The sequence below is a fragment of the Actinacidiphila acididurans genome (assembly GCF_016918855.1).
Lineage (GTDB): Bacteria > Actinomycetota > Actinomycetes > Streptomycetales > Streptomycetaceae > Actinacidiphila > Actinacidiphila acididurans.
In genome coordinates this window covers 285,823-468,043 of record NZ_JADKYB010000006.1, presented here as the reverse complement: position 1 = coordinate 468,043, position 182,221 = coordinate 285,823, and the positions used below count along the sequence as shown (strand labels likewise).

The window sequence follows — 182,221 nt, the reverse complement described above, 5'->3', positions numbered from 1 at the left end:
CGCGATTACCGCGCCGGACGGGGTATCAACATATCTGGCGTTGACTTTTGGCACGCTGTTGAGTTCTCAAAGAACGGAAGCTGCCTTCGGTTGCTGTCCCCAGCACCCCTCCGGGCTTTCCCTTCGTGTTTCCCACTCTACCGGACTCCCTCACCGATTCATAATCGGCGGTTCATCTTCGGCTTGAATTGAATTCCGGCGTGCCGAAAGACAACCCGGTGTCCGGGAAGCCGTTGGTGAGTGGGTTGCCGCTCGCTCGCGGGGGCCTGGTGTGAACCCTGCGCCCCGTTTCAGCGGCTCGATCTACGTTACGCAGGGGCGGCGACCGAGTCAAGTTCGGCCGCCGCCCAAACGTGGATATCCAGCCGTCTCAGGCGAGTTCGACCGCGCCGAGGTTCCGCTTGCCGCGGCGCAGCACCAGCCAGCGGCCGTGGATCAGGTCGTTTGCCGCCGGGACCGCGTCCTCGGTCTCCACCTTGGCGTTGTTCAGGTACGCGCCGCCCTCCTTGATGGTGCGGCGGGCGGCGGACTTGCTGGGCACCAGATCGACCAGGGCGAACAGGTCCGCGACCGGGGCGAGCTCGGTGACCTGGGCCTTCGGCAGTTCGCTGAGGGCGGCGGCCAAGGTGCGCTCGTCGAGGCCGGCGAGATCGCCCTGGCCGAACAACGCCCTTGATGCGGCGACAACCGCGGCGCACTGGTCGGCGCCGTGGACAAGGGTGGTGAGCTCCTCGGCGAGGGCGCGCTGGGCCTCGCGGGCCTGGGGCCGCTCGGCGGTGGCGCGTTCCAGCTCCTCGATCTCCTCCCGCGACCTGAAGCTGAAGATGCGCAGGAAGGAGGAGACGTCCCGGTCGTCGGCGTTCAGCCAGAACTGGTAGAAGGCGTAAGGCGTGGTCATCTCCGGGTCGAGCCAGACCGCGCCGCCCTCGGTCTTGCCGAACTTGGTGCCGTCCGCCTTGGTGATCAGCGGGGTGGCCAGCGCGTGCACAGCGGTCCCCTCGACCCGGTGGATCAGGTCGATGCCGGCCGTCAGGTTGCCCCACTGGTCGCTGCCGCCGGTCTGCACCGTGCAGCCGTACCGGCGGTACAGCTCCAGGAAGTCCATGCCCTGGAGGATCTGGTAGCTGAACTCCGTGTAGCTGATGCCCTGCTCGGAGTTGAGCCGGCGGGAGACGGCCTCCTTGGTGATCATCTTGTTCACCCGGAAGTGCTTGCCGACGTCGCGCAGGAACTCGATCGCGGACAGGCCCGCGGTCCAGTCGAGGTTGTTGACCATGACGGCGGCGTTGGGGCCCTCGAAGGAGAGGAAGGGCTCGATCTGGCCGCGTACCCGGTCCACCCAGGCGGCGACGACCTCGGGATCGTTGAGGGTCCGCTCCGCGGTGGGCTTGGGGTCGCCGATCAGTCCGGTGGCACCGCCGACCAGGCCGAGCGGCCGGTGGCCGGCGTGCTGGAGCCGGCGAATGGTGAGGATCTGGACCAGGTTGCCGACGTGCAGGCTGGGCGCGGTCGGGTCGAAGCCGCAATAGACCGTGACCGGGCCGTCCGCGAACGCCTTGCGCAGTGCGTCCTCGTCAGTGGATACGGCGATCAGTCCGCGCCACTGCAGCTCGTCGACGATGTCCGTCACGGTTGCGTGTCTCCTCTGGGGATCCGGTGGTTCTCGGTCCGACGGTTCGGTGAAGCAGCCGGACGGTTCACGAGCCTACGCGGTCCCGGGTACCGCCCGCGCGGGTGATTGCCGTGGCCGGGGCCACCGGGGCGCGGCCGGCCGGCGGCCGCGGCACCGTATCCCTCCGGAGAGGGCCCGGAGCCGGTCAGCCGCGCTTGCGCGGGACGTGGGCCTTGTAGGGGCTGACCGTGGGGTCGCCGTCGATCCAGTAGCGCCATGGGTGGGCGGCGCCCTCACCGCCGACGCCGGTGCGCGGTCCGGTGCGGACGCGGTCGGCAGCCGGCGGGGTGCCGGTCAGGATGCGGAACGGGCCGCCGTCGTCGGCGCAGGCGTCGCAGCCGTTGAGGGTGCGGTCGACGGACAGGGCGGTGGCGAGCCGGGCGGGGCCCTGGGCGAGGTCGCTGTCCTTGCGCGAGGCGGGCCGGTGGGCGCGGGCGAGGTCGGCGCCGGTGACGATCTCGCCGGCCCGCAGCAGGACTCCGGCGGCCCGTCCCTCAGGGCCGCACACCAGGTTGAGGCAGTGCCACATGCCGTAGGTGAAGTAGACGTAGGTGAAGCCGGGCGGGCCGAACATCACGGCGTTGCGGTCGGTGCGTCCGCGGTAGGCGTGCGAGCCGGGGTCGTTCGGGCCGTCGTACGCCTCGACCTCGGTCAGGCGCAGTTCGATGGGGCCCTTGTCGGTGGTGCGGACCAGGGTGCGGCCGAGCAGATCGGGGGCGATCTCCAGGACCGGCCGGTCGAAGAAGGAACGGCTCAGCGGGGTCCGCGCGGGTGCGGTGATCACCCGGTCGAGCGTAGTGGAACCGTGCGGGGCGCCCCGGCGTTCGTAAAGATCGCAAAGTCCGGGTCAAACGGGAAGGCGGATCGATGGGGTTCAGGAAGCTGCTGGCGAGCCTGGGGGCCGGCGGGGCGTCGGTGGAGACGGTGCTGACCGACGCGGACGTCGTGCCGGGCGGGGTGGTGCACGGCCAGGTGCGGATCACCGGCGGCTCGGTGGAGCAGCGGATCGAGGGGCTGTCGGTGGGGCTGCAGGCCCGGGTGGAGGTCGAGGGGGAGGACTCGCAGGGCAACGACACGGAGTACCACCAGAACATCGAGTTCCACCGGGAGCAGTTGGGCGGGGCGTTCGAGCTGCGGCCGGAGGCGGTCTTCGAGGTGCCGTTCGCGCTGGAGGTGCCGTGGGAGACGCCGGTGACGACGGTGCTGGGCCGGCATCTGACGGGGATGCAGATCGGGGTGACCACGGAGCTGTCGATCGACCGGGCGCTGGACGCCGGGGACGTCGATCCGGTGAACGTGCACCCGCTGCCGGCCCAGCAGGCGCTGCTGGACGCCTTCGGGCAGCTCGGGTTCGCCTTCAAGTCCGCGGACCTGGAGAAGGGGGTGATCCGGCACACCCGGCAGCGGCTGCCGTTCTACCAGGAGATCGAGTTCCGCGCGCCGTCGCAGTACCGGGGGCTGAACCAGGTGGAGCTGACCTTCGTGGCGGACGGCACGGAGATGGACGTGGTGCTGGAGATGGACAAGAAGCCGGGACTGTTCAGCGAGGGCAGCGACACGTACCGGTCGTTCACGATGAGCCTGCACGAGTTCGACCGGACGGACTGGGCGGGGTACCTCCATCAGTGGCTGGAGGAGGTCGGCGGCAGGCGCAATTGGTTCTAGGGCCATAGGCTCGGGGCGAGTGCTCCCAGCGACCCGGAGGTATTGAGGTGACCGAGCAAGCGCGGCGGCCGCTCCCCCACGACTTCCATCCGCCGGTGCCGGAGTTCACGGTGGTGAGCGAGGACGTGGTGCCGGGTGCGACCCTGCCGGACGGTCAGGTGTACGCGAAGGGCAACGTCTCGCCGCATCTGCGGTGGGAGGGGTTCCCGGCGGGGACCCGGAGCTTCGCCGTGACCTGTTACGACCCGGACGCGCCCACGGGCAGCGGGTTCTGGCACTGGGTGCTGTTCGACATCCCGGCGTCGGTCACCGAGCTGCCGCGGGGCGCGGGCACGGGGTCCTTCCCCGGGCTGCCGGCCGGGGCGGTGCACGCGCGGAACGACTACGGCTCGCAGGACTTCGGGGGCGCGGCGCCGCCGCCCGGGGACGGGCCGCACCGTTACGTGTTCACGGTGTACGCCGTGGACGCCGCGAAGCTGGGGCCGGACGCGACCGCCTCGCCCGCGGTGGTGGGCTTCAACCTGCGGTTCCACACGCTCGGGCGGGCGCAGTTGATCGCCGAGTACGAGGTGCCGGCCGCGGGCTGAGCAGCCGGCTGAGCAGCGGGCCGGCCGGCGGGCGGGGCTGCCGCGGGGTGCCCCTTTCGGGTGATGTCGGGGCCCGGGCGGAAAATGCGTTGCCCGCCCGGGCCGGCGTGGCGCACAGTGGGCTCCTGCCCGGCGACTCGGCGGCTCCCGGTCATGCGCCCGGAGGCCCCTTGTCCCGGGGTGGCCGGCACCGCGATGGCGGAGGCGGCGGGGTGGCGCGCCCGGCGGTCGTTCGCCGCGTGTGCCCGGCCGTCTGTCGGAACCCGCTTCACCACCGGGTGTCCGCGCCGGCCGGGCGCTCCGGATGAGCGGTCTCACGGGGGACGCCATCCGGAGCGCGGACGTCCGTCCCGTTCCGTCCAGTCCTTCGCGGGGGTCCGTCGCGTCGGCCGGTTTCCGCCGGGCTGGGCGAATGCGCTGCCCATGGGTTCACTCCTGGTGGATTCACTCCCGCTTTCCGCAAGCTTTTCCGGTTTTCCCACCCCCGGTCACGCGCCGTCCTTTCGCGGGAAATTGCGTTGTCCACCGACAGGCCCGCAGGCACAGTGGAGCCACTTCGCCGCGGGGCGGAGCCGGTGTGCGGGGAGGTGGGCGACGTGCGGGACACCCTGGTGCTGAACGCGAGCTTCGAGCCGTTGTCGACGGTGTCGCTGCGGCGGGCGGTCGTGCTGGTGATGCAGGACAAGGCGGTCGTGGAACAGGCGCACCCCGGGCTGCGGATCCGCGCGGCGGAGGTGGAGATGCCGGTGCCGCAGGTGATCCGGCTCTGCCGGTACGTACGGGTGCCGTTCCGACAACGGGCCCCGTGGTCGCGGCGAGGGGTGCTGGTCCGGGACCGGCACCGGTGCGCGTACTGCGGGCGTCGGGCGACGACCGTGGACCACGTGGTGCCGCGTTCGCACGGCGGCGGGGACACCTGGCTGAACACCGTGGCGGCGTGCGCGGAGGACAACCAGCGCAAGGCGGACCGTACTCCGGAGCAGGCGGGGATGACGCTGCTGGTGCGGCCGTTCGAGCCGACCCCGGCGGACGCGCTGCTGCTGGCGCTGGGGGTCAGGGACCGGGGGGCGCTGCCGGAGTGGCTGGCGCTGCCGGCCTGAGCGGACCGGGAGCGTAAGGCCGTACGGCGGCAGCGGTCGGCCGTACGGTCCCGGCAGCGGTCAGAGCAGCAGGCGGACCATGGCGACGACGCCGACCACGACGATGAGGGCGCGCAGGGCGACGGGCGGCAGGCGGCGGCCGACCCGGGCGCCCAGCACGCCGCCGATGGTGGCGCCGACCGCGACCAGGCCGACCGCGGCCCAGTCCATGTGGGCGACGACGAGGAAGAAGACGGCGGCGATGCCGTTGACTATCGCGGCCAGGACGTTCTTCAGGCCGTTGATCCGCTGGAGGGGCTCGTCGAGCAGCAGGCCCATGAGGGAGAGGTAGAGGACGCCCTGGGCGGCGCCGAAGTAGCCGCCGTACATGCTGGCCAGGAGCAGTCCGGCGATGAGGGCGGGGCCGCCGTGGACGGGGACGGCGGCTCCGTCCCGGTCGCGGCGGGCCTGCACGTAGCGGGCCAGCCTGGGCTGGACGACGACCAGGACGAGGGCGGCGCCGATCAGGCCGGGCACGATCGCGTCGAACGCCTTGGACGGCAGGGTGACCAGCAGGACGGCCCCGGCCGCGCCGCCGAGCAGGCAGACGGCGCCCAGCCGCAGCAGCCGGTCGCGCTGTCCGGCGAGTTCCGCCCGGTAACCGAGGGCACCGGCGATCGAGCCGGGGACCAGGCCGAGGGCGTTGGACACATTGGCGGTGACCGGGCCGAGGCCGACCGCGAGCAGGACGGGGAAGGTGATGAGGGTGCCGGAGCCGACGATGGTGTTGATGGTGCCCGCGCCGATTCCGGCCGCCAGGACGGCCAGGGCTTCCGCTGGTGACATAGACCCTCTCCATGATCTCGCGCGCCGCCTCGCCGGCCGGGGCCGTGAGCCGATGACCGCGGTGACCGGAAGGCGCGGTGTGATCATGTCATGCCTCGCGGGGGTACCCCCACGCGGAGCTGTGGGGGAACAGCAGTACGGCCGGCCCCCGCTCGGGACCGGCCGTAGCGGCTGCCGCCGGGCGGCGGTCAGTTCTTGTCGAAGGGCGGGTTCTCGCGGCGCGGCGCCGGGGCGGTCGTGGTGCCGTTGGCACCGCCGGTCCCGCCGCCACCGCCGCCGCCGGGCATGCCGGGGATGTTGACTATCCCGCCCAGGCCCTTGAGCGCGTCGTTGAGTTCGCTGGGGATGATCCACAGCTTGTTGGCGTCGCCCTCGGCGATCTTCGGCAGCATCTGCAGGTACTGGTAGGCCAGCAGCTTCTGGTCCGGGTCGCCGGCGTGGATGGACTCGAAGACGGTGCGGATGGCCTGGGCCTCGCCCTCGGCGCGCAGGGCGGCGGCCTTGGCCTCGCCCTCGGCCCGCAGGATCTGCGACTGCTTCTCGCCCTCGGCGGTGAGGATCTGGGACTGGCGGACGCCCTCGGCGGTGAGGATCGCGGCGCGCTTGTCCCGGTCGGCGCGCATCTGCTTCTCCATCGAGTCCTGGATGGAGGTGGGCGGCTCGATCGCCTTGAGCTCCACGCGGTTGACGCGGATGCCCCACTTGCCGGTGGCCTCGTCGAGGACGCCGCGCAGGGCCGCGTTGATCTCCTCACGGGAGGTCAGGGTCCGCTCCAGGTCCATGCCGCCGATGATGTTGCGCAGGGTGGTGACGGTGAGCTGCTCGATCGCCTGGATGTAGCTGGCCACTTCGTACGTGGCGGCGCGGGCGTCGGTCACCTGGTAGTAGATGACCGTGTCGATGTTCACCACCAGGTTGTCCTGGGTGATGACCGGCTGCGGCGGGAAGGGCACCACCTGCTCGCGCAGATCGATCCGGTTGCGGATGGTGTCGATGAAGGGGACGACGATGTTCAGTCCGGCACTGAGGGTGCGTGTGTAGCGGCCGAAGCGCTCCACGATGGCCGCCTGGGCCTGGGGGATCACCTGCACCGTCTTGATGAGCGCGATGAAGACGAGCACCACCAGGATGATGAGGACGATGATGATGGGCTGCATGGTCCGACTCCCGCGCCGCTTGGCCGTTTGCTGATCGATCTTGGCAGACCATCGGTGTGCCGTGGGCCGGGTTCGGCGAATTCCCGGTCCGTGGCGGGCGGATGGCCTGGTGCACGCCTGTTGGATGAATGCCCGCTGGGCGACCGCCGCAAGACTGCCCGCGGGCGGCTTGCCGGTCGTGGTGCCGATTCGGCTGGATTGTTCGGCTTGATTCCATCTGGTTCCCGGCCGGTTCGGGCCGGCCGACGGCCGCGTGACGGCTGTGTGGGTACATGGATGGGCACATGGGTGGCTACATGGCTACATGACCACCGCGGTCGCTCCGTCGATCTCGACCACGTCCACCTGCTGTCCGGGGTCGAAGACCCGGCCGTCCTCCAGGGCCCGGGCGGACCAGATCTCGCCGGCCAGTTTGATGCGGCCGCCCTCGCCGCCGTCCACCCGTTCCAGGACCACGGCCTGCTTGCCCTTGAGGGCGTCGACGCCGCTGCGCAGTTCGGGCCGTTGACGCTGGTGCCGGTAGGCGATCGGCCGGACGACGGCGATGAGGGCGACCGAGACGATGACGAAGACCAGGACCTGGGCGACCACGCCGGCCCCGAGGCCGGCGACAACGGCGCCGGCCAGCGCGCCGACGGCGAACATGCCGAATTCCGGCATCGCCGTGACCACCAGCGGGATGCCGAGCCCTGCCGCTGCCACCAGCCACCACAACCACGCGTCCACGTCACCCATCGTAGGCGGGCGGAACCCGGTACGGCAGTCCCGAAAAGGGCCGAACCGGGCGCAGTTGGGGGGATGTTGTGCGGGAGGCGGTACGAGAGGGCAGGTACGGGGGGGGTCGTCAGGACAGCGGGAGGCCGGCGGCGGTCCAGCGGTCGCCGCGGCGCTCGACGACGAGCGGGAGGCCGAAGCAGACGGACAGGTTGCGGGAGCTCAGTTCGAGCTCGATCGGGCCGGCGGTGACGACCTTGCCCTGACGGATCATCAGGACGTGGGTGAAGCCGGGGGCGATCTCCTCCACGTGGTGGGTGACCATGATCATGGAGGGGGCGATCGGGTCGCGGGCCAGCCGGCCCAGGCGGCGGACCAGGTCCTCGCGGCCGCCGAGGTCCAGGCCGGCGGCGGGCTCGTCGAGGAGCAGCAGTTCGGGGTCGGACATCATGGCGCGGGCGATCAGGGTGCGCTTGCGCTCGCCCTCGGAGAGGGTGCCGAACTTGCGGTCCAGGAAGTCGTTCATGCCGAGCCGGTCCAGGAAGGCGCGGGCGCGGTCCTCGTCGACCTGCTCGTACCCCTCGTGCCAGGTGGCGGTCATGCCGTACGCGGCGGTGAGCACGGTCTCCAGGACGGTCTGCCGGCGGGGCATTTTGTCCGCCATGGCGGCGCCGGCCATGCCGATGCGGGGACGCAGTTCGAAGACGTCGACGCCGCCCAGCTTCTCGCCCAGGATCGAGACGGTGCCGCTGGTCGGGAAGAGGTAGCTGGACGCCACATTGAGCAGGGTCGTCTTGCCCGCTCCGTTGGGGCCCAGGATGACCCAGCGCTCGCCCTCGGACACCGACCACGCGACCTGGTCCACCAGAGCCCGTCCTTCGCGGACCACGGATACGTCCACCAGCTCCAGCACATCGCTCATGAGCGCGTTGTCTCCCATTGCAGTCTCGGCAGTCCGGTGTGCCGGGCACGGCACGAGCCAGAAGAACTCCCCGGGGAAAACTTACGCCACCGCATGAGCGGTCCAGTCCATAGGCTGGGGGGCATGCTTGATGAACCTCGCTCAGGGCGGCTGGTCGCCTGGGGAAATGCCCTGCTTGCCGGACTTGTGTCCCCGGACGACGTGGCCACGCGGATCACCGGGAACGACGCGGTGCACCGGGTGGCCGGGCTGCCCGGGGAGGACCACGGACCGGTGGGGCTGACGCTGGCGCTCGGCCGACTGCGGGCCCTGGGGGTGACCGGGCTGCGGCTCGCGCTGCCGGTCGCGGGGCATCCGCTGGGCCTGTCGGGACCCCCCGAGTTCAACGACCGGGCGCTCACGGCCGGGCAGGCCGCGGTCGCCGTGGGCGGCGTGGCGCTGGGCCTGGTGCCGGACGTACGGGAGGCGGGTCCGGCGGGCGACGTGCACGTGGAGGTGGAGTGGCAGTGCCTGCCGGTACGGGACGCGCCGCCGGCCGACGTCCCGTCGCTGGGCGAGGCCGAGCGGGAGCTCGCGGAGGCCCTGCGGGACGCCACGGACGCGCTGGCGCAGCTCGACGTGGCCGGCGCGGGCCCGGCCGCCCAGGCGGCGCTCGAGGCGTACCGCGCCCGTGCGGCGCGCGGACGGGAAGTCCTCGCGCCCGGCTACCCGCCCCGGGCCGTGCGGGTCCTGGAGCTGGCCCAGCGGGTGGCCGCCCTGGTCGAGATCGCCGGTGACGGTCACGGGGCGGCGATCACCGCCTCGCAGATCGCCGCGAGGTCCGCGCTGCTCAGGCCCGTCGAGAGGACTGCCCGGCGGGCGCAGGTGGCCGCGTACAACGCGTACGTCGAGGAGGCGGAGCGCCGAAGGGGTTGAGTCGGGGTTCGCCGGGAGTACATAGGGGCGCGGGGAACTGCGCGAGCAACCGGCCACCGGCCGGTGGTCCGGACACGACAGCAACTGCCCCTTCGGGCCGGTGACGACCCGCGCCACGGAATAGGGCTGGTCGCGCAGTTCCTCGCGCCCCTGGGTTTTCCGGGCGAACCCGCCCGGAGGGCTCAGCTGTGGATACCCGTGCGTACCGCCCAGAGGGCGGCCTGGGTGCGGTCGGAGAGGTCGAGCTTCATCAGGATGTTGGAGACGTGCGTCTTGACCGTCTTCTCGGAGAGGACGAGCGCGCGGGCGATTTCGCGGTTGGAGCGGCCGTCGGCGATGAGGGCGAGGACTTCGCGTTCGCGGTCGGTGAGGGTGGAGCCACGGCCGTGGGCGGGGGCGGGGTTGTCCTCGGTGAGGAGCGCTTCGGCGACCTCGGGCTGGAGGAGGACGTGGCCGGCGTGGACGGAGCGGATGGCGTCGGCGAGGGCGACGGGGTCGACGTCCTTGTAGACGTATCCGGCGGCGCCGGCGCGCAGGGCGGGGACGACGGTGCGCTGCTCGGTGAAACTGGTCACGATGAGGACGCGCGCGGGGTTGCCGGCCGCGCGCAGCATCCGCAGCGCCTCGATGCCGTCGGTGCCGGGCATCTTGACGTCCATCAGGATGACGTCGGGCCGCAGCTCCTCGGCGCGGGCCACGCCCTCGTCGCCGTCGCCGGCCTCGCCGACGACCTCGATGTCGCCCTGCACCTCCAGAAAGGTGCGCAGGCCGCGGCGGACCACCTGGTGGTCGTCGACGAGCAGGACGCGGATGGCCCGCTCCGGGTCGTCGGCCGCTCTGCTTCCGTTACGGTCCGCACCGCGCGTGGCGTCAGCCACCGGGCACCTCCATCTCCACGACGGTGCCCTTGCCGGGCGCCGACTGCACGGTCAGGCTGCCGCCGACGCCGCCGGCCCGGTCCCGCATGGAGACCAGGCCCAGGTGGCGGCCGGCCCGGCGGACGGCGGTGGGGTCGAAGCCGCGGCCGTCGTCGCTGACCCGCAGGCGCGCGCCCTTGCCGCGGCCCTCCAGGGTGACGCCGACGGTGCCCGCCTCCGCGTGCCGCAGCGCGTTGTGCATGGCCTCCTGGGCGACCCGCAGCAGCGCCTCCTCCTGGGCGGAGGGCAGCGCCCGTACCTGGCTGGCGCGGAAGGTCACGCTCGCGGAGTGCACCCGGTCGAGCACGTTCGCCTGGGTGCGCAGGGTGGCGACCAGCCCGTCCTCGTCCAGGGCGGCCGGCCGCAGCTCGACGACCACGGCCCGCAGTTCGTCGGCGGCCTCGGCGGCCAGCGCGGCGACCTGCCGGATCTCGTCCTTGGCGCGGGCGGGGTCGGTGTCGACCAGGGCGGCCGCGGCCCGGGCGGTCAGCCGCAGTGAGAACAGCTTCTGCGAGACGGCGTCGTGCAGCTCGTGCGCGATGCGGGCCCGCTCTCCGGCCAGCGTGAGCTCGCGGCTGCGCTCATAGAGCCGGGCGTTGGTCAGGGCTATCGCGGCGTGGTCGGCGAGCAGCCCGAGCAGGTCCTCGTCCTCCTGGCTGAAGCCGCAGACGCCGGGGTCCTTCACGCACTGCTTGTTGGCCAGGAACAGGGCGCCGAGGATCTCCTCGTCGTCCGTGATCGGCATGCCGATGAAGTCGGTCATCACCGGGTGGGCGCGCGGCCAGCCGGCGAAGCTGTCGAAGGTGCGCACGTCGGCCAGGCGCTGCGGGGTGCCCTCGTGGAGCATGGCGGCGAGCACGCCGTGCTGCCGGGGCAGCGGCCCGATGGCCCGCCACTGCTCGTCGCTGACCCCGTCCACCACGAACTGGGCGAAGCCGCCGTGGTCGTCGGGCACGCCCAGCGCGGCGTACTCGGCGCCCAGCAGCTCGCGGGCGGAGGCGACGATGGTCTGCAGGACCTCGCGCACCTCCAGCTGGCGGCTCATCGCCAGGACCGCGGCGCTGACCGCTTCGATTCCGCCCCGGGGCGGCCTGCTGGACATGTTTCCCACCGTACCGGCGGCGGGTGACGTTCCGTATGCGCCGCTGGTACGGGCCGTCCTGGGACCTGCGCCCTAGTCCGAAGTGCCCCGGTGCGGTGCGGCGGGCGGCCGAGGCGGGGCGCGCGGGGCCGTTCCTACGGTGGGGCCGGTGATCCGGTGACGGACCGGATCGGTTGCGCGAAGGAGCGGGATCATGCCGGTGGCGATCGTGACGGGGGCGTCGCGGGGACTGGGCCGGGCGCTGGCCGCGGGCCTGGCCGGGCGCGGCTGGGACCTGGTGCTGGACGGACGGGACGCGCGGGCGCTGGCGGCGGCGGTGGCGCGGATCGAGGCCGACACCGGGGACGCCGCGGGCCCGGGGCGCGTACCGCGTACGCGGGGCATCCCGGGCGACGTGACGGACGCCGGGCACCGGGCGGAGCTGGTGGCCGCCGCAATGGCGCTCGGCGGGGTGGACCTGCTGGTGAACAACGCCAGCGCCCTGGGCGCCGAGCCGCTGGTGCCGCTGGCGCAGCTCCCGCCGGCCGGGCTGCGGCTGGCGCTGGAGACCAATGTGACGGCCCCGCTGGCGCTGGTCCAGGAGGCCCTGCCGGCGCTGCGGTCCGCGCACGGCGCGGTGCTCAACGTCAGCTCGGACGCGGCGGTGGCGGCGTACCCCACGTGGGGAGGGTACGGCGCCGGCAAGGCCGCGCTGGAGCTGCTGTCGGCGGTGCTCGCCGAGGAGGAGCCTTCCGTGCGGGTGTGGTGGGTGGACCCCGGTGACCTGCGTACCGAGCTGTACGCGGCGGCGGTGCCGGACGATCCGGACTTCGCCGACCGATTGCCGCCGGAGTCGGTGGTGCCCGGCTTCCTGCGGCTGCTGGACGAGCGGGCGGCCTCCGGGCGCTACCTGGCGGCAGAGCTGCTGGGGACGGGGGCGCGATGACCGCGGTGCGTGCGGACCGGATACGGAAGGAGGGCCGTGCCGCGGGCCCGGAGCCGCCGGCGGACGAGGGGCTGGGTACGCAGGAGGCGGACCGGGCGCGGGACACGCGCCGGGCGACGGGCACGGAATCGCCGGCCGACGACGAGCGGGATACGGCGGAGGCGGTCCGCACGGACCGAGCGCCGGGCACGCGCCGGGCGACGGGCACCGAGCCACCGGCCGACGAGGAGCAGGGTACGCAGGAGGCGGTGCACGCGGACCGGGCGACCGCGACGCACCGGGCGACGGCCACCGAGCCACCGGCCGACGACGAGCAGGGTACGCAGGAGGCGGTCCGCACGGACCGAGCGCCGGGAACGCACCGGGCGACGGGCACCAAGCCGCCGACCGACGAGGAACGGGATACGGACGAGGCGGTGCACGTGGACCGAGCGCCGGGCACGCGCCGGGCGACGGGCACCGAGCCACCGGCCGACGACGAGCGGGATACGGCGGAGGCGGTCCGCGCGCTCGCGGAGGTGCGGGTGCCGGCGGAGCTGCTGGCCCGGGTGCCGGCGGCGCGGCGGGACGCGGTGCGGCTGCTGGTCGGCCATCGGGCCACCGGCGGGACCGGGCACCACCGCTTCCGCGAGCTGCCCCGGCTGCTGCGGCCCGGTGACGTGCTGGTGGTGAACACCTCCCCCACGCTGCCGGCCGCGGTGGACGCCCGGGCGGCGGGCGAGGCGGTGGTGGTGCACTTCTCCACCTGCCACGACGACGGCCGCTGGGTGGTGGAGGTGCGTACGCCGGACGGGCACGGCACCACGGTCCGGCGGCCGGGCGGCCCGGCGGGCGCCGTACTGGAGCTGGCCGGGGGTGCCCGGCTGGTGCTGGAGGAGCCGCTGGACCCGCGCGGCGACCGGCTGTGGGTGGCCAGGCCGTCGGTGGCCGACGTGGTGGCGCACCTGGCGCGGTACGGGCGGCCGATCCGGTACGCGTACACCGAGCGCGACCAGCCGCTCACCGCGTACCGCACGGTGTTCGCCCGGCCCGCGGCCGACGGGCTGGGGTCGGCGGAGATGCCGAGCGCGGGCCGGCCGTTCACCGCGGCGCTGGTGACGGAGCTGGTCTGCCGCGGGGTGCAGGTCGCGCCGATCCTGCTGCACACCGGGGTGGCCTCGGCGGAGGCACACGAGCCGCCGTACGCGGAGCGCTTCGAGGTGCCGGCCGGGACGGCCTGGCAGGTGAACGCGGCCCGCGCGGCCGGCGGCCGGGTGGTGGCGGTGGGCACCACTGCGGTACGTGCCCTGGAGTCGGCGGCCGACCCGCACGGGGTGGTGCGCCCGGCGCGCGGCTGGACGGAGCTGGTGGTGACCCCGGAGCGCGGCGTGCGGGTGGTGGACGGCCTGCTCACCGGGCTGCACGAGCCGGAGGCCTCGCACCTGCTGATGCTGCGGGCGATCGGCGGCGACCGGCTGGTGGCCCGGGTGTACGACCAGGCATTGCGGCACGGATACCGCTGGCACGAATTCGGCGACGTGAATCTGCTGCTGCCGTGACGGGCGTCACGGTATTCCGGCCGGTGTCACCGGCCTGATCCGGGGCAGTGTTCCCCAGCGGTGTTCCCGGGAGTTCCCGGCCGGGTTCACCCGGGATTTCGCCCCCGAAATCGCGTCACATGAAGCACCCCCTCGATCACCTTCCGCGATCGAGGGGGTGCCCCCTTGTGAGGTCACCGACAGGACGTGCGTCACATACTAATCAACCTAGTCGGACCGTACCCGCCACAAACGGCCCGTGACGCACCGGAAGGCCTCATTCATTACCCACCCTCCTACGAATTCGACTCGTAGAGGCATTGATTGACCCCCGTTTTCGGACCCTTTAACAATTCACGAGTCCGCAAACGGAAGGTGTTCAATCCATGCAGCTCCCCACGATCCCGAAGATCGGCCAACTGTCCAAGAAGCGCAAGATCACGGCGGCTGGAGCCGCCGCCGCGGCCGGAGTGGTTCTGACGGTCACCGGTCTCCAGGCGACCAGTGGGACAGCGGTCGCCGCGAGCGACCCCACTGGGCACACGGTCTCCACGGCGAGCACGGCGGCGCAGCAGGCGCCCGCCGCCGCCCCGAAGGCCGACGCGAACAAGCAGGCCGAGGCCGCGAGCGCGACCTCCGTCCCGCAGTCCGCGCTCGTCGCGCAGCCGGCGGCCGCCAAGACGTACACGAACAACCTGGACGGCTGGATCAAGCAGTCGCTGGACATCCTGCACGCCCACCACATTCCGGCGAGCTACAACGGCATTTACCGGAACATCATCCGGGAGTCGAGCGGCAACCCGCAGGCGATCAACCTGTGGGACATCAACGCCAAGAACGGTGTCCCCTCCAAGGGTCTGCTCCAGGTGATCGACCCGACCTTCCGCGCCTACCACGTCGCGGGCACCTCGTGGAACATCTACGACCCGGTCGCCAACATCACCGCCGCGTGCAACTACGCCGCCGCGAAGTACGGCTCGATGGACAACGTCTACTCGGCCTACTGATCGGCCGGCCCGATCGGGGACCGTATCGGGCACCGTATCGAGCAGTGGTGCATCTCGTGACGCGAAAGGGCGGTGGGACTTCGGTCCCACCGCCCTTTTCGTGTTCCGTCAACTGTTTACCGGCTTTACTTGCGCATGACCTCCGGCTCGTGCCGGCGCAGCAGCCGGGCGACGACGAAGCCGCACAGCACGCCGAGCAGCAGCAGGACGACCATGTCGGTGGTCCAGGCGGCCGCGGTGTGCTTCCACAGCGGGTCGCCGCTGCTCTTGGGGTCCCAGGGCAGCAGCACGTTCAGGTCGGCCGTGGCGCCGAGGGCGGCCACCGCCCAGCGCGAGGGCATCAGCCAGGCGACCTGCTCGATGCCGGGCTTGGCGAAGAGCTGGAACAGCACCCCGGTGAAGACGATCTGCACGATGGCGAACATCACCAGCAGCGGCATGGTCTTCTCCGCGGTCTTCACCAGTGCGGAGATGATCAGGCCGAACATCATGGCGGTGAAGCCGAGCGCCATGATCACCAGCGCCATCTCCACAGCGGGGTGCTGGTGCAGGATCACGCCCTCGGTGGGGAGCTTGCGCGGGGCGAAGCCGATGGCGCTGATGATGGCGCCCTGCAGGGCGGTGATCAGGCCGAGCACGATGACCTTCGACATCAGGTACGCCGAGCGGGACAGGCCGACCGCGCGCTCGCGTTCGTAGATCACCCGTTCCTTGATCAGCTCGCGTACCGAGTTGGCCGCGCCGGCGAAGCACGCGCCCACCGCGAGGATGAGCAGGATCGTGCCGGCGTCCTTGTTCTGCAGGTGGAACTTGACCGGGCCGTAGCCGACGCCGCTGGGGGCCGGGACGAGCGTGCTGACCGTGCCGAGGACGGCCGGCAGGATCAGCATCAGGCCGATGAAGCCGCGGTCGGAGATGATCACCGACAGGTAGCGGCGGATCAGCGTGAACAGCTGGGCGCCCCAGCCCTGCGGCTTGGGCGGGCGGGCCGCCTGCTGCGGGATCCAGTGGGCCTGCTGCGGGGCGGCGGCGTCGAGTTCGGCGGCGTACATCTGGTAGTGCTGCGAGCCGCGCCAGCGCCCCGACCAGTCGTAGTCGCGGTAGTTCTCGAAGGCGGAGAAGACGTCGGCCCAGGACTCGTAGCCGAAGAAGGCCAGCGCCTCGTCGGGCGGGCCGAAGTAGGCCACCGACCCGCCGGGCGCCATGACCAGCAGTTTGTCGCACAGCGCGAGTTCGGCGACGGAATGGGTGACGACCAGGACGGTGCGCCCGTCGTCGGCCAGGCCGCGCAGCAGCTTCATCACGTCGCGGTCCATGCCCGGGTCGAGGCCGGAGGTGGGCTCGTCCAGGAAGATCAGCGACGGCTTGGTGAGCAGTTCCAGGGCGACCGAGACGCGCTTGCGCTGGCCGCCGGACAGGGAGGTGATCCGCTTGTCGGCGTGGATGTCGAGCTTGAGCTCGCGCAGCACCTCGTTGATCCGCGCCTCGCGCTCGGCGGCCGCGGTGTCGCCCGGGAAGCGGAGCTTGGCCGCGTACCGCAGCGCGGTCCTGACGTGGAGCTCCTTGTGCAGGATGTCGTCCTGCGGGACCAGGCCGATGCGCTGGCGCAGCTCGGCGAACTGCTTGTAGAGGTTGCGGTTGTCGTACAGCACCTCGCCCTGGTCGGCGGGCCGGTAGCCGGTCAGCGCGCGCAGCAGGGTGGACTTGCCGGAACCGGAGGGGCCGATCACGCCGATCAGTGATTTCTCCGGCACCCCGAAGGAGACGTCCTTCAGGATCGTCTTGGTGGTCTTGCCGTGCGGGACCGTGACCGAAAGGCGGCGCGCGGAGAAGGACACGTCGCCGGTGTCGACGAATTCCTCCAGCCGGTCGCCGACCAGCCGGAAGGTGGAGTGGCCGACGCCGACGATGTCGCCCGCGCCCAGCAAGTGGCGCTGAATCGGCTGGCCGTTGACGTAGGTGCCGTTGTGGCTGCCCAGGTCGACGATTTCGTACCGGCCGTCGGGGAGCGCGTGGAATTCCGCGTGGTAACGGGAGACCTGGAGGTCGGAGACGACCAGTTCGTTCTCCAGCGCGCGGCCGATGCGCATCACCCGGCCGAGGGCGATCTGGTGGAAGGTCGTCGGGTTGCGGTCGGCGCCGCGGGGCTGCTGGCCGGCCGGCGTGCTCTGCGCGGCGGGCGGCTGCTGCGACTGACCGGCACCGCCCTGCGGCGGCTGCGCGTACGGCTGGGCCTGCGGCATCTGCTGGTACGGGGCCTGCTGCTGCGGCGGCGCGGCCGGGGCGCCCCAGCCCTGCGGTTGGGCGACGGGCTGCGCGGGCGCGGCGGCGGCCTGGGCGACGGGCTGCGCGGCCGGGGCCGCGTACATCGGCGGCTGGGATATGTGCTGCGGCGGCGCCTGGGCCGGCTGCTGCTGGGGGGGCTGGAACTGCGGCTGCGCCGGCTGGTGGTACTGCTGGGGCTGTGCCTGGGCTTGTACCTGGGCCTGCGCGGGCGCCGCGGCACTGTGGACGGCGCCGGCGGCCGCGGGCTGCCCGCCGCCGAAGGTCAGCCGGGGGCCGTCCGTGGCGTTGCCCAGGTGTACGACGGCGCCGGGGCCGAGTTCGGTCTGCTGGACTCTGTGGCCCTGTACATAGGTGCCGTTGGTGCTGCCGAGATCCTCCAGGACCCAAGTGCGTTCGCCACGGCGGACGGTGGCGTGCCGCCAGGACACCCTGGCGTCGTCGAGAACCACGTCCGCCTGCGGGTCGCGCCCCAGGCTGTAGGACCTGGACGCGTCCAACGCCCAGGTACGACCGTTCAATTCGAGTACGAGTTCAGGCACCCCATGCCCCAATGGTTGTTCCCCCGGTTAGTCCCCCTTGAGGGGAGTCTAGGGATTGCGAACATCGGGAGGAACTATTGCAGGCCCCGGACTCGTAACAGAAAACCGTCCTCTGACACGGCTTTGTACGGGTCCCGTCCCGGGCGTCGCAATGGACGCGGATGTGTCCCCGCGCAATGGGTGCGGGTGTGCCCGGGCACCATGGACGCGGGTACATGCGGACGCCATGGGTGCGCCCAGCGCCGGCGAGGATCACCCGCCGGGGTGAGCAATCGGGTGCCGGGCGTTGTGCTGACCTACGGGCCGGCGCCTACGGTGACGGGCGGCGAGGCTGTCCGCAGAGCGGGACGGAGGAGCGGGCGCGTCCGCGGCCGGATAGCGTGGAAGCACCATGGACGCTGAAAACGCTGCAGCCGCTCCGCAGCACGGGACCCGGCCGGCCGTACCCGCTCCCCCGGACCCCGCGGAGGACGCGCCCACCCTTCTGGTCAAGATCTTCGGCAAGGACAGACCCGGGATCACCGCCGGACTCTTCGAGACGCTCGCCGCCTACGACGTGGACGTGGTGGACATCGAGCAGGTGGTCACGCGGGGCCGGATGGTGCTGTGCGCCCTGGTCACGATGCCTGCGACGCGCGGCGCCGAGGGCGAGCTGCGGGCGACGGTGCACACCTGGGCCGAGGCGTCGCGGATGGAGGCCGAGATCATCTCCGGCCGGGGCGACAACCGGCGGCGCGGCGAGGGCCGCTCCCACGTGACGGTGCTGGGCAGCCCGCTGACCGCGGAGTCGACGGCGGCCATAACGGCGCTGATCACCCGGGCGGGTGGCAACATCGACCGGATCTTCCGGCTGGCGAAGTATCCGGTGACGGCGGTGGAGTTCGCGGTGTCCGGCGCCGAGCCGTCGGTGCTGCGCTCGGCGCTCGCCGTGGCCGCGGGCGCGCACGGGGTGGACATCGCGGTGATGCCGGCCGGGCTGCAGCGCCGGGCGCAGCGGCTGGTCGTGATGGACGTCGACTCCACCATGATCCAGGACGAGGTGATCGAGCTCTTCGCGGCCCACGCGGGGTGCGAGGACGAGGTCGCAGCGATCACGGCCGCCGCCATGCGCGGCGAGCTGGACTTCGAGCAGTCGCTGCGGGCCCGGGTGGCGCTGCTGGCGGGCCTGGACGCGTCCGTGACCGACAAGGTACGGGCGGAGGTGCGGCTGACCCCGGGGGCGCGGACCCTGATCCGTACCCTCAAGCGGCTCGGCTACCAGGTGGGGATCGTCTCCGGCGGCTTCACCCAGGTCACCGACGACCTCCAGGAACGGCTCGGGCTGGACTTCGCCGCGGCCAACACCCTGGAGGTGGCCGACGGGAAGTTCACCGGGAAGGTCACCGGGCCGGTGGTGGACCGGGCGGGCAAGGCCCGCCACCTGCGGCGGTTCGCCGAGCAGGCCGGGGTGCCGCTGAGCCAGACGGTGGCCATCGGCGACGGCGCCAACGACCTGGACATGCTCAACGCCGCCGGCCTCGGCGTCGCCTTCAACGCCAAGCCGGTGGTCCGCCAGGCGGCCGACACCGCCGTCAACGTGCCCTTCCTCGACACGGTGCTGTACCTGCTGGGCATCACCCGCGAGGAGATCGAGGCGGCCGACGCGCTCGACGGGACCCCCGTGACGGACTAGCCCCGGCGTCGGCACGTACGACAAGCACACATACGACACCATGGGCGCGGGCCGGGACGGCCCGCGCCCATTGCGGCTACTTCTCGTGCGGCACCCAGAACGACGCCAGCCGGCCCACGCCGTGCTCCGCGCGCTTCCAGGAGCCGGAAAAGGTCAGCACCGCGAAGGCCGCGGTGGGGAAGCCCCGGTTCATCCGGGTCATGGTGTCGCCGTCCGCGGTGCCGGCCATGGCGTCGGCCAGCGCGTGGATGCCGGGGTTGTGGCCGACCAGCAGCAGCGAGCCGACCTCGTCGGAGGTCTCGCCGACGAGCGCCAGCAGGTCACCGAGCGTGGCGTCGTACAGCCGCTCCTCGTACACCGTCCGGGGCCGGTGCGGCAGTTCGTGGACGGCGAGCTTCCAGGTCTCTCGGGTGCGGGTGGCGGTGGAGCACAGGACGAGGTCCGCGGTGACCCCGTCCTGGACGAGGCGGCGGCCGACGGCGGCGGCGTCCTGTCGCCCGCGGTCGGCCAGCGGCCGTTCGTGGTCGGGGACTTCGGGCCAGTCGGCCTTGGCGTGCCGGAGCAGGACGAGGGTGCGGGGTGCATCGGCAGTCATGCCCCTCAGCTTTCCAGAAAACCTGCGGTCAGGCGCGGGATGGCCGCTGCCGGGCGGTCCGGGGGCATGACGCGGGTCACACCGGGAAGCGGTCGCTGACCGCGGGTCGGGGGGCGCTCACCGCCCGTGGCGGCGCCCGGTCGGCCGGGGCGGGAGAGCCGATCGCGTCCGGTCGTACGGACGGCTGAGGGAGCGCGGCGGGGCGTGACCCGCGGGACCGCTGTCATGGGCGCGGGACGGCCGGCAGGGGCCGCCGTAGCGCCGGGGCCGGCGGTCGGGGCGCCCTGGCCGTCACAGTACGTGATGGAGCATGCCGGACAGCAGCATGGCTGCGTGGCTCAGCCAGTCGCCGGAGGAGGCCGCTGTCGAGGCGTCGGCGCCGCCGCCGGTGAAGAGGGCGAGCAGGACGGCGAAGGCGAGCGCGGGCAGCGCCAGGGCCCACCAGGGCAGCCGGGTCTGCGCTCCCGGCCCGCCGCCGGGGCCCGCTGACGCTCCGGCCCCGCCGCCGGTCCGCTCGGGTCCGGCGCCGCGCAGGGCCGGGGACGCGGCGGAGCGGGCCCGCCGGGCGTACAGGTGCGGGACTTGCGTGGTCACGGTGACCGCCTCCGGGAAGAACCGTCGAAGTGCCCCTCGGACCTGGTGGCCGAGTGCACTTCGACGCTACGGGGGCGGGGCGGGCGGTCCCATCCGGCCGTCCACCCATCCGACCCTGACCCTGACCCCCTAGGGATGGTGGGGTTGTCCCCACCCCCGGGCTCGGGGTCGGGATCGTCGGGTGCGGCGACGGTGGGTTCGGACGGGCGACCGGCGGGTGGCCGTTCGGGTACGGGCGGCCGGTCAGCCCATCCGGGCGGCAATAATGGCGACGACCGCGACGATCGCGGGCACCCCCATCATCAGGCCGAAGACGATCAGCAGCCGCCGGTGCGGCTGCGGGGGGTTCGGTTCGAGTACGGGCATGGCGCCCAGTGTGGCACCGGGCCGCGGACGGCCCGGCACAGGGGTCCCGTTTCGTCCCGGTCCGCCCGGACGGCGGACCGCGGGCTCACGCCCCGATGGCGTGCAGACCGCCGTCGACGTGGACGATCTCGCCGGTGGTCTTGGGGAACCAGTCGGACAGCAGCGCCACGACGCCGCGGCCGGCCGGCTCGGGGTCGGCGACGTCCCACTCCAGCGGGGAACGGCTGTCCCAGACCTTGGCCAGCTCGGTGAAGCCGGGAATGGACTTGGCGGCCATGGAGCCGATCGGGCCGGCCGAGATCAGGTTGCAGCGCACGTTCTGCTTGCCCAGGTCGCGGGCGAGGTAGCGGGAGGTGGCCTCCAGCGCGGCCTTGGCCGGGCCCATCCAGTCGTACTGCGGCCAGGCGTACTGCGCGTCGAAGGTGAGGCCGACGACCGAGCCGCCCTGGTCCATCAGCGGCAGGCACGCCATGGTGAGCGCCTTCAGGGAGTACGCGGAGACGTGCATGGCGGTCGCCACGGACTCGAAGGGGGTGTTGAGGAAGTTGCCGCCCAGGGCGTCCTGGGGGGCGAAGCCGATGGAGTGGACCACGCCGTCCAGGCCGCCGAGCTCCTCGCGGACGACGTCCGCCAGGCCGGCCAGGTGCTCGGCGTTGGTGACGTCGAGCTCGACCACCTTGGCCGGCTTCGGGAGCTTCTTGGCGATCCGCTCGGTCAGGGTCGGTCGCGGGAAGGCGGTCAGGATGATCTGCGCGCCCTGTTCCTGGGCGAGCCGGGCGGTGTGGTAGGCGATCGAGGACTCCATCAGCACGCCGGTGATCAGGACGCGCTTGCCTTCGAGGATTCCGCTCATGGTGATCAGTGACCCATGCCCAATCCGCCGTCAACGGGGATGACGGCTCCGGTGATGTACGAGGCGTCGTCGGAGGCGAGGAAGCGGACCGCCGCGGCGATCTCCTCCGGCTGAGCGAGCCGGGCCAGCGGCACGTTGGTGACGATGGCCGTCCGCTGCTCGTCGCTGAGCTGCCGGGCCATGTCGGTGTCGACCAGGCCCGGCGCGACGACGTTGAACGTGATGTTGCGGGAGCCCAGCTCACGGGCGAGCGAGCGGGCGAAGCCGACCAGGCCGGCCTTGGAGGCGGCGTAGTTGGCCTGGCCGGGCGCGCCCAGCAGGCCCACGGCCGAGGAAATGAGCACGACCCGGCCCTTCTTGGCCCGCAGCATGCCGCGGTTGGCACGCTTGACCACGCGGAAGGTACCGGTGAGGTTGGTGTCGAGGACGACCGAGAAGTCCTCCTCGGTCATCCGCATCAGGAGCTGGTCGCGGGTGATCCCGGCGTTGGCGATGAGGACCTCGACATTGCCGTGCGTCGACTCGATCTCCTTGTACGCCTGCTCCACCTGCTCCGGGTCGGTGATGTCGCAGCGCACGGCCAGGACCCCCTGGGCCACCAGCTCCTTCGGCGGTTCACCGGACCGGTAGGTGATGGCGACCTTGTCGCCGGCGTCGGCGAAAGCCTGGGCGATGGCGAGGCCGATGCCCCGGTTTCCTCCGGTGACGAGAACCGAGCGGCTCAACGGATCACCCTTTCGCTAGGTGGGTCTCTCGTTGAGAACTTATCGGTCCAGGCACATTTCCGGGGAATCGGCCCCGACAGGCTGTTCCCGAAGGTGCTGTGGGATTCCTACAGTCGAATGGCTCAGCCCTTGCTGCGGACGGCGGCCCGGCGGCGGCTCCAGAAGAGCAGCCCGACCGCGCCGGTGGCCAGGACGGCGCTGCCGGACAGCGCCGTCTCCAGGGTGCCGCTCGCCGGGCGGGCGGCGGCCACGGGGCCGGCGTCCAGGGTGCGGCCGGTGGCGGTGACCGCGGTGTCGCCGCCGTGGCCGTGGTGGCTGACCGTGGATTTCGCCTCACCCGCGGCGATCTGGGCGTCGGTGGCCGCCTTGGGGGCTGCGGCCTTGGCGGCGGCGCCGCTGACGCCGTAGACCACGTCGGCGCAGCCGTAGAACGCCTCGGGGCTGTCGGTGCGCTGCCAGACCTGGTAGATGAGCTGGCGGCCGGTGCGGGCGGGCAGGGTGGCGGTGAAGTTGTAGTAACCGCTGGATGCCGAGGCGGCGGTGGTGTAGGTGGCGATGGGGGTGTCGGCCAGGTCGGACCACTTCAGCGGCTTGGTCGGGTCGTAGCCGTCCTTGGTGATGTAGAGGGTCATGACGCCCTTGTGCGGGGCGGTGACCCGGAAGGAGACGTTGAACTGGCCCGCGGCGACCGGGGTGGCGGGCCAGTCGGTGCGGGCCCAGTCCAGCGCGCGGTACTTGTCGCGGTCCGCCGAGCACAGGTGGCCGTCGGGGATGATCGTGCGGCTCTGGCCGTTGGCGTTGGCGATGTTGACCTCGTTCCAGTCGTAGAGCGGCTGGGTGCCGCTGTCGGCGACGAGGTCCTTGCAGACCTGGGAGACCGGGTGTTCCGGGCCCTCGGCGTAGCAGCCCATGATCCGGCTGACCGGGGAGCTGAGGGCGCCGTGGGCGCTGGCGGTGACCGGGGTCAGGGCGCCGATGGTGACGGCTGCTGCCGTCACCGCGCCGGCCGCTACGGCCTTGGTGCGCAGTGACATGCGGTGGGCTCCTTGTCGTGCGTGGGGTGGCGCGCCGTGGGCGGCGCGTCGCGGACAAGAGGGCGGCCCCTCGAATATAGAGATTGGTCTGGACCAGGCCAAGAGGTCGCGCGCGGACTGGTGTCGGGCAGGTGCTCGGGCCGTGCGGCGGCCGGTCGCAGAGCGGTCCCCTCGGTTGTCCACAGGCACGGGCGAATGTCCCGGCAGGGGTGTGGCGGGACGTGATTCACTGCCGACACAGACAGCGAAGGGAAGTTCGTCGTGCCTCAAGAGGTCGATCAGTCATTCCTGGCGTTGCCCCTGCGGGCGCTCGCCGACGCGGCGCTGGCCCGTGCCCGTGCGCTGGGCGCGGAGCACGCCGACTTCCGCCTGGAGCGGGTGCGCAGTGCCGCCTGGCGGCTGCGCGACGCGCGCCCGGCGGGCAGTTCGGACACCACGGACCTGGGTTTCGCGGTCCGGGTGGTGCACGGCGGGGCCTGGGGATTCGCCTCCGGGGTGGATCTGACGATGGACGCGGCGGCGCGGGTCGCGGCCCAGGCGGTGGAGATGGCCAAGCTGTCCGCGCGGGTGGTGGCGGCCGCCGACGGGGGTGCCGGCGACGACGGCCGGAGCAGGGTGGAGCTGGCGCCGGAGCCGGTGCACGCCGACCAGGTGTGGGTGTCGGCGTACGAGGTCAATCCCTTCGACGTGCCGGACGCCGACAAGACCGCGCTGCTCGCGGAGTGGAGCAACCGGCTGCTGGCTGCCGACGGCGTCTCGCACGCGGACGCCTTCCTGCTCACCGTGCAGGAGAACAAGTTCTACGCGGACACCGCCGGCACGGTCACCACCCAGCAGCGGGTGCGGCTGCATCCGCAGCTCACCGCGGTGACCGTGGACCCGGAGACCGGCGGCTTCGAGTCGATGCGCACCCTGGCACCGCCGGTGGGCCGCGGCTTCGAGTACCTGACCGGCACCGGCTGGGACTGGGACGCGGAGCTGGCCGCGATGCCGGAGCTGCTCGCCGAGAAGCTGCGCGCCCCCTCGGTCGAGGCGGGGCGGTACGACCTGGTGGTGGACCCGTCGAACCTGTGGCTGACCATCCACGAGTCGATCGGCCACGCCACCGAACTGGACCGCGCGCTGGGGTACGAGGCGGCGTACGCGGGCACCTCCTTCGCCACCTTCGACAAGCTGGGCACCCTGAAGTACGGCTCGCCGCTGATGAACGTCACCGGTGACCGCACCGCCGAACACGGCCTGTCCACCGTCGGCTTCGACGACGAGGGCGTGGCGGGCCAGTCCTGGGACCTGGTCAAGGACGGCGTGCTGGTCGGCTACCAACTCGACCGCCGCATCGCGAAGCTGACCGGCTTCGAGCGCTCCAACGGCTGCGCCTATGCCGACTCCCCGGGGAACGTGCCGGTCCAGCGCATGGCCAACGTCTCCCTCCGGCCCGCCCCGGACGGCCCCTCCACCGAGGAGCTGATCGCCGGCGTGGAGCACGGCATCTACGTGGTCGGCGACCGCTCCTGGTCGATCGACATGCAGCGGTACAACTTCCAGTTCACCGCGCAGCGCTTCTTCCGGATCGAGAACGGGCGGCTGGCCGGGCAGCTCAAGGACGTGGCGTACCAGGCCACGACCACCGACTTCTGGGGGTCGATGGAGGCGGTGGGCGGGCCGCAGACCTACGTGCTGGGCGGCGCGTTCAACTGCGGCAAGGCGCAGCCCGGGCAGGTCGCGGCGGTCAGTCACGGCTGCCCGTCCGCGCTCTTCCGGGGCGTCAGCATTCTCAACACCACGCAGGAGGCCGGACGATGACCACCACCAAGCCGCACGAGATCGTCGAACGGGCCCTGGAGCTGTCCCGGGCGGACGGCTGTGTGGTGATCGCGGACGAGCGGTCCAGCGCCAACCTGCGCTGGGCGGGCAACGCGCTGACCACCAACGGCGTCACCCGCGGCCGTACGCTCACGGTGATCGCCACGGTGGACGGCGCCCAGGGCACCGCCTCCGGCGTGGTCTCGCGGTCGGCGGTGACCGCGGACGAACTGGAGCCGCTGGTGCGGGCCGCGGAGGCCGCGGCCCGCGAGTCCGGGCCGGCCGAGGACGCCCAGCCGCTGGTGGCCGGGGACAAGGCGGCGGCCGGTTTCACCGAGCCGCCGGCCGAGACCGGCCCGCAGGTGTTCGGGCGGTTCGCGCCCGCGCTCGGCGAGGCGTTCGGCGCCGCCCGGGCCGGCGGCCGGGAGCTGTACGGGTTCGCCTTCCACTCGGTGACCTCCACCTACCTCGGCACCTCGACCGGGGTGCGGCTGCGGCACGACCAGCCGACCGGCACCCTGGAGGTCAACGCCAAGTCCCCGGACCACGCGAAGTCGGCGTGGGCGGGCGCGGCCACCCGGGACTTCACCGACGTGGACCCGTTGGCGATGGACGCGGACCTGGCCCAGCGGCTGGCCTGGGCCGAGCGCCGGGTGGACCTGCCCGCGGGGCGGTACGAGACGCTGCTGCCGCCGACCGCGGTCGCCGACCTGCTGATCTACCAGGTGTGGTCCTCCGGCGCCCGGGACGCGGCCGAGGGCCGGACCGTCTTCGCCAAGCAGGGCGGCGGCACCCGGGTGGGCGAGAAGCTCTCCGCGCTCCCGCTGACGCTGCGCAGCGACCCGGGGGCGCCGGGCCTGGAGGCGGCGCCGTTCGTGATCGCGCACGCCTCGGGCGACGACTCCTCGGTGTTCGACAACGGGCTGCCGGTGGAGCCGGTGGAGTGGATCCGCGAGGGCACCCTGAACCGGCTGGTCACCACCCGGCACAGCGCGAAGCTGACCGGGCTGCCGGTGGCGCCGGCCGGCGACAACCTGATCCTGGACGGCGGCTCGGACCGCTCGCTGGCGGACATGGTGGCCGGCACCGAGCGCGGGCTGCTGCTGACCTGCCTGTGGTACATCCGCGAGGTGGATCCGGCCACGCTGCTGCTGACCGGCCTGACCCGCGACGGGGTGTATCTGGTGGAGGGCGGCGAGGTGACCGGTGTGGTGAACAACTTCCGGTTCAACGAGTCGCCGGTGGACCTGCTGGGCCGGGCCACCGAGGCCGGCCGTACCGAGCGGACGCTGCCGCGCGAGTGGAGCGACTGGTTCACCCGCGCCGCCGCCCCGGCGCTGCGGATCCCGGACTTCAACATGAGTTCGGTGAGCCAGGGCGTCTGAGCGGGGGCGTCCCGCCGGGTGTCCGGGAGGGCCGGTTCCCCGCCTGCCGGCCGCCGCCCGGCTCCGCCGGGCCGGCCACAGGCGAGGACCGCCCGGGCCATGCCGGTCGAGGTGGTCCAACAGGTCCGGGCCGGCCGGACGCGCGCTCGGTGCGGGCCGTCGCCCGGTTCAGGCGGATGCCGCTCTGCGCCGTACGCCGCAGACGGGCGTCCGCCGTACGGCGCAGCGGTCCCGCACACGCCCGGGGGCACCGGGCAGATTGGCGCGCCCCCGCTCTGCTCGGCGGGTGCCACGCGGCGTAACGTGGTGACTGTGCCGGAACGGGACGCTGTGACCTGTGATCAGCACGTCCGGCCAGTCGAAGCGGACGGTGGAACGGTATGCGGAAGCAGAGCGACCCGGGGGTCTTCAGGATCACCGGTGCGCGGACCGGCCTCACCGAGGACGTCCGCGGCCGACAGCGGCGGTACATGATCTCGATGTCGATCCGCACCGTCTCGGTGATCCTCACTGTGGTGCTGTGGAACGTGGAGCGCCCGCTCGCGTGGGTGACGCTCGCGCTGGGGATGGTGATCCCCTATCTCGCGGTGGTCATCGCCAACGCCGGCCGGGAGAGCCCGCCCACGCCTCCCGCGCCTTATCACCCGCCGGCCGGGCCGGAGCTGGAGGCGGGCGAAGCGGAGTCCGCGGCGGAACCGGCCGCCGGACCGTCGGCCGAGGAGGAGCTGCGACCGCCGGTGAACAGCGGCGAACCGGGCTGACCGCGGCCCGTCCCGTACACTGGTCTGGACCAGTGAAAGCACGCCGCGGGAACCTCAAGAAAAGCTCAGATCAATACGGGGTATCCACTCCACGGCGGGCAGGGCACGTGACATACTTCGTAGGCGCTCCGCATCCCCCGTCGGAGCGATGAACCGACGCCGGGCGGCTCCCCCCGTGGCTGCCCGGCGTCGCCATGTTTACTGGGCTTGTGAGCGACACGACCAACGCAGTGAACGAAGCCCCGGTGTGCTCGGCCAAGGGCTGCCGGACCCCCGCGGTGTGGGTCCTGGCCTGGAACAATCCCACGCTGCACACTCCCGAGCGGCGCAAGACCTGGCTGGCGTGCGAGGAGCACCGCGAGCACCTGTCGCAGTTCCTCGCGGTGCGCGGCTTCCTCAAGGACGTGGTGACGCTGGAGCAGTGGGAGCGGTCGGCCGCGGAAGGGTGAGCGACCCGGGGTGAGCGACCCGCTCAGCCGCCGATGGCCGACATCGGCCGCTGGGGCTGGAGGAAGGTCGGGTCGTCCAGACCGGAACCGGCCTTCTTTCCCCACATCGCCGCCCGCCACAGCTCGGCGATCCGCGCGTCGGAGGCGCCGGAGCGCAACGCGCCGCGCAGGTCCGACTCCTCGCGGGCGAACAGGCAGTTGCGCACCTGGCCGTCGGCGGTCAGCCGGGTGCGGTCGCAGGCCCGGCAGAACGGCCGGGTCACCGAGGCGATCACCCCGACCCGGGCCGGGCCGCCGTCCACCAGCCAGCGTTCGGCGGGCGCCGAGCCGCGGGCGCCGTCGGCCTCGGGGGTCAGGTCGAACCGGGTGCGCAGGCCGGCCAGGATCTCCTCGGCGGTGACCATGCCCTCGCGCTGCCAGCCGTGCTGGGCGTCCAGCGGCATCTGCTCGATGAACCGCAGTTCGTAGTCGTGCTCCAGCGCCCAGCCGAGCAGGTCGGGCGCCTCGTCGTCGTTGACGCCGCGCATCAGCACGGCGTTGACCTTGACCGGGGCGAGCCCGGCGGCGCGGGCGGCGGCCAGTCCGTCGAGGACGTCGTGGTGCCGATCGCGGCGGGTCAGGGTGCGGAAGACGTCGGGCCGCAGGGTGTCCAGGGAGACGTTGACCCGGTCCAGGCCGGCCTCCCGCAGGGCGTCGGCGGTACGGCGCAGGCCGATGCCGTTGGTGGTGAGCGACAGCTTCGGGCGCGGCTCCAGTTCGGCGCAGCGCGCGAGGATGCCGGCCAGGCCGGGCCGCAGCAGCGGTTCGCCGCCGGTGAAGCGGACGTCCCTGACGCCGAGGTCGGTGACCGCGATCCGTACCATCCGCACGATCTCGTCGTCGGTGAGCAGGTCGGGCCGCGCCAGCCACTGCAGTCCCTCCTCGGGCATGCAGTAGGAGCAGCGCAGATTGCACCGGTCGGTCAGGGAGACCCGCAGGTCGGTGGCGACCCGGCCGTAGGTGTCGACGAGCGCGGACGTCATGCCGCGGCCTCCCTCGGGGCAACCGGGAGCGCCTTGTGCGACTCCCGCCGTCCCTCAACGGTAAGACCCCGCACGGACACCGCCCGCAGCGCGGCGGATCTCGACGCGCCGCCGCAGCGTACGCGAGGGATCCGCCGCGCCGACAAACCGGGTGGAACCGACCGGGCGGCGCGAGACGCCTCAGTGCGCCCCCGCCCCGGTGAGCGCCCGCACCTCCAGTTCCTGGTACTTGGCGGCGTCCGGCTGCTCGCGGGAGAGCATCGTGCCCAGCCAGCCGAGGGCGAAGGCCAGCGGGATGGAGACGATGCCCGGGTTGGTGAGCGGGAACCAGTGGAAGTCGCTGCCGGAGAACAGCGCGTCGTCCGCCCCGGAGACCACCGGCGAGAAGATCACCAGCACCACCGAGGAGACCAGCCCGCCGTAGATCGACCAGACCGCGCCGGCCGTGGTGAAACGTTTCCAGTACAGGCTGAACAGGATCGTCGGCAGGTTCGCCGAGGCGGCCACGGCGAAGGCCAGAGCCACCAGGGCCGCGGCGTTGAGCTTGGTTGCGTACATGCCCAGCACGATGGCGACCGCGCCGATCACCACGGCGGCGATCTTCGCGGTGGCCACCTCGTTCTTCTCGGTCACCTTGCCGCGCCGGATGACGTTGGCCCACAGGTCGTGCGCGAAGGACGCCGACGAGGCCAGGGTCAGGCCGGCGACCACGGCGAGGATGGTGGCGAAGGCGACCGCCGAGATGACCGCGAGCAGGATGGCCCCGCCGGTGGTGCCCGCGCCGCCGCCGACGTTCTCGGCGAGCAGCGGCGCCGCCGTGTTGCCCGCCTTGTCGCTGGCCACGATGGCGTCGTGGCCGACCAGCGCCGCCGCGCCGAAGCCGAGGGCGAGGGTCATCAGGTAGAAGGCGCCGATGATGCCGATCGCCCAGTTCACCGACTTCCGGGCGACCTTGGCGGTGGGCACGGTGTAGAAGCGGACCAGGACGTGCGGCAGTCCGGCGGTGCCGAACACCAGCGCCAGGGCCAGCGAAATGAAGTTGATCTTGGATGTGGTGTCCACCCCGTATTTCAGCCCGGGCTCCAGGAAGGCCGAGCCCTTGCCGCTGCGGTCGGCGGCGGCGCCCAGCAGGCTGGAGGGGTTCCAGTGGAACTTGTCCATCACCAGGATCGTGATCAGCAGGGTGCCCAGGATCAGCAGCACCGCCTTGACGATCTGCACCCAGGTCGTGCCCTTCATGCCGCCGATGGTCACGTAGAGCACCATCACGACGCCGACCAGGGCGACGATCAGCCGCTTGGGGCCGTCGCCGTGCACCCCGAGCAGCAGGGACACCAGGGCGCCGGCGCCGACCATCTGGGCCAGCAGGTAGAAGATCGACACCACGATGGTGGAGGTGCCCGCCGCGGTGCGCACCGGGCGCTGCCGCAGCCGGTACGCCAGCATGTCCGCCATGGTGAACCGGCCGGAGTTGCGCAGCGGTTCGGCCACCAGCAGCAGCGCGACCAACCAGGCGACCAGGAAGCCGATCGAGTACAGGAAGCCGTCGTAGCCGGCCAGCGCGATGGAGCCGGCGATGCCCAGGAACGACGCGGCGGACATGTAGTCGCCGGAGATGGCCAGGCCGTTCTGCAACCCGGTGAAGGAGCGGCCGCCGGCGTAGAAGTCGGTGGCGTCCTTGGTGCGGCGCCCGGCCCACACCGTGATGCCGAGCGTCACGGCCACGAACACCGAGAAGAGGGTGATGATCAGCGGGCGGTGGTCGCTCGCGCCCGCGGCCAGGGTGAGGGCCTGCGCGCTCATACGGTCTCCTCGGGCGTGGCGTCGGTGGCGGTGGTCGGGGCGGCGGCCGGACCGGGAACGGCCGCCGGACGGCCGCCGTTCTCGACGACGGCCTTGAGGCGTTCGGCGCGCGGGTCCAGCCGGGCACCGGCGAACCGGGCGTACCACCAGGCGATCAGGAAGGTGGTGACGAACTGGGCGATGCCGAGGAAGAACGCCACGTTGAGGTGGCCGACGGCCTTGGTGGACATCAGGCCGTCCGCGAAGCTGGACAGCAGGACGTACAGCAGGTACCAGGCGAGGAAGGCGACGGCGACCGGGAAGGCGAACATCCGGTAGGAGCGCCGCAGTTCGCGGAACTCCTCGCTCGACTCCACCTCGGAGTAGACGGCCGGATCGGGCTGCCGGCCCGGCGTGACCGGTGGTTCCACGGGACCTCCTGTGGGGGGCTGCCACGCGTGGGGCGTGGTGAGGGGCGCCTCGCTGCGGCGAGCGCAGCGGTGACGGGAACTCTGCGGGTCAACGTGATGTGCGTCACATCGACCTGATCCCGCATGGTAAAGGGCTGGCAAGAGGTGCACCAGTGCGCGGTGGTCGAAAAGTGACACCCCGTCACGGGTGGTTGACGCCATGGCCGTTCGCCGAGTCCGGGCGACACCGCGCGCCGCGGTTGCCGGTCCGGTGGCCGAACCGCCGCCTTGCCGCGGGCATTTCCGGGCGAGGTTGCCCGAACTCCTGCTGCGTGCCCGGCTTCCGGGCTAGGTTCCGTCGTCATGCACCCGTCCAGCGGCGCAGCGTGCCGCCGGGCGGGCCCCCACCGGACGAACGGAGACCCCATGGTTCGGCTCCCGCGCCCGCCCGGCAGGCGCGCCCTGGCCGCCACCGCCGGCCTGACCCTCGCGGCCGTGCTGGCCGCCCTGCCCAGTACCGCCTCGGCCCGTACGACGCAGGCCGCCGCGCCGCGCGCCGACGGGCCGTTGCTGTCGTACGTCGTCAACACCGCGAGCGGCGCCGGCACGCTGCGGCACGTCGAGCAGGCGATAGCCGGCGCCGGCGGCCAGGTGGTGATCGCCTACGACCGGATCGGCGTGATCGTGGTGCACTCGGCGAACCCGGACTTCGCCGCCACGCTCCGGCGGGTGCCCGGCGTGCAGAGCGCGGGCGCCACCCGGACCGCCGCGCTGTCGGCGACGGCCACCGACGAGGTGGGCGCGCCGGAGAAGCTGACCGCGGCCCAGGTCGCCAAGTTGACGGCGACGGCCGCGCCCGGCCAGGAGCCGCTGGAGGCCGACCAGTGGGACCTGCGGGCGATCCGCGCCGACAAGGCCGCCGCGGTGAACCCCGGCAGCCGCTCGGTGACGGTCGGCATCATCGACACCGGCGTGGACGACACCCACCCGGACCTGGCCGCGAACTTCTCCGCCGGCCAGTCGGCGGACTGCGTCGGCGGCGTGCCGGACACCTCACCGGGCGCCTGGCGGCCCTGGGACCCGGCGGTGGACTACCACGGCACCCACGTGGCCGGTGAGATAGCCGCCGCGCGCAACGGCGTCGGCGTGGCCGGGGTGGCGCCGGGCGTGCGGATCGCCGCGATCAAGGTGAGCGAGCCGGGCACCGCGCTGTTCTACCCCGAAAGCGTGGTGTGCGCCTTTGTGTTCGCCGCCGACCACGGCATCGCGGTGACCAACAACAGCTATTACATCGACCCCTGGTTCTACAACTGCCTGGACGACCCCGACCAGCGGGCGATCGTGGACGCGGTGCAGCGCGCGGCGGCGTACTCCGAGCGCAAGGGCGTGCTCAATGTCGCGGCGGCGGGCAACGCCGGTGACGACCTGGCCGCGCACGCGCTGACCGACGCCTCCAGCCCGGACGACTCCACCGCGGTCACCCGGACCGTGGACCCGCACACCTGCCTGGACATCCCGGCGCAGTTGCCGGGCGTGGTCACGGTCGCCGCGACCGGTGTGCAGGACCTGAAGTCGTACTACTCCAGCTACGGGCTCGGCGTGATCGACGTGGCGGCGCCCGGCGGCGACAAGTACCAGATCCCGAACACCCCGTCCGCGAACGGCCGGATCCTGTCCACGCTGCCCGGCGGGCAGTACGGCTTCCTCCAGGGCACCTCGATGGCGACCCCGCACGTGGTGGCGGTGGCCGCGCTGATCAAGAGCCGCCACCCGCACGCCTCGCCGGCCGCGATCCAGGCACTGCTCAAGGCCGAGGCGCACAACCCGGGCTGCCCGACCGGGCTGTACGACCCGGACGGCAACGGGGTGCAGGACGCCACCTGCACCGGCCCGCAGCGCTGGAACAGCTTCTACGGGGCCGGCATCGTGGACGCGCTGAACGCGGTCACCCGCTGAGCACCGTGGCCGATGTGCTGAGCGCGGCCCTCACCCGCTGAGCACCGCCGGCGGGCGCTCCCCCTCGGGGCCGGTCACGGCTTCGGGGGCGGGGCGCCAGCCGGGGCCCAGCACGAGGTGGCGCACCCGGTCCGGCCAGGAGCGGGCGGCGGCCAGGTCGCGGGCGATCGCGGCGTACTCGTGGGTGGCCACCCGCAGCGGGTTGAAGGTGCCGATGTTCTTGGTCAGCCCGTAGACCGGCCGCCTGGTCTCCGGGGTGAAGCTGCCGAACGCCCGGTCCCAGAGGATGAGGATGCCGCCGAAATTGCGGTCCAGGTAGCCGCCCTGGGAGGCGTGGTGGACCCGGTGGTGGGAGGGGGTGTTGAGGACGAACTCCACCGGCCGGGGCAGGGTGCCGATCCGCTCGGTGTGGATCCAGAACTGGTAGACGAGGTTCACCGAGGAGCAGAAGGCCAGCGCCGCCGGGTGGACGCCGAGCGCCACCATCGGCAGGAAGAACGGCCAGGAGGTCAGGCTGGTCCAGGGCTGCCGCAGCGCCGTGGAGAGATTGAAGTTGCGGCTGGAGTGGTGCACCACGTGGCAGGCCCACAGGATCCGGATCACGTGATGGCCGCGGTGCGACCAGTAGTACAGGAAGTCCTGGGCGAGCAGCATCAGCGCCACCGTCCACCAGTGCACCGGCACCCGCAGCGGAGTGACCGCGTACAGCGCGGAGTAGACGGCCACCACCGGGATCTTCCACAGCGCGTCGGTGAACAGGCTGCCGAATCCCATGGACAGGCTCGTCGCGGTGTCCTTGCCGGTGTACCCGGCGGCGTCCTCGTCGGGATGGATCCGGTAGCTCACCATCTCCACGACGGTGAGCAGCACGAAGGCCGGTATCGACCACAGCACGGCATTGGGCAGGTGTGGCATGTCCGCACCATAGGAGCGGTACGGCGGGGTGGCCAGGGCTTGTTACCGGTCGGTACGGGATTGGCGTGAATACGCCGCCCCGCAGGGGCCGGGTTCCGGGCCCGGCTCCCGGCAGGAACGGTTCGCCGGGCGGTAGGAACTCCGGGCCGGCGCACGGCTGTCGGCGAGGACCCCTATATTCGGTGACCATGCCGGACAACCTGACCGCGAACCCGCTGGGGGCCGCCCCGCCGACTCCGTGGCCCGTGGGCTACCCCGAGGGCTACGCGGTGGTCGACGTGGAGACCACCGGCCTCGGCAGGGACGACAGAATCGTGTCCGCCGCGGTCTACCGGCTCGATGCCCGCGGGGAGGTCCAGGACCACTGGTACTCGCCGGTCAACCCGCAGCGCGACCCCGGCCCGGTGTGGATCCACGGCCTGACCGGGACGATGCTCGCCGACGCCCCGCTCTTCCCGGAGATCGCCGCCGAACTGGCCGACCGCCTGGCCGGCCGCGTCCTGGTGGCGCACAACGCGGTCTTCGACTGGTCCATGCTGGCCCGCGAGTTCGCCCGGGCCGGCACCACGGCCGCGGTGCAGCACCGGCTGTGCACCATCGTGCTGACCAAGGCCCTCGGCCTGCCGCTGGCCAACCACAAGCTGGAGACGCTGGCCGCGCACTACGGGGTGGTGCAGCGCCGGGCCCACCACGCGCTGGACGACGCCCGGGTGCTCGCCGAGAGCTTCCGGCCCAGCCTGCACCTGGCGGCGGAAGCCGAACTGCCGTTGCCGCTGCACCCCTGCCTTCCGGTCACCGAGTGGTCCGACGCCCCGGCCGCGCGCCCGGGCCGGCTGTACGGTCCCGGGCCGCGCTCCGGCTGGCGGCCCGCCCGCCGCCGCCCGCCGTGCCCGTACCCCAACCCGGGCCGGCTCGCCCCGGGCGGGCCGCTGGTCCAGGGCATGCGGGTGGCGTTCACCGGGGACACCGGCATCGACCGCGAGCTGCTGGAGGACCGGGCCACCGAGGCGGGCCTGCACGTCGCCACCTCCGTCAGCCGGCTCACCTCGCTGCTGGTCACCAACGACCCCGGCGGCCCGACCACCAAGGCGGTCCGGGCCCGGCAGGTCGGCACCCCGGTCATCGACGAGCGGGCGTTCACCGAGCTCCTCAAGGCCGTCGTCCCGGCGCAGGGCGTGCACGGCTGAGGCACGCGACCGTACGACGGGGCCGGACGCGGGCGGTACGCCCGTACGCCCTGGCCGGGCGCGAACCCGTGCGCGGACCCGTACGCGGACGCCGCGGCCGGGGCGGTGCGGCCGATCAGGTGGCGTGCGGGCGACGCGCCCGGCCCCGGGTTGCCGGGAGCGGGCCGGGACCGCAGCCTGGCGGCATGGCCAGATGCGAAGTGTGCGGGAACAACTACGACATGAGCTTCGAGGTGCACACGCAGGGCGTGGTGCACGTCTTCGACTGCTTCGAGTGCGCGGTCCACCGCCTGGCGCCGATCTGCGAGCACTGCCGGGTGCAGATCATCGGCCACGGGGTGGAGGTGGACGGCCGCTGGTACTGCGGCGGCCACTGCGCGCGTGCCGAGGGCGGCACCGGCATCGTGGACCACACCGGGTCCCCCACCTCGGTCTGAGGTCCGGCCCGCGGACCCCGCGGACCCGTCGAACCCCGCGGGTCGCCCTGGTCACCCGTGTCCCGGGCCCCTGCCCGCGGGCGCCGCGGGACCGAGATGTACCGTCGTGGGGTGTACCGCTTCCTGTTGTCCCGCCAGTGGGTGATCCTCACCCTGCTCGGCCTGGTGATGATCCCTGTGATGATCAGGCTGGGCTTCTGGCAGCTGCACCGCCATGAGCACAGGGTGGCGAACAACAAGATCATCGCCGCGGCCCTGAAGGCTCCCCCGGTCCCCGTGGAGACCGTGACCCACCCCGGCTACAGCGTGCCGCACAAGGACCTGTACAAGGCGGTGAGCGCGCGCGGTCACTTCGACACCGCGCACGAGGTCGTCGCCCGGCACCGGACCGCGGGCGCGGTCAGCAGCGACGACCAGGACGGCTCCGGCGGCCAGCAGGTCGGCTACCACGTGATCACCCCGTTCGTCCTGGACGACGGCCGGGCGATCCTGGTCAACCGCGGCTGGATCGACGGCGGCGACAACCCGTACGCGCTCCCGAAGATCCCAGCCCCGCCGTCCGGCGAGATCACGGTGATCGGGCGGCTGCGGCCGGACGAGACCAGTTCCGAAACCGGCATCCGCAACGTCAAGGGCCTGCCGCCGCGTCAGATCATGCTGATCAACAGCACCATGCTGGCCAAGCAGGTGCCCGACCCGCTGCTCGGCGGCTACCTGGAGATGGTCTCGGCCGCCGGCCGCACCCCGACCTCGCCCGCGCTGATCCCCGAGCCCGACCACAGCAGCATCGGCCCGCACCTGGCGTACGCCATCCAGTGGTGGCTGTTCTCCGCGATGGTGCCGGTCGGCTGGGTGGTGCTGCTGCGCCGCGAACGCGCCGACATCCTCGCCGCCCGGGCCAAGAAGGCCGCCGAGGAGGCGCCGCGCGAACCCGAGGACAGCGTCCCGGCCGCGGCGGGTACGTGACCGCGTCGGGTATCTGACCACAGCGGGTATGCGACTGCGCGTATGTGACCACCGGCCGGGGTGACCAGCCTCTGGACCGGACAGCGACAGGACGACGGGAAAGGCGGCGGGGCCGGAACAGTGGCAGGACGGATCGAGGACTACGCGCTCATCGGTGACCTGCAGACCGCCGCGCTGGTGGGCCGGGACGGCTCCATCGACTGGCTGTGCCTGCCTCGCTTCGACTCCGCGGCCTGCTTCGCCGCGCTGATCGGCGACGCGGACAACGGTTACTGGAAGCTGGCCCCGCGGGACGGCGGCCCGTGCACGCGCCGCTCGTACCGCGGCGACACCCTGGTGCTGGACACCTTCTGGGAGACGCCCACCGGCGCGGTGAAGGTCACCGACTTCATGCCGCAGCGGGACAAGGCGCCGGACGTGATCCGGATCGTGGAGGGCCTGTCCGGCGAGGTCGCAATGCACGGAGAGCTGGCGCTGCGCTTCGACTACGGCGCGGTGGTGCCGTGGATGCGGCGCACCGACCACCACCGGGTGGCGATCGCCGGGCCGGACTCGGTGTGGCTGCGCAGCGAGCCGCCGGTGCCGATGGCCGGCCGCGACATGCGCACGTACGCGGACTTCACGGTCACCGCGGGCGAGCAGGTGGCCTTCGTGCTCACCTGGCACCCCTCGCACGAGCGGACGCCCCGCCTCGTGGAGCCGTACCAGGCCCTGGAGCAGAGCATCCAGGACTGGACGGACTGGTCGGCGCAGTGCCGGTACGAGGGCCCGTGGCGGGCGCAGGTGCTGCGTTCGCTGATCACCCTCAAGGCGCTGACGTACGCCCCGAGCGGCGGGATCGTGGCCGCCGCGACCACCTCGCTGCCCGAGGAGATCGGCGGGGTGCGCAACTGGGACTACCGCTTCTGCTGGCTGCGCGACGCGGCCCTGACGCTGAACGCGCTGCTGGCCGGCGGCTACCTGGACGAGGCGCGGTCCTGGCGGGACTGGCTGCTGCGCGCGGTGGCCGGCGACCCGGCCGACCTGCAGATCATGTACGGCATCGCGGGCGAGCGGCGGCTGCCCGAGTACGAGGTGCCGTGGCTGGGCGGGTACGAGGGCTCGACGCCGGTCCGGGTCGGCAACGCGGCGGCCGGGCAGCTCCAGCTCGACGTGTACGGCGAGGTGCTGGACTCGCTGTTCCTGGCCCGGCAGCGGGGCATGGACGACAAGGCGCACGCCTGGAACCTGCAACGGGCGCTGATGGACTTCCTGGAGACCAAGTGGCGCGAGCCCGACGAGGGCCTGTGGGAGGTCCGCGGCCCGCGCCGGCACTTCGTGCACTCCAAGGTGATGGCGTGGGTGGCCGCCGACCGCGCGGTGCGCACCCTGGAGGGCAACCCGGCGCTGCGCGGCGACCTGGCCCGCTGGCGGTCCATGCGGGCGCAGGTGCACGCCGAGGTGTGCGAGAAGGGCTACGACCCGGTCCGCAACACCTTCACCCAGTACTACGGCTCCCGGGAACTGGACGCGGCCACCCTGCTGATACCGCAGACCGGTTTCCTGCCGCCCACCGACCGGCGGGTGCTGGGCACGGTGGCGGCGGTGCGGCGCGAACTGGACCACGGCGGCTTCGTACGCCGCTACAGTCCGGACTCGGGCGGCGTGGACGGCCTGACCGGCAGCGAAGGCGCCTTCCTGGCCTGCTCGTTCTGGCTGGCGGAGGCGCTGCACACCAGCGGGCAGGAGGACGAGGCGCGCGAGCTGTTCGAGAAGCTGCTCGGGCTGCGCAACGACGTCGGGCTGCTGTCGGAGGAGTGGGACCCGGACGCCGGGCGGCAACTGGGCAACTTCCCGCAGGCGTTCAGCCACATCGGGCTGGTCAACACGGCACTGACCCTGTCGGGCAAGCAGAGCGGAAGGCTGCACTGAAGTGGATCTCGGGCTGACGGACCGGGTGTACATCGTCACGGGCGCGAGCCGCGGGCTCGGGTTCGCCGCCGCGCGCGAACTGGCGGCCGAGGGCGCGCGGCTGGTGATCTCCGGCCGCACGCAGGCGTCCGTCGAGGCGGCGGCGCGCGAACTGGGCGGACCCGGCCGGGCGGTGGGGGTCGTCGCGGACCAGGCCGACCCGGCCGCGCCCGCCCGGCTGCTCGACGCGGCCCGCGGTGCCTTCGGCCGGGTGGACGGTGTGCTGATCAGCGTGGGCGGGCCGCCCGCGGGTCCGGCCACCGACATCACCGACGAGCAGTGGACCGGGGCGTTCGAGTCGGTGTTCCTCGGCGCGGTACGGCTGGCCCGCGCGGCGGCCGGCGCGCTCGGCGAGGGCGGCACCATCGGCCTGGTGCTCTCCGCCTCCGTGCACGAGCCGATACCGGGCCTGGCCGTCTCCAACGGCCTGCGGCCGGGGCTGGCCGGCTTCGCCAAGACCCTGACGGCCGAACTCGGCCCGCGCGGGATACGGGTGGTGGCCCTGCTGCCCTCGCGCATAGACACCGACCGGGTACGGGAGCTGGACGCGCTCGGCGGCGACCCGGCGCTCGCCCGGGAGCGGGCCGGCGCCCGTATCCCGCTGCGCCGTTACGGCACCCCGGAGGAGTTCGGCCGGGTGGCCGCGTTTCTTCTGTCTCCGGCCGCGAGTTATCTCACGGGCACCTTGCTGCCGGTGGACGGGGGCGCGCAGCTGTCGCTCTGACCGGGCGCCCTTCGACGTATCGCCCGGGTGGGCCGCCGGGCTCACCCGGGTCGGCTCACGCGGGTCAGGTCACCCGGTCAGGTCACGCGGGACGGCTTGTGCCGGACCGGGCGCAGGCGGGCCTCGGCGGGCAGGGCGTCCAGGCCGGCGGAGGTGCGGGCGCGGGCCAGGCCCGAGGTGTCGAGGTTGGCCAGCACCTCGTCGGGGGTGGCGTGCGGGGCCAGGCCCAGCACCAGCCGGGCCTGCGGGGTGCCGCGCTTGCCGACCAGGGCGGTGTTGGCCCACTCCACGCCCTCGAACGCCTCCGACTCGGAGGTCAGCACGCTCTCCAGGGCCCGGCCGCGCAGCAGCGCGCCCTGGCCGTCGCCGCTGTCCACCCGGATCTGGCGCAGCCGCTTCGTGCGGAGCTGGGCGAGCAGCCACCACAGCGAGCCCAGCACCAGGATGGCCAGAGCCGCGATCACCGAGGGCCACCACCAGTCGTGGGAGCGGTAGCGGGTGCGGTCGTGCTTGGTGAGCAGCACGTCCCGGGAGTTCATGTACGGCCACCAGTGCGGCAGCGTGAAGTCCCAGTGCTGCTGCAGGTTCAGACTGCCCACCAGCACCGACAGCCCGAGCACCAGCAGCACCAGGCCGGTCAGGCCCAGCAGCACCCGGTTGACGACGGTCCGCACGCCCTCACCCCTTCTTCCGGTTCTTCCTCGCCCCGCGTCCTCACGACGCCTTCGTCCCTCGCCCTCATGCCGTCCGCGCCTACGCCTTCTTCTCGGCCCGGTGCACGCGCACGGTCAGGTCCGGCGGCCGGGCCAGCCCGAGCTGCCGGACCGCGTCGCCGAGCGCCGCGGTCAGGTCCCGGCGTACGTCCTCCAGGTCGCGGAAGTGCGACGCGGCCCGGGCGGTGATCCGGCGGCGGCCGACCACGACCCGGGCCCAGCGGATGCCGGCGACCTCCATCGCCCGGTCGCGCAGCACGAGTTCGGCGGCCCGCCGGTCCAGTCCGGCGCGCACCGTGGTCGGGCCGCGCCGGACCATCGGCAGCAGTCCGCGCTCGCCGGGGGTGAGCGCCAGCACGAGCAGCCACAGGCCGAGCGCGGCGGCCACCGAGGCGCCGACGATGATCCACACGTTGCCCAGGTGCCGGGTGGCGAGTTCGTCGGCGAGCCGGACCCGCCACTGCATGGCCTTGCGGTCGGCGCGCACCGACGCGATGTCGTACAGGAACAGGCCGGACAGCGCCAGGGCGGCGGCAGCGGTGATCGCGGCCGGCACCCGGCGGCCGGACCAGAACCGGCGCGCCTTCACCTGCCCGGGCTCGTCGGAGCTCACCGCGTACGGAGGGATGCGCTCGGGTTCGGGGCGCTTCTCGATGCTGACCTTGCCGGGGCCGGCGGCCTGTTCCCGACCGCTCTCCCCACCGTCCTCGCCGCCTCCGGGGCCGGATTCCGGTCCGTCCCCGGAGGGCGCCGGGGGCTCCTCGTCGCTCACTCCACCCTCCCCTCGTCCCGGCGGCGGGCCGCCGCCGAGTGCAGCCGTTCGACCTCCACGGCCACCTCGGGCACGTCCATGCCCGTCAACGCCGCGACCTTGTCCGTCACATGACGCCGCACCGAGCCGCAGACGGCGCCGATGTCGGCCGGATACCCCAGTTCGAGGGTCAGCCGCAGCCGCGCCGCGTCCCGGGTACCGCTCTTGCGCACCGAAACCGAAGCGTGCGGCGTGGTGCCGCGGGGCACCAGGTCCGCGCCCGGCACGTCCGACAGCACCTCACCGGCCGCCTGAGCGGCGATCTTCGCGACCACCCGGTCCGCGATGCGCAGGCTGCCCCGGTCGGCGGCGGGCAACTGCGCGGGGACGGCTGCCGCCATCAACGGCGCCGGTCACGGTCGCGGTCCCGGGAACGGAAGAACTCCCCCGGTTCGAGATCACCATCGATGAACTTGCCCGCCACGAAACCGACCGCTCCCAGCGCCGCCACCAGCAGGAACGCCCCGAACCCACCGAAATATCCGGCGAAGCCCAGCGCCATCCCGACGACCAGGCCGATCACCGCCATACTCATTCCGCGCACTCCGTCCCCTAACCGTCCGCACCGGCGCGGCCGTCCGCTCGTCGACTGTCCGCACGTGTGTTGGACCCGCTACTGAACCCTTTGCTCACGCTCTTCCTCATCGGGTTCGTCCGGCAGTTTGACATCGTCGACGGCGACGTTGACCTCGACGACCTCCAGACCGGTCATCCGCTCGACGGCGGCGACCACGTTCTCCCGTACCGCGCGGGCGACCTCGACGATCGAGACGCCGTAGTCCACCACGATGTCCAGGTCGAGGGCGGTCTGCACCTCGCCGACCTCGGCCTTGACGCCCCGGGTGACCGACCGGCCGCCGCCCGGCACCCGGTCGCGGACCGCGCCGAAGGTACGGGCCAGTCCGGTGCCCATGGCGTGCACGCCCACCACGTCGCGCGCCGCGAGCCCGGCGATCTTCTCGACCACGCCGTCGGCGATGGTGGTGCGGCCCCGCGAGCCCGGATCGCCGAGCGCCCTGCGCCCCGCGCCCTTCTCCAGGGTTCTGCCCTCGGACGAGCCGTCCGGTTCCGGCCGGTTGTACTGCGCGGTCTCGGTCATTGCGAGTCGTCCCTCCGTATGGACTGATCCATGTTCCACACTAGGTCCGCGTGCCGCGCCCCGCCGCGGGGATGCGGCCAGTGGATGACCCCGGCCGCCGATCGGGTGACCGGCCAGTGGAGGCGATATCCGTGACCATGCCATCTCCCGCGACTTCCGCCGCGTCGGCGGACCCGTTGACCCGTGCGGTGCGCGAGCAGGTGGCCCTCGGCCGCCTCCTTCCCCTGGGGGGCGCCGACGACACGTCATGGATCACCGAGAACGCGGCGGTACGGGTGCTGCGCCGGGCCTGTGCGGGGCTGCCGGGGATACGGCTGGGCGCGGTGGACGCGGCGCTCGACATGCCGTCGCCCGACACGCCCCTGGCCGCGCCCGCTCCCGGCGCACCCGCCGGGGCCCTGCCGCACGTACCGGTCCGGATCTCGGCGGCCTTCGAGGCCGGCATCGACGAGCCACTGCCCGCCGTCGCCGAACGGCTGCGGTCCGCGCTGTGGTCGGCGGCGACCGATCTGCTCGGGCTCGCCGTCACCGCGGTGGACCTGCGGGTGACCGGCCTGCTCGACGGGCCGCAGCCGGCCCCGCCCGCCGACGCCCCCGTCGCGGCCGGGCCCGCGGTCTCCGGCGGCGACCCCGGCGGCCCACTGGAGGTGGCGGCCCTCGCCGTGCCCGGCGTGGTGGGCCTGACCGCGGCCCTCGCCGGCTTCGGCTCCGGTCTGCGCGTCCTCGACGCCACCGCCGACGACCGCCACCCCGGCCGCCGCGTCCAGATCCAGATCGCCGTCGCCCCCGGCCTGGTCCCCCTCCAAGTCGCCCGCCAGGTCGCCACCGCGGTCACCACCGCGGGTGCCCCTGGCCCCGTCACGGTAGCGGTGCTGGTCACGGATGTCGGGTGACCCACCGCTGCGCGGTTCGCCGGGAGCAGTCAGGGGCGCGGGGAACTGCGCGCTCAGCCACATCCGTGGCGCGGGTCGTCACCGCCCCAAAGGGGCAATTGCTGTCGTGTCCGGACCACCGGCCGGTGAGTGGCTGATCGCGCCCACGCGGCGCCAGCCGCATATCAACAACAGCCCCGCGCCCCTGCGGGGCGCTCTCGCCGGCGGGCGGGCCCGCTACTCCCCCAGGCCCGCCAGATCGCGCAGGCGGCGGCCCTGGGCCTCGCGTTCGGCGGCGTGCTGTTCGGCGGGGGTGTTGTGGCGGGCGGAAAGGAGGAGGGCCTTCGTCTCGTTGACAGCGGCGCGGGGAGCCGTGAGGAGGCCGGCCACCAGGTCCTTGACGGTGGCGTCGAGTTCGGCGGCGGGTACGACCACCGTGGCCAGGCCGATCCGTTCGGCTTCCGCGGCGCGCACGAAACGGCCGGTCACGCAGATCTCCAGCGCGCGGGCGTAGCCGACCAGGTCCACCAGCGACTTGGTGCCGGTCAGGTCCGGCACCAGGCCCAGGCTGGTCTCGCGCATGGCGAACTGCACGTCGTCGGCGCAGACCCGCAGATCGCAGGCGAGGGCCAACTGGAAACCGGCGCCGATCGCATGCCCCTGGACGGCGGCGACCGTGATCACGTCGGTGCGCCGCCACCAGGTGAACGCCTCCTGGTACCGCGCGATGACCGAGTCGAGTTCCTGCTCCGGATACCGCGCGAGATCCAGGAACGACGGCTCCCCGTCGAAGCCCTCGGGCGTGAACGCCTGCCGGTCGAGCCCCGCGGAGAAGGACAGCCCTTCACCGCGCAGCACCACGACCCGTACCTGCCCGGGCAACAGCCGACCGGCCTCGGCGAGGGCCCGCCACAGTGCGAACGACTGCGCGTTGCGCTTGGCCGGGTTGGTCAGGGTGACGTTCGCGACGGTGTCGTCGACGGTGAGCCGTACTCCGTCACGATCGAGCAACGTGTTGTCTTTGGGCATCGAGCGCCTCCGAGCGGACCACGGACAGGACTACCGAAGAGTAACCAGCCATGGGCCACGGCGTGCCCCCGGGTACGGACGGGTCCGGACCCGCCGGGGCGCAGCTGCCGGGTCGGATACGCCGCCCAGCCCGCGGGGGTCAGGCCGCGGTGGCCTTCTTGCCCCGTGTGGCACCGCCGCGACCACGCAGGGTCACACCGGACTCGCTGAGCATCCGGTGCACGAACCCGTACGAGCGGCCGGTCTCCTCGGCCAGCGCCCGGATGCTCGCACCGGAGTCGTACTTCTTCTTCAGGTCTGCCGCGAGCTTCTCGCGCGCGGCGCCGGTCACCCGGCTGCCCTTCTTCAGAGTCTCGGCCACCCGTGCCTCCTCAAGGGAAGTGCGCTATGGACTCTCATGATCACCCCTAAGTGCCGTCCTGGCCACCCATTCGACAAGGTCCGTCAGGGGACATTCGCACCGTGAATGCCGAGATGGAGCCCGCGCAAGGGCCGGGCGGGCGGTTTTCCGGCCCGGCAATTCCGTACCCGGTTCGGGCTTCGGGGAATATTTGCAGGTCAGCCGTGGTTGGTAAGGGGTTTGCCGTGGTCACGGGGCTGATCGTCGGCGCGGCGGCGGACCGGACGCGGTCCACCGCCCCGGTACCAGCCGGACTCACGCAGATGAAGGATCAAGGATGGGCCGAATGATCGATTCGGCATGCGTGCGGAGCCCGGCCGCGGGCCCCGCACACGGTCAGCGGCGGTCAGGCCCCGCTCATGCCAGGGCCACCAGGTCCGCGTACTCCTGGCCCCACAGGTCCTCGACGCCGTCCGGCAGCAGGATGATCCGCTCGGGCTGGAGGGCCTCGACCGCGCCCTCGTCGTGGGTGACGAGCACGACCGCGCCGGTGAAGGTGTGCAGCGCGCCGAGGATCTCCTCGCGCGAGGCCGGATCGAGGTTGTTGGTGGGCTCGTCGAGCAGCAGCACATTGGCGCTGGAGACCACGAGCGTGGCCAGCGCCAGCCGGGTCTTCTCGCCGCCGGACAGCACGCCGGCCGGCTTGTCCACGTCGTCGCCGGAGAACAGGAAGGAGCCGAGGATCTTGCGGATCTCGGCCAGGTCGGTGTCCGGCGCGGAGGAGCGCATGTTCTCCAGCACGGTGCGCTGCGGGTCCAGGGTCTCGTGCTCCTGGGCGTAATAGCCCAGCTTGAGGCCGTGGCCGGGGGTGACCTCGCCGGTGTCGGGCTTCTCGATGCCGGACAGCAGCCGCAGCAGGGTGGTCTTGCCGGCGCCGTTGAGGCCGAGGATGACCACCCGGGAGCCGCGGTCGATGGCCAGGTCGACGCCGCTGAAGATCTCCAGGGACCCGTAGGACTTGGACAGGCCCGAGGCCATCAGCGGGGTCCGGCCACAAGGCGCGGGCTCGGGGAAGCGCAGCCGGGCCACCTTGTCGGCCTGCCGGGCGTCCTCCAGCCCGGACAGCAGCTTCTCCGCGCGGCGCGCCATGTTCTGCGCGGCCACGGTCTTGGTGGCCTTGGCACGCATCTTGTCGGCCTGCGAATTCAGCGCGGCGGCCTTCTTCTCGGCATTCGCCCGCTCGCGGCGGCGCCGTTTCTCGTCCGCCTCGCGCTGCTCGAGATACAGCTTCCAGCCCATGTTGTACACATCGATCCGGGACCGGTTGGCGTCCAGGTAGAACACCTTGTTGACCACGGTGTCGATGAGTTTGACGTCGTGCGAGATGACGATGAACCCGCCGCGGTACGTCTTCAGGTAGTCGCGCAGCCAGGCGATGGAGTCGGCGTCCAGGTGGTTGGTCGGCTCGTCCAGCAGCAGCGTGTCGGCGTCGGAGAAGAGAATCCGGGCCAGCTCCACCCGGCGCCGCTGGCCGCCGGAGAGGGTGTGCAGCGGCTGGCCGAGGACCCGGTCGGGCAGGCCGAGCGCGGCGGCGATGGTGGCGGCCTCGGCCTCGGCGGCGTATCCGCCCTTGGTGAGGAATTCCGTCTCCAGGCGGGCGTATTTCTTCATCGCGGTCTCGCGGGTGGCGCCCTTTCCGGTGGCCATCCGCTGCTCGTTCTCGCGCATTTTGCGCAGCACCGTGTCCAGGCCGCGGGCGGACAGGACGCGGTCGCTGGCGAGCACGTCCAGGTCGCCGGTGCGCGGGTCCTGCGGCAGGTAGCCGACCTCGCCGGAGCTGGCCACGGATCCGGCGGCGGGCAGCCCCTCACCGGCCAGGACCTTGGTGAGGGTGGTCTTGCCGGCGCCGTTGCGGCCGACCAGACCGATGCGGTCGCCCTTGGCGACGCGGAAGGAGGCGGACTCGAGAAGGATGCGGGCGCCGGCGCGCAGCTCGATGCCGGTGGCAGTGATCACGGAAAGAACTCCAGGACGGGACGGACGACTGTCGGGGGGCGTCGAGGTCGTGCGTCGCCGCTAATCAAGGAGGAGAACTGCCATGCGACGAGTCTACTGGGGGGCGGCAAGCGGTTTACCGGGCACGAGCGGGCAGATGTGGCGCGTATCACACATAATTGACGTATCGGGACGCACGATCCGACTCGCCACCGAGGAGGCGGCACCCATGGCCGGCCCGCCCATCGTCTGCCCGTCGCTGCGCTACCAGGACGCCAAGGGCGCGATCGCCCTGCTCAAGGAGGCGTTCGGCTTCACCGAGCTGGCACGTTACGAGAACGAGGACGGCACGGTCGCGCACGCCGAACTCGCCCATGGGGCGGGGGTGGTGATGCTCGGCACAGCCAAGGAGGGCCCGGACAGCGAGTACGGCCGGGCCGTGCGCGGGCTCGGCCCGACGCAGGTGTACGTGGTGGTGGACGACGTGGACGCGCACCACGACCGGGCGGCGGCCCTCGGGGTGAAGATCGTCATGCCGCTCACCGACCAGGACTACGGGTCGCGGGAGTACGCCGCCCGCGACGCCGAGGGCAACCTGTGGACCTTTGGCACCTACGCACCCGAACCGGTGTCGTCCTGACCGGTCACGGCGACCATGGCGGCAGCCGGTACGGCCGTACGGACCGCCGGCGCGCGCCCCGCCGCTGAGCGGTGACGCGCGTCACGTGCGGCCGGAAGTCGCCCCTTGCGCTACGCCTCGCCGGTGTGCACCTGGAAGGCCGCGCGGCGCATCGCCTTGGCCAGCGCGGGGTCCGGGTGCGCGGCGGCCAGCGCCACCAGCACCTGCACGGTGCGCGGGTGGCCCACGCCCCTGACCTCCTCCAGCAGCCCGGGCACCGAGCCCTGCACGGCGGTCTCCAGGTGGCTGACCAGCAGGTGGTCCTCGCCGTGGTCGGCGACGGCCGCGGCCGTGTCGATCCACAGCCAGGTGGCCTCCTCGCGGGTCAGCAGCGCGGTGGCGGCGTCCGGGTCGTCGCCGTCGAGTTCGGCCAGCCACAGCACCGCGTACGGACGCAGCACCGGCTCGTCGACCACCGCGCTCACCGCGGCCTCGGCCGGGTCGCCGACCACCCGCAGCGCCTCGAAGGCCAGCCCGCGCAGCAGCGCGTCGTCCCCGCGCGCGGTCTCCAGCAATTCGGCCACCGCCGGGCCCACCGGCCGCGCCGCCAGCCACGCCCGGTACTCGGCCCGGGCCTGACTGGGCGACAGCGTGGCGCAGGCGCGCAGCATGGTCGCCGCCGACTGCTCCATGTGGCCGGCCGGGCCCTGCGCCGCCACGCAGATCTGCTCCAGCTTCACCCACACCGCCCAACTGCCCAGGGGGGTCAGCGTCACCTCGTCCGGCCGCCGCGCCTCGCGCGGCCGCAGCGCTCCCACCAGGGCTCCCGCCTCCAGCGCCCATTCGAGCAGCCCGGGCAGCGGGTCACCGTCAGCCGGCGGCTCGTGCCGCTCGGTACGCAGCTCGGCCACCCGCTGGCGCAGCAGGTCCAGCAGGGTGTCCAGCGCCACCGGCCCCTGCGACAGATGCAGGAAGGACAGCAACTGCGGTACGGCCTCGACCACTTCGGCGACCAGCGCCGGGTCGGGCTCGGCGCCGCCGCCGGGCGGGGGGCCGGGCAGGAAGGGGTGGGCCAGCGACCAGGCGTCGAAGAGGGCGACCCAGCCGCGCAGCACCGCGGTGTCGTCGTCGTCCCAGGCGCGCAGCCGCCAGCCGGGCCGGGCGGTGCCGCCGTGCAGCTCGATCAGGCCGGCCAGCCGGGCCCGGTCCCATTCGGTCCGCACCTGACGGGCGGTCATCGCCAGCGCCCCGGCCGCCTCGGCGACCGCGGCCCCGGGAAGTATCCCGGTGGTGCCCGCGGCGCCCGGGCCGGTGCCCGCCCAGTGCGCGAGCCGTACGGCGTCGGCGAGTTCGGCCCGGGCGAGGCGGGCGAGTTCGGGGACCGAGGGGGTGCCCTCGGGCGGGCGCGGAGGTCGGGACCTGCGCGTCGTGGCGGTCCGGCGGGCCGCGGTCAGCGGCCTGCGGGGGACGAGGCGGAGCGGAGTGTCTCGCGGGCTACGGGACGTCACTGGAGAAGTCTCCCCGCTCTGCGGCCAGAATCCCAATCGCGCACCCCACCGCGCTCACATGAGCGGCGTGAGGAAGCGCCGCAGCGCCTCTTCGTACCCCTTCGGGTCGGCGTTCCACATGGCCGCGTGGGGGGCGCCCGGCACCTCGTGGAAGGCGGTACGGTCCGGGTGCCGCGCGGCCAGCGCCCGGGAGGCGTCCCACGAGGCGAAGGTGTCGTCGGGACCGTGCACGATCAAGGTGGGCTTGACCGGGTCCGGCGGTGCGGCCGCGTCCGTCTGGCGGGCGGCCTGGAGACCCGCGCGGCCCTCGGCGGCGCGCACCGCCAGCGGGCGCAGCGCGGAGGGCAGGCCCCGGCTGGTCACCGCCGCTTTGACGGTGGAGCGCCAGTCCAGCACCGGCGAGTCCAGCACCAGCCCGGCCACCCTGCCCCGTACCGGGGAGCGGTCCAGCGCCCACAGCGCCATGGTGGCGCCGGTCGACCAGCCGTAGAGCACGATCCGCTTGGCCCCGTTGTCGGCCGCGTACTGCATCGCCGCGTCCAGGTCGTGCCATTCGGTGTCGCCGAGGTGGTCCAGCCCGTCCGGGGAGGCCGGTGCGCCCGGGTCGTTGCGGTAGCCCAGCACCAGGTGCTGGAAGCGGAAGCGGTGCAGCACCGGCACCACGTTGAGGGCTTGTTCGCGGGTGGTGCCCAGGCCGTGCACGCTGATCACCCAGGTGCTGCGGGCCCCCGGCAGGTACCAGGCCGGCAGCGGGCCGAGCTCGCCCGGGACCTCCACGTCCGTGAAGTCCAGGCCGAAGGCTCTGCCCGGGTCCCCGCAGTACGCCTGCGCGCTCATCCGCACGAAGCCGCCTGGCGCGATCTCGCCGCGCTGCACCCGGGTCAGCCGCCGCGTCACCGCATACTGCTCCTGCTCGATCACGTCGCCGACGGTGGCATGGGTGTCGATCCCGACCAGCCCGTACACCCCGTGCCGGGCCGAAGCGGCGGTCCGCGTCAGCACGATTGTGTCCTTGCCGGCCTCCCGCACCGCGATCAGCCCCTCGGGCTGCGGCCCGGCCACCGACGGCTTCAGAGCGAACCCCGACACGTACCGGCCGGCCGCCAACGCGGCCGTGCCGGCACCTACCAAAGCCGTGGCCGCCACCGCCACGGCAACTCGAGGTCGCACGCCCTCCAGTGTGGCTCCGACGCCCGCGTGATGCCAGAGAGGGCGTCCACCTGGGGGAACGGGGGTGCGGGCCCTCCGGGCCCCGGGCCGGGGGCGGCGCCGTCCGTGGTGTTCGCGCGCTTCGCCCCGGGCAGGCCCTGCCGCTCACCGGCGGCTTGGCACCGCCGGTCCACACCGTCGTGGTTTCGCGCCGTCGCGGCGGCGTGAGGGGCCTGGCGGCCCCTCACGAACCCCGCTCGCGCTATGCGCGCGGCGCCGCCGGCGGGGGTGCCGGGGCCCGGCGGCCCCCACGCCCCGCCGGGCCCCCGGCCCGGGCAGGGTCAGGTGAGGGCGGCCGGGTCGGGGAGGGGGGTCTTGGGGAGGGGGGCGACCTCGGAGGTGCCGCCGTCCAGGCGGTCCCAGAGGGAGAGGAGGGGGGTGGCCATGACGGTGGTGACGACGGCGACGACGACGAGGACGGTGAACATGGAGCGGGAGACGATGCCCTCGGCCAGGCCGACGTTGATGGCGATGAGCTGCATGAGGCCGCGGGCGTTCATCAGGGTGCCGATGCGCAGGGAGGTGGGCTGGTCCTGGCCGGAGAGGCGGGCGGCGAACCAGCAGCCGCCGAGCTTGCCGATGACGGCGGCGAGGGTGCAGCCGCCGGCGAACAGGAGGAGGGCGGGGTCGCCGAGGAGGCCGGTGTCCGTGTTGAGGCCGGAGTAGGTGAAGAACAGCGGCAGCAGCAGGGTGCTGCTCAGCGGGTCCAGGCCGGCGAGGGTGCGGGCCATGCGGGGTGTGCGGGGGAAGGCCGCGCCGAGGCTGAAGGCGCCGAACACCGCGTAGAGGCCGATCCGGTCGGTGTACCAGGAGGCCAGGCACAGCAGGAGCAGGACGGCCAGCACCAGGTACTCGTCGGAGAGCCGGTCCATCAGCCGCGTCAAAGCCGGCCGCAGCCGTACGAGCACGGTCAGCACCACGACCAGGCCCAACGCGCCGACCGCAGCCAGCACCACCGGGCCGGCGCTGCCGCGGGCCATGCTGACCACCGCGGCCAGCAGGATCCACGCGGTCACGTCGTCCAGCGCGCCCGAGGCGAGCGAAAGGGTGCCGAAGCGGGTCTCGGACAGGCCGCGCTCGGTGATGATGCGGGCCAGCATGGGGAAAGCGGTGATCGCCAGCGTGACCCCGACGAACGCCACGGTCACGTGCAGCGGGACCCCGGGCGGCGAGGTGTCCACCGACCCGTGCACGGCCCAGGTCAGGCCCGAGCCGAGCAGCAGCGGCAGGGCGATCCCGGCGGCCGAGACCGAGGCGGCGGACCGGGCGGACAGGCGGATCCGTTCGACCGGGAACTCGTACCCGGCCCGGAACATGAACAGCGTCAGGCCGAGCTGCCCGGTCACGTAGAGCACCGGGCGCATGGCGTCGGGGAACACATGGTGCTCCATGCCCGGGGCGATCGCGCCGAGCACGGAGGGGCCGAGCACCACGCCCGCGATCATCTCGGCCACCACCGGCGGCTGCCCGAGCGGACGCAGCAGCAGGGTCAAGGCCTTGCAGACCAGCAGGATGACGACGACGGCGAGCAGGAACGCGGTGCCCAGAGCTGTGTTGGACATGGCGGAATCGCCCTTCGGCGGAGGCGGGGGGACGGGCCGGCGGGAGGGGACGCGCGGCGGTACGGGTGCACGAGGGTCGGGCGTACGAGGGTGTGGGCCCGGCGGACCCGGCCACGGGGGCGGGCCGAGTCCACCGGTGCTGCGGGGGGCGGCGCGGGGCCGCCCCGGACCGGGCCGGGGCACGATTCAGACCCTGGTCTGGTCCGTTCAGGCCCCGTCGGGCCGGTGGTACGGGCAGCCCGGGGGCGGGGCCGTGGCAGTCGTAGCGGTCGCAGCGGCGAGCGGGGCGCCCTCCGTGTCGTGGGACCCGAACCAGGTCTCGGCCATGCGGTCGCGGCGGGCCCGGGTCACCATCCAGGTGCCGAGGCCGAGTTGGAGCAGGCTGCGGCCGGTGTCCTCCCAGCGGTCGCGCAGCTTGAGCAGGGCGAGGGCGGCCGGGCGGGCGCCGGTCGGGAGGCGGTGGCCGCGGCGGACGAGGAGGGCGGGGCCGCGGTGCGGCATGGACCGGGAGTGCGAGACCGAGGAGTGCAGGGTGTAGCGGCGCAGCACCTCCCGGGTGGCCGCGCGCATGATCAGCGGGGCGAGCCGCCAGGCGGGACAGGGCCGGTTGGCGGCGACGCCGAACGGGATGTGGTGGGCGTCCTTCGCGGAGATTCGGTCCCAGCGGCCGGGGTCGAACACCTCCGGGTCGGTGTACCCGGTGGCGTGGTAGGAGGGGTAGTCGAAGCACAGGACGGTGCCGGCCGGGAAGGTGACGCCGTCGCCGAGGTCGATGTCCGCGGTGGTGATCCGGTGCGCGATGCCGAACAGCGGATACATCCGGAACGTCTCGTTCATGACGTTGCCGAGCACGCGGTCGTCGTCGGGATCGGCGGCGGCGAGCTCGCGTTGCAGATCGGGGTGGGTGGCGAGCACCAGCAGCAGGTGCGCCATGGCCTCGGACATCTGCACGACGGCGGTGTTGAAGAACGTGCCCTGGAGGTAGTGCGCCCGGTCCAGCGGGGTGGCCAGCTCGGCGGGCAGCTCGTGCGGCACGTCGCCGGCCGCGAGCCGGCCCAGCAGGTAGCGGGTCAGCCGCTCGCGCCGGTCCAGGTGGCGCAGCCGGGTGTTCTTCAGGGAGTTGATCACGTCCTCGGCGTTGTCCACGATGAGCCGGCGGGCCCGCGGCGGGCACGGCTCGCGGAACACCATCTCGTAGAAGAACTCCGCCCACACCGGCATCATCAGGTCGCGCAGCCGGACCAGAGTGACCTCGCCGGGGGCGAGTTCGTCCAGGACGGCGGCGGCGCACCGGGTGGCCGCGGCGCTCAGCTCGGCGCTGGGGCCGGACAGGAGTTCGCTGGTGGTCCGGGCGACCGCGGTGTAGCGCGGGCCGGGTTCCAGGTGCTCCTGGTGGACCTCGGGGCCGGGCGAGAGCCAGTACCAGAACAGGTCGGACAGGCCCGCGCCCTTGCTGCGGCCGTTCGCGGCCGGGTGCGCGTACAGCTCGGCGAACCGCTCCGGGGGCACCTGCGCGTTGGGGACGACGATCCCCTCGGGGCCGTTGACCACGGCGAACACCTTGACCCGCAGCGCGACGACGGCCTTGGGCAGCCAGTACGGGGCGGACAGCGCCGCGGCCGCGGCGGCGGTACGTCTCAGCACGCCGGCACCTCCCGGATTCCGCGGGCGACGACCTGGTCGGGGGCGAGGTCGGCGCGGTCGCGCGCGCCGCACAGGGTGAGCACGTGCGCGGTCTGCTCGCGCAGGGTCCGCAGCACCCGGGCCACGCCGTCCTCGCCCTCGGCGGCCAGCCCCCACAGCACCGGGCGGCCCACGGCGACCGCGGTGGCACCCAGCGCCAGGGCGGTCACCACGTCGGAGCCGGTCCGCACCCCGCCGTCGAGCAGCACCGGGATGCGCCCGGCGATGGCTGCGACGACCGCGGGCAGTGCCTCGACCGTGGCCGGGGCCGCGTCCAACTGGCGGCCGCCGTGGTTGGAGACCACCACCGCGGCCAGGCCCTCGTCGGCGGCGCGGGCCGCGTCGGCGGGGTGCAGTACACCCTTGAGGACCACCGGCAGCCGGGTCAGCTCGCGCAGCCGGCGCAGGTCGGCCCAGGACAGGGCGGGCGACATGGCGATCGGTCGGGTGCCGCCGGGCGGGGTGCCGGGCAGGTCGCGCATGTTCTCCGCGGCGTAGCCGGGCGGCAGGTCGTGGAAGCCGTTGCGCTCGTCGCGCCCGTGCCGGCCGAAGACCGGGGAGTCGGCGGTGACCACCAGGGCGGTGCAGCCGGCCGCTTCGGCCCGCCGTACGAGTTCGGCGGTCACCTCCGGCTCGGGCTGGAGGTAGAGCTGAAACCACACCTGGGCGTCCGGCCGTACGTCCCGGGCCGCGGCCGTCACCTCGGCGACCGCGGTGGTCGCGGCCATCGAGGCGATCAGTACGGTGCCGGCCGCCGCGGCGGCCCGGGCGGTGGCGACTTCGCCGTCGGGGTGGGCCAGCCGGTGGAAGGCGGTGGGCGCGACCAGGACCGGGGTGTCCAGGTCCGCGCCCAGCAGGCGGACGGCGGTGCTCGCCTGGCCGGCGCCGGCCAGGATCCGCGGGAGCAGCGCCAGCCGGGCGAAGGCCCGCTCGTTCTCGGCGAGCGCGGTCTCGCTGTCCGCGCCGCCCTCGTAGAAGTCCCGGATCACCGGGTCGAGCAGGGAACGGGCCTTGTCCCGCAGTTCGCGCAGTGCGGCGCCGCCGCCCGGCTCCCGCGGGCGGTCCGGCGCGGCGCCGGCGGCGGTCACGACCGGTCCGCGCCGGCCGACGGCTCGGCAGCGTCGTCGGCCCGCGGGACACCGTGCTGCGCCAGGAAGCGGACCAGGGGCGCCCGGTGGACGTCCGGGCTGTCCCACTCGTTCTCGAGGTTCTCCGTGACGTGGTGCTCCGCGAGCGGCTTGCCGTCCTGGAACAGCCGGACCACCGGGTGCAGGTAGCGGCCGTCGAGCCCGCTGGTGTCCTGCTGCGAGACGCGGCCGGCGGAGACGTCGAAGGGGTTCACCTTGTCGTGGTCGGCGCCGTATTCCAGAGTGAGCGTCAGGTAGCGGTCGACCGGCCCGAACACCCCGTCACCGGTGGCCTGGTGGAGGTAGTCGACCGGCACCTCCTCGTGGTGGACCGGAGCGGCGCCCGGGTTGAGCAGGACGGCGTCGGACATGACGGCGAACAGCTGCCACAGCGCGGAGGTGCGGTTGGCCCGCGCGAGCAGCGCGTCGGCCAGGCCCTCGGAGGTGGTGGGCAGGTCACGGCCCGGCCAGGGGGTGGCGTGATAGCGCTGCTCGGTGATGCGGTGCAGCGCCCGCGCGCCGTAGCGGAAGCCGTGGATGAACCCGCTGGTGGATTTCTTGAAGTCCCGCATCTGGGTCACGGTGCCGGTGAAGTACACATCGGGGACATTGGTGGATTCCCAGGCCTCGGTCTGCGCCGGGAAGCGGTCCTTGATGGTGAGTTCCGGACGGCATTCGGGGGCGAAGATGCTCGCGTCGAAGCGGAAACCGGTGGCCAGGATCACCCGGTCGTACTGGATCTCCTTGACCACTTCCCTGACCCGGGCGAATTTCACCGCGACCCGGTACGGGCCGTCCGGCGAGTCCCGCCGGATGTACTGGATGTCGCCGTCCAGCAGGGCGTTCTCGGACTTGAGCTGGTAGGTGTCCAGGAAATTGTTGTTGACGGCCCGCAGGTGGCCCACGAAATGGGTCTGCCAGGCCAGTTTCAGCGAGCCGGGTCCGGCCATGTGGATCACCGCGGCGGTTTCCACCAGATTGTCGGCGGTCTCGAAGGCGGAATTCCCGCGGCCGATGATGAGCACCCGCTTGCCGGTGAAGTCGGCCGGGTCCACCGACACCTCGGTGTAGGTCTCGGCCAGCTCGGCGCCCTCGATGGGCGGCACGTAGGGCAGGGTCACGCCGGTGGACACGATCAGCCGCTTGGCCCGGATCTCGTTGCCGTCCCCGTCCACGGCGGTGAAGTCGCCGCCGGTGGTGCCGGTGGATTCCGCGGCCGGGGCCGGGTCGCGGGTGATCCGCGCGATCCGGGTGTCGTACCGGATCTTCAGCCGGTGGGTGGCGGCGAAGTCGGCGAGGTAGCGGACCAAGTCGTCGGCGGCCGGGAAGTAGCGCTTGCTGAAGGACGAGAAGAGCGGCGCGCCTTCTTCGGTCAGCAGGGAGTTCCAGTCGACCCGCAGCTTCATCTCGGGGTCGGTCCAGCCGGAGTGGACCTTGTTGATGGATATCAGGGTCCGGTGCCGCGGAAATCGGGTGAAAAAGGTCCCCGGCGCACTTCCTGCCTCGACCACCAGATAGTTCCGTCCGGCTCTTTCCAGAAAATACGCCGCCTGGAGCCCCGACGGTCCGGCCCCGATCACGAGGTAATCGACCTGCTCTGCAGCGGACATGGTCCCTCCCTGGTCATGAGACGGCTGGGCGCCAGCGTAGTTGAGAGTTAAAAGAGACCTCCAGCATCAGTGAACGTGATCCATATCACACGCCCCACGGGCCCCGGCACGACCGAAACCACCCCATTGCCGCGGCCGCAATGCCATCCTTTCTCCCGCCCGTCGGAAGCGGAGGTCCACGATGAACAATCCGGCCGAATCGGTATTTCCCCGCCCCCTGGTGGACGCCTTTCTGGCGGACCCCGGCGCCCCGGCCTTCGAATTCCGGTCGCAGCCCGTCAGCCGCGGCCGCATGGTGGAACTGATCCGCGACTGCGTGGCCGGCCTGCGCGCCCATGGCCTCGGCCCGGGCAGCGCGGTGGCCGTGACCACCGCGGTCACCCCGGCCGGCTTCGCCGCCCACATGGCCGCCCACCTGCTCGGCTGCCGGGTGACCGCGCTGCGCCCCGGCCTGACACCGGCTCAGCTCCGGCACGTCCTGACCTGGTCGCCGGACGGCGTGATCGCCGACGACACCACCGCCGGACCGCAACTCGCGGAAGCCGCCCACCCCGCCCCGGTCCTGGACATCGACCGCGACCTGCTCGCCCCGGCCCCGCTGACCGGCGACGAACTGACCCCGAAGGGCGACCCCGACGCGGTCGCCCTGATCACGCTGACCAGCGGCAGCACCGGCATGCCCAAGGGCTGCGCGCAGACCTACGGCTCCTTCCGCGAGCACTGGGCCTGGAACCCGGACCGGCACAGCCCGGTGATCCGCCGGCTCGGCGCGCGCTACGGCCGCTTCCTGCTCTTCGGCACCCTCACCAGCGCGGTGATGCTGGAACACCTGGCGCTGTCCCTCTACAGCGGCGGCACCGCGGTGATCCCCGAGCCGCGCGCGGTCTTCCCCGAGGTCTTCCAGGAGCACCGGATCACCGCCTGCCTGTGCACGGTGCCGCGGCTCTACGCGATCCTGGACGACCTGCGCGCCCGCGACGTCGACGTCAGCAGCCTGCGCGCACTCCTGGTGGCCGGCTCCCCGCTGCCCCCGCACCGGCTGGCCGAGGCCGTGGACCGGCTCGGCGACGCCGTCCTCCAGGGCTACGGCCAGACCGAGACCGGCATGCTCGCCCTGCTGCCGACCGAGGAACTGGCCGCGCACGGCGCCTCCGTACTGGACGCGGTCGGCCGCCCGCTGCCCGGCATCGGGCTGAGCGTGCGCGGCCCCGACGGCACCGAACTGCCCACCGGCGGCACCGGCGAGATATGGGTCCGGGCCGGCGGCCAGATGTCCGGCTACTGGCAGGACGAGGAGCAGACCCGCGAGGTCGTCCAGGACGGCTGGATCCGCACCCGCGATCTCGGTTCCTTCGGCACCGACGGCTTCCTCCGCCTGGTCGGCCGTGCCCGCGATGTCATCTTCGTCAACGCGATCCTCTACTACGCCGGCGCCATCGAGGCGGCCCTCGCCGCCCACCCCGACGTCGACCAGGCCTACGTAGTGGCTGCGCCCGACGAGCACACGGGCGAAGCCGCACACGCTTTCGTCGTCCCCGCTCCAGGTCGCGTGCCCGCACTCGACGCCCTGCGGGCCGCCGTGCGCTCCGCCCTCGGCGAGGCGGCGATTCCCTCGACCATCACCGTCCTCGACACGGTTCCGGTCGCCCCGAGCGGCAAGCCCGACAAGAAGGCCCTCCTCGCCCGGGTGACCGCCACCTGAACCCCCTACGGTTCGCCGGGAGCACTCCGGGCCTCGCCTGACGGCGGAACGGTTCGCCGGGGATACCCCGGGGGCCGCGGCTGCGCCGCGGGGCTCGCCGGGAAAACCAAGGGGCGCGGGGAACTGCGCGACAAGCCCCATTACGTGGCGCGGGTCGCCACCGGCCCAAAGGGGCAATTGCTGTCGCATCCGGACCACCGGCCGTCAGTGGGGGTACCCCCAGGCGAAGCTCTGGGGGAGCTCGCGCAGTTCCCCGCGCCCCTGCGGGGCGCTCCCGGCGAACCGTGCGGCGCAGCCGCACCCCGTCAGGTACTCCGGGCCTGCCCGTACCCCTTGAGCTTGGCCGCTACGCGGCCCAGGGCACGGGTGGAGAGGGTGCGGGGCCGGCCCGCGTCGGGAGCGGCGGCGGCCAGGAGCCAGACGCGGCAGAGCCATTCGAGCTGGGCGGTGCGGTCGTACGCCTGGTCGAGGTCGTCGCCGAAGGCAATCGTGCCGTGGTTGCGCATCAGGCAGGCGGTGCGGCCGTCGCGCAGGGCTTTGAGGACGGCGCGGGCGAGTTCGTCGGTGCCGTAGAGGGCGTAGTCGGCGACCAGGATCTGCCCGCCGAGGCCCGCGGCGGCGTAGTGCACGTTGGGCAGCTTGCTGACCAGCGTGGAGGCGGCGGTGGCGTGCGGCGCGTGGGTGTGCACGATGGCCAGGGCGGGGGTCGAGCGGTAGAGGGCCAGGTGGGTGGGCAGTTCGCTGGTGGGCCGCAGGGAGCCGTGCACCTGGTTGCCGGCGAGGTCGACGGCGACCGCGTCGTCCGGTCCGAGCCGGTCGTACGGCACCCCGGTCGGCGTGACCAGCACCAGGTCACCGACCCGGGCCGAGACATTGCCCGACGTGCCGGTCACCAGGCCGTCCGCGACCGTCCGGCGGGCCGTGTCCACCACTTGCGACCAGGCTTTCTCCAGTGCGTCCCGCACGGCGAATCCTTTGCACCCTGTCCTGCACGCTGATCATTGCCGACCGCCCGGCGGGCGCAGTAGCGTCCGCCGGACACCACCCACCGAGCACAAGGACGGCAGGGAAATTATGACCGTCAACGGCGGCATTTCCTTCTGGTACGCGGGCACCGGGATTCCCTTGCCGCGGGAGCCGCTGGCCGGCTCGCGCGACGCGGACGTGGTGATCGTCGGCGGCGGCTACACCGGGCTGTGGACCGCGTACTACCTGAAGAGCGCCGCGCCCGAGTTGCGGGTGACCGTGCTGGAGGCGCGTTTTTGCGGGTACGGCGCCTCGGGGCGCAACGGCGGCTGGCTCTACAACGGGGTCGCCGGGCGCGACCGGTACGCGGCGCTGCACGGGCGGGAGGCCGCCGTCGCGCTCCAGCGGGCCATGAACGACACGGTCACCGAGGTGATCGAGGTGGCCGGGCGGGAGGGCATCGACGCCGACATCCATCGCGGCGGGGTGCTGGAGGTGGCGTACTCCCCCGCGCAACTGGCCCGGCTGCGGGCGTACCACGAGGCCGAGGTGGCCTTCGGGGAGCGCGAGCGGGTGCTGCTGAGCGCGGCGGAGGCGGCGGGCCGGGTGCGGGTGGCGGGCACGGTCGGCGGCACCTGGACGCCGCACGGCGCGCGGGTGCAGCCGGCGAAGCTGGTGCGGGGGCTGGCCGCGGCGGTGGAGCGGCTCGGGGTGAGCGTGCACGAGTCCACTCCGGTCACCGAGATCCGCCCGGGCCACGCCGTGACGCCGTACGGCACGGTCCGCGCGCCCTATGTGCTGCGCTGCACCGAGGGCTTCACCGCGTCGCTCAAGGGCCAGCGGCGCACCTGGCTGCCGATGAACTCCTCGATGATCGTCACCGAGCCGCTGCCGCCGGAGGTCTGGGCGACCATCGGGTGGGAGGGCGCGGAGACGCTGGGCGACATGGCGCACGCGTACATGTACGCGCAGCGCACCGCGGACGGCCGGATCGCGCTGGGCGGGCGCGGGGCACCGTACCGGTTCGGCTCGCGGACCGACAACGACGGCGGCACGTCGGCGGCGACGGTGGCCGCGCTGCGCGCGATCCTGGTGCGCTTCTTCCCGGCGACGGCCGGGGTGGCGGTCGATCATGCCTGGTCGGGGGTGCTGGGGGTGCCGCGGGACTGGTGCGCGGGCGTCCATCTGGACCGGGCCACCGGGCTCGGCTGGGCCGGCGGCTACGTGGGCAGCGGCGTGGCGACCTCGAACCTGGCCGCGCGCACCCTGCGCGACCTGGTGCGGCTGGACGCGGGCCAGGGGCGGCCCACCGAACTGACCGCGCTGCCCTGGGTGGGCCACCGGGTACGGCGCTGGGAGCCGGAGCCGCTGCGGTGGGCGGGCGTGCACGGGCTGTACGCGGCCTACCGGGCGGCGGACCGGCGCGAGCGGCGCGGGCACAGCGCCCGTACGGACGTGGTGGCGCGGTACGCGGACCGGATCGCCGGCCGCCACTGACACCCGCCGGACACGGCCCGTACGGAAGCCATATCGGTGACGTTCATCTCTCATTAACAACAGCACTCCGAAGACGCTCCCAGTTCATCTTCCGTTCACCGGTCGTCCGTACGGTCACCGTCGCCACCTGTCCGAGCGAACGGAACCCGGGCCCATGGAACACATGACGCTCCTGATCGGAATCGTCATCGTCACCGCTCTCGTGTTCGACTTCACGAACGGCTTCCACGACACCGCCAACGCCATGGCCACCACCATCTCGACCGGTGCTCTGGGGCCGCGGACGGCAGTGGCGATGTCCGCCGTGCTGAACCTGGCCGGCGCCTTCCTGTCGGTGCAGGTCGCCAAGACCATCTCCGGCGGCATCGTGGACGAATCGGCCGGGATCCGGCCGGAGGTGATCTTCGCCGGGCTGGTGGGCGCGATCGTCTGGAACATGCTGACCTGGCTGGCCGGGCTGCCGTCCAGTTCCTCGCACGCGCTGTTCGGCGGGCTGATCGGGGCCACCCTGGTGGCCGTCGGCGCCCACGGCATCCACGGCGACGCGGTGGTCATGAAGGTGCTGATCCCCGCGGTGGCGGCGCCGATCGTGGCGGGACTGGCCGCGACGGCGGCCACCCGGCTGACCTATCTGCTGGGCCGCCGCGCCGACCCGGCGGCCGCGTCCCGCGGCTACCGGGCCGGGCAGATCGCCTCGGCCGGCCTGGTCTCGCTGGCCCACGGCACCAACGACGCGCAGAAGACGATGGGCGTGATCACCCTCACCCTGATCACCGGCGGGGTCGTGGCCCCGCACTCCGACCCGCCGCTGTGGGTGATCGTCTCGGCCGGCACCGCGATCGCGCTGGGCACCTATCTCGGCGGCTGGCGGATCATCCGCACCATCGGCCGGGGCCTGACCGACATCGAGCCGCAGCAGGGCTTCACCGCGCAGACCGGCGCCGCCGCCACCATCCTGGCCTCCTCGCACCTGGGCTTCGCGCTGTCCACCACGCAGGTCTCCTCCGGCGCGGTGATGGGCGCCGGGCTCGGCCGCATCGGCGCCGTGGTCCGGTGGAGCACCGCCGGCCGGATGGTCGCCGCCTGGGCGCTGACACTCCCCGCGGCCGGCCTGGTCGGCGCGGGCGCGGCGCTGCTGGCCGACCAGGGCGCCTGGGGCATCACCCTGGTCGCCGTCCTCGGCCTGGCCGTTTGCGCGGCGATCCGTACCGCCGCCCGCCGCCGCCCGGTCACCCACGCCAACGTCAACGACCTGCCGGCCGAACCCCAGGACGCGGTCGCCGCGGCGGTCGCAGCCGTCTCCCCGCCGCCCCCGGCCGCCTCCTCCACCACCACCTCCGCCCCCACCACGGCCTGAAGGACCCCGCGATGAGCATCGACTGGCACGCCCTCCTCACGGTCCTCTGCGCCACCCTGGCCGCCACGGTCGGCCTGGTGGGCCTGTTCACCCTCGGCGTCGTGGGCCTCGCCCGCCCCGCCGGCGCCGCCCGCCCCCGCCCGGCCACCGCCGCCCTGACCCGCGCCGCCTCCTGGCTCTGCTTCGCCGCCTGCGCCGCCGCGACCGTCTGGGGCATCTGGCTGATCACCGCCAAGTAGCGGCCGGGCGGCCGCCGTTCCCGCAGGCGCCGGCCGCAGGGCGCGGAATGTGCCGATGTGGGGCCGGACACAGTCGGTCCGTGCAGGTCAGGGGTGAGTTGACGGGGTTTGCCGCACGTGGTGAACTGCCTGGAGCCATACGGCGGCAGGAGAGGAAGTCCGGTGCGAATCCGGCGCGGTCCCGCCACTGTCACCGGGGAGTGCACTCCCACCCTGTACGTCACGGCCGGTTCACCGGCTGGAAGACCGGGAGTGCGTTGATCCGGGAGCCAGGAGACTCTCACCGCCGGTCACGTCGAACCAGGGCGAGGACCCTGAGTGAGGACTTCCGCCATGCCCGGCTTGCGCGTTCCCGTTCCCCCGCCCCGCAGCGTCCGCCGGAGGAGAGTGCCGGCGGCGGACTGACGCGATGCGTACCGACGGCTTTCACAGCACTTATGCGTACGGTGCCGCGCTCGGTTTCCTCGGCGACCTGCTGACCGGCGATCCCCGCCGCGGCCACCCCGTGGCGGGATTCGGCGCGCTGGCCGGTGCCCTGGAACGGCGGATGTGGCGCGACGACCGGCTCACCGGCACCGCCTACGCCGCACTGTGCGCCGGTGGCGCGGCCGGCGCGGCGGCGCTGGCGACCCGCGGCGTACGCTCCTCCGCCGCGCTCTCCCTCGCGCTCGCCTCCGCGGCCACCTGGACCGTGCTCGGCGGCACCTCGCTGACCCGGGAGGCGCGGGCGATCGCCGCCGCCCTGGAGGCCGGTGACCTGGCGGCGGCCCGCGCCCGGCTGCCGCACCTGTGCGGGCGCGACCCGCAGGCGCTGGACGAGGCCGGGATCGCCCGGGCGGTGGTGGAATCGGTGGCCGAGAACACCTCGGACGCCGTGGTGGGCGCCCTGGTGTGGGGGGCGCTGGCCGGAGTGCCCGGCCTGGTGGGCTTCCGCGCGGTCAACACCCTCGACGCGATGGTGGGTCACAAGTCGCCGCGGCACCTTCGGTTCGGCTGGGCCGCGGCCCGGCTGGACGACCTGGCCGGCCTGCCCGGCTCCCGCCTGACCGCCGCCCTCGCGGTGCTGGCCGGCCCGCACCCGGGCTCGGCGCTGCGCACCTGGCGGCGCGACGGCCGCCGCCACCCCAGCCCCAACGCCGGGCCCGTGGAGGCCGCGTTCGCCGGGGCGCTGCGCCGCCGCCTGGGCGGCACCCTTTCCTACGCCGGCCGCACCGAGCACCGCCCGGTCCTGGGCGCGCAGTTCCCCCCGCCCGGCCCCGCCGACATCACCCGTGCCGTCCGCCTGTCCCGCCGCGTCGGCCTGCTCGCCGCCGCCGGGTCCGTCCTCGCCTCGGCCGTACGGCAGCGCCGCCGCCCCGGGACGGCCGAGTCGACCGGGCCGAACGGGCCTGAAGGAGCCGCCTCGTGAAGGGAATCCTGATCGCCGGCACGTCCAGCGACGCCGGCAAGAGCGTGCTGGTCGCCGGGATATGCCGGTTCCTGGCCCGGCGCGGGTTGCGGGTCGCGCCGTTCAAGGGCCAGAACATGAGCCTGAACTCGTTCGTGACCCGGGAGGGCGCCGAGATCGGCCGGGCGCAGGCCATGCAGGCGCAGGCCGCGCGGGTGGAGCCGTCGGCGCTGATGAACCCGGTGCTGCTCAAGCCCGGTGGGGACAGCCGCAGCCAGGTGGTGGTCCTCGGCCGGCCGGTGGGCGAGCTCAGCGCCCGCGGCTATCACGGCGGCCGGCAGGGCGAGTTGCTGGCCACGGTGACGGACTGCCTGGAGCAGTTGGGCGCCACCCACGACGTGGTGGTCTGCGAGGGCGCCGGCAGCCCCGCCGAGATCAACCTGCGCCGTACCGACATCGTGAACATGGCCGTCGCCCGGGCCGCAGGCCTGCCGGTCCTGGTGGTCGGCGACATCGACCGCGGCGGGGTGTTCGCCGGCCTGTTCGGCACCACCGCGCTGCTGAGCCCCGACGACCAGAAGCTCGTCGCCGGCTACGTGGTGAACAAGTTCCGCGGCGACCGGAGCCTGCTGCGCCCGGGCCTGGACATGCTGGCGAAGCTGACCGGCCGCCCGACGCTGGGCGTCCTGCCGTACACCCACGGCCTGGGCATCGACGAGGAGGACGGACTCCGTGTCTCCTTGCGCGGCTCGTCACGCGAGTCCGCGGCCGGCGAGCCGTACGGCAGGGACGTGCTGCGCGTCGCGGTGGCCGCGGTCCCGCTGATGTCCAACTTCACGGACGTGGACGCGCTGGCCGCCGAACCGGGCGTGGTCGTCCGGTTCGTGGACCGGCCGCAGGACGTGGCGGACGCCGACCTGGTGGTGCTGCCCGGCACCCGCGGCACCGTAAGGGCGCTGGAGTGGCTGCGCGCGCAGGGCCTGGCCGATGCGGTACGGCGCCGCGCCGCCGAGGGCCGGCCGGTGCTGGGCGTGTGCGGCGGCTTCCAGATGCTCGGCGAGCGCATCGAGGACGAGGTGGAGTCGCGGCGCGGCACCGTCGACGGGCTCGGCCTGCTGCCGGTACGGGTCCGGTTCGCCGCCGACAAGACCCTGGCCCGCCCGTCCGGCAGCCACTACGGCGAGCCGGTCGCCGGCTACGAGATCCACCACGGCGTGGCCGACGTCCGCGGCGGCGAACCGTTCCTGGACGGCTGCCGGGTCGGCGCGGTGTGGGGCACCCACTGGCACGGCTCGCTGGAGAGCGACGGCTTCCGGCGCCGCTTCCTGGCCGAGGTCGCCGCCGCCGCGGGCCGCGACTTCGTGCCCGCACCCGGCACCCGCTTCGCCGCGCTGCGCGAGGAACAACTCGACCGCCTCGGCGACCTGGTCGAGGAGCACATGGACACCGCCGCGCTGCTGCGGCTCATCGAGGACGGCGCACCCGCCGGCCTCCCCTTCGTCGCACCGGGGGCGCCATGACCACCGTTCTGCTGCTGTCCACCGCCGACACCGACCTGCTGGCCGCCCGCGCGGCCGGCGACACCGCCGCGGACGGGACGGCGTACCGGATCGGCAACCCGGCCCGCACCGACCCGGAAACCGACCTGCCGGCGCTGCTGGACGGCGCCGACGTGGCCGTGGTCCGGCTGCTGGGCGGGCGCCGCACCTGGGAGAAGGGCCTCGAACTGCTGGTCGGCTCCGGCATTCCCACGGTGCTGCTGGGCGGCGAGACCGTACCGGACGCCGAGTTGATGGCCATGTCCTCGGTACCGGCCGGCGTGGTCGCCGAGGCGCTGCGCTACCTCGTCGAGGGCGGCCCGGACAACCTCGCGGAGCTCGCCCGCTTCCTGTCCGACACCGTCCTGATGAGCGGCGAGGGCTTCGAACCGCCGCGCCGCATGCCGCAGTTCGGCGTGCACGGCACTTACCCGTACGAGGAGGGCCGCCCCACCGTCGCGGTCCTCTTCTACCGCGCGCACGAACTGTCCGGGAACACCGCCTTCGTGGACACCCTGTGCGCGGCCGTCGAGGCGAAGGGCGCCAACGCCCTGCCGGTGTACTGCGGTTCGCTGCGCGGCGCGCCCGAGGGCCTGTACGAGCTGCTGGGCCGGGCCGACGCGATCGTCACCACGGTGCTGGCGGCCGGCGGCACGGTCGCCGCGCAGGCGAGTGCGGGCGGCGAGGAGGAGGCCTGGGACATCGGGGCGCTGGCCGACCTCGACGTGCCGATCGTCCAGGGCCTGTGCCTGACCACCTCCCGCGCGGCCTGGCTGGACAGCGACGCCGCGCTGTCCCCGATGGACGCGGCGATGCAGGTGGCGATCCCGGAGTTCGACGGGCGGCTGATCACCGTGCCGTTCTCGTTCAAGGAGACCGGCCCGGACGGGGTGCCGGTGTACGCGGCCGACCCGGAGCGGGCGGCCCGGGTGGCCGGCATCGCGGCCCGGCACGCGGCACTGCGCCACACCCCGAACGCCGGGAAAAGACTCGCCCTGGTGTTCACCGCCTACCCCACCAAGCACTCCCGGGTCGGCAATGCGGTCGGCCTGGACACCCCCGCCTCCGCGATCGCGCTGCTGCACGCCCTGCGCGCGGACGGCTACGACGTCGGGGAGATCCCCGCGGACGGCGACGAGCTGATCCACCGGCTGATCGCCGCCGGCGGCCACGACGTGGAATGGCTGACCGAGGAGCAGCTCGCCGCCGCGCCCGCCCGGGTGCCGCTGGCCGACTACCGCGACTGGTTCGCCGCCCTCGACAGTGAGCTGAAGGCGGCGATGCTCACGCACTGGGGCGAGCCGCCCGGCTCGCTGTACGTCGACGGCGACGACATCGTGCTGGCGTCACTCCAATTCGGCAACGTGGTGGTGCTCATCCAGCCGCCGCGCGGCTTCGGCGAGAACCCGATCTCCATCTACCACGACCCGGACCTGCCGCCCTCGCACCACTACTTGGCCGCCTACCGCTGGCTGGACCGCACCTTCGGCGCGGACGCCATCGTGCACCTCGGCAAGCACGGCACCATGGAGTGGCTGCCCGGCAAGGGCCTGGGCCTGTCCGCCGCCTGCGCGCCCGACGCGGTGCTCGGCGACCTGCCGCTGGTCTACCCCTTCATCGTCAACGACCCCGGCGAGGGCACCCAGGCCAAGCGGCGCGGCCACGCCACCGTCGTGGACCACCTGGTGCCGCCGATGGCCCGCGCCGACTCCTACGGCGACCTGGCCAAGCTCGAACAGCTCCTGGACGAGTACGCCATGGTCAACGACCTGGACCCGGCCAAGGCCCCGGCACTGCGCAGCCAGATCTGGACCCTCGTCCGGGCCGCCGAGCTGCACCACGACCTGCACGTGGCCGAACAGCCCGACGCCGACGACTTCGCCGACTTCGTCCTGCACGTCGACGGCTGGCTGTGCGAGATCAAGGACGTCCAGATCCGCGACGGCCTGCACATCCTGGGCGCGGGCCCGGCCGGCGAGGCCCGGATCAACCTGGTGCTCGCGGTGCTGCGCTCCGCCCAGGTGTGGGGCGGCTCCGGCGGCGCGCTGCCCGGCCTGCGCGCCGCCCTGGCCGAGCACTTCGGCCTGGTGGAGAAGGAACTGCTCGCCGAGCCCGGCGCCCCGGCCGAGGTGCCCGCCGCACTGACCGCGCTCGCCGCCGGCCCGGCCCGCACCGCTTCCGACGCCATCGACCTGCTGGAAACGCTGGCCCGGCGGCTGGCCGAGGCGATGGAGGAACGGGACTGGGCGGGCGACGCGGCCCACGAGGCGGTGCGCGAGGTGCTGGCCGGCCGGGCGGTACCGGAGGCGGTACACGTCCTGGACTTCGCCGCCACCGAAGTCGTGCCCCGGCTGGCCCGCACCAGCGACGAGATCGCCCATGTGCTGCGCGCCCTGCGCGGCGGCTACGTGCCGGCCGGCCCCTCCGGCTCCCCCACCCGCGGCCTCGTCAACGTCCTGCCGACCGGCCGCAACTTCTACTCCGTCGACCCCAAGGCCATCCCCTCCCGCCTGGCCTGGGACGTCGGCACCGCCCTCGCCGACTCCCTGCTCGCCCGCCACCTCGCCGACACCGGCACCTACCCGGCGTCCGTGGGCCTGACGGTGTGGGGTACGTCCTGCATGCGCACCCAGGGCGACGACATCGCCGAGATCCTGGCCCTGCTCGGCTGCCGCCCGGTCTGGGACGACGCCTCCCGCCGCGTCACCGGCTTCGAAGTGGTGCCCGCGGACGAGCTGGGCCGGCCCCGCATCGACGTCACCGTGCGCATCTCCGGCTTCTTCCGCGACGCCTTCCCGCACGTGGTGGCCCTCCTTGACGACGCCGTACGCGCGGTCGCCGCCCTCGACGAACCCGCCGACATCAACCACGTCCGGGCCCACGTCCAGCAGGACCTGGCCGAACACGGCGACCAGCGCCGGGCCACCTCCCGCATCTTCGGCTCCAAGCCCGGCGCCTACGGGGCCGGCCTGCTGCCGCTCATCGACGCGCGCAACTGGCGCGACGACTCCGACCTCGCCGAGGTGTACGCGGTCTGGGGCGGCTACGCGTACGGGCGCGGCCTGGACGGGCGTCCGGCCCGCGGCGACATGGAGGCGGCGTTCCGGCGGATCCAGGTCGCGGCGAAAAATGTCGACACCAGAGAACACGACATCGCCGATGCCGACGACTACTTCCAGTACCACGGCGGGATGGTCGCGATGGTGCGGCACCTCACCGGCTCCTCACCGGAGGCGTACGTGGGGGACAGCGCGCTGACGGATCAGGTGAAGACCAGATCGCTGGCCGAAGAGACCCACCGGGTATTCCGGGCGCGCGTGGTCAACCCACGCTGGATGAGCGCGATGAAACGGCACGGATATAAGGGCGCTTTCGAGATGGCCGCGACGGTCGACTACCTCTTCGGGTACGACGCGACGGCCGGCGTCGTGGACGACTGGATGTACGAGAAGCTGGCCGCGGAGTACGTCTTCTCGCCGGAGAACCAGGAGTTCATGCGGCGGTCCAACCCGTGGGCGCTGCGGGGGATTTCGGAACGGCTGCTGGAGGCGGCCGACCGCGGGCTGTGGGCGGAGCCGGACCAGGAGACGCTGGAGCGGCTCCGGCAAATCTACCTTGAGCTCGAGGGAGATCTGGAGGGAGAGGAATGACCTCCCGGATAACCCACGCATGTGCGGGGCCCACAGCATGGGCTCGACCAGGTGCTCGTGGAGCAACGGATCAACCCCGCAGCGGCGGGGACCAGAACACCAGTATGGCGAGCGCGTCTCCAGGCATCGTCCGTATCCGGCTGACGTCATTCGAAGGAGTGAACCGCGCATGAGCGTGCCCTACCCGTTCACCGCAGTGGTCGGTCAGGACAGTCTGCGGTTGGCGCTGTTGCTCAACGCGGTGAACCCGGCCATTGGCGGCGTCCTGGTCCGCGGCGAGAAAGGGACCGCCAAGAGCACGACCGTGCGTGCCTTGGCCGCGCTCCTCCCGGAGGTGACAGTCGTGCCGGGCTGCCGCTTCAGCTGTGACCCCGCGTCGCCGGACCCCGCCTGCCCGGACGGGCCGCACCCCACGGACACCAGGACGCAGGCCCGGCCCTCCCGGCTGGTGGAGCTGCCGGTGGGCGCCTCGGAGGACCGGTTGGTGGGCGCGCTGGACATCGAGCGTGCCCTTGCCGAGGGCGTGAAGGCGTTCGAGCCGGGCCTGCTGGCGGCGGCCCACCGCGGCATCCTCTATGTGGACGAAGTCAATCTCTTGCACGACCATCTGGTCGACTCGATCCTCGACGCCGCCGCCATGGGCGAGAGCCATGTGGAGCGCGAGGGCGTCTCGGTGCGGCACGCGGCGCGCTTCATCCTGGTCGGGACGATGAACCCGGAGGAGGGCGAGCTGCGCCCGCAGTTGCTGGACCGGTTCGGGCTGACCGTCGAGGTGAGCGCGTCCCGGGAGACGGACGAGCGGGTCGAGGTGGTGCGGCGGCGGCTGGCGTACGACGCGGATCCCGCCGGTTTCGCGGGCCGCTGGGCGGGCGAGGAGGAGGCGCTGCGCGGCCGGATCGCGGCGGCCCGGGCGCTGCTGCCGGAGGTGCGGCTGGGCGACGCGGCGCTGCGGCAGATCGCCGCGACCTGTGCCGCTTTCGAGGTGGACGGCATGCGCGCGGACATCGTGATGGCGCGTACCGCGACCGCGCTGGCCGCCTGGGCGGGCCGGACGGTGGTGCTGGCGGAGGACGTACGGCAGGCCGCGTTGCTTGCGCTGCCGCACCGCCGACGCCGCAACCCGTTCGACGCGCCGGGCCTGGACGAGGACAAACTGGACGAGACGCTGGCCCGGGAGCGCGGCTCCGACCAGGACCCGGACCCCGACCAGGACCCCGATCCGGACCCGGACGGCGGTCCGGACGGCCCGGGCGGAGGCAAGGGGCCCGACAACGGCCCGGAGGGCAGCGGCTCCGACGACGGCGGAGCACAGGTTCCCGGCGACGGCTCCGGTACGGAGTCCGGTGGCGTGCCGAAGCCCGGCGGGTCGGACGGCGAGCGCGCGCCGGCGGCGGCGGCCGGGGAGCCGTACCGGATCCGGCCGCTGACCGTGCCGGGGCTGGGCGAGGGCGCGGCGGGCCGCAGGTCGCGGGCGCTGACCGCGTACGGCAGGACCACCGGGGCGCGGCGGCGGCGCGGCGGTGACCGGCTGACGAAGCTGCACCTGGCGGCCACGGTCGCGGCGGCGGCCCCGTACCAGCGGGCGCGCGGCCGGAGCGGGCCCGGGCTGGTGGTGCGGCGGGACGACCTGCGGCAGGCGGTGCGCGAGGGCCGCGAGGGCAATCTCGTGCTGTTCGTGGTGGACGCCTCCGGCTCGATGGCGGCCCGGCAGCGGATGGGCGCGGTGAAGGGCGCGGTGCTGTCGCTGCTGCTGGACGCCTATCAGCGGCGGGACAAGGTCGGCCTGGTCACTTTCCGGGGCAGCGGCGCGGAGTTGGCGCTGCCGCCGACCTCGTCGGTGGACGCGGGGGCTGCGCGGCTGACGGCGCTGCCCACCGGGGGCCGTACCCCGCTGGCCGCGGGGCTGCTCAAGGCGCACGAGGTGCTGCGGGTGGAGAAGCTGCGGGATCCCGCGCGCCGCCCGCTGCTGGTCGTGGTCACCGACGGGCGGGCCACCGGCGGTCCGCGGCCGGTGGAACTGGCCGCGCGGGCGGCCGGTCTGCTGGCCGCGGCCGGAACGGCCTCGGTGGTCGTGGACTGCGAGTCGGGCCCGGTCCGGCTGGGGCTGGCCGGTGATCTCGCCGGGCACCTGGGCGGGGTCGCGGTCACGTTGGGCGAATTGCGCGCGGACACGGTGTCCGCGCTGGTCAGGGACGTACGGAGGGCCGCCTGATGCCGCAGGGACAGCCGAGTGTCGTGCCCGACGACGGGCTGACGACCCGTCAGCGCCGCAACCGTCCGCTGACGATCGTCCACACGGGCGTGGGCAAGGGGAAGTCGACCGCGGCCTTCGGGCTGGCGCTGCGCGCCTGGAATCAGGGCTGGCCGGTCGGGGTGTTCCAGTTCGTGAAGTCCGCCAAGTGGCGGGTCGGCGAGGAGCGGGCACTGCGCGTGCTCGGCGCCTCCGGCGAGGGCGGCACCGTGGCCTGGCACAAGATGGGCGAGGGCTGGTCGTGGGTGCAGCGCACCGCCGCCCAGGAGGCCACCAGCGAGGAGGCCGCGCTCGAGGGCTGGGCCCAGGTCAAGCGGGACCTGGCCGCCGAGACGTACCGCCTGTACGTGCTGGACGAGTTCGCCTACCCGCTGCACTGGGGCTGGGTCGACACCGCCGAGGTCGTCGCGGTGCTGCGCGACCGCCCCGGCACCCAGCACGTCGTCATCACCGGCCGCAACGCGCCGCCCGCCCTGATCGACGCCGCCGACCTGGTCACCGACATGTCCAAGGTCAAGCACCCGATGGACACCGGCCAAAAGGGCCAGAAGGGGATCGAGTGGTGAGCGCGCAGTTCTTCTGCCCGACCGTCACCGTGCCCTTCTCCTCAGGCGCGGGCCTGCCCGGCCTAGCGCCGGGCCGGCGAGCCGGCGGCCGACAGGGGATCAAGTGGGCGACCGCCCTACATCCCCGCCCGATCACCACATCCCCCGCCTCCGGTGCGGGCCTGCACTGCCTCGCCCCGGACCGGCGAGCGGAGGGCCGGGGCCGGGCCCGGCGGGTGAGCACCGCGCTCCCCCAGCCGGCCGTCATCGCATCGGCTTCGACCGGCACGAGCCTGACGACCGGCCGTGCATCGCACCGCGTGGATGACCGGACGCGGGCCGAGTGGGTGACCGGCGCGCTCCCCCGCCCGGTCCTCGCCGCACCCGACTCCGGCGGCCAGGTCTGCCTCGCGAAGGACCGTGAAGGGGTCGCCTCGTGACCGCCGTACTCCCCCGGCTGGTCATTGCCGCGCCGGCTTCCGGCAGTGGCAAGACGACGGTCGCCACCGGGCTCATGGCCGCCCTCACGGCCGCGGGTCTTGCCGTCTCGCCGCACAAGGTGGGGCCGGACTACATCGATCCGGGGTATCACGCGCTGGCCACCGGGCGGCCCGGGCGCAATCTGGACGCCTATCTGTGCGGGGCGGAGCTGGTCGGGCCGCTGTTCCGGCACGGGGCGCAGGGGTGCGACGTGGCCGTGGTCGAGGGCGTGATGGGCCTGTACGACGGTGCGTCCGGGCAGGGCGAGGTCGGGTCGACCGCGCAGGTGGCCAAGCTGCTGCGGGCGCCGGTGGTGCTGGTGGTGGACGCCGCCCGGCAGTCGCGTTCGGTCGCCGCGCTGGTGCACGGCTTCGCCTCGTTCGACCCGGAGGTCCGGATCGGCGGGGTGGTCCTCAACAACGTCGGCTCGGCGCACCACGAGACGCTGCTGCGGGACGCGCTCGCCGAGTCCGGTGTGCCGGTCCTCGGCGCCCTGCCCCGTACCCCCGATCTGCATGTGCCCTCCCGTCATCTGGGCCTGGTGCCCGCCGCGGAACGCCGGGCCGAGGCGCTGGCCTGGATCCGGGCCGCGGGCGAGCGGGTGCGGGAATCCTGCGACCTCCAGGCGCTGCTGGCGCTGGCCCACTCGGCGCCCCCGGTGCCGGACGAGGCGTGGGACGCGGGGGCCGCGGTGCGGGGGGCGGCACTCAGCGAAGACACGGACCGGGGGCAGCGGGCCGAGGACGGACGCGACGGCCCGCGAACCCAGGGCGTGGACAACGCCGCACCTGCCGCCGGCCCTACCCCCCGTACCGAACGCCCCCTCCTCGCCGTCGCCGGCGGCGCGGCCTTCACCTTCGGCTACCCGGAGAACAGGGAGCTGCTGGAAGCGGCCGGCGCCGAGTGCGTCCCCTTCGACCCGTTGGCGGACGAAGCGCTTCCCGAGGGCACGGCCGGCATCGTGATCGGCGGCGGCTTCCCGGAGGCGTACGCCCCCGCGCTGTCCGCGAACGCGGCCCTGCGCCGGGAGATCGCCGCCTTCACCGGCCCGGTCGCCGCGGAGTGCGCCGGGCTGCTCTACCTGACCCGGGCCCTGGACGGCAGTCCGATGTGCGGGGTGCTGGACGCCACCGCGGAGATGACCGACCGGCTGACCCTGGGCTATCGGGAGGCGGTCGCACTCGGCGACAGCGTGCTGGCCCGGGCCGGCACGCGGCTGCGCGGTCACGAGTTCCACCGTACGGAGGTGCGGCCGACAGCCGCTCACGAGCCGGCGTGGGGCTTCACCCACCCCCGGCGCCGTACCGAAGGCGTGGTCAGCGGCCAGGTGCACGCCTCCTACCTGCATGTGCACTGGGCCGCCGAACCCGCCCTGGCCGGGCGCCTGGTCGCGCAGGCGCGCCGCACGAGTCCCGTCGAAAGGTGTGCCGTATGAGCATGGTGCTGACCGGTGTCGGGGTCGGCCCCGGCGACCCCGAGCTGATCACCGTCAAGGGGGTGCGGGCGCTGCGCGAGGCGGGCGCGGTCGTGGTGCCGGTGATGGAGGGCGGCGAGCCGGGCCGCGCGGAGGCGACCGTACGCCACTACGTCCCCGACGAGGCGGTCGTGCGCGTGGTGTTCGCGCTGAACGAGCGGGCCGACCGGGGCCGCCGCGAGGCCGCGTGGGACGCGGCGGGCGCGCGGGTGGCCGAACTGCTGCGCGCGCACGGCTCGGTGGCGTTCGCGACGATCGGTGACCCCAACATCTACTCGACCTTCACCTATCTGGCGGCGACGGTCGGCGCGCTGCTGCCCGCGGGTGAGCTGACCGTGGCGACCGTGCCGGGCATCACCGCGATGCAGGACCTGGCCGCGCGCGGCGGGGCCGTACTGACCGAGGGCACCGAGCCGCTGACGCTGGTGCCGGTGACCGCGGGCGCCGCGGTGCTCAAGGACGCGCTGGAGGGGCCGGGCACGGTCGTGGCCTACAAGTTCGGGCGGCAGGCGGCGCAGGTCGCGGCGGCACTGCGGGACACCGGGCGGCTGGAGGGCGCGGTGTGGGGCAGTGCGCTGGGGCTGGCCGGGGAGTCGATCCGGCCGGCCGCGGAACTGCCGGACGGCCCGCTGCCGTACCTGTCCACGCTGATCGCGCCCGCGCGGCGGACGGAACGCGGGGGCAAGCTGTGAGCGCGCGGGTCACCATCGTGGGCGCCGGCCCGGGCGCGGCGGATCTGCTGACCTTCCGGGCGGCGCGGGCGATCGCCGAGGCGGACGTGGTGATCTGGGCGGCCAGCCTGGTGCAGGCGGACGTGCTGGAGCACGCCCGGGCGGACGCGGAGATCCTGGACTCGGCTGCGATGTCGCTGGAGGACGTGGTCGCGGTCTACGAGCGGGCCCGGCGCGAGGGGCTGCGGGTGGCGCGGATCCACTCCGGCGACCCGGCGCTGTGGGGCGGCACGCAGGAGCAGGTGGACCGGTGCGGGGAACTCGGCATCGAGGTGGAGATCGTGCCCGGTGTCTCGTCCTTCTCCGCGGTCGCGGCGGCGGCCGGCCGCGAGCTGACCATTCCGGAGGTCGCGCAGTCGGTGATCCTGACCCGGCTGGGCGGCGGGAAGACGCCGATGCCGCCGGGCGAGGAGGTACGGGAGTTCGCCCGGCACGGCACCACCATGGCCGTGTTCCTGTCCGCGGCCCGCTCCGGGCAGCTCGCCGCCGAACTGCTGGCCGGCGGCTATCCGGTGGACACGCCGGTGGTGATCGCCCATCAGGTCACCTGGCCCGAGGAACTGCTGCTGAGCTGCACGGTGGGCACGCTGGAGGAGACCGTCAAGGCGCACAAGCTGTGGAAGCACACGCTGTTCCTGGTCGGCCTGGCCCTGTCCGCGACGGGTACGCGCTCGCACCTGTACCACCCGGGGCACTTCCACGGGCACCGGCGGGCCGACCCGGCGGCGCGGCGGGCGCTGCGCGAGTCGCGCGGGTGAGCGCGATGGTTTCCGCGGCTTGCGGGGCGAGTGGGCGCCGTGGCTGACGCCGTGAGCAGGGTGGCCGGTACGGACGGCGCGATCAGGGTGGTCGGTACGGGGACGGCGGACGGCCCGGTGCCGCTCGCCGTCGGTGCCGCGGAGCTGGTGGTGGGCGCCACCCGGCACCTGGCGGCGGCCGCGCTGCCCGGGGGGGTACGGCAGGTGGCGCTCGGGCCGCTGGCGCCCGCGCTCGACGTGATCGCCGAATACGTGGCCGCCGGGCGCCCGGTGACCGTGCTCGCCTCGGGCGATCCCGGGTTCTTCGGGATCGTACGGGCGCTGGGCGCGCGGTTCGGCGCGGCCGCGCTGGACGTACGGCCCTCCGTGCCGTCGGTGGCCGCCGCTTTCGCCCGGCTCGGGCTGAGCTGGGACGACGCGGTGGTGGTCAGCGCGCACGGGCGCGAGCCGCGGACCGCGGTGAACGTCTGCGCCGCGCACCGCAAGGTGGCCGTGCTGACCGGGCCCGGCGCCGGGCCGGCCGAACTCGGCGCCGCGCTGGCCCGTACCGGGGTGCCGCGCACCCTCGTGGTCGCCGCCGGGCTCGGTACGGCGCAGGAGTCGGTGGTACGGGTCGACCCGGCGCAGGCCGCGCGCCGGGCGTGGGGGCCGGGCGTCGCGGTGGTACTCAGCCTCGGCGGGCCGGAGCCGGACTGGACCGGGGCCGCCGCCCGTACGCTGACCGGTCCGGCGGGGGCGCCGCGCGAGTGGGCGCTGCCCGAGGACGCTTTCGCGCACCGCGATTCGATGGTCACCAAGTACGAGGTACGGGCCCTGGTGCTGGCCCGGCTCGGGCCGCGCACCGGCGAGCTGGTGTGGGACGTCGGGGCCGGGTCGGGCTCGGTGGCCGTGGAGTGCGCGCGGTTCGGGGCGGCGGCGGTGGCCGTCGAACGTGATCCGGGCGCGGCCGAGCGGATCCGGGCCAACGCAGCCGCCCACCGGGTGGACGTCCAGGTGGTGTGCGGGGCCGCGCCCGGCGCGCTGGCCGGACTCGCCGTGCCCGACGCGGTGTTCGTCGGCGGCGGGGGCGCGGAGCTTCCGGAGATCGTGGCGGAGTGCGCGCGGGTGGTACGGCGCCGGGTCGTGGTCACACTGGCCGCCGTCGACCGGGTGCGCGAGGTGCGGCTCGCCCTCGCCTCGGCCGGGCTGGTGCCCGAGGGCACGCTGCTCCAGGCCTCGCGGCTGGCGCCGCTGCCCGGTGAGGTCACCCGGCTCGCCGCGGCGAACCCCGTTTTCGTCCTGTGGGGCACCAGGCCCCCTGCTTCCTTGAAGGAGCTCGACCTGTGATCGGCCTCATCGCCACCACGGCCGCGGGCCGGCACGGCTGCGACCGGCTCGCCGCCGCCCTCCCGGGGCCGACCCGCGTCTACGACGGTCCCGTGCGCGATGTCGTGCCGACGGCTTTCGGGGACTGCGATCAGCTCGTCCTCTTCCTCGCCACGGGTGCCGCCGTCCGCCTGCTTGCTCCTTTGCTGTCGGACAAGCGCACCGACCCCGGCATCGTCATCGTCGACGAGGCCCACGCCTTCGCCGTCGCCCTCCTCGGCGGCCACGCCGGCGGGGCGAACTCCCTTGCCCACCAGGTCGCCGACATCCTCGGCGCCCACCCCGTCGTCACCACCGCGACCGACTCCGTCGGCCTCACCCCCCTCGACGCCCTCCCCTACCCCGTCGAAGGGCCCATCGCCTCCGTAACCCGCTCCCTCCTCGACGGCTCCCCCGTCCACCTCCGCGCGGACGCGATCTGGCCCTTGCCGCCGCTTCCCGTCCTCCCGGACGGGGCTTCACCTGCCGGCGGGTCACCCGGCGTCCCCGGGGCACCCGGACCCGCTGCGGTCAGTGCGGCACCGCCGGACCCCGCCATCCCGCGTCCCGCCGCGGCGGCGGACTTGGGGGGCAGCGGCCTCGCCCCCCAGGGCCCCGACGACGCCCTGCCCTCGCCTGTGGCCGGCACCGCAATCCCCGGCCCGGCCGGGACCAGTGCGGCAGCTCCTGGCTCACCCGACGTCCCCGCGGCAACTCCCGGGGCACCCGGACCCGCTGCGGTCAGTTCGGCACCGCCGGACCCCGCCATCCCGCGTCCCGCCGCGGCGGCGGACTTGGGGGACGGCAGCCTCGCCCCCCAAGGCCCCCTCATCTGGGTCACCGACCAGGTGCGGCCCGAAGAAGGCGTCGTGTACGTGCGGCCGCCTTCCCTCGTGGTCGGGGTCGGCGCGAGCAAGGGCGTGAGCGTTGAGGAAGTGCTCGGGTTGGTCAGGGGCGCCCTCGAGGAGGCGGGGCTGGCGGAGAGGAGTGTGGGGGTGATGGTGACTGTGGAGGCGAAGAAGGGGGAGCCGGGGATCGTGGGGGCGGCGGAGAGGCTGGGGGTGGAGTTGGTGGCGTACGGGGCGGAGGAGTTGAAGGAGACAGCGGTACCGAATCCGTCCAAGGCTGCGTTGGCCGCGGTGGGGACGGCATCCGTGGCGGAGGCGGCCGCGTTGGTGGGGGCGGCGGGCGGGGAGTTGGTGGTGGAGAAGCGGAAGTCGGCGATGGCGACCGTGGCCGTGGCGCGGCGGGTGCCGCGGGGGCGGCTGGCCGTGGTGGGGCTGGGGCCGGGGGCCCGGGATCTGCTGACGCCGCGGGCGCGGCGGGAGTTGACGGCCGCGTCGGTGGTGGTGGGCCTGGACCAGTACGTGGCGCAGATCGAGGATCTGCTGCGGCCGGGCACCCGGGTCGTGGCGTCGGGCCTGGGCGCGGAGGAGGAGCGGGCGCGTACGGCGGTGGCGGAGGCTCGCAAGGGGCACGCGGTGGCGCTGATCGGCAGCGGTGACGCGGGCGTGTACGCGATGGCCTCCCCGGCGCTGGCGGAGGCGGCCGACGACATCGACGTGGTGGGCGTGCCGGGGGTGACCGCGGCGCTGGCGGCCGCGGCGCTGCTGGGCGCGCCGCTGGGCCACGACCACGTGTCGATCAGCCTGAGCGACCTGCACACGCCGTGGCCGGTGATCGAGAAGCGGGTGCGGGCGGCGGCCGAGTCGGACCTGGTGGTGACGTTCTACAACCCGCGCAGCCGGGGCCGGGACTGGCAGTTGCCGAAGGCCGTGTCGATCCTGGCGGAGCACCGCGCGCCGGACACCCCGGTGGGCGTGGTGCACGCGGCGTCGCGGCCGGACGAACGTACCGAGGTGACCACGCTGGCCGGCCTCGACCCGCGCACCGTGGACATGGTCACCGTGGTGACCGTCGGCAACACGGCGACCCGTACGGTGGCCGGCCGGATGGTCACCCCGCGCGGCTACCGCTGGCAGTCCGGCCCGGCCGCCCCCGAGCACGCGGAGGAGAAATGAACCGTACGGTGCACCCGATCGAGCAGGAGTCGTACCGGATCCTGCGGTCCCGCCTGGACACCTCGGGCTTCGCCCCGCTGCACCGCGCGGTGCTGGAGCGGGTGGTGCACGCGAGCGCGGACCTGGCGTACGCGACCGACCTGGTGGCGTACGAGGGCGACCTGCGGACCGCGCACGAGGCGCTGCACACCGGGGCGCCGATCGTGGCCGACGTGGAGATGGTCGCGGCCGGGATCACCCGGCGCCGGGCGGTGTGCCGGCTGGCGGAGGCGACGGCGGTGCCGGGGCTGACCCGCAGCGCGCACGCGGTCCGGCTGGCCTACGAGGAGGTGGGGCCGGGCGCGGTGTGGGTGATCGGCTGCGCCCCGACCGCGCTGGAGGAGCTGATCGCGCTGGACGCGGCGCCGGCGCTGGTGATCGGGCTGCCGGTGGGCTTCGTGGGCGCCGCGGAGAGCAAGGCGCACCTGCGTGCGTCGGGGCTGCCCGCGGTGAGCAACGTCTCGGAGAAGGGCGGATCCGCGGTGGCCGCCGCGGCCGTCAACGCCCTGCTCTACACCGCGCATCCGCTGCCGCACCCCGAGGAGGACAACCGGTGACCCTGCCCGCCGTAGGCCACACCACCCGTACCGCACCCGCGCTCCCGCCCACCCGGCGGACCGCACGGACCCCGCGACCCCAGGAGAACCACCGGTGAACCCGCCCGCCCTGCTGCTCGTCGGCCACGGCACCCGTGACGAGGCCGGGGCCGACGCCTTCCGCGCCTTCGTGGAGACGTTGCGCGCCGCCGACCCGGACCTGCCGGTGGGCGGCGGGTTCATCGAGCTGTCGCCGCCGCCGCTGTCGGACGCGGTGGCCGGCATGGTGGCCGACGGCGTACGGAGGTTCGCCGCGGTGCCGCTGGTGCTGGTCTCGGCCGGGCACGCGAAGGGCGACATCCCGGCGGCGCTGGCCCGCGAGGAGTTGCGGCACCCGGGGGCGTCGTTCGCGTACGGCCGCCCGCTGGGCCCGCATCCGCACCTGCTGACGATCCTGGAGCGGCGGGTGGACGAGGCGTTGGCCGGGTCCCCGTCCACCGGCCGGGCGGACACCACGGTGCTGCTGGTGGGCCGCGGTTCGACCGATCCGGACGCGAACGCCGAGGTGTTCAAGGTGGCCCGGCTGCTGTGGGAGGGCCGTGGTTACGCGGGCGTGGAGACCGCGTTCGTGTCGCTGGCCGAGCCGTCGGTGGCGGCCGGCCTGGAGCGCTGTCGCAGGCTGGCCGCCGGGGACGACGGCACCGGCGGACGGGTGGTGGTGCTGCCGTACTTCCTGTTCCCGGGGGTGCTGCCGGACCGGGTACGGGACCAGGCCCGCGACTGGGCGGCCGGGCACCCGGGCACGGACGTGCGGTACGCGGACGTGCTGGGCGGCGAACCGGAGCTGGCCGCGCTGGTGATGGAGCGGTACCGGGAGACGCTGACCGGCGACCTGCGGATGAACTGCGACAGTTGCGTGTACCGGGTGAAGCTGCCGGGCTTCGAGGACCGGGTGGGGCGGCCGCAGCAGCCGCACCACCACCCGGACGACCCGGCGCACGCCCACCACGGCGAGCCGGGACACGACGGACCCGACCACGGACCCGACCACCACGGCCACGGGCACCCGCATGCGCACTCCCACTGACGCCGGCCGTCACCAGCCCCCTCACCGGCCCCACCACCGGCAGCACGACCTGCGCTTCCACGGCGACTCCGAGGTCGGCGACGGCCTGGTCGACCTGGCCGTCAACGTGCGGGCGGGCACGCCCCCGCCGTGGCTGCGGGAGCGGATCGCGGCCTCGCTGACCGGGCTGGCCGCCTATCCGGACGGCTCGGCGGCACGGGAGGCGGTGGCCGCCCGGCACGGCCGCCCGGCCGGGGAGGTGCTGCTGACGGCGGGCGCGGCGGAGGCGTTCGTACTCCTGGCCAGGGCGCTGCGGCCGCGCCGGGCGGTGGTGGTGCACCCGCAGTTCACCGAGCCGGAGTCGGCGCTGCGCGCGGCCGGGCACCCGGTGGAGCGGGTGCTGCTGCCGGCGCGGGACGGCTTCCGGCTGGACCCGGCCGCGGTGCCGGCGGGCGCCGACCTGGTGGTGGTCGGCAACCCGACCAACCCGACCTCGGTGCTGCACCCGGCGGCGCTGGTGCGGCGCCTCGCGCGGCCGGGCCGCACGCTGGTGGTGGACGAGGCGTTCATGGACGCGGTGCCCGGCGAGCGGGAATCGCTGGCGGCGGCCGGTGACGTGCCGGGGCTGGTGGTGCTGCGCAGCCTCACCAAGACCTGGGGCCTGGCGGGGCTGCGGATCGGCTACCTGCTGGCCGCGCCGGACACGGTCGCGGAGCTGGCCCGGGCCCAGCCGCTGTGGGCGGTGTCGGCGCCGGCGCTGGCGGCGGCGGTGGCCTGCATGGAGCCGCAGGCGCTGGCCGAGGCGGCGCGGGCGGCGGACACGGTCACCGCGGACCGCGCGTATCTGGTGGCGCGGCTGCGCGAGGTGCCCGGGGTGGAGGTCGCGGCCGACCCGCCGGCGGCCCCCTTCCTGCTGCTGCGGCTGCCGGCGGCCGAGGCGGTACGGCTGCGGCTGCGCGAGCTGGGCTGGGCGGTCCGGCGCGCGGACACCTTCCCCGGCCTGGGCGCGACCTGGCTGCGGGTGGCCGTCCGGGACCGCCGCACCAGCGACGCCTTCACCGGGGCCCTGGCCGCCGCAATGGCTGCCGGGACGACCGCGGGCTGAGCGGGAGCGTCCGGGGACGGTGTCAGCTCTGGACGCCGAGGGCGGTCAGGTCGACTCCGCCGAGCACCTGCTGCTCGTAGACGTTGGTGAGGTGGGGGCCGCGGTAGAGCAGGTGGCGGACGTAGATCAGCGGGACCATGGTGGACTCGCCCATTTCCTTGGCGTCGATGGTGCGCCAGGTGCCGGCCGCCTCGGTGGGGTCGGACTGGGTGTCGGCGGTGTCCACCAGCTTGTTGATGTCGCTGTCGTCGAGGCCGGCGTAGTTGTTGGGGCTGCCGGGCTCGATCAGGGAGCGCAGGAAGCCGCCGCCGGTCGGCCAGTCGGCGGCCCAGCCGGTCAGCACCATGCCCCAGTTCTTGGCGCGCAGCTTCGCCGGGGACAGCAGGGTGGCGTAGAAGTCGCTGGTCTGCTCGGTCTGGATGGTGACCGTGATGCCGACCGCGGCCAGTGAGGTCTTGATGGACTGCATCACGTCGTCGATGCGCGGGGCGCCCTGCGGGCCGGCGAGGGTGACGTTGAAGCCGTTGGGGTGGCCGCACTCGGTGAGCTGCTGCTTGGCCTGGTCCGGGTAGGGCAGGCCCTGCGTGGTGCCGTACGGCGTCGCGTTCGGGTCGTAGCCGTCGGCGGTGGGCGGCAGCATGGTGGTGGCGACGTCGCCTCCGTCGTACTGGCCGCCGAGCAGCGCCCGGATCGACGAGCGGTCCACCGCGTACTGAATAGCGCGCCGGCACTGGTACGTGTCGAACGGGCGGACCGAGGTCTGGAGGCTGATGAAGCGGGTGGAGCCGGTGAACACCAGGTCCGCGTTCGCCTTCAGCGACGGGTCGTTGAGGATCTTGGTCTCGCCCTGGTCGGACAGGATGCCGGCGTTCAGGTCCAGGTCGGCGGTGCCGCCGAGGACGGCCTGCTCGACCTCCTGCTGGGTGTCGTAGTACGTGAGCCGGATGGTGTCCGGCAGCGCGGAGTGGACGGTGTCGGTGGACTGCTTCCAGTACGGGTTGCGCACCAGCGTCAGCGATGTGCCCGGGACGTAGCTGCCCACCTTGTACGGGCCGGAGCCGACCGGGTGCTTCTCGAAGTCCTTGCCGCCGCCGGTGTCGGCGGACGCGGGGATCGGCGCGCCCATGGACAACGCCAGCACGTAGCGGAAGTCGGCGAAGGGCTTGGCGAGGTGGAACACGATCGTGCTGTCGTCGGGTGTGTCGACCGAGCGCAGCCCCATCTTGTCCGGGTCGCTGTCCTTGTACGGGCCGGGGTAGTTCTGCTGCTGGTCGAGCAGGTCGACGAAGTAGGTGGGGCCGCCGCCGAAGACCCCGCGGTCGAAGGTGCGCTCGATGCCGTACTTGACGTCCTTGGACGTGATGGGCGCGCCGGTGTCGAAGCTGACCCCGGACTTGAGGTGGAAGGTCCAGGTCAGGCCGTCGGCGCTGACCTTGCCGGTGTCGGTGGCGAGGTCGGGCACGAGGGTGCGGCCCTTGTCGCCGGGCGCGGGCGCGTAGTCCACGAGCTTGCGCAGGTAGAGCCGCTGGACGTTCCAGGAGGGCTGGTCGTAGGTGGCGGCGGGGTCCAGCAGGTCGGTGCCGCCGTTCTTGACGGCGGCCAGCCGCAGGGTGCCGCCGCGCTTGGTGGAGGGGCGGATCACGCCGCTCAGGCCGCCGTCGTAGCCGGTGCCCTCCTTGCCGCCGTGCAGGGCGAGGGCGGCGGTGCGCAGGGATGTGGTGGGGCCGGGCGTGGGTCTGCTGTCGTCGTGGTGCTTGCCGCCGCCGGGTATGACGACGAGCGGGACGGTGACCGCGGTCGCGGCGACCGCCACGCCCGCGGCGGCCAGGATCCAGCGGCGCCGGCTGCCGCCCTGGGGCCGGTTCTCCGGCGTGGCCTGGATGTTCACCGGTGGCGGGGTGCCCGGCAGGTACGGCGGCGGCAGCGGGACCTGCGGGGCGCGGGAGTAGGCCGGGTGCTCGGGCTGGCGCGGGGGCGGCGGGGTGGCGTCGTGTACGGCGCCGGGCGGGGTCGCGGCGGCGGCCGGCCCGGGCCCGGCGGCAGGGGCCGCGGCGGGCGGGGTGGCAGGGGTCGCGGGTGCGGCCGGCGTGGCGGGCGTCGCGGGGCCGGCGGCGGGCAGGGCGGGGAGTTTGGCGCCGACGCCGTAGGTGAAGCGGGGGTCGGCGGGCCGCCGGTCCGGAGTCGGGGTGCCCGCGGCGCCGGGTCCGCGACCGGGGGCGCCGGGGTGCGGTACGGGGTCGGCGGCCGGTCCGCTGAGGGTGCTCGGGTCCGCGGTGACCAGCCAGGCCCGCAGCCGGTCCCGGAACGCGGCGGCGCCCGCCGGCCGGTCCGCCGGGTTCTTGGCGAGCGCGGCGAGCACCAGGGCGTCGAGTTCCCTGGGCACCCGCGGGTTGCGGGAGGAAGGCGCGGGCGGGGCGGTGTGGACGTGCCAGTACATCAGGCTCAGCGGGTTGCCGTCGGTGAACGGCGGCTTGCCGGTGAGGAGTTCGACCAGCACGCAGGCCACCGAGTAGACGTCGCTGCGTGCGTCGACGTCGGCGCCGTCGATCTGTTCCGGCGACATGTAGCTGGGTGTGCCGATGGCCGAGCCGGTGGTGGTCAGCCGCGCGTCGTTGTCCAGCACTCGGGCGATGCCGAAGTCGGCGACCTTGACCGCGCCTTCCGTGGTGATCAGGACGTTGCCGGGCTTGACGTCGCGGTGCACGGTGCCGTGGCTGTGCGCGTGGGCCAGCGCGTCCAGGATGTCGCAGGCGATGCGGACCGCCCGCTCGGGCGCCAGCATCACCTGGTCGCGGACCAGTTGGGCCAGGGTGATGCCCTCGACGTACTCCATGACCAGGTACGGCACGACGGTGTCGCCCTCGTGCACCTCGTCCTGGTCGTGGACGGTGACGATGCCATGGTGGTTGAGCGCGCCGGCCGCCTGGGCCTCACGGGCGAAGCGGCGCCGCGCGTCGGGGTCGCTGGCCAGCTCCGGCAGCAGCGTCTTGATGGCGACGGTACGGCCCATCCGCGTGTCACGAGCCCGCTGCACCCGGGCCATTCCCCCGGAGCCGAGCAGCTCCGCAAGCTCGTAGCGATCCGCGAAAAGCCCGTCTGCCATGCCTGCCCGTCCCTGCGCCCCGGCGCCTCGTCGGTTCGTTCCCCCAGCCCGAGCTGAGCACAGGCGCACGTCAACCCCGGTGCGCCGTGGGGCCGTTCGGTGCGCGCAGGAACAGCGTAAGGGGCGGCACCCGGCGTGGGTGCCGCCCCGGAACCGGTCGTTACACCGTTGTGGCGATCACGGGATCAGGCGGTCACGCCCCGCCGCCGGCGCCGGAGTTCGCCCGGCGGCGGCGGTTGGTCAGCACGAGGGCGACGGCTCCGGCCGCCACCAAGCCGGTCGCGCCGAGCGCGACATAGGGCATGGCCGAACTCGAGCCGGTCTCCGCGAGGTTGCCGCCGGGGTCGGTGCCGGTCCGGGTACGGCCACCGGTGCCGCCGCTCGCGGTCGCGCCGGCGGGGCCGGACGTACCGGAGGAGGACGAGCCGCCGGTGGCGCCGCTCGTGGAACCGCCCGCGGAATTGCCCGCCGAGTTGCCTGCGGAACTGCCGGAGGTCTGGCCGCCGTTCGCACCCGCGGACGACGTACCGCCGGAGCCCGTGCTGCCGCCGGACGATCCGGCCGTCGAACCGCCGGTCTGGCCCGTGGTGGTGCCGCCGCTGGTCGAGCCGCTCTGCTGCGGGGTGTGGCAGGTGGCCTCGGCCAGCACGACGTCGCCGGTGACGTCGGCCACGCCCAGGCTCAGCGGGTTGATGTGCACGTGCAGCCGCAGCGCGGTGGCCGCGGCGGTGGCGGATGTCGTGGTGGTGGGGGTCAGGTCCAGGCGGACCGTGCCGACCCCGGGGACCACGACGTTCGTGGTGCCGATCGCGTGGGCGGCGATGCGGCGGCCGAGGACGGTGACGCCGGCGAGCGTGGAGGAGGCGGTCGGGTGGGCGCCGACCCGGCAGGTGGCCCGGGAGGTCAGGGCGTCCACCTGGACCAGGGCGAGCAGCGGCAGTCCGGGGAGGTGGACCTGCGCGTCGGCGAGCCGGGCGAAGCCCTCGGCCTGCTGGTGGCCGGCGGTGGCGTCGGCGGTCGCGACCCGGGCCCGCAGCAGGCCGACCGGCCGGCCTGCCTCGACTCCGTGCCCGACGGTGACGGTCAGGGCGGTCTCCTTGGCGTCGGCCGGGGCCCGCACGTCGTCGAGCGAGACGTCGACCGGCACGTCAGCGGTCCGGCCGAGCAGCGAGACGTCCAGGCCGGCACGCAGCACGGTGGCGGTGGACGTGCCGCCCGCGGCCGGTCCGGCGGGCGTCGCCGAGGCGGGCGCGGCGCCGACCCCGGCGAGGCCGGCCGCCGCGGCCAGCAGCGCGGCCCCCGCGGCAACGGCCGGCGGACGGACGGCCGTACGGGCCCGCGGACGAACGGTCATGGTGTTGGTGCGGTACACGGTGGTGGAACTCCCCACGAGTGAACATGGCGTCCCCGGCGCGGCGCTGATTCGGGGACAGCAGCCAGGGGACTTCGACCCGGCCCATGTTTACGCACTGAGGGTGAACAGGCGGCTACACGACGCGAGTTCACTCATAGGGGTGGTTTTTCGTGAGCGCGGTCGGGTCTCGCGAGACGCACCGCGGTGCTGCGGGAATGCCCGGAGCGCGGGGTCCCCCAGAGCCTTCGGCCTGGGAGGTACCCCACCGGGCCGCGGATCGCCGCCGGCCCGAAGGGGCGGTTGCTGTCGGTCCGGACTTCCCGGCGCCAGCCGGATGATCAGCCGACGAGCGCGCCGCGCAGTACGATGCGACGCGGAGCGAGCAGCACCCGTACGTCCTCGCGCGGGTCCTCGTCGTAGACCACGAAGTCGGCCGGCGCGCCCTCCTCCAGCCCTTCGCGGCCGAGCCAGGCGCGCGCTCCCCAGGTGGCGGCGGACAGCGCGGCCACGGTCGGCAGCCCGGCCCGGACGAGTTCTTCGACCTCGGCGGCGAGCAGGCCGTGCGGCAGGCTGCTGCCCGCGTCGGTGCCGGTGTAGACGGGGATGCCGGCGTCGTAGGCGTCGCGCACGGTGTCGTAGCGGCGGGCGTGCAGGCCGCGCATGTGGTCGGCCCAGCGCGGGTACTTGGTCTGTCCGCCCTCGGCCAGCTTCGGGAAGGTGGCGATGTTGACGAGGGTGGGCACGATGGCCACCCCGTGCTCGGCGAACAGCGGGATGGTGTCGGCGGTCAGGCCGGTGGCGTGCTCGATGCAGTCGATGCCGGCGTGCACCAGGTCGGCGAGCGAGTCCTCGGCGAAGCAGTGCGCGGTGACCCGGGCGCCCTCCTCGTGCGCGGCGGCGATGGCCTCGGCGACCGCGTCCTTCGGCCAGCAGGGCGCGAGGTCGCCGCTGTCGCGGTCGATCCAGTCGCCGACCAGCTTGACCCAGCCGTCGCCGCGGCGCGCCTCGCGGCGGACGTAGGCGGTCAGGTCGCCGGGCTCGATCTCGTGGGCGAAGTTGCGGATGTAGCGGCGGGTGCGGGCGATGTGCCGGCCGGCCCGGATGATCTTCGGCAGGTCGGCGCGGTCGTCGATCCACCGGGTGTCGGTGGGCGAGCCCGCGTCCCGTACCAGCAGCGCGCCCGTGTCCCGGTCGGCGAGCGCCTGCTTCTCCGCCGTCCCGGCGTCCACCGCGCCCTGCTCCTCCAGCCCGATGTGGCAGTGCGCGTCCACCAGTCCCGGCAGCACCCACCCTCGTACGGTCCCGGCCGGCTCCGCGGCGGGCCGCCGGTAGCTGATCCGTCCGCCGACCACCCACATCTCGTCGCGCACGTCCTCGGGCCCGGCCAGGATCCGGCCGGTGATGTGCAGCACCTCGCGTTCAGCCATGCGGGCACTCTACGAGGATCGGCCGCGCGCCGGGACCGGCGGCCGGTGCCGGTCAGGCCGCGAGGCGGCTGAAGGCGGCGCGGTAGTCGGTGGGGGTCAGGCCGACCCGGCGGACCAGGTGCTGGCGCAGGGAGTCGGCGGTGCCCAGGCCGCTGGCGCGGGCGATCACATCGACCGGCAAGGTGGTGGTCTCCAGCAGTTCGCGGGCGCGGGAGACCCGCTGATGGAGCAGCCACTGCAACGGGCTGAGCCCGGTCTCGGCGTGGAAGCGGCGGGTGAGGGTGCGTACGCTCACCGCGGCGTGCCGGGCCAGGTCGGTCAGGGTGAGCGGCTGGTCGAGCCGGGTCTGTGCCCAGGCCCGGGTGCCGGCCAGCGAGGTGCCGTTCTCCGGCGGCAGCGGCGTGTCCGTGAACTGCGCCTGCCCGCCCGGCCGTACCGGTGGCACCAGCACGAGCCGGGCCACGGTGTTGGCGACAGCCGCGCCGTAGTCCGTACGGATCAGGTGCAGGCACAGGTCGATGCCCGCCGCATATCCCGAGGAGGTCACCATCTGGCCGTCCTGCACGAACAGCACGTCCGGCTGCATCACCACCGACGGGTACTTCTCGGCCAGTTCGCGCGTGTACGACCAGTAGGTGGTGGCCTGCCGTCCGTCCAGCAGCCCCGCCTCGGCCAGCAGAAACGCCCCGGTGCAGATGGACGCCACCCGCTTGCCCGCCGCCACGGCCTCCCGCAGCACGGCCAGCACCCGCGGGTCCGGCGTCAGCCGCGCCCCCGTCCCCGGCACGATCACCGTGTCCGCCCGCTCGACCGCGTCCAGCCCGTGCTCGATCACCAGGTCCGCCCCACCCGTCGTCGGCACCACCCCCGGCTCCGCCGTGCACAACTCCACCTCATAGCCCGCCCGGCCCGCCACCTCCACCTTCGCGAACAGCAGGTCCGGAACGGCCAGGTTGAACATCGACGCGGGCGGCGCCGCGACAACGGCGACCCGGTGCGGCTGCTGCTGCGGCTGCGGCTGCGCGTGCGGGCTGGTGACGGGCATGGCCAGAACCTCCGGGAGCATGGCATTCCGGCCGCTACTGTACGCGAACGCATCCATGCAGGCTGAGGCCATGTCGAGCAACCAGCCGAGCCGGTCCCCGCAGCCGAAGAAGCCCTACGATGCGCTTTCGCCGGCGCGGGAGCCGGGTGGGGGGCAACCGTCGTGTGACGCGACGCGGTTGACCGCGACTCCGGCAGAAGGTGGGATGGCCGCCGGGGAGGCCGAGCCCGCGGGGACGGCTGGGACGGACGGGTGCACGCCGGCCTGCGGGATGACCGGAACCGCCAAGCGCACGCCGGCCCCTGAGACCGGCGAACGCCCGGGCGGGTCGGCGGCTCGCGTTCTGTGGGCGGCGCTGCTCGGGTTCTTCCTGATCACGCTGGACGCCTCGGTGGTCAACGTGGCGCTGCCCGCGATGGGCCGCGAACTGCACGGCGGGCTGTCGGCGCTGCAGTGGGTGGTGGACGGCTACACGTTGGTCTTCGCGTCGCTGATGCTGAGCACGGGGGCGTTGTCGGACCGGATCGGGGCGGGGCGGGCCTTCGCGGGCGGGGTGGTGGTCTTCACCGTGGCCTCGGTGGCCTGCGGGCTCGCCCCGGATCTGGCGCTGCTGATCGGTGCCCGGGTGGTGCAGGGGGCGGCGGCATCGCTGACGTTGCCGTCGTCGCTGGCGCTGGTGCGGCAGGCGTTTCCGGACGCGCGGCGCCGGGCGCGGGCCATTTCGGTGTGGGCGACGGGTGGTGCGACCGCGGCGGCGCTCGGCCCGGTCGTGGGTGGCGCGCTGACCACTGCCTGGTCGTGGCGGGCGATCTTCTTCGTCAACCTTCCGGTGGGCCTGGTGGCGCTGCTGCTGGCGCCCCGGGCCGCCCGTTCGGTTCGCCGGCCGGTGCCGCTGGACCTGCCCGGGCAGGTGCTGGCCGTGGTGGCGCTGGGCGGGCTCACCTTCGCGGTGATCGAGCAGGGCCGGGCGGGGCTCGCCGCCCTGATCGCGGCGGTCCTGGCGACGGCCGGGTTCCTGGTGGTCGAGTCCCGGCACCCGCACCCGGTGGTGCCGCTGAGCCTCTTCCGCAACGCCGCCGTCGCGGTCTCCGTGGCCGCCGGCTCCGCGCTCAGCGTGGGCTTCTACGGTGCGCTCTTCGTGCTCAGCCTCTTCTTCCAGGAACTGCGCGGCCAGTCCGCGCTCGCCGCCGGGCTGATGTTCCTGCCCATGACCGGGCTGATCTCCACCGTCAACGTCCTGGCCGGCCGGGTCGCCGGCCGCTACGGGCCGCGGCGCCCCATGGCCGCCGGGCAATTCCTCATGATCGCCGGGCTGCTCCTCCTGCTCGTCGTCGGCCCCCGCACCTCCGCGCCCCTCCTGGCCGTCATGATGGTTCCCCTCGGCCTCGGCGGCGCCCTCGCCGTCCCCCCGCTCACCGCCGTCGCCATGGAAGCGGTCCCCGCCGACCGCGCCGGCCTCGCCGCCGGCGTCCTCAACACCGCCCGCCAGATCTCCGCCGGCCTCAGCATCGCCGTCTTCGGCGCACTCGTCTCCGACCCCGCACATTTCCTCCCGGGCATGCGGCTGGGGTTCCTTCTCTCAGCAGCACTTCTCGCCCTTACCTCGACGGCAACCCTCCTGGCCCTCCGCCAGCGATCCGGGTGACCGTCCGGGAGCACGGTGCCTGCTCGGGCCTCCGGCGGCACCCCGCCGTTGTGCCTTGCGGCACGGTGCCGAGTGCCGGTGCGTTGTGGCTTGTCGCGCAGTTCCCCGCGCCCCTTGATGGTTGCCGTACTCCGCGATGTGCGGCTGGCGCCGCGTGGGCGCGACAAGCCACCCACGTGCCGGCACCCCGGCATCGCACCGAACCCGCCACCCCGGAAGCCGCAACCCCGCTCCCGGCGGAAGCTGGAGAAAAGAGAAGCCCTTACCGCTGGGAGAGGCAATGCCCGGAAAAGCCGCGCAGACGCACTTCAGGGTTCGCCGTGCGTATGACGACCCCGCCCCCGACGACGGGGTGCGGGTATTGGTCGATCGGCTGTGGCCGCGGGGGCTGGCCAAAGAGCGCGCGGAAGTCGATGAGTGGCCGAAGGAGCTGACCCCGTCGGACGAGCTGCGCCGCTGGTATCACGCGCATCCGGAGGAGTACGACGAGTTCGCGAGCCGCTACCGGGTGGAGCTGACCGACCCGGGGATGGCCGAGGCGACGGGGCGGCTGCGGGAGGAGGCCGCGCACGGGCCGGTCACCCTGTTGACCGCGGTGAAGGACCCGGAGCTCAGCCACGTACCGGTGCTGCTGGACCACCTGCGGGGGCGGTGACGCTCGCGCAGGTGGTCCGGCCCCGTAAAAAAAACCGAACCGCTAGGAGAGGACCCCGTCGACCCGGCGCCGCAGCCCCGCCGGGTTGTCGTCGCGCAGTTCGGGCGGGAGGAGGGCGGGAGGGGTGTCCTGGTAGGCGACCGGGCGCAGCCAGCGTTCGATGGCGGTGGCGCCGACGGAGGTGGACGTGGAGGTCGTGGCCGGGTAGGGGCCGCCGTGGTGCTGGGCGGGGGCGACGGCGACGCCGGTGGGCCAGCCGTTGACCAGGACCCGGCCGGCCAGGGCGGTGAGCCGGGCGAGCAGGTCGGCGGCGCCCGCGTCGGAGGCGGAGCCGGAACCCTCGGCGGCGGACAGGTGCGCGGTGGCGGTGAGGTTGCCCGGCAGCCGGTCGAGTACGGCGTCGCGCTCGGCCGCGGAGCCGTACCGGACGAGCACGGTCAGCGGCCCGAAGCACTCCTCGATGAGCAGGTCGTACGCCCCGTCGGCGGTGAGTTCGGCGGCGGGGACGGCCAGGTAGCCGGGGCGTACGCCCAGGTCGCCGTCGGCTCCGGCGGGGACGGGCACGGTGACGGCGGGCAGTTCGGCGCGGGCCGCGGCGCCCTTGAGGAAGTTGTCGCGCATGCGGGAGTCGAGCAGGACACCGGCGGGGGCCTGCTCGGCGGCGGAGGTGAGTGCGGCGGCCAGCCGGTCGCCGTCCGGGCCGTCGGGCACGAGCACCAGCCCGGGCTTGGTGCAGAACTGGCCGCTGCCCAGGGTGAAGGACGCGGCGAGCCCGGTGCCGATCTGCTCGGCGCGTTCGGCGGCGGCGGCCGGGGTGACGACGACCGGGTTGAGGCTGCCGAGCTCGCCGTAGAAGGGGATGGGCCGGGGGCGGGCCGCGGCGGCGTCGTGCAGGGCGCGGCCGCCGGGGATGGAGCCGGTGAAGCCGGCGGCGGCCACCAGGGGGTGGCCGATCAGCTCGATGCCGGCCTGGAAGCCGTGCACCAGGTTGACGACGTCCGCGGGCAGCCCGGCCTCGGTGGCGGCCTGCCGCAGCAGGTCCGCGACGAGCGCGGAGGTGGCCGGGTGGTCGGGGTGGGCCTTGACCACCACCGGGCAGCCGGCCGCCAGGGCGCTGGCGGTGTCGCCGCCCGGCACGGAGAAGGCGAGCGGGAAGTTGCTGGCCGCGTAGACGGCGACGACGCCCAGCGGGACCTTCCAGCGGCGCAGGTCGGGCCGGGGGATCGGGGTCGCGGCCGGGTCGGCGTGGTCGATGATCACGTCGAGGAAGGCGCCCTCGTCCACCACGTCCGCGAAGGCCCGCAACTGGTAGGCGGTACGGGCGAGTTCGCCGGTGAGCCGGGGCGTGCCGAGGCCGGTCTCGGCGTCGGCGACGGCGACCACCTCGTCGGCGGACCGCTCCAGCAGCCCCGCGGCGCCGCGCAGCAGCCGGGAGCGTACGCTGCGGTCGGCAAGGGCGGGCAGGGCGGCGGCCGCGGCGCGGACGGCGGCGTCGACCTCCCCGGCCGTGGCCTCGACGGCGACCTGCTCGCGCCGCTTCCCGGTACGAGGGTCGACGCTCCAGACTGGTACTGCCACCGCAATAACCTCCGTCCTGCATTGTGGGCACCGCTCACCAGGGCGTTCTCTATACTGAACGATGTCTCCACATGTGAATTACTCCGTCGGGAGCCTACGTCCGCGCCTCCCGGCCGAACAAGAGGGGTCTGACGCGATGGCTGCTGCCGAGGGAGCCGGTTCCCAGGTCAAGTCCGCGGTCCGCACGGTGGAACTGCTGGAGTTCTTCGCCGGCAGCCCCGGCATGCACAGCCTGGCCGCGGTCCAGGAATCGCTCGGCTACCCCAAGTCCAGCCTGTACATGCTGCTACGCACCCTGGTCGACCTGGGCTGGATCGAGACCGACGCGACCGGTACACGCTACGGGATCGGGGTGCGGGCGCTGCTGGTGGGCACCTCGTACATCGACGGGGACGAGGTGGTGGCCGCCGCCCGGCCGACGCTGGACCGGCTGTCGGACGACACCAGCGAGACCATCCACCTGGCCCGGCTGGACGGCACCAGCGTGGTGTACCTGGCCACCCGGCAGTCGCAGCACTACCTGCGGCCCTTCACCCGGGTCGGCCGCCGGCTGCCGGCCCACTCGACCTCGCTGGGCAAGGCGATCCTGGCCACGTACACCGACGAGCAGGTACGCAAACTACTGCCGGAGACCCTGGAGCCGCTCACCGAGCACACCCACACCGACCGGGAGAAGCTGATCGAGGAACTGGGCCGGATCCGCGAGCAGGGGTACGCGGTGGACCGCGAGGAGAACACCCTGGGCTTGCGCTGCTTCGGCGTCGCGGTCCCGTACCGCACGCCCGCGCGCGACGCGGTGAGCTGCTCGGTGCCGGTGGCTCGGCTCACCCCGGACCACGAGCAGATGATCAAGGACACGCTGTTCGACGCCCGTGACCGGCTGCTGCTGGCGACGCGGCGCCTGTGAGCAGGCCGTCCGGGCCTCTCCTCGCGCACAGGCCGGCTGCGTAGGGTCGGTGGTATGACCACCCATGAATCCGCGCACGAAGCCGCCCGGGAAGACAGCCGGGACGACGGACTGGACGCCGACGGCCTGGACGCAGCCCCCCGCCCCGCCGACGACCGCGAGACGTTCGCCCGGCGCGCCTCCTCCTTCGGCGGCGTGGCCGCCGCGTACGACGAGCACCGCCCCGACTACCCCGAGGCCGGGCTGCGCTGGGCGCTGGAGCCCGCGCTCGCCGCGCCGGGCCGGGTCCCGGACGCGCCGCTGCACGTGCTGGACCTGGGCGCCGGCACCGGCAAGCTCAGCGCCGGCCTGCTGGCGCTCGGCCACCGGGTGACCGCGGTGGAGCCGGACCCGCAGATGCGCGCCGCGCTGACCGCGGGCCTGCCGGCGGTCACCGCGCTGGCCGGGGGCGCGGAGGAGATACCGCTGCCGGACGGCTCGGTGGACGCGGTGGTCGTGGGGCAGGCGTTCCACTGGTTCGACCAGTCGCGGGCGCTGCCGGAGATCGCCCGGGTACTGCGGCCCGGCGGTTCGCTGGCCGCGCTGTGGAACACCGACGACGACCGGGTGGAGTGGATCGCCGGGCTCGGCAAGGTGGCCGCGAGCCGCGTGTCGTTCATCGACTGGTCCCCGCAGCGGGGCATCCAGCAGCACCCGGCCTACACCACGGTCGAACGCGCGGACTTCCCGCACCTCCAGCCGCGTACCGTCGAGTCCCTGATCGCCACGGTCGCCACCCACTCCCACGTCCTCATCCTGGACCCGGCCGACCGGGCCGACCTGCTCGGGCAGGTCCGCGACTACCTGCTGTCCCGCCCGGAGACCGCGCGGGGGACCTTCGACCTCCGGCTCGTCACCCGCGTCCAGCGCTGCGTGCGCCTGCCCTGACCGGCGGCCCGGCGCGGAATCCGTCCCGACCTCTGCCCACGGTGGCTACGCACTGCTACGATCTCGCCGCGCCGCGTGGCGGGAGGACGCAGGAAGAGGTGACCGTGGGCACTTCGGTCGAAGCCGGGGAAGCCGACGCCGGAAAGTCCACCGGGGACGACGCGGGTCAGGCCGCCGCCGCGTTCCACGAGTTCTTCGAGCGGCACTACGCGGAACTCGCCCGGCTGGCCCACCTGCTGACCGGTGAGGCGGACGCCGCGGACGACCTGGCGGCGGAGGCGCTGGTCGCGCTGTGGCGGCGGTGGGACCGGGTGATGGCCGCCGAGCACCCGGTGGCGTATGCGCGCGGGGTGGTGGCCAACCTGGCCCGCTCGCGGATCCGCAGCGCGGTACGCGAGCGCCGCCGGGTGGCGCTGTTCTGGTCGCAGCGCCCGGAGCGGGTGGAGGGCCCCGATCTGCCGGCCGTCCTCGACCTGCGCGAGGCGCTCCAGCGGCTGCCGTTCCGCAAGCGGGCCTGCGTGGTGCTGCGGCACGCCTTCGACCTGTCGGAACGGGACACCGCCGAGGCGCTGGGAATCTCGGTCGGTACGGTGAAGAGCCAGACGTCGCGAGGAGTCGCGGAGCTGGAACGGCTGCTGACCCCGCAGGGCGAGGCGGCCCCGGCGTCCCCGGTGCCGCGGGCGCTGCTCAGGGCCCGCGGCGGTGCAGCCGGGGGCGGTACGGCAGCGGGTGACAAGGCCCGTACGCGTACGGGACGGAGAGTGTGATGGCCGAACTGCCGGAGCGGCTGCGGGCCGCGGCCGACGCGCACCGGCCGGACCGGGAACGCATGCTGGCCCGGGTGGAGCGCGGCATGGCCGAACCCGACGCGCCCTCCGGCGGCCGGCGGCCGGGCCGCGGCGACCGGCCCCCCGCGCCCTGGGCCAAGGTGGCCGCGGTGACCGCGGCGGTGGCCGGGGCGATCGGGGTCGGCGCGCTCGCGGTGACCACGACCGGCGGGACCGCCACTCCGGAGCGGTCCGCGGTGACCGCCACCGGCGCGCCCTCCCCGCGGCCGACGACGCCCACGGCAGCGGCTTCCGGCGCGCCCGGACGGGCGACCGCCCACGCGCACGCCGGCACCGCGACCTCCGCCTCCGGGCATCCGGACACCGTCCGCCCGCACTCCCCCGCCGCCCACCACAGCCCGGCTCCGCCCGCCGACGGCCGGGCCCCGGTCGGCGGCGGCCCGTCCGCCACGCCCGGCACCACCGCCCCGCAGGCCCCGCCGGCCGGGTCGGCCGGCGCGCTCACGGCGACCGGCACGGTGAACGGGCAGAGCTACGACTGGGCGGAGAACGATGTCACGGTGACCGTCACCGAGCCGCTGACCCGTCTGACGGTCGAGCTGCGGGTGGCGCTCACCCCGGGCGTGAGCAGCGCCGGGCAGTTCTGCTCGGGGTCGGCGCAGTCGCAGACCACCGCCGCCCAGGCCACCGAGAACGGCTACCTGGTCTACCGCTGGGCGCTGAACCCGGGGCAGACCCTTCAGCCGGGCACGTACACATTCGCCGGCCAGTACCACCACGCCGGCGGCCGGCGGAGCACCGCCCGCGACGACTACGCCGTGGCCGGGACCGGCCCGAACGGGGCGGCGGGCGTGGCCGACGGCGCTTTCTGACCGGACCTGTTGGCATCCGGTGGCTCCCCGGGTCTGGACCCACCGGCAACGGCCCGGAAATATTCCCTTCACCGCGGCAACCTCCCCCGCCCCGGCGGCGACTTGGGGGTGCGCGCGGCTCCTGACACACGGCCGGGCGGGCCCGGGGCGCGGCGGTACCCCCATGATCGCCGCTCCCCGGCCCTTCCGCACCGCCGGTCAGGTCAGGGCCGCGCGCACCGTTTCCAGGTCGGTGTCGCTCGCCAGTCCGGCGTGGTACAGGCGCAGTTCGGTCGCGCCCAGGGCGGCCGCGTGGGCGGCGTCCCCGGCGAGCGTGCCGGGGCTGCCGCCCATGCCGGCCACGACCGTGAAGTTCGCGGCCAGCACCGTGTCCGCGCCCGCGTGTTCGGCGGCCGGACGCAGCACGGCCTCGCGCTGTGCCGGGCCGCCGGTGCAGGGCAGCACCAGGCCGTCGGCGTGGCCGAGGATGTGCGCCGCGTCCACACCGGCATTGGCGCCGCAGCGGTACGGTGCCGGGTCGGCGTGCATCAGCACCTGGAAGCCGGCCGGGGCCGCCGCCCGGACCGCGGCGATCACCTGCTCCTGGAGCGAACGCGCGGTGGCGGTACGCCAGTCGAGGGTGAGGGCGGTCAGCTCCGGGCCGAGCAGCCTCTCGATGCCGGGCACGCCCTCCTCGGCCGAGCCGCCGGCCGCCCACACCGGCGCCAGGGCGCCGCGCACGGCCCCGCTCACCTGGTCCGGGTCGGCGCCGAGCCCGGCGTAACCGGCCCGGCAGACCGGGCAGAAGCACAGCGACATCAGATACGTCGCCGCGTCGCCGAGCGGCACTCCGCCGATCTTGTCGTGGGCGTGCAGGTGGGCCAGGCCGTACCAGCCCAGCGACTCCAGTTCGGTGCCGCTCGCGCCGGGCCGTACCGCGGCCTCCACCGCGAGGTCCACCAAGTAGGCGCGTACTTCGGGCCGGGCGATGCACGGCGCCCAGGGGTAGCAGTCGCCATGGGCGTTGACCACGCTGGTGTCCGGATGCTCGGCGCCCAGGCGGGAGTTGTGGGCGAGCACCACCCAGGTGTGCACGTCCAGGCCGGCCGCCCGCAGCGCCGCGGCGGCGGCGCCGTACGGGTCGGGGCCTTCGGCCCAGTCGCCCGCCGGGTGCGGGCGCAGCGGCCGGTCCTGCCAACGGCGCTCGTCCACCGGGTAGTACACGGCGGCACAGGGCGCGGTCACCACGCGGTGGCGGGGGTGACGGGGGGTCAGCGCCCGGGTGGAGTGGTAAGCGGCGGCCAGGGTGACCTGTTCGACGCCGAGTGCGGCGACGCGGTCCGCGGCGGCGGGGTCCCCCAGGACGTCCCAGGGGTAGAGGAAGGCGGAGGCGCGCACGGCGGCCGGCCCGGCGGTCAGTGGTCGCCGAGCAGGGACAGGCCGTGCTCGATCAGCTCGGCCAGTTCCTTGACGTGCGCCGGCGCCGGTTCGGACAACGGCGGGCGGACCTCGCCGACATCGGTGCCGCGCAGCCGTACGCCCGCCTTGATCAGCGAGACCGCGTAACCGCGGCCCTGGTTGCGGAGGTTGACCAGCGGCCGGTAGAAACCGTCGAGCAGCCGGTTCACGGTGGCGTCGTCGCCGGTGGTGAGCGCCTTGTGGAAGGCGAGCGCGATCTCCGGCGAAAAGGCGTACACCGCCGAGGAGTAGAGGGTGACGCCGATGCCGCGGTAGGCCAGGCCGGTGAGTTCGGCGGTGGGCAGGCCGTTGAAGTACAGGAAGTCGCCGCCGGGCAGTTCGGTGCGCACCGCGCTGATGATGCGCTGCATCAGGTCCAGGTCGCCCACACCGTCCTTGAGGCCGATGATGCCGGGCACGCGGGCGAGTTCGACGACGGTCTCGGGGGTGAAGACGGCGTTGTCGCGCTGGTAGACGATGACCGGCAGCGAGGTGCCGGCGGCGAGCGCGGTGTAGTGGCGCAGCAGGCCCTCCTGGTCGGCCACCACCAGATACGGCGGCATGGCCAGCAGGCCGTCGGCGCCGGCCTGTTCGGCCGCGGCGGCGTACTGCACAGCGGTGGCGGTGCCGTAGCCGGCGCCGGCGACCACCGGGACCCGGCCGTCGGCGGCCTCGACCGCGGCGCGTACGCAGGCGCCGAACTCCTCACGGGTCAGCGCGTGGAACTCACCGGTGCCGCAGCAGGCGAAGACGGCCGCCGCGCCCGCGTCCACGCCCGCGCGCACATGGCTGCGGAAGGCGTCGAGGTCGAGGCCGCCGTCGGGGCCGAAGGCCGTCACCGGGAAGAACAGCAGGCCGTCGAGGCGGTCGGCGAGTGCGGGTGAGGTCATCGGGGTCCCCTCTGCGCCAGCGCGGGATGTGCGCTCTTATGATTGATGTCCATATTCATGAACGCTGCCACGCTAGGCGAGAGGCGCGGCACGGGTCAAGCGAACAGCTTGTCGGCGGGGGGCCACGATGTCCGCCTTCGCGTCCACATCCATGAATCACGTCCACGCATATACTCGACTCCGCCCGTCCGCCCGTGCCCGCCGACCGAGGAGACCCCGCCATGCCCGCTCCCCGTACCGTCCTGCTCACCGGCGCCGCCGGGGGGCTCGGCACCCTGATGCGCGGACTGCTCCCGTCGTACGGCTACGACCTGCGGCTGTTCGACATGCGGCCGGTCGAGGGCGCGCCGGACGCGATCACCGCGGACCTCGCCGACACGCAGACCCTGCGGGCGGCGGTGCGCGGGGTGGACGCGATCCTGCACCTGGCCGGGATCTCCCTGGAGTCCAACTTCGACAAGATCCTGCGGGCCAACATCGAAGGCACCTACAACCTCTACGAGGCCGCGCGCGCCGAAGGCGTACGGCGGGTGGTGTTCGCCTCCAGCAACCACGCCGTGGGCTACACCCCGCGGCCGCAGGGCGACGACCCCCTCATCCCGATCACCACCCCGCGCCGGCCCGACACCTTCTACGGGCTCTCCAAATGCTTCGGGGAGGACCTGGCGCAGCTCTACGCCGACCGGCACGGCATCGACACGGTCTCCGTCCGGATCGGCTCCTGCTTCCCCGAGCCCACCACCGTCCGCATGCTCTCCGTCTGGCTCTCCCCCGCCGACGGCGCCCGCCTCTTCCACGCCGCCCTCACCGCCCCCGTCTCCGGCCACACCGTCGTCTACGGCTCCTCCGCCAACACCCGCCTCTGGTGGGACCTCACCCCCGCCCGTGCCCTCGGCTACTCCCCCCAGGACGACTCCGAACCCTTCGCCGCGCGCCTCCTCTCGGAACAGGGCGACCTCGACCCTTCCGACCCGTCCCACGCGAACCTGGGCGGGGCTTTCTGCACGGAGCCCCCGGAGTGGCCGTACTGATTTTCGTGCGGGTTCGCCGGGCTTGGGGTGCGGGGGCGCTGGGGGCCGCAGGCCCCCCAGAACCGCCGCGGAAGCGTGGGGCCGCAGGCCCCGGCGCCGCCCGGCGGCGGTGAGCCCGGGGGCTCGGGGGCCGCAGGCCCCCGGTGCCTGCCGGGGAGGCCAGGGGGCGTGGGGGGCCGACGGGCCCCCCGAACCCGCCGCAGCGGTGATCAGCCACGATGGCGGGGGGCGGCGGTGCCGAACCGGCCGGAAGGGGTCGGCCCGCACCCCGGGCGAGGGTCACAAACCGGCCAAGCGCCCAGGATCGCTCGCCCAAGCCGGGGAGACGGCACGGGTAATGGAACCGCAAAGCCAGGCCGGTCGTTACGTGGAACATGACCGCAATGACGCCTGGCTCGAATGTGCCCCTGCCGTTCGCCCGTGTGACGGTGGAGGTCGCCGCACCCGCGCGGCTGGATGTCTCGGGCCTGCTCCTCACCGCTGACGGCAAGGTGCGCTCGGACGACGACTTCGTCTTCTACAACCAGCCGCAGGGCCCCGGGGTGACGCACCGCCCGGGCGGCGGTTCGGCCCCGGACGCGATCGTGGTGGACACCGCCGCCGTGCCGGCCGGGATCGAGAAGATCGTGGTGACGGCGAGCATCGACGGCGGCGGGGCGTTCGCCGGTACGACCCCGACGGCCACCGTCCGCGGGACCGACGACGGCCAGGTGATCGCCACCTTCGAGCCGACCGGGCTCGGCCCGGAGACCGCGCTGGTGGTCGTGGAGGTCTACCGCCGGGGCGGCGCCTGGAAGCTGCGCGCCATCGGGCAGGGGTACGCCAACGGTCTGGCCGGCATCGCCACCGACTTCGGGGTGAGCGTGGACGAACCCGCCGCCCCCACCACCGCGCCGACGGCCCCTGTGACCGCGGCCCCGCCGCCGTCCGGCCCGGCCGCCACGCACCTTCCGCCGCCGCCCCAGGCCGCCCCGCCCGTACCGGCAGCTCCGCCGGCGCCGCCCGCACCCCCCGCGGCGCCCTCGGCCCCCGGCCGGATCAACCTGGACAAGGGCCGGGTCAACCTGCGCAAGAACGAGACGGTCTCGCTGGTCAAGGCGGGCAAGCCGCTGCTGTCCTCGGTACGGATGGGCCTGGGCTGGGAGCCGGCGTTCGGCGGCCGGGCGATCGACCTGGACGCTTCGGTGATCGCGTACGGCCCGGACCGCGGCCACCTCGCGACCTGCTACTTCGGCCGGCTGATGGTGCTGAACGGCGCGATCCAGCACTCCGGGGACAACCTGACCGGCCAGGGCTCGGGCGACGACGAGGCGATCACCGTCCACCTGGGCGGCCTGCCGCCGGAGGTCACCGGCCTGGTCTTCACGGTCAACTCCTATTCCGGGCAGAAGTTCAACAAGGTCGCCAAGGCGTACTGCCGGCTGCTGGACGCCACCAGCGGCGAGGAACTGGTCCGCTTCGACCTCACCCACGGCGAGGCCCGCACCGGGGTCCTGATGGCCAAACTGGTCCGGCAGTACTCCGGCGAGTGGGAGATGACCGCGCTCGGCGAGTTCGTGGACTCCCGCACCGCCAAGGGCATGGTCAAGCCGGGCGCGCAGGCGCTGTAAGCAGGACGGTGAGCGAGGACGGCCGCCCCGGGTCCGCATGTCCGGGGCGGCCGTCTCGTACCGGGAGTGTGGTCAGCAGTCTCCCGGTTGCCTGCGCCAGGGGCCGGTGATGGCGAGCATGATGCCCGGCACCTGGATGTTGGCGAAGAGCGTACGGCCGTCGGGCGAGAACGTCACGCCGGTGAACTCACTGTATTCCGGGGCCTGTTCGGTGCCGATGTTGAGGTCGTTGCGGGCCAGCGGATAGGTGCGGCCGTCCTCCAGCGCGCCGAACAGGTGCTGGACGCCCTCGCCGTCCTCGGCGACGATCAGGCCGCCGTAGGGCGAGACGGTGATGTTGTCCGGGCCGTCGAAGGGGCCGTCCGGGCCGTCCGCGGCGGGCGTGGTGTTGACGCCGAGCAGCAGCTTCAGGGTGAGGGTGCGCCGCGAGGGGTTGTAGAACCAGACGGCGCCGTCGTGCTGCGCCGGGCTCTCCGCGCGGGCGTAGGAGGAGACGATGTACGCGCCCCCGTCCGCCCACCACATGCCCTCCAGCTTGCGCGCCCGGGTGACCTGGCCCGCCGCGAACTGCTTGCGGACCGAGGTCTGGCGCGCGTCCCGGTCGGGCACCTCGATCCAGTCCACGCCGTAGACCGTGCCGATGCGGGTGGCGCGGGACAGGTCGTCCACGAAGCGGCCGCCGGAGTCGAAGCAGCGGAACGCCTGGAGCATGCCTGCGTCCGGGGCGAGTTCGGCGAGCTGCCCGCGGCCGGGGCGGAAGCCGGCCGGCGGGGTCCAGCGGTAGAGCAGGCCGTTGGGGTTCGCGGCGTCCTCGGTGAGGTAGAAGTGGCCGCGCCCGGGGTCGACCACGACGGCCTCGTGCGGGTACCGGCCCAGCGCCTTGACCGGCTGCGGGGCGTGCCGCGGCGTGTGCTCGCGCGGGTCGACCTCGAAGACGTAGCCGTGGTCCTTGGTCATGCCGTTGACGCCGGCCCGGTCCTCGGTCTCCTCGCAGGTCAGCCAGGTGCCCCACGGGGTCGTGCCGCCCGCGCAGTTGGTCGACGTGCCGGCGATTGCGACCCGCTCGGTGACCGGGCCGCCCTCCGGCCAGTGCCGGGGCAGCTCCACCACGGTGCAGCCGCCGGACGCCGCCGGGTCGTACACGAGCCCCTCGGCGAGCGGCACCGGATACGGCCACGAGGCGCGCGGCCCGCCCAGCTCGTGGTTGTTGACCAGCACAGTGGCGCCGCGCTCCCCCTCGAAGGCGGCGGTCCCGTCGTGGTTCGACGGCGTCGACTCCCCGCTGACCAGCGACGTCACCCCGGTACGGGTCACGACCCGGTACGAGAAGCCGGCCGGCAGCGCGAGGAGCCCCGCCGGGTCCTCGACCAGCGGCCCGTACCCGGCCCGCACTCCCTCGCCGTCCCCCCGTTCATCGGCGGCGAGCGCCCCCGGCGCCGTGGCCAGCACGTCCACGGCCCCCACCAGGACCACTCCCGCCCCGGCCACCGCAGAACGCTGCACGAAGTCCCTCCGGCTGAGCGCCACGACGGCTCCCCTTCCCCTCACGCTGACCCCACACCCTCCGGCGGCAACGCTCCTTGCCTCCGGCGAACCCCGGGTGAACTCCGCACGTCCGTTGGGCGGCCACCCCCGTATCAACCCAATAATTCGCAAAGGACAAGCCAAGTAAGGTTCAGTTGGGCGGAGCTGGGGCCCTTGATGCGGCTGCGCCCCGGCCAACCGCCTGCCGGCGAGCGGGGAACAGATCCGGGAGCGGTGGCGTGGGCGCACGGGTGTGAGGCGGGCGCGAGGAGTCCGCCCCTGCCCGGAGCAGGCGGCACCGGGGGCCGCAAGCCTCGACAGGAGTGCGGGGGCCCGCAGCCCCCGACAGTGCCGAATCGGCCGCAATGCCTGACCCCACACTGAGCAAGCCGGCGCCGGAAAGCACAGGCAGCGGAAGCGCAGGGCTGGAGGCGTAGCGACGCAAGGAGCCCGGCGCCTGGTCCGAATCAGGCGGGACCAGGGCCGCAGACCCCGACGGGGGCCGGGGGGCCGACAGGCCCCCCAAACCGCCGCAACGACGACCAGCCACAACGACGCGGACCGGCGGCACCGAACAGCCCACACGGGGTAACCGCCCGCCGCCGGGCGATGGGTGCGGGTCCGGCCCGTGCGCCGGAAGAGGTGAACCGTGCGTCAGTCGGTCAGGCCATCCCGGGAGCGGGCCTTGAAGGCGGCCTTGCGGGCGTCCTTGGCCGCTTTGCGGTCGGGGTGGAGGCGGCCCATCGCCTCGAGGACGTCGGCGGTGGCGGGGTGGTCGATACGCCAGGCGATCTCGAAGAAGCCCTCGTGGCGGGCCACGAGATCACGGACGAGGTCGGCGAAGGCCTCGGCCTCTTCCTGGTCCTCGTCGGCGGCGAGCTGTGCGGCGAGGGTGTCGATGGTGAGCCAGAAGACCATGTCCTGGTCGGGGGCGGGGACATCGGCGGAGCCGATCTCGGTGAGCCAGACCCGGGCGAGGCCGCCGAGCTGCCGGTCGTCGAGGACGTCACGGACCGCGGGCTCGGCCTCGGCGCCGAGAAGGGTGAGGGCCTGCTGGCAGATGAGACGGCGCCGCGGGGCGGCGGCGTCGTCACCGCGGCCGGCGGCGAGCAGCTCACGCGCCGCCTCCGCGGGCTTGCGCGCGGCCAGCCACATCTCGGCCTCGGCCCGGGCGGAGTGCTCGGGGTAGCCGACCAGCGCGTCGAGCAGCTCACCGCCCGGCCCGGCGGCCAGGTCACCGAGGGCCGGCGCGTGCGCCCCCGCGTCGATCAGCCGCTCGCGCATCCCGTGCAGGCCCAGCGGCGTGAGCCGGACCAGGCCGTAGCGGGCGATCTCCGCGGGGTCCAGGTCCTCCCCGGCCGGCAGGTCCGGCACGGCGTCGTCGTCCTCGATCAGCGCCTCGTCCACCGGCCGGTAGTCCAGCAGCCCGGTGGGCGCGATCAGCCGGAAGTGGTCGTCGAGGCGCAGCATCACCTCGGTGACCTCCTCCAGGACCGCGTCGCTGGGCTGCTCCACGTCGTCGGGCACGACCAGCGACGCGGCCAGCACCGGCAGCGGCACGGTCCCGGCGGGCGAGCCGTCCCCGGCGCCGCTGCCGTCGTCCATGGCGGTCAGCGCGTAGAGGTTGGCGAGCGCGGTGTCCAGGAACTCCGCCTCCTCGTCCGGGTCCCACTCCATCTCGTCCAGCATCAGCTGGTCCTCGTCGCCGAGCGTGGCGCGCAGGCTCTCGTAGTCCGGGGAGGCGGCCTCGGCGAGCGCGGACTCGGCCGTGACGAGCCAGATGTCCAGCACCTCGGCCGGATCGCCGGCGGTGATCCGCTCGTACGCCTCGCCTGGCTCGGCCCGCCCCGCCGCCTCGCCGGCCGGCGTGGTGTCCTCGGCGTCCTCGTCGATCCGCAGCACGAGCAGCCCGGTGTCCACGGCCGCCCCCCAGGCCTGCGCGGCGTCCGCGAGGCCGTCCTCGTCCTCGCCGGTGGGCAGGCCGAGTTCCTCGGCGGCCAGCACCAGATCGGCGTCGAGCAGTTCCCCGGCGGCGTCCACCGCGCGGTGCGGCGCCGCCCATCTGGTCAGCCGCAGCGCCCGGTCGAGCAGCGGGGCGGCCAGCGCCAGTCGCGCCAGGTCGTCCGCCGGGAGCAGCCGCACCGGCGGCAGGACGAGAGGACTTGCGGACATGGACGGGCTCCCATTCGGCGTGAGGACGTGCTGGGGGGATGAGCGGATGCGTACGGGGTCGGGCGCGCGCGTTTCCCCGGACCGGAGCGCCACGAATGCCGCGAACCGGGCCGGCCGCCACCGGGTCCGGCGGACGCGCGCTATCAGCGTATTGCCTGTCCGGCGTGTCCCCGGGCCCCGGGGCGGCCCCGCCGCGGCGGAATGTGCCGCGAAAGGGGGCGAATGCCGAGGTCAGTGCGTCGTGTGGCGAAGACATGACGGACCGGGTGTCAGCAGACCATACGCGGCTCCAGGCCCACCGGATCGGGCAACCGGTCCCGGTAGGCGGTGGTGACGAAGTCGAGGAAGGCGGCGATGTCGGCGGCGTTCGTGGCCAGGCCGAGGGAGACCCGGACGGCGCCGCCGGAGGGCAGGCCACGTCCCGCATGGCCGTACCCCCCTTTTGATCCCCTTTCGCCCAGCATGGCACCGCCCGGGCGGTCCGGCAGTGTGTACGAAAAGGGAACGTGATTGCGTGCGGGCACGCGGCCGTGACGGGCCTGACGCCGTACAGTCATGGATACGTACGGGACACGGCCGCGTACGGGACAGGGCGTACGGGACGACGTCCGGGACGCGAGGGGAACTGCGACGGGGGGCCGCGCATGCGGGAGATCACGACCGAGGCCGAGTTGCGCGAACTGGTCGGCGAGCCGCATCCGCGCGACGCGGGCAAGGTGCGGCGCGAACTGGAAGCGCTGGACCGGGAGTTCCTGGCCGCGGCGCCGTTCTGCGCGGTGTCGACCGCGGGGGCGGACGGTTCCTGCGACGTGTCACCGAAGGGCGACCCGCCCGGCTTCGCGCTGGTGCTGGACGAGCGCACGATCGCGCTGCCGGAACGTCCGGGCAACCGCCGCGCGGACGGCTTCCGCAACATCCTGGCCAACCCGCACGTCGGGCTGCTGTTCCTGGTGCCCGGGCGCGGCGACACCCTGCGGATCAACGGCCGGGCCCGGCTGCTGCGGGACGCGGACTTCTTCGACCGGATGACCGTCAAGGGCCACCGCCCGGCGCTGGCGCTGCTGGTCGAGATCGACGAGGTCTTCTACCACTGCTCCAAGGCGTTCCTGCGCAGCGCGCTGTGGAAGCCCGACTCCTGGCAGCCTGACGCGGCGCCCTCCCGGGCCCGCATCGCCCACGCCCATGAGCGCAAGGAACAGCCGCTGGAGGAGCTGGAGGCCTACTACGGGCCGTCGTACGGCGCCAATCTCTACGGCTGAGACGGCTGAGAGGGCCGGGACCGCCGGACCACCGCGTCCCCGGAAACCGTCCCCGGGGACGCGGTGTCCGTGCCCGCCTCAGTCGTTGGCGTGCAGCGCCTCGTTGAGGCCGCCCCAGGAACCCTTGCGGGACAGCACCTCGACGGTGCCGGTGGTGGAGTTGCGGCGGAAGAGGAGGTTGCTCGCGCCGGAGAGCTGGACCGCCTTGACGATGTTCCCGTCGGGCAGGGTGACCCGGGTGCCGGCGGTCACGTACAGGCCGGCCTCGATCACGCAGTCGTCGCCGAGCGCGATGCCCAGGCCCGATTCGGCGCCGAGCAGGCACCGCTCGCCGATGGAGACGATCTGGGTGCCGCCGCCGGACAGGGTGCCCATGATGGACGCGCCCCCGCCGATGTCGGTGCCGTCACCGACGATCACGCCCTGCGAGATGCGGCCCTCGACCATGGAGTTGCCGAGCGTGCCGGCGTTGAAGTTGCAGAAGCCCTCGTGCATGACGGTGGTGCCCGCGGCCAGGTGCGCGCCGAGCCGGACCCGGTCGGCGTCGGCGATCCGGACCCCGGCCGGCGCCACGTAGTCGGTCATGCGCGGGAACTTGTCCACGCCGTACACCGCCAGGTGCTGCCCCTCGGCGCGGGCGGCGAGCCGGGCCGCCTCCAGCGAGCCGACCGGGACCGGGCCGATCGAGGTCCAGGCGACATTGGCCAGCAGGCCGAACACGCCGTCCAGGTTGAGGCCGTTGGGGCGGACCAGGCGGTGGCTGAGCAGGTGCAGCCGCAGGTAGACGTCGTACGTGTCCAGCGGCTTCTCGTCCAGCGAGGAGATGACGGTACGCACCGCGACCACCTGCACACCGCGCCGCGGGTCGGGGCCGAGCGCCTTGGGGGCGGCGGCACCGAGGGCTTCCGCGGCCTGCTCCGGCGTGAGCCGCTCGGTGCCCGCGGGGCCCGGTTCCGCGGCCAGTTCGGGGGCGGGGTACCAGGTGTCGAGGACGGTGCCGTCGTCGGCGACGGTGGCCAGCCCATGGGCGAGGGCACCGGTGGGGCGGAAGTCGTTCATGCGGTTCACGCTACACGGACGGTCGCGGCCCGGCGTTCCCGTACCGAGGAGCGGTACGGCGGTAGGACCGGAGGCCGGGAACGGCCGCCGCGCGGCCCGCACCCGGAAGTCCGCGGGCCGGTCGGGACGGCGGCCGAACACCGGCCTGCTCGCTCAGCCGGCCGGCGGCCGCGGGCCGGCGGTCCAAGGAACGGCCCCCCACGCGACCCGATGCCCTCGGCGCGGCCCGCAAGGGGCGGCCGACCCGGTCCCGGCGGGGTCCCGGCGGGCTCGTTCCTCTGCCGGCGGCCGCGGGCCGGCAGTCCGAGGAACGGCCCCCCACGCGACCCGGTGTCCACGGCCCGACCCGCGGGGGGCCCGCGCCGGTCCCGGCCGGCGACCGCGGACAAGCCGCCCCCGGCAGTCCCGGCACGCCCAGCCCGTACGGCCTCCCCGGCGGACGCCGCTCAGTGGCGTGGCTCGGGCGGCTGCTCCTCCCACGCCCCGGCGTCGGCCGGGCCGGCGCCGAGCACCGCCGAGCGCAGCCAGTGCTCGCCCGGGGTGAGGCGGCCGGTCAGGGTGGGCAGCAGGGTGCGGCGGCGCAGGACGTTCGTGCCGGGCAGGGGTTCGAGCACCCGGCCGTCGCGCGGGGCGGCGCCGCCCGCGGCCAGGTCCCGTATGCCGCTGAGGTCGCCGTCCGCGGTGACCGCCAGGGCCAGGCCGGCCTCGGCGAGCCGGACCGCGGCGGGCCCGTCGGCCGGCACGTCGTCGGGCATGTCCCGGTCCACGGCGAAGCCGGCCTCTGCGGTGTGCAGGGCCCGTCCGGTACGGATCCGGTGGGTGCGCAGGTGCCAGGGCGGCGCCGCGGTCAGCCAGGTGGTGACCTCGACGTCCGGCCACGGCCGCCAGGTGCTGCGTACGGTGGCGTCGTCCGGCACCGCCGGGTCCTCCTGCTCGGTGCGCGCCCGGAACCGCACCGGCTCCTCCCCGGGGTCGTCGCTGAGCGCGAGCATCGAGTCGTACGCGCCCTGGAGCAGGCCGAGTTCACCGGCGGGCAGGCTGAAGCCGAAGCGGGTGGAATAGGCGAACTTGGCGTACTTCGCCGCGCCGCCGCGCGCCCAGGTGTTGTGCTGGAGCCCGCTGAGCAGCGTCACATCGCCGTCGCCCGAGCGCATCAGCACCGCGCCGGCCGGGGGCTGGGCACTGACCGGCTGCGCGGGGGTGCCGGCCGCGTCCGTCTCGGGCACGGTCCAGAAGGGGTGCCCGGCCGGCAGCGCGAGCGGCAGGAACGCCTTCATCGCCCAATACGGCGAGCCCGGCCCGTTGTACTGCTCGGCGACCGCGGGCTGCGGGTAGCCGTAGCCGATGGTCAGCAGCCCGTCGGGCGCGGTGGCCGCCCGCCGCTCCCGCCACCAGCGCAGGTGCCGCAGCAGCAGGCCCTTGACCTGGCCGTACGGGATCGCGTCCACGCCCGCGTAAGGCAACGCGCCCCAGAAGGCGCCCTGGGCGAAGCGGTAGGTGAGGCTGCGGCCGAAGGGGACCGCGGAGCCGTCGTCGGCGAACCAGTACCGGAAGTCGGCGGCGAAACGGGCCGCGCGGTCCCGGAACCGGCCGGCCCGGGCGGGGTCGTCGGGACCGGCCAGGGCGGCGTAGATCAGGCCGTAGTACTGCATGGCCCAGGGGATGTAGTAGTCGCGCTGGGGGGTGGCGCCGTCGCCGTACCAGCCGTCGGCCAGCGCGTAGCCCTCCAGCCGGTCCAGGCGGGCGGTGCGGGCCGAGCGGTCGTGCGCGTAGCCGACCCGGTCCAGGCCGAGGCTCATCATGACCGGGAAGAAGTTCCAGTTGTTGGGCGGGGTGGCCCGGTCCAGGGCGCCGGCCAGCCAGGCGCCGACACGGTCGCGTTCCCGGCCGGTGAGCGGGTCCCACAACTTCTCAGGGGCCAAGGCGAGGGCGAAGCCGACCGCGGCCATCTCGACCTGGCGCTGGTCGATGTGGGCGGGCCGGCCCCAGAACTCCGGGTGGTCCGGGTCGGTGCCGGCCGCGAGGCCGCGGGCCCACACGTCCCAGTGGCCGAACGCGCCGCCCCCGGCCGCCAGCGGTGCCAGTCCCCACAGCGGCCGGGCCCAGCCCTCCAGGTCGGCGGCGGTGTCGTCGTGGTGCGCGATGTTGACGCCGAGCCGGATCCGCGCGCCGCCCGCACTGGCGTACGGCACGACCGGCTCGGTCAACTCCCGTACGTACTCCTGAAGCCGGGCCCGCTCGTCCTGTCCGCCGTCCGTCATGGGCCGCCGTCCTCCCGGCTCGAAGTTGCGACAATTTTCGCAACCCCGATCGATGCTGGTCAACGGGTCGTGCCGGGGACCGTACCGGCCGGTGGGCCCCCCGAGAGGGTGGTCGCGGCGGCCGGGTCCGGTCGTCCCACCAGGCGCGGGCGCCCCGGTTCGCCCACCGTTCACGGGACACTCATCGCGCGGGCGGCGCCCGTTCGGCCCGCACTCGCCGAACGCGGAAAGGTCCTGGCGGCTGGTCAGAACCTTTCACATCACAACGATCCCAGGGACGGATTACGTGATCGCATCGCGCACGCCCCGACGCGGCCGCGGCCTGCGGCTTCTCCTCGCTGCCGTGGCCGGCCCGGCACTGGCCGTGGGAACGCTCGCCGCGCCGGCGGCCCACGCGGCCCCGGCCGACGACGTCCGCATCAACGAGGTGGTGACCACCGGCAACGTCAACGACTCGATCGAGCTGTACAACAAGGGCACCGCCGCGGTCGACATCTCCGGGTGGATCCTCCGGGACGAGAACAAGAGCCCGTCGTACACGATCGCCGCCGGCACCACGCTGGCCCCCGGCGGCTTCCGCGCCTTCGACGTGCACAACTCCTTCGGTCTCGGCTCCTCCGACAAGGCGCGCCTGTACCTGCCGGACGGCTCCACCCTGGTGGACAGCTTCAGCTGGACCGACCACTCCAACCCGTCCTGGTCGCGCTGCCCGGACGGGACCGGCGCCTTCGGCCAGGCCGCCGCGGTGACCCTGGGAGCCCCGAACGCCTGCGGCGGCAGCGGCGGCGGCACCTCGCCGGTGGCGTGGCCGGGCAGCCAGTCCGTCACGAACGCCGACGCCACGAACGTCTTCGGCCAGGACCTCAGCGGCCTCTACCAGGAGGGGGGCGTGATGTGGGGGGCGCAGAACTCCGGGAAGCTGTGGCGGCTGGTGCCGAACGGCTCCGGCGGCTGGAAGCCGGACACCACGGGCGGCTGGGCCTCCGGCAAGGCGCTGCACTTCCCCGGCGGCTCGGGCACCCCTGACGACGAGGGCGTCACCCTCACCGGCGCGGGTTCCGCGGGCGGCGTGTACGTCTCGAGCGAGCGCAACGGCGACGCGTCCGGCACCAGCCGGTTGTCCGTCCTGCGCTACGACGTCAGCGGCACCGCCACCACGCTGACCGCCACCAAGGAGTGGAACCTGACCGCCGACCTGCCGTCGGTCGACTCCAACCTGGGCCTGGAAGGCGTCACCTGGATCCCGGACGCCGGCCTGACCGCGGCCGGCTTCAAGGACGAGTCCACCGGCGCGGCCTACGACCCGACCCGGTACGCCTCGCACACCGGCGGCGTCTTCTTCGTCGGCGTCGAGGGCACCGGCATGATCTACGGCTACGTCCTTCAGGACTCCGGCGCCTTCACCCGGGTCGCCTCCGTCAGCAGCGGGATGGCCGGCGTCATGGAACTCCAGTGGGAGCCCCAGGCCGACCGCCTGTGGGTGGTCTGCGACGACACCTGCTCCGGCCGGCACCGCACGATGCAGGTCAACGCCTCGGGCGCGTTCGCCACGACCGCCGTCTACAACCGCCCCACCGGCATGCCGAACATCAACAACGAGGGCTTCTCGGTGTCCGGCGCCGACCAGTGCGTCGCCGGCAGCAAGCCCGTCTACTGGGCCGACGACAGCAACGACAGCAGCCACGCGCTGCGCGCGGGGTCCATCACCTGCTGAGCGGGCAAAAGCCGTCCGCCCCGGCCGCGAGGGCCGGGGCGGACGGGGTGACCAGGGCTTGCCTGGGCGGACGCCTGGACGCTCAGACGTTGAAGCCGAGGGCGCGCAGCTGCTCGCGGCCGTCGTCGGTGATCTTCTCCGGACCCCACGGCGGCATCCAGACCCAGTTGATCCGCAGGTCGTTGACGATGCCCTCGGTGGCCGTCTTGGCCTGCTCCTCGATCACGTCGGTGAGCGGACAGGCCGCCGAGGTGAGGGTCATGTCCAGGGTGACGACATTGGTGTCGTCGATGTGGATGCCGTAGATCAGGCCCAGGTTGACCACGTCGATGCCCAGCTCGGGGTCGACCACGTCGTACAGGGCTTCCTTGATCTCTTCCTCGGAGGCCGGCTTGAGGGCGACCTCGGTAGGGGCCTCCCCAGCCAAGCTAGGGGAATTGTCGGTCATACGGTCTCCTCGGTGGGGGCGGTGGACAGCGCCTGCGCGGTCGCGTCCTTCCACGCCATCCAGCTCAGCAGCGCGCACTTCACACGCGCCGGGTACTTCGAGACGCCGGCGAACGCGACCGCGTCCTCCAGCAGGTCTTCCATCTCGTCGTCGGGCTCGACCCGGCCCTTGGACTGCATCAGCTCCAGGAAGGTCTCCTGGATCCGGCTGGCCTCGGCCACGTCCTTGCCGACCAGCAGGTCGTTGAGCACCGAGGCGCTGGCCTGGCTGATCGAACAGCCCTGGCCCTCGTAGGACACGTCACCGATGACCGTGCCCTCCATCCGCACCCGCAGGGTGATCTCGTCGCCGCAGGTGGGGTTGACGTGGTGCACCTCGGCCTGGCCCGCGCGCAGCCCGCGCCCGTGCGGGTGCTTGTAGTGGTCCAGGATGACTTCCTGGTACATCGAGTCGAGCTTCACAGCAGCACCACCATCAGCCGAAGAAGTTGCGTACCTGCTCCAGGCCCTCGACCAGGGCGTCGACCTCGGCCGGGCTGGAGTACAGATAGAACGACGCCCGCGTGGTCGCGGGAATTCCGTAGCGCAGGCAGACCGGCCGGGCGCAGTGGTGACCGACCCGGACGGCGATGCCCTGCTCGTCGAGCACCTGGCCCACGTCGTGCGGGTGGATGTCGCCGAGCGTGAAGGAGATCGCGGCGCCGCGGTCCTCCCCGGTGACCGGGCCGATCAGCCGCAGGTCGGGGACCTCGCGGAGCCGGCTGAGCGCGTACTCGGTGATCGCGTGCTCGTGCGCGGCGATCTTGTCCATGCCGATCGCGGTGAGGTAGTCCACCGCGGTGCCCAGCCCGATGGCCTGGGCGATCGGCGGGGTGCCGGCCTCGAACTTGTGCGGCGCGGGCGCGTACGTGGACGAGTGCATCGAGACGGTCTCGATCATCTCGCCGCCGCCCAGGAAGGGCGGCAGGTCCTCCAGCAGCTCCTGGCGGCCCCACAGCACCCCGATCCCGGTCGGGCCGAGCATCTTGTGGCCGGTGAAGGCCACGAAGTCCGCGCCGAGCGCCTGCACGTCCATCACCATGTGCGGCGCGGCCTGCGAGGCGTCGATGCAGACCAGGGCGCCGACCTCCTGGGCGCGGCGCACTATCGCCTCGACCGGGTTGACGGTGCCCAGGATGTTGGAGACCAGCACGAAGGAGACGATCTTGGTCTTCTCGGTGATGACCTGCTCGATGTCGGACAGGTCCAGCCGGAAGTCGTCGGTCAGGCCGAACCACTTCAGCGTCGCACCGGTGCGCTGCGACAGCAGCTGCCACGGCACGATGTTGGAGTGGTGCTCCATCTCGGTGATCACGATCTCGGTGTCGCGGTCCACCCGGTAGGGCTCGTCCGCCCAGCCGAGCATGTTGGCGACCAGGTTCAGCGACTCCGAGGCGTTCTTGGTGAAGATCACCTCGTCCCGGCTCGGCGCGTTGATGAACGCCGCGATCTTGTCGCGGGCGTCCTCGTACGCGGCCGTGGCCTCCTCGGCGAGGGTGTGCACGCCGCGGTGCACGTTGGCGTTGTACCGCTCGTAGTACGACGCGAGGGTGTCCAGCACCTGGCGCGGCTTCTGCGAGGTCGCCGCGTTGTCCAGGTAGACCAGCTTCTGCCCGTCGTGGACCGTGCGGTCCAGGATGGGGAAGTCCTTGCGGATCGCCTCGGTGTCGAGGAGGCCGGGCAGTACCCGGCCCTCCGGCGAAGTCGCTGTCACGCCGACGCACCACCCTTCACGTAGGACTCGTAGCCCTCCTCCTCCAGCTTGTCCGCCAGTTCGGCGCCGCCGGACTCGGCGATCCGGCCGGCCGCGAAGACATGCACGTAGTCGGGCTTGATGTAGCGCAGGATGCGCGTGTAGTGCGTGATCAGCAGGGTGCCGACCTCGCCGGTGCCGCGGACCCGGTTGACGCCCTCGGAGACGATCCGCAGCGCGTCGACGTCGAGGCCGGAGTCGGTCTCGTCCAGGATCGCGATCTTCGGCTTGAGCAGTTCGAGCTGAAGGATCTCGTGGCGCTTCTTCTCACCGCCGGAGAAGCCCTCGTTGACGTTGCGCTCGGCGAAGGCGGGGTCCATGTGGAGCAGCTCCATGGTCTCCTTGACCTCCTTCACCCAGGTACGCAGCTTGGGCGCCTCGCCGCGGACGGCGGTGGCCGAGGTGCGCAGGAAGTTGGAGACCGAGACCCCGGGGACCTCGACCGGGTACTGCATGGCCAGGAACACCCCGGCCCGGGCGCGCTCGTCGACGGTCATCGCCAGGACGTCCTCGCCGTCGAGGGTGACAGTGCCCCCGGTCACGGTGTACTTGGGGTGACCGGCCAGCGAGTAGGCGAGAGTCGACTTGCCCGAGCCGTTGGGGCCCATGATGGCGTGCGTCTCGCCCTGCCGGACGGTCAGGTCGACACCGCGCAGGATCTCGCGGGGTCCGTTCTCGGCCTCGACGGAGACGCGCAGGTCGTGGATTTCAAGCGTGGCCATGGGTGACTCAGGACTCCTGGGTGACGGAGACGAGCACGTCGTCCCCAACGATCTTTACGGGGTACACGGGGACGGGCCGCGTGGCGGGCAGCCCGGACGGCTTGCCGGTGCGCAGGTCGAAGGTGGAGCCGTGCAGCCAGCACTCGATCTGGCAGTTCTCCACCTCGCCCTCGGACAGCGAGACATTGGCGTGCGAGCAGACATCGTTGATGGCGAACACCTCACCGTCGGTGCGGACCAGCGACACGGGGACGCCGTCCACCTCCACCCGGTGCGGGGTGTCCTCCTCCAACTCGCCCAGTCCGCAGGCGCGCACAAAACCCTCGGCACTCTCGGTGGCGGTCATCCGACGGAAGCCTCCAGTTCCGCATCGATCTTCGCCATCAGTCGCTCCTCGACGTCGGCCAGTCCGATCTGCTGCACGAGCTCCCCGAAGAAACCGCGGACCACCAGGCGACGGGCCTCGTCGGCCCGGATGCCGCGGCTCATCAGGTAGAAGAGCTGTTCGTCCTCGAACCGGCCGGTCGCCGAGGCGTGTCCCGCCCCGACGATCTCGCCGGTCTCGATCTCCAGGTTGGGCACCGAGTCGACCCGGGCGCCATCGGTGAGCACCAGGTTCCGGTTCAGCTCGTAGGTGTCGGTGCCCTCGGCGGCGGCGCGGATCAGCACGTCGCCGATCCACACCGCGTGCGCGTCCTTGCCCTGCAACGCGCCCTTGTACGCCACGTTGGAACGGCAGTGCGGGGTGTCGTGGTCGATGAACAGCCGGTGTTCCTGGTGCTGGCCCTGGTCGGTGAAGTACAGGCCGAACAGCTCGGCCTCGCCGCCGGGGCCGCCGTAGACCACCCGGGGGTGCAGCCGGACCACGTCGCCGCCGAGGGTGACGACCACCGACTTGAAGCTCGCGTCCCGGCCGACCAGCGCGGTGTGCTGGGCGACGTGCACCGCGTCCGCGTCCCAGTCCTGCACGGACACCACGGTCAGCTTGGCGCCCTCGCCGATCAGGTACTCGACGTTGGCGGCCAGGGTGGCGTCGCCGGTGTGGTCGATGACCACCACGGCCTCGGCGAAGGCGCCGACCTCCACGATCTGGTGGCCGAAGACCGTGCCGCCCTCGCCGTGCAGGCCGATGCGCACCGGCTCGGTGAGCACCGCCTCCTTGGGGACGCTCACCACCGTCGCCTTCTCGAAGGAGGTGTACGCCTGGGCGGCGACCCGGTCCACCGGTTTGCCGGCCGTGCCGACCAGGGGGTCGTCGCGGTCGACGGTCCGGGTGGTGACGCCGTCGGGGGCGATCACCTCCACCCGGACGGTTCCGGTGGCCTGGGCGGTGCCGTCGTGCAGGCCGCGCAGCCGCTCCAGCGGGGTGAAGCGCCACTCCTCCTCGCGGCCGTGGGGCACCGGGAAGTCGGCCACGTCGAAGGACGGGGCCGCGCTGACCCGGGCGTCGGTGGGCTGGCCGGGCCGGCCCACCTGCTGCCCCACCGTGATGGCACCGTCGGTGGTGCTGCCCGCAGGGGTGATCTCAGCCATGGTCGGTCGAACTGCTCGCTTTCTGCCTCAGTGGGTTCGGAGGTGGTACGGGGAGGCCGGCCGTCAGCCGACCGCGCCCTCCATCTGCAGCTCGATCAGCCGGTTGAGCTCCAGGGCGTACTCCATCGGGAGTTCCTTGGCGATCGGCTCCACGAAGCCGCGCACGATCATCGCCATGGCCTCGAACTCGGTCATGCCGCGGCTCATCAGGTAGAAGAGCTGGTCATCGGAGACCTTGGAGACGGTCGCCTCGTGCCCCATGGACACGTCGTCCTCGCGCACGTCCACGTACGGATACGTGTCGGAGCGGGAGACGGTGTCCACCAGCAGCGCGTCGCACAGCACGTTGGACTTGGCGCCGGAGGCGCCCTCGCCGATCTCGATCAGCCCGCGGTAGGAGGTGCGGCCACCGCCGCGCGCGACCGACTTGGAGACGATGTTGGACGACGTGTTCGGCGCCATGTGCACCATCTTGGCGCCGGCGTCCTGGTGCTGGCCCTCGCCCGCGAAGGCGATGGACAGCGTCTCGCCCTTGGCGTGCTCGCCCATCAGGTAGACGGCCGGGTACTTCATGGTGACCTTGGAGCCGATGTTGCCGTCGATCCACTCCATGGTCGCGCCCTCGTACGCCACGGCGCGCTTGGTGACCAGGTTGTAGACGTTGTTCGACCAGTTCTGGATGGTCGTGTAGCGGCAGCGGCCGCCCTTCTTCACGATGATCTCGACCACCGCGGAGTGCAGCGAGTCCGACTTGTAGATCGGCGCGGTGCAGCCCTCGACGTAGTGGACGTAGGCGTCCTCGTCGACGATGATCAGCGTCCGCTCGAACTGGCCCATGTTCTCGGTGTTGATCCGGAAGTAGGCCTGGAGCGGGATCTCCACGTGCACGCCCTTGGGGACGTAGATGAACGATCCGCCGGACCACACGGCCGTGTTCAGCGAGGCGAACTTGTTGTCGCCGGCCGGGATCACGGTGCCGTAGTACTCCTGGAAGAGCTCGGGGTGCTCCTTCAGGGCGGTGTCGGTGTCCATGAAGATGACGCCCTGCTCCTCCAGGTCCTCGCGGATCTGGTGGTAGACGACCTCCGACTCGTACTGCGCGGCGACGCCGGCGACGAGGCGCTGCTTCTCCGCCTCGGGGATGCCGAGCTTGTCGTAGGTGTTCCGGATGTCGGCCGGCAGGTCCTCCCAGGACTCCGCCTGCTTCTCGGTGGACCGCACGAAGTACTTGATGTTGTCGAAGTCGATGCCGGACAGGTCCGAGCCCCAGGTCGGCATGGGCTTCTTGCCGAACAGCCGCAGCCCCTTCAGGCGCAGCTTCAGCATCCACTCCGGCTCGGACTTCTTCGCGGAGATGTCGCGGACGACGTCTTCGGAAAGGCCGCGCCGTGCGGCGGCGCCCGCCACGTCGGAGTCGGCCCAGCCGTATTCGTACGTGCCGATGCCTTCGAGCTCCGGGTGAGTGGTCTGCGTGGGAGCAGTCATGCGGGGTTCCTCCCGGGCGTGCCGGATGTTGCGGATGCGTGAGTCGGTGCGTCTGGTGCGGGCGGTACGTCGTCCGGTGGAGCGGATGCTCCGGGTGGTTCCGCGGCTTCCGGCGCCGCCCGGGCGGCGGACCGCGGGACGAAGGTGGTGCACACCCCGTCGCCGTGGGCGATGGTCGCCAGCCGCTGCACGTGGGTGCCGAGGATGGTGGAGAAGACCTCCGCCTCGGCCTCGCACAGCTGCGGGAACTGCTCGGCGGTGTGTGCCACCGGGCAGTGGTGCTGGCAGAGCTGCTCGCCTGCGGGCCCGGGGACGCTGCGGGTGGTGGCAGCGTACCCGTCGGCGGACAGGGCCTGGGCCAGTGCCCGGGTCCGGTCCTCCGGGGCCGCCGCCGCCACGATCGCGCGGTAGCGTTCGGCCTGCGCGGCGACCCGGGCGCGGGCGAAGGCGGAGACCGCGGCCTGGCCGTCGGCGCCGCCGCCGGCCGACTGGGCGATCCAGTGCAGGGCGTCGGCGGCCAGCTGGTCGTAGGCCTGGTCGAAGGCGTCCCGGCCGAAGTCGGTGAGCACGAAGACCTTGGCGGGGCGGCCGCGGCCGCGGTTGCCGTAGACCCGTCGCTCGCGGGGTTCCACCACGTGCTCGGCGACGAGGATGTCCAGGTGCCGGCGGACCGCGGTCTGGGTCAGGCCGAGGCGCTCGGCGAGGTCGGCGGCGGTGGAGGGGCCGTGGTCCAGGATGGAGCGCGCGACCCGGTCGCGGGTGCCCCGCTCCCCGGTCGTGTGCTCCTCCGCCGCCCTCTGCGCGGCGCCACCGACGTTTTTCACAACCTCATTGTTGCGTAATTCCTCAGGCGCGAGCAAGCGACTCCTTTCGCCGCGCCGGTGGAGTACGTCACTTAGGGTCACCTCACCACGGGTCCCTCGCGGCGGGCTCGTGCCCTGGTCGGACGGGGTGTCCGTACCCCTGACCGAATCCGGCCGCGGACCCGGTGGCGATGCCCCGGACGGCGGGCCCGGCCCTGCCGCCGAAAGCGTGACGCGTGCTCCCTAGACTCGTCCGCATGCATGATGAGCCCGCGGTCCAGGTGACCGGTCTGGTCAAGCGGTACGGGGCCAGGACCGCGGTGAACGGCCTGGACCTCGCGGTGCCACGGGGCACGGTGACCGCCGTGCTCGGCCCCAACGGCGCGGGCAAGACCACCACGGTCGAGGTCTGCGAAGGATACCGGCGCCCCGACGGCGGCACGGCCAGAGTGCTCGGCCTGGACCCGGTGACACAGGCCGGACTGCTGCGGCCCCGGATCGGGGTGATGCTCCAGTCCGGCGGGGTGTACGCCGGAGCGCGCGCCGAGGAAATGCTGCGGCACGTCGCGGCACTGCACGCCCGCCCGGTCGACCCCGGCGTCCTGATCGAACGGCTCGGCCTGGAGTCCTGCGGCCGCACCCCCTACCGGCGGCTGTCCGGCGGGCAGCAGCAGCGCCTGGCGCTGGCCATGGCCGTGGTGGGCCGGCCCGAACTGGTCTTCCTCGACGAGCCGACCGCGGGCCTCGACCCGCAGGCCCGGCACGCCACCTGGGACCTGATCCGCGAGCTGCGCGCGGACGGCACGACGGTGGTGCTCACCACCCACTTCATGGACGAGGCCGAACAGCTCGCCGACGAGGTGGTGATCATCGACGCCGGCCGGGCGATCGCCGCCGGCACCCCGGACGAGCTGTGCCGCGGCGGCGCCGAGAACACCCTGCGCTTCTCCGGCCGCCCCGGCCTCGACCTCGCCTCGCTGCTCAACGCGCTGCCCGCGGACACCCTCGCCGCCGAGCTGAGCCCGGGCATGTACCGGATCGAGGGCAAGATCGATCCGCAACTGCTGGCCACCGTCACCTCTTGGTGCGCCCAGCACGGTGTGCTCCCGGACCACCTGGCGGTGGAGCGGCGCACGCTGGAGGACGTCTTCCTGGAACTGACCGGTAGGGAGCTGCGGGTATGAGCGCGGGCACGACCACGGGCACCACCCCCGGCAACGGCCGGGGCACCCCCTCGTACGCCCCCTACGCCGCCGGCACCTTCGCTCCGGCCCCCGGCGCGGCCCCGCTGCCCCGCATGATCCGCGCGCAGGCCCTCCTGGAGACCCGGATGCTGCTGCGCAACGGCGAACAGCTCCTGCTCACCGTGGTGATCCCGGCGCTCCTGCTCCTCGTCTTCAGCTCCGTCGACATCGTCGACACCGGCGCCGGCAAGTCGGTGGACTTCCTCGCCCCCGGCATCCTCGCCCTCGCGGTGCTGTCCACCGCCTTCACCGGGCAGGCCATCGCCACCGGCTTCGAGCGCCGCTACGGCGTCCTCAAGCGCCTGGGCGCGGCCCCGCTGCCCCGCTGGGCGCTGATGACCGCCAAGACCTGCTCCGTCCTGGTCGTCGAGGCCCTCCAGGCCGCGCTCCTGATCCTGATCGCCCTCGCCCTGGGCTGGTCCCCGCACGGCAACCCGCTGTCCGTGATCCTGCTCCTCCTGCTGGGCACCGCCGCCTTCAGCGGCCTCGGCCTCCTGATGGCCGGCACCCTCAAGGCCGAGGCCACCCTCGCCGCCGCCAACCTCGTCTTCCTCCTGCTCCTCGTCGGCGGCGGCGTCATCGTCCCCCTCAGCAAATTCCCCGGCGCCGCCCAGACCGTCCTCAAGCTCCTCCCCGTCACGGCCCTCTCCAGCGGCCTCCGCGACGTCCTCCAGCACGGCACCGCCGTCCCCTGGTCCGACCTCGCCGTCCTCGCCGTCTGGTCCCTCCTCGGCCTGGCCACGGCCGCCCGCTTCTTCCGCTGGGAGTAACCGGGCGGAGTACGGCACTTCAGGGGCGCGGGGAACTGCGCGAGCAACCCACCGCCGGGCGGCGGACCGCCGACAACACACTGGGGCAGACGCTGCCGCAAGGCCCCAAAGGGGCCGGGGGCGCCCCGGAAGCAACGGCCACCCGACGCCGTACCCCTCGTGAAACCGTGCACAAGGCTCCCCTTAGCATGAATCCGTGAAGCCAGCCGAATTCGCACGGAACCCGTTCGCGTATCTCGCCGCCCGCTGGACGCCGTCCCAGGCGACGGTGAGCCGCGCGACCATGGCCTCGCTGGTCATGAGCGTGATCATCGTGGTGACGGGTGGAGCCGTGCGGCTGACCGGCTCCGGCCTCGGCTGCCCCACCTGGCCCACCTGCAAGGGCGACAGCCTGCTCGGCACCACCGAGATGGGCATCCACCACGACATCGAGGTCAGCAACCGCATGCTGACCTACGTACTGTGCGCCGCGGTCGGCTGGGCCATCCTCGCGGTCCGCGCCCACAAGCCGCTGCGCCGCGGGGTGTACCGGCTGGCGTGGGCGCAGTTCTGGGTGGTCGTGGCCAACGCGGTGTGGGGCGGCATCACGGTGCTCACCCACCTGAACCCGTACGTGGTCGCCGCCCACTTCCTGCTGTCGGCCGCGCTGATCACGGTGGCCGTGCTCACCTGGCACCGGGTGCACGAGGGCGACGCGGCTCGGCGCCCGCTGGTCGGCAAGCCGGTACGGCAGCTCGGCCAGGCGCTGACCGCCGCGTCGGCCGCGCTGATCGCGGTGGGCACGCTGGTGACCGGCGCCGGGCCGCACCCGGGCGACTCGAGCGACGTGCACCGCATCCCGGTGGACTGGCGCTCGATCGCCCAGTTGCACGCCGACCTGGCCTGGGTGGTGGTGGCGCTCACCGCCGCCCTGTGGTTCGTGCTGCGCGCGGTGGACGCCCCGGTCGGGCCCCGCAACCGCACCCGGGACCTGTTCCTGGTGCTGATGGCCCAGGGCGTCATCGGCTACGTCCAGTACTTCACCAAGCTGCCGATCGTGCTGGTGAACCTGCACATGCTGGGCGCCGCGCTGATCTGGATCGCGGTGCTGCGGGTGGTGCTGTCGATGCGGGAGCGGCCGGCGGCCGAACCGCGCGAGGCGCGTCCGGCCGGGGCCGACGAGGGGACGTCAGCAGGGGCAGGCGTCCCGGCACGGGAGCGGCTGGAAGGGCAGCCCGGTGGGGTCGCCGCCGGGGAGGACGGGGTCCGGCAGCCGGTAGAGACGGCGCGCGTTCCCCTCGCGGACCAGGGCGGCGACCCGCTGTCCGTCCGCCGCTGACCACTCCCCCGCCGCCACCCGCTCGCCGATCGCCCGGCCGAGCGCGGCCCGGAACCGCAGCGCGCCGGTGACGTACAGCTCCGGCAGCCCGGCGGTGCCGCTGGCGTAGAGCAGCTTGCCGAACGGCACGCGGTCCAGCACGGCGGCCGGGTCGGTGCCGATGCCCAGGTACACGTGCGGGTGGTCGGCGGCCAGGTCGGCCGCGGCGGCCTCGTGCCGCGGTCCGGGCAGCAGCACCACGTCCGTGCCGAGGCCCGCGGTGGCCCGCAGGAAGCCCTCGGCGGCCCGCGGTCCGGGCAGCCGCGGCTGCTGCCGCACGAGCAGCGGCAGTCCGCTGACGACCGCGGTCCACAGCAGGTGGCGCAGCAGGACCGGGTGGGCGGGGCGGCTGCCGGTGCCGCGCCGGGCCAGCCACGCGGACGCGGCGCGCCGTACGTCCTCGCGTGGCGGCGGGCCGTGGGCCGGACCGCGGGAGCCGGGTGCCGTGTCCTCCACCATGTCCCACGGGTCCCCGGCGTCCCGTAATTCCCGCACGTCACCGGGGTGCGGCCGGGGATCGGGCGGCAGGCCGTCGCAGGACAGGCCGGCCGCGCCGATCGCCGCGGCGCGCACCGCCTCGGCGAGATTGGCCAGAAAACCGTCCACCGTGCCGGAGGTGTCGGCAACCTGCCCCGCCAGCGGTTCCAGCCGCACGATCTCGTACGCGGGCGCCGCGCCGGCCGCCTGCAGGTCGGCGGGCGGGGTCAGCTCGCCGGGCTCGCCGGTGTCCACGATGTACGCGGTTATCCCGGTGCCGCGCAGCAGCCGCCGGGTCGCCTCGTAGGCCCCCAACTCCCGGCGCCGGGCCAGGTATCGGGCCGGGGAGGCGTGCGGCTCCAGACCCAGCAGCGGCGGGCACCAGCGGCGGATCGCGAAGCCCGCCGGGCTGTCGAAGAGGGTGGTGCGGGGCGCCGCGGCCCCGGGCAGCGCGGCCTCGAAGGCCCCCAGCCCCACGTCCCCCGGGAGCACCCCGTGGCAATACGCGTCCACCAGGTGTGTCGGCTCCCCCGCCATGGATGTTCCTCGCCCCTTCGTCCGCCCGCGCGTGTCGCGGCCGTCACGACCTCGGGATCACCGCGACGGCGGCGAAGGCATCATCGGGGGTTGGCGGGGCCACCGATCTGTATTCCGGCCATTCGGGACCACTCGTACGGGCCGGTGCGGAGCTTGGCCGCGAGGTCGGGGCCGAAGTCGTCGTGGACGGTGATGCCGGCCTGTTCGACGGCCGCGCGGGCGATGTCCCAGGCGGGCGCCACCAGGTCCCCCCAGGTGCCGTCGGCGGCGACCAGCACGATCCGGGCGCCGCGCCCGCCGATGTACTCCACACTCGCCTCGGCGCCGCCGTGCCTGCGGGCGAACGCCTCGATCTGCCGGGCCAGCCGGGCCGACCGCCGCCGCGCGCGGGCCTGTGCCCCGGGGTTGTCCCGGTGATTGTCCTGGACGGTGCTCATGCCCCTGATGCTACTCGCGGGTAAGGGGGTGGCGGACAGAGCCGGCCGGTGTGATCCCGGTCAAGAATCACCGTGCGGGAAGGACGACCTCGGTGCAGGAAACCTCAGTGCAGGAAACCTCAGTGCAGGAACGGGTCGACCGCGACGGCCACGAACAGCAGCGTGGCGTAGGTGATCGACCAGTGGAACAGCCGCATCTCCTTCAGCCGCGCGCCGGTGATGCCGGCCTTGGCGCGCGCGTGCAGGGCGTGCGCCTCCTTCAGCCAGAAGGCGCCGAGCGCCGCGGCGACCACCGGGTAGAACCAGGACGTCTCGCCGAGCGGCCACCACAGGGTGAGCGAGGTGAGCACCATGACCCAGGAGTAGAGGACGATCTGGCGGGCGACCACCTGATTGCCCGCGACCACCGGCAGCATGGGCACGCCGACCCGCTCGTAGTCGTCCTTGACCTTCATGGACAGCGGCCAGTAGTGCGGCGGGGTCCAGAAGAAGAGGACGAGGAAGAGGACGAAGGGCGCCCAGGCCAGCTCGTTGCGGACCGCGGACCAGCCGATGAAGACCTGGAGGCAGCCGGCGATCCCGCCCCACACGATGTTCTGCGCGGTGCGGCGCTTGAGCCACAGCGTGTAGACGAAGACGTAATAGAGGATGGCGGTCAGCGACAGCGCCGCCGAGAGCGGGTTGACCAGCACCGCGAACCACACGGTGGAGACCACCGAAAGGGTGATGCCGAAGACCAGCGCTTCGCGCGGCGAGACCATGCCGGTGACCAGCGGGCGCCGCTCGGTGCGGTGCATGAGCGCGTCGATGTCGCGGTCGATGTACATGTTCAGCGCGTTGGCGCCGCCGGCCGACAGGTAGCCGCCGACCACGGTCGCGAGCACCAGCCACAGGTCCGGGACCCCGCGGGCGGCCAGGAACATCACCGGCACCGTGGTGATCAGGAGCAGCTCGATGATCCGCGGCTTGGTCAGCGCGACGAATGCCATGAGCCGGGCCGAAGCAGGCCGGTCACCGGGGCTCGTGCGTCCCGGGTCCGTCCGGATGGCCCCGGTGACCCCTGCGGGTCGGGATTCGACGGCCGTCACGAGCACCCCACGAGAGATGAAGTCCAGCAAGCCCCGGCCACCTGCGCCTTCGGCGGGGCCTGTGGGGCTTGCGCGTACCACGCCACTGTAGAGGCAGTGAAGACCCGGCTTTCGTCCGGGGTCGGTCCGGGGCCGCGACGTGTCCCGCCACCTGCGCGGTCCGGGTCCGCCCGACGTGGGTTCACCCTGCGTTCACGGGCCTCGGGAGGCGAAGCCGCGTGTACGGGGGCACGCTCGAAAGAGTGCGCGCCCTGCGGCGGTAGGCTCGACAGCGTCGGGTAGGGATGACCGTACCGGCGCTGACAACATGGCGATGACCTGGAGAGGAGCCCTGACCCAGGGTGAGCAAGCAGCCGACCACCACAGAGCTCGAGTGGACCGATCTGGACAAGCGGGCCGTCGACACCGCCCGAGTACTGGCCATGGATTCCGTGCAGAAGGTCGGCAACGGCCATCCCGGCACGGCCATGAGCCTGGCACCCGCGGCGTACCTGCTGTTCCAGAAGCTCATGCGGCACGACCCCGCCGACCCCGACTGGACCGGCCGGGACCGCTTCGTTCTCTCCGCCGGACATTCCAGTCTGACCCTCTACACGCAGCTCTACTACGCCGGATACGGCCTGGAGCTGGGCGACCTGGAGTCGTTCCGCACCTGGGGCTCGAAGACCCCGGGCCACCCGGAGTACGGCCACACCACGGGCGTGGAGACCACCACCGGGCCGCTGGGCCAGGGCGTGGCCAACGCGGTGGGCATGGCGATGGCCGCCCGCTACGAGCGCGGCCTGTTCGACCCGGACGCGGCGCCCGGCACCTCGCCGTTCGACCACACGGTGTGGGCCATCGCCGGCGACGGCTGCCTCCAGGAGGGCATCTCGGCCGAGGCGTCCTCGCTGGCCGGCCACCAGAAGCTCGGCAACCTGGTGCTGCTGTGGGACGACAACCACATCTCCATCGAGGGCGACACGGCGACCGCCGTCTCGGAGGACACCGTCCGGCGGTACGAGGCGTACGGCTGGCACGTGCAGCGGGTGGCGCCGCTGGAGAACGGCGACTTGGACCCGCAGGCGCTGTACGCGGCGCTGAAGGCGGCGCAGGAGGTCACCGACCGGCCGTCGTTCATCGCGGCCCGCTCGATCATCGCCTGGCCGGCCCCGCACGCGCAGAACACCGAGGCCGCGCACGGCTCGGCGCTGGGCGAGGAGGAGGTCGCGGCCACCAAGCGGGTGCTGGGCTTCGACCCGGACAAGCACTTCGACGTGGCCGACGAGGTCATCAACCACACCCGCGCGGTGGGCGAGCGCGGCCGCGACGCCCGTACCGAGTGGGAGAAGTCCTTCGCCGCCTGGCGCACCGCCAACCCGGAGCGCGCCGAGCTGTTCGACCGGATCGACTCCGGTGAGCTGCCCGCGGGCTGGGAGGACCACCTGCCGGTGTTCGAGCCCGGCAAGTCCCTGGCCACCAGGGCCGCTTCGGGCAAGGTGCTGGAGGCGCTGGGCCCGGTGGTCCCGGAGCTGTGGGGCGGCTCGGCCGACCTCGCCGGCTCCAACAACACCACGTTCGACAAGAACTCCTCCTTCCTCCCGGACGGCAACCCGCTGCCGGGCGCGCAGCCGTACGGCCGCACCGTGCACTTCGGCATCCGCGAGCACTCGATGGCCGCCGAGCTCAACGGCATCACCCTGCACGGCAACACCCGTGCGTACGGCGGCACGTTCCTGGTCTTCTCGGACTACATGCGCAACGCGGTCCGGCTGTCGGCCCTGATGCACCTGCCGGTGACGTACGTGTGGACGCACGACTCGATCGGCCTGGGCGAGGACGGCCCGACCCACCAGCCGGTGGAGCACCTGGCGAGCCTGCGGGCCATCCCGGGGCTGAACGTGGTGCGCCCGGCGGACGCCAACGAGACCGTCATCGCCTGGCGGGAGATCCTGCGCCGCTGGACCAAGGAGTACGGCAAGGGCGCCCCGCACGGCCTGGCGCTGACCCGGCAGGGCGTGCCGGTCTACGAGCGCAACGAGAACGCGGCGCGCGGCGGTTACGTCCTGGCCGAGGCCGAGGGCGGCGAGCCGCAGGTGATCCTCATCGGCACCGGTTCCGAGGTGCAGCTGGCGGTGGGCGCGCGGGAATTGCTGCAGGCCGAGGGCGTCCCCACCCGCGTGGTGTCGATGCCGTCGGTGGAGTGGTTCGAGGAGCAGGACCGGGACTACCGGGACAGCGTGCTGCCGCCGTCGGTGAAGGCACGGGTCGCGGTGGAGGCCGGCATCGGCCTGACCTGGTACCGGTTCGTGGGAGACGCCGGACGCATCGTCAGCCTGGAGCACTTCGGTGCCTCGGCCGACGCCAAGGTGCTCTTCCGGGAGTTCGGGTTCACCCCCGAGGCGGTGGCCGCCGCCGCGCGGGAATCTCTTGACACCGTTGGTCGCTGACGCAGGTAACGACTAGTAGGAGCACATCCCATGGCAGACGCACTGAAGCGCCTCTCCGACGAAGGCGTCGCGATCTGGCTGGACGACCTGTCGCGCAAGCGCATCACGTCCGGCAACCTGGCCGAACTCATCGACCAGCAGCACGTGGTGGGGGTCACCACCAACCCGTCGATCTTCCAGAAGGCGATCTCCCAGGGCGACGGTTACGACAAGCAGCTGGAGGACCTCGCGGCCCGCCGGCTCACCGTCGAGGAAGCCCTGCGGATGATCACCACCGCCGACGTCCGTGACGCCGCCGACATCCTGCGCCCGGTCTACGACGCGACCGACCACCAGGACGGCCGGGTCTCCATCGAGGTGGACCCGCGGCTGGCGCACGACACCCGGGCGACCATCGCCGAGGCCAAGCAGCTCGCCTGGCTGGTGGACCGCCCCAACACCCTGATCAAGATCCCGGCCACCCGCGAGGGCCTGGCCGCCATCGCCGACGTCACCGGCCGGGGCATCAGCGTCAACGTCACGCTGATCTTCTCGCTCCAGCGCTACCGCGAGGTGATGGACGCCTACCTCACCGGCCTGGAGAAGGCCAAGGCGGCCGGCCTGGACCTGAACGAGATCCACTCCGTGGCGTCCTTCTTCGTCTCCCGGGTGGACACCGAGGTCGACAAGCGCCTGGAGAAGATCGGCACCCCCGAGGCCAAGGCCCTGAAGGGCCACGCGGCCGTCGCCAACGCCCGCCTGGCGTACCAGGCGTACGAGGAGGTGTTCTCCTCCGAGCGCTGGCTCGCCCTGGAGAAGGCCGGCGCCAACAAGCAGCGCCCGCTGTGGGCCTCCACCGGCGTGAAGGACCCCGCGTACCCGGCCGACCTCTACGTCTACGAGCTGGTCGCGCCGAACACGGTCAACACCATGCCGGAGGCGACCCTGGAGGCCGTCACGCGGCAGGACCGCATCAACGGCGACCGGGTGTTCGGCAGCTACGAGCAGGCCCGCGCCGACCTCGACGCACTCGAGGCGCTCGGCATCTCGTACGACGACGTCGTCCAGGTCCTCGAGGACGAGGGCGTGGAGAAGTTCGAGTCCGCGTGGAACGAACTGCTGGACTCCACCCGGGCGGAACTCGAGCGGCTCGCACCTGCGGAGGCGTGAGGTGACCACCCCGACCAACACTTCGGCGCAGGGCGCGGGCGGCCCGGCGGACAACCCGCTGCGCGACCCGCTGGACCGCCGGCTGCCGCGCATCGCCGGGCCCTCCGGCCTGGTGATCTTCGGCGTCACCGGTGACCTGTCCCGCAAGAAGCTGATGCCCGCGGTGTACGACCTGGCCAACCGCGGTCTGCTGCCGCCGGGCTTCGCCCTGGTCGGCTTCGCCCGCCGCGACTGGGCGGACGAGGACTTCGCGCAGGTCGTGCACGACTCCGTCAAGGAGCACGCCCGCACCCCCTTCCGCGAGGAGGTGTGGCAGCAGCTCGCCGAGGGCATGCGGTTCGTGCCCGGCGAGTTCGACGACGACAAGGCGTTCGAGACGCTGAAGTCCACGATCGAGGGCCTGGACAAGGCCCGCGGCACCGGCGGCAACTTCGCCTTCTACCTCTCGGTGCCGCCGCGGTTCTTCCCCGACGTGGTGCAGCAGCTGAAGAAGCACGGCCTGTCGCAGGGCAACGGCGACTCCTGGCGGCGTGCCGTCATCGAGAAGCCGTTCGGCCACGACCTGGCCAGCGCCCAGCAGCTCAACCGGATCGTGCACGACGTGTTCCCGCCGGAGCAGGTCTTCCGCATCGACCACTACCTGGGCAAGGAGACCGTCCAGAACATCCTGGCGCTGCGGTTCGCCAACACCATGTACGAGCCGATCTGGAACCGGTCCTACGTGGACCACGTGCAGATCACCATGGCCGAGGACATCGGCATCGGCGGCCGCGCCGGGTACTACGACGGAATCGGCGCCGCCCGGGACGTCATCCAGAACCACCTGCTGCAGCTGCTCGCGCTGACCACCATGGAGGAGCCCGGCTCCTTCCACCCCAAGGCGCTCACCGCGGAGAAGCTGAAGGTGCTCGGCGCCGTGGTGCTGCCGGAGGACCTGGGCAAGCACACCGTGCGCGCGCAGTACACGCACGCCTGGCAGGGCGGCGAGGAGGTGCTCGGCTACCTGGAGGAGGAGGGCATCGACTCCAAGTCCAAGACCGACACCTACGCGGCGATCAAGCTGGAGATCAACAACCGGCGCTGGGCGGGCGTTCCGTTCTACCTGCGCACCGGCAAGCGGCTGGGCCGCCGGGTCACCGAGATCGCGGTGGTCTTCAAGCGGGCCCCGTACCTGCCGTTCGAGTCCGGCGCCACCGAGGAGCTGGGACAGAACGCGCTGGTCATCCGGGTGCAGCCGGACGAGGGCGTGACCGTGCGGTTCGGCTCGAAGGTGCCGGGCACCTCCACCGAGGTGCGGGACGTGACGATGGACTTCGCGTACGGCGAGTCCTTCACCGAGTCCAGCCCGGAGGCGTACGAGCGGCTCATCCTCGATGTGCTGCTGGGCGACGCGAACCTCTTCCCGCGCCACCAGGAGGTCGAGCTGTCCTGGAACATCCTCGACCCGATAGAGGAGTACTGGGACAAGCACGGCAGGCCCGCGCAGTACGCGGCGGGCACCTGGGGTCCGGCAGAGGCGGACGAGATGCTCGCACGAGACGGCAGGAGCTGGCGCCGGCCATGAAGATCGACCTGACGGACACCACGTCCGCGAAGATCAACACAGGACTGATCCAGGCCCGGCGGGCGATCGGCACCCCGGCGGTCGGCATGGTGCTGACCCTCGTCATCGTCACCGACGAGGGCAGCGCCTACGACGCGCTCAAGGCGGCCACCGAGGCGTCCAAGGAACACCCCTCGCGGATCCTGGTCGTCATCAAGCGGCCCGGCCGCTCGCCGCGGGACCGGGCGCTGGCCCGGCTCGACGCGGAGGTGCTGGTCGGCTCCGAGGCCGGCACCGGCGAGACGGTGGTGCTGCGGCTGCACGGCGAACTCGCGAACCACGCCGAGTCCGTGGTGCTGCCGTTGCTCCTGCCCGACGCCCCGGTGGTGGTCTGGTGGCCGGAGGACGGCCCGGACAACCCGTCGGCGGACCCGCTGGGCCGGCTCGGCCAGCGCCGGATCACCGACGCGGCCGCGTCCGAGGACCCGGTGGCGGCGCTCGGCCTGCGGGCCGACACGTACGCCCCCGGCGACACGGACCTGGCCTGGACCCGGATCACCGGCTGGCGCTCGATGCTGGCCGCGGCCCTGGACCAGAAGCACACCGCGATCTCCAAGGCCGTCGTGGAGGGCGAGGCGTACAACCCGAGTACGGAGCTGCTGGCGCTGTGGCTGGCCGACCGGCTCGGAGTGCCGGTGGAGCGCAAGGTCTCCGCCGGGCCCGGGATCACCGGGGCGCGGCTGACGGTCGAGGACGGCGACATCTGCCTGGACCGGCCGGACGGCTCGCTCGCCGAGCTGGCGATGCCGGGCCAGCCGGACCGGCACGTGGCGCTCAAGCGGCGGGAGACCTCCGAGCTGATCGCCGAGGAGCTGCGCCGGCTCGACCCGGACGACATCTACCGGTCGACCGTGCAGTTCGGCATAAAGCACCTGGTCGGGCAGCCGGGCGAGGAGTCGGTGACCCCGTCGCCGGCGGCCAGCCGCGCGACCCCGTCGTCGAAGAAGGCGGCCCCTGCGGCGGCTTCCAAGGGCGGCGGGAAGAACGGCGCCTCCGGCAAGGCGGCGGACGCCTCCGGATCCGCCGCGGACAAGGCGAAGTCGGCGGATTGAGGTCGAAGTGAGTACGCCACAGGTGGTCGTCCACCGTGACAAGGAACTGATGGCACGCGCCGCGGCGGCCCGGCTGATCACGAAAATCGTGGACGCCCAGGCCGCCCGGGGCGTCGCCTCGGTGGTGCTGACCGGCGGGCGCAACGGCAACGGCCTGCTGGCCGCGCTCGCCGAGTCCCCGGCCCGCGACGCGGTGGACTGGTCACGGCTCGACCTGTGGTGGGGCGACGAGCGCTTCCTGCCCGAGGGCGACCCCGAGCGCAACGTCACCCAGGCCCGTACGGCACTGCTGGACGCCGTCCCGGTCGACCCGCGGCGGGTGCACCCGATGCCCGCCGCGGGCGCCGCCTACGGCTCCGACGCGGACGCGGCGGCCGCCGCCTACGCCGGGGAGCTGGCGGCGTCGGCCGGGCCGGAGGACCACGGCGACGTGCCCACCTTCGACGTCCTGCTGCTCGGGGTGGGCCCGGACACCCACGTGGCGTCCCTCTTCCCCGAGCACCCCGGCGTCCGGGAGACCGAGCGCACGGTCGTCGGCGTCCACGGCGCCCCCAAGCCGCCCCCCACCCGCATCTCCCTCACCCTCCCCGCGATCCGCGCGGCCCGCGAGGTGTGGCTCCTCGCCGCCGGTGAGGACAAGGCGGGCGCGGTCGCGGTCGCCCTGAGTGCGCCCGGCGAAGTTCAGGCTCCCGCCTCGGGGGCCCGCGGGCGAGCCCGCACCCTCTGGCTCCTCGACCGCGCGGCCGCCGTCAAGCTGCCGCCGCAGCTTTACCCGCCTGCTTCCGCGTAAGAGGGTTCGCTTCCAAGGCCCGCCCGGCGGCGGGCGGTTCGCCCGGAATACCTAGGGGCGCGGGGGTCCGTGCGCGCTGCGGTTCGCCGGGGATACCCAGGGGCGCGGGGAACTGCGCGAGCAACCGGCCACCGGCTGGGGGTACCCCCAGGCCGAAGGCTCTGGGGGAGGTCCGGACACGACAGCGACTGCCCCTCCGGGACGGTGACGACCCGCGGGTCGCGTCGTGGCCGGTCGCGCAGTTCCCCGCGCCCCTCAAGGCAAGCTCTTCCGAATCGTCAACGTCCACGCAGCGTGCGGTACTTGGAAACAAGCGCTGAGGTGGACGCGTCGAGCCCGGCCACGTCCGCGCCCTCCGTGAGCGCGGGTTCGACCCGCTTGGCGAGGACCTTGCCGAGCTCGACCCCCCACTGGTCGAAGGAGTCGATGTTCCAGACGGCGCCCTGAACAAAGACCTTGTGCTCGTAGAGGGCGATGAGCTGCCCGAGCACGGAAGGCGTCAGCTCGGACGCGAGGATCGTCGTCGTGGGGTGATTCCCGCGGAACGTCTTGTGCGGCACGAGCTCCTCGGAAACGCCCTCGGCGCGCACCTCCTCGGGGGTCTTGCCGAAGGCCAGCGCCTGGGTCTGGGCGAAGAAGTTGGCCATGAGCAGGTCGTGCTGCCCGGCGAAGGGGCCGAGTTCGGCGATGGGCCGGGCGAAGCCGATGAAGTCGGCCGGGATGAGCTTGGTGCCCTGGTGGATGAGCTGGTAATAGGCGTGCTGCCCGTTGGTGCCGGGCGTGCCCCAGACCACCGGGCCGGTCTGCCAGGCGACGGGGTTGCCGTCGCGGTCGACCGACTTGCCGTTGGACTCCATGTCCAGCTGCTGGAGGTAGGCGGTGAAGCGGCTGAGGTAGTGGCTGTAGGGCAGGACGGCGTGCGACTGGGCGTCGTGGAAGTTGCCGTACCAGATGCCGAGCAGGCCCATCAGGAGCGGGGCGTTGTGCTCCGGCGGGGCGGTGCGGAAGTGCTCGTCGACCAGGTGGAAGCCGGCCAGCATCTCGCGGAACCGGTCCGGGCCGATCGCCAGCATCAGCGACAGGCCGATCGCGGAGTCGTACGAGTAGCGGCCGCCGACCCAGTCCCAGAACTCGAACATGTTCTGCGTGTCGATGCCGAACTCGGCGACCTTCTCGGCGTTGGTGGACAGCGCCACGAAGTGCTTGGCCACCGCGTCCTCGCCGGCGCCGAGCCGGGCGAGCAGCCACTGCCGGGCGGAGGTGGCGTTGGTGATGGTCTCGATGGTGGTGAAGGTCTTGGAGGCGATGACGAACAGCGTCTCGGCCGGGTCCAGGTCGCGGACCGCCTCGTGCAGGTCGGCGCCGTCCACGTTGGACACGAAACGGACCGTCAGGTCGCGGTCGGTGTACGAGCGCAGGACCTCGTACGCCATGGCCGGGCCCAGATCGGAGCCGCCGATGCCGATGTTGACGACGTTGCGGATCCGCTTGCCGGTGTGGCCGGTCCACTCGCCGCTGCGCACCCGGTCGGCGAACTGCGTCATCTTGTAGAGCACGGCGTGCACGCCCGGGACGACGTTCTCCCCGTCGACCTCGACGGTGGCCGACTGCGGGGCGCGCAGGGCGGTGTGCAGCACCGCGCGGTTCTCGGTGATGTTGATCCGGTCGCCGCGGAACATCGCGTCGCGGAGCTCGAACACGCCGGTGGCGGCGGCCAGTTCGCGCAGCAGCCGGAGCGTCTCGTCGGTGACCAGGTGCTTGGACCAGTCCAGGTGGAGGTCGCCGACCTGGAGGGTGTAGCGGCCGGCCCGCTCGGGGTCGCGGTCGAACAGGTCCCGCAGATGGGTGCCGGCCAGCTCGTCACGGTGCTTGGCCAGCGCGTGCCATTCGGGGCGCTGGTCGGGCCTGGTGGTGGCCTGGGCGTTGCTTTCGGACATCAGTCCACTTCTCCTCGTCCTCGCTGCGAGACCAAACTAATTGATGAGGCAGTGGAACGAGTTCCGCGACCCCCCGGCGCCGTCAGAAGCCGCCGCGGTGCAGCCGGTCCCCGTACGCCTGTTCCAGCACCACGTTGCGCTCGTGGCCGCCGGGCAGGTTGGCGGAGACGTACACCGGGGCCTGCTTGCCCTCGGCGGTCAGGGTGCCGACCGCTTCGGCGACCACCATCTGCACCAGCAGCGCGGAGGTGATGGTGGAGACCCCGCACAGGGCGCCCCCGTCCGGCAGCGGGAGCAGGGCGTCGCCGGCCGGGGCGCAGTTGTCCAGTACGGCGTCGGCGAGGTCGGCCAGCCGCTTGCCGCTGGGGTGCAGCGCGGGCACCGCGTGGGTGTGGGCGAGCGAGGTCAGCGCGACCAGCTTGTGCCCGGCCTCCTTGACGTGCAGGGCCATGTCCACGATGGAGTTGTTGACCCCGGAGTTGGAGACGATGACGAACAGGTCCTGGGGGCGCGGCTCGGCCAGTTCGTACAGCCGCCGGGCCAGGCCCGGGGAGCGCTCCAGCAGCGGGTCGGTGAGGACGGAGCGGTCCTCGCCACCGCGCAGCACCAGGTCGGACAGGCCGATCCGGTTGGTGGGGATGAGGCCGCCGGCCCGGCCCACGATCTCCAGCACGGTGGCCTGCGAGTGCCCGGTGCCGAAGCCGTGGATCACCCCGTCGGCGGCCACGCAGTCGGCGAACAGCCGCCCGGCGGCGGCCACCGAGTCCGTGTTCGCCGCGATCGCCCGGTCGACCGCCGCGCGCCCCTCCTCGGCGAACCGCGCCGCGCTGATCTCTTCCTGACCGGCCATGCCCGCTCCTGGTGTCCTGTGCCTGTGGGAATGATCTCCGGTTCAATGAACCCATCGATCGACGGCTCGATGAAACAATGAACCAAGCAGAAGCGTCAACACGGACGGCTGCGCCGGGCCCCGGCGGGCATGAGGTCGCGGCCCTGGTCTCCGGGCACCCGCCGGAACCTGCGGGGCCGCCGTCCTCAGTCCGTCCCGACGGGCAACTGCGCGGCCAGGGCCGCCGCGCCGGCCGCGCCGTCCGTGACCGGGAAGATGCGCAGGCGGTGCCGGCCGAGTCGGTCGGTCACCCGGTCCAGCAGCGGGCCGCCGGGGCCGAGCAGGCCGCCGGTGACCACCAGGGGTTCGCCGGGCTCGGGCCGCAGCGCCGCCACCGTGCCGGCCAGCAGGTCCGCGGCCCGGTCCAGCAGGTGCAGGGCCACCGTGTCGCCCGCCGCCGCACAGGCCACCACAGCCGTACTCAGCCGGGCGAGCTGCGCGGGCGGCCGGGCGTACGCGTGCGCGACGATCGCCTCGGCCAACGCGAACCGCCCGGCGGCGTCCGGCGGCACGGTCCGGCCCCCGGATCGGGCGGCCTCCTCCCCGGCCTCCGGCAGGTGATGCGCGGCCACCGCCGTGACCAGGGAGGTCCAGGGGCCGCGGCCGTCCAGGGCTTCCAGGGCGGCGCGGACCGCGTGGGCGCCGAGCCAGTAGCCGCTGCCTTCGTCGCCGAGGAGCCAGCCGTGGCCGTCGACCACGCGGGAGCGGCGGCGGCCGGTGAGGCGGGCGGCGATCGCGCCGGTCCCGGCGATGAGGACCAGCCCGTCGGCGGGGGCGCCGGGGGCGGCGGCCAGGGCGACGTCGATGTCGCCGCCGACGTCGACCACGGCGCCGGTGATGCCGTGCGCCGCGACGGCGTCCCGCAGGCAGGACAGCGCCAGGCCGCGCCCGCGTTCGGGGCCGAGCCCGGCGGTGGCCCCGGCGAACCCGCCGTAGACCGCGCGCACCCGGTCGCGCAGCGCCTCGGGCACGGCCCCTGCGACGGCCTGCGCCAGGTGCAGGGTCAGTTCGGCGCGCGGGACGCTGAGCGCGTTGCCCGGGCCGCCGGTGCCGCGGCCGAGCACGGTGCCGTCGGGTGCGGCCAGGCAGGCCCGGCTGCGGGTGCCGCCTGCGTCGACCCCGATCACCAGGTCGTGGCTGTAGATTTCATTCATCGACACGCATGGTGGTTGATAGATTCATTCACGCACAAGTCCGTCGGCCACGGGTCCCGGCCCCGGAGGGAGTCCCCATGATCACCGCCCGGATCCGCGCCGAACTCCCGCGGATGTCCGGCTCCCTGCGCAAGGTGGGCGAGCTGGTGCTGGCCGACCCGGCCGCGGCCACCCACAGCTCCGCGGCCGAGCTGGGGCGCCGCACCGGCACCTCGCAGGCCACCGTGACCCGTTTCTGCCGTGCGCTGGGCCTGGAGTCGTACCAGCATCTGCTGATCGAGCTGGCGCAGGAGCAGGGCCGGGCCGAGGCCGCGGACCGGCCGGCCGCGCTCGGCCCGCGGATCGGGCCGGACGACGACCTGGAGCACGTCATCGCGGTGGTCGCGGAGGCCGATCTGCGGGCCCTGCGGCACACCGCCGAGCAGTTGGACCGGCAGGCGCTGGAACAGGCCGCACAGGCGCTCGCCGGGGCCCGCAGGATCGACGTGTACGGGGTGGGCGGCTCGGGGACCGTGGCGCACGAGGCGCAGGCCCGGCTGTTCGGGATCGGCGCGGCCGTGCACGCCTGGACCGAGGTGCACGCGGCGGAGACCTCAGCGGCCCTGCTGACGCCCGCGGACGCGGTGCTGGCGGTCTCGCACTCGGGCACCACCCGGGAGGTCCTGGAGCCGCTGCTGCTGGCCGCCGAGCGCGGCGCCACCACCATCGCGGTCACCGGCGACCCGCGCTCCCCGGTCGCCCGCGCGGCATCCGTCGCCCTCACCTCGTTCTCCGGCGAGACCAGCTTCCGGCACGGCAGCTTCGGCACCCGGCACTCGGTGCTGCTGCTGGTGGACTGCCTGTACGCGCGCGTGGCACAGCTGACCTACGAACGGGCCACCGCCTCCATCGCGCTGACCTCCCACATCGCCGGCGCCCACGCGGTCCGCCCGCGCGGCCGGTGAAAGGGCCCGCCGCGGCATGAAGCCCGGGGTCCGCGACATGCGACACACCCCGCCGCCGGATGAGCCGGGGACGGGGTGCGTACGGGGTTGCTAGATCTCGCCGCGGAGCTTGGCGAGGGCTTCGGCGAGGATCGCCTCGCCGTCGGCCGCCGAGCGGCGCTCCCGTACGTACGCCAGGTGCGTCTTGTACGGCTCGGTCCGCGGGGGGGCCGGCGGGTTCTCCTCGTCCTGCCCGGCCGGGAAGCCGCAGCGGGGGCAGTCCCAGGTCTCGGGGATCTGCGCGTCGCTGGCGAAGCTCGGCTGGGTCTCGTGCCCGTTCGAGCACCAGAAGGAGATCCGCAGGCGCGGTGCGGATTCGCCGCGCTCGGCCTCGCCCATCGGCCCCGCTCCGACCCGACTGCCACGGATCGCGTTCCCACTTGCCACGGTCGTAACTCCCTGCGTGATGGTGCTGCGAGGTCGTCCAGTGTATGGAGGCCGGCTCGCCCCCGCGTACGCGGGGAAGAGGGCACGGTATCCCAGGACGCCGCTCCATGATAAGTCGCGTGCGCGACGGGGCGTCAGTTCCGCGCGCGGGCAGCCGAATCGGTCCGGCCGGTTCCGTACCGGCCGGACGGTCTCACTTGTTGAACTTCATCACCAGGCCGAGTACGACAATGCACACAAACCACAGCAGACCGATCACGATGGTGATCCGGTCGAGGTTGCGCTCCGCCACCGAAGAACCGCCGACGGAGGACTGCATACCGCCGCCGAACATGTCCGACAGACCGCCGCCCTTCCCCTTGTGCATCAGCACGAGCAGCAGGAGCAGCAGGCTGAAGATGATGAGGGCGATGGAGAACCCGATGACCACGGCTGGACCAACTCTCTCGACTACATGACGGCACTACATGACTACGCAGCGGGACCGCGAACCGTGTGGCACCACGGTTCCGGCCCCGTCAGCGTACTTCACCGGCTCCCGGAGTTCACTGGTCGCGGAAGCGCACGATCTTGACGAATTCCTCGGCGTCCAGCGAAGCGCCTCCCACCAGGGCGCCGTCAATGTCCGGCTTCGCCATGATTTCCGCCACATTGCCCGCCTTGACCGAGCCGCCGTACTGGATGCGGACCTGGTCGGCCAGGTCCTGCGAGTACAGCTCGGCGACCTTGCCGCGGATCGCCGCGCAGACCTCCTGGGCGTCGTCGGAGCCGCAGACCTTGCCGGTCCCGATGGCCCAGACCGGCTCGTAGGCGATCACGATCGACGCGGCCTGCTCGGCCGGGATGTCCTTCAGACCGCCCTCGACCTGGGCGAGCGTGTGCGTGACGTGGTTGCCCGCCTCGCGGACCTCCAGTTCCTCGCCGACGCACAGGATCGGGGTCAGGCCGTGCTTGAAGGCCGCCTTGACCTTGGCGTTCACCACCGGCTCGTTCTCGCCGTGGTACTGCCGCCGCTCCGAGTGGCCGATCGTGACGTACGTGCACTTCAGCTTGGCCAGCATCGGTCCGGAGATCTCGCCGGTGTAGGCGCCGGAGTCGTACGCGGAGATGTCCTGCGCGCCGTACTTGATCTTCAGCTTGTCGCCGTCGACCAGGGTCTGCACCGAGCGCAGGTCGGTGAAGGGGGGCAGGACCGCGACCTCGACCGCGTCGTAGTCCTTGTCGTTCAGGCCGAAGGCGAGCTTCTGGACGTGGGCGATGGCCTCGAGGTGGTTGAGGTTCATCTTCCAGTTGCCCGCCATCAGCGGGGTGCGGGTGCTCTGCTGCGTCATTGTCGGTCTGTTCTCCAGGCTCGTGGTCGGGCGTCAGTCCTCGAGGGCGGCAAGGCCGGGCAGGGTCTTGCCCTCGAGGTACTCCAGGCTGGCGCCGCCGCCGGTGGAAATATGGCCGAAAGCGTTCTCGTCGAAGCCGAGGATGCGGACGGCCGCGGCCGAGTCGCCGCCGCCGACGACGGTGAAGGCCGGGGAGTCGATCAGCGCCTGGGCGACCGCGCGGGTGCCGTCGGCGAAGTCCGGGTGCTCGAAGACGCCCATCGGGCCGTTCCAGAACACGGTGGCCGCGTCGGCGATCTTGGCGGCGAACAGCTTGCGGGACTCCGGGCCGATGTCCAGGCCCAGCACGTCCGCCGGGATCGCGGTCACCGGGGCGACGACCGGGTTGGCCGGGGCCTTGGTCTTCAGGTCCGGGAACTCGATGTCGCCGACCACGTCGACCGGCAGCACGAACTCCACGCCGCGGGCCTCGGCCCGCTCCAGGTACTCGGTGACCGCCGCGAGCTGGTCCTCCTGGAGCAGGCTCTTGCCGACCTCGTGGCCCTGGGCCTTGAGGAAGGTGAAGAGCATGCCGCCGCCGACCAGGATCCGGTCGGCCTTCTCCAGCAGGTGGTCGATCACCCCGAGCTTGTCGGAGACCTTGGAGCCGCCGAGCACCACCACGTACGGGCGCGCGACGTCCTCGGTGAGCTTCTTGAGCACGCCCACCTCGGTGGCGATCAGGCCCCCGGCGGCGTGCGGCAGCCGGGCCGGCAGGTCGTAGACCGAGGCGTGCTTGCGGTGCACCGCGCCGAAGCCGTCGCCGACGTAGGCGTCGGCCAGTTCCGCGAGCCGGTCGGCGAACGCGCCGCGCTCGGCGTCGTCCTTGGCGGTCTCGCCGGCGTTGAAGCGCAGGTTCTCCAGCAGCGCGACCTGCCCGTCGGCCAGGCCCTCGACGGTGGCGCGGGCGCTGTCGCCGACCGTGTCGGCGGCGAAGGCCACGTCGGTGCCCAGCAGCTCACCGAGCCGCGCGGCCACCGGCGCCAGCGAGAACTGCGGGTCGGGCGCGCCCTTGGGACGGCCCAGGTGCGAGGCCACGATCACCTTGGCGCCGGCCTCGGCGAGCCGCTTGACGGTGGGGACGGCGGCACGGATCCGGCCGTCGTCGGTGATGGTCTCGCCGGCCAGCGGGACGTTGAGGTCGGCGCGGACGAACACCCGCTTGCCCGCGACCTGCCCCGCGGCGAGGAGGTCGTCGATCGTCTTCATGTGGGTCTCTCCTGAGGACGCGTGAGTACGAGTACGGACGGCACGGACCCGGCCCCTCAGGCCCCCGCGGGTGCTCGGCGGAAGCCGGGACAGGGCCGTGCTGCGCGCGGACGCGGAACAGGGCCCGGGAGGCGCGTCGTCGCGCCTCTCCGGGCCCTGTCCCTCACATCGCCGTGCGCGGTGGATACGTGATCTGCGCGAGTCGCGCGATCAGAGCCGGCCGCCGACGTAGACCGTCAGGTCCACCAGGCGGTTGGAGTAGCCCCACTCGTTGTCGTACCAGCCGATGACCTTCACGGACTTGCCCTGGACCATGGTCAGGGACGAGTCGAAGGTGCACGAGGCCGGGGTGTTGACGATGTCCGAGGAGACGATCGGGTCCTCGGTGTACTCCAGCAGGCCCTTGAGCTCGCCCTCGGCCGCCTTCTGGAAGGCCGCGTTGACCTCGTCCTTGGTGACCTCGCGCTCCAGGTCGACCACCAGGTCGGTGACCGAACCGGTGGGCACCGGCACCCGCATGGCCAGGCCGTCCAGCTTGCCGGCCAGCTCCGGGATGACCAGCGCGGTGGCCTTCGCGGCACCGGTGGTGGTCGGGATGATGTTCTCCGCGGCGGCCCGGGCGCGACGCAGGTCCTTGTGCGGGAAGTCCAGGATGCGCTGGTCGTTGGTGTACGCGTGGACGGTCGTCATCAGACCCTTGACGATGCCGAAGTTCTCCAGCAGCACCTTGGCCATCGGCGCCACGCAGTTCGTGGTGCAGGACGCGTTGGAGATGATGTGGTGGCTCGCGGGGTCGTACTTCTCCTGGTTGACGCCCATGACGATGGTGATGTCCTCGTCCTTGGCGGGCGCCGAGATGATGACCTTCTTCGCGCCGCCGGCGATGTGCTTGCCGGCGTCGGCGGCCTTGGTGAAGATGCCGGTGGACTCGATCACGATGTCGACGCCCAGCTCGCCCCACGGCAGCGCGGCCGGGTCGCGCTCGGCGAGCACCTTGATGGTGTGGCCGTCCACCGTGATGGTGTCCTCGGTGTGGGTCACCTGGGCCTTGAGGCGGCCCAGGATGGTGTCGTACTTCAGCAGGTGCGCGGTGGTCGCGGTGTCACCAAGGTCGTTGACAGCCACGATCTCGATGTCCGCGCCCTGCTCCAGGATGGCGCGGAAGAAGTTACGACCGATACGGCCAAAGCCGTTGATGCCTACCCGGATCGTCACGAACCGATCTCCTCGCTCAGTCGCCGGAGTCCGTTTCTCCGGCTCGCATAATGATGTCCCCGACCAGAACTGAGCCTACCCGCCCCGGGGGGACGCTGCCGCGTAGGGGCGCGGTTCTCCGGGGTACCTGTAGGGGCGCGGGGAACTGCGCGCGCCACCGGCCACCGGCCGGTGGTCCGGACGCGACAGCAACTGCCCCTTCGGGCCGGTGGCGACGCGCGCCACGGAATGGGGTTGCGCGCGCAGTTCCCCGCGCCCCTTGGGTATCCCCGACGAACCGTAATCCCGAAAAGTCAGCCCACCATCTCGTCGGTGAGGTTCGCCTCGGTGCCGGGGAGACCGAGGTCGGACGCTCGCTTGTCGGCCATGGCAAGGAGCCGCCGGATCCGTCCGGCCACCGCATCCTTCGTGAGCGGGGGCTCCGCGAGGGAGCCGAGTTCTTCGAGAGACGCCTGCTTGTGGTCCATGCGCAAGCGCCCCGCCGCGGCGAGGTGCTCGGGGACGTCGTCCCCGAGGATTTCGAGGGCGCGGGCGACACGCGCGCCGGCCGCGACGGCCGCCCGCGCCGAACGGCGCAGGTTCGCGTCGTCGAAGTTGGCGAGCCGATTCGCGGTGGCCCGCACTTCGCGCCGCATGCGGCGCTCCTCCCAGGCCAGGACGGAATCGTGCGCGCCCAGCCGCGTCAGCAGCGCGCCGATCGCGTCACCGTCACGGACGACGACCCGGTCCACGTTGCGTACCTCGCGGGCCTTGGCCGGGATCTGCAGCCGGCGGGCGGCGCCGACCAGGGCGAGGGCGGCCTCGGGGCCGGGGCAGGTCACCTCCAGGGAGGAGGAGCGGCCGGGTTCGGTGAGGGAGCCGTGGGCGAGGAAGGCTCCGCGCCAGGCGGCCTCGGCGTCGCAGGTGGCGCCGGAGACGACCTGCGGGGGCAGGCCGCGGATCGGGCGGCCGCGGCCGTCGACCAGGCCGGTCTGCCGGGCGAGCTGGTCGCCGCCGGCCACCACGCGCACCACGTACCGGCTGCCGCGGCGCAGCCCGCCGGGGGCCATCACCACCAGGTCCGAGGAGTGGCCGAAGATCTCCAGGATGTCCTTGCGCAGCCGCCGGGCGGCGATTCCGGTGTCGAGCTCGGCCTCGATGACGATCCGGCCGCTCACCAGGTGGAGTCCGCCGGCGAACCGCAGGACCGACGAGACCTCGGCCTTGCGGCAACACGTCCGGGTGACGGGGAGGCGGGAGATCTCGTCCTTCACCGCTGCGGTCATCGCCATGGGCCGATCCTTCCACGCATTCGAAAAACACGGTCGTACGCGGCAGCCAACAGCTCCGGATCGTGCCGCGGCCCGTCGGGGGCGGCGACCCGCGCCAGTTCGACCGTACCCCCCAACCGCTGGGCGGCCTCGGCGAGACTGTCGCGATCGGGTACGGCGGCCTCGTCGGCGAGAACCACGTCGATGGTGAGTTTAGGGGCGTGTCGCCCCAAAACCTCCAAGTGACGCTGCGGAGAAAATCCTTCCGTCTCGCCCGGCTGGGGCGCGAGGTTGAGGGTGAGCACCCGGCGGGCCCTGGTGGTCATCAGGGCCTCGGCGAGTTCGGGCACCAGCAGGTGCGGGATGACCGAGGAGAACCAGGAACCGGGGCCGAGCACCACCCAGTCGGCGTCCAGCACGGCCTGCACCGCCTCGGGCACGGCGGGCGGGTCGGCCGGCACCACCTGCACCTCCTGCACCTCGCCGGGGGTGAGCGCCACGTTGGCCTGGCCGCAGACGGTGGAGATCACGTCGGGCTTGTCCGGGTCGTGGCCGCGTACCACGGCGTGCAACTCGAGCGGGACGGCGGACATGGGCAGCACCCGGCCGTGCGCGCCGAGCAGCCGGCCGACCCATTCCAACGCGGCCACCTCGTCGTTGAGCAGTTCCCACAGCGCGACGATCAGCAGATTGCCGACCGCGTGGTCGTGCAGGTCGCCCTCGCTGACGAAGCGGTGCTGGATGACCCGGGCCCAGGTGCGGCCCCAGTCGTCGTCCCCGCACAGCGCGGCCAGGGCCTTGCGCAGGTCGCCTGGCGGCAGCACGCCCATCTCGGCGCGCAGCCGCCCGCTGGAGCCGCCGTCGTCGGCGACGGTGACCACCGCGGTCAGGTCGCCGGTGATGCGGCGCAGCGCCGCGAGGGAGGCGGACAGTCCGTGGCCGCCGCCGAGGGCGACCACCTTCGGCGGCACCCCGGCGCGGCGGGCCGTGTCCCGGCGCCGCCGCCGTCCCGTCATGATCACTCGCGCCCCATGTCCCTGTGCACCGTCACCGTCTCCACTCCGTCCGCCGCCAGCCGGGCCGCCAGCCGTTCCGACATCGCCACGCTGCGGTGCTTGCCGCCGGTGCAGCCCACCGCGATCGTCACGTACCGCTTGCCCTCCCGGCGGTAGCCGGCGGCGATGATGTGCAGCAGCTCGGCGTACCGGTCCAGGAACTCCTTGGCGCCGGGCTGGTTGAACACGTACGTGGCCACCTCGTCGTTGAGCCCGGTGAAGGGCCGCAGCTCCGGCACCCAGTGCGGGTTGGGCAGGAAGCGGCAGTCCACCACCAGGTCGGCGTCGACGGGCAGCCCGTACTTGTATCCGAACGACATCACGGTGGCCCGGAGTTCCTGCTCCTCCTCGCCGGCGAACTGGGCGTCCAGCTTGGCCCGCAGTTCGTGCACGTTGAGGCTGGAGGTGTCGATCACCAGGTCCGCGTCGCCGCGCAGCTCACGCAGCAGGTCGCGCTCGGCGGCGATGCCGTCCACGATGCGGCCCGAGCCCTGGAGCGGGTGCGGGCGGCGGACCGACTCGAACCGGCGGACCAGGGCGTCGTCGGACGCCTCCAGGTAGATCACCCGGCGCTTGACGCCCTTGGTGTCCAGGTCGGCCAGCGACTCGCGGAGGTTGTCGAAGAAGCGGCGGCCGCGCACGTCCACGACGACCGCGATCCGCGCCACGTTCCCCTGCGAGCGGGCGCCGAGGTCGACCATGGTGGGGATGAGGGCCGGCGGGAGGTTGTCGACCACGAACCAGCCGAGGTCCTCCAGACACTTGGCCGCGGTGCTGCGGCCGGCGCCGGACATGCCGGAGATGATCACCAGTTCGGGGATGGCCTCCATGGCCTCGCCCGCTCCGCCACTGGTCATATGGATGCTGTCCTGTTCGTCCTGCTGCTCGCTCATGTGCTCTTCCCCCGATGATCGGACGGGACCGCCCCGGGCGGCATCCCGTCGTCCTGTTCGATGATCTCTCCGGTCGCGGTGTTCACGGCGGGTGCGGCCGGGGCCGCCGCGGCCAGCGCCGCGGCGACGGTCTCGGCGGTGCGCCGGCCGACCCCGGGCACCTGGCAGATCTCCTCGACGGTCGCCGCCCGCAGCCGCTTCAGCGATCCGAAGTGCTTGAGCAGGGCCTGCTTGCGGGTCTCGCCCAGGCCCGGGACCGCGTCCAGCGCCCCGGCCTTCATCGACTTCGACCGCTTGCTGCGCTGGTAGGTGATGGCGAACCGGTGCGCCTCGTCGCGCACCCGCTGGAGCAGATAGAGCCCCTCGCTGGTGCGGGGCAGGATCACCGGGTCGTCCTGGCCGGGCAGCCAGACCTCCTCCAGCCGCTTGGCCAGCCCGCACACGGCCACGTCGTCTATGCCCAGTTCCTCCAGCGCCCGGGTGGCCGCGGCCACCTGCGGCTGGCCGCCGTCCACCACCACGAGCTGCGGCGGGTAGGCGAACTTGCGGGGCCGGCCGGTCTCCGGGTCGATGGGACCGCCGATCGGCTCGTCGTCGGACCCGCCCGCGGACTCCCCGTCCGGTCCGGCGACGAGGCCGCCGTTGCCTCCGGCGTTCCCGTCGTCGCCCGGGTCGCCGTCCTGCTCCTCCCATTCGCTGGTGCGCTGCTTCTCCTGGAGGTAGCGGCGGAAGCGGCGGGAGATCACCTCGTGCATGGCGCGCACGTCGTCCTGGCCGGCGAAGGACTTGATCTGGAACCGCCGGTACTCGCTCTTACGGGCCAGACCGTCCTCGAAGACCACCATGGAGGCCACCACGTCGTCGCCCTGGAGGTGGCTGATGTCGTAGCACTCGATGCGCAGCGGCGCGGTGTCGAGGTCCAGGGCGACGGTGATCTCCTCCAGGGCGCGCGAACGGGTCGTCAGGTCCGAGGCCCGCTTGGTCTTGTGCAGCGCCAGCGCGTGCTGGGCGTTGCGCTGCACGGTGGCCATCAGTTCCTTCTTGTCGCCGCGCTGCGGCACCCGCAGGCCGACGTGGCTGCCGCGCCGCTGGGCGAGCCACTGGGCCAGCGGCTCGACCGGGTCGGGCAGCGCGGGCACCAGCACCTCCTTGGGCACGCCGCCGCTGCCGCCGGAGTCCTCCGCGTCCCCGGACTCGTCCCCGTACAGCTGCTGCAGGGCGTGCTCGACCAGGCCCGCGGTGTCGACGGCCTCGACCTTGTCGGTGACCCAGCCGCGCTGGCCGCGCACCCGGCCGCCGCGGACGTGGAAGATCTGCACGGCGGCTTCGAGTTCGTCCTCGGCGACCGCGATCAGGTCGGCGTCGGTGGCGTCGGCGAGCACCACCGCGTTCTTCTCCATGGCGCGGCGCAGCGCCTCTATGTCGTCGCGCAGCCGGGCGGCCTGCTCGTACTCCATGGCGGCGGCCGCGTCCTTCATCCCCTGCTCCAGCCGGCGCAGGTGGCTGCCGGTGTGACCGGCCATGAAGTCGCAGAATTCCTCGGCCAGTTCGCGGTGGTCGGCGGCGCTGATCCGGCCGACGCAGGGCGCCGAGCACTTGCCGATGTAGCCGAGCAGGCAGGGACGGCCTATCTGCGCGGAACGCTTGAACACCCCGGCGGAGCAGGTGCGGACCGGGAAGACCCGCAGCAGCAGGTCGACGGTCTCGCGGATCGCCCAGGCGTGTGCGTACGGCCCGAAGTAGCGCACGCCCTTGCGCTTGGGGCCGCGCATGACCTGGACCCGGGGGAACTCCTCCTGCATGGTGACGGCCAGCGACGGATAGCTCTTGTCGTCCCGGTACTTGACGTTGAACCGCGGGTCGAACTCCTTGATCCAGGAGTATTCGAGCTGCAGCGCCTCGACCTCGGTGGAGACCACGGTCCACTCCACCGAGGCGGCCGTGGTGACCATGGTGGCGGTGCGCTGGTGCAGGTTGGTCAGGTCCTGGAAGTAGGAGGACAGCCGCTGGCGCAGGCTCTTCGCCTTGCCGACATAGATCACCCGGCCGTGCTCGTCCCGGAACTTGTAGACCCCGGGAGAGTCGGGGATCTGACCCGGCTTGGGTCGGTAGCTGCTGGGGTCTGCCATGCCTCCCACCCTACTGGCGGGATGTGACAAACCCGGTCCCGCACCGGGGGCGGTACGAGGCCGGATCAGGCGCCCGGGCCGGCGGTGAGACGGCCGCCGGAGACCTTGACGGTGACCGGGGGCAGCGCCTCGATGGCCGGCCCCTGGATCACGGCTCCGGTGGTGGCATTGAACTGGCTGCCGTGACAGGGGCAGGAGGCCGTGGTGCCGTTCACCGCGTCCAGGACACAGCCCTGGTGGGTGCAGACGGCGCTGAAGGCCTTGAAGGTGCCCTGGGTGGGCTGGGAGACCAGCACCTTGTTCTCCCGGTACAGGCGGGCGCCGCCCACCGGTACGTCCGTGCTCGCGCCCAGGTCCACGGCGCTGCTGGGACCGGCCGCGTTGCCGCCGCTGGCGCCGCCACCCCCGCCGCCGGAGTTGCTGCCGCAGGCGGTCAGCCCGGTCAGGCCGGCCCCGGCGGCTCCGGCGACGGCCGCCCCGCGCAGGACGGTCCGGCGGCGGGCGGGGAATGCGGTGGACATGTGCGCTCCAGGGGGCCAGAGGTACGGATGACGTGCGGGAACGACCTTACGGCCTGATCCTGTCCGCTCCCTCTGAACCCCCCCGCGCGCGCCGCGGCCGCCGTCCTTCGTGGCGGCCGCGGGTCGTCCGGTGGCCCTTACGCCTTGGCCCGGGCCGTCCGCTTCCGCGGCGCGGCCTTGGCGGCGGTCTTGGCGGCAGTCTTGGCCGCCGTCCGGTCGGCGGCCTTGTCGGCCGTCTTGGCCGCGGCCCGCTTGCGGGGCGCCGGCACCGCCGCGTCGCTGACCGCGTCCGGACCGAGGATGTCCCGCAGGAACTTTCCGGTGTGGCTGGTCGACACGCCGGCGATCTCCTCGGGGGTGCCCTCGGCGATCACCAGACCGCCGCCGTGGCCGCCCTCGGGGCCCATGTCGATCACCCAGTCAGCGGTCTTGATCACGTCGAGGTTGTGCTCGATCACGATCACCGTGTTGCCCTTGTCGACCAGGCCGGACAGCACCTTGATCAGCTTGCTGATGTCCTCGAAGTGCAGACCGGTGGTCGGCTCGTCCAGCACGTAGACGGTCCGGCCGGTGGAGCGCTTCTGCAGCTCGGAGGCGAGCTTGACCCGCTGGGCCTCGCCGCCGGACAGGGTGGGCGCGGACTGGCCGAGCCGTACGTACCCAAGCCCCACCTCGTGCAGGGTGCGCAGGTGGCGGGCGATGCTGGGCACGGCCTCGAAGAAGTCCAGCGCCTCCTCGATCGGCATGTCCAGCACCTCGGCGATGGACTTGCCCTTGTAGTGGACCTCCAGCGTCTCCCGGTTGTACCGGGCGCCGTGGCACACCTCGCACGGAACGTAGACGTCCGGCAGGAAGTTCATCTCGATCTTGATGGTGCCGTCGCCCGCGCAGTTCTCGCAGCGGCCGCCCTTGACGTTGAAGGAGAACCGGCCCGGCTGGTAGCCGCGGACCTTGGCCTCCACGGTCTCGGCGAACAGCCTGCGGACGTGGTCGAAGACGCCGGTGTACGTGGCCGGGTTCGACCGCGGGGTGCGGCCGATCGGCGACTGGTCGACGTGCACCACCTTGTCGACCAGGTCGTCGCCGTCCACCCGGGTGTGCCGGCCGGGGACGGTGCGCGCCCCGTTCAGCTCTCGGGCCAGGTGGGTGTACAGGATGTCGTTGACCAGGGTGGACTTGCCGGAGCCGGACACGCCGGTGACGGCGGTGAGCACGCCGAGCGGGAAGGACACGTCGATGTCCTTCAGGTTGTGCTCGCGGGCGCCGTGCACGGTCAGCCGGCGCTTGCGGTCCACCGGGCGGCGCTCGCGGGGGGTGGGGATGGCCCGCTTGCCGGCCAGATACTGCCCGGTCAGCGACTCGTCGTTGGTCAGCAGGTCGGCCAGTGAGCCGGAGTGCACCACCTTGCCGCCGTGCTCGCCCGCGCCGGGGCCGATGTCCACCACCCAGTCGGCGGTCTTGATGGTGTCCTCGTCGTGCTCCACCACGATCAGGGTGTTGCCCAGGTCGCGCAGCCGGACCAGGGTCTCGATCAGCCGGTGGTTGTCGCGCTGGTGCAGGCCGATGGACGGCTCGTCCAGCACGTACAGAACGCCGACCAGGCCGGAGCCGATCTGGGTGGCCAGCCGGATGCGCTGGGCCTCGCCGCCGGACAGGGTGCCGGCCGCGCGGTTCAGCGACAGGTAGTCCAGGCCGACGTCGATCAGGAAGCGCAGCCGCTCGTTGACCTCCTTGAGCACCCGCTCGGCGATCTTGCGGTCGCGGGCGTCCAGCTTCATCGCGCCCAGGAACTCGGCACAGTCGCTGATCGACATCGCCGAGACGTCCGCGATGGACCGGTCCTGCACGGTGACGGCCAGCACGATGGGCTTGAGCCGGGCACCCTGGCAGGTCGGGCAGGGCACCTCCCGCATGTAGCCCTCGAACCGCTCCCGGCTGGAGTCGCTCTCGGAGTCCTGGTGGCGCCGCTTGACGAACGGGACCGCGCCCTCGAACTGCGCGTTGTACACCCGCTCGCGCCCGTACCGGTTGCGGTAGGCGACGCGGACCTCGGACTTGTGGCCGTACAGCAGCGCCTTCTTGGCCCGGGCGGGCAGGCCGGCGAACGGGATGTCGGTGCGGAAGCCCAGCTCGGCGGCCAGGCCGTCGACCAGCCGGTCGAAGTAGCCCTTGGACATGCCGCCGTTCCAGGGCGCGATGGCGCCCTCCTCCAGCGACTTCTCCTCGTCGGGGACGATCAGCTCCGGGTCGACCTCCATGCGCGAGCCGATGCCGGTGCAGTCCGGGCAGGCGCCGAAGGGCGAGTTGAAGGAGAAGGAACGCGGTTCCAGCTCCTCGAAGGACAGGTCGTCGTACGGGCAGTACAGGTGCTCGGAGAACATCCGCTCGCGCTGCGGGTCGTCCTCGGGCAGGTCGACGAAGTCCAGGATGACCATGCCGCCGGACAGGCCGAGCGCGGTCTCCACCGAGTCGGTGAGCCGGCGCTTGGCGGAGTCCTTGACGGTGAGGCGGTCCACGACCACCTCGATGGTGTGCTTCTCCTGCTTCTTCAGCTTGGGCGGGTCGGTGAGCTGCACGGTGGCGCCGTCCACCCGGGCCCGGCTGTAGCCCTTGGTCTGCAGGTCGGCGAGCAGGTCGACGAACTCGCCCTTGCGCTCGCGCACCAGCGGCGACAGCACCTGGAACCGGCTGCCCTCCTCCAGCTCCAGCACCCGGTCCACGATGGCCTGCGGGGACTGCCGGGAGATCGGCCGGCCGCACTGGGGGCAGTGCGGCTTGCCGATACGGGCGAAGAGCAGCCGCAGGTAGTCGTAGACCTCGGTGATGGTGCCCACCGTCGAGCGCGGGTTGCGCGAGGTGGACTTCTGGTCGATCGAGACGGCCGGCGACAGGCCCTCGATGAAGTCCACGTCGGGCTTGTCCATCTGCCCGAGGAACTGCCGGGCGTACGACGACAGCGACTCCACGTAACGGCGCTGGCCCTCGGCGAAGATGGTGTCGAACGCGAGCGAGGACTTGCCCGAGCCGGACAGCCCGGTGAACACGATGAGCGAGTCACGAGGCAGGTCGAGCGAGACGTTCTTCAGATTGTGCTCGCGAGCGCCACGGACGGTGAGTCGTTCGGCCACGCCAGTGCGCACCTTTCTTGGACAGCTTGGAGGGGTCGGCACCCGAGGGTCATCGCCCCCCACTGAGCCTAAACGGGGTGCGCTCGGCATTTCTTCCTGTTGCGGATCTGCGTATGTGCGGTCACCCCCGGTGCTGCGGCGGAGGCACGTCTACGACCCTATAGCACGCGCTTTCGATTTACGGTCCGGCGCTGTCAGGTTCACCCGATCGTGTGGGCACGCTAGCGTCGGGACCGGGCATGCGACCGCTGGCACCGCACCGTACGCCCGTACGCACCCCTCGTACCGCCGAGAGCGTCCGCCGGGAGGCACCCAGTGACCGTTGACCGACCCGATCCGGAGCGCGACACGGCCGCCGCGCAGGAGGCCACGCAGTCGCTGATCGCCGCGGCCACCGCGCTGCCCGAGGAGGCCCTGGCCGAGCCGTCGCGGCTGCCCGGCTGGACCCGCGGCCACGTGCTGGCCCACGTGGCGCGCAACGCCGACGCGCTGATCAACCTGCTGACCTGGGCGCGTACCGGCGAGGAGACCCCGATGTACGCCTCCGCCGAGGAGCGGGACAACGCGATCGCCGCCGGTGCCGGCCGGCCGCTCGCCGAGCAGGTGGCCGACCTGCGGGCCTCGGCGGAACGCTTCGCCGAAGCCGTCGCCGGGATGCCGCCGCCCGGGTGGGCCGGGCAGGTCACCATGCGCTCCGGCCGGGTGATCGCGGCGGCCGAGGTCCCCTGGCGGCGGCTGATCGAAGTGCGGCTGCACCACGTGGACCTGGACGCCGGCTACGACTGCGCCGACCTGCCCGGCGACTTCGCCGCACGCGAACTGGCGCACGTCCTGGACGGCCTGACCGGCCACGAGGGCATCGCCGCGGTCGAGCTGCGCGACACCGGCAGCGGGCAGGTGTGGAAACTGGGCGCGGCCGACGAGCCGGATCTCGTCGTCGCCGGCACCTGCCACGACCTGGTCGGCTGGGTCACCGGGCGGGGCACCGGCGCGGACCTGTCGGTGACCCCGGACGCCCCGCTGCCGGTCCTCCCTCCGCTGTAGCCGGGCCGCGGCCGCGCTATAGGCTGACGCCATGGCGTACACCGGAGAGGTCGAGGTCGGCGGCCCGCCCGACGTGCACGAACTGACGGACCTGATCATCACCAAGGCCGCGGTCGGGCCGATGGACAACAACGCGTACGTGCTGCGCTGCCGCGCCACCGACGAGCAGCTGCTGATCGACGCCGCGGCCGAGCCGCACACCCTGCTCGAGGTCATCGGCGCCGACGGGATCGGCGCGGTGGTGACCACCCACCGGCACCGCGACCACTGGCAGGCCCTGGCCGAGGTGGTGGCGGCCACCGGCGCGCGCACGTACGCCGGCCGCCTGGACGCGCCCGCCCTCCCGGTGCCCACCGACGTCCCGGTGGACGACGGCGACACGATCTCCTTCGGCCGCATCCGCCTCACCGCCCGCCACCTGGTCGGCCACACCCCCGGCAGCATCGTCCTGGTCTACGACGACCCGCACGGCCACCCGCACGTCTTCACCGGCGACTGCCTCTTCCCGGGCGGCGTCGGCAACACCCACGACGACCCGGCCGCCTTCACCTCCCTGCTCACCGGGGTGACCGCCAAGCTCTTCGACGTCCTCCCGGACGAGTCCTGGGTCTACCCCGGCCACGGCCGCGACACCACGCTCGGCGACGAGCGCCCGCACCTCGCGGAGTGGCGCGAGCGCGGCTGGTGAGCACCGGCTGCCGCGATTCAGCAGTACGGATGACCCGCGGACATGACGGCGTGATTCACCGGTACGGGTGAGGCGGCGGGTTCGGACGCCGGGTTCAGCGCTGCCGGCGCATGCGCATGCCGACCTCGCCCTGGTCGGTCTCCCACCAGGGGCGGGTGGTCTCGGGCACGGCGGAGACGGCGGGCGCGGGCGCCGCGGTGGCGGCAGCAGCGGAATCGGCGGCAGCGGCCTCTGCCGGGGCCGGGGCGGGCACGGCAGCCGCGGCCAGGGCCTCGCGGTCCAGGCGCGCGTCCAGGGCGGCGGTCTTCTCCCGCTCGGCGCGCCACCACTCGAGGAAAACCAGTAGCAGGAAGGGCAGGGCGACCAGTTCGGCCAGGGTGAGCATGAGGCCGCCGCCGAGCATCTGGTCGTGCTGAACGGACGGCCCCCAGGTACGCGGGTGGGCGGAGTACCAGTGCCCCGCCACCAGGGTGCCGCTGGTCATCACGACGATGCCGGGCACGGAGTCGAACAGGCCGTCGAAGAAGACGAGAGCGGCCCGCACCGGGTGGCTGCACCAGCTCGGCAGCAGTTCCTGCCGGCTGAGCATCGGCAGCACGAACAGGCAGCCGGTGAGCAGCAGTTGCAGGTGCATGAGCTGACGCACCGCCGGATTGCCCAGGGCGGTGGCGAAGTACGGGGTGAAGTAGATGCTCAGCTCCGAGGCCAGCACCAGCACCGAGCTGACCAGGGGGTACGTGAGGGCGCGCACCGGCCGTGAGACGAACGCGCGGCGCACCCGTCCGTCGGCCGCGGTGAGGCCGATCGGGTCGCCCAGCGCGAGGCCCAGCGGGGCGAACAGGTCGAGCAGGATGTTCTGCACCGCGGCCGGCCAGAACAGCACGCGGTCGTACACGGCCAGCGACGACATTGTGGCGACCACGAGCGTGCCCAGGCCCATGAAGTAGAAGGCGGCGACGCGCCACAGCGGCCACGGTTCGCCGGCGCGCAGCCGGCGGCGTACCCCGTACCCGTATGCCGCGCCCATGGCGACGATCGCCACCAGGGCCACCGCGTCGAGCTGCCAGGCGTCGAAGTACCGGCTTCCGGTCAGCTCGGGCAGAGCCGAGAGGGTGCTGGCGCTTTGCACGTCCGTCGCCTTTCCGTTGTGCGTTTGCCTCGGGGCCCACCGTCCGTCGCGTCGACTGCCGTCGGGGTGCCCGTACCCGGCCACGGTAGACCCCGGCGATGGGGGCGGTGCGCAGGGGTGCGGGTCCTCCGGGGGCGGCCGACAGCGTCTGCCCCTTGGTGTCGGTGGCGATCTGCGGTCCGTGGTGGGCTGGTCGCGCCCACGCGGCGCCAGCCGCATATTGAGCACAGCCCCGCGCCCCTGACTTTTCCGGGCGAGCACCCTCCCCGCGTCCCTCGGTATTCCGGGCGAGCCCGTCGCCCCGTCCTGGGCACCCGCAGGGGTCAGTGGCGGTCGGCCTTGGCGTAGGCGTCACGGTTGGTGTCGGGCGCCGGGTCGCCGTCCGGGGCGGGGGCCGACTCGGCGCGGTGGGCGGCGATGAGGCTGGTGGCGGTGGTGACGGCGAGGACGCCGCCGATGACGGCGAGGGAGAGGGGGATGGAGATCTCGGGGACGTGGACGCCGGATTCGTGGAGGGCGTGGAGGACCAGCTTGACGCCGATGAAGCCGAGGATCACGGACAGGCCGTAGGAGAGGTGGACCAGCTTCTTGAGGAGGCCGCCGATGAGGAAGTAGAGCTGGCGCAGGCCCATGAGGGCGAAGGCGTTCGCGGTGAAGACGACGTAGGGGTCCTGGGTGAGGCCGAAGATGGCGGGGATCGAGTCGAGGGCGAACAGCACGTCGGTGGTGCCGATCGCGAGCATGACGACCAGCATGGGGGTCATCAGGCGCCGGCCGCCCTCGGTGACCAGCAGCCGGGTGCCGTAGTAGCGGGTGGTCGTGGGCACCCGGCGCTCGACGGCCTTGAGCAGGCGGTTCTCCTCGAACTCGGCGTCCTGGTGGTCGGCGCGGGCCTCGCGGATCAGCTTCCAGGCGGTCCAGACGAGGAAGGCGCCGAAGATGTAGAACACCCACGAGAAGGCGGCGATGACGGTGGCGCCGGCGGCGATGAACACCGCGCGCAGGACAAGGGCGATGAGGACGCCGACCAGCAGGACACGTTGCTGGTAGGCGGCCGGCACAGCGAACTTGCCCATCACGAGGACGAAGACGAAGAGGTTGTCGACGCTCAGCGACTTCTCGGTGAGGTAGCCGGCGAAGAACTCGCCGGCCGGCTGTCCGCCGGAGAAGTACACCAGGCCGAGGCCGAAGAGGACGGCGAGAATCACCCAGACGGCGGTCCACACACCGGCCTCGCGGATGGAGACTTCATGCGGGGTACGGCCTACGGCGAAGTCGGCCGCGATCAGTACGCACAGGCCGGCGATGGTCAGGGCCCACACGGTGAGCGAGACGTCCATTGCTCCTCGGCAGATGTCCGGTGGCAACTGTCAGCGCAACCCGTCGGCGTCGTCGCTGCCGGAGTCCGTGGCTCCGGTCTCATCAACGGTACAGGAACAACCAAGTTACGGTAAAGCACAGACCAAGACACCTGTTCAGAGGGTCACCCGAGCGGGTGTTCCGGGAGTGGTGAAATGCTCAAGGACCCGTACCGGGCCCGTCCTCAGGACCCGTACGCCGGGCGGGCGTCGGCGAGCTGCCGCAGGACGTGCGGCAGCACCTGACTGCCCGCCGGTACGAGCGCCGGCTCGTAGGTCCAGGCGTGCCCCACCCAGGGGTCGCTCAAGTGCTCGCTGGGCAGCGGGGTGAGCCGCAGCAGCGCGCCGAACATCGGGCCGAGCAGCGGCCCGTAGGCGGCGGCGTCCTCGCGGTCGGCGACGAGCATCAGATGCACGCCGGCCGCCGGTCCCTCGTCGGCGAGGTAACGCAGTTGGGTGATGGCGCGGTCGTCGAAGCCGTACGGGAACTCATTGACGATCAGCAACTGCTCGGCGGTGTCGAAGCCGGGCGGCAGCGCGTCGGCGGCGTCGGAGCGCAGTGCCATCTGCACCAGGTCCACCCGTTCGGTGAGCCGGGTCAGGACGTCGCCGATGCCGGCCGAACCCGCCGCGGGCGCGGGCAGGGTCAGGGCGCCGCCGGCGTAGAGCGGGGCGGTCGCGGTGGCCGCCGAGCCCGCCGGGTCGAGCACGTGCAGCGCGAAGGCGCCCACCGGGTGGGCGGCCAGCAGCCGGGCGGCGAGTGCCACCGCGGTGTCCACGGCCAGCCCGCGGTTCTCGGCGCTGTCGATCCACAGCCCGCGCTCCAACGGCAGCCGGGCCAGCAGCGGAATGCGCAGTTCGGGCGCCTCGGGCAGGCACAGGGTGCCGAGCCGCACGGCGAACGGCGGCTCGGTGGGCACCTGGTAGGCGTGCCACGCCGGGTTCTCCCAGCCGGCGAAGGCGGGCGGCAGCGCGGGCTCGACCACCTCGGCCTCTGCGGTGAGCTGGGCGAGATCGCGGTCCAGCACCGCCCGAGCCTGGTCGACCAGCGCGATCTGCCGGATCTCGGCCTGGTCGCGGGCGGCCTCGGCGGCCGGGCCGCCGCGGGTGCGAGGATCGGCGAGCAACCGGTCGAGTTCCTGGTCGTAGCGCGCCTGGGCGAAATCGGCGGCGCTGCGGTACGCGGCCACGCTCCGGGCCAGGTCCTCGAACATGCCCCACACCTGGTTGTACAGCCGCTCCTCCATGCTCCAGCCGGGGGCGTCCCCGGCGACCGGCACGGGAGGCCCCTCGGGCGCACCGGCCGGGGCGGCGGGCCGTACGGCGGAATCCGCGGCGGACGGCCGTTCGGGGGACGGTTCGCTCGGGAAGGTGCCGGGCACCTCGTCCGCCGTCCCCGCGGCCGCGGTACGGCGGCCCGGGTGGTGGTAGTCCACGCCCACCGCACGGGACTGCTCGCGGGCCACCGCGGTGCGCACGGCGAGGGCCGTCCCGGCCGGGTCGGGCAGGCCCTGGTCGAGCAGCAGGGCCGGCAGCCCGCCCGCGTATCCCTGGCCGACCGCGCGTATTTTCCAGCCGCCCTGGCGGCGGTAGAGCTCGACGGCCAGCAGGGCGGTCTCGGTGGTCAGGCCGGACACGGTGAAGCCGGCGATTCCGGCGCCCTCGGGGGTGGTGACCTCGACCCGGGGAGCGGGGGCGGCGCCGAAGGACGGCGGGCCGCCCGGGTGCGGGCCGCCGGGGTGGATCCCGGCGGGAAGCGCGAGCAGCACATGGACCCGGTGCACCGCCTCGGGCACGGCGCCGAGGTCGACGGCGAGCCGGTGGTCCGCGGCGGCCTGCCGGGGCACCTCGACGCCGGGCAGGTTCGGTTCCCCCGGGTGGGCGAACCGTCCGTCGTCACCGGTGACGCGGCCCTGTTCATCCCCGAGGGTGACCGCGGCCACCACGGGGGTGCCCGCCGACACCCGGATCTCCAGCCGATTGCCGGGCAGCGCATGGTTCTGCCCGCTGACCAGTTCGGCCGTCATGTCCGCCGTCACCGTCCCCGATCCCGTCCCTGTGTTCCCATGTCCTGGTGACCGCTGCGGCCGTGCCGGCCGCGGCGGCCCTGGTGCCCCGCCCCGCCGGCCGACCCGCCGCGCAAAGCGGCTTACAGCGCGGGCACGATGGCCGGGATCAGGTCCTGGAAGGTGCGGCCGTTGGCGGGAGTGCCGATCGCCGTCATGGTCCAGCCGCCCGCCCCGCGCTGCACCTTGGCCATGATCTGCGCGGTGTACGAGCCGCCGCCGGTCAGGGTGTAGCGGGCCAGTTCCTGGCCGTTGGTCTCGTCCACCAGCCGGCAGAACGCGTTCTGCACCTCGGAGAAGGTCTGACCGGTGAAGGAGTTGACGGTGAAGACGATCTGGTCGATGTGCACCGGGACCCGCTGCAGGTCCACCAGGATCGACTCGTCGTCACCGCCCTGGCCGGCGCCGCCCACCAGGTTGTCGCCGGTGTGCCGGACCGAGCCGTCGTCGCTGGTCAGGTGACGGAAGAACACCACGTCGACGGGGTTCTTGTCGGCGAACAGCACGGCGGAGGCGTCCAGGTCGATCTCCCGGGTACGGCTGCCGAACAGGCCGCGGCGCGGGGCGGCCTGCCAGCCCAGCCCCATCCTGACCGCGGTCAGCGATCCCCCGTCGGCCTTGCTCAGGCTGATCTTCTGACCCTTGGTCATGTTGACCGTCACGCGCTGTCCCCTCTCACCGTGCACACTGCTCCGTGCGCCGTATTCAGCCGTATTCACGCGGGTCGTATCCGCTTGCGCGCACTCGTCCGCACACGTACCCCTGCGGGTACGTGTGCGGTACTCGTGCGGTTGTCCCGCACCTTAACAAGACGCCGTACGGGGGTGCCCCGGTTCGTCGGCCGTTGTTTTCGCGTGCCTTCGTTCCGGGGCAGGCGTCCGGCGGGGCAGGGCCGGTCAGGCGACCCCGGCCTCGCGCATCTGGCGCAGTTCCTTCTTCAGTTCGGACACCTCGTCCCGCAGCCGGGCGGCGAGCTCGAACTTCAGCTCGCCGGCGGCGGCCTGCATCTGCTCGGTGAGGTCGGCGATGGTGTCCGCGAGTTCCGCGGCGGGCAGCGAAGCGGCGGCGCGCTTCTCGCCGGCCTTCCCCGACAGGCCCGGCACCGGCGCCTTGCCGCGCGAGCGCTGCCGCCCGGAGCCGAGCAGCTCCTCGGTGTCGGCCTGCTCGCGGACGATGTCGTCGGCGATGCCGGCGATCCGCTTGCGCAGCGGCTGCGGGTCGATGCCGTTGGCGGTGTTGTACGCCATCTGCTTCTCGCGCCGGCGGTTCGTCTCGTCGATGGCCTTCTCCATCGCCGCGGTGATCCGGTCGGCGTACATGTGCACCTGGCCCGACACGTTACGGGCGGCGCGGCCGATGGTCTGGATCAGCGAGGTGCCCGAGCGCAGGAAGCCCTCCTTGTCGGCGTCGAGGATGGCCACCAGCGACACCTCGGGCAGGTCCAGGCCCTCGCGCAGCAGGTTGATGCCGACCAGGACGTCGAACTCGCCCGAGCGCAGTTCCTTCAGCAGCTCCACCCGGCGCAGGGTGTCGATGTCGCTGTGCAGGTAGCGGACCTGGATGCCCAGTTCCAGCAGGTAGTCGGTGAGGTCCTCGGCCATCTTCTTGGTGAGGGTGGTGACCAGGACCCGCTCGTCCCGCTCGGCGCGCAGCCGGATCTCGTGCACCAGGTCGTCGATCTGGCCCTCGGTGGGCTTGACCACGACCTCGGGGTCGATCAGGCCGGTCGGGCGGATGATCTGCTCCACCACACCGTCGCCGCGGGACAGCTCGTACGGTCCCGGGGTCGCCGACAGGTAGACCGTCTGCCCCACCCGCTTCAGGAACTCCTCCCACTTCAGCGGCCGGTTGTCCATGGCGGACGGCAGCCGGAAGCCGTGCTCGACCAGGGTCCGCTTGCGGGAGGCGTCGCCCTCGTACATCGCGCCGATCTGCGGCACGGTGACGTGCGACTCGTCGATGACCAGCAGGAAGTCCTCGGGGAAGTAGTCGATCAGGGTGTCCGGGGCGGTGCCGGGGCCGCGGCCGTCGATGTGCCGGGAGTAGTTCTCGATGCCGGAGCAGGTGCCGATCTGCCGCATCATCTCGATGTCGTACGTGGTGCGCATCCGCAGCCGCTGCGCCTCCAGCAGCTTGCCCTGCTTCTCCAGCAGCGGGAGCTGTTCCTCCAGCTCCTTCTCGATGCCCGCGATGGCCCGCTCCATCCGCTCCGGACCGGCCACGTAGTGGCTGGCGGGGAAGACGTAGACCTGCTGGTCCTCGGTGATCACCTCACCGGTGAGCGGGTGCAGGGTGTACAGCGCCTCGATCTCGTCGCCGAACATCTCGATGCGGACGGCCAGCTCCTCGTACACCGGGAAGATCTCCACGGTGTCGCCGCGGACCCGGAAGGTGCCGCGGGTGAAGGCCAGGTCGTTGCGGGTGTACTGGATGTCGACGAATTTGCGCAGCAGGGCGTCGCGGTCGATCACGTCGCCGACCCGCAGCCGGACCATGCGGTCCACGTACTCCTGCGGGGTGCCCAGGCCGTAGATGCAGGAGACGGACGCGACGACGACGACGTCACGGCGGGTGAGCAGCGAGTTGGTCGTGGAGTGCCGCAGCCGCTCCACCTCCTCGTTGATCGAGGAGTCCTTCTCGATGTAGGTGTCCGTCTGCGGGACGTACGCCTCGGGCTGGTAGTAGTCGTAGTACGACACGAAGTACTCGACCGCGTTGTTGGGCAGCAGCTCGCGGAACTCGTTGGCGAGCTGGGCGGCGAGCGTCTTGTTCGGCGCCATGACCAGGGTGGGGCGCTGCAGCCGCTCGATCATCCAGGCGGTGGTCGCGGACTTGCCGGTGCCGGTCGCACCGAGCAGCACGACATCCTGCTCACCTGCGCGGATGCGCTTCTCAAGGTCGTCGATGGCCGTCGGCTGGTCGCCGCTGGGCCGGAACGGGCTGACGACCTCGAAAGGCGCCACAGTGCGTTCGATGTCTGATACGGGCCGCATGACACCCACGGTACGACCACCCACCGACAATCCGCGCCGAGTGAAGCTCCGGATGCCGGGAGTCACCGCCCGGTGTCGTACCCCCCGGCTAGCGTGGGGGGCGTGACGGACGTGGCGTGGACGGTACGGGATACCCCGGTGGGGCCGCTGCTGGTGGCGGCGACCCGGGCGGGGGTGGTCCAGGTGTGCTTCAACGCGGACGAGGCCACCGCCGGGCGGGCGGTCGCGGGCCTGGCCCGGCGGCTGGGATGCGTGCCCGAGCGGGCCCCGGAGCGGCTGGCCGGGGCGGCCGACGAGCTGGACGCGTACTTCGCCGGCGAGCTGACCCGGTTCACGCTCGGCCTGGACTGGTCGATGATCACCGGCTTCGCCCGCCAGGTGCTGCGGGAGCTGGCGGCCGGGGTGCCGTACGGCAGCGTGGTGGGGTACCAGGACCTGGCCGACCGGGTCGGCGAGCCGGGGGCGGCCCGTGCGGTGGGCATGGCCATGGGAGCGAACCCGCTGCCCGTGGTCGTGCCGTGCCACCGCGTGATCGAGAGCGACGGCGGCATAGGCGGCTTCGGCGGCGGCCTGGAGATCAAGCGCGCCCTCCTCGCCCTGGAGGGCGTGCTGCCGGCACCGCTGTTCTGAGCGGGCCCGGGCCCTGCCGGGTCACTCCTCCGAGGAGCGGGGGTCCGGGATCTGCGGGGAGGCGGACTTGGGCAGTTCGGCGCGGTCGGGCTGCCGGTCCAGTTCCTGGTCCGGCTCCTGGCCGAGTTCCGCCGCCGGGCCGGACGAGGACGAGCCGTCGGCAAGGCCGGCCGGGCCGCCGGAGCCGTCCCGCACCGGCCGGCCGGTCCCCGGCGCGTCGGTCGCTTCGGTGTCCGGGGCGCCCGTAGGCCGCTGCGGGTCACCCGCGCCGCCGCTGCCCTGGGCGGCGCGGTCGAAGAAGCGCAGCAGTTCCACCGGGAAGGGCAGCACCAGCGTGGAGTTCTTCTCGGCGGCCACCTCGACCACGGTCTGGAGCATGCGCAGTTGCAGCGCGGCCGGATTGGCGTCCATCGCCCGCGCCGCCTCGGACAGCTTGTGCGACGCCTGGAGTTCGCCGTCGGCGGTGATGATCCGGGCCCGCCGCTCGCGGTCGGCCTCGGCCTGCCGGGCCATCGACCGCTTCATGGACTCCGGCAGCGCCACGTCCTTGATCTCGACCCGGTCGATGTGGACGCCCCACCCGGTGGCCGGGGTGGACAGCATCAGTTCCAGGCCCTCGTGCAGCTTCTCCCGCCCGGACAGCAGGTCGTCCAGGTCGCTCTTGCCGATGATGGACCGCAGCGAGGTCTGCGCCACCTGGAGCATCGCGAACTCGTAGTTCTGCACGTCCACGGTGGCCCGGATCGGGTCCACCACGCGGAAGTAGAGCACCGCGTCGACCCGGACCGACACGTTGTCCCGCGTGATGCCCTCCTGGGAGGGCACCGGCATGGTGACGACCTGCATGTTCACCTTGGTCATGCGGTCGACGAAAGGAAGGAGCAGACGCGGCCCCGGTCCCTTGGGCAGCGGGTCGACCCGGCCGAACCGGTAGACCACGCCGCGTTCGTACTGCTTGACGATTCTCAGACTGGCCGGCAGCATCACGACGCCCAGCACGGCGGCGACGATCAGCAGCACCACGACGACAACCATGGTCCCCGCTCCCCCTTCGCCCGGGGGTGTGAACACTACGGCGGGACCGTCCGCCGCACACCCCGCAGGACGGTTTCCTTGACACGAGTTTGACGAACAGTCGGCGCCCGCGGGTTCCCGGTGGCAGGGCGCGAAAAAAGCGGGGCCCGGCGGCCGGGCCCTGCCATGGGCCCGGTGCTCGCCGATACGGCGCCGGGCCCGGTGGTGACGCTGCGGTGCGGCGGCCCGCGGCGCCGGTCAGCCGTTGTCGAAGCGGGCGGCGGCCAGGTAGTCCGGCCGCGGATCGAGCGCGGCGGCCAGCCGGAAGTGGCGCTGCGCCTCGTCGGCGCGGTTGGCCCGCTCCAGGGTGCGGGCGAGCGCGAAGTGGGCGAACGCATTGTCCGGTTCGCGCTCCAGCACCACCAGGAACTCCAGTTCCGCCGGGCGCAACTGGGCCGCCGCGAAGAAGGCGCGGGCCCGCAGCAGCCTGGCGGCGGTGTTCTCCGGATGGGCGGCTATCACGGGGTCGAGCAGCTTCACAGCGCCACGCGGGTCGCGCGCCTCCAGCAACTGCTCCGCGGCGCGATAGTCGATGACATGGGTCTCGGGGGTCCGCTCGGGCAATGCACCCTCCCTCCTGCGGCCGACGAGTGATCGTCTGGACAGACATACCCAACACGCCGCTCGGCTACCCCATTCCCCTAGGGTGAGTCGCATGCTGAACGTGGGGTTGACGGGTGGGATCGGGGCCGGCAAGAGCGAGGTGGCGCGGCTGCTGGTCTCCTTCGGCGCGGTGCTGATCGACTCCGACCGGATCTCCCGGGAGGTGGTGGCGCCCGGCACCGAGGGACTGGCCGCGGTAGTGGCCGAGTTCGGGCCGGGGGTGCTGACCTCGGAGGGCGCGCTGGACCGGCCCGCGCTCGGCGCGATCGTCTTCGCCGACCAGGAGCGGCTCAAGGCGCTGAACGCGATCGTCCACCCGCTGGTCCGCCGCCGCTCGGAGGAGTTGCAGCGGGCGGCCGGGGCGGACGCGATCGTGGTCCACGACGTACCGCTGCTGACCGAGAACGGCCTGGCACCGCTGTACGACCTGGTGGTCGTGGTGGACGTGGCGCCCGGGACCCAGGTGGACCGGCTGGTGCGGCAGCGGGGCATGACCGAGGAGGAGGCCGGGGCCCGGATGGCCGCGCAGGCGACCCGCGAGGAGCGGCTGGCCGTGGCGGACCTGGTGATCCACAACGACGGCCCGCTCGACGCGCTCGAACCCCAGGTGCGGGCCGTGTGGCAGACCCTCACCGAGCGGGCGGCCGGCGCACCGGCCGAAGACACCACCGGCTGACGGCACCGCGCGGCACCGTACGCCGGACGGGCACGCTCACCCGCCCGTACGGTCCCGGGCACGGGCTTTCGCGGGCGCGCCGGACAGCCGCCGGGCACCCGTGCTCGCCCGCGCCCGCGTCAGCGGCCGTCGTCCTCGCGGTCGGCGAGGAAGCGCTCGAACTCCGCGGCCAGGTCCTCGGCCGAGGGCAGGTCCACGGGCTCGGCCATCAGGCTCTCCCGCGACTGCACGCCGGCGACCGCGTCGTACTGGCTCTCCAGGCCGCGCACCACCGAGACCAGCTCGCCGTCGCCCTCGGCGACCTGGCGGTCGATCTCGACCCGGACCGTGTGCGCCTCATTGCGCAGCGCGTGCGCGATGTCGGGCAGCACCAGGCCGGTGGCGGCGGTGACGGTCTCCAGCACGGCGAGCGCGGCGTCCGGGTACGGGGAACGCGCCAGGTAGTGCGGCACGTGGGCGGCCACGCCCAGCACGTCGCGGCCGGCCTGGGCGAGCCGGTACTCGATCATGGCGGCGCAGCTCGCCGGGACCTGGGCCTCGTCGAACCAGGCGCGGTGGCCGGGCACCAGGTCCACCCGGTTGCCGTGCGGGGTCAGGCCCACCGGACGGGTGTGCGGGACGCCCATCGGAATGCCGTGGAAGTTGATCGCCATGCGCACCCCGAGCCGCTCGACGACCTGGAGCAGCGCGGCGCCGAAGCGCTCCCACTCCACGTCCGGCTCCTGGCCGCTGAGCACCAGGAAGGGGGTGCCGGTGGTGTCACGGACCAGGTAGAGGTCGATGGCGGGGGTCTCGTACGACGTCCAGTGGTCCCGGACGAAGGTCATCAGGGGGCGCCGGGCCCGGTAGTCCACCAGCCGATCGGCGTCGAAGCGCGCGACGAGCTGATGGTCGAGGCGGTTCAGAAGCTGACGGATGACCTGTTCGCCGGTCTCCCCGGCGTCCATGTACCCCTCGAACCAGTACAGCAGCACGGGCCCCGTGTCTCCGACCGCCTCGTCGACGGCCTCGGCCCCGCCCGGTACGTACTCGTACAGTCCTTGCGGATCCAGCACGGTGATCGTCCTCCTCGCTCTCTGTCACCTTCAACGAACGCAAACCGCCCGACATTCCCCGCCCGGCCACCGGAAGCCGCGCCGGGGCGTTCTTGACGGTCCGTCGGCAAGACTTTACGGTCACGGCGCTCCACCGGGTGTTCACGTCGGCGTTTCCGGTTCACGTACTCGATCGAGGTCCGGGAAGGCGGGTACGCCGGCACCGGAACAGGACAGCACGAGCACCGCGGGCCCGCTCCCCCGAAAGGGAGCGGGCCCGCGGTGTGGTCAAGCGGTCGAGCAGGCTCTGCGGGTCAGCTCTGGCCGCCCGCGAGCTTCTCGCGCAGGGCCGCCAGGGCCTCGTCGGAGGCGAGGGCGCCGGAGTTGTCCTCGGACTCCGAGGAGTAGTTGCCACCGGCGGGGGCGGCGGGCTGGCCACCGGCCTGGGCCGCGGCCTCCGCGTCGGCCTCGCGGGACTTGATGACCTGCGCCTGGTGCTGCTCGAAGCGGGCCTGGGCCGTGGCGTACTGGCCCTCCCACTCCTCGCGCTGCTTCTCGTACCCGTCGAGCCAGTCGTTGGTCTCGGGGTCGAAGCCCTCGGGGTAGATGTAGTTGCCCTGGTCGTCGTACGACGCGGCCATGCCGTACAGCGTCGGGTCGAACTCCACCGAGGCCGGGTCGGCGCCGAAGGACTCGTTGGCCTGCTTGAGGGACAGCGAGATGCGGCGGCGCTCCAGGTCGATGTCGATGACCTTGACGAAGATCTCGTCGTTGACCTGGACGACCTGCTCCGGGATCTCCACGTGGCGCTCGGCCAGCTCGGAGATGTGGACCAGGCCCTCGATACCCTCGTCCACCCGGACGAACGCACCGAACGGCACCAGCTTGGTGACCTTGCCCGGTACGACCTGGCCGATCTGGTGGGTGCGGGCGAACTGCTGCCACGGGTCTTCCTGGGTCGCCTTCAGCGACAGGGAGACGCGCTCGCGGTCCATGTCGACGTCCAGGACCTCGACCGTGACCTCCTGGCCGACCTCGACGACCTCGGACGGGTGGTCGATGTGCTTCCAGGACAGCTCGGAGACGTGCACCAGACCGTCGACGCCGCCGAGGTCCACGAACGCACCGAAGTTGACGATCGAGGAGACGACGCCGGAGCGCACCTGGCCCTTCTGGAGGGTGGTGAGGAAGGTCTGGCGGACCTCGCTCTGGGTCTGCTCCAGCCAGGCGCGGCGGGACAGGACCACGTTGTTGCGGTTCTTGTCCAGCTCGATGATCTTGGCCTCGAGCTCCTTGCCCACGTAGGGCTGGAGGTCGCGGACGCGGCGCATCTCGACCAGGGAGGCGGGCAGGAAGCCGCGCAGGCCGATGTCGAGGATGAGACCGCCCTTGACGACCTCGATGACGGTACCGGTGACGATGCCGTCCTCTTCCTTGATCTTCTCGATGGTGCCCCACGCGCGCTCGTACTGCGCACGCTTCTTCGAGAGGATCAGGCGCCCTTCCTTGTCCTCCTTCTGGAGGACCAGAGCCTCGATCTCATCGCCCACGGCAACGACCTCGTTGGGGTCGACGTCGTGCTTGATGGAGAGCTCGCGGGAGGGGATGACACCTTCGGTCTTGTAACCGATGTCGAGCAGGACCTCGTCCCGGTCGACCTTCACGATGACGCCGTCGACGATGTCGCCGTCGTTGAAGTACTTGATCGTCTCGTCGATCGCCGCGAGGAAGGCTTCCTCGTTGCCGATGTCGTTGACCGCCACCTGCGGGGTGGTACGAGGGGCCTCGGTGCTGCTCGTCATTAGGGAAAGGACTCCGGTACGGACAGTAAGTCGTAGGTACTGCTACGCTGGAGCCTTTTTCGTTCCTGCCGCCCCTTGAAGTCGGCCGGAAGGGCCGAAAGCCGTGGGCCAAGGGAACTGCAACAGATTCGAGCGTGGCCTGCTCCGTCCGAGGCGCGCAGGCTCGCAGCGCAACTTGTAGCATACGGGGGCAGCCGGGCAGGGTCAATGCACGAAGAGCACACCCGGGCGCGTAACGGACGAACCGGCCCAACATACACTCCCGCAGGTCCCTCCAGAGAGTACGACGACTGCCGCGATGATCCAAGGACCCGAACCCGAAGCTACCCGTCGTATTGCCGGTGCGACCGAGAGCAGCAGGGCCAACCGCCGCTGGTGGGACCGCAACGCGGACGACTACCAGATCGAGCACGGCGACTTCCTGGGCGACGCCCGCTTCGTGTGGGGCCCGGAGGGGCTGGACGAGGCGGAGGCGGCGCTGCTCGGCCCGGCCGAGGACCTCAAGGACCGGGCGGTGCTGGAGATCGGCGCGGGCGCCGCGCAGTGCTCGCGCTGGCTGGCCGCGCAGGGCGCCCGGCCGGTGGCGCTGGACCTGTCCGGGCGGCAGTTGCGGCACGCCCGCCGGATCGATCTCGAGGCGCCCGCGCCGACCGGGCCGGTGCCCCTGGTGCAGGCGGACGCGGGCGCGCTGCCGTTCGCCGACGCCTCCTTCGACCTGGCCTGTTCCGCCTACGGCGCACTGCCGTTCATCGCCGACACCGCACGGGTGCAGCGGGAGGTGCGGCGGGTGCTGCGGCCCGGCGGTCGCTGGGTCTTCTCGGTCACCCACCCGGTGCGCTGGGCCTTCCCCGACGAGCCGGGCCCGGAGGGCCTGACGGCAGTGGCCTCCTACTTCGACCGCACGCCCTACGTCGAGCAGGACGACCGAGGCATAGCCGTCTACGTCGAGCACCACCGCACCCTCGGCGACCGGGTCCGCGAGATCACCGCGGCCGGCCTCACCCTGGTCGACCTGGTCGAACCCGAGTGGCCGGCCTGGAACCGCCAGGACTGGGGCGGCTGGTCCCCGCTGCGCGGCCGCCTGCTCCCGGGCACCGCGATCTTCGTCTGCGAGGCGCGCTGAGTTGACGCGAGCAGTGGTACGGCGGGCCCGGGTGCATCGGAAGCACGCGGTGGTGCGAACGGCCCGGAAGCGCCGGATACGCGCGGTGGTACGGACCGACACGCCGGGGTACGCGCCGGCAGTGGTACGAGCGGACGCGCCACGACATGTACCGGCGGTGGTACGGGCGGGCGCGGCATGACGGACACGAGCGGTGGTACGGACCGGCCGCGTACGACCGATACGCGCGGTGGTACGGCCGCGGGCCGGGCCGGCATCGGCGGGTCCGTACGGGCCGAGGGACGCGAACTGCCGGTCGCGGCGGCCGTACCGGACCTGCTGGCGGCCCTGCGCGGGCCCGGCTGCGCGGTCCTGGCCGCGCCGCCCGGCACCGGCAAGACCACCCTGGTGCCGCTGCTGCTCGCGGACGCCTTCCCGGGCCGGGTCGTGGTGGCAGAGCCGCGGCGGATGGCCGCGCGGGCGGCGGCCCGGCGGATGGCGTGGCTGCTGGGCGAACGACCCGGTCAGCGGGTCGGCTTCACCGTGCGCGGCGAGCGGCGGGTCTCGGAGCGGACCGTGATCGAGGTGGTCACCACCGGTGTGCTGCTCCAGCGGCTCCAGCGCGACCCGGAGCTCGAGGGCGTGGGCACGGTCCTGCTCGACGAATGCCACGAGCGGCACCTCGACGCGGACACCGCGCTCGCCTTCCTGCTGGACGTACGGGCCCTGCTGCGCCCGGACCTGCGGCTGGTCGCCGCCTCCGCCACCACCGACACCGCCGCCTGGGCGACCCTGCTGGACGCGCCCGTGGTCGAGGCGGAAGGGGTGCTGCACCCGGTGGCGGTGCGGTGGGCGCCGCCGGATCGGCCGGTGCGCCCGCCGCACGGCACCTGGGTGGACCCGGCGCTGCTGGACCATGTGGCCGCGGTGGTCCGGCGGGCGCTGCGCGACCACGACGGCGACGTGCTGTGCTTCCTGCCCGGCGTCGGGGAGATCGCCCGGGTCGCCGGGCTGCTGTCCGACGTGCCGGCCGACGTGCTCCAGGTGCACGGCCGCGCGCCGGCCGCCGTGCAGGACGCCGCGTTGTCGCCCGGCATCCGGCGCCGGGTACTGCTGGCCACCTCGGTGGCCGAGTCCAGCCTGACCGTGCCCGGGGTGCGGGTGGTGGTGGACAGCGGGCTGGCCCGGGAGCCGCGCATGGACCACGCCCGCGGCCTCGGCTCGCTGGCGACCGTACGCCTGTCCCGCGCCGCGGCCGAGCAGCGGGCGGGCCGGGCCGGCCGGGAGGGCCCCGGCACCGTCTACCGCTGCTGGCCGCAAGGAGGACACGACCGGCTCGCCCGGCAGCCCGCGCCCGAGATCGCGCTGGCCGACCTCACCGGGTTCGCGCTCCAGGCCGCGTGCTGGGGCGACCCGGACGCCTCCGGCCTCGCCCTGCTCGACCGCCCGCCGGCCGGTGCGCTGGCCGCGGCCCGCGCCGCCCTGCGCGACCTGGACGCGGTCGACCCGGCCGGCCGCGCCACCGACCGCGGCCGCCGGCTCGCCCTGGCCGGCCTCCATCCCCGCCTGGCCCGTGCCCTCCTCGACGCGGCCCCCGTCGCCGGCCCCGCCCGCGCCGCCGAGGTCACCGCCCTCCTCTCCGAGGAACTGCCGTCCTCCTACGGCCCCGACCTCGCCGCCGCCTGGCGCACCGCCCGCCGAACCACCGACCCCTACACCACGCGCTGGCGCGCGGAATCCCGCCGCCTGACCGAGGTGGCCGCCGGCGGCCCGCGCCCAGGAGGAGGGGACGACCGCGGCTCCCGGGCCGGCGACGGGACCGGGACCGTTCACCCGGGGAGCGGCAGCCGTCCACGCGCCGAAGCCGGAAACGGCCCGGGGCTCGGTGACGACGCGGTCGCCGGGCTGGTGGTCGCGCTCGCGTTCCCGGAGCGGGTGGCGCGACGGCGGGCCCAGGACGCGTACCTGATGGTGTCCGGCACCGGGGCGCAGGCGCCCGCCGGCCTCGGCGGGGCGGAGTGGATCGCGGTGGCCGTCGCCGACCGGGGCGCCGGACGGGCGGACGCGCGGGTGCGGGTGGCCGCGGTGATCGACGAGGACACCGCGCGGCAGGCGGCGCACGGCCTGCTGACCGGGTACGAGGAGGTGCGCTGGCGGGACGGGGACGTGGTGGCCCGGCGGGTGGAACGGCTGGGCGCGGTGGAGCTGAGCGCCGCGCCGCTGCGGAACCCGGACCGCGACCTGGTGCGGGCCGCGCTGCTGGAGGGGCTGCGCGCCGAGGGCACCGGCCTGCTGACCTGGTCCCGCGAGGCCGGCGCGGTCCGGGACCGGATGGCCTTCCTGCACCGCACCCTGGGCGAGCCCTGGCCGGACGTGTCCGAGGACGCCCTGCTGGAACGGGCCGAGGAATGGCTCGGCCCCGAACTCGCCGCCGCCCGGCGCCGGGCCGACCTCGTCCGGGCCGACACCCGCGCGGCGCTGCTGCGGCTGCTTCCCTGGGCGACCGGCGAGGCCCTGCGCTTCGATGCTCTCGCGCCCGAGCGGCTCGAAGTCCCCTCCGGCTCCCGGATCCGCCTCGACTACTCCGGGCCGCAGCCCGTCCTCGCCGTCAAGCTCCAGGAACTCTTCGGCCTACGGGAGACGCCCACGCTCGCGGGCGTGCCCGTACTTTTCCATTTGCTCTCCCCAGCGGGGCGGCCCGCGGCGGTCACCGCGGACCTGAGCTCATTTTGGCGCGAAGGGTACCGTGCCGTCCGGGCTGAGCTTCGGGGGCGCTACCCCCGGCACCCTTGGCCTTTGGACCCCGCTTCAGCTCAACCTACTCGCCGCACCAACCCTCGGGGCTAGCGTCTCGCCTGGCGGCGGGCCGGTTCGCCCGAAGTACCCTGCGTTCGCCTGGCGGCGGGCCGGTTCGCCCGGAGTACCCAGGGGCGCGGGGACCATGCGCGGTGCGGTTCGCCGGGAAGACCAGGGGCGCGGGGACCATGCGCGGTGCGGTTCGCCGGGAAGACCAGGGGCGCGGGGACCATGCGCGGTGCGGTTCGCCGGGAAAACCAGGGGCGCGGGGACCATGCGCGGTGCGGTTCGCCGGGAAAACCAGGGGCGCTCCGGGCGAACCCGGGCGCAGCCCGTCAGGCCGAGGGCGTAAGGGCCGCGCCCGTAGCCCCCGCACCGGTCTCGGAGGGGGAGGGCGTCGCGCTACCAGAAGGCGTCGGCGTCGCACACGGATCCGGGGTGGGAGTAGCCGTAGGCGTGTCCGTGGGGGTCGGGGTGGGGGAAGGGCTGGCGCTGTCCGACGGGGTGGGGGTGGGGCAGTCCGGGGTGGTCGTCGGAGGCGTCGTGGGCGGGGTGGTGGTGGGAGGAGGCGTGGTGGGCGGCGTGGTGGTGGTCGGCGGACCGCTCGGCGTACCGGTGCCGGCGCCGGGGGGCGTGGGGATGGTGCCCGTGGGGGTGCCGGGGCGGCTCGGCGAGGGGCTGGTGCCGGGCAGCGGGTGGTTGGGCGGGGTGGTGGGGCCGACACTGCCGGGGATGTGGGTGACGCCCGGGGCGGGCGTCGTGCTGCCCGGCGTGGGCCCGGTGCCGGCGGGCACGGGGGCCTGCGGGATGCCGGGGCCGGTGGGAGTGCCGGGCCGGTCGGGCACGGTGACCGTGCCGCCCTGGAGGAAGTGCTCGTACCACGCCTTGACCAGGGCCAGGTAGGCCGGGGAGTGGTTGTAGCTGAGGATCGCCTGGTCCATCTGGGCCGGGACGGACAGGTCGCGGCCCCCCGCGCACAGGTAGTGCGCGGCGGCGAGCGCGGCGTCGTACACGTTGTTGGGGTCCGCCACCCCGTCACCGTTGCCGTCCGCGCCCCAGTTGGCCCAGGTGGACGGGATGAACTGCATCGGGCCGACGGCCCGGTCGTGCAGCGGGTCGCCGTCGTAGCGGCCCTGGTCGGTGTCGGGGATGTTCGCGAAGCCGTTGCCGTCCAGCACCGGGCCGAGGATCGGGGTGTACGTGGTGCCGTTCGCGTCCACCGCGCCGCCGCGGGCCTGGCCGGACTCCACCTGGCCGATGGCCGCGAGGAGTTGCCACGGCAGGCGGCAGCCGGGGATGGTCTGCTGGACCGAGGCCTGGGCGCGCAGGTAGGCGTTCAGGACGGTGGTGGGCAGGCCGCCGCCGGCGCCACCGGGCACGGTGATCGCGGGTGTGCCGGGCGCGAGCGGGGCGAAGGGGCCGGTCGGGGTGTTCAGCGGGGGCAGGTCGGTGATGTACGGCGAACCGCCGTCCGCCGGACCACTGTCGGCCGGCGGCGTGGTCGCCGTGCCGGTGCCGTCCTCCCCGGCCTGGTCCTGCGTGGCCGCTGAGTGCGCGTGGGCGACCGGGAGGAATCCGGGCGCCTGCGACGCGCTGAGTGCCGCCATCGCAGCGGCGGCCACCGCCGTCCCCGCCGCTCCCCTGCGTAGCCTCCGGCCGTACCGCCGCGCTGCCATATCGCGGTCCCCTCCCACGTGGGTGAAGTGCGCGTCCCGCGCTCACAACTTGACCGACCCTACGACAACTTGCACCCCTTGACCACCGTCGGGAGGTACGCAAAAGGGGCAGTTCAGGGCGACTTCACAGGCTCGCGCCCGGCGTTTGCCTTCAGGTCACCGAGCCGTCGTCGGACCTTTTCACCTTCGGGCGCAACCGCCGGCACCCGCCGCGGGCCGTACGGGACGACCTGTGCGGCAGGTGCCGGATGCGGTCTCAGGATGTCAAGGTGGCCCTGACGGTGACGCAGGGTCAGCGGGACGGGTGGTGCCGGTGGGACCGGTGAGCCTCGGTGTTCCTCAGTGGGCCGCCGACTCCCAGTCCGTGCCGTGGCCGACGGAGACGTCGAGCGGGGCCCGCAGCGGGTAGGCGCCGGCCATCTCGCGGCGGACCAGCTCCTCGACCGCGGTGAGCTCGCCGGGGGCGACCTCGACCACGATTTCGTCGTGCACCTGGAGCAGCATCCGGGAGTCCAGTCCCTCGCGGGTGAGCGCCTCGTCCACCCGGAGCATGGCGATCTTGACGATGTCGGCGGCCGAGCCCTGGATGGGCGCGTTGAGCGCCATCCGCTCGGCCATCTCGCGGCGCTGCCGGTTGTCGCTGTTGAGGTCCGGCAGGTAGCGGCGGCGGCCGAGCACGGTCTCGGTGTAGCCGGTGATACGGGCCTCCTCGACCACCCGGTGCAGGTAGTCGCGTACGCCGCCGAACCGCTCGAAGTAGGTCTCGATCAGTGCCCGTGCCTCGGCGGCCTCGATGCCGAGCTGCTGGGACAGGCCGAACGCGGAGAGCCCGTAGGCCAGTCCGTACGACATCGCCTTGATCTTGCGGCGCATCTCGGGGTCCACCTGGTCGCGGGGGACGGAGAACACCTGGGAGCCGACGGTGTCGTGCAGGTCCTCGCCGGAAGTGAAGGCGGCGATCAGCCCGTCGTCGTCGGACAGGTGGGCCATCACCCGCAGTTCGATCTGGCTGTAGTCGGCGGTCAGCAGCGTCTCGAAATCCTTGCCGACGACGAAGCCGCGGCGGATGGCCCGGCCCTCGTCGGTGCGGACCGGCACGTTCTGCAGGTTGGGGTCGGTGGAGGACAGCCGGCCGGTGGCGGCCACGATCTGGCTGAAGGTGGTGTGGATGCGCCCGTCCGGGGCGACGGTCTTGACCAGGCCCTCGACGGTGACCCGCAGCTTGGCCTGCTCGCGGTGGCGCAGCATGATGACCGGCAGTTCGTGCTCGGTCTGGGCGGCGAGCCAGGCCAGCGCGTCGGCGTCGGTGGTGAAGCCGGTCTTGGTCTTCTTGGTCTTCGGCAGGCCCAGCTCGCCGAACAGCACTTCCTGGAGCTGCTTGGGCGAGCCCAGGTTGAACTCGTGGCCCACCGAGGCGTGCGCCTCGGTCACCGCGTGCTGCACGGCGGCGGCGAACTGCTGCTCCAGGCCGGCCAGATGGTCCCGGTCGGCGGCGATCCCGGCCCGCTCCATCCGGGCCAGCAGCGCGGAGATCGGCAGCTCCACGTCGTGCAGCAGATTCTCGGCGCCGACCTCGGGCAGCCGCTCGCCGAACACCTCGCCGAGGTCGAGGACCGCGCGGGCCTGCACCATCAGCGCCTCGGCCGCGGCCGCGTCGCCGTCCTCCTCCTCGCCGAACGCGAGCTGGCCGTCGCCGGTGTCCGCCGGGGCCAGCTCGCGGCCCAGGTACTCCACCGACAGCACGTCCAGGGCGAAGGAGCGGCGACCCGGCTTGATCAGGTAGGCGGCCAGCGCGGTGTCCATGGAGATCCCGGCCAGGTACCAGCCGTGCTCGGCGAACACCCGGGCGGTGTTCTTGGCGTTGTGCAGCACCTTGGGGCGGGCCGGGTCGGCCAGCCAGGTGGCGAACGCCTTCTCGTCGGTCTCCTCGAGCTGCGCCGGGTCGAACCAGGCCGCGTCCTCCGCCGAGGCCAGGGCGAGCTGGGTGACCGAGCCGCTGCCCAGCTCCCAGGTGTCCACACTGGCCAGGCCCAGCGGCCCCTGCGCGTGGTCGGCCAGCCAGCCGGACAGTTCGCCGGCGCCCAGCACGGTGCCGTGCACGGCGACGCCCTCGGCGACCGCGGCCTCCTGCTCCGCGCCGGGGTCGGCGGCGAACAGCCGCTCGCGGAAGTTCGGGTTGCGGAACTCCAGGACGTCCAGCACGCCGGACAGGGTCTGCCGGTCGTAGGGGATGCGCTCCAGGTCCGGCGGGGTCGAGGGCAGCGGCACGTCGCGGACCATCTCGGTCAGCCGCCGGTTGAGCTTGACCGCGTCCAGGTGCGCCCGCAGGTTGTCGCCGACCTTGCCCTTGACCTCGGCCACCCGCTCGCACAGCTCCTGGAACGAGCCGAACTGGGTGATCCACTTGGCGGCGGTCTTCTCCCCCACGCCGGGGATGCCGGGCAGGTTGTCGGACGGGTCGCCGCGCAGCGCGGCGAAGTCCGGGTACTGGGCCGGGGTCAGGCCGTACTTCTCCACGACCTTCTCCGGGGTGTACCGGGTCAGCTCGGAGACGCCCTTGGTCGGGTAGAGCACGGTCACGTGGTCGCTGACCAGCTGGAAGGAGTCCCGGTCGCCGGTGACGATCAGCACGTCGTAACCGAGGGCCTCGGCCTGGGTGGCGAGAGTGGCGATCACGTCGTCCGCCTCGTACCCCTCCACGGCGAAGCGGCTGACCCGCATCGCGTCCAGCAGCTCACCGATCAGCTCGACCTGGCTGCGGAACTCGTCCGGGGTCGCGGACCGGGTCGCCTTGTACTCGGGGTACTCGTCGAACCGCCACGTCTTGCGGGAGACGTCGAAGGCGACGGCCAGATGCGTCGGCTGCTCGTCACGCAGCGTGTTGGACAGCATCGACGTGAAGCCGTAGATGGCGTTCGTCGGCTGGCCCGTGGCGGTGTTGAAGTTCTCCACCGGCAGCGCGTAGAACGCCCGGTACGCCAGCGAGTGCCCGTCCAGCAGCATCAGCCGGGGTCGGTCGGTCGTCGTCTTCTGTGCGGTTGCTTTCTCTGCCACGCTCCCGATCCTCCCACGCGGGTCCGACAGCCCGGGCCGTACGGCCGGCGGCCGTCTTTTCGCCGGGATACCGGCACCAGGAGGTCAGGCGGCGGCAATACAGTGGCTGTCATGGCGAAGAAGGCACCCGCAGGGGATCCCGTTCAGGATGCGCCGCAGGTCACGGCGCCGAAGCATGCCGCGGCCGGACTGCCGGCGGTCGCGCAGACGGTGAAGGTGGCCGGTGCGCAGATGGGGGCGCGGCGGGCGACGCTGACGCTGCTCAAGGTCAACCAGAAGAACGGGTTCGACTGCCCGGGCTGCGCGTGGCCGGAGGGCGATCACCGGCACACGTTCGAGTTCTGCGAGAACGGCGCCAAGGCGGTGGCCGAGGAGGCGACGCTGCGCCGGGTGACCCCGGACTTCTTCGCCGCGCACCCGGTGTCGGACCTGGCCCGCCGCAGTGGCTACTGGCTGGGCCAGCAGGGCCGGATCACGCAGCCGATGTACCTGGCCGACGGCGCGGACAGCTATGAGGAAGTGCCGTGGGAGCGGGCCTTCTCGATCATCGCGGACGAGCTGACCGCGCTGGACTCCCCCGACGAGGCCGTCTTCTACACCTCGGGCCGCACCAGCAACGAGGCCGCCTTCCTGTTCCAGCTGTTCGCCCGCGAGTTCGGCACCAACAATCTGCCGGACTGCTCCAACATGTGCCACGAGTCGTCCGGGTCGGCGCTGACCGAGACGCTGGGGGTGGGCAAGGGCAGTGTGCTGCTGGAGGACCTGTACCGGGCCGACCTGATCATCGTGGCGGGGCAGAACCCGGGCACCAACCACCCGCGGATGCTCTCCGCGCTGGAGAAGGCCAAGCGCGGCGGGGCCCGGATCGTCAGCGTCAACCCGCTGGCCGAGGCGGGCACGGAGCGGTTCCGGAACCCGCAGAAGGCGTCCGGCCTGGTCGGCGGCGGCACCGCGCTGAGCGATCTGCACCTGCCGATACGGCTGGGCGGCGACCAGGCCCTGTTCCGGGCGCTGGGCCGGCTGCTGATCGAGGCCGACGCGGTGGACCACGACTTCATCGCCGAGCACACCCACGGCTTCGCCGAGTACGAGGCCGCGGCCCGCGCCACCGACTGGGACGAGACGCTGGCCGCCACCGGGCTGACCCGCGAAGACATCGACGCCCTGTACCGGATGGTGACCGGGGCCGAGTCGGTCGTGGTGTGCTGGGCGATGGGCCTCACGCAGCACAAGCACGCGGTGGCCACCATCCGCGAGGTCGTCAACTTCCTTCTGCTGGGCGGCAATGTGGGCCGGCCGGGCGCCGGGGTGTGCCCGGTGCGCGGCCACTCCAACGTTCAGGGCGACCGCACGATGGGGATCTTCGAGCGGCCCCCGGCGCCGTTCCTGGACGCGCTGCGGGACGAGTTCGGCTTCGAGCCGCCGCGCGAGCACGGCCTGGACGTGGTCCGGGCGATCCGGGCGCTGCGCGACGGCAGCGCCAAGGTCTTCTTCGCCATGGGCGGCAATTTCGTGTCGGCCTCCCCCGACACCGACGTCACCGAGGCCGCGATGCGCCGGGCCCGGCTGACCGTGCACGTGTCGACCAAGCTCAACCGCTCCCACACGGTCACCGGGGCCCGCGCGCTGATCCTGCCGGTGCTGGGCCGTACCGAACGGGACCGGCAGTCCTCCGGCGAGCAGTTCGTGACCGTGGAGGACTCCATGGGCATGGTGCACGCCTCCCACGGGTCGCTGCCCCCGGCCTCCTCGCACCTGCTCTCGGAGCCGGCCGTGGTCTCCCGGCTGGCCCGGGCCGTGTTCGGGGACGGCAGCCGGGTGCCGTGGGCGGACTTCGAGCACGACTACGACCTGATCCGGGACCGGATCGCGCGGGTGGTGCCGGGCTTCACCGACTTCAACGCGCGGGTGCGCCGCCCCGGTGGCTTCGCCCTGCCGCACGGGCCGCGCGACTCGCGCACCTTCCCCACCGCGACCGGCAAGGCGAACTTCACCGCGGCGCCGGTGGAGTACCCGCGGGTGCCGGAAGGCCGGCTGCTGCTGCAGACGCTCCGCTCGCACGACCAGTACAACACCACGATCTACGGCCTGGACGACCGCTACCGGGGCATTCGGGGCGGGCGCCGGGTGGTGCTGCTGCACCCCGACGACGCGGCGGCGCACGGGCTGGCGGACGGCGCGTACACCGATCTGGTCAGCGAGTGGACGGACGGCACCGAGCGGCGGGCCGAGGGCTTCCGGGTGGTGCACTACCCGACCCCGCGGGGCTGCGCGGCCGCGTACTACCCGGAGACCAATGTGCTGGTGCCGCTGGACCACACCGCCGACACCAGCAACACACCCGCGTCGAAGTCCGTGGTCATCCGCCTGGAACAGCCCACCCCGGCGCACGTCTGAGCCCGGGCGGCGTCTAGGTTGGCCGCGGAGGCATCTCCGCGGAGTCATTTCCGCACCGGCCGGCAGTCGCAGTACGGCTGCCGGCCGGCCCCCACGACCGAGGGAGTCGACGCATGGGCGAGCAGACCACCACCACGCAGTTCCCGCCGGAGATCCTGGCGCAGTACACCGGGCTCGGCATCGACCTGGCGTCCCTGTTCTCCGCCGGGGCGCTCGGGGAGCGGATGGGCATCGTCGTGCTGGAGGCCTCGCCGGAGAAGGTGGTCGGCACCATGCCGGTCGAGGGCAACACCCAGCCGTACGGACTGCTGCACGGCGGGGCGTCGGCGGTGCTGGCCGAGACGCTGGGCTCGGTGGGCGCGATGCTGCACGGCGGCCCGGGCAAGATCGCGGTCGGAGTGGACCTGAACGCCACCCACCACCGCGCCGTGCGGTCCGGGACGGTGACCGGCACCGCCACGCCGGTGCACCGCGGGCGCAGCTCGGCCACGTACGAGATCACGATCGCCGATGAGTCCGGCCGCCGGATCTGTACCGCCCGGCTGACCTGCATGCTGCGTCCGGCCACCCCGACGGCCTCGACGAACGGCGCGGCCTGAGCCACGGCGCGCCTTCTGGCCCGCTCCGGGATTCTCCGCTGAACTGTGGTGCGATGAACTGGGGTGCCGGGTGTGGGATTCGAACCCACATGCCCTCTCGGACAAAGGCTTTTGAGGCCTCCGCGTATGCCGTTCCGCCAACCCGGCAGGGTGTGCGGCCCAGCGTACCGTGTAGGTGAGCGCGGTCGCAGCTAGGTAGGCTCGGGGGTGCGGGCCCGCACCGCACGCCCGACCGAGGACCCCGAAAGACCCGCTTCAAGGACTTCAAGGACCTTCAAGGACAAGGAGCACCGTGAGCGCCCCGGAAGAGTCGACCCCCGCCCCTCGTGAGGACGATCAGTCGCACGTGCCTCCGGCGACGACCCGCGTGGTCATCGCGGAGGACGAGGCGCTGATCCGGCTCGATCTCAAGGAGATGCTGGAGGAGGAGGGGTACTCCGTGGTCGGGGAGGCCGGCGACGGGGAGACCGCGGTCAAGCTGGCCGAGGAGCTGCGGCCGCACCTGGTGATCCTGGACGTCAAGATGCCGGTGCTGGACGGGATCTCGGCGGCCGAGCGGATCGCCGGGGAGAAGCTGGCCCCGGTGCTGATGCTGACCGCCTTCTCGCAGCGGGAGCTGGTGGAGCGGGCCAGGGACGCGGGGGCCATGGCGTACCTGGTCAAGCCGTTCACCAAGAGCGACCTGGTGCCGTCGATCGAGATGGCGGTGAGCCGGTTCCAGGAGCTGCGGGCGCTGGAGGCCGAGATCCAGGACCTGACCGTGCGGCTGGAGACCCGCAAGCTGGTCGACCGGGCCAAGAGCGTGCTGCAGACCAAGTACGGGCTGACCGAGCCGGCCGCCTTCCGCTGGATCCAGAAGACCTCGATGGACCGCCGGATGTCCATGCAGGCGGTGGCCCAGGCGGTCATCGACGAGGTCGCGGACAAGTAGCCGACGAGCGGAACACCGCCTCGTACGGAACGTGTACGCACGTCGGGCGTCGTACGGAAGGGGCCGCCCCCCATGGCCGGGGGCGGCCCCTTTCCGTGTCCCGTTGTCCGGGTCCCCGCTGCCGTCGGGGCAGGCCCCGTCAGTCCTCGCCGAGGTAGGTCTTGCGGACCTCGTCGTCGTGCAGCAGGGCGTGCCCGGTGCCGGACAGCTTGATCGTGCCGACCTCCATCACGTGCGCCTGGTCGGCCAGGGACAGCGCGGCCTGGGCGTTCTGCTCGACGAGCAGGATGGTGGTGCCCTGGGCGCGCAGTTCGACGATGGTGGCCATGATCTTCTGCATCATGATCGGCGACAGCCCCATCGAGGGCTCGTCGAGCATGAGCAGCTTGGGCTGGGACATCAGGGCCCTGCCCATCGCCAGCATCTGCTGCTCGCCGCCGGACAGGGTGCCGGCCGCCTGCTTGCGCCGCTCCCCCAGGATGGGGAAGAGGTCGTAGGCGCGCTGCATGTCCTGCGTGATGCCGGCCGAGTCCTTGCGCAGATACGCCCCGAGCTGGAGGTTCTGCTCGATGGTGAGCCGGGGGAAGATGTGCCGGCCCTCCGGGGAGTGCGCCAGGCCCAGGGCGACGATCTTGTGCGGGGGCACCCTGGTGAGCGGCTTGCCGTCGAAGACGACCTTGCCGCCGACCGGCTTGAGCAGGCCGCTGAGCGTGCGCAGCGTGGTGGTCTTGCCTGCGCCGTTGGTGCCGATGAGGGTGACGACCTGCCCGGCCTCGACGGCGAAGCTGATCCCCTTGACGGCCTCGATCTTGCCGTAGGCGACCCGCAGGTTGTCCACTTCGAGCAGTGCGCTCATCGGTCGTTCTCCCGCTCCTCGGCCTCGTCGGCCGGTGCTCCTTCGAAGGGTTCGCCGAGGTACGCGGCGATCACCCTCTCGTCGCTCTGCACGACGTCCGAGGTGCCCTCGACCAGCTTCTCGCCCTGGACGAGGACGGCGACCCGGTCGCAGAGGTTGAAGATGAACCGCATGTCGTGCTCGATCACCAGGACGGCGATGCCCTGGTCGCGGATGGCGAAGACCAGTTCCTCGGTGGCCCGAGTCTCCTGCGGGTTCATGCCGGCCGTGGGCTCGTCCAGCAGCAGCAGGCCGGGTTCGCTGGCCAGCGCCCGGGCGATCTCCAGCTTGCGCTGCTCGCCGTAGGGCAGGTTGCGGGCCAGGTGCTCGGCCTTGCCGGCCAGCCCGGTGAAGGCCAGCAGTTCCATGGCGCGCTCACGGGAGCGGGCCTCGGCCCGGTGGTAGCCGGGGCCGCGGATCAGCGCGGACAGCAGCCCTTCGCGGGTCCGGGTGTGCCGTCCGACCAGGACGTTCTCCAGGACGGTCATGTTGGCGAACAGCCGGATGTTCTGGAAGGTACGGGCGATGCCGGCCTGGGTGACCAGGTGCGGCTTGGGCGGCAGGACGGTGCCGCGGTAGCTGACCGTGCCCTCGGTGGGGACGTACAGCCCGGTGAGGCAGTTGAAGAAGGTGGTCTTGCCGGCGCCGTTGGGGCCGATCAGGCCGACGATCTCGCCGCTGCCCACGGTCAGCGAGACGTCGCGGACGGCGGTGAGGCCGCCGAAGCGCATGATGACGCCCTTGGCCTCAAGCAGCGCGGTGCCCTTGGGCGCCCCCTGCGGGGACGGCTGTTCGGGGATGGTGGTGGTCATGGTGTCCCTCACGCCCCTGCCGCGCCGACCGGGACGGTGTCGTCGCCGGGGGTGCCGGGCTGGTCGGACGCCGTGGCGGCGTCTTCGTGGAATTCGAGCTGGCGGCGCCGGTTGGGGATGATGCCCTCGGGCCGGAAGCGCATGATGAGGATCAGCGCGAGACCGAAGGCCAGCAGCTCGTACCGGGCCAGGAAGTCCAGCTTCGCGGGGATGAGGTAGAGCAGCGCCGCGCCCAGGATCGGACCGCTGACCGTACCCATGCCGCCGAGGACGACCGCGGCCAGCAGGAAGGCGGAGTTGGGCGGCACCGACCCGGAGAACACGTACGGGTCGGGCACCACGCTGTTGGTCACGTGGGCGAAGACGGTGCCGGCCAGGCCGGCCAGCGAGGCGCCGAGGGCGAAGGCGACCAGCTTGACCCGGAAGCCGTTGATGCCCATGGCGGTGGCGGCGATCTCGTCCTCCCGGATGGCGATCCAGGACCGGCCGATCCGGGAGTCGGCGGCACGGGTGAAGACCAGCACCACGATGAGGGTGATGACCAGCATCAGCAGGTAGTAGTTGGCGAACCGGCCCAGGGTGAAGGACCCGAAGGAGTGCTGGTCGCCCAGGTTGTAGCCGAAGATCGACACGTCCGGGATCTGCGCGATGCCGTTGGGGCCGTTGGTGACCTTCGGGCCGGAGACGCCGTCGAGGTTGCGGACGACGATACGGAAGATCTCTCCGAAGCCGAGGGTGACGATGGCCAGGTAGTCACCGCGCAGCCGCAGCGTGGGGGCGCCGATGAGGACGCCGAAGATGCAGGCGACGACCATGCCGGCCAGGGCGGCGGCCCAGAACGGGAACTGGGTGCCGGACCAGATGGAGAACTGGGAACCGGAGACCAGGGCCGCGGTGTAGGCGCCGACGCCGAGGAAGGCGACGTAACCGAGGTCGAGCAGGCCGGTCAGGCCGACCACGATGTTCAGGCCGAGCGCGACCGTGCCCACGATGAGGATGCTCACCCCGAGGTTGGCCCAGTGCTCGTTGTTCTGGGCGAAGGGGTACGCGACCGCGGCCAGCACGCCGATCGCGGTGGAGAACCGGCGGTTGTGCTGGGTGATCTGCCGGAACTGGCGCAGCAGGCCGGTGGCGCCCAGGCCCAGGAAGCCGAAGGAGACCACGATCAGGTAGCCGATGAAGATGTCGCTGTAGTTCGTGGCGACACCGTAGGTGAAGATCTTCACCCCGACCGCGTAGACGACGACCACGGCCAGCCGCTGGAGCCAGGGGTTGAGCCGGCGGGCGTCGCCCACCGGCAGGTCGCTGTGGTTGAGCCGGGCCTCGCGCAGCCAGCGGTAGGCGCCGACGGTGGGCCCGTTGCCGGACAGCCGGCCGAGTTCGAAGTACTCGGCGTCGGCGGGCTCGACCGGGTGCCGGTCGATGGGCAGCGCGAGGGCGCCGGCGAACAGCAGCAGGCTGCCGATGGCGGCGACGAAGCCGCCGGGGTCGAGGTTGGCCATGCCGCCGAGCTTGGCGGCGATGTCGATGACGGTGTACCAGGTGGTGCCGAGGGTGCCCAGGGCCAGCAGCAGCACGCCGTTGTTGGACCGGCTCGGGTTCAGCCAGGCAAGTCCCTTGACCCGGAAGGCGCCCAGCGCGATCACGCCGGTGAGGATGGCGCCGATCAGGGTGAGGACCTGGAGGCCGCCCGGGTAGCCGCTGACGGTCAGGTCGCCGGGGAACTCGGTGGTGTACGTCCACGACATGAAGGTGGACGCCACGGTGACGACCACGCCGGCCAGGGTGACCAGGCGCGCGGCGGCCGGGGGCAGCGGAACGAACGGGGCCGCCCGGTGGGCGTCGCTCCGGGCCTGGACGACGGCTTCGGCCGTGGTGATGGGGATGTCGGTCATGTGGTGATCACGCCCTGTCCGCGACACGCTCGCCGAGCAGGCCCTGCGGCCGCACCAGCAGGACGACGATCAGCAGGACGAAGGCCCATACGTTGGCCCAGCCGCCGCCGCCGAGCTGTTCCATGCCCGGGATGTTGGAGATGTAGGCGGACGCGCACGACTCGGCGATACCGAGGACGAGACCGCCGAGCATGGCTCCGTAGATGTTGCCGATGCCGCCGAGGACGGCGGCGGTGAAGGCCTTCAGGCCGGCCTGGAAGCCGATGTCGAACTTGACCTGACCGTATTTCAGGCCGGACGCGACACCGGCCACGGCGGCGAAGAAGCCGCCGATGGCGAAGGCGATCACGATGATCCGGTTGGTGTCGATGCCCATGAGCTGCGCGGTGTCCGGGTCCTGGGCGGTGGCCTGCATGGCCCGGCCGGTGCGGCTGGTGCGCACGAAGGTGGCCAGCGCGACCATGCACACCACGGCGGCGACGATCAGGAAGATGTCACCGCTCTGGATGTCGACCGAGCCGATGTGGTAGGGGCCGCCGGGCAGTTGGGGAAACCGCTTGCCGTTGTCGCCGCCCGGGTACCAGAGGAAGACCGCCTGCTGGAGTGCGAGGGAGAGGCCGATGGCGGTGATGAGCGGGGCCAGCCGGGGCGCGTTGCGCAGCGGCCGGTAGGCGAACCGCTCCGCTCCCACCGCGATCAGCACGGACACGATGCCGCCGCCGATCAGCATGAGGGGGAGCGCGAGCCAGATGGACGTGCCGCTGGGGAGATTGGTGTAGACCGCGAGGGCGCCGAAGGCCCCGGTCATGTAGATCTCGCCGTGGGCGAAGTTGATGAGCTGGACGATGCCGTACACCATCGTGTAGCCGATGGCGATGAGCCCGTACATTGAGCCGATGAACAGCCCATTGGCCAGCTGTTGCGGCAAAGTGTGCACCGCATGGCCTCCATGTCGCTGGGGGGGCAGGGGGGGCAGGGGACAGAGGATCGACGCTTGAAGCGGCAGGGCCGCGCGGTGGGGTGTCCCCGCCGCGCGGCCCGGGTGGTGCGGGGGGAGCGTCAGCCGTTGTAGGTACCGCTCTTGACCGGCGCCCAGGCGCCGCTCTTGACCTGGTAGACGGTCAGCTGCTTGTTGGTGGTGTCGCCGTACTGGTCGAAGGAGACGTGACCGGCGATGCCGTCGAAGTCGCTCTTCTGGACGGCGTCCACGAGCTGCGAGCGGGCGTCGGTCATGGCCGGCAGCTTGTTGCTGTTGGCGTCCATGATCGCCTTGACGCCCTTGATGACGGCGGTGGCGGCGTCGTAGGAGTAACCGCCGTAGGTGCCGTAGTCACCGGGGTAGCCCTTGGACTTGTAGGTGCTGATGAAGTCCTTGGCGGCCGGCAGCGTGGTGACCGGGACGCCGACCGAGGTGGCCAGGTCGCCCTCGGCGGCCTTGCCGGCGGTCTTGATGTAGGTGTCGGAGAACATGCCGTCGCCGCCCATCAGCGGGATGTTGACGCCGGCCGCCTTGAGCTGCTTGGTGATCAGCTCCGACTCGTCGTACTGGCCGCCGTAGTAGAGCATGTCGGCGTGCGAGTTCTTGATCTTGGTGACGAGGGTGGAGTAGTCGGTGTCACCGGTGTTCACGTGGTCGGTGCCGGCGATCTTGCCGCCGAGGCCGCTGAACTTCCCCTTGAAGATGCCCGCGAGGCCCGCGCCGTAGGTCTGCTTGTCGTCGACGACGAACGCGTCCTTCTTCTTCAGGGTGTTGTACGCGTAGTCGGCCGCGAAGCCGCCCTGCAGGGCGTCGGTGGTGGCGGTGCGGAAGTAGGTCTTGAACGCGCGGACCTTGTTGCCGGTCGCCCAGTCCTTGCCCTGGGTCAGGGTGGGGTTGGTGTTCGACGGCGAGATCTCGACCATGTTGGCCGAGGCGAAGACCTGCTGCATCGACTGCGCGACACCGGAGTTGAGCGGGCCGATGGCGGCGATCACGCTGTTGTCGGCGACCAGCGCGGTGGCGTTCTGCTGGCCGGTGGCCGGCTGCGCCTTGTCGTCCAGCGCCTTGACCTTGAAGGTCACGCCGGGCACGAGGTTCTTGGCGTTGGCGTCGTCCACCGCGATCTGCACGCCGTACTGGATGCCGAGGCCGGTGGCGGAGTTGGCGCCGGTGAGCGGCGCGTCGACGCCGATGACCACGGTGGTGTTGCTGGAGGAGGAGCTGGAGGACCCACCGCCGCCGTTGCTCTTGTTGTCGTTGCTGCGCGAGCCGCAGGCGGTGAGGGTGAGAGCTCCCGTGGCAAGCACGGAGGTAAGAATCAGCAAGGAGCGGTGTTGCACGATCGGTCCTTTCCCCTGGACGGCCGTCACTACTGAGCGGCCGAGCCACCGTCCGGAACCCGAACGCACAAATCCGGTGGCGCGGTGACTGGCCGTGACTCTAGGCGCGAGGGGGTGGTCAAGGCAGAGGGGTGAAGAAGAGTGTGATGTTCTTGTTATCCCGAACGGAAACTCTTGAGCTTCTACTGAGGTTCGCAGCGGCTTTTGGGCGCTTTGCGGCGCCGACCGGATCCGGGAATGCGCACTTCCGGACCACCCGCCGGAGACCCGGTGCACCTCACGTCAGCAGGCCGTCGGCGGACCGGCCGAGGCTGTTGCCGAGGGCACCGGCAAGCCCGGGATTGCCGGGATTAAGGGGCGCGCCTGCCGGGCCGGGCGCCGCTCGTACCGTGGAACGAATGGTTATTGCGTGCGGGTTACACAGCGTTAATTGCTGCTGCTTTTCTTCCGCGCCGACTACGCGCTCGGGTCGTCCGGCAGTTCCCGCGGTGCCCCCGCGCGGGTAAAGCAGGACCCCCGTCCGGCACTCGCCGAACGGGGGTCAGGACCAAAATTGCGTATACGCATTACCGCCGCGCGGACCGCAATGTTGCGGCGGTTCGCGTCACCTGGACAGGTCGTCCTCACCGATGCGGTGGACCCGGACCATGTTGGTGGTACCGGGCATCCCGGGCGGCGAGCCGGCGGTGATGATCACCACGTCGCCCTTCTTGCACCGGCCGATGCGCAGCAGTTCCTCGTCCACCTGCTGCACCATCTCGTCGGTGGTCTGCACCATCGGGCCGAGGAAGGTCTCCACGCCCCAGGTCAGGTTGAGCTGGGAGCGGGTGGCCGGCTCCGGGGTGAAGGCGAGCACCGGGATCGGCGAGCGGTAGCGGGACAGCCGGCGCACGGTGTCGCCGGACTGGGTGAAGGCCACCAGGAAGCGGGCGCCGAGGAAGTCACCGATCTCGGCGGCCGCGCGGGCGACGGCGCCGCCCTGGGTGCGCGGCTTGTTCCGCTCGGTCAGCGGCGGCAGGCCGGCGGCGAGGATGTCCTCCTCGGCGGCGGCCACGATCCGGGACATCACCTTGACGGTCTCGATGGGGTGCTTGCCGACGCTGGTCTCGCCGGAGAGCATCACCGCGTCGGTGCCGTCCATCACCGCGTTGGCCACGTCGCTGGCCTCGGCACGGGTGGGGCGGGAGTTGTCCACCATCGAGTCGAGCATCTGGGTGGCGACGATCACCGGCTTGGCGTTGCGCTTGGCGAGCTTG

At 72.9% G+C, this 182,221-nt stretch carries 152 protein-coding genes, 1 tRNA gene, 1 pseudogene and 1 riboswitch (1 of these 155 cut by a window edge); of the genes and pseudogenes, 65 read left to right on the top strand and 89 right to left on the bottom strand.

Going from position 1 to position 182,221, the window contains the following annotated elements; all coding sequences use genetic code 11:
* Positions 1 to 370: 370 nt before the first annotated feature.
* Together tyrS and ITX44_RS14380 are read right to left on the bottom strand one after the other, a co-directional pair.
* The gene (gene tyrS / locus ITX44_RS14385; protein ID WP_205357550.1) at positions 371 to 1,630 is read right to left on the bottom strand and encodes a tyrosine--tRNA ligase; all 1,260 of its coding nucleotides are present in this window, start codon (positions 1,628 to 1,630) and stop codon (positions 371 to 373) included.
* 187 nt (positions 1,631 to 1,817) lie between these two features.
* On the bottom strand, positions 1,818 to 2,456 hold the full coding sequence (locus ITX44_RS14380; RefSeq protein WP_205357549.1) for a DNA-3-methyladenine glycosylase: 639 nt from the start codon (positions 2,454 to 2,456) through the stop codon (positions 1,818 to 1,820).
* Between the two features lie 83 nt (positions 2,457 to 2,539).
* On the opposite strand from ITX44_RS14380, the gene ITX44_RS14375 reads away from it, so the two are divergent.
* From ITX44_RS14375 to ITX44_RS14365, 3 genes are all read left to right on the top strand, one after another.
* Positions 2,540 to 3,337 carry a sporulation protein gene (locus ITX44_RS14375; protein WP_205357548.1) on the top strand — a complete coding sequence of 266 codons (798 nt, stop codon included), beginning with the start codon at positions 2,540 to 2,542 and terminating at the stop codon, positions 3,335 to 3,337.
* Between the two features lie 47 nt (positions 3,338 to 3,384).
* On the top strand, positions 3,385 to 3,924 hold the full coding sequence (locus ITX44_RS14370; protein WP_205357547.1) for a YbhB/YbcL family Raf kinase inhibitor-like protein: 540 nt from the start codon (positions 3,385 to 3,387) through the stop codon (positions 3,922 to 3,924).
* A 596-nt stretch (positions 3,925 to 4,520) separates the two neighbouring features.
* Positions 4,521 to 5,024, top strand: a complete 504-nt coding sequence (locus ITX44_RS14365) for an HNH endonuclease (RefSeq protein WP_205357546.1) — start codon at positions 4,521 to 4,523, stop codon at positions 5,022 to 5,024.
* A gap of 60 nt (positions 5,025 to 5,084) precedes the next feature.
* On the opposite strand, the gene ITX44_RS14360 is transcribed toward ITX44_RS14365, so the two are convergent.
* The 4 genes from ITX44_RS14360 to ITX44_RS14345 all read right to left on the bottom strand — a co-directional run bounded on the left by ITX44_RS14360 (position 5,085) and on the right by ITX44_RS14345 (position 8,642).
* On the bottom strand, positions 5,085 to 5,849 hold the full coding sequence (locus ITX44_RS14360) for a sulfite exporter TauE/SafE family protein (protein WP_205357545.1): 765 nt from the start codon (positions 5,847 to 5,849) through the stop codon (positions 5,085 to 5,087).
* 188 nt (positions 5,850 to 6,037) lie between these two features.
* On the bottom strand, positions 6,038 to 7,006 hold the full coding sequence (locus ITX44_RS14355; RefSeq protein ID WP_205357544.1) for an SPFH domain-containing protein: 969 nt from the start codon (positions 7,004 to 7,006) through the stop codon (positions 6,038 to 6,040).
* Between the two features lie 300 nt (positions 7,007 to 7,306).
* Positions 7,307 to 7,741: an NfeD family protein gene (locus tag ITX44_RS14350; protein ID WP_205357543.1), complete on the bottom strand. Its 435-nt coding sequence runs from the start codon at positions 7,739 to 7,741 to the stop codon at positions 7,307 to 7,309.
* Between the two features lie 109 nt (positions 7,742 to 7,850).
* Positions 7,851 to 8,642 carry an ABC transporter ATP-binding protein gene (locus tag ITX44_RS14345; RefSeq protein WP_205357542.1) on the bottom strand — a complete coding sequence of 264 codons (792 nt, stop codon included), beginning with the start codon at positions 8,640 to 8,642 and terminating at the stop codon, positions 7,851 to 7,853.
* Positions 8,643 to 8,765: 123 nt separating this feature from the next.
* On the opposite strand from ITX44_RS14345, the gene ITX44_RS14340 reads away from it, so the two are divergent.
* A complete protein-coding gene (locus ITX44_RS14340; RefSeq protein ID WP_205357541.1) occupies positions 8,766 to 9,557 on the top strand; it encodes an Rv1486c family protein in 792 nt (263 codons plus the stop codon).
* 182 nt (positions 9,558 to 9,739) lie between these two features.
* Here ITX44_RS14340 and ITX44_RS14335 read toward each other — a convergent pair whose 3' ends face one another.
* Both ITX44_RS14335 and ITX44_RS14330 read right to left on the bottom strand, forming a co-directional pair.
* Positions 9,740 to 10,435 carry a response regulator gene (locus ITX44_RS14335; RefSeq protein ID WP_372440909.1) on the bottom strand — a complete coding sequence of 232 codons (696 nt, stop codon included), beginning with the start codon at positions 10,433 to 10,435 and terminating at the stop codon, positions 9,740 to 9,742.
* Positions 10,428 to 11,576: a GAF domain-containing sensor histidine kinase gene (locus ITX44_RS14330; RefSeq protein WP_205357540.1), complete on the bottom strand. Its 1,149-nt coding sequence runs from the start codon at positions 11,574 to 11,576 to the stop codon at positions 10,428 to 10,430. The genes ITX44_RS14335 and ITX44_RS14330 overlap by 8 nt, the downstream gene beginning before the upstream one ends.
* Before the next feature lie 193 nt (positions 11,577 to 11,769).
* Between ITX44_RS14330 and ITX44_RS14325 the strand changes: the two genes are divergently transcribed.
* The 3 genes from ITX44_RS14325 (at position 11,770) to ITX44_RS14315 (ending at position 15,025) form a co-directional block, all read left to right on the top strand.
* A complete protein-coding gene (locus ITX44_RS14325) occupies positions 11,770 to 12,501 on the top strand; it encodes an SDR family NAD(P)-dependent oxidoreductase (RefSeq protein WP_205357539.1) in 732 nt (243 codons plus the stop codon).
* A 524-nt stretch (positions 12,502 to 13,025) separates the two neighbouring features.
* Complete coding sequence (locus ITX44_RS14320; protein ID WP_205357601.1) at positions 13,026 to 14,039, top strand: S-adenosylmethionine:tRNA ribosyltransferase-isomerase; 1,014 nt, start codon at positions 13,026 to 13,028, stop codon at positions 14,037 to 14,039.
* 365 nt (positions 14,040 to 14,404) lie between these two features.
* Positions 14,405 to 15,025 carry a transglycosylase SLT domain-containing protein gene (locus ITX44_RS14315; RefSeq protein WP_205357538.1) on the top strand — a complete coding sequence of 207 codons (621 nt, stop codon included), beginning with the start codon at positions 14,405 to 14,407 and terminating at the stop codon, positions 15,023 to 15,025.
* A gap of 125 nt (positions 15,026 to 15,150) precedes the next feature.
* Here the strand turns inward: ITX44_RS14315 and ITX44_RS14310 are convergent, their stop codons facing one another.
* A complete protein-coding gene (locus tag ITX44_RS14310; protein ID WP_307795266.1) occupies positions 15,151 to 17,850 on the bottom strand; it encodes an FHA domain-containing protein in 2,700 nt (899 codons plus the stop codon).
* Positions 17,851 to 18,241: 391 nt separating this feature from the next.
* On the opposite strand from ITX44_RS14310, the gene serB reads away from it, so the two are divergent.
* Positions 18,242 to 19,522, top strand: a complete 1,281-nt coding sequence (serB, locus tag ITX44_RS14305) for a phosphoserine phosphatase SerB (protein ID WP_205357536.1) — start codon at positions 18,242 to 18,244, stop codon at positions 19,520 to 19,522.
* 76 nt (positions 19,523 to 19,598) lie between these two features.
* Here serB and ITX44_RS14300 read toward each other — a convergent pair whose 3' ends face one another.
* From ITX44_RS14300 to ITX44_RS14280, 6 genes are all read right to left on the bottom strand, one after another.
* Positions 19,599 to 20,117 carry a SixA phosphatase family protein gene (locus tag ITX44_RS14300; protein WP_205357535.1) on the bottom strand — a complete coding sequence of 173 codons (519 nt, stop codon included), beginning with the start codon at positions 20,115 to 20,117 and terminating at the stop codon, positions 19,599 to 19,601.
* Between the two features lie 291 nt (positions 20,118 to 20,408).
* On the bottom strand, positions 20,409 to 20,711 hold the full coding sequence (locus ITX44_RS14295) for a hypothetical protein (protein WP_205357604.1): 303 nt from the start codon (positions 20,709 to 20,711) through the stop codon (positions 20,409 to 20,411).
* Positions 20,712 to 20,954: 243 nt separating this feature from the next.
* The gene (locus ITX44_RS42155; protein ID WP_265934213.1) at positions 20,955 to 21,077 is read right to left on the bottom strand and encodes an SGM_5486 family transporter-associated protein; all 123 of its coding nucleotides are present in this window, start codon (positions 21,075 to 21,077) and stop codon (positions 20,955 to 20,957) included.
* 85 nt (positions 21,078 to 21,162) lie between these two features.
* Complete coding sequence (gene fabI / locus ITX44_RS14290) at positions 21,163 to 21,930, bottom strand: enoyl-ACP reductase FabI (protein WP_205357534.1); 768 nt, start codon at positions 21,928 to 21,930, stop codon at positions 21,163 to 21,165.
* Positions 21,931 to 21,935: 5 nt separating this feature from the next.
* The gene (gene fabG, locus ITX44_RS14285) at positions 21,936 to 22,655 is read right to left on the bottom strand and encodes a 3-oxoacyl-[acyl-carrier-protein] reductase (protein WP_205357533.1); all 720 of its coding nucleotides are present in this window, start codon (positions 22,653 to 22,655) and stop codon (positions 21,936 to 21,938) included.
* Between the two features lie 122 nt (positions 22,656 to 22,777).
* A complete protein-coding gene (locus ITX44_RS14280) occupies positions 22,778 to 23,689 on the bottom strand; it encodes a lytic polysaccharide monooxygenase auxiliary activity family 9 protein (RefSeq protein WP_205357532.1) in 912 nt (303 codons plus the stop codon).
* Positions 23,690 to 23,950: 261 nt separating this feature from the next.
* Between ITX44_RS14280 and ITX44_RS14275 the strand changes: the two genes are divergently transcribed.
* The 4 genes from ITX44_RS14275 (at position 23,951) to ITX44_RS14260 (ending at position 28,087) form a co-directional block, all read left to right on the top strand.
* A complete protein-coding gene (locus tag ITX44_RS14275; protein ID WP_205357531.1) occupies positions 23,951 to 25,492 on the top strand; it encodes a TldD/PmbA family protein in 1,542 nt (513 codons plus the stop codon).
* Complete coding sequence (locus ITX44_RS14270; RefSeq protein ID WP_205357530.1) at positions 25,489 to 26,877, top strand: metallopeptidase TldD-related protein; 1,389 nt, start codon at positions 25,489 to 25,491, stop codon at positions 26,875 to 26,877. Before ITX44_RS14275 ends, ITX44_RS14270 begins: the two co-directional genes overlap by 4 nt.
* 380 nt (positions 26,878 to 27,257) lie before the next feature.
* Complete coding sequence (locus tag ITX44_RS14265) at positions 27,258 to 27,638, top strand: DUF3099 domain-containing protein (protein WP_205357529.1); 381 nt, start codon at positions 27,258 to 27,260, stop codon at positions 27,636 to 27,638.
* A 209-nt stretch (positions 27,639 to 27,847) separates the two neighbouring features.
* Positions 27,848 to 28,087, top strand: coding sequence for a hypothetical protein (locus ITX44_RS14260; RefSeq protein ID WP_236060608.1), 240 nt, complete (start codon positions 27,848 to 27,850; stop codon positions 28,085 to 28,087).
* 23 nt (positions 28,088 to 28,110) lie between these two features.
* On the opposite strand, the gene moaA is transcribed toward ITX44_RS14260, so the two are convergent.
* The 3 genes from moaA to ITX44_RS40965 form a co-directional block, all read right to left on the bottom strand.
* Entirely contained in the window at positions 28,111 to 29,109 is a 999-nt protein-coding gene (gene moaA / locus ITX44_RS14255) for a GTP 3',8-cyclase MoaA (RefSeq protein ID WP_205357527.1), read from the bottom strand.
* Between the two features lie 180 nt (positions 29,110 to 29,289).
* A complete protein-coding gene (locus ITX44_RS14250) occupies positions 29,290 to 30,912 on the bottom strand; it encodes a monocarboxylic acid transporter (RefSeq protein ID WP_205357526.1) in 1,623 nt (540 codons plus the stop codon).
* Positions 30,909 to 31,322, bottom strand: a complete 414-nt coding sequence (locus ITX44_RS40965) for a DUF485 domain-containing protein (RefSeq protein ID WP_307795265.1) — start codon at positions 31,320 to 31,322, stop codon at positions 30,909 to 30,911. The genes ITX44_RS14250 and ITX44_RS40965 overlap by 4 nt, the downstream gene beginning before the upstream one ends.
* A 405-nt stretch (positions 31,323 to 31,727) precedes the next feature.
* Between ITX44_RS40965 and ITX44_RS14240 the strand changes: the two genes are divergently transcribed.
* Positions 31,728 to 33,257: a S8 family peptidase gene (locus tag ITX44_RS14240; protein WP_205357524.1), complete on the top strand. Its 1,530-nt coding sequence runs from the start codon at positions 31,728 to 31,730 to the stop codon at positions 33,255 to 33,257.
* A 30-nt stretch (positions 33,258 to 33,287) separates the two neighbouring features.
* Here ITX44_RS14240 and ITX44_RS14235 read toward each other — a convergent pair whose 3' ends face one another.
* The gene (locus ITX44_RS14235; RefSeq protein ID WP_205357523.1) at positions 33,288 to 34,172 is read right to left on the bottom strand and encodes a sterol desaturase family protein; all 885 of its coding nucleotides are present in this window, start codon (positions 34,170 to 34,172) and stop codon (positions 33,288 to 33,290) included.
* 188 nt (positions 34,173 to 34,360) lie between these two features.
* Between ITX44_RS14235 and ITX44_RS14230 the strand changes: the two genes are divergently transcribed.
* The 5 genes from ITX44_RS14230 to ITX44_RS14210 all read left to right on the top strand — a co-directional run bounded on the left by ITX44_RS14230 (position 34,361) and on the right by ITX44_RS14210 (position 39,436).
* Positions 34,361 to 35,359: a DEDDh family exonuclease gene (locus ITX44_RS14230; RefSeq protein WP_205357522.1), complete on the top strand. Its 999-nt coding sequence runs from the start codon at positions 34,361 to 34,363 to the stop codon at positions 35,357 to 35,359.
* A gap of 185 nt (positions 35,360 to 35,544) precedes the next feature.
* Positions 35,545 to 35,796, top strand: coding sequence for a metallothionein (locus tag ITX44_RS14225; RefSeq protein WP_205357521.1), 252 nt, complete (start codon positions 35,545 to 35,547; stop codon positions 35,794 to 35,796).
* Between the two features lie 111 nt (positions 35,797 to 35,907).
* Positions 35,908 to 36,762 carry an SURF1 family cytochrome oxidase biogenesis protein gene (locus tag ITX44_RS14220; RefSeq protein WP_205357520.1) on the top strand — a complete coding sequence of 285 codons (855 nt, stop codon included), beginning with the start codon at positions 35,908 to 35,910 and terminating at the stop codon, positions 36,760 to 36,762.
* A gap of 120 nt (positions 36,763 to 36,882) precedes the next feature.
* Entirely contained in the window at positions 36,883 to 38,673 is a 1,791-nt protein-coding gene (locus tag ITX44_RS14215) for a glycoside hydrolase family 15 protein (protein ID WP_205357519.1), read from the top strand.
* 1 nt (position 38,674) lies between these two features.
* A complete protein-coding gene (locus ITX44_RS14210; RefSeq protein WP_205357518.1) occupies positions 38,675 to 39,436 on the top strand; it encodes an SDR family oxidoreductase in 762 nt (253 codons plus the stop codon).
* Positions 39,437 to 39,513: 77 nt separating this feature from the next.
* Here ITX44_RS14210 and amaP read toward each other — a convergent pair whose 3' ends face one another.
* From amaP to ITX44_RS14185, 5 genes are all read right to left on the bottom strand, one after another.
* Positions 39,514 to 40,110: an alkaline shock response membrane anchor protein AmaP gene (gene amaP, locus ITX44_RS14205; protein WP_205357517.1), complete on the bottom strand. Its 597-nt coding sequence runs from the start codon at positions 40,108 to 40,110 to the stop codon at positions 39,514 to 39,516.
* A 79-nt stretch (positions 40,111 to 40,189) separates the two neighbouring features.
* Complete coding sequence (locus ITX44_RS14200) at positions 40,190 to 40,921, bottom strand: DUF6286 domain-containing protein (RefSeq protein ID WP_205357516.1); 732 nt, start codon at positions 40,919 to 40,921, stop codon at positions 40,190 to 40,192.
* A complete protein-coding gene (locus ITX44_RS14195) occupies positions 40,918 to 41,301 on the bottom strand; it encodes an Asp23/Gls24 family envelope stress response protein (protein ID WP_205357515.1) in 384 nt (127 codons plus the stop codon). The genes ITX44_RS14200 and ITX44_RS14195 overlap by 4 nt, the downstream gene beginning before the upstream one ends.
* Positions 41,301 to 41,495 carry a hypothetical protein gene (locus ITX44_RS14190; protein ID WP_205357514.1) on the bottom strand — a complete coding sequence of 65 codons (195 nt, stop codon included), beginning with the start codon at positions 41,493 to 41,495 and terminating at the stop codon, positions 41,301 to 41,303. Before ITX44_RS14190 ends, ITX44_RS14195 begins: the two co-directional genes overlap by 1 nt.
* A gap of 78 nt (positions 41,496 to 41,573) precedes the next feature.
* Positions 41,574 to 42,059 (bottom strand): Asp23/Gls24 family envelope stress response protein, encoded by a 486-nt coding sequence (locus ITX44_RS14185; RefSeq protein WP_205357513.1) that lies wholly within the window; start codon positions 42,057 to 42,059, stop codon positions 41,574 to 41,576.
* A gap of 137 nt (positions 42,060 to 42,196) precedes the next feature.
* Here ITX44_RS14185 and ITX44_RS14180 point away from each other — a divergent pair, with 137 nt between their 5' ends.
* Positions 42,197 to 42,952, top strand: coding sequence for a nucleopolyhedrovirus P10 family protein (locus tag ITX44_RS14180; protein ID WP_265934218.1), 756 nt, complete (start codon positions 42,197 to 42,199; stop codon positions 42,950 to 42,952).
* A 216-nt stretch (positions 42,953 to 43,168) separates the two neighbouring features.
* On the opposite strand, the gene ITX44_RS14175 is transcribed toward ITX44_RS14180, so the two are convergent.
* From ITX44_RS14175 to abc-f, 3 genes are all read right to left on the bottom strand, one after another.
* Positions 43,169 to 43,960: an enoyl-CoA hydratase/isomerase family protein gene (locus ITX44_RS14175; RefSeq protein WP_205357512.1), complete on the bottom strand. Its 792-nt coding sequence runs from the start codon at positions 43,958 to 43,960 to the stop codon at positions 43,169 to 43,171.
* 139 nt (positions 43,961 to 44,099) lie between these two features.
* Positions 44,100 to 44,321 carry a helix-turn-helix domain-containing protein gene (locus tag ITX44_RS14170; RefSeq protein ID WP_177246478.1) on the bottom strand — a complete coding sequence of 74 codons (222 nt, stop codon included), beginning with the start codon at positions 44,319 to 44,321 and terminating at the stop codon, positions 44,100 to 44,102.
* A gap of 396 nt (positions 44,322 to 44,717) precedes the next feature.
* Positions 44,718 to 46,316 (bottom strand): ribosomal protection-like ABC-F family protein, encoded by a 1,599-nt coding sequence (gene abc-f / locus ITX44_RS14165; RefSeq protein ID WP_205357511.1) that lies wholly within the window; start codon positions 46,314 to 46,316, stop codon positions 44,718 to 44,720.
* Between the two features lie 208 nt (positions 46,317 to 46,524).
* Here abc-f and ITX44_RS14160 point away from each other — a divergent pair, with 208 nt between their 5' ends.
* The gene (locus ITX44_RS14160; RefSeq protein ID WP_205357510.1) at positions 46,525 to 46,935 is read left to right on the top strand and encodes a VOC family protein; all 411 of its coding nucleotides are present in this window, start codon (positions 46,525 to 46,527) and stop codon (positions 46,933 to 46,935) included.
* Between the two features lie 110 nt (positions 46,936 to 47,045).
* Here ITX44_RS14160 and ITX44_RS14155 read toward each other — a convergent pair whose 3' ends face one another.
* The 6 genes from ITX44_RS14155 to ITX44_RS14130 form a co-directional block, all read right to left on the bottom strand.
* Entirely contained in the window at positions 47,046 to 48,422 is a 1,377-nt protein-coding gene (locus ITX44_RS14155; RefSeq protein ID WP_205357509.1) for a hypothetical protein, read from the bottom strand.
* Between the two features lie 54 nt (positions 48,423 to 48,476).
* Complete coding sequence (locus ITX44_RS14150; RefSeq protein ID WP_205357508.1) at positions 48,477 to 49,592, bottom strand: alpha/beta hydrolase; 1,116 nt, start codon at positions 49,590 to 49,592, stop codon at positions 48,477 to 48,479.
* 320 nt (positions 49,593 to 49,912) lie between these two features.
* Positions 49,913 to 51,193 (bottom strand): cation:proton antiporter, encoded by a 1,281-nt coding sequence (locus tag ITX44_RS14145; RefSeq protein ID WP_205357507.1) that lies wholly within the window; start codon positions 51,191 to 51,193, stop codon positions 49,913 to 49,915.
* Between the two features lie 207 nt (positions 51,194 to 51,400).
* Positions 51,401 to 52,837 (bottom strand): cytochrome P450, encoded by a 1,437-nt coding sequence (locus tag ITX44_RS14140; protein WP_205357506.1) that lies wholly within the window; start codon positions 52,835 to 52,837, stop codon positions 51,401 to 51,403.
* On the bottom strand, positions 52,831 to 53,964 hold the full coding sequence (locus ITX44_RS14135; RefSeq protein ID WP_307795264.1) for an alpha-hydroxy acid oxidase: 1,134 nt from the start codon (positions 53,962 to 53,964) through the stop codon (positions 52,831 to 52,833). The genes ITX44_RS14140 and ITX44_RS14135 overlap by 7 nt, the downstream gene beginning before the upstream one ends.
* The gene (locus tag ITX44_RS14130; protein ID WP_205357505.1) at positions 53,961 to 55,613 is read right to left on the bottom strand and encodes an NAD(P)-binding domain-containing protein; all 1,653 of its coding nucleotides are present in this window, start codon (positions 55,611 to 55,613) and stop codon (positions 53,961 to 53,963) included. Before ITX44_RS14130 ends, ITX44_RS14135 begins: the two co-directional genes overlap by 4 nt.
* A 181-nt stretch (positions 55,614 to 55,794) precedes the next feature.
* Between ITX44_RS14130 and ITX44_RS14125 the strand changes: the two genes are divergently transcribed.
* Positions 55,795 to 57,315 (top strand): class I adenylate-forming enzyme family protein, encoded by a 1,521-nt coding sequence (locus ITX44_RS14125; RefSeq protein ID WP_205357504.1) that lies wholly within the window; start codon positions 55,795 to 55,797, stop codon positions 57,313 to 57,315.
* Between the two features lie 305 nt (positions 57,316 to 57,620).
* Here the strand turns inward: ITX44_RS14125 and ITX44_RS14120 are convergent, their stop codons facing one another.
* Entirely contained in the window at positions 57,621 to 58,280 is a 660-nt protein-coding gene (locus ITX44_RS14120; RefSeq protein WP_307795263.1) for a class II aldolase/adducin family protein, read from the bottom strand.
* Positions 58,281 to 58,389: 109 nt separating this feature from the next.
* Here ITX44_RS14120 and ITX44_RS14115 point away from each other — a divergent pair, with 109 nt between their 5' ends.
* The 16 genes from ITX44_RS14115 (at position 58,390) to cobC (ending at position 80,299) form a co-directional block, all read left to right on the top strand.
* Entirely contained in the window at positions 58,390 to 59,778 is a 1,389-nt protein-coding gene (locus tag ITX44_RS14115) for an NAD(P)/FAD-dependent oxidoreductase (RefSeq protein ID WP_205357503.1), read from the top strand.
* Positions 59,779 to 59,932: 154 nt separating this feature from the next.
* Entirely contained in the window at positions 59,933 to 61,135 is a 1,203-nt protein-coding gene (locus tag ITX44_RS14110) for an inorganic phosphate transporter (RefSeq protein WP_205357502.1), read from the top strand.
* A gap of 11 nt (positions 61,136 to 61,146) precedes the next feature.
* A complete protein-coding gene (locus ITX44_RS14105) occupies positions 61,147 to 61,374 on the top strand; it encodes a hypothetical protein (protein ID WP_205357501.1) in 228 nt (75 codons plus the stop codon).
* 103 nt (positions 61,375 to 61,477) lie between these two features.
* A riboswitch (cobalamin riboswitch) is annotated at positions 61,478 to 61,674 on the top strand.
* A 109-nt stretch (positions 61,675 to 61,783) separates the two neighbouring features.
* Entirely contained in the window at positions 61,784 to 62,782 is a 999-nt protein-coding gene (locus tag ITX44_RS14100) for a cobalamin biosynthesis protein (protein ID WP_205357500.1), read from the top strand.
* Entirely contained in the window at positions 62,779 to 64,281 is a 1,503-nt protein-coding gene (locus ITX44_RS14095) for a cobyric acid synthase (protein WP_205357499.1), read from the top strand. The genes ITX44_RS14100 and ITX44_RS14095 overlap by 4 nt, the downstream gene beginning before the upstream one ends.
* Positions 64,278 to 67,949 carry a cobaltochelatase subunit CobN gene (cobN, locus tag ITX44_RS14090; protein ID WP_205357498.1) on the top strand — a complete coding sequence of 1,224 codons (3,672 nt, stop codon included), beginning with the start codon at positions 64,278 to 64,280 and terminating at the stop codon, positions 67,947 to 67,949. The genes ITX44_RS14095 and cobN overlap by 4 nt, the downstream gene beginning before the upstream one ends.
* 169 nt (positions 67,950 to 68,118) lie before the next feature.
* Positions 68,119 to 70,161, top strand: a complete 2,043-nt coding sequence (locus ITX44_RS14085) for a putative cobaltochelatase (RefSeq protein ID WP_205357497.1) — start codon at positions 68,119 to 68,121, stop codon at positions 70,159 to 70,161.
* Positions 70,161 to 70,766: a cob(I)yrinic acid a,c-diamide adenosyltransferase gene (gene cobO / locus ITX44_RS14080; RefSeq protein ID WP_205357496.1), complete on the top strand. Its 606-nt coding sequence runs from the start codon at positions 70,161 to 70,163 to the stop codon at positions 70,764 to 70,766. Before ITX44_RS14085 ends, cobO begins: the two co-directional genes overlap by 1 nt.
* 415 nt (positions 70,767 to 71,181) lie before the next feature.
* Positions 71,182 to 72,660, top strand: coding sequence for a cobyrinic acid a,c-diamide synthase CobB (locus ITX44_RS14075; RefSeq protein ID WP_205357495.1), 1,479 nt, complete (start codon positions 71,182 to 71,184; stop codon positions 72,658 to 72,660).
* Positions 72,657 to 73,391 carry a precorrin-2 C(20)-methyltransferase gene (cobI, locus tag ITX44_RS14070; protein WP_205357494.1) on the top strand — a complete coding sequence of 245 codons (735 nt, stop codon included), beginning with the start codon at positions 72,657 to 72,659 and terminating at the stop codon, positions 73,389 to 73,391. Before ITX44_RS14075 ends, cobI begins: the two co-directional genes overlap by 4 nt.
* Positions 73,388 to 74,188, top strand: coding sequence for a precorrin-4 C(11)-methyltransferase (cobM, locus tag ITX44_RS14065; RefSeq protein ID WP_205357493.1), 801 nt, complete (start codon positions 73,388 to 73,390; stop codon positions 74,186 to 74,188). Before cobI ends, cobM begins: the two co-directional genes overlap by 4 nt.
* A 39-nt stretch (positions 74,189 to 74,227) precedes the next feature.
* On the top strand, positions 74,228 to 75,514 hold the full coding sequence (cbiE, locus tag ITX44_RS14060; RefSeq protein ID WP_372440908.1) for a precorrin-6y C5,15-methyltransferase (decarboxylating) subunit CbiE: 1,287 nt from the start codon (positions 74,228 to 74,230) through the stop codon (positions 75,512 to 75,514).
* Positions 75,511 to 77,553, top strand: a complete 2,043-nt coding sequence (cobJ, locus tag ITX44_RS40960) for a precorrin-3B C(17)-methyltransferase (protein ID WP_307795262.1) — start codon at positions 75,511 to 75,513, stop codon at positions 77,551 to 77,553. Before cbiE ends, cobJ begins: the two co-directional genes overlap by 4 nt.
* A complete protein-coding gene (locus tag ITX44_RS14045) occupies positions 77,550 to 78,149 on the top strand; it encodes a precorrin-8X methylmutase (RefSeq protein ID WP_205357492.1) in 600 nt (199 codons plus the stop codon). The genes cobJ and ITX44_RS14045 overlap by 4 nt, the downstream gene beginning before the upstream one ends.
* Before the next feature lie 94 nt (positions 78,150 to 78,243).
* Positions 78,244 to 79,215, top strand: a complete 972-nt coding sequence (locus ITX44_RS14040; protein WP_205357491.1) for a sirohydrochlorin chelatase — start codon at positions 78,244 to 78,246, stop codon at positions 79,213 to 79,215.
* The gene (gene cobC / locus ITX44_RS14035; protein WP_205357490.1) at positions 79,199 to 80,299 is read left to right on the top strand and encodes an Rv2231c family histidinol phosphate aminotransferase CobC; all 1,101 of its coding nucleotides are present in this window, start codon (positions 79,199 to 79,201) and stop codon (positions 80,297 to 80,299) included. The genes ITX44_RS14040 and cobC overlap by 17 nt, the downstream gene beginning before the upstream one ends.
* A 22-nt stretch (positions 80,300 to 80,321) precedes the next feature.
* Here the strand turns inward: cobC and ITX44_RS14030 are convergent, their stop codons facing one another.
* The 4 genes from ITX44_RS14030 to ITX44_RS14015 all read right to left on the bottom strand — a co-directional run bounded on the left by ITX44_RS14030 (position 80,322) and on the right by ITX44_RS14015 (position 87,228).
* Complete coding sequence (locus tag ITX44_RS14030; protein WP_205357489.1) at positions 80,322 to 83,402, bottom strand: ABC transporter substrate-binding protein; 3,081 nt, start codon at positions 83,400 to 83,402, stop codon at positions 80,322 to 80,324.
* Between the two features lie 193 nt (positions 83,403 to 83,595).
* Complete coding sequence (locus tag ITX44_RS14025) at positions 83,596 to 84,792, bottom strand: SCO1860 family LAETG-anchored protein (RefSeq protein ID WP_307795261.1); 1,197 nt, start codon at positions 84,790 to 84,792, stop codon at positions 83,596 to 83,598.
* 302 nt (positions 84,793 to 85,094) lie between these two features.
* Positions 85,095 to 86,183 (bottom strand): amidohydrolase family protein, encoded by a 1,089-nt coding sequence (locus tag ITX44_RS14020; RefSeq protein ID WP_205357488.1) that lies wholly within the window; start codon positions 86,181 to 86,183, stop codon positions 85,095 to 85,097.
* A gap of 52 nt (positions 86,184 to 86,235) precedes the next feature.
* Positions 86,236 to 87,228: a GlxA family transcriptional regulator gene (locus ITX44_RS14015; protein WP_236060507.1), complete on the bottom strand. Its 993-nt coding sequence runs from the start codon at positions 87,226 to 87,228 to the stop codon at positions 86,236 to 86,238.
* 271 nt (positions 87,229 to 87,499) lie between these two features.
* On the opposite strand from ITX44_RS14015, the gene ITX44_RS14010 reads away from it, so the two are divergent.
* Both ITX44_RS14010 and ITX44_RS14005 read left to right on the top strand, forming a co-directional pair.
* The gene (locus ITX44_RS14010) at positions 87,500 to 88,873 is read left to right on the top strand and encodes an MFS transporter (protein ID WP_205357596.1); all 1,374 of its coding nucleotides are present in this window, start codon (positions 87,500 to 87,502) and stop codon (positions 88,871 to 88,873) included.
* A gap of 280 nt (positions 88,874 to 89,153) precedes the next feature.
* Positions 89,154 to 89,528 (top strand): DUF488 domain-containing protein, encoded by a 375-nt coding sequence (locus ITX44_RS14005; protein ID WP_205357486.1) that lies wholly within the window; start codon positions 89,154 to 89,156, stop codon positions 89,526 to 89,528.
* A 42-nt stretch (positions 89,529 to 89,570) separates the two neighbouring features.
* On the opposite strand, the gene ITX44_RS14000 is transcribed toward ITX44_RS14005, so the two are convergent.
* Positions 89,571 to 91,106 carry an aldehyde dehydrogenase (NADP(+)) gene (locus ITX44_RS14000; RefSeq protein ID WP_205357485.1) on the bottom strand — a complete coding sequence of 512 codons (1,536 nt, stop codon included), beginning with the start codon at positions 91,104 to 91,106 and terminating at the stop codon, positions 89,571 to 89,573.
* A 136-nt stretch (positions 91,107 to 91,242) separates the two neighbouring features.
* Between ITX44_RS14000 and ITX44_RS13995 the strand changes: the two genes are divergently transcribed.
* The 4 genes from ITX44_RS13995 to ITX44_RS13980 all read left to right on the top strand — a co-directional run bounded on the left by ITX44_RS13995 (position 91,243) and on the right by ITX44_RS13980 (position 94,600).
* A complete protein-coding gene (locus ITX44_RS13995) occupies positions 91,243 to 92,013 on the top strand; it encodes an IclR family transcriptional regulator (RefSeq protein WP_205357484.1) in 771 nt (256 codons plus the stop codon).
* Positions 92,014 to 92,067: 54 nt separating this feature from the next.
* Complete coding sequence (locus tag ITX44_RS13990; protein WP_205357483.1) at positions 92,068 to 92,940, top strand: class I SAM-dependent methyltransferase; 873 nt, start codon at positions 92,068 to 92,070, stop codon at positions 92,938 to 92,940.
* Between the two features lie 104 nt (positions 92,941 to 93,044).
* Complete coding sequence (locus ITX44_RS13985; RefSeq protein ID WP_205357595.1) at positions 93,045 to 93,707, top strand: SigE family RNA polymerase sigma factor; 663 nt, start codon at positions 93,045 to 93,047, stop codon at positions 93,705 to 93,707.
* Positions 93,707 to 94,600, top strand: coding sequence for a hypothetical protein (locus tag ITX44_RS13980; RefSeq protein ID WP_205357482.1), 894 nt, complete (start codon positions 93,707 to 93,709; stop codon positions 94,598 to 94,600). The genes ITX44_RS13985 and ITX44_RS13980 overlap by 1 nt, the downstream gene beginning before the upstream one ends.
* A 198-nt stretch (positions 94,601 to 94,798) precedes the next feature.
* Here ITX44_RS13980 and ITX44_RS13975 read toward each other — a convergent pair whose 3' ends face one another.
* Both ITX44_RS13975 and ITX44_RS13970 read right to left on the bottom strand, forming a co-directional pair.
* On the bottom strand, positions 94,799 to 95,977 hold the full coding sequence (locus ITX44_RS13975) for a hypothetical protein (RefSeq protein ID WP_205357481.1): 1,179 nt from the start codon (positions 95,975 to 95,977) through the stop codon (positions 94,799 to 94,801).
* A 17-nt stretch (positions 95,978 to 95,994) separates the two neighbouring features.
* Positions 95,995 to 96,927, bottom strand: a complete 933-nt coding sequence (locus tag ITX44_RS13970; protein WP_205357480.1) for a 5-dehydro-4-deoxyglucarate dehydratase — start codon at positions 96,925 to 96,927, stop codon at positions 95,995 to 95,997.
* Positions 96,928 to 97,148: 221 nt separating this feature from the next.
* On the opposite strand from ITX44_RS13970, the gene ITX44_RS13965 reads away from it, so the two are divergent.
* Positions 97,149 to 97,958 (top strand): NAD-dependent epimerase/dehydratase family protein, encoded by an 810-nt coding sequence (locus tag ITX44_RS13965; protein ID WP_205357479.1) that lies wholly within the window; start codon positions 97,149 to 97,151, stop codon positions 97,956 to 97,958.
* Positions 97,959 to 98,341: 383 nt separating this feature from the next.
* Complete coding sequence (locus ITX44_RS13960; protein ID WP_205357478.1) at positions 98,342 to 99,568, top strand: TerD family protein; 1,227 nt, start codon at positions 98,342 to 98,344, stop codon at positions 99,566 to 99,568.
* Positions 99,569 to 99,640: 72 nt separating this feature from the next.
* On the opposite strand, the gene ITX44_RS13955 is transcribed toward ITX44_RS13960, so the two are convergent.
* The 3 genes from ITX44_RS13955 to ITX44_RS13945 all read right to left on the bottom strand — a co-directional run bounded on the left by ITX44_RS13955 (position 99,641) and on the right by ITX44_RS13945 (position 103,728).
* The gene (locus ITX44_RS13955; RefSeq protein WP_205357477.1) at positions 99,641 to 101,095 is read right to left on the bottom strand and encodes an alkaline phosphatase PhoX; all 1,455 of its coding nucleotides are present in this window, start codon (positions 101,093 to 101,095) and stop codon (positions 99,641 to 99,643) included.
* 651 nt (positions 101,096 to 101,746) lie between these two features.
* Positions 101,747 to 103,264, bottom strand: coding sequence for a hypothetical protein (locus ITX44_RS13950; RefSeq protein WP_205357476.1), 1,518 nt, complete (start codon positions 103,262 to 103,264; stop codon positions 101,747 to 101,749).
* Between the two features lie 269 nt (positions 103,265 to 103,533).
* Entirely contained in the window at positions 103,534 to 103,728 is a 195-nt protein-coding gene (locus ITX44_RS13945) for a hypothetical protein (RefSeq protein WP_205357475.1), read from the bottom strand.
* A gap of 180 nt (positions 103,729 to 103,908) precedes the next feature.
* Here ITX44_RS13945 and ITX44_RS13940 point away from each other — a divergent pair, with 180 nt between their 5' ends.
* Positions 103,909 to 104,523: a pyridoxamine 5'-phosphate oxidase family protein gene (locus ITX44_RS13940; RefSeq protein WP_205357474.1), complete on the top strand. Its 615-nt coding sequence runs from the start codon at positions 103,909 to 103,911 to the stop codon at positions 104,521 to 104,523.
* A gap of 78 nt (positions 104,524 to 104,601) precedes the next feature.
* Here the strand turns inward: ITX44_RS13940 and dapD are convergent, their stop codons facing one another.
* Both dapD and ITX44_RS13930 read right to left on the bottom strand, forming a co-directional pair.
* On the bottom strand, positions 104,602 to 105,582 hold the full coding sequence (gene dapD, locus ITX44_RS13935) for a 2,3,4,5-tetrahydropyridine-2,6-dicarboxylate N-succinyltransferase (RefSeq protein ID WP_205357473.1): 981 nt from the start codon (positions 105,580 to 105,582) through the stop codon (positions 104,602 to 104,604).
* A gap of 446 nt (positions 105,583 to 106,028) precedes the next feature.
* A complete protein-coding gene (locus ITX44_RS13930; RefSeq protein WP_205357472.1) occupies positions 106,029 to 107,843 on the bottom strand; it encodes a DUF2264 domain-containing protein in 1,815 nt (604 codons plus the stop codon).
* Positions 107,844 to 108,129: 286 nt separating this feature from the next.
* On the opposite strand from ITX44_RS13930, the gene ITX44_RS13925 reads away from it, so the two are divergent.
* The gene (locus ITX44_RS13925; protein ID WP_307795259.1) at positions 108,130 to 109,557 is read left to right on the top strand and encodes a lamin tail domain-containing protein; all 1,428 of its coding nucleotides are present in this window, start codon (positions 108,130 to 108,132) and stop codon (positions 109,555 to 109,557) included.
* 82 nt (positions 109,558 to 109,639) lie between these two features.
* Here ITX44_RS13925 and ITX44_RS13920 read toward each other — a convergent pair whose 3' ends face one another.
* The 8 genes from ITX44_RS13920 to ITX44_RS13885 all read right to left on the bottom strand — a co-directional run bounded on the left by ITX44_RS13920 (position 109,640) and on the right by ITX44_RS13885 (position 116,360).
* Positions 109,640 to 110,005 (bottom strand): metal-sulfur cluster assembly factor, encoded by a 366-nt coding sequence (locus tag ITX44_RS13920; RefSeq protein ID WP_205357470.1) that lies wholly within the window; start codon positions 110,003 to 110,005, stop codon positions 109,640 to 109,642.
* Positions 110,002 to 110,466 carry a Fe-S cluster assembly sulfur transfer protein SufU gene (sufU, locus tag ITX44_RS13915; RefSeq protein WP_205357469.1) on the bottom strand — a complete coding sequence of 155 codons (465 nt, stop codon included), beginning with the start codon at positions 110,464 to 110,466 and terminating at the stop codon, positions 110,002 to 110,004. The genes ITX44_RS13920 and sufU overlap by 4 nt, the downstream gene beginning before the upstream one ends.
* A gap of 13 nt (positions 110,467 to 110,479) precedes the next feature.
* On the bottom strand, positions 110,480 to 111,727 hold the full coding sequence (locus ITX44_RS13910) for a cysteine desulfurase (RefSeq protein WP_205357594.1): 1,248 nt from the start codon (positions 111,725 to 111,727) through the stop codon (positions 110,480 to 110,482).
* 26 nt (positions 111,728 to 111,753) lie between these two features.
* Positions 111,754 to 112,518 (bottom strand): Fe-S cluster assembly ATPase SufC, encoded by a 765-nt coding sequence (gene sufC / locus ITX44_RS13905; protein ID WP_205357468.1) that lies wholly within the window; start codon positions 112,516 to 112,518, stop codon positions 111,754 to 111,756.
* Between the two features lie 7 nt (positions 112,519 to 112,525).
* On the bottom strand, positions 112,526 to 112,864 hold the full coding sequence (locus ITX44_RS13900; RefSeq protein WP_205357467.1) for a non-heme iron oxygenase ferredoxin subunit: 339 nt from the start codon (positions 112,862 to 112,864) through the stop codon (positions 112,526 to 112,528).
* Positions 112,861 to 114,051, bottom strand: a complete 1,191-nt coding sequence (gene sufD / locus ITX44_RS13895) for a Fe-S cluster assembly protein SufD (protein ID WP_205357466.1) — start codon at positions 114,049 to 114,051, stop codon at positions 112,861 to 112,863. The genes ITX44_RS13900 and sufD overlap by 4 nt, the downstream gene beginning before the upstream one ends.
* Before the next feature lie 63 nt (positions 114,052 to 114,114).
* Positions 114,115 to 115,536 carry a Fe-S cluster assembly protein SufB gene (gene sufB, locus ITX44_RS13890; RefSeq protein ID WP_205357465.1) on the bottom strand — a complete coding sequence of 474 codons (1,422 nt, stop codon included), beginning with the start codon at positions 115,534 to 115,536 and terminating at the stop codon, positions 114,115 to 114,117.
* Positions 115,533 to 116,360, bottom strand: a complete 828-nt coding sequence (locus tag ITX44_RS13885) for a helix-turn-helix transcriptional regulator (RefSeq protein WP_205357464.1) — start codon at positions 116,358 to 116,360, stop codon at positions 115,533 to 115,535. Before ITX44_RS13885 ends, sufB begins: the two co-directional genes overlap by 4 nt.
* A 236-nt stretch (positions 116,361 to 116,596) precedes the next feature.
* On the opposite strand from ITX44_RS13885, the gene ITX44_RS13880 reads away from it, so the two are divergent.
* The 3 genes from ITX44_RS13880 (at position 116,597) to ITX44_RS13870 (ending at position 119,671) form a co-directional block, all read left to right on the top strand.
* Positions 116,597 to 117,523 carry an ABC transporter ATP-binding protein gene (locus tag ITX44_RS13880; protein ID WP_205357463.1) on the top strand — a complete coding sequence of 309 codons (927 nt, stop codon included), beginning with the start codon at positions 116,597 to 116,599 and terminating at the stop codon, positions 117,521 to 117,523.
* The gene (locus tag ITX44_RS13875) at positions 117,520 to 118,353 is read left to right on the top strand and encodes an ABC transporter permease (protein ID WP_205357462.1); all 834 of its coding nucleotides are present in this window, start codon (positions 117,520 to 117,522) and stop codon (positions 118,351 to 118,353) included. The genes ITX44_RS13880 and ITX44_RS13875 overlap by 4 nt, the downstream gene beginning before the upstream one ends.
* Positions 118,354 to 118,549: 196 nt before the next feature.
* Entirely contained in the window at positions 118,550 to 119,671 is a 1,122-nt protein-coding gene (locus ITX44_RS13870; RefSeq protein WP_307795258.1) for a COX15/CtaA family protein, read from the top strand.
* Between the two features lie 528 nt (positions 119,672 to 120,199).
* Here ITX44_RS13870 and ITX44_RS43205 read toward each other — a convergent pair.
* The 3 genes and pseudogenes from ITX44_RS43205 to ITX44_RS13855 form a co-directional block, all read right to left on the bottom strand.
* Positions 120,200 to 120,724: pseudogene (locus ITX44_RS43205) on the bottom strand (amidohydrolase); the annotation flags it as partial.
* An 80-nt stretch (positions 120,725 to 120,804) separates the two neighbouring features.
* Positions 120,805 to 121,161, bottom strand: a complete 357-nt coding sequence (locus ITX44_RS13860) for a hypothetical protein (RefSeq protein WP_205357461.1) — start codon at positions 121,159 to 121,161, stop codon at positions 120,805 to 120,807.
* A gap of 119 nt (positions 121,162 to 121,280) precedes the next feature.
* Positions 121,281 to 122,255 (bottom strand): heme o synthase, encoded by a 975-nt coding sequence (locus tag ITX44_RS13855; protein ID WP_205357592.1) that lies wholly within the window; start codon positions 122,253 to 122,255, stop codon positions 121,281 to 121,283.
* Positions 122,256 to 122,590: 335 nt separating this feature from the next.
* Between ITX44_RS13855 and tkt the strand changes: the two genes are divergently transcribed.
* Genes tkt through pgl form a run of 5 tightly spaced genes read left to right on the top strand, consistent with a single transcriptional unit; the run spans position 122,591 to position 129,272 of the window.
* Positions 122,591 to 124,678 (top strand): transketolase, encoded by a 2,088-nt coding sequence (tkt, locus tag ITX44_RS13850; protein ID WP_205357460.1) that lies wholly within the window; start codon positions 122,591 to 122,593, stop codon positions 124,676 to 124,678.
* Positions 124,679 to 124,708: 30 nt separating this feature from the next.
* Entirely contained in the window at positions 124,709 to 125,827 is a 1,119-nt protein-coding gene (gene tal, locus ITX44_RS13845) for a transaldolase (RefSeq protein ID WP_205357459.1), read from the top strand.
* Between the two features lies 1 nt (position 125,828).
* Entirely contained in the window at positions 125,829 to 127,391 is a 1,563-nt protein-coding gene (zwf, locus tag ITX44_RS13840; RefSeq protein ID WP_205357458.1) for a glucose-6-phosphate dehydrogenase, read from the top strand.
* Positions 127,388 to 128,482: a glucose-6-phosphate dehydrogenase assembly protein OpcA gene (gene opcA, locus ITX44_RS13835; protein WP_205357457.1), complete on the top strand. Its 1,095-nt coding sequence runs from the start codon at positions 127,388 to 127,390 to the stop codon at positions 128,480 to 128,482. Before zwf ends, opcA begins: the two co-directional genes overlap by 4 nt.
* Positions 128,483 to 128,489: 7 nt before the next feature.
* On the top strand, positions 128,490 to 129,272 hold the full coding sequence (gene pgl, locus ITX44_RS13830) for a 6-phosphogluconolactonase (protein ID WP_205357456.1): 783 nt from the start codon (positions 128,490 to 128,492) through the stop codon (positions 129,270 to 129,272).
* 278 nt (positions 129,273 to 129,550) lie between these two features.
* On the opposite strand, the gene pgi is transcribed toward pgl, so the two are convergent.
* From pgi to ITX44_RS13815, 3 genes are all read right to left on the bottom strand, one after another.
* The gene (gene pgi, locus ITX44_RS13825; RefSeq protein ID WP_205357455.1) at positions 129,551 to 131,209 is read right to left on the bottom strand and encodes a glucose-6-phosphate isomerase; all 1,659 of its coding nucleotides are present in this window, start codon (positions 131,207 to 131,209) and stop codon (positions 129,551 to 129,553) included.
* Positions 131,210 to 131,291: 82 nt separating this feature from the next.
* On the bottom strand, positions 131,292 to 132,059 hold the full coding sequence (locus ITX44_RS13820) for a sugar isomerase domain-containing protein (RefSeq protein WP_205357454.1): 768 nt from the start codon (positions 132,057 to 132,059) through the stop codon (positions 131,292 to 131,294).
* 185 nt (positions 132,060 to 132,244) lie between these two features.
* Complete coding sequence (locus ITX44_RS13815; RefSeq protein ID WP_205357453.1) at positions 132,245 to 133,252, bottom strand: N-acetylglucosamine kinase; 1,008 nt, start codon at positions 133,250 to 133,252, stop codon at positions 132,245 to 132,247.
* 77 nt (positions 133,253 to 133,329) lie between these two features.
* On the opposite strand from ITX44_RS13815, the gene ITX44_RS13810 reads away from it, so the two are divergent.
* Complete coding sequence (locus tag ITX44_RS13810; protein ID WP_205357452.1) at positions 133,330 to 134,196, top strand: MurR/RpiR family transcriptional regulator; 867 nt, start codon at positions 133,330 to 133,332, stop codon at positions 134,194 to 134,196.
* A gap of 90 nt (positions 134,197 to 134,286) precedes the next feature.
* On the opposite strand, the gene ITX44_RS13805 is transcribed toward ITX44_RS13810, so the two are convergent.
* The 11 genes from ITX44_RS13805 to uvrA form a co-directional block, all read right to left on the bottom strand.
* Positions 134,287 to 134,622, bottom strand: coding sequence for an RNA polymerase-binding protein RbpA (locus ITX44_RS13805; RefSeq protein ID WP_073497103.1), 336 nt, complete (start codon positions 134,620 to 134,622; stop codon positions 134,287 to 134,289).
* A 193-nt stretch (positions 134,623 to 134,815) separates the two neighbouring features.
* Positions 134,816 to 135,052 carry a preprotein translocase subunit SecG gene (gene secG / locus ITX44_RS13800; RefSeq protein WP_205357451.1) on the bottom strand — a complete coding sequence of 79 codons (237 nt, stop codon included), beginning with the start codon at positions 135,050 to 135,052 and terminating at the stop codon, positions 134,816 to 134,818.
* 115 nt (positions 135,053 to 135,167) lie between these two features.
* Positions 135,168 to 135,953 (bottom strand): triose-phosphate isomerase, encoded by a 786-nt coding sequence (gene tpiA / locus ITX44_RS13795; RefSeq protein ID WP_205357450.1) that lies wholly within the window; start codon positions 135,951 to 135,953, stop codon positions 135,168 to 135,170.
* Positions 135,954 to 135,986: 33 nt separating this feature from the next.
* Complete coding sequence (locus ITX44_RS13790) at positions 135,987 to 137,201, bottom strand: phosphoglycerate kinase (RefSeq protein WP_205357449.1); 1,215 nt, start codon at positions 137,199 to 137,201, stop codon at positions 135,987 to 135,989.
* A gap of 210 nt (positions 137,202 to 137,411) precedes the next feature.
* On the bottom strand, positions 137,412 to 138,416 hold the full coding sequence (gene gap, locus ITX44_RS13785) for a type I glyceraldehyde-3-phosphate dehydrogenase (protein ID WP_205357448.1): 1,005 nt from the start codon (positions 138,414 to 138,416) through the stop codon (positions 137,412 to 137,414).
* Positions 138,417 to 138,709: 293 nt separating this feature from the next.
* Positions 138,710 to 139,687, bottom strand: coding sequence for a DNA-binding protein WhiA (gene whiA / locus ITX44_RS13780; protein ID WP_205357447.1), 978 nt, complete (start codon positions 139,685 to 139,687; stop codon positions 138,710 to 138,712).
* The gene (locus ITX44_RS13775; protein ID WP_205357446.1) at positions 139,678 to 140,682 is read right to left on the bottom strand and encodes a gluconeogenesis factor YvcK family protein; all 1,005 of its coding nucleotides are present in this window, start codon (positions 140,680 to 140,682) and stop codon (positions 139,678 to 139,680) included. The genes whiA and ITX44_RS13775 overlap by 10 nt, the downstream gene beginning before the upstream one ends.
* 2 nt (positions 140,683 to 140,684) lie before the next feature.
* Entirely contained in the window at positions 140,685 to 141,614 is a 930-nt protein-coding gene (gene rapZ / locus ITX44_RS13770) for an RNase adapter RapZ (RefSeq protein WP_372440907.1), read from the bottom strand.
* The gene (gene uvrC / locus ITX44_RS13765) at positions 141,611 to 143,743 is read right to left on the bottom strand and encodes an excinuclease ABC subunit UvrC (RefSeq protein WP_205357445.1); all 2,133 of its coding nucleotides are present in this window, start codon (positions 143,741 to 143,743) and stop codon (positions 141,611 to 141,613) included. The genes rapZ and uvrC overlap by 4 nt, the downstream gene beginning before the upstream one ends.
* 65 nt (positions 143,744 to 143,808) lie before the next feature.
* Positions 143,809 to 144,264 carry a Rieske (2Fe-2S) protein gene (locus ITX44_RS13760; protein WP_205357444.1) on the bottom strand — a complete coding sequence of 152 codons (456 nt, stop codon included), beginning with the start codon at positions 144,262 to 144,264 and terminating at the stop codon, positions 143,809 to 143,811.
* Between the two features lie 137 nt (positions 144,265 to 144,401).
* Positions 144,402 to 147,392 carry an excinuclease ABC subunit UvrA gene (gene uvrA, locus ITX44_RS13755; protein WP_307795257.1) on the bottom strand — a complete coding sequence of 997 codons (2,991 nt, stop codon included), beginning with the start codon at positions 147,390 to 147,392 and terminating at the stop codon, positions 144,402 to 144,404.
* A 315-nt stretch (positions 147,393 to 147,707) separates the two neighbouring features.
* Between uvrA and ITX44_RS13750 the strand changes: the two genes are divergently transcribed.
* Both ITX44_RS13750 and ITX44_RS13745 read left to right on the top strand, forming a co-directional pair.
* Positions 147,708 to 148,436: a maleylpyruvate isomerase family mycothiol-dependent enzyme gene (locus ITX44_RS13750; protein ID WP_205357442.1), complete on the top strand. Its 729-nt coding sequence runs from the start codon at positions 147,708 to 147,710 to the stop codon at positions 148,434 to 148,436.
* Positions 148,437 to 148,467: 31 nt separating this feature from the next.
* Positions 148,468 to 149,124, top strand: coding sequence for an MBL fold metallo-hydrolase (locus ITX44_RS13745; protein ID WP_205357441.1), 657 nt, complete (start codon positions 148,468 to 148,470; stop codon positions 149,122 to 149,124).
* A gap of 94 nt (positions 149,125 to 149,218) precedes the next feature.
* On the opposite strand, the gene ITX44_RS13740 is transcribed toward ITX44_RS13745, so the two are convergent.
* From ITX44_RS13740 to uvrB, 5 genes are all read right to left on the bottom strand, one after another.
* Positions 149,219 to 150,253 carry a cytochrome c oxidase assembly protein gene (locus tag ITX44_RS13740; protein WP_307795256.1) on the bottom strand — a complete coding sequence of 345 codons (1,035 nt, stop codon included), beginning with the start codon at positions 150,251 to 150,253 and terminating at the stop codon, positions 149,219 to 149,221.
* Between the two features lie 323 nt (positions 150,254 to 150,576).
* Entirely contained in the window at positions 150,577 to 151,593 is a 1,017-nt protein-coding gene (locus ITX44_RS13735) for a TerC family protein (RefSeq protein WP_205357440.1), read from the bottom strand.
* Positions 151,594 to 151,796: 203 nt separating this feature from the next.
* The gene (locus ITX44_RS13730; protein WP_205357439.1) at positions 151,797 to 153,638 is read right to left on the bottom strand and encodes a TerD family protein; all 1,842 of its coding nucleotides are present in this window, start codon (positions 153,636 to 153,638) and stop codon (positions 151,797 to 151,799) included.
* 122 nt (positions 153,639 to 153,760) lie between these two features.
* Positions 153,761 to 154,339 (bottom strand): TerD family protein, encoded by a 579-nt coding sequence (locus ITX44_RS13725; protein WP_205357438.1) that lies wholly within the window; start codon positions 154,337 to 154,339, stop codon positions 153,761 to 153,763.
* A 234-nt stretch (positions 154,340 to 154,573) separates the two neighbouring features.
* Entirely contained in the window at positions 154,574 to 156,670 is a 2,097-nt protein-coding gene (gene uvrB, locus ITX44_RS13720) for an excinuclease ABC subunit UvrB (RefSeq protein WP_205357437.1), read from the bottom strand.
* A gap of 93 nt (positions 156,671 to 156,763) precedes the next feature.
* Here uvrB and ITX44_RS13715 point away from each other — a divergent pair, with 93 nt between their 5' ends.
* Positions 156,764 to 157,300 (top strand): methylated-DNA--[protein]-cysteine S-methyltransferase, encoded by a 537-nt coding sequence (locus tag ITX44_RS13715; protein ID WP_372440906.1) that lies wholly within the window; start codon positions 156,764 to 156,766, stop codon positions 157,298 to 157,300.
* Between the two features lie 21 nt (positions 157,301 to 157,321).
* On the opposite strand, the gene ITX44_RS13710 is transcribed toward ITX44_RS13715, so the two are convergent.
* On the bottom strand, positions 157,322 to 158,335 hold the full coding sequence (locus ITX44_RS13710) for a slipin family protein (protein WP_205357435.1): 1,014 nt from the start codon (positions 158,333 to 158,335) through the stop codon (positions 157,322 to 157,324).
* A gap of 237 nt (positions 158,336 to 158,572) precedes the next feature.
* Positions 158,573 to 158,938 carry a tetratricopeptide repeat protein gene (locus ITX44_RS13705; RefSeq protein ID WP_236060503.1) on the bottom strand — a complete coding sequence of 122 codons (366 nt, stop codon included), beginning with the start codon at positions 158,936 to 158,938 and terminating at the stop codon, positions 158,573 to 158,575.
* A 91-nt stretch (positions 158,939 to 159,029) separates the two neighbouring features.
* On the opposite strand from ITX44_RS13705, the gene coaE reads away from it, so the two are divergent.
* Complete coding sequence (coaE, locus tag ITX44_RS13700) at positions 159,030 to 159,653, top strand: dephospho-CoA kinase (RefSeq protein ID WP_205357433.1); 624 nt, start codon at positions 159,030 to 159,032, stop codon at positions 159,651 to 159,653.
* Positions 159,654 to 159,772: 119 nt separating this feature from the next.
* On the opposite strand, the gene ITX44_RS13695 is transcribed toward coaE, so the two are convergent.
* Together ITX44_RS13695 and rpsA are read right to left on the bottom strand one after the other, a co-directional pair.
* Entirely contained in the window at positions 159,773 to 160,708 is a 936-nt protein-coding gene (locus ITX44_RS13695) for a PAC2 family protein (protein WP_205357432.1), read from the bottom strand.
* Positions 160,709 to 161,001: 293 nt separating this feature from the next.
* Positions 161,002 to 162,489, bottom strand: coding sequence for a 30S ribosomal protein S1 (gene rpsA / locus ITX44_RS13690; RefSeq protein WP_205357431.1), 1,488 nt, complete (start codon positions 162,487 to 162,489; stop codon positions 161,002 to 161,004).
* 298 nt (positions 162,490 to 162,787) lie between these two features.
* Here rpsA and ITX44_RS13685 point away from each other — a divergent pair, with 298 nt between their 5' ends.
* Positions 162,788 to 163,612, top strand: a complete 825-nt coding sequence (locus ITX44_RS13685; RefSeq protein ID WP_205357430.1) for a class I SAM-dependent methyltransferase — start codon at positions 162,788 to 162,790, stop codon at positions 163,610 to 163,612.
* 177 nt (positions 163,613 to 163,789) lie between these two features.
* The gene (locus ITX44_RS13680; RefSeq protein WP_205357429.1) at positions 163,790 to 166,438 is read left to right on the top strand and encodes an ATP-dependent RNA helicase; all 2,649 of its coding nucleotides are present in this window, start codon (positions 163,790 to 163,792) and stop codon (positions 166,436 to 166,438) included.
* 284 nt (positions 166,439 to 166,722) lie between these two features.
* Here ITX44_RS13680 and ITX44_RS13675 read toward each other — a convergent pair whose 3' ends face one another.
* Together ITX44_RS13675 and polA are read right to left on the bottom strand one after the other, a co-directional pair.
* On the bottom strand, positions 166,723 to 167,994 hold the full coding sequence (locus ITX44_RS13675; protein WP_236060502.1) for a lytic transglycosylase domain-containing protein: 1,272 nt from the start codon (positions 167,992 to 167,994) through the stop codon (positions 166,723 to 166,725).
* Between the two features lie 408 nt (positions 167,995 to 168,402).
* Entirely contained in the window at positions 168,403 to 171,066 is a 2,664-nt protein-coding gene (gene polA, locus ITX44_RS13670) for a DNA polymerase I (RefSeq protein WP_236060574.1), read from the bottom strand.
* A 162-nt stretch (positions 171,067 to 171,228) separates the two neighbouring features.
* On the opposite strand from polA, the gene ITX44_RS13665 reads away from it, so the two are divergent.
* Both ITX44_RS13665 and ITX44_RS13660 read left to right on the top strand, forming a co-directional pair.
* Positions 171,229 to 173,514: an FdhF/YdeP family oxidoreductase gene (locus ITX44_RS13665; RefSeq protein ID WP_205357426.1), complete on the top strand. Its 2,286-nt coding sequence runs from the start codon at positions 171,229 to 171,231 to the stop codon at positions 173,512 to 173,514.
* A 113-nt stretch (positions 173,515 to 173,627) separates the two neighbouring features.
* Positions 173,628 to 174,113 (top strand): PaaI family thioesterase, encoded by a 486-nt coding sequence (locus ITX44_RS13660; RefSeq protein WP_205357425.1) that lies wholly within the window; start codon positions 173,628 to 173,630, stop codon positions 174,111 to 174,113.
* 64 nt (positions 174,114 to 174,177) lie between these two features.
* Here the strand turns inward: ITX44_RS13660 and ITX44_RS13655 are convergent.
* Positions 174,178 to 174,260 (bottom strand) — tRNA-Leu (locus ITX44_RS13655).
* Between the two features lie 145 nt (positions 174,261 to 174,405).
* Between ITX44_RS13655 and ITX44_RS13650 the strand changes: the two genes are divergently transcribed.
* Positions 174,406 to 175,044 carry an ANTAR domain-containing response regulator gene (locus tag ITX44_RS13650; RefSeq protein WP_205357424.1) on the top strand — a complete coding sequence of 213 codons (639 nt, stop codon included), beginning with the start codon at positions 174,406 to 174,408 and terminating at the stop codon, positions 175,042 to 175,044.
* 139 nt (positions 175,045 to 175,183) lie between these two features.
* On the opposite strand, the gene ITX44_RS13645 is transcribed toward ITX44_RS13650, so the two are convergent.
* The 6 genes from ITX44_RS13645 to pyk form a co-directional block, all read right to left on the bottom strand.
* Positions 175,184 to 175,900 carry an ABC transporter ATP-binding protein gene (locus ITX44_RS13645; RefSeq protein ID WP_205357423.1) on the bottom strand — a complete coding sequence of 239 codons (717 nt, stop codon included), beginning with the start codon at positions 175,898 to 175,900 and terminating at the stop codon, positions 175,184 to 175,186.
* Positions 175,897 to 176,751 carry an ABC transporter ATP-binding protein gene (locus ITX44_RS13640; protein ID WP_205357422.1) on the bottom strand — a complete coding sequence of 285 codons (855 nt, stop codon included), beginning with the start codon at positions 176,749 to 176,751 and terminating at the stop codon, positions 175,897 to 175,899. Before ITX44_RS13640 ends, ITX44_RS13645 begins: the two co-directional genes overlap by 4 nt.
* A gap of 8 nt (positions 176,752 to 176,759) precedes the next feature.
* Positions 176,760 to 178,646, bottom strand: coding sequence for a branched-chain amino acid ABC transporter permease (locus ITX44_RS13635; protein WP_205357421.1), 1,887 nt, complete (start codon positions 178,644 to 178,646; stop codon positions 176,760 to 176,762).
* Between the two features lie 7 nt (positions 178,647 to 178,653).
* Positions 178,654 to 179,583, bottom strand: coding sequence for a branched-chain amino acid ABC transporter permease (locus ITX44_RS13630; protein WP_205357420.1), 930 nt, complete (start codon positions 179,581 to 179,583; stop codon positions 178,654 to 178,656).
* 122 nt (positions 179,584 to 179,705) lie between these two features.
* On the bottom strand, positions 179,706 to 180,950 hold the full coding sequence (locus tag ITX44_RS13625; protein ID WP_205357589.1) for a branched-chain amino acid ABC transporter substrate-binding protein: 1,245 nt from the start codon (positions 180,948 to 180,950) through the stop codon (positions 179,706 to 179,708).
* A gap of 619 nt (positions 180,951 to 181,569) precedes the next feature.
* Positions 181,570 to 182,221, bottom strand: the 3' end of a protein-coding gene (gene pyk / locus ITX44_RS13620; RefSeq protein WP_205357419.1) for a pyruvate kinase. The gene runs 782 nt beyond the window's last position; only the last 652 of its 1,434 coding nucleotides appear in the window; its start codon lies off the right edge, out of view — the gene reads right to left on this strand; the stop codon is at positions 181,570 to 181,572.

Bases quoted from the DNA above. Each gene is read 5' to 3' on its own strand.
- ITX44_RS14330 (WP_205357540.1), bottom strand. From the start codon at position 11,576: ATGTCCAGCAGGCCGCCCCGGGGCGGAATCGAAGCGGTCAGCGCCGCG.
- ITX44_RS13815 (WP_205357453.1), bottom strand. From the start codon at position 133,252: ATGAATGAAATCTACAGCCACGACCTGGTGATCGGGGTCGACGCAGGC.
- pgi (WP_205357455.1), bottom strand. From the start codon at position 131,209: ATGTCCGAAAGCAACGCCCAGGCCACCACCAGGCCCGACCAGCGCCCC.
- ITX44_RS14345 (WP_205357542.1), bottom strand. From the start codon at position 8,642: ATGAGCGATGTGCTGGAGCTGGTGGACGTATCCGTGGTCCGCGAAGGA.
- moaA (WP_205357527.1), bottom strand. From the start codon at position 29,109: ATGACGTCCGCGCTCGTCGACACCTACGGCCGGGTCGCCACCGACCTG.
- ITX44_RS13930 (WP_205357472.1), bottom strand. From the start codon at position 107,843: ATGACGGACGGCGGACAGGACGAGCGGGCCCGGCTTCAGGAGTACGTA.
- ITX44_RS13920 (WP_205357470.1), bottom strand. From the start codon at position 110,005: ATGACCGACAATTCCCCTAGCTTGGCTGGGGAGGCCCCTACCGAGGTC.
- ITX44_RS13900 (WP_205357467.1), bottom strand. From the start codon at position 112,864: ATGACCGCCACCGAGAGTGCCGAGGGTTTTGTGCGCGCCTGCGGACTG.
- ITX44_RS13685 (WP_205357430.1), top strand. From the start codon at position 162,788: ATGATCCAAGGACCCGAACCCGAAGCTACCCGTCGTATTGCCGGTGCG.
- ITX44_RS13735 (WP_205357440.1), bottom strand. From the start codon at position 151,593: ATGGACGTCTCGCTCACCGTGTGGGCCCTGACCATCGCCGGCCTGTGC.
- ITX44_RS14240 (WP_205357524.1), top strand. From the start codon at position 31,728: ATGGTTCGGCTCCCGCGCCCGCCCGGCAGGCGCGCCCTGGCCGCCACC.
- ITX44_RS14360 (WP_205357545.1), bottom strand. From the start codon at position 5,849: ATGTCACCAGCGGAAGCCCTGGCCGTCCTGGCGGCCGGAATCGGCGCG.
- dapD (WP_205357473.1), bottom strand. From the start codon at position 105,582: ATGAACGACTTCCGCCCCACCGGTGCCCTCGCCCATGGGCTGGCCACC.
- ITX44_RS14265 (WP_205357529.1), top strand. From the start codon at position 27,258: ATGCGGAAGCAGAGCGACCCGGGGGTCTTCAGGATCACCGGTGCGCGG.
- ITX44_RS14105 (WP_205357501.1), top strand. From the start codon at position 61,147: ATGAGCATCGACTGGCACGCCCTCCTCACGGTCCTCTGCGCCACCCTG.
- ITX44_RS13660 (WP_205357425.1), top strand. From the start codon at position 173,628: ATGGGCGAGCAGACCACCACCACGCAGTTCCCGCCGGAGATCCTGGCG.
- ITX44_RS14350 (WP_205357543.1), bottom strand. From the start codon at position 7,741: ATGGGTGACGTGGACGCGTGGTTGTGGTGGCTGGTGGCAGCGGCAGGG.
- uvrC (WP_205357445.1), bottom strand. From the start codon at position 143,743: ATGGCAGACCCCAGCAGCTACCGACCCAAGCCGGGTCAGATCCCCGAC.
- ITX44_RS13990 (WP_205357483.1), top strand. From the start codon at position 92,068: ATGACCACCCATGAATCCGCGCACGAAGCCGCCCGGGAAGACAGCCGG.
- ITX44_RS13970 (WP_205357480.1), bottom strand. From the start codon at position 96,927: ATGACCTCACCCGCACTCGCCGACCGCCTCGACGGCCTGCTGTTCTTC.
- sufC (WP_205357468.1), bottom strand. From the start codon at position 112,518: ATGGCCACGCTTGAAATCCACGACCTGCGCGTCTCCGTCGAGGCCGAG.
- ITX44_RS14355 (WP_205357544.1), bottom strand. From the start codon at position 7,006: ATGCAGCCCATCATCATCGTCCTCATCATCCTGGTGGTGCTCGTCTTC.
- ITX44_RS14185 (WP_205357513.1), bottom strand. From the start codon at position 42,059: ATGACCGAGACCGCGCAGTACAACCGGCCGGAACCGGACGGCTCGTCC.
- tal (WP_205357459.1), top strand. From the start codon at position 124,709: ATGGCAGACGCACTGAAGCGCCTCTCCGACGAAGGCGTCGCGATCTGG.
- ITX44_RS13940 (WP_205357474.1), top strand. From the start codon at position 103,909: ATGCGGGAGATCACGACCGAGGCCGAGTTGCGCGAACTGGTCGGCGAG.
- ITX44_RS14045 (WP_205357492.1), top strand. From the start codon at position 77,550: ATGAACCGTACGGTGCACCCGATCGAGCAGGAGTCGTACCGGATCCTG.
- cobO (WP_205357496.1), top strand. From the start codon at position 70,161: ATGCCGCAGGGACAGCCGAGTGTCGTGCCCGACGACGGGCTGACGACC.
- sufB (WP_205357465.1), bottom strand. From the start codon at position 115,536: ATGACTGCTCCCACGCAGACCACTCACCCGGAGCTCGAAGGCATCGGC.
- ITX44_RS42155 (WP_265934213.1), bottom strand. From the start codon at position 21,077: ATGCCCGTACTCGAACCGAACCCCCCGCAGCCGCACCGGCGGCTGCTG.
- ITX44_RS13860 (WP_205357461.1), bottom strand. From the start codon at position 121,161: ATGAGCACCGTCCAGGACAATCACCGGGACAACCCCGGGGCACAGGCC.
- ITX44_RS14280 (WP_205357532.1), bottom strand. From the start codon at position 23,689: ATGTCACTGCGCACCAAGGCCGTAGCGGCCGGCGCGGTGACGGCAGCA.
- serB (WP_205357536.1), top strand. From the start codon at position 18,242: ATGGACGCTGAAAACGCTGCAGCCGCTCCGCAGCACGGGACCCGGCCG.
- ITX44_RS14195 (WP_205357515.1), bottom strand. From the start codon at position 41,301: ATGGCGGCAGCCGTCCCCGCGCAGTTGCCCGCCGCCGACCGGGGCAGC.
- cobC (WP_205357490.1), top strand. From the start codon at position 79,199: ATGCGCACTCCCACTGACGCCGGCCGTCACCAGCCCCCTCACCGGCCC.
- ITX44_RS13645 (WP_205357423.1), bottom strand. From the start codon at position 175,900: ATGAGCGCACTGCTCGAAGTGGACAACCTGCGGGTCGCCTACGGCAAG.
- ITX44_RS13760 (WP_205357444.1), bottom strand. From the start codon at position 144,264: ATGTCCACCGCATTCCCCGCCCGCCGCCGGACCGTCCTGCGCGGGGCG.
- uvrB (WP_205357437.1), bottom strand. From the start codon at position 156,670: ATGCGGCCCGTATCAGACATCGAACGCACTGTGGCGCCTTTCGAGGTC.
- fabI (WP_205357534.1), bottom strand. From the start codon at position 21,930: ATGAGCGGAATCCTCGAAGGCAAGCGCGTCCTGATCACCGGCGTGCTG.
- ITX44_RS14315 (WP_205357538.1), top strand. From the start codon at position 14,405: ATGCAGCTCCCCACGATCCCGAAGATCGGCCAACTGTCCAAGAAGCGC.
- ITX44_RS14235 (WP_205357523.1), bottom strand. From the start codon at position 34,172: ATGCCACACCTGCCCAATGCCGTGCTGTGGTCGATACCGGCCTTCGTG.
- ITX44_RS14125 (WP_205357504.1), top strand. From the start codon at position 55,795: ATGAACAATCCGGCCGAATCGGTATTTCCCCGCCCCCTGGTGGACGCC.
- ITX44_RS14225 (WP_205357521.1), top strand. From the start codon at position 35,545: ATGGCCAGATGCGAAGTGTGCGGGAACAACTACGACATGAGCTTCGAG.
- ITX44_RS14020 (WP_205357488.1), bottom strand. From the start codon at position 86,183: ATGGCTGAACGCGAGGTGCTGCACATCACCGGCCGGATCCTGGCCGGG.
- ITX44_RS14005 (WP_205357486.1), top strand. From the start codon at position 89,154: ATGCCCGGAAAAGCCGCGCAGACGCACTTCAGGGTTCGCCGTGCGTAT.
- ITX44_RS14180 (WP_265934218.1), top strand. From the start codon at position 42,197: ATGCCATCTCCCGCGACTTCCGCCGCGTCGGCGGACCCGTTGACCCGT.
- ITX44_RS14085 (WP_205357497.1), top strand. From the start codon at position 68,119: ATGAGCGTGCCCTACCCGTTCACCGCAGTGGTCGGTCAGGACAGTCTG.
- ITX44_RS13730 (WP_205357439.1), bottom strand. From the start codon at position 153,638: ATGACGGCCGAACTGGTCAGCGGGCAGAACCATGCGCTGCCCGGCAAT.
- ITX44_RS14010 (WP_205357596.1), top strand. From the start codon at position 87,500: ATGACCGGAACCGCCAAGCGCACGCCGGCCCCTGAGACCGGCGAACGC.
- ITX44_RS14160 (WP_205357510.1), top strand. From the start codon at position 46,525: ATGGCCGGCCCGCCCATCGTCTGCCCGTCGCTGCGCTACCAGGACGCC.
- ITX44_RS14115 (WP_205357503.1), top strand. From the start codon at position 58,390: ATGACCGTCAACGGCGGCATTTCCTTCTGGTACGCGGGCACCGGGATT.
- ITX44_RS14230 (WP_205357522.1), top strand. From the start codon at position 34,361: ATGCCGGACAACCTGACCGCGAACCCGCTGGGGGCCGCCCCGCCGACT.
- ITX44_RS14340 (WP_205357541.1), top strand. From the start codon at position 8,766: ATGCTTGATGAACCTCGCTCAGGGCGGCTGGTCGCCTGGGGAAATGCC.
- ITX44_RS13790 (WP_205357449.1), bottom strand. From the start codon at position 137,201: ATGAAGACGATCGACGACCTCCTCGCCGCGGGGCAGGTCGCGGGCAAG.
- ITX44_RS13965 (WP_205357479.1), top strand. From the start codon at position 97,149: ATGCCCGCTCCCCGTACCGTCCTGCTCACCGGCGCCGCCGGGGGGCTC.
- ITX44_RS13995 (WP_205357484.1), top strand. From the start codon at position 91,243: ATGGCTGCTGCCGAGGGAGCCGGTTCCCAGGTCAAGTCCGCGGTCCGC.
- ITX44_RS14100 (WP_205357500.1), top strand. From the start codon at position 61,784: ATGCGTACCGACGGCTTTCACAGCACTTATGCGTACGGTGCCGCGCTC.
- ITX44_RS14175 (WP_205357512.1), bottom strand. From the start codon at position 43,960: ATGCCCAAAGACAACACGTTGCTCGATCGTGACGGAGTACGGCTCACC.
- ITX44_RS13820 (WP_205357454.1), bottom strand. From the start codon at position 132,059: ATGGCCGGTCAGGAAGAGATCAGCGCGGCGCGGTTCGCCGAGGAGGGG.
- cobN (WP_205357498.1), top strand. From the start codon at position 64,278: ATGACCACCGTTCTGCTGCTGTCCACCGCCGACACCGACCTGCTGGCC.
- polA (WP_236060574.1), bottom strand. From the start codon at position 171,066: ATGCTGCTGGACGGGCACTCGCTGGCGTACCGGGCGTTCTACGCGCTG.
- ITX44_RS13710 (WP_205357435.1), bottom strand. From the start codon at position 158,335: ATGGTTGTCGTCGTGGTGCTGCTGATCGTCGCCGCCGTGCTGGGCGTC.
- ITX44_RS14325 (WP_205357539.1), top strand. From the start codon at position 11,770: ATGCCGGTGGCGATCGTGACGGGGGCGTCGCGGGGACTGGGCCGGGCG.
- ITX44_RS13680 (WP_205357429.1), top strand. From the start codon at position 163,790: ATGACGGACACGAGCGGTGGTACGGACCGGCCGCGTACGACCGATACG.
- ITX44_RS13950 (WP_205357476.1), bottom strand. From the start codon at position 103,264: ATGTCCGCAAGTCCTCTCGTCCTGCCGCCGGTGCGGCTGCTCCCGGCG.
- ITX44_RS14015 (WP_236060507.1), bottom strand. From the start codon at position 87,228: ATGCCCGTCACCAGCCCGCACGCGCAGCCGCAGCCGCAGCAGCAGCCG.
- ITX44_RS14375 (WP_205357548.1), top strand. From the start codon at position 2,540: ATGGGGTTCAGGAAGCTGCTGGCGAGCCTGGGGGCCGGCGGGGCGTCG.
- ITX44_RS13635 (WP_205357421.1), bottom strand. From the start codon at position 178,646: ATGACCGACATCCCCATCACCACGGCCGAAGCCGTCGTCCAGGCCCGG.
- rapZ (WP_372440907.1), bottom strand. From the start codon at position 141,614: ATGAGCGAGCAGCAGGACGAACAGGACAGCATCCATATGACCAGTGGC.
- ITX44_RS13880 (WP_205357463.1), top strand. From the start codon at position 116,597: ATGCATGATGAGCCCGCGGTCCAGGTGACCGGTCTGGTCAAGCGGTAC.
- ITX44_RS13745 (WP_205357441.1), top strand. From the start codon at position 148,468: ATGGCGTACACCGGAGAGGTCGAGGTCGGCGGCCCGCCCGACGTGCAC.
- ITX44_RS14145 (WP_205357507.1), bottom strand. From the start codon at position 51,193: ATGTCCAACACAGCTCTGGGCACCGCGTTCCTGCTCGCCGTCGTCGTC.
- cobI (WP_205357494.1), top strand. From the start codon at position 72,657: ATGAGCATGGTGCTGACCGGTGTCGGGGTCGGCCCCGGCGACCCCGAG.
- ITX44_RS13665 (WP_205357426.1), top strand. From the start codon at position 171,229: ATGGCGAAGAAGGCACCCGCAGGGGATCCCGTTCAGGATGCGCCGCAG.
- ITX44_RS13775 (WP_205357446.1), bottom strand. From the start codon at position 140,682: ATGACGGGACGGCGGCGGCGCCGGGACACGGCCCGCCGCGCCGGGGTG.
- ITX44_RS13810 (WP_205357452.1), top strand. From the start codon at position 133,330: ATGATCACCGCCCGGATCCGCGCCGAACTCCCGCGGATGTCCGGCTCC.
- ITX44_RS13640 (WP_205357422.1), bottom strand. From the start codon at position 176,751: ATGACCACCACCATCCCCGAACAGCCGTCCCCGCAGGGGGCGCCCAAG.
- ITX44_RS14110 (WP_205357502.1), top strand. From the start codon at position 59,933: ATGGAACACATGACGCTCCTGATCGGAATCGTCATCGTCACCGCTCTC.
- ITX44_RS13980 (WP_205357482.1), top strand. From the start codon at position 93,707: ATGGCCGAACTGCCGGAGCGGCTGCGGGCCGCGGCCGACGCGCACCGG.
- ITX44_RS14300 (WP_205357535.1), bottom strand. From the start codon at position 20,117: ATGACTGCCGATGCACCCCGCACCCTCGTCCTGCTCCGGCACGCCAAG.
- ITX44_RS14030 (WP_205357489.1), bottom strand. From the start codon at position 83,402: ATGGCAGACGGGCTTTTCGCGGATCGCTACGAGCTTGCGGAGCTGCTC.
- ITX44_RS13945 (WP_205357475.1), bottom strand. From the start codon at position 103,728: ATGCTGGGCGAAAGGGGATCAAAAGGGGGGTACGGCCATGCGGGACGT.
- ITX44_RS14130 (WP_205357505.1), bottom strand. From the start codon at position 55,613: ATGTCCGCTGCAGAGCAGGTCGATTACCTCGTGATCGGGGCCGGACCG.
- coaE (WP_205357433.1), top strand. From the start codon at position 159,030: ATGCTGAACGTGGGGTTGACGGGTGGGATCGGGGCCGGCAAGAGCGAG.
- whiA (WP_205357447.1), bottom strand. From the start codon at position 139,687: ATGGCGATGACCGCAGCGGTGAAGGACGAGATCTCCCGCCTCCCCGTC.
- tpiA (WP_205357450.1), bottom strand. From the start codon at position 135,953: ATGACGCAGCAGAGCACCCGCACCCCGCTGATGGCGGGCAACTGGAAG.
- ITX44_RS13675 (WP_236060502.1), bottom strand. From the start codon at position 167,994: ATGGCGGCACTCAGCGCGTCGCAGGCGCCCGGATTCCTCCCGGTCGCC.
- opcA (WP_205357457.1), top strand. From the start codon at position 127,388: ATGAAGATCGACCTGACGGACACCACGTCCGCGAAGATCAACACAGGA.
- ITX44_RS14190 (WP_205357514.1), bottom strand. From the start codon at position 41,495: ATGAGTATGGCGGTGATCGGCCTGGTCGTCGGGATGGCGCTGGGCTTC.
- ITX44_RS13875 (WP_205357462.1), top strand. From the start codon at position 117,520: ATGAGCGCGGGCACGACCACGGGCACCACCCCCGGCAACGGCCGGGGC.
- rpsA (WP_205357431.1), bottom strand. From the start codon at position 162,489: ATGACGAGCAGCACCGAGGCCCCTCGTACCACCCCGCAGGTGGCGGTC.
- ITX44_RS14250 (WP_205357526.1), bottom strand. From the start codon at position 30,912: ATGAGCGCGCAGGCCCTCACCCTGGCCGCGGGCGCGAGCGACCACCGC.
- sufD (WP_205357466.1), bottom strand. From the start codon at position 114,051: ATGGCTGAGATCACCCCTGCGGGCAGCACCACCGACGGTGCCATCACG.
- ITX44_RS13960 (WP_205357478.1), top strand. From the start codon at position 98,342: ATGACGCCTGGCTCGAATGTGCCCCTGCCGTTCGCCCGTGTGACGGTG.
- ITX44_RS14270 (WP_205357530.1), top strand. From the start codon at position 25,489: ATGACCACCACCAAGCCGCACGAGATCGTCGAACGGGCCCTGGAGCTG.